The sequence below is a fragment of the Shewanella vaxholmensis genome, from assembly GCF_031932135.1.
Taxonomy (GTDB): Bacteria; Pseudomonadota; Gammaproteobacteria; order Enterobacterales; family Shewanellaceae; genus Shewanella; species Shewanella hafniensis.
The window spans coordinates 115,344-346,029 of sequence record NZ_JAUOEV010000001.1 but is presented as its reverse complement, the minus strand read 5'-3'; the positions used below and the strand labels follow the sequence as shown (position 1 = coordinate 346,029).

Genomic DNA, 230,686 nt, shown 5'->3' with positions numbered 1-230,686 from the left:
TACAACTGGCTATAACATGGGGATTGTCGATCAGATCGTGGAAACAGGATCGAACGACGTATTACTCGTTAAAGCCAACGCTAAAGATAGTTTCGGCAAAGTGGAACGTATGATCCCCTTTGTCCCTGAGCAGTTCATCAAAACGGTGGACCTGCAAGGTAAACAGATTTTAGTGGATTGGGATCCTGACTTCTAAGTCGAGGTACAACAGATGTGGTTAGGGGTAATAACCCTGTTCCCAGAGATGTTCCGTGCCGTGACAGACTTTGGAGTTACGGGTCGAGCCGTGAAAAACGGCCTGCTCGAGTTGCACACGTGGAATCCCCGTGATTTCACCCATGATAGACATAATACGGTAGATGACAGGCCTTACGGTGGTGGTCCCGGAATGTTGATGATGGTGCAACCCTTGCGCGATGCCATTCATGCAGCGAAAGCCGCAGCGGGTGAAGGTGCGAAGGTGATTTACTTGTCACCTCAAGGACGCAAGCTGGATCAGCAAGGCGTCACTGAGTTGGCTCAATCATCACGTTTGATTTTGGTCTGTGGTCGATACGAAGGTATTGATGAACGCATCATTCAAACGGAAGTGGATGAAGAGTGGTCTATAGGGGATTACGTGCTTTCGGGCGGCGAATTACCGGCGATGACTCTGATAGATTCAGTATCGAGATTGGTTCCTGGCGTGCTAGGAAAACAAGCTTCGGCGGAGCAAGATTCTTTCTCCGACGGTTTACTGGATTGTCCACATTACACTCGCCCTGAAAGCCTTGATGGTCTTGACGTACCGGCAGTGCTGCTAAGTGGCAACCACGAACAAATTAGACTCTGGCGTTTACAGCAAAGCCTTGGTAGGACTTTACTGAGACGGCCAGAATTATTGCAAAATCTAGCTCTGACTGACGAACAAACGACTCTATTAGCGCAGTTCGTTGAAGCAATGAACAAGCATGCTTAGTCGTAGCTCAGTTAATTCTAGAACGGAGTAAGTTATGAACAACATCATTAAAATGCTCAACGATGAGCAAATGAAACAAGACGTACCTGCGTTTGGTGCTGGTGATACAGTAGTAGTTCAGGTTCGTGTTAAAGAAGGCGATAAAGAGCGTTTACAGGCTTTTGAAGGCGTTGTAATTGCTAAGCGTAACCGTGGTCTGCACTCTGCATTCACAGTACGTAAAATCTCTAATGGCGAAGGTGTTGAGCGTGCTTTCCAAACGCACAGCCCACTGATCGCTAGCATTGAAGTTAAGCGTCGTGGTCGCGTTCGTCGCGCCAAACTGTACTATCTGCGTGATCGTTCAGGTAAATCTGCACGTATCCGTGAGAAGCTGGCAACTAAGTAATAGTTACCGCTACAGAAAACAAGACGTAGTGTTCGCACAGAAAACCGCCCTAGTGGCGGTTTTTTGTTGCTGTTTTTTGAGTATTTGTACTTGATCTAAAGAGAATGAACAGGCATAGTGGTCGCCTGGTTGTAATGGTGTAGCATTACAAAAGTACATTGCGATAGATTTACGCTATTTTTCTTCCGAAATGAATGCCCAAGCTGACTTGAAGTCCTGCTTCGACAACTGGGTTAAACACTAAGTCTTAGGTGGTAAGCATGCAACAAGATACGATTAACAACGTACACATTAGTTCAGAGAAAGTTTTAATCACGCCGCAAGAGCTTAAAAATGCCTTGCCACTTTCTGAGCATGCTTATCGTTATATCCTCAATGCCCGCAAAACCGTGGCTGATATCGTCCATAAGCGCGACAATCGAGTATTGATCGTCACCGGGCCTTGCTCCATCCATGATATCGCCGCCGCTAAGGAATACGCTTTAAGGCTTAAAACCCTGCACGATGAACTCAGTGATGAGTTTTACATATTAATGCGAGTTTACTTTGAAAAGCCGCGTACCACGGTAGGTTGGAAAGGCATGATCAACGATCCCGATATGGATGAATCCTTCGATGTCGAAAAAGGTCTGAAAATGGCCCGTGAGCTGATGATTTGGTTAGCCGAATTAGGGCTACCAGTCGCCACTGAAGCGCTTGATCCTATCAGCCCTCAGTACATTTCTGAGCTAGTGACTTGGTCGGCCATCGGTGCCCGCACCACTGAATCGCAAACCCATAGGGAAATGGCATCGGGTCTTTCTATGCCAGTTGGCTTTAAAAATGGCACCGATGGTAAGCTCGATGTCGCGATTAATGCGCTAAAGTCGGCGGCCAGCAGTCACAGATTTATGGGCATTAACCAACAGGGCCAAGTCGCCTTATTACAAACTGCGGGCAATCCCGATGGTCATGTGATTTTACGTGGCGGCGCAACACCCAACTACGATGCCGCAAGTGTGGCAGAATGTGAGGCACAACTTCACAAAGCTAAACTCAATGCACGTTTGATCATCGATTGTAGCCATGGTAATTCATCCAAAAACTACAGCCGCCAAAAGCTTGTGTGTGAAGATGTATTCGAGCAGATTTATAACGGCAATAAATCGATCATCGGCGTTATGCTAGAAAGCCATTTAAATGAAGGCAATCAAAGCTGTGATAAGCCATTAAGCGAGCTAGCTTATGGTGTATCTGTGACAGATTCCTGTATTAACTGGGAAAAAACAGAAACCATTTTACGTGACGGCGCGGCGAAGTTATCTTCAATACTTCCAACGCGTTTCGATATGCTTAAAGTAGCTAATGCGTAAATTGCTACAGCTTAATGGACTCAAGTATGAATGAAAAAACAACGGCCGAATTAGAACATCTTCGCGGTCTGATTGATGGTGTCGATCAGCAATTATTGCATTTACTGCGTAAGCGCTTGGATCTCGTAGCGCAAGTCGGCACAGTGAAACACGGCGCCGGTTTACCGATTTATGCACCGCAGCGTGAAGCCGCCATGCTCGCTAAACGCCGCGAAGAAGCGAAAAACATGGGGATTGCGCCGCAATTAATTGAGGATATTTTACGCCGCTTGATGCGTGAGTCTTATCTCAATGAAAAAGATGTTGGCTTTAAGCAGGTTAAAAAAGATTTAGGATCTGTGGTGATTGTCGGCGGTAAAGGGCAACTCGGTGGACTGTTTTCACAAATGCTGACCCTATCAGGCTACCAAGTGGAGTTGCTTGATAAAGACGATTGGCAGCAAGCAGATAGCCTATTTTCCAATGCGGGAATGGTGTTAGTGACTGTGCCGATTGCGATTACTTGCGAGCTTATTCGTGAAAAGCTGAGCCAATTACCGGCAGACTGCATTCTGGCAGATTTGACCTCCATTAAGACTGAGCCGGTTAACGCTATGCTTGAGGCGCATTCTGGTCCGGTTGTAGGTTTTCATCCTATGTTTGGTCCCGATGTGGGCAGTCTGGCGAAGCAAGTCGTGGTGGTGTGCCACGGACGTGAGCCTGATAAATACCAATGGTTACTCGAGCAGATCGCAATATGGGGCGCGCGGATTGTCGAAGCAGAGCCTGAACGTCACGACAGTGCGATGCAGTTAGTGCAGGCAATGCGTCACTTTTCGACCTTTGTGTATGGTTTGAATCTGTGCAAGGAAGAGGCAGATATTGATACTTTACTGCAATTTAGCTCGCCTATTTACCGCTTAGAATTGGCTATGGTAGGGCGATTATTCGCCCAAAGCCCAGAGCTTTACGCCGATATTATTTTTGCTCAGCAAGATAGCCAACATGCAATCGGCGATTACTTAAATAACTACCGTGAAGCGTTGGAGCTGCTAAAACGCGGTGACAGGGACGAGTTTATTAAGCAGTTCCAAACCGTCGCTAAATGGTTTGGGGATTTTGCTCCCCAATTTCAGCGTGAAAGTCGTATTATGCTGCAATCGGTAAATGATATGAAAACCAATTAATAAATAACAAGTTACTTTTTAAAACGCCCATCATTGATGGGCGTTTTTTTATGAGATTTTGGCAGGTTTGATTGCTTATATTAGCGATCACTTAAAGTGATCTTTCTCTAACATTTAGCATCTCATTCTAAAAATGACTGTCGCTTATGGTGCGTTTAGGTAGACTAGTTTTAAACATGCAAAAATAAAGCATGAATTTAAATTAGGAGTCTATCCATGTTCTGTATTCAGTGTGAGCAAACCATTCGTACACCCGCTGGCAATGGTTGTAGTTATTCCCAAGGTATGTGCGGCAAGTTGGCGGCAACGTCTGATCTGCAAGATTTGTTGATTTATATGCTGCAAGGCGTGTCTGTGTATGCGGTTAAAGCCCGCGAGCTGGGCATTATCGATGCTGAAATTGATAGTTTTGTGCCTAAAGCCTTTTTCGCGACCCTCACCAACGTAAATTTCGATGACGAGCGCATTATGGCCTATACCCAGCAGGCGGCTCATTATCGTGCTCAGTTAAAAGCTTCTTACGAAGCGGCTTGTGAACAAGCGGGTATTGCCGTTGAGCAAGTGCCGCAAGTCGCTCAGTTAGTGCTGGGGACCAGTAAGATTGAAATGCTAGCGCAGGCACCGATTGCACTGCTGAATAAAGATAAGCATGACGTTCATGAAGACATCATGGGGTTAAGACTATTGTGCTTGTATGGCCTTAAGGGCGCGGCTGCTTATATGGAACATGCTCGCGTGTTGGGACAGACTGATGCCGATGTTGCAGGGCGCTTCCATGAAATCATGTCTTTCTTAGGTGAGCCGAGTGTCGATGGCGATAAACTATTTACCACTGCGATGGATATTGGTCAGTTGAACTACCGCATAATGGCCATGCTGGATGCGGGTGAAACTCAGGCCTTTGGTCATCCAGAGCCAACAGTTGTGAATACTAAGTCCGTTAAGGGCAAGGCAATTTTAGTCTCTGGTCATGATATGAAGGATTTAGAGCTTATCCTTGAGCAGACAGTCGGTAAGGGCATCAATGTGTTTACCCACGGCGAAATGTTGCCCGCACTGGCGTATCCTGCCTTTAAAAAATACCCACAGCTTGTCGGTAATTACGGCAGTGCTTGGCAGAATCAACAGCAAGAATTTGCCAATTTCCCTGGCGCTGTGGTGATGACGTCCAATTGTATTATCGACCCCAATGTTGGCAGTTATAGCGATCGTATCTTTACTCGTAGCATAGTGGGTTGGCCTGGTGTGGTGCATATCGAAGGCGATGATTTCTCGGCTGTGATTGATAAAGCGTTAGCATTAGAAGGCTTTATCTACGATGAAATCCCCCACACTATCACCATTGGTTTTGCCCATAATGCCTTGATGGCGGCAGCGCCAGCTGTGGTTGAAAATGTAAAAAGTGGCGCGATTAAACACTTCTTCCTCGTTGGCGGCTGCGATGGTGACAAGGCCGACAGAAGCTACTTTACTGAACTTGCTAAATCCACACCTAAGGATTCAATAATCCTGACGCTAGGCTGCGGTAAGTACAAATTCAATAAGCTCGAATTTGGTGATATTAACGGTATCCCACGCTTGCTCGATGTGGGCCAGTGTAACGATGCCTATTCTGCGATTCAGTTAGCGATTGCGTTAGCTGAAGTATTCGAATGTGATATCAATGAATTACCATTGAGTTTAGTGCTCTCTTGGTTCGAACAAAAAGCCATTGTGGTGTTACTGACACTGTTGTCACTCGGTGTGAAAAACATTCGCACAGGCCCGACACCACCTGCATTTTTAACCGCCAATCTCGCCAAAATTTTGGAGGAGAAGTTTGGCTTACGCAATACCACCACAGTTGAGGCCGATTTAAAGACCATGTTGAACGTGGCGTAAATCAGTCGGTGCTCATTGCTGAAGTCCGCTGAATATTGTGGCTTAAATCAGCAATGAGTGGTTGCTTAACTGCGGTTTTAATTTCGATTTTGCCGAGGGTTAAAACCGCAGTGTGTTGCAGGTAAAAATGTAATGAATGCGATAAATTTGAGTGTGATGGCAGGGGCGAAAGCGCTCCATAAACCCAAAAGTGTTAACCCAGTAGACGGTGGGCCAGCGCAAATCGGAGCAGGGCTAAGTGAGCTGGTGTGCGTTGAACGCTGGAATGAAACTATCGATGTGGTGAGTTTTCGTTTTCAGGCGGGCGAGCCGATGAAGTTTGACTATAAGCCCGGCCAGTTTATGACCTTTGTGCTCGAGATTAACGGCGAGCAAGTGTGCCGCAGTTATACCTTGTCGTCATCACCATCGAGACCCTATTCCTTGATGGTGACGATTAAGCGTGTGGCGGGTGGACTGGTGTCTAATTATCTTATTGATCACTTGCAGCCAGGCCAGCGTGTGCGCGTACTGCAACCGACGGGGCAATTTAACTTAGTTGATATCCCTGCGGCGAAATACTTGTTTTTGAGTGCAGGTTGCGGCATTACGCCCATGTATTCGATGTCACGTTATCTAACTGATACTCAAATTGATGCCGATATTGCCTTTGTGCACAGCGCGCGCTCAGACGCCGATATTATCTTTAAATCATCATTGGAGACGATGGCGAACCGCTTTAACGCATTCAAACTCAGTTATGCGCTGGAGTCGGCGACAGAATCACTTTTATTCTCTCCAAAGATAAGCTTTGATATAGGGCGATTAACTGCGCAGATGCTGCAAGCCTTAGTGCCTGATGTTACTGAGCGAACGGTTTATCTCTGCGGGCCTGAGCCTTATATGCAGGCAGTAAAAGTGTTATTGGCCGAACTCAATTTTGATATGAGTCAGTTACACCATGAGAGTTTTACCACCGCGGAGAAAGCCGCACGTCATCAGCTTATGCAAGCAAATTCACCTACTGAAACGCATGATAATCCACAAGCAGAGGCTTTTACCTTGCCTATTTTTAACTTAGCTATTGGGGATCGCAGCACAAAGCTAACACAAGGGCAGAGTTTACTTGAGGGAATCGAGTCTGAAGGATTACCGATTATTGCTGCCTGTCGTTCGGGCGTGTGCGGCGCCTGTAAATGCCAAGTATTGGAGGGAGAAACCGTATCGACGAGTGTGATGACGCTCAGCGCCGCGGAAATTGACGCGGGTTTTGTACTAGCTTGCTCTACAACGTTAACATCCGATGTGACACTTAAACTCTAGCGCGCTGCTGATTAGTGACAGTTACACTGGGCTTATCAGGCTTATTCTTAAATGGATGGAAATATTTCTAATCCTTAGTTGCGCTTATCTCAGTGAGAACGTAAGGTTAATGACAAGGGCGTATGATGTTTGCGCCCAGTCCATTAGTCTGGCTGGAGTCTCTCAATGACAATGACAACCACTTATGCCGCAAAAATTGAAGACCGTTCTCTTGGGCATTTGTTGTACGCCTTGATGTCGGGTTTTCCCTTATTATTACTTCCCGTGCTGCTAAGTTTGTTCATTAATGTTTCCCAACGTCAATCCCATGGTAATCCATTATTGGCGTCGCATTTGCGTTGGCAACGGCATTCTAATGTCGCCTTTCTTGGCTTGTTAGTGCTGGGCTATTGCGTGCCGTTAACTTGGCTCAGTCTTTCGATTTATCTCTTTGGGATCATTTGGTTTTGCCACAGGATCATTAAAGGGTGGTTAAGTCTATTGGATGGTTTAGAAATCTAAACTTGTGCTAGAGTCTCTAAATTGATGATTTTTAGAGGCTCTTATGTCCAGTTACCAAATTCTGTGTATCCTCTGCGCCTTGGCGCTAGTCACTTCGGTTGTCTCTTCACGCGTCCATAAATTGCAGGAAACTGTAGCCATTACGGCTATCGCCCTAGGTATGAGTTTGTTATTACTCCTAGGGGGAAAGGCCTTAGGCGGACATGTTTATCTGTATTTTGTATCAGGCTTAGAGAAGCTCGATTTTCAAGCCTTGCTGCTCAATGGCATGTTAGGTTTTTTACTCTTTGCCGGCGCATTGCAGATCCGTTTAAAAATACTAAGGCATCAGAAGTGGGAGATTTTAATTCTCGCCTTTGTCAGCACTTTATTATCGACCTTTATCATAGGAGGACTGTTATTTTGGATCGCACCTATGTTGGGTCTACCGCTACAACTCAGCCACTGCTTGCTGTTTGGCGCCTTGATCTCGCCAACCGACCCCATCGCCGTTTTGGCTATTTTAAAGAAAATGGGCGCACCGGAAGATATTGCTATCCAAGTGGAAGGTGAATCTTTATTTAACGATGGCATAGGGTTAGTTATTTTTGTGGCGATATCGCAAGTTGCTTTTTCCACTGAACCACTAACATTTATCCATGTCTCTGAGTTATTTATTCGTGAAGCGGTAGGTGGGGTCATTTATGGCGGCATACTTGGCTTTTTATTGCATCATTTTTTCCGCTACTGTGAGGAAGAAACACAATTGATGCTGGTTACACTGTTGATCCCAACCGCGGGCTATGTGATGGCGGAAGTGTTTGGAGTTTCTGGAGCTTTAGCTATGGTTAGCGCGGGGATCATCATAGGTAATTTCAGTGTGCCTAAATTTTTTGCTCGCAACGAGCGAGTGAAGTTACTGACATTTTGGTCGCTGATTGAATCCTTCTTCAATGCTTTACTCTTCCTACTGCTCGGCTTACTGCTTTTGTTAGTTACTTTTAAAGCACCATTGTGGTGGTTTATGTTTGTGGCGATTCCATTGGTATTATTGGCGCGTGCCGTGAGCGTGTTATTACCTTATTTGGGCTTTAGGTTGTTTAAGTCTTACAACCCCTATGCAGAGACGATTCTGATTTGGGGGGGGTTAAGGGGAGGATTAGCACTCGCGATGGCGATGAGTTTACCTGAGGGGATTGTCATAGATGCTATTGGTGGTGTGGAGCTACGGGAACTATTGTTAGTAATGACCTATGCCGTCGTCGTATTCTCTATTCTAGTACAAGGTTCGACTATGACAGGGCTTATTCGCAGGAGTAATGCGGTTACCGAACCATCGAGGGCTGTCGGCGCTTCTGAAAAAGCATAAAGGATGATTGCGCTACGATAGTAAACAATATTAAGCCTGTTAGTCATCACGCTGACTAGCAGGCTTAATTCAGTCAATCAGGGATAAAATAAGTGCCTTTTATCCCTGAATACACTTCGAACTAACACCATTTCACTTTAAATTAAATCACTCAAGATCAAAGTTTTAAACCGCCCGATATAATTCCCGCACTACAGCGCTAATTAAGTTAAGCGACTCAGAGTCATTATTGCTGTCGAGTGGGCAATTGAGTATCAATCCATCCACTTTAAGCTGCTTAATACCTTGGGTTTGAACCAGTAGGGCATCATCCGAAACGGCATAGCTAGGGTTGATCAAAATGGGCAAATGACTCGTGGCTTTAATCTGGATCAGGCTAGCCAAATCGAGTGAGGGTAGATTGGCGTTATTTAAGGTTCTAATGCCAGAGTCACACAGGATCAGTTGCTGATTGCCTTGGCTTAAGATCACTTCTGTTGCCGTGAGTAATTCTTCAAAACTTGCCATATCGTTACGTTCAAGTATCAAAGGTATTGGCAACGTACCCGCTTGAGTTAGTAAGGTTTGATTAAACATCTGCTTACCCGCTAGAAACAGCATATCGGCGTGCTGAACGGCTAATGGCATATCGGCTTCTTGCTCTATGGCAATAATGCACACTAGACCATATTGGTGCAGGATTTGACGCAGTTTAGCTAGGGTCACTTCCGCCATAGCCACTTGATTAACGCTATTGAGCAGAACCGCTTGGAATCCTGCTTCTTTAAGCTGTTTCACTTGCTGCTCGAAAGCCGATAACGCTAAGTGTGAAATATCATTATTCAGTGTGATTTGTGCTATGGCACCGACATGCCCGGCACCGATTGTCATTGCACCGCAGTTGATCTCACTAGCTTGCTCTTTATAGGCTTTGCTATATCGAACAGGGCTGGTATTTGCTCCATTCTCACTGATGACTTGATCCTTAGAGGTGCTAGGTTCAATCAGTAACTGGCTGTTGCTCAGCTGCGTGGGCTTGACTGTTTCACAAGGATAACAGCCTAATACTTTGATAAAACGAGTGATCCGCTCAAGTTGCTTTAAACCCGCCTGCATAGATTCACTGGAGATATTCGCGTCGATATCCAAATAAAACATCTCTTCCCAAGGTGTTCCTGGGATCGGGCGTGACTCTAGTTTGCTCATGTTTAACTGATGCGCCTTCAGAACCAGCAGAGCTTCCACTAAAGCACCGGCTTTTTGGCCCGTCGCCATAATCAATGTGGTCTTAGCGGGTAACTGCTCTGGCACGGCGACGGCTTTACGGGCAACAACGATAAAGCGGCTTTGGTTGATCTTCTGATTCGCTAAGCCCGCTTCTATAGACTCTAGCTGATAGAGTGCACCACCTTCGGCGCTACCAATTGCTGCAGCGCTGTTATCTGGGCTTTGATTCACCTTGTCCATCGCTTCTGCGCTGCTTGAGCAGTACTCCAGTCTCAAGTCTTTGTGCTGACTTAAATATCTGCTGCATTGGCTAATAGGCTGAGGGTGGGCATAGACAGTTTTGATGTCAGCTAATTTACTGCCAGCTTTGCCTAGTAGGCAATGGCTGACTTCAATCGTCGTTTCACCAACGATCGATAGACTGGTGTGCTGCAGTACATCGTAGACTTCGTTGATTGAACCCGAGGAAGTGTTCTCAATCGGCAGGAAACCATAATCAGCATGCCCAGACTCAACGGCTTGCACTATTTCGTCGAAACTTTGGCAACCTAAGTCCAGCATTTCAACTTGGCGGCGTTGGCAATAGCGGGTTGCTGCGAGATAAGAGTAAGAGCCTCGTGCACCGAGGTAAGCGATACAATATTGTTGTTTTTGTGTTTCTGGGTTGGCACGGCCGTGAAGGTAAGCTTGTTGATTCAATACTGAATCTTCAATGATACTTTGGTAAAGGGAGATAACATAGTGGGCATCTAATCCCTTTTCTCTGCCTTCTTTCACCAGTCTAGCGAGCAGTTCTTTTTCCCTTTGAGTATCTCTGATGGGTCTGACATCCACTTCTTTACTACGGGCCACTTCTAGACTTAAGCGACGGCGCTCAGCGAGTAATGCCAGCAGTTCATTATCCAGATGGGTGATCTGCTCTCGGGTTTGATTTAAAGGCTGTGGTGTATGCATTCTGACCTCAATTGCCGCCATGTATTTTATCAATCGTTTAAGACAAAAAAGCCTCCCAGTTGGGAGGCTTTGGATTTTTACTTTCGTTTTTACACAGTAAATCCGCCTCCTAGAGTGGGGGTGTAAAAAAGAAAGTAAAAAAAGCTGCTGTTATCATTTTCATGGTCTTAAAACTAAAGGGCTAGGGCTTAGCTGTCAATCAAAACTTTCTCACAGACAGACTAAAAAGAAAGCGCACCCGAGGGTGCGCTGGTTTGAGTATGAATATATGGTCAAGCGAGTTTATCCTCCTTATGGTCAGTGTGGGACAAGGTAAAACACTCGTTTATCTTACATTTACGTGTAACAGTAAAACGTTAACAACTCACTAGATAACGACTTGCATTTACAATGAACATTAACAAGTACTTTATGCGGCATAGGGTATAACATTGAAACTATGCTTTTTGAGTACCAGCGAACTTACGTTGACATGTCTTGCACTTATATTTTAACAATTAACACCTACATGGATCTATAACATTAAAAACTAACACTAACAAAAAAACATTTAAAATAAACGATTTACGGCTCATTAGTTGTACTAGGTACATATTACTGTAAAAACAGCTTAGCCTTGTCATGCGCTTAGGTCTTGCTACTTACGTTATTACTTTTCACTTTAAAACCTAACGTGTTAATACATGGAGCGTATAACAAACTCTCATTTACTGTTATTGCATTTTTCGTCAAGTCTAGATGCCCTCCTTTTTAGTTGATAATTAAACATTATTTAAGGTTTCTATAAAGTATCAAAACTCAACTAACGGTAAAAATTAACACATTACATAAATAAACATTTATACGGTTTACAGTTTTTACTATACAAATAACACTAAGTAAACTAATAACTTTTAATAAAACCAACGTATTGCACTTGCATTAAACGCTTACATTAAATCTCACGCTAAAAATGCTAACTTACATATCAGTGTAAATATGACTCACTTCATATAACTAATCTACATCTAACTAAGCGTGACAGTTGTTACCTCATTTATCTCAGTGTTTAGCACGAATTGGTGCCGACCCGTTTTACAATAAGCACTTTTGGTTATGTAGCTTATGTTAATGTGACTTTTGTTTATTTTTACTTGGGCCTCCATTGTGGATGTAAAAAATTTGATAGTTAAATGTTTCGCTAATGTACTCGTTGCGCTGTACTCGGCTCCTTATGTTTACTCTGGTATTCAGCAATGCCGCCTGTTTCTGGTGGACATCCTGTTATTCAGTCAAAATTGAGCACTACTTTTAGTGAATGCCAACATACTTGATTGTACCTAATGTCAACAATATCAACAATATCAACAATATCAATATTTTCAAATTGTTTGCTTTTGTGTTGCCTCCTTTCCTAACTTACTATTGAAAGTGGAACCTAGTTGAAAGTATAACGTTGAGCTTTTGAACGTGGAAATTATAAGTAAAATTAATCATTAACAGTAAATCTTAGAACTTAAAACCCTTAGTGCTTAAAACTATATAGCTTAGATTGGTCGTTCTCCTTAGTTATATCCAGTAACGTTATTTATAACTTAATATCTGTTAATCAATATATGTAAATCAAAATTTGAAACGATTTAAATTCGCACCACTTCGATTCTTGCTGTCACTTTGTAAAGTGTAGTAGGTATTTAGTCAAACGAACTGTTTTTTTTCATCATTAAAATGATTGCACTAAGCTTTTGTAAAAACTGTGATCTGATTAAATATTTCTACTTTATTGCTCTCAAAGTGATGCGTTTCTCGCACTCACTAAACTTAAATTATGCCGCATCTTCCTCCTCGTACTCGTCGTCAACTTCAACAATATTATTAGTCGGTGTTAATGATGTGGAACGTTGTGCTTCCGGTTTGTGTGTTATGCGATTGAGCTGCTTCTCTAATTTTTGGCCCATAGCGTTAATCGCAGTATATAAATTTTCATGTTTTGCTTGAGCGAAGAGTTCTCCATTTGGGATGCCAACCGATGCTTCAATTTTGAAACCAGGTTTCTCCTCCGTAATGATTACATGGGGATTTATCATTTGCACATCATGCCTTGAAAGTTTTTCGAAACGGCTTTCAATACGTTCGCGAATAGGAGATGTGACTTCAAGTTGCTTGCTAGTAATCTTTAGCATATTTCGAACCTTCTGTTGTTTCCTTGGATTTCAGATTACCAAGGTCTGCACTATAAAACGAGATCTAGATCACATTTTTGTGCCAGTTAGTTACTGTTCGTTGGATATTTGATCACTTAGACAAATATCAATAATTCCTGGCCAAAAAGCCTTGTATTGCCTGCTAAATCGGGTCATATTCGATGGGATAACTCCGCAGTCTTTGCCCTTATTTACTTATATTTACTTTAAGTTTCATCCCAAATCCCGATAAAATACCTCAACTTATTTCATTCGTTCACTTTGAGTTTGCCCATTTTATGAATATTGAACACGTTAAGATTAAGGTCTGGGATTTACCCACGCGAATTTTCCATTGGGGCATGGTGTGTCTGTTGGCACTTTTATGGTGGAGTGCTGACGCTGGCGAAATGCAGTGGCATCAAATTTTTGCTTATAGTTTGCTTATCCTCATTGGATTTAGGATCCTTTGGGGGATCATTGGTAGCGATACGGCAAGGTTTAGCCACTTTGTTCATCACCCTAAGGTTGTGCTCGACTACTTGAAAGCAATCAAAACGAAGGGAGTCTCCGTTGTGCTGGGGCACAATCCTATTGGTGGCTACATGGTTGTCGCACTGATTGGGATCATTAGCCTGCAATTAGTCACAGGCCTTTTTGCGACCGATGATATTTTTACCGAAGGTCCGCTCTATAGCTATGTCAGTTCAGATACCAGTGGATTTTTGACTTGGCTACATAAGATGAACTTTAACCTTATCCTAGCGCTGAGTGCTATTCATGTACTGGCAGTGGTTATCCATGCTATCAAGGGCGATAAGTTAGTTGGTGCTATGCTCAGTGGCTACAAGAAGGTCTCTAAGGTGGCACTGTCATCAAGCGTGAATCGTGATCTTACATTCAAGTCAGAGTGGTTTGCCTTAGTGCTGCTGGCTGTATTAGCGGCTGTAGTCTTTGTGTATTTAATGTGGCCGATAGTGCAAGTGCTATAGTTTTACGCTGAGTGTTTGAGTAACAAAAAGCCTGCTAATTAGCAGGCTTTTTGATGGACGAAAAACTAAATAGAACTAGTCTTTCTTATAAACGTCGTGACAACCTTTACAGCTTTTTCCTGTATTCATAAAGGCTTGCTTGATTTCAGCTTGATCACCTTTTTGAGCAACAGTAGCAAGAATGGCTGCATTCTCTTGGAAAGTTTTCATTTTTGCATCGAAATCAGCTCTGTCTTGCCAAACTTTGGCTAAGGCTTCAGTATCGCCTTTGTCTGAGCCATCAATAAAACCTTCGAAAGGAATTTTTGATAATGCAGCAACATTCGTTGCGCGCATTGCGAAGGTTTCCGCTTCGAAAGGTTTTTTGCCTTTCATCATGGCAGCCATATCGCCAAAGTTATAAGCAATAAGACCAAATGCAGATTGGCGGTATTCAATCGCATCTTTAGAATCTTCGAAATTGTGTGCCTGTGCAGCTGAAGCCAATAGAGTACTGGCAACGAGAGTAAGTAGTAATTTTTTCATCGTATTCTCACAAATTAGCGTCGAAGTGTGACATTGCGCTTCTATTGTACACAAATTAACTTGATGTACTAGAAGCATTTTTGTCAGTTTTTGTCTGGATAAGATGACTAAACGTAACAAGTTATTTGTATGTAGAGTAAATCTGTTAGACTGCCTATGTAATGCTTGAACAGTACTTATGAGGGTTATTATGCGAGCAAACTGGGATCTAGTATTAGAAAAAATTTTGAGCCACAGCAATTATGAAGATCTTTCTGTGTTGTTTCATTTACTGTTAACCGAAGAAGAGCGTAGTGCGGTTGCCGGACGCTTAAAGGTATTTCAGTTGTTATTGGATGGGGATATGAGCCAAAGGCACATAGCTGCAGAATATGAAGTGAGTATTGCGACGATCACACGTTGTTCTAATTACTTGAAAAATATGTCTCCGGAGCATAGAGCGAGAGTTCAAAATTTGATTGGTTAGTGCCCACATGGATACAAGCCCTGTGGACATCATTTGCGCTTGTTTTGGTGAATAGAACTCTGCCTTAAGGCGTGATGGGCAGCTTATGGCGACGATAGAGTGAACGACGCACCAGAATATATAAGCCGTAGCTGAGTAAGCAGATAGCCACAATAGGGTAAAGGTCCTTGGGAAGGAATTTAAAGATAGCCAATGCCGCTATGAGATAGATAAAAGGTAAGAAGTTATAAATCATTTCGGGAAGATAGCCCGACTTACGTCGCCTTGCCGAGTCTGTTCGACGGTTTTGAGAACGCATAACATAGATCCTCGCACCTAAGACGAACACTACTGTAGCCGCAACTAGGGCATAGTTGATGTCGAGTGCAATAAAACTCGAACTACCGAGCGCCATGTAGCCAAAAGGCAAAATTTCGTAAAGGGGTTTGGTTAACATAAGCACTCCGTCGCTTAACTCAGGTTGATATCAATATCTAATTGAAAATATTCATATAAAAATTGAATACTTCAATTTACCAGTCAGTTATTTATCTATTACGAATAGTATAAACGCTTGTGTATAAAAAATGCACGACCTTAAATTAAGGGCGTGCATCTTAAAAGGTTAAACTATTGCAGTTCAACCGCTTAGGGATAAACTATTTCTAGCTCACCTTGAGCATCAATCTGTATCTAGCCGCGGCAACCACAGCCGCCATTGCCGTCACAACCTGTTTTAGGTGTGTCACAGGCTTCATGCTCTTCATGGTGATGTCCATGATCGTGGTCTGAACCACCACAACAGCCGCCTGCTTCTTCTTTACCTGAACCGCCACAGCATCCACCGCCATGGTCGTGATCATGTCCATGACTTCCACAACCGCCTTGAGCGTGAATATGGCCATGGGCGATTTCTTCGGCAGAGGCTTCGCGAACGTCAACGATTTCGACGCTGAAGTTGAGCGATTGGCCCGCTAAAGGATGGTTGCCATCGACGATAACAACATCGTCTTTTACTTCCATAACTTGGACTGGGCGTTGACCCATTTCAGTTTCGGCGATGAAACGCATGCCTGGGACGATATCTTCGATATCACCAAAGGCTTCTAATGGCACGGCTTGACGTAGGCCATCGTGGTAAGGGCCATAGGCTTCTTCGGCACTAATAGTGACATCGAGTTTTTCGCCTTTGGTTTTACCATCTAATGCGGCTTCTAAACCTGGGATCAAGTTTTCAGTGCCGTGTAGATATAGCATAGGTTCAGAGTCGAAAGAGTCTTCTAATAGTCTGCCTTCTTGATCTGATAAACGGTAATGAATGGTTACCGCGCTGTGTTGAGTGATCTTCATATCGCCTCCGGTTCGGAATGTGCGCGCATAATAACGTGCTTTTTTAGTGCTGGCGATAATTTGAAGTGGCTTATGTTAGATATCGCACAGCTTTTTTTTCGGCAGATTAAAGCCTGTTTTACGCGGTGCAGCATGTGTAATGTGATTTTTGCGCGTTAGCCTGTCAATTTGGCCTGAGTGATGAGGTAGAACAAATAACGTATTAGTTAAAAGTGAACTATAAATAATTAACTGAAAAACAAGTAATTTTATAATAGATTTCCTGTTTGATTACGTTAACGTCAACAGTTATCTATTGCATAAATCGCATTTTTACCCCTAGAAAACTTTATATTAACTAATCTTGATACAGTATTTTATCGAGCGTGAAGATTTGCTGATAAATAATCCATATTAGGGGTTGACAAGCGCGGGTAAAAAAAGCAATTCTGTTTATCAAGAAATTAACATGGATTAGCCCAAACACATGCATAGCCTAGGTTTCGTAGTAACTACCATTATTACAACCACCACTACAACAATAGTGGGGGCGGGCTGATACACCCTAAAGAATTTTAACAATGAGCCCGCTTCCCACAAAGAAGCGGGCTTTTTTGTTTCTAGCTCTTATTTCTAAGTCGGGCGCGGTACAGGAGAACAAGATGAAAGTAATGAAATTTGGTGGTACCTCGCTTGCAAATTGGCAGCGATTCTCGATGGCAGCGGATATCGTTGCTCAGTCATCTAAGCTTGAACCCATAGCCACTGTGCTATCGGCCCCTGCAACTGTGACGAATGCTTTATTAGAAATGGTCGACGTTGCCGTTAAAGGTGAAGATTATTTACCTGTGTTGCAGCACGTTGAGCGCGTATTTACTTCACTGTACCAAGACGCCGTTAACTCAGTGTTGTCGAGTGAGCAAAGCGAACAGCTTTTTTCTGGACTCAATGCCCAGCTGGTGATCTGGCAGGATAGATTACGTGGTATCGGATTACTGCAAGAATGTCCCGATGGTATCCGCGCCGAAATCGTGGTTGCAGGTGAGCGTTTATCAGCAGCCTTGATGGAACAAGTGATGATTTCTAAGGGGATCACTTCGGCTCAGCTTGACCCACGCGCCTTATTTTTAGGTCGTGGTCGTCCGTTAGAATCTGTCGTTGATATCGTTGTGAGTAAGCCAAGGTTTCGCGCGTTGGCGCTAGGTGAAAAACGCGTATGGGTGATGCCAGGATTCACCGCCGCCGATGAACAGGGCAAAGTGGTGACGTTAGGCCGTAATGGTTCTGACTATTCTGCTGCCGTGCTCGCCGCCTGTTTGGATGCTTCAAGTTGTGAAATCTGGACCGATGTTGACGGTGTTTATAATACCGACCCACGGGTGGTTGCCGATGCTAAGTTGTTGTCACAACTGAGCTATCAAGAGGCTATGGAGCTTTCCTATTTTGGTGCTAAGGTGTTGCATCCTAAGACTATTGCACCTATCGCCCAGTTCCATATTCCCTGTTATATCAAAAACAGTTTTAACCCTGATGCGCCCGGCACTCTGGTATCAAACCAAGCCGATGAAACCGGCTTACAGGTTAAAGCTATCTCCAATTTAGATAACCAGACCATGTTCGATATTTCAGGCCCAGGCATGAAAGGCATGGTTGGCATGGCGAGCCGCACTTTAGCGGCGATTTCCCGCAGCGGCGTATCTGTGTCTTTAATCACTCAAAGTTCTTCTGAATACAGCATTAGCTTCTGTGTGGCCACGTCTGATTCGGCCAAAGTGAAGTGGGCATTAGAGCAAGAATTTGAATTAGAAATAAAAAGTGATTTACTTGAGCCTATCGCTATGCGCCATGAGCTGGCAATTGTGTCCTTGATTGGTGATGGCATGCGCACCCATAAAGGGGTGGCGGCGCGTTTCTTCCAAGCGTTAGCGCAGGCGAGTGTGAACATTATCGCCATCGCCCAAGGATCGTCCGAGCGCTCAATTTCGACTGTGATCGAGCAGCGTAAGACTAAGCATGCGGTGGCGGCTTGTCATCAAGGCTTTTTCGATGTGCAGCAATATTTAGATGTGTTTTTAGTGGGATGCGGCAACGTGGGTGCTGGTCTGCTTGAGCAGATAAAACAACAGTCCGCCATGCTCAAAGAGCAGCACATCAGTATCCGTGTTTGCGGCATAGTGAATTCGAACAAGATGTTACTCGACAGCGCAGGCATCGATTTAAGCAACTGGTCTAGCTTGCTTGCCGATAGTCAGCAAACCTGTGATATCCCAGCGTTACTGGCGTGGGCGAAAGAGCAACAATTACTGAATCCTGTGCTGGTGGATTGTACTTCGAGCGAGCAAGTGTCGGATCTGTATTTGGATGTGATGAACTCAGGTTTGCATGTGGTCACACCTAACAAAAAGTCGAACACTCGCGATTATGCTTATTACCAAGCACTTCGCCAAACAGCCTTAAAACAGCGTCGCCAATTTTTATACGAAACCACAGTCGGCGCGGGTTTACCTGTTATCGATAACCTGAAAAAGCTGTTATTTGCGGGCGATAAACTGCATAAGTTTAATGGTATTTTATCGGGCTCTTTATCCTTTATCTTCGGCATGCTCGATGACGGCATGACACTGTCTGAAGCGACAGGTCTGGCGCGGGAAAAATGTTTTACTGAGCCAGATCCCCGTGATGATTTGAGTGGTATGGATGTGGCGCGTAAGGTGCTCATTCTTGCCCGTGAAGTGGGACTAAAGCTAGAACTCAGTGACGTGCAGGTTGAATCTGTATTGCCAGCCGCATTTGACGATTCAGGTGATGTTGAGAGCTTTATGGCGCGTTTGCCGCAGGTTGATGCGGCGATTGCTGCTAAAGTGGTGCAGGCCAAAGCCCAAGGAAAAGTGCTGCGTTATGTGGGGCAAATTGAGGATGGTGTGTGCCGAGTGCGTATCGCCGAAGTCGATGCACAGGATCCTCTTTATAGTGTTAAAGGCGGCGAAAATGCCTTGGCATTCTACAGCCGTTATTATCAGCCCATTCCGTTTGTGCTGCGCGGTTATGGCGCAGGAACGGAAGTGACCGCCGCTGGCGCCTTTGCCGATGTATTAAGAACCTTGAATTGGACTCGTGAGGTGAGTGTATGAGTTTGATCGTTTACGCTCCAGCCTCTATGGGTAACGTGGGAGTCGGATTTGATTTACTGGGCGCCGCTTTAGCGCCTATCGATGGCAGTTTACTCGGCGACAGAGTGACTATCGCGGCGGCAGAATCGGGTGTGAGTCTGGCGCAAACCGGTGCTTGGGCCCATAAACTGCCTGAAAATCCGCAAGACAATATAGTGTACCAATGTGCCGAATTCTTCTTAACCGCCCTGAGTAAGGAGTATTTAGAAGCGATTGGTAAAGCAGATGAAGGCGTAGCGCTGACACTGGAAAAGAACCTGCCCGTCGGCAGTGGTTTAGGTTCGAGTGCAAGCTCAGTCGTGGCGGCGTTATATGCACTGAATGAACATTTTGACAGACCTTATAACGAGCAAGCCCTGCTGGAACTGATGGGCGAGTTTGAAGGTAAGATCAGCGGCAGTGTGCACTATGACAACGTCGCCCCCTGTTATTTGGGCGGCATGCAATTGATGCTCAATGTGCCGGGCACTGTATGTGAAGCGATACCGAGTTTTAAAGAATGGTATTGGGTTGTGGCCTATCCTGGGATTTCACTTTCGACGGCGATGATGCGTAAACTCATGCCTGATCAATACGATAAATGTGTCACTATCGATTTTGGTCGTTATTTAAGTGCCTTTGTACATGCCTCTTATCAGCAGAATGCCAAGCTTGCAATCAGCGTATTAAAAGATGTGTTAGCCGAGCCTTATCGCGCAGCTGCGATTCCGGGTTACGACAATGCCAGAGTTGCTTTAGCCGATTTAGGCATGTTGACTACGGGGATTTCGGGCAGTGGGCCAACGCTGTTTTCGATTACCGATGATTTAGCCACGGCAAATGCCGCTAAAGCCTGGTTAGAGCAGCATTATTTAACTGAGGTAGGTGGCTTTGCCCACGTGTGTCGCCTCGATGAGCAAGGCACGCGTAGAGTCGATTAATTCTTATTTTTAGTATCAAGACTAAGCATTAAGGCTAAATATCCATCTTATGCATAAAGAGCATGCATCAAGAATTAGCATTCAAGGCTTAGCATCAAAAGGTCGAGTGAGCATGGAACTATATAATTTAAAACACCCTTCGCAGAAAGTGAGCTTTAAAGAAGCTGTGCAATTAGGTTTAGGCCAGGACAGAGGTTTGTTCTTTCCCACCCAAATTCCGGTATTAGACGATATTGAAGGGCTGCTGGCGCTGCCATTTGTTGAGCGCAGTAAAAAAGTGCTCGGTGCATGGCTTGCCTCTGAATTAGGGCAAGATGCGGTTGATGACCTGGTTGAACGTGCCTTTAACTTCGATTTACATTTAGTTGCCGTCGATGAGCAGCGCGCTTGCCTCGAATTGTTCCACGGTCCTACTCTGGCATTTAAAGATTTTGGTGCGCGTTTTATGGCGCAATGTGTCAATACCTTTGTCGGCGACACACGCTTAACCATTCTGACTGCGACTTCGGGTGATACCGGTGCCGCGGTTGCAGATGCCTTCTATGGACTTGAGAAAGTCAATGTGGTGGTGCTCTATCCTAAGGGCAAGATCAGTGAACTACAGGAAAAGATGTTCACGACGTTGGGCAAGAATATCCATACAGTTGCCGTATCGTCCGATTTTGATGCCTGCCAAGATCTGGTTAAACGCGCCTTTGATGATCCAGAAGTCCGCGAGGGTTTGAGCTTAAACTCGGCGAACTCTATCAACATCAGCCGCTTACTTGCGCAAATTTGTTATTACTTTGAAGCAGTTGCCCGGTCTAAACAACGCCACGACGCCGATCCTGTGATTTCAGTGCCAAGTGGTAACTTTGGTAACCTGACGGCGGGTTTATTCGCCAAAGCCATGGGGTTACCGGTTAAACGCTTTATCGCCGCAACCAATGCGAATGATACTGTGCCGCGCTATTTAGAAAACGGCCAATGGCAGCCCAATCAAACCCAAGCGACTATGTCTAATGCGATGGATGTGAGTGAGCCAAGTAACTGGCCGCGAGTGGAAGCCATTTGTGAGAAATTAGCTTGGCCGCTGAGTAACTTAGTGGGTATCCGTTTATCTGAAGAGCAAACTTCACTGGCATTAGCTGAGTTGCATGCACAAGGTTATGTGTCTGAGCCCCATGCAGCGATTGCAGCTAAAGCCTTGTCTTTAACTTTAGTGCCTGACGAAGTGGGTATATTCTTAGGTACGGCGCATCCTGCGAAATTTAAGGATGTGGTCGATAGAGAGCTAAATCTTAACTTACCACTGCCGGTTGAGCTTGAGGCCGTTGCCCATAAACCTATCTTGTCGGCTGACTTACCCGCTGATTTTGCCGCACTGAAAGCGCACTTATTCAAGATCTTAACCTAAGCTGCTTGTACTTAAAGTATTAGCCTAGCGGTGAGATAACATAGCGTTAAAGAAGAGAAGGGAGCTTAGCTCCCTTTTTTATCAGCACAATTTTTATAAATACATTGCCAACAAGTACACTTTTTACAAATGCATTTTTTATAAGCGCACTTTTTACAGATGTAAGCAAAATAACGATAAATTGATGGAACTGTGTTGCAGGTAAGCATAAAAGAACTTTTATTTAACTACATGATATTTAATTAATATTTGTAACTTATTGTATTGTCTTTGGTAATAAAAATGTGATCAAGTTCACAATTTTATTGGTTTTAATTGTTTATGTTCACCCGCGTGTTTACTCAGTGGGTTGATTGATTTGTCTAGATTTTTTCTATTAAGTGTCTGTTTTTGCGTCTTAGCCTCAGGGTGTGCAACCGATCAACGTGAGTTATATCGGCGCATAAATGTAGCCTACGATTTTGAAGTGACCCATTGCGACAGTTTTGCCATCGTCACTGGGGTGAGCCGCCGCGAGAATAATCTAGATGAAGCCAAAGAGTCTGCCATTGCTCAGGGAGAGCAATTGGGCGGCACGCACATCGTTTGGTTACAGACTGATATGGGCGATCCCACTAAGGTTGTTGCTGTTATTTATAAGTGTCAGATTTAGTTAGCTTAACCTTCAACTTGATTTCAGTTACTCAGGCGGAGTCTTTATGGCAAGTGCATTAAGTCGGCTACACTAAACGCGTTAAACTAGCTACTGTCCTTTTTTGTTGTTATTCTCCGCGCCCTATTTCGGTTAATTACTATGATCTGACTGGTGTTTATGGCGCACTGTCTAAGTGCCAACTACGCTTATTTAGGTACTAAAACACCGCGGAAGCCTGACGTTGAACCGTTTTGCTTCATCTTCATCAGGAGAGGATCGCCAACTTAAGGGGCAAGTAACTTAGCCTATGTCATTGTTTAAATACGTTCCTGTCTTATTGCTGCTTTTTTTAGCTTTGCCCGCCAAAAGTGCGTTGCAGGTTAATAGTCCTTTACCCTGTCATAAAACCATTAAAGTCGGTTATAACGACTGGCCTCCCTATGCTTGGCAAGATCCCCAAGGAGAAGCTCAAGGTTTAGATGTGGATCTGATGCGGGCATTTGCCGTGTATCTCGGCTGTGAAATTAATTTTATCAATGTGCCTGCGAAGCGATCGCATCAGATGCTGAAAGCTGGACAGTTAGATGTGTTGATGGGAGCGACAATGACGGATGAACGTCAGGCTTATGCGCATTTTTCCAGTTATTATCGAGACGAAGAGCTGCGCTTATTCGTGCTCGATGAGCAAAAAAATCAGATTAATGTCGATAAGTGGGAAGACATTTTTACCAAGAAATTACGTCTGCTTGTGCCTTCAAGCGGTTGGTATGGCGTTGATTATCAAGAGTCTCAATATCGATTAGAGCAGGAGCACTTATTAGTATTGAGCCCTGACTCAGATAAGTCGGTACAAATGCTCACCTATGGCCGCGGGGATATGATCGTCGGCGATACTATGGCCATGCCCTATATTGCCAGTCAGCATCAGCACATTAAGCTAGTGCCACTTAAATTAGTGTTAGATCAAAACCATATCCATTTAATGCTCAGTAAAGCGAGTATGACGCCAAGCCAGTTAGAGCAGTTTAATCATGCGATTAAGGCCATGATGGATAACGGTGAAATTGCACGAGTAATCAATAAATGGCAACAAATGTCACTAGCGAAACAATCCAATATGAGCCGCCTAAGCAGTCCATTAAAGACGCTGTACGTCAGCCCGTAATCATACCTAACGTTAGCCCTTAACATTAGTTCTTGATATTAGCCCTTAACACTTGCCCTTCAACTACGCCAATCACGTCTCACTTTTGATGATTTTTATCGTGGTGCAACAGGGTAACGCTATGATTTTTGGTTATTTGCACTAAAGAATATTGTTTTTTACTCAGTTGTTTTCCCGCGATTTAAGATGTGACACATTTGCTAAAACTTCTCTGGCTCGAAGTTACTGAACTCTCTATTAAATTCTGCTAGTTTGGTGAGCTAAATTGTCATGCTTTGGGTTTGATTGCGTTTTTTACAAAAGCCCATGGCAAGAATGTCTTCGCTCACTCTGCTAGCAAAATCTCGTCGTTAAAGAGTCCATTGCTAAAAATAACAATAGGATAGAGGTCATACATGAAACTTCGCCATTCTGTCGCCTGCTGTATGCTTGCCCTAGGTACATTCACTGCGGCCCAAGCCATTGCTGCCAATGCGGTGAGTAATCAAGGCTATTACCGCGCGCCAGCCCTGCACGATCAAACCTTAGTCTTTACCGCTGAAGGGGATTTATGGACTCAGACCTTAGGTCAAAAAGCGGCGACTCGCTTAACGAGTTTACCCGCAGAGGAGCTAGGTGCGACCATTTCAGCCGATGGTAAGTGGGTTGCTTACGTGGCCAATTATGAAGGCGCGAGCGAAGTGTATGTGATCCCGGTTGCGGGTGGTGTGGCCAAACGGGTGAGTTTCGAGAATAGCCGTGTGCGTGTTCAGGGTTGGACCGCCAAAGGCGAGATTTTATATTCTACCGACAGTGGTTTTGGTCCTGCGAATAATTGGATGCTGCGCAGCGTCGATCCTAAAACCCTCACGACTACAGATTTACCCTTAGCCGATGCGGTCGAAGGTGTGATTGATGATCGCAACGAATATGTGTATTTCACCCGCTTTGGTCTACAAGTCACTGGGGATAACGCCAAAGTGTACCGTGGCGGCGCAAAGGGCGAATTATGGCGCTTTAAACTTGGTAGCAAAACCGAAGCCCGGTTGCTCAGCGGCCAGCACGACGGCTCAGTGCGTCAACCTATGCTATGGCAAGACAGGCTGTATTTTATTAGCGACAGTGATGGTAACGACAACCTCTGGTCGATGGCGCTCGATGGTTCAGACGCAAAACAGTTGACCCAATTTAAAGATTGGCAAGTCCGCGGCGCGCGGATGGATCAAGGCAAAGTGGTCTTCCAGTTAGGTGCGGATATCCATGTATTTGATGTTGCGGCCGCGAAAGACGCATTACTCGATATCGAACTCACGTCCGATTTTGCCCAGCGCCGTGAGCACTGGGTGAAAGATCCTATGGATTATGCATCCTCTACCGATTTAGCCCTTGCTGGCGATAAAGTGGTGATCACCGCCCGCAGCCATGTAGCAATTGCGGGTGTTGATGGCTCACGCTTAATCCAAGTTGCGCTGCCAGGGACTTATCGCGTGAGAGAAGCGATATTGAGCCAAGATGGCAAGTCGGTTTATGCGATTAGCGACATGACGGGTCAGCAGGAAATTTGGCAATTCCCTGCCGATGGCAGCAGTGGCGCTAAGCAGCTGACAAAAGACGGTCATACCTTAAGAATGAGCCTGAATCTGTCCAATGACGGTCGATTTATCGCCCACGACGATAATGATGGTAATGTTTGGCTGCTCGACTTAAAGAAAAATACCAATCAGAAAATCATCACTAACGGTGAGGGACTTGGGCCTTACGCCGATATCCGCTGGTCCGGAGACAGCCGTTTTATTGCATTAACTAAGTCGGAAATCGGTAAACAAAGACCGCAAATCGTCCTTTACTCTGTGGATGAAAATAAGGCCGAGACGCTCACCAGCGATAAGTACGAATCCTATTCGCCAACCTTTAGCAGTGACGGCCTGTGGTTATATTTCCTGTCAAATCGCCAATTCAGCGCCACGCCAAGTTCACCTTGGGGCGATAGAAACATGGGCCCAGTGTTTGATAAACGCAGCCAAATTTTTGCCATCGCCTTAGTTAACAATGCCAAATTCCCCTTTAGTAAACCCAATGAACTCAGCGTTAACCAAGCTGACAAAACGGATGCCAAGGATAAACCGAATCCGGTGAAAATCGATTGGTCTGGTATTTCGCAGCGCCTATGGCAAGTGCCTATCGATTCAGGCAATTACAGTGAACTGCGCGCCGTCGATGGTAGGCTTTATGTGCTCGACCAAGCGATGGGTGATGACGCAGAACCGAGTCTGATGACCATCAAGTTTGATCCATTAAGCCCTAAAGCCGAGGTTTTTGCCGAGGATATTGGTCATTATGCGGTTTCTGCCGATGGCAAAAAGCTGATGCTGCGTAAGTTCAGCAATGACAAGGCGCTGATGATTGTTGACGGTGGCGATAAGCTAGGCGATACGGATAATGCCAAAGTGCAAACGGATCAATGGCAATTAGCGATTTCTCCCCAGCTTGAATGGCAACAAATGTTTGAAGATGCTTGGTTGATGCACAGAGAATCTTTCTTCGATAAGAAGATGCGCGGCCTCGATTGGCAAGCGACCAAAGCTAAGTATCAACCTTTGCTTGACCGCCTGACTGACCGTAACGAACTGAACGATATCTTCATGCAAATGATGGGCGAATTGGATTCTTTGCACTCACAGGTTCGCGGCGGTGATTTACCCAAAGATCCCGATGCGGCTAAAGCAGCTAGCCTAGGTGCGCGTCTACAGCAAACCGCCGATGGCGTTAAAATTGCGCATATTTACAGTAACGATCCTGAGTTGCCAGCTAACGCTTCACCGTTAAATCGTATCGAAGTCGATGCCAAAGAAGGCGATGTGCTGCTGGCCATCAATGGCACGCCAGTGGCGAACGTGGCTGATGTCACGCGGCTGTTGCGCAATCAACAGGACAAGCAAGTATTACTGCAACTTAAGCGTGGCAGCCAAACCCATAAAACCATCGTTATGCCCGTCAGCGCTATGGTGGACGGCCAATTACGTTATTTAGATTGGGTGAGCCATAACGCGACTGTGGTCGAGGATGCGAGTAAGGGCAAGATTGGTTATTTGCACTTATATGCCATGGGCGGCGGCGATATTGAAAGTTTCGCCCGTGAGTTTTATACCAATTACGATAAAGACGGTTTGATTATCGACGTTCGCCGTAATCGCGGCGGCAATATCGACAGTTGGATTATCGAGAAGTTATTGCGCCGCGCTTGGGCTTTCTGGCAACCGACCCACGGCACGGCAAACACCAATATGCAGCAAACCTTCCGTGGCCATTTAGTGGTGTTAACCGATGAACTAACCTATTCCGACGGTGAAACCTTCTCAGCGGGAATTAAAGCGCTGGGTATTGCGCCGCTAATTGGTAAACAAACGGCAGGCGCGGGCGTGTGGTTATCTGGGCGAAATTCGCTGACCGATAAAGGTATGGCGCGAGTGGCCGAGTATCCACAGTATGCAATGGATGGTCGCTGGGTGCTGGAAGGACATGGCGTAACGCCGGATATTGAAGTCGATAACTTACCTTTCGCCACCTTTAACGGTAAAGATGCACAGCTTGAGACTGCGATAAGCTATTTGAAAGATGAGTTGGTTAAGCAGCCCGTTCCAGCCTTAAAAGCGCAACCTCTGCCTGCAAAAGGAATGGCACAGGATATAAAAGCTAAGTAATTGATATTTAAATTCAGTATTTAACTAAAATTTAAGGTATCTCAGTTAGCATAGTCGCGTACAAAGTTAGGGTGTTGTCTCTTAGTTCCCGAGACAACACCCATTTTTATACCCATTCATTAATATTCTTACTCGTTTCTGCGTAGATCTGCATAGTGTTCACTTGCTGTTGTTGGGCAAGGTGATTAACTGTCATCGCTCTTGCGTCTTCGTTATGGCTTAGGTAATAGGCCGTTGGCGCCGAAATCCCTTGGCTTGTTCCTGTTGCTATATTGGTCATATCGGCGATCACTTGGTATTTCATCTTTGCGTGTTTCAATTCGACTAAGGTTTCTATGTTATCCCTCAGTGCTGGCATTTCAGCTGTTTTTTGCGCATTCGCCGCCAATTGTTTTGCATCGCGAGAAAGCGTTATTGTATCCGTTGAGACTGGTGTGCTGGTTTGAGTGGCATTGTTAACCTGTGCAAATTCAGCGTTGGAGACATTTTTTTGTGGGCTGACAGACGGGGAATATCGCAGTGGTTGAATGTGCATCGTTTAACTCCAACAGTTGGCACTAAGTTATACCAATCGTACGGTTTAAAAGCTGGACATGAGCTGAATCATGGAAAAGGTTTCGGGGATGCGGATGGTAAGACTCTGTGTGGGGGCGGCGACGGTGATTCGGTGATGGCAATGAGTCAGACTGGTAATGATCTGCGGTGCGGCAATAAAAAAGCCCGCTTAGGGAAACCATTAGCGGGCCGTAGATATCAGCACAAATCTTAAAACTTGATGTGAATATCTGTCGCTAAACTATTGGCGATAAAGCAATTTGCATGTGCTTTTTCGTGAATTTTCTCAAGGGTTTCTTGGCTGACTTCAACCCCTTCGGCAAACATGACCTTAGGATTCAGCACCATCTTAGTCACGGCCAACTTGCCCGCGTCGTTTTTACCCAGCTCTGCAGTGGCATTGTCCACATAGGACGTGACAGGTAAGCGCTTAAGATGTGCAATCGCGAGAAAGGTCAACATATGACATGAGGATAACGCCGCCAGCAGGCTTTCCTCAGGGTTTACATTCTGCCCATTGCCATTGTATTCCGGTGCCGACGAGGCTTGAATCGTCTGACCGCTGCCAAAGGTAATGCTGTGGTCTCGACAAAATTCGCCTTCTTCGGCGGGCGAAGTTTGCCAGTTAACCGTTAAGTTAAAGCCCATTATTTTCTCCTATCTGAAGGACATCAGGGCACTATAGCCTAGCGGTGCGCACTTAGCCATGACCTGTGGCTCACTGCAGCAGGAAGTTATAGCTTAGTGCAACGAAAGTTATAGCCCAGCACTCAGTAATAGACTGCTTGTGAGTACGCTACCAGCCACGATACCAATCGGTAAATGGCGTGGACTGTAGCTTAACGTCAGTATGACCAGCATGGCCGCGAGGGAAATGATCCCCATAAACAAAATGCTACCGTAGGCCCAGCCTTGATCGCTCGCGCAGGCACTTAAGCTAAATGCCAGTAATAACCAAGCAAACAAGGTTAGCAAATGGCTTTGCCATTGTGCTGGTGGACGGTTAAACACATCTTTAAAATGGCCAAACTTAGCTAAGGCGAACAGGGCCAGTGAGAGATAACTTAAGCCTAAGATCCCAAGTACAGGGATAAATTCTGGCATCATGATTTGGCTTCCTCCAATGAAGACGACGAGGTAAGTTCGTTGGCTAGGGATGTTTGTGGCTCGCTGCGGCGTGCTTTATTCGCCTTGGAATTCGGCGCATTGAATGCGGGTCTTGTTGGGCGCTTGGCTGGGGCTTTAGCAATTAAAGTTAATCTTTTGCTGGCAAATAGCATAGCGCCGCCAAGTAGGATGGCGAGCACGTCAAACCCGACTAAAGGCCATTGATGGGATTGGATGTTATCGATGAGATTGCTCGGCGATGTGAAGGCATTAAGCACGGGCAGTGCACAGCACAAACTGCCTGTGAGTATCAATGCCGTTTGCCACTGACGACGTGAACGGCCAAAGAAAGCCCAGACTCCCATTGCCGCTAACGCGATAAAGAAGCTGTGAACTTCCCATTCGGAGCGGCCTGCAAAACTTGTCGATAGCAGACGATTTGCGTAAAAGAAGCTCACAGCGCCTAAGGGTAATCCTAAGATAAACATGAAGTTTAACCCTTCGACGAGACGTAATCCTAAGCTTGGTTTCTCGCCTTTATCTATGGCTTTCTGTTGTTTTTGACGTAGGCGAATGGCCCACATCAAGGTGCCTGTTGCGACCATAGCGCAACCCAATAAGCCGCAGAAAAAGAACAATATGCGTAATAGCGGTGCGGCAAAACGCGCCGTGTGTAGCGACATCATAGTGTCGTAGGTGGCTGATGCCCCCGAGGCTTCATGCGGGCTGGCATACTTAAGCTCACCATTTACGCCGTTAAATATCAAGATGTTGGCCTCATCGGTCACATCTTTGCCTGTATTTTGGTAAAAGGTCACTTGGCTATTTTGATCGTTAGGGTATGACACTATCACTTGCTTAATTGGCGCATCACCCCAAGCGGCTTGCACCTGTGGCAGTAATTGACTCAGCTGCACCTGTGGCGCGCTAATCCCCGTGGCTTTCTCGGTTTGTCTGGCGGGGTTTAGCTCTTTTAAAAAGGCTTGGTTGTCACCCGAATAGGCGGTATCCACCGTCCACGGAATATAGATCAACATCAGGGTGATAAGCCCGGTATAAGTGATCATCAGATGGTAGGGCAGGGCGATGACAGAGCTCACATTGTGCGCATCTAACCAAGAGCGGGCGCCCTTGTCGCGTCTAAAGCTGAACATATCCTTGAAGATTCGCTTGTGGATCACTATGCCGCTGATAAGGGCAATTAGCATAAACATAGTGCAAACACCGACGATATATCGGGCCGTAATCGCGGACATATAATGCAAGTCAAAGTGCAGACGATAGAAGAAATCGCCGCCGCGACTCTCGCGCACTTCTGAGATCATGCCGCTGCCATCGGCGAAGGCGACATGTTCTTCAGTTTTGCCGCGACGTTGACCTTTTTCTGGCGGTAGTTGCCAGCTAACACTTTGAAAGGGTTTACGTTCGGTCGGAAAACCTATCATCCAGCGCTGCGCCGATTCGGGCGAATGCGCTGCGATATAATCTTGGCCTTTATCCAGCTGGTTTGCGAGCGTATCGGCTTGATAGTTTTGATAAACACCTTGGTGTAATTCGGGTTCGTTCCAAAGGCTGATCTCATGGCGGAAATAGCTCAAGCTACCCGCAAAAAAGATCAATAATAACACCCAGCATACGAGCAAACCTGCCCAAGTATGTAGCCAAGATAAGGTTCTAAAAAATGTCTCTTTCATCTTACTGTCCACACACCTGAAGCAAACCAAAACATAACAAACTCACTAGGCCTAAATCTCGCCATGCATGCCATGTTTTACGTACACAAAAGGCGTAAATAATGGCGATGGCATAAAACAGAAAAGCCAACATATTGGCCGTTATTGTGCTTTCGAAGCGGGGCATTGGTAGCACGACTGTCAGCAGGCAAGCTAAGGTGGCCGCCGCAATATAACCCGCCAGCAGTGCGGCGCTCGCGCGGGCAAAGACTTTGAAGGCAAACAGCGATTGCTCTTGCTTAAACCATCGCGCAATTTGCACAATCCCCCGTGAAATCAGTGAGAAAGAGCGCGTTTGCACTGCAGATGATTGCGTTGACGTTTCAAACGCGGGTGTATTAGACATAAGTGCCACTTCTCATTTCGAGCCAATATGGGTCCGTTATGGCTATCCGTTACGGTTAATTCTGCAACGTGTGCTTGAGCTTTCTGGTGGTTTAACGGCAGAAGACTCGGCTTAACGGTGAATGCATTTCAATTAACAGGGGATAGCTAACCGCGAGAAGTATAACTTAGTTAATTTAAATGATAAACGATATCATTTAGATTCGAATGTAAATATGTGATCTTGGGCTGATCCGCTTTAATCGATATAGAAGTAACGAGTGCTTCGTCACAGTTGTTTGTTTTAATTTATTATTGTGTGTCTAGTGGTTACTGCTTGTTTAGCATTAGGTTAATTTTTATGCTGCCAATGTGAGCTTTATCAATTTTGATGTACTGAGGTTTTGGCAGAATGCTCGTTATCTTTTTTACCGAGACCTAGCCTGATAACCCTATGCATAAAAATTCTAAGAATGGTGAAACACACCTGTCAGATAATGCGATTCTACTATCCACAACGGATTTGAAGGGAAACATCAAATATGTGAATCAGACTTTTTCGCAGATCAGCGAGTTTAGCGCCGCTGAGTTGCAAGGGAATCCCCATAACATAGTGCGTCATCAAGATATGCCAGCGGCTGCGTTTAAGATCCTTTGGGAGCGAATTAAGCAGGGTAAACCTTGGATGGGTATCGTTAAAAATCGCACTAAAAATGGCGGTTATTACTGGGTAAATGCCTATGTTGCCCCTGTGTATGAAGACGGTAAAATTCACGAATATCAATCTGTTCGCCGCCAAGCCACTCCAGAGCAGATCAAAGCTGCCGAAAGTATTTACAGCGATATTAATCAGGGTAAGCAACCTAAGGTACTGCGCAAAGACAGGTTAGGTTTCAGTGGCAAGATACTGTTTGCTATGCTGATGTCGATTATGACTACGGCAATGATTGCCAGTTATTCTCCCATTGTTGCCGCGATTGCGGGGATGACGGTAGCGTGCCTAGCATGGTATTACCTGATGCAGCCGCTGCAAAAGCTCGTGTCTATGGCGACCAACATTATTGACGATCCTGTGGCGACTGGCGTGTATACCGGCCGCCAAGATGAGATTGGAAAATTGGATCTCGCCCTGCGCTTTTTGATCACCGAAATCGGTGGCGTTGTTGGCCGTATGGCGGATTCGGCCAGTGAAATCCAATCTCAGAGTGTCAGCCTTAAACAAACCATTACCAACACTTGGGAACATGCCGATAGTCAGAGCGAACAAACGACGCAGGCTGCAACGGCGATGGAGCAGATGAGCGCCAGTTTTGCCGAAGTGACGGGCAACATTCATCGCACGGCCTCTGAAATGGTGTCGAGCCATGAGGCGGCGCAACGCGGGCATTCACGTTTAGAAACAGTGATAGAGGCGATACATCAGTTGAGTGTGCAAGTGAGCCACTTTTCCGATGTAGTTCAAACGATTGAAGAAGATAGCCGTGCGATTCATCAAGTGCTTGAAGTGATACGTGCCATCGCTGACCAAACCAACTTGTTAGCTTTAAATGCGGCAATCGAAGCGGCGCGGGCAGGGGATAGTGGTCGCGGTTTTGCAGTGGTGGCCGATGAGGTCAGACAATTATCGAGTCGTACTAGCCAATCCACCTCGCAAATCGAGTTAATCGTTAGCCGCTTTAGGGAAAGTACCCAAAGGGCGACTTCGACTATGGTGGCGGGACAAGAGCAGGTTAAACGTTCGGTAGGCTTAGCGCAGGAAGCCAGTGTCGCTTTTGGCGAGCTGCTTTCATCTATAACAAGGATTAACTCCTTAAGTGATGATAATGCCGCGGCGATGACCCAGCAGACTTCTGTGGCCGCTGAAATTAGCCGTGCTATCCATGTGATCAGCGATTTGGCTCAACAGAGTTTAGAGCAGACGCTCGATGCGGCGGCGCGTGGCGATCAAGTGTCGCGTTTATCGACCAAGACGCATCATCTGTCCCAGCAGTTTTGGCAGCAGAGCGTGCAACGTAAATATTAAACGTATTTACCTTATGTCGTATTGGATTTGTGATTGATTTATTATTAATGCCTGTTTATAAATCAATCACTTAATCGCATTTTTCTGGCGATTTTATTTTCAACTTCTTGATGGCGGTCACATTTAGGAGATGCTAATACCTGAGTTGATCGAAATATTTGCCAATTCCCCTTGTGTTTTATCCTGCATGCCCCAAGCTCTATTAGTGAAGCGAAAATAAAAGTAATGACATTAAAAGGGACAACCTATGAAAATAAATATTTCTGGTCACCACGTCGATGTTACTGATTCTATTAGAGAACATGTTAACGAAAAGTTTGCAAAAATCGCCACCCATTTCCCCTCTCTGATCGCGCTGGACATCATTATTGCGAAAGAGCATGGCGAGTATCAGGTTGAACTTCGTACCAATTATGAAGGCAGCCGCATTTCCGCTTCGGGTACCGATGAGGTTATGTACCCAGCTATCAAGGCCGCATCGAAAAAATTAGATGCTGCACTTAAGCACCGTAAAGGTCAGCTAAAAGCAGATTTACATGAAACCCCGAGCTGCACAACGCCAGCCATTGCCCATGAAATTATCCAAGAGATGGAGCTTCGTTAGGTTTTTAGCCATTACTCATCGTCTTAGATGAGCACAAAAAGGGCCTTAACTGGCCCTTTTTGTTGGCTGAAATTTGAGTAAGTGTTAGCGCACTAGTGTGCCGAATAGCCGTTAATCTGAGCGTGATGCGCGCCAGTGAGTATGCGAACAGCCCTTAGGATAAAGATGCCACTGAGCAGGCCATAGGTAGCGCTAGTGATGGCGATGAAAAGGTGGTTTTCTAAGATATTTGCCTGTGTCGCGAGTGTGTAAGCCACGGCATATTTAATGATAAAAATCCCTAAAATCAGCATTAGCGGCAGCCAACTGCCTTTGATATTGTACAGACCCGCATGGTAACTGACAGGCGTTTTAGGCAGCAGTGACCAAGCTAACCCCACCGTCAGTAGTAAACTGACTCCCCATAGCACAAGCGCTAATGGGCTGTGTAGACTCGAATTGAGTGATATCACAGACCACATCGACATCACCGCTGGCATCACTAATACGCGGCCTAAGCTGAGTTGACGATCCTTTGTCTGGAGCAGCCCTAAATAAATTAGTCCTGCGAGTAAAACAAAGACCCAAGTTGGCGTGTGGCTGATTATCGTGCCGATGGCATTAATTAGATTTTGCATCAGTGTTCCTTTCCTATGAATTCATGCAGTTTGGGTAAGATTTATTACGGCCGTTGAGCATGGCTTTGCTGTCGTCACTCTGAATGCTAATGGGTTAAATTAACGCCAGTTGTAAGCCCTTGAGTACAGCTTGGGTGCGGTCTCGGCAATCGAGTTTAGTGAGTATGTTAGAGACATGATTCTTTACTGTGCCCTCCGCTAAAAATACCGCATTGGCGATTTCTTTGTTGGAGAAGCCGCCCGCCATAAAACTGAGGATTTCCCGCTCCCGTTCCGACAATAATTCATTTCTAGTTACCCCAACGCTAGGTGCAGGTTTAGGCTCACTCATCTGTTTGAGTACCGAAGGCTCTATCAAGTAGCCGCCTTTGGCGACGGTTTCGATGGCGTGCAGTAACTTATCGAGTGACACGTCCTTGAGTAAAAAGCCGTTGGCTCCCGCCTGCAAACTATTGAGGAATAACTCACTGTCGTCGAAGGTGGTTAACATGATGACAGGTAAGCGATTGGCACTCTGACGTATCTGTTTGAGCATGGCGATGCCATCAAGATTTGGCATGCGAATATCACTGAGCAGCACATCGACAGGATTATTGGCGAGTTGGCTGAGTGCATCTTGGCCGTCTTCGGCCTGCCACACCACGCGAATGTTGTCGGAAATGGCGAGCAGGCTAGCGATGCCTTGGCGAACCAATTGTTGATCTTCTACTAAGCCGACACTGATGATGTTGTTTTGCGTATCCATAGCGATTCCAAAGAGTTTTCAATAAAAAGTTAAGCGAGTGCTGGGAGGGTGAGGGTGAGTTGGCAGCCGGGCGCCGAGTCATTCGCCCTTAGCTGTACCTTGCCATTAAAGGGCTGCAGTCTTTCCTGCATGCCGCTAAGCCCTGTGCCATAAAGTCCTGTACCGCTTTTAGCTGATGCGTTTCGCGCGGCTACCCGTGTTAGCCCCACGCCGTTGTCGCTCAGTTGCAATACCAGTGCGCTTTGGGAGTCTTCCATGCTCAGTTGCAGTTGATTCGCCTTGCCGTGGCGCACGGCGTTGCTGATGCCTTCTTGCAGGACTAACAGCAGGGCTTGAGTCAGTTCGGCCGATTGCAGTGGTTTCATCGTCTTGCAGGTGAGAGTGACGCTGGGTAAGCGGGTCATCAGCGCCTCTAAAGGTGGGACTAAATCCAATCCCACTTGCACTCTTTGCGCCCTGACGACGGCGCGAATACTTTCAAGTAGCTCTTTGGCTAAGGATTTACTTTGGTTAACTTGAGGTTTGAGTTCTTCGGGCGCTTTATGGCTCAGTACTTCTAATTGCAGAGAGAGTGCTGTGAGCTGGTGGCCGAGAATGTCGTGCAAATCGCGGGAGATCCTTAATCTTTCCTGCTGTTCGCTGGCTTGGCTCAGTAGGGCGCGAGTGGCGATGAGCTGTTGGTTTAGTTGTTCTTGTATCAAGCGAGATTTACGCTCGGAAAGCCTTGCTTGGCTGCTGCTGTAGGCAAAGAGTTGAAAGCCAAGATAAATCAAAATATTGAACACATTGCTTTGTTCATGCCAATGCCATTGCAGCAGCGCGTAATAAAGAAGGTTGGCTAACAGTAACTGCGAAATAGCTTGGCGGCGATTAAAAAACTCAGGCAAGAGTGATGCCCAAATAACGAAGAGGATCGGCAGCAATGCATGGTTTACTGTGAGCAATAAGCTCAACACAATCAACGGCATTGCTAGTGTGGCAAGGCGACGAAACCGCATATTGTTATGCGCCACTTTATCGGTAGCGATCAGTATAAATGGCACTAAATACAGCCCATAAAGCGTGGCATTGAGCATGCCTTGCCATGTATGCAATGCGGCTTGGTTTATCCCAACCCAAGCCACTAATGCCCAAGTGAGCACTCCAGCGGCAATCAACATGTTTTCTTCTTTCGCTAATCGATTTTCTAGCACGAATGACGATTCCTAAATCCAATTCTGCCGACCATTCTAAGGTATCAGCGTCAGATGTCACTATGCCAAAAGTCATCTTGTTAAATTCTTGTTTCATGACTTTTGGCACCTGTTTTTAGTCCTGTGATTTTTTAAGCTAACTCCATTGCAGTTACTTATCAGCGCAAATAACAGGAGTAAGACATGAAACACGTGAACTTAACGATGACAACAACTCAGATTCGCCGAGCCAATATGACCAAAAGGACGTTATCAGCGATTTGGGGCGCAGGCTTAGCTTGCTTGCTCTTGTCGGCTGGAAGTATGTCCGCAGAGATCCAGACACATACCCTGACTGTGGATATCGATAATATTCAAGTACAAACCGGCGCCTTAATGGTTGAGCTTTATGCCAATGCCGAGGATTACGCCGCAGGCCACAATCCCAGCGCATCTATGATAACGCCCGTCACTAAGACAGAGCATAGGCTGGTATTTAGCGATCTAGCCGATGGTCAATATGCGGTCAAGGTCTTTCACGATGAAAACGGTAATCACAGCTTAGATACCAATATGTTAGGTGTGCCGAGTGAAGGCTATGGTTTTAGCAATAACGCCGGCAGTTTTGGGCCTGCGGGCTTTAAAGACGCCAGCTTTAGTTTGCAGGCCGATGCGCAAATCACTATACATATTCGCTAAGGGAGGGCTGCACCATGGATAGACGTCAATTTCTAGCAGGCTCTGCCGCCCTAATGACGACTGCTGTTTGGGCGAGTTCAGTGGATAAATTACTGGCACTGGATAACGCACAAGCGGTCGCCCGTGAGCCATGGGCCATAGGTTTTAATGGGGCTGAAGGCGACTATCAGCCGCTCACTATGCAGGTTTCGGGCGAGTGGCCAGCGCAATTGAGCGGCAATCTATATCGTAATGGGCCTGCGAAAATGTCTCGGGCAGGTAAGGCATATCAGCATTGGTTCGATGGCGATGGCATGGTGCAGCAGTTTAGTGTGGCCAATGGGCAAATTCAGCATCAGGCTAAGTTTATCCAAACAAAGAAGTTTAAAGTGGAAGAAGCCGCTGGCGCATTTAAGTACACCACCGCAGGCACAGTGATCCCCAATGCTTTACCCATTCGCAATAACGATGACTTGAATGTGGCTAACACCAGTTTATTACCGCGCCACGGCGAGTTGCTTGCCTTGTGGGAAGCGGGTTCACCCTATCGACTCGATGCGCGGACCTTAACCACGCTCGGCGTTAAAAGTTTTGGCGACAAGTTTAAGGGCTTACCCTTTTCCGCCCATCCACTTGATGATGGACAAGGTGGACTGTGGAATTTTGGCGTCTGGTATGTCGGCGGCGAGAAGCAATTACTTGTGTATCAAGTGGCAGCCGATGACAGCATTGCCAGAATGGAAGTGATTGAATTACCGCAGGCGAGTTACTTACATGCCTTTGCGCAGAGTGAAAATAAGCTAGTGTTTTATATTTCATCTTGCGTGTATGAAGAGGGCGAAACTTATATCGATGCTTTTAAATGGCGCCCAGAATTGCCATCGCAATTACTGGTTATCGACAAAGCCGACTTTAAAGCGCGCCAGTTACACCAACTGCCTGCAGGATTTGTGTTTCACTTTGGCCAAGCCATTGAGAAGAATGGCGAACTATCAGTGCAGCTTTGCCTCTATCCTAATTCGGCAATTTTAACTCAAGGGATGAAGGGGTTACTGACGGGCGCCCGAAAAACAAAAACACCCCATGCCGAGTTAGTGACGATCACAGTACCTCTCACAGCACCACTTACAGCAGCTAGCAAAACGCAGTTTGCGGAGACCTTGTCTTCCTCTGCACGAATTAACCGCAGCGGCGTGATGATGGAGTTTCCCCAGTTTGGGCAGCACACTATGAGTAACAAAGAGTCTGCACAGCAAACGAGCAATGCTGAAAAGCTTGCAGAGAAAATGGGCGGAGCTTCAGAGTTTGTCCCGTTATTTGGCGTTGGAGCAAGATCAGACTCTGCTACTAATTCTAACTTTAAATATGAAGCCGAATCTGAATCAGGACTGAGTAATACTCTGTATTGTATTCATAATGCAAAAGATAGCAGCCAGCACGGTACGGATGCACTTGGCGACGCGAGCTATAGCGCGTTTTATCTTGGCAAAGGCAAGATTGCCGAAGAGCCGCTCTATATCCCCGCCACTGAGCAGCATGAAGCCTATTTGTTGATGACTTGGCTCGATTACCACAATGCACAATCTGGCTTGTCTTTGTTTCGTGCCAGTGACATCAGTGCGGGACCCATTGCTTCGGCTCAGATGAACAGAGTATTGCCGTTAGGGTTTCACGGTTGTTTCATTAACGCTTAATATGTTGACCTATAAACAAAAAACGCAGCCAAAGGCTGCGTTTTATTTCAGGCGAAAGCGGTGTTTAGTCTTCAATTTCCGCATTGTGATAGACGTTTTGTACGTCGTCACAATCTTCTAAAGCGGCGATAAACTTTTCAAACATGGCCACATCTTCACCTTCAACTTTAGTCATGTCCTGCGGTACGAAGGTGATGTTGTCGAATTCGAAGTTAACCTCTGGCATCGCTTCGGTCAGTGCAGTTTTGACTTTAAAGTACTCAGTGTGCGGCGCGTAAACTGTGATTAAGCCATCTTCCAGCTCAACATCGCTCACATCAACGTCAGCCATCATCAGCAGTTCTAAAATCGCATCTTCGTCATCACCGGCAAACACGAACACGGCTTGATGATCAAACATGTGGCCAACAGTACCTGGGCCGCCGAGTTTGGCATCGTTTTTCACGAAGGCTTGACGCACTTCGGTGAAGGTACGTTTTACGTTATCGGTTAGGCAGTCAACAATGACCATGCAGTTGCCAGGACCAAAACCTTCGTAACGGGCGGTATCGTAATCTTCACCACCGCCGCCTTTGGCTTTTTCAATTGCGCGTTCAATAACATGCGCAGGCACTTGGTCTTTCTTAGCGCGTTCAATCAAGCGACGCAGTGATAAGTTTCCATCGGGCTCAACGCCGCCTTGTTTAGCGACAACGTAAATCTCTTTACCGTAGCGTGAATAAATGCGGGTTTTTTGACCGGCTGTTTTCGCCATGGATTCTTTCTTGTTTTGATATGCTCTGCCCATCTTGATCTCGTTAGCTCAAAAAAATTGCGCCGATATTAGCAGTTTTCTTGGCATAAGTGCAGTCGTCCCTATGTGATTTATTACCGAGAAGGCGACGGGGCACGCATTTCAGGGCAAAGTTGGCTTTTTCAGGCGAGGTTATCTTGAGAATGGACTAAGACTAAATCACGCGAAATTAATACTAATGTCTAATGCCATGCGCGCGTGAGACTGTTGATGATAGTTAACTGCTACTTTGTTTATCTAGCTGGATAAATTATCTAGCTTATTCAGAGAAATAGACTAAAACTATAAATCTTGAGCGCTATCATAGTTAGCCCTTCTGAGTCAGCTCTAATTGATTGCAGCTGAACGAGGGCGAATGATTCGACTCTTAGCATTTCCCTTTCATTTTTACCTTGCTCAGTTACGGGAAGTATATGGAAATACAGCACAAAGTTTTAATTTTCATCAGTTTCACGCTGGTCACTCTGGGGAGTTTATTGCTTGCGGGGCTGCATCTTCCGAGCATTGTGCAGGCGCTGATCTTGGGCGCAATCACCTCTGGCTTAGTGGTGTGGGTGTGTTTGCGCGCAACTAAGGCCAAGCTCGACACCGATGAGGCAAATACTAAGGCATTAAAAGATCAAAGCCTTCCTGCCCATGATATCAGTGTGCAAACCAGTAAAATTGCTATCGGTTCGGCTGAAGTGTCGCATTTTATTGATTTACTCAATAAATCAATTGAATCAAATGGCGAGCATGCCAGTGCCATTGCGGTTGCTGCGGGGCAATTGAGTCATACCACGGCCCAACTTGGCGATAATGCCGCCGATATTTTAGGTCAGGCACAAGAGGCCGAGCGCGTTAGCGTGCAGGGGCGCAGCCAAGCTCAAAAAGGTGTGGCGGCTATTCGCTCACTGAGTACGGATATTGATACCGCCGCCGAGCAAGTACAGGCGCTTAAGTCGCGAGCCGAAGAAATCCAAAAAATCACTGAAGTGATTAACTCCGTTGCCGAACAAACGAATCTGTTGGCGTTAAATGCGGCCATTGAAGCGGCTCGTGCGGGAGAGCAGGGCCGAGGTTTTGCGGTTGTCGCAGACGAAGTTCGCAGCCTTGCGGGTAAAACCGCAGGTGCGACCCAAGATATCGGCAAGATGCTATTAGAAATCCGCAGCGAAACCGATAAAACCTCTGGGCTGATGGAAAGGGTCGTAACGCAAACCGCCGATGTGGTCGCGGCTATGGGCGAGTTAGACGCGCACTTCACCGAGATTTCGGCCTCTGTGACTCAATCGGCCCATGCGTTAGGTGACATGGAAGATTCGCTCAAACAATATAACAATACCACTAATGACATTAGCAGCTCGGTGACTCAAATCCGTGATTCGTTAAATTTAACCGGTAAACAGAGTCATAGCGTATCCGAGCAGGCCTTTACCTTATCTTTGACCACTGAGGGGATTTTTAAAGCGCTGTCTAAATGGGATACACAAACCTTCGATCAGCAAGTTTTGCAATTGGCGAATGCCGCCGCTAAAGCCTGTGGTGACAAGTTAGCACAAGGTTTAGCCAGCGGCAGTTTTAGTGAGGCGGATTTGTTTAATCCTAAATACCAACCGATTGCCAATACTCAGCCGCAAAAATACAGCACAGCTTTCGATCGTTATACCGATCAGCATTTTCCAACGATTCAAGAACCCATTCTGGCAAAACACCGCGAAATAATCTATGCGGGAGCCGTTGATAAAAAAGGTTATTTCCCGACTCATAACAAACGCTTTAGCCAAGCACTGACGGGTAAGGTCGAAGTTGATATGGTGCATAATCGAACCAAACGTTTGTTTAATGATCCGACAGGCATCCGCTGTGGCGCTCATACCGAGCCTGTATTACTGCAAACCTACAAACGGGATACGGGCGAAGTGATGCACGACTTGTCAGTGCCTATTTTTGTGAATGGTAAACATTGGGGCGGATTTAGGGTGGGATTTAAGGCTAAGTAAAGTCATCACATTTAGGTTATTTACTCTAAAAAATGCATAAAAACGCACCTTGGGATGTATTACATATGTGATCCTTGATGGGTAATTGATTAACATAATAGAAATAGATTGGCATCTTTTTGCTGAAGTGCTTAAATAGCTCAAGATGCACAGTTAGATACAGTGTTGTGCACCATAATAAAAATATAAAAATTAAATAAGACCTTAATCATTTGATTTAAAAGTGTTTAAAATATCTTTGGGGATATTTTAATTGGTAGAGGACAGGGAGCTCTCTTGCGACGTAAAACAACGCAGCAGACGCTGCTTAATGTGAGTTAAATGTGATGCAAGCAAATCAAGCGACTGTTACTGTTCTATATTATGATGCGCCCGTAGGGCTAATTATGCACAATGCTGTGCTAGCTGATTTACCTGTGAGTGACGCTGGACGTGTGATGATACCGGCAAGTTTTCGTAAGGGAAAATCGATCATTGCCGTACTTGAAGGTGAATGTAAGATACTCAACTCATTGGGCGAGCGGGTGTTTGCTCAGGTTAACTTAGGCTGAAATGAGACAAGTATTCAATAACTTGCCATTCAAAAGTAGTCATATTTGGGACGCATAATAGCCTTGCAAAAAATAGTCGTCCCGATCTTCCAAGCAATACTTCTTTTACTCTTTTTATAATGTCGGAACTATTCACTGCCCTTCACTGGCTTGCATGGCGATAGCTTCTAAAACGTCAAACTCAATAACTGATCCTCAATAGCTCAACACTCAACGACATCTGAGCGATTACCCACTAAGCATTGGTATTCCCAGTGTCGATTTTAGTCGCCCAGATATTTGTTATAGAACAGATTAAAATGCCTTTAATGGCAGACCTCAGTCAGCAATCGTTCGGCAAGATGTTGAAGGGTTTCGGCATTTGGATGGGTGTGAGCGAAGGTTCTTAAACCATAAATTCCCATCATAAAATATTGGGCTCTTTGCTCGTCGCTGCGATGACCTTCTAGCAGTCCTTGCTCGGCTGCGCTGGTAAACTGCTGCGTTAGCGCTTGCTGCCAAGATTGCAGATACTGATTGATGATATCTCTAATCTCAACATCTTGCTCAGCCACTTCATTTAATGCCTTCGTCAATAAACAAGCTTGGGCGCTATCACAACTTAGGCATTCTGCAACAATATGATCTAAATAAGTTTTTAAGTTCGTTAGTACATTTTCGCTATTAACGAACAGGCTGTTGAACTGCGTATTTCTGTCGAGTTGATATTGCTCAATGGCCGCGATTAGTAATCCGCGTTTATTGGTAAAAGCACAGTAAATCGACCCCGGATGTAATCCCGTGGCTTGAGTTAGATCTTGCATGCTTGTTTTGGTGTAACCCTTGTGCATGAAGGCGGCCATAGCGCCACGAAGTACCTGTTCTCGGTCGAACTCTGCATTACGCATCGAATTTAATTCACTTGTATAGAAACGCTTAGGCCAGATTCTACCTAAATTTGAATAAACATTCAAAAATGAACTTGAATGATCGTTCAAATAATAATATCTTGAATGCATATTCAAGAATGGGACTGAGAAAATGACCACACAAACCACGCCAAATTCATTGGTAAATCTGTTCGATACCTACTCACTTAATGACACTATCACCTTAAATAATCGTATCTTAATGGCACCTTTAACCCGTTGTATGGCGGATGCCGATTTAGTGCCGACCGATGATATGGTTGCCTATTATGCACGCCGCGCCGAAGCGGGTTTGATCATCACAGAGGCGACGATTATTCGTCCCGATGCTCAAGGTTACCCAAATACCCCTGGTATTTTTACTCAAGCGCAAATTGCTGGCTGGCGTAAAGTGACCGATGCGGTACATGCCAATGGCGGTAAGATTTTTGTGCAGTTATGGCATACGGGCCGTGTTGCTCATCCACACTTTTTCGGTGGTGGCGATGTGCTTGCGGCATCAGCGCAGAAAATTGAAGGCAGCGTGCCAAGAATGCGCGAACTGACTTATGTCACGCCAAAACCCGCCACACTTGAGGATATTCAAGGCCTAGTGCGTGATTACGCCAAAGCGGCGGAAAATGCCATTGAAGCTGGCTTTGATGGTGTTGAGATCCACGGTGCAAATGGTTATTTGATTGACACTTTCTTACACCATGACAGCAATCGCCGCACCGATGAATACGGTGGAACACCTGCCAATATGTCCCGTTTTGCGCTTGAGGTTGTCGATGCTGTTGTGGCTTGTATCGGCAAAGACAGAACCGGTTTACGGATTTCTCCAGGGGCTTATTTCAATATGGCGGCAGATAGTCGTGACCGCGAAGTGTTCGATTACTTCTTGCCTGAGCTGGAATCCCGCGATATCGCTTTTGTGCATATTGGGATTTTCGATGACAGCATGGAATTCGATTATCTTGGTGGCAGAGCTTCAAGCTATGTGCGCGCACACTATGGCAAAACCTTAGTGGGAGTTGGAAGCTACAGCGCTGAAACCGCCAGTGAAGCGATTGCGGCGAATAAGTTTGATTTGATTGCTATTGGTCGCCCATTCATTGCCAATCCTGACTATGTTGCTCGCGTGCGTGAGGGCGTTGAACTGGTTCCTTACAGCGACGAAATGCTAGCAAGCTTAGTGTAATTTCGCTTAATAGCTTTATAAAGAAAGGGTTAGCATGTGCTAACCCTTTTCGTTTATTTTATCTCGTGCCTTTTATTTAATCCGTTTTAACTAAGGATCTGAGTGCGGTGAGTTTTTGCTGAGCGATGCCGAAAATGCTCTCGGGAGAATATTGCCCTTGGCTAGGTGTGGCCGTTTGCGGCAAACTTCCTGCGGTTTTACCGAGCAGTAATTCCATTGCTTGAGTCACATGGGTAATAGCCCAAATATGGAATTCGCCCTGTGCCACTGCATCGACAATGTCTTTGCGCAGCATAAGGTTGGCCATGTTCGAGGCCGGAATAATCACCCCTTGCTCCGGCGTACGGCCTTTTATTTTACAAACATCGAAGAAGCCTTCAATTTTTTCATTCACGCCGCCAATGGGTTGAGCCTCACCAAATTGGTTCATCGAACCTGTGATGGCAATATCTTGCCTAATTGCTTGCTCGCTAATCGCTGAGATAATGGCGCAGCATTCGGCCATCGATGCGCTGTCACCGTCCACACCGCTGTATGATTGCTCAAAGGTGAGGTAAGTGGTGAGCGGGATTTGCGCCGTCTTACCTAAAACTGATGCTAAATAAGCGGTTAAGATCAACACGCCCTTAGAATGGATCCGGCCTCCAAGTTTGACTCTGTGCTCGATATCCATCACTTCACCCTTACCAAACGCAGTGGTTGCTGTGATGCGATTGGGCATACCAAACTGATGATCTGAGGTCGAGATGACGGATAAGGCATTGATTTGCCCAACCACTTTGCCTTGAGTGCTGATCAAGGTGGTGCCGTTGGTAAAGCTCTGCATTATATTGTCATGCAGACGCGAGACTCTTTGTTCTTGATTTCGCAGTGCTTGCTCAACGTGCGGCACTAAAATTTGCTGACTGCCTGCCGATTTAGCGCAGTAGTTTGATTCCCGCAGTAGGTTGGCAATATTGGCCGAGTGTAGCGACAGTTTTTGTTGATCTTCGGCTTCCCGCGAGCTGTATTCGATGATGCGCGCTATTGCGGCGCGATCGCAGTGCAGCATGTTGTTGTCGTGGACTATGCTCGAAATAAAGCGGGCATAGTGCGCCTCAGAGGCGGCGGTTCTGTCCATCACATCTTCAAAATCGGCGGTAACGCGGAATAACTCACTAAAATCAGGATCATAGTGCTGTAACAGCTGATAGGTTTCATGATCGCCAAAAAGAATAATTTTCACATCTAAGGGGATAGGCTCGGGCGCCAAGGAAATCGTACCCGATAGAGACACTTCCCGTTCGAGTGAGCTTAAATCCAGTTTGCGTGAACGCAGGGCGCGCTTTAGTCCGTCCCACACATAAGGGCGCTCTAATACTTTAACGGCATCCATCAATAACACGCCGCCATTCGCCTTGTGCAGGCTGCCGGGACGGATAAGTGAGAAGTCGGTGAACACTGTGCCTCTAAATGTGGCGTTCTCCACATAGCCAAATAGGCTGTGATAACTCGGGCTTTCTTCGACGACTATGGGGAATTTTTGAGTGCCTTGGCCGACCAAAACGTTAACTTGGTAGCGGCGGGGCATTTTCTTTTCTAGGGAAGCATAGGCTAGGCCCAATTGTTCTTCGCTTTCTTCTAAGAAAATATCCAGATTATCTAAGATATCCGCCTGCATACCGGTTAAGAAAGTGCGCGCTTCTGGCTGGTGCTTGAACTTATCTTTAAGTGGCTTAATAAAATGGATTAACACTTCTTTGGCGACTTGCTCGTCATGCTCTTGCTGCTTGTCGCTAAATTCTTCTTCCCATTCTGTGATTTGGCGAATAATCCCGCGCAGTTTCACTTCTAGGCCATTGATATTGCTTTCAAATTGGCTGCGTTCAGCATCGGTCAAGGCTTCGAATGAGGCTTCGTCGTGGGGCTCTTCACCATTGAGGGCTAACATTTGATAGTCGCCCTGCATGGTCAAACTGAGGCTGATGCCCTTTTGTTTTGCTTCTTCGGTTAATTCAGTGAGTGCGACTTCTTGCTTCTGTGCCAACTGGCTTTTTAGCTTTTCGGTGCGGGCATAATACATTTCATTATCAAAGGCTAAAGGCATAGCTTTGACAAGTTTAAGCATCAACTTTTCGACGGCTTTTTTGAATTCAAGCCCAGTACCAGCAGCGAGTTTAAGCACTTTAGGGCAGCGAGTATCATCGAAATTAACCACGTAGCACCAGTCGTATAGCGTGTGATCGCTTGGCTTGTGACGGCTTAAATAACGCAGCATCATGGTCCGTTTGCCTAGACCGTTCTGGCCGATGGCGTAAATGTTATAGCCCTTTTCTTTAATCCCCATCGCAAACTCTACCGCTTGCTGGGCACGTTCTTGGCCGACAATATCATTGAGAGGTGTGAGTTCTGCTGTCGATTGGCAATCTGTGCTTAATTGGTCGAGTTCGCAAATGCGATACAGTTGTTTACTGTCGAGTAGGGTGGCTTGGCTTGATACGACGTCAGTGGGCATAAATATCCTTGGTTTTTCAGCCTTATTATTTCCATTGTAGACAATAAGATAGCATTTTTGTCAATCAAAACTCTGTTATTGCTGATTTATGTCTTTAGGGATAGTTATCTGCTGCTCACAAAGTGCTGTAGCACTGCGGTCAGGCTTAATCGGTTAAGTCTAACTAATTGTTACGCAATAAACTTATCCCAATACTGACTCGAAAATTTTGTGCTAAAGTAGCAAAGGCAATGTCACGGCACTTAACTGTGTTAAGACACGTTGAGTAGGCTAGAAAGAGTCGGCTAGAAACATCCCTCTAACCTTGATGGTTTGACCTCTCCAGCCTTAAAAGGTGGTTATGATGAGGACGGTTTGCGATTTAAGATTAACGCCAATTTAAATGTAGTGGATTGATATTAAACGTAAAATTTTATGAAGTTTTACCCCTTGGTTAATGCTTTCCCTCTGGGGCTAATGTGAGCATGCGTTTGGGGTCTTACGGTATTCTCGCCGTGGGTCGATTGAGTAGTAACTAAGTATTAGTTGGCAAGATGATGATAGATGTACCTATTTCGCAGCAAGAGCTGGATAACTGGTTGAGGGACGTAAACTTAGTCGCCGAGATATCAAACAGTAAAGCAATATTAATAGCATGGAATGCTGCGGGTGAACTTAGCAGTATGTTAAGTTCAGATTCTGCGGCTGAAAGCGAAATACAGGCAATACTCTGTCAGTTAAGTGGCAATCATTCGGCGAAAACCCTGCCTATCGCAACATTATCAGCTAATACGTCATCAACCGCTACACAGTCCAAAGCCACTCCATCAAAAGCCACTCCATCAAAAACGACGACATCAGAACTCACTTCCAGTCCTTCAGATGCTGTTGAAACTTCCGTTGATGCCCAATTAGTCCAAGAACAGTTGGTCAGCCCAACCGAGCCGATTTCGGTATTGCCGCGATTAGGTCACCATCAAATCACCTCGTTATTATCTGTGTCAGAGTTAACTGAGCTGGTCAGTCAGTCCCAATTGATCATAGATACTCGGCAGCACTCAGATTGGCGCACTTGTAGCGCGATCGGCAGCGTGATTTGTTTATCCCTCGCTTGGCCATCTGGGGCAAATTTTGGCTTTTTATGTTTTTATCACAACGAGGCGCTCGGCGTAGATTCGAAAACGCTGCAGCTGGCAAAGCTTATCAGCGATAGCATTCAACGCCAGTTAGGCGAGATATTGAGCCAACACAGTGCGGCTGAAGCATTAAGCCGAGGTGCGCCAAGCTGTGTCGATGCGGTCGATTTACAAACCTTTATCGATAGTTTTGAAGAACATATTTGGATGAAAAACGCCGCTGGCATTTACACACTCTGTAATCGCAGCGTCGAGAAAGCATGGGAAATGCCCCGAAGTGAGATTGTCGGTAAATCCGATGTCGAACTCTTTGGTGCTGAAATTGCGAATATTTTTCTAGAGGGTGATAGGCTCGCTATCGAGTCTGGTATGCCAATTATTGTCGCTGAGTGTTTAGATGGCAATGAAACTAAAAATCATCTTTGGTTAGAAACGCTCAAACTCCCAACCTTAAATCCCCAAGGTGAGTTTGTGGGCGTTATCGGGATGACTCGCAATATTTCTAAGCATAAAGCGGTTGAAGAACAACTGACACTGGCGACCAATGTGTTTAAAAACTCGGTCGAAGGTGTGGTTGTGACCGACAGGCACGGCAATATTACCGACGTTAACGGCGCCTTTTTTGAGATCACAGGTTATGTAAGGGATGAGCTGATCGGTCAGAATCCACGGATTTTTAGCTCGGGTCGCCATGATAAAGCATTCTTCGACAAACTGTGGAATGCCTTGTTGGCAAACGGTAAGTGGAATGGTGAAATCTGGAATCGGCGTAAAAATGGCACTATTTTCCCGCAAAATATCACCATAAGTACGATTTATGACGAAGTCGGTGATGTGCGTTATTTTGTCGCTGTGTTTGCCGATATTTCTGCCCAAAAAGAGAATGAAGCGCAACTCACGCACTTAGCGTATTTCGACCCGCTAACGCATTTGCCTAATCGCATGAAGTTTATGATGCAGCTCAAACAAGAAGTACGGCAAGCTAAGCGGCTGAATTTGCAGTTAGCGACTGTGATGATAGATGTCGATTTGTTTAAGCATATCAACGACAGTTTTGGCCATAGCATAGGTGATGAAATGCTGGTCGAGCTTGCCAAGCGTTTACGCAGCCAAGTAGGCGATCAGGATGTGTTGTCACGGATTGGTGGCGATGAGTTTGTGGCGTTAATTTCGGGGATCGATAATAACGAAGATGCCACGGTTGCCATTAATCAATTACGCCAAGTATTTGAACAACCCTTTATTGTGAGCACAGGCGACCACTTGCGTTTGACCGCGAGCATGGGCGTGTCTTTGTATCCAAATGATGGAACCGATGCGGACACTCTACTGCGTAACGCCGATGCGGCCATGTATCGTGCAAAAAATGATGGCCGCAATAATTATGCTTTTTATACTGAGTCCTTAACGCAGCAATCTTTTGAACATCTTAAGCTGCAAAGTGCCCTCTATGGTGCGATTGAGCAAAATGCCTTGTACTTGATGTACCAGCCAAAACTCGACTTAGTGTCTCGAAAAACCGTGGGATTTGAAGCGCTGCTGCGTTGGCACGATCCTCAACTGGGTTTGATTTCTCCCGCGGTATTTATACCCGTGGCAGAAAAAATTGGTCTTATCCATGAGATAGGTTTATGGGTGTTAGAAACCGCCTGTCGTCAGGGCATGCGTTGGCTTAGTGAAGGTAAACACTTTGGCCGCATTGCAGTGAACGTGGCCGGACAACAGTTACAGCGTAGTTCCTTTGTGGATGATGTAAAACGTGTCTTAGCTGAAACGGGCTTGCCCGCCAAACACTTAGAGCTTGAAGTGACCGAAAGTGTGATGATGCAAAATCCCGATCTTGCTATCCGTGACTTAAAGTTACTGGGCGATCTGGGCATCGAATTATCTGTTGATGACTTTGGAACCGGTTATTCATCGCTGAATTATTTGAAAAAACTACCCATCCATAAGCTGAAGATTGATCAATCCTTCGTGCGGGATATTCCCTTCGACACTAACAATACCGCGATTGCTAAGGCTGTGATTGCGCTTGGACATGCGTTGAAGCTCGACATTATCGCCGAAGGAGTGGAAACCAAAGAACAAGCCGATTTTCTGCAACAAAATCAGTGTGATCAAGCCCAAGGTTATCTCTTTAGTCGTCCGCAACTACCAGAAGATCTCGACGCATTTCTATCGTGATGCTGGCGTATTGCGAGACTGACTTATGGTAAGGCTGACTATCGTGAAATTGATTTAGTTTCATCCGATAGAACCACAGGGCTAGCGCTATGGCGCTAGTCGCTTGGGTTTGTGTCTGCTAAAATTCTGGTCATTATTTTCAGTGGTTAACCGCAATGTCTTTTAGTGTCTTATCCTTAAACTCCACATTAGTGAATACCTTAGCGAGTCTTGGCTATGAGTCGCCAACGCCTATCCAGCTAGAAGCGATCCCTACCATCTTGGCGAAACGGGATGTGATGGCTGGCGCCCATACGGGCACAGGCAAAACCGCAGCATTCGCCTTGCCAATCTTGCATCATTTGTTGGCACTCAGCCCTTTGCAAGAGTTAACGGCGGTGAGACCTGTACGTGCATTAGTCTTAGTGCCGACACGTGAACTGGCGGTGCAGGTACAGCAGAGTTTTGTTAAGTACGCTAAAGGGACCGATATCCGTATCGGCATCGCCTACGGCGGCGTGAGTATCGATGCGCAGGTTGCCGTGTTTAATGCAGGGATAGATGTGTTAATCGCAACACCGGGTCGCTTACTCGATCACCTCAGGCAAGGCGCATTGAGTCTTAAGCAATTGAGCGTGCTTGTGTTTGATGAAGCCGACCGTATGCTCGACATGGGCTTTATGGATGAAATTCAAGCCGTGCTCAAGCAAGTGCCGAGTGACAGACAAACGTTATTATTTTCTGCCACCTTAGATGCCGCCATCTTTAGCTTAAGTAAAACCTTACTGCACGATCCCAAGTTGATTGAAGTAGCCAAGCGCAACACGACCGCTGCCGAAATTGAGCAAGTGGTTTATGCCGTCGATGCCGACCGGAAAACCGAACTCGTCAGCCATCTGGTGCGCAGTAAAAACTGGCACCAAGTGCTGATTTTTAGCCGCACTAAGCAAGGCGTCGACAAACTGGTTCAGCAACTCAATAAAGCCGATATTAGTACTCAGGCGTTTCACGGTGACTTATCCCAAGGTGCGCGCGAGAAAGTCTTGCAGGAATTTAAACAAGGCAAGATCCAAGTGCTAGTGGCCACGGATGTTGCTGCCCGAGGCCTAGATATCGTTGAGCTCAAGTATGTGATTAACTTTGAGCTGCCTTTTATCGCGCAGGATTATATTCATCGTATTGGCCGCACAGGCCGAGCGGGCAGTGCAGGGCTTGCCATCACCCTTTTTAGCCAAGAGGACGCCCTATTACTGGAAGAAGTCGAAGTTGTATTGGACAAGCGTTTACCACAACAATGGTTACCCGGCTTTGAACCCGACTTTAATAAAATGGACACCGAACCAAGGCGTAACGGCAAAGCGGCCCAAAAACAACGTGCCAAAAAGCGCGCTCTGGGCGGTAAGAAGCGTTAATTTTTTATAGGAGTTTGTGTAGCGGTGTAAAGTTAATCATGTTTATCGTTTCACCGTCAGTTAGCGTTTTAGTATGATTCGGCCTTTTTGAATTGTTTTTTGGGTGTTGTATGAAGCGATTGATGCTGTTTTTGGTTTTTATCTTGTCTATTCCTTCCGTGATCATCGCTGCATTTGTCTTTGAGGATATAGGAGGACATATTTTATTCTCTTGGTTCTCATTTACCCTTGGCCTCATCGGGATTGGTGGAATATTGAGATTTAGAGAGGATCAATTTTTAACATACGATATCGTTGAAGGGACTATTATTTCACTGGATGAAAATACCAGATACAGCCCAGAACATGAGCACTTCAGGTACCAACAAATTTTCATTAATCCGGTTGTAGAATATTTTTGGCAAGGAAAACGTTATACAAGAGGAACTCTGATTAATTATGACGAACAAGCTTACACTCGGTTTGGACCTCAAATCGGTGACAAGATCAGTTTATGTGTTCCAATCAATTGCCCTGAAGAAGCGATTGAAAACAAATTCCTATCTAGATATATACATTTAATCATTGGTTTAATTTCTATTTCGATTTCAATCGCACTTGCTGTATTACTCTTCTCGTACTGATTTTTGCCGTTTTCATAGGTTTTAGTGATGGCGGAGCCAATCGTTAGCAGCAATACGTATGTCTTAGATGGTCAAGTCCAAGCAGGTGATCTGAGTTATATATCTCATTCTCAAACTACCCAAGCTAGAAAATCTCAAACCATCCGAGCTAGCAAAGCTTAATTGTGGAAATAAAATCTCAAATTGCGTTCCATGAGCAGAGCAAACAAAAAGGGCTTAACCTTGCGGTTAAGCCCTTCTGGTAAAATTGGTGGAGGCGGCGGGACTTGAACCCGCGTCCAGAACACCTACATCCAAGGCACTACATGCTTAGTCTCTCTTTTAATTAACCCGAATAAACTCCGAAAGACAGGATTTCATCGGGCGAGTCCGGTACTATTTCGCGGTTCACCCCCGGACGGAGTTCCCTCGCTATCAAATGTAAGATGACCATCTGTATACACTGCCCATTTGAGAGACCTGTGTCAGATGGCTAGCTAGCCTAAGCTGCTAGAGCGTAGTTATCGTCGTTTGCAACTATAACTTTGCGGCTTTTTACGAGGCCAACCGCCCCTCGGCATGCTCCCAGGGTTTCGTGAATCCTGTCGAATCCAGAATCGCCCCCAAGAATTTGATTGTAACCCGTAGCATAATGATTACCTAGCATCATTTGCTTCAAGTTCAATCGTTTGTTCATTATCCGTGCGTTTTTTCTTTTTTCATCACGCGGGCTTTTTCAACTTCCCATTCACGCGCTTTAGTATCTTCGCGCTTATCGTGATCTTTCTTACCTTTACCTAGGCCAATCTCCACTTTCACCCATGCACCTTTACGCCAGTACATAGAAATAGGAATGATGGAGTAGCCTTGACGCTCGACTAAGCCTGCCAGCTTATCGAGCTCTTTACGGCTGAGTAGCAGCTTTTTCAAGCGCAGGGGATCGCAGACAACGTGTGTCGATGCCGTATTCAAGGGAATAATGGTGCAGCCATGCATAAAGGCTTCGCCATTTTTCAGGAATACGTAACAGTCGGACAAGTTGACCTTACCCATACGGATAGATTTAACTTCCCATCCCATTAGGGATAGGCCGGCTTCCATTTTCTCTTCGAAACGGTATTCGAAGGTTGCGCGCTTATTACGTGCGATAGTCGCAGGCGCGGCTTTGCTTGAATTTTTCTTTACCATAGTGGCGCCATTATACGCACGGTGATTCAATTTGGTATTGATATAAGGTTTTATTTAGTTAATTTCAAGCCTCTATCGTGTTGTTGCTGGTTTTTTGAACGCCATTAAGGGGTTGAGTATCAGCTTAAGTGCACAAGGGGTGCGTTTTTTACGTATCGTGATAAAATCCGTGCAAATTTTGATTGCTTGCCTAAGTTGTTCATCACGTGTGCGTTCTTTTCGTGCGTTTGAGTTTGCTAAGGTCGCTGTGAAGTCGTTAGTTAAGAGTGCTAAGTCCTATGCCGCAAATTTCTCGAAGTGTGTTAGTCCGTTTTAGTGCGATGCAAATGTATGACTTAGTGAATGATGTCGAGTCGTATAAAGAGTTTTTACCCGGTTGTGTGGGTGGCAAAGTCTTAGAATTTGACGGCAAAACTATGCTGGCATCTGTGGATGTGAGTAAAGCGGGGATCCGTAAGACCTTTACGACTCGCAACCAAGTGGTTCCTGGTAAGAGTATTGATTTAACATTGGAAAATGGACCCTTTAAGCATTTATTGGGGCAGTGGCGTTTTACTGAGCTGACTGAAGAAGCCTGCAAGGTAGAATTCGAGCTGAGTTTTGAGTTTTCAAGCTCGTTAGCCGATATGGCCTTTGGTAAAGTGTTTAATGATCTTATGGTATCAATGGTGACGGCATTTACGAGTCGCGCTAAGGTAATTTACAGTGACAAATGAGACAGATAAGTTTGTAGTTGATGTGGTTTACGCCTTACCTACACAGCAAAAAGTGATTTCGGTGAATGTGAATCCTGGCACGTCAGCGATAGAGGTGGTGCGTTTAAGTAACATATTGAGCTTTTTCCCTGAAATCGATTTAGAGACGGTTAAGCTCGGTGTGTTTAGTAATGTGGTCAAACATGACCAAGTGATTTTACCAGGCCAAAGGGTTGAGATTTATCGTCCTTTGATTGCTGATCCTAAGGATGTGCGTCGCCGCCGTGCGGATAAAGCTAAAGATGAAGGCCGAGCGAATAAAGTGACGGGTGGACGAGCTTAATACGATTGGTATTAAGACTTATATCAGTTTGCCATCATTACTCAATGAAAAAGCGCCCTTGGGCGCTTTTTTGTATTTCATTGACTGAGAAGAGCATAAGCAAAGTTTAGGATATTACTTAATTGGTTTTTGAACTTGCGCTTCTGTTTGGTTTTCTTTTACTAAAGGTTTGGCATCTGGACGCTGTGCAGGAATTTGTGGCACTAGCTCAGTTTTATTACCCGTAGGTAAACTGCTCTGCTCGAGCGGCGTATCAAATTCTTTGCTTAGCTCATAATCGCCATTCACTGCGGTGAGTTTATCACCCGTAAAGTGCAAAATGAGTTCTTTATGCGTAATGCTGGCATCGCGTCCACTCTTGTAGTGATAGACGTAGTACCAAGTATCGTCGGCAAAACTATCGCGTAATACCGGTCGGCCGAGAATGTATTCGGCTTGTTCTTTGGTCATGTCAATGCGCAACTTTTCAACTTGTTGCGGTTCCATGTAGTTACCCTGTGGGATGTCGGGCTTATAAATCAACCAATCGAACACACTACAAGCACTGAGCGAAACAGAGAGCGCCACAGCGCTCAGCAGGGTAAGACTTTGCTTTTTATTGATCATTGTATGCGCTACTTCTGAAAATCTGGCGGCCATAATACCCAAGCATTCCCCCTCATGACAAGGGCAATCGGGCTTTGCTGCCGTCATAGATCGAATTGTGTGACTTTTCGACCCGCGATGTTGGCTTTAGTTCTCAATCTTTAAGGATATTTATTACTGTAAGTCACTTGGCTGCTGTGGGTGTGCTTTTTCAGCCTCTGAACCGTACTGCTTTACTGCTGACAGGATTGGACAAAAGGAAATGGGAGCCAGATTTCTTCTTTAAAGCCAAGCGATTAGTCGGTAAGTCGATAAACCGTTTATGTGGCGTTAACCATAGTAATCTTGCGTAAATCAGATTAAAGTTACCGATATGTTTTTATTATGTTCTTGTGCTGTGGCTTTAGTTATGAGTTCGCAGTGTTTGAAATAAAATATTGGGATAGATGCTTTGGGTTCTTTAGTTTGCGTAGGCACGGGTTTACAGCTGGCCGGACAAATCAGTGTAATGAGCCGCAGTTATATTGAGCACGCCGATGTGGTGTTTTCACTCCTGCCCGATGGTTTTTCGCAGCGTTGGATCCAGACTATTAATCCTAATGTCATCAATTTGCAGCCGTTTTATGCTCAAGATGGCGAAGTGAAAAATCGCCGTGAGACCTATGAGCAGATGGTGAGTGCTATTTTGGACGCCGTTAGAGCAGGAAAAAAAACAGTTTGTGCGCTTTATGGTCACCCAGGTGTGTTTGCTTGCGTGTCTCACTTAGCGATTAAGCAGGCGAGGGCAGAGGGGTTTGCTGCAAAGATGGAGCCTGGGATATCGGCCGAGGCGTGTTTATGGGCAGATTTAGGTATCGACCCCGGTAACTCTGGGCATCAAAGTTTTGAAGCCAGTCAGTTTATGTTCTTTAATCATGCGCCCGATCCGACAACTCATTTGTTGTTATGGCAAATTGCTATTGCTGGCGAACATACCTTAACTCAGTTTCATACTACGAGTGATAGGCTGCAGATTTTGGTTGAACAACTGCATCAATGGTATCCACTGGATCATCAAGTGGTGATCTACGAGGCTGCTAATTTACCCATTCAAGCCCCTAGAATTGAGTATTTGCCGTTGAGTAAGCTGCCCGAGGCAAACTTGTCTCCCATCAGTACGTTACTGATCCCGCCAGCAAAAAAACTCGAATACAACTATGCTATTTTAACCAAATTAGGTATTAGGCCTGAAGATTTAGGCTAATTGCGAGAGTCGTACTTCTGAGTTGAATTCGGAAGTCATCATTAAAATAAGGAAAAAGTATGTCTGCATTATCCGATTTTTTTACTCAGTTAGGCCAAAATGCACAGTTGATGCAAGCGTATCAACAGGACCCTGAGGCCGTAATGCGTGCCCATGGGTTAACTGATGAAGAAATTGCAGCCGTCATGTCGGGAGACATGGAAAAACTGAAAAGCTTGAGTGGGGATGATGATTGTAAAGCCTACTTAGTTATTTCCCATGGTAATGGTGAGTAATTGAAACTCCTGCGCGCTTTTTTGTGGTTATGTTCGGGCATATTTTGTATGCCCTTAATGGCTGCAACTATCAATTTTGATGAGGTATTAGCTGATCTGGAGCAGCTACAACATACCGATATGCAAAGTGCAATCACTAAGCTCCATGAACTTGAAGCTGATTTCGAGCATATGACGCGCTTTCAACAAGGGCGCTTATTGGTATTTAAAGGGACTTCATTTATTTATGCAGGTCAATATCAAGAAGCCCTAGATAATTTAATTCAATCTGAAAATTTAGTTCAAAATAGCGATTATTTATTTTCTGCCTATAGCTATGAGGCAACTGCGTACATCGCCCTACGGAACTTTAAAGACGCTTTTGTTGTAATGAGCAAAAGCCTAGGGCTAATAGATCGAATAGATAATATAGATATCAAACGTGCTGCATATCTACGTTTAGCCAGTTTGTACTCTGCAATGGGTATAAAAGAAGAGGTGGGAACCTACGCGGCTAAGGCAGAATCGCTTGCTGCAGCAGATAATGTAAAAGATATTTGTACTGCAAAGTTGTATTTATCAGTTTATCAATTAGAGCTAGAGGCCTTTACTAAGGCGTTTGATGAATTCCAGTACACACACGATTTTTGTGAGTCTAATGGCTTCCCATTGATTTCGTTTATTGCATTGAAAGGGATGGGTGAGTCTAAGTTAAGGTTGCAAGAATACTCTGCTGCAGTTGCTTTACTTTTGAAAGCATTAAAGGGATATGAGTCTTTTAATTTTCAACTAGAAATTAATAGTGTCCATTCTTTGCTAACCGAAGCGTATTTTGCACTAAAGCAATCTGCTGAGGTGGTCGAGCATGCCAAGTTCGTTACGTCATTACCTAATGATCCTAGTTATACCGAGTTAAAACATACTGTCTTTAAAGTGTTAGCGGGCTTAAATGCTGAGAATAAACAGTTTGAACAAGCCTATGAGTACTCTAAAAAAGAGCAGTATTACAATCAGCTGATGTTTGATGAAGCGAAAATGAAAACGTTAGCGTATCAGGCGGCAAAGTTTAATGCTGATGAACAGTCACGTGAGATTAATTTATTGAATAAGGAACGTGAACTGTATGTCGCTCAGCAAACGGTAAAAGAGCGCGAATACACCAATATGCTGATGTTTGTCACTATTCTAGTAGGCGGACTGTTCTTCCTCGGGATTTTGTTAGCTGTAGGTCAGATGCAGAAACGCAAGTTTATGCGTATGGCGAGAATGGATGCATTAACAGGCATCTTGAATCGCGGTGCAGGGCAAGAGTTAGGGGAAAACCTTTTTGTGCAAGCCACGGCCCGCGGTGGGGATTTCTGTGTCATTTTATTTGATTTGGATTTCTTCAAACGGATCAACGATTCTTTTGGCCATGGAACTGGTGATTGGGCGCTTAAAAAGGTGGTCGATTCCCTTAAATCCCATATCCGAAATGGTGATGTTTTTGCTCGTATCGGCGGTGAGGAGTTTGCGATTTTATTACCCTATGCCGATGAAGAGAAAGGCATGGAAGTGGCGGAGCAGTGCCGAGCCCGTATCGAGGCCATTGATACCCAACATTCAGGACATAAGTTCGTCATTACGGCGAGTTTTGGCGTGAGCGGTTTAATGGCTGATGATCTGAGTTTGGACCCATTATTTCACCGAGCCGACATGGCGCTTTATGCCGCTAAGGCCAATGGCCGCAATGCCGTAGTACGCTATTCTGACATCTTAAAATGTGACAAGCAGGCAACTGATTTACGGCGTCATATCGCATCGCCCTCGGTGTAATGTAAGCCGAGTGAGCATTTAGTCTCATCCTGAGTTGGCAAAAGTCCTTACTGGTTTTTATTCTTCCTTCATTTATTTCTCGTTTTGGGTTTTGCCGCCACTCACTAAAATGCGATAACAGTCTAAGGCGTCTCTGAACGCTCTTTTACTTTGCTTTGTTGCTCCAGTTGATTTCCCCCACGCTTAAGTGTTTTTCGTACCAAAAATTTCTCATTTTTAATGAATTGCCTTGACCTTGTTAATAAATAAATGGGATATCATAGTTGCTAATTTGCCTAGCTGCGGCTGGGCCATTATATGGAACACTGCACATTCCTTTTTCCGTTGGAGCCTTCATGGAACAGTCGAGTTTACTCACGTCGGTGCTGCTATTTTTATTGGCGGCGGTTATTTTTGTTCCTTTGGGTAAACGTTTTGGCGCCGGCCCGATTCTTTCCTACCTAGGTGCAGGGATCATTTTAGGCCCAGGCGGCATGGCCTTAGTTTCTGATCCTGCTGCTGTGTTGCATTTTGCCGAGTTAGGTGTAGTGCTGATGTTGTTTGTGCTGGGACTCGAATTAAATCCAAGTAAATTATGGGAACTTCGCAGTGCTATCTTTGGTTTAGGCAGTGGTCAGTTGTTGTTATCATGGGCTGCGATTGGTGGTTTGGCTTGGGGCTTTGGCTTGTCTGTTGACGCAGCTTTAGTGGTTGGCGCCGCGCTATCTTTATCATCGACAGCCTTTGCTGTGCAGTTAATGAGTGAACATAGGTTGCTCACAACCCCACTCGGGCGTGATGCCTTTGGTGTCTTGTTGATGCAAGATCTTGCCGTTATCCCCATGTTGCTGCTGACGGCATATTTGGCGCCCAATTCGGCGCAGATTGAACATCATGCCGTGCCTTGGTACTGGACGTGTCTAGCCCTAGTAGGGTTTGTGTTAGTGGGCAAATACTTACTGCCAAAACTCCTTAAGTTAGTCGCAAGTAGCGGGGTGCGTGAAGTGCTCACCGCCTTTGCGTTATTGCTAGTGATGGGCAGCGCTGAGTTAATGGAGTGGCTTGGACTCTCTGCGGGTATGGGGGCATTTTTGGCGGGTATTATGCTCGCAAACTCAAGTTATCGACATCAACTTGAAACCGACATCGAACCCTTTAAAGGCTTGTTGCTTGGGCTGTTTTTCATGGCGGTCGGTATGAGTATGGATTTGAAATTATTGATATCAGATCCGTTACTTATCTTAGGTATTTTAATGGCGATGCTGCTGATTAAAACGTTTGTGCTGATGGTGCTGGGCCGCATTCGGCACCACAAATGGCGACCGAGTATTGCATTGGGGTTGATCCTTGCCGAAGGCGGTGAATTTGCCTTTGTGCTGTTATCCCAGGCGCAGTTATCTGGCATTGTCGGCGATAAAATTGCGCAAGTGCTAGTGCTGGCGATTGGTTTGTCTATGGCGGTGACGCCGATATTGTTTACCCTGTTTCGCGCAACTAAGGCCAAGGTGGTGGACACTCGCCTGCCAGATACAATTAATGTCACTGAATCGGAAGTGGTGATTGCCGGCTTTGGCCGAGTAGGCCAGATAACCGGGCGTATTTTGGCCTCCTCTGGGATCCCTTTTGTCGCATTGGATAAGGATGCGAGCCATGTGGATGTGATTCGCAAATATGGCGGTGAGGTCTATTTTGGTGATGCCAGACGCTTAGACATGTTGATGTCGGCGGGGATCGCGCGCTCGCGTTTGTTATTGCTGGCCGTGGACAGTGTTGAGGATTCCATCGAAATCGCCCAGCAAGTGAAAACCCATTTCCCTCATATCCACATAGTCGCGCGGGCAAGGGATCGTAACCATGCTTATCGTTTGATGAGTCTTGGGGTGACAGATGTCTTTCGTGAGACCTTTGGTTCAGCGCTTTCGGCCAGCGAGAAGATCCTCCAAGGTTTAGGTCTATCTCAGGTACAAGCCAACGAGCGGGTAAAAATCTTTGCTGAGCATGATAAGAAACTGGTGATTGCGAGCGCAGCTCATCAAAATGATTTAGCGACGTTAATCAATCTATCGAATAAGGGGAAGGCAGAGTTGGAATCCCTTATGCGCGGTGATAGGGAGAATGTCAGTTAATACGCTGGGTATCATTTGCCATTATCGATTAAGGATTTAGATGTCAAAAGAGAGCATAAATGCTCTCTTTTTTGTTGGAAACATATCCACTTTCGCGCTGCTGTTTAGCGCTTAAAAACTATTTAGCGTTCAAAAACTATAGCTGTATTGCAGTTTGACGTTGCGTTCTTCACCCGGCATACCGCCTAAGAACATCGCTTTACTGTAATAGTCTTTATTGAATAGATTATTGATATTAAGCTGGACTTTCCAAGAATCAGTGCTGTAACTCACCGCCGAGTCGACGACGGTATAGCTAGGCACGTAACCGTCTGGAATACCAAATGAGCTCGAGTGCGTGCTGCGATCATCTACAAATTTAGCACCAAGGCTTAATTCGATTGGGCTTGATAAGCTAAACCAATCGGCGCCATAGGTCACCCAAGCGCTGGCAGTGACATAAGGCACGCCTTTTTGACGGCTATTGTAGGTTAAACTACTTGGATTTTGTTTATCCCTTGCATCTTGGTACATGCCGTTAAGGTTGATACGCCAGCTGTCGTTTAAGTGGGCATTGAGATCGAGTTCAACCCCTTGGGTATCTTCACTTCCGTCGTAAAAATACACGGGTACTTCTGGTCCTGATACACCTATTTTATATTCTTCATTCGTATAGGGCACATTGGTACGCGAGCTCTTAAAGAGCACCAATGATGCGAGCATTTGATCATCAAAGGCTTTAAAGCGCATACCCAGATCATTGCTTACCGATTCTGAATCTTCACGGTCAGTATTTTTGCCGGTCACAGTGCCTAATATACTGTAAGCAGTCCGCCCCTTAGAGTGGTTCAAAAAGAAAGATAAGTCGTCCGTCGGCATATAGGTTAAACCTAGATTATAGGTGATGCCGTTATCCGTAGTGTCCTCTTCCTGCGTCGCAGCAGCTTGACTTGCACTATAGCGTTCATCGACACCTAAGTGTTCATAACTTTGTTTTATCTCGTTAAAGGCAACGCCTACACGCGTGGTGAAGCCATGTCCTAAATATCCCACGTGTTGTAATCCTAGACCCCAAGCACTGACCTTTTTGTCGTAGTTAGCGGTCTTGAGTGGGTCATAGTCCTCAAATTTACCTGTGCCCCAATTAGGATTACGGATGTCATAAATATAAGGCAGGGAGCCTTGATAAGTAATTTCACCTTTCTTGTTTTTAAAGATTTGATCGGCATCGTAGATAGAATATTGCTGGAAGCGAATATTACGGTCTTCATAGTTGGCATTGACCAATAATTCATTGTCTATGTTACCAATTTGGAAGTCATAACGTAGATCGGCAAAGTACTGCCACGAAGTCTCGTCGGCATCGACTTTACGGTATTCCTGACGTCTTGCAGCAAAAGGATAAAGTACGCCATTTTCAACTAAAGGCGATCTAGGCTCTTCGTTAATCACGTCGGTAGGTACGTTTTTAATCTTGATGTTACGCTTCCAATAGACGTAGTTATAGGCGCCAGTTTGGCGGGCGAAACCTGACGTGTAGTCGCGATACTGCAATTGTTGATTGAGGAACAAATTGTCAGTGAAATAGATATTATGGGTCAGTTTAAATCTTAACTCTTCACCCTCATTGTCCTTCGCCATGGGGGAAATCAGCCCTGCATCACCAAACGAATAGGGGGTTAAGCCGTCAGCGCCCGACAACGAGGCCGCTAACTGCTGACGCTGTGCATCGGTGAGTTGTAGACCATTACCATTGGGATCATTGACCAGATCTTGCCACGTGACCTCGCCCGCGCTCTTACCGCCGACAGATTCTGCATTGTAAATCCGAATCGGGTGACCAATTGAATCAACGGCAATAGCATCTTTTATGTAAGCACCTGAAAGCATTAAATCTTGGCTATCACTTAATACCCATTTTAAGGCGCCATAGATTTCGTCTCTGTCTGTACCGATATCGCGATACCCATCACTGCGGCCAGATTTGGCGACTAAACGGTAGGCGACATCATCGCTCAGGCCGCCCGTGCTATCCAGAGCAAGGGAGTAGGTGTCCCATTGGCCCATTTCGGCGCTGAACTTATGCTTTGACTCAAACTGCGGTTTCTTTTCAATCAGATTGATCACGCCGCCAGCACTTCCCATGCCATAGAGTCCAGTCGCTGGGCCTTTTAATACCTCAACGGATTCAACGTTGGTTAAAGAGCGCGTGGGGTTGAAGGTATTTCCTAGGCCTGCACCGCCATACATACCGTCATAGGTGTAATTTGCGCCTAAACCACGGATGACTATGTTGTCACCAATGCCATAGTTATTTCCCGCTTGAGTTACGCCACTGATGTTACGGATCAAGTCCTGCAGATTATCTGTACCTTGGGTTTCGATCAGCTCTTGGTCAACAATCACTACAGCTGCTGGGGTTTCCATAAGAGACATGTCGGATTTAGTCGCCAGCCCTGAATTCTTCACTACTGAGTTCTGTCTGCCATAAACCGTGATGCGCTCAACGTTGGCTTCAGCATTTGCTGATGTCGAGTTGACTTCGGCGTGTGCGGTTTGTGATAAAACAGAAAGGCAGGCGAGTGCAGTTAGCGACAAACGAAATGGTTTCATTAATGGTTCCCCCAAATAAATAGGTCGCGAATAGTAATGATTTGCATTTAAGTTGGCAACAAATGTTTCAGCATTTATTGTCGAAATGTGCAGTGCTGCCAATAAATGCTGCACAAAGCATCTTTTTGAGCAAACCAGTAATGGGTTCTAGCAAGAGAGAAGCGTCATAAAAGGGCTGTTTTACGCTCCATCCCGTTGTAATTTCAAATTTGTTTCATTTTTTTTATAAAAAAGTGATTTATTTTTTGAGTTAACCATCACATCCCACCTTGTTGATCGGGAAACGCAACCCTGTACTTAGTCTGTACTAGACTCTGTTATTTTTTCGTTTACGTAAACGTCAAAATGAAACGATCGTTTAAATTTATGGTGATGGTGGCAGTCGTTATCATTATGATTTATATGGATTTAGCTTGCTTCCCTCTAGGTTAGTTCAAAACATTGGGTATTTTCTACTTAGGTCTAATAGGGTAAAAATGCTGTATTTATATATTTACCATTGGTTATTTAATTACGTAAATAATTACTTTGCGTGGGGGTTGGTAAAGTTGTCTGACAAGTTTCATTTAACTCAAATTACCCAATGTAATTAAAATGTTTAATGTATTTTATATCATGAGGTTATGTTGTTTTTTGTTACTTGGTCAGACCAATTTTAGCATGCTTTTTACTTAGGTTAGTGCCCATTTTTGTCAATCTTGGACTGTTGCAAATACAAACGTTTGTCGGTAAGTTTTAGTTCGAAACAAACATTTGATGGTTTTTTGGTGAGTTTATAAGCAGCTGTGATTGGGGATGCTACTGCTTTATATGTCAGCGTTAAGCCTGTGATAGTGGAGCCTCTTGGGAGGGCATCAAGATGACGGAACACACTTTGAGTGAACAGCAATTGAATTCGACACTGGGTAAAGCTACAGCAAACGCCACGCTTAATATTGTGGGTCGTGACATTCCAGGCCAAGAAGTCATCTTTACCGAAGGGGCTGTCGCCTTACTCGAATCCCTTTGTCGTGAATTTGCCGACGAAGTACCCGCCTTACTCGCTAAACGTAAAGATAGGCAAGCGCGTATCGATAAAGGCTCATTACCCGACTTTCTGCCTGAAACCCGCGCTATTCGTGATGGTGCATGGCAAATTCGCGGTATTCCCGATGACTTGCTTGACCGCCGCGTGGAAATCACAGGTCCCGTTGAACGTAAGATGGTGATTAACGCACTCAACGCCAATGCCAAAGTGTTTATGGCCGATTTCGAAGACTCTTTAGCACCAAGCTGGGAAAAAGTCGTCGAAGGTCAAATCAATCTACGTGATGCCGTGCGTGGTGATATTGAGTACACAGCACCGGACACAGGTAAGCACTACAAATTAGGACCAAATCCGGCGGTGCTTATTTGCCGCGTTCGTGGTCTGCACCTTAAAGAAAAACACGTGCAGTTTAACGGCAAAGCGATTCCTGGCTCACTGTTTGATTTCGCACTGTATTTCTACCACAGCTATCGCCAACTTTTGGCCAAGGGCAGTGGTCCATACTTTTATATTCCTAAGTTAGAAAGTCATGTTGAAGCGCGCTGGTGGGCAAAAGTATTTGCTTTTGTTGAGGAAAGGTTTTGTCTGCAAGCGGGCACGATTAAATGTACTTGCCTGATCGAGACGTTACCGGCCGTGTTCGAAATGGACGAAATCCTCTACGAGCTGCGTTCCAATATCGTCGCGCTGAACTGTGGTCGCTGGGATTACATCTTCAGCTATATCAAAACATTAAAGCGTCATAGCGACCGTGTTTTACCGGATCGCCAAGCCGTCACTATGGATACGCCTTTCTTAAGTGCTTATTCAAGACTCTTGATTAAGACCTGCCACAAACGCGGTGCGTTAGCGATGGGCGGCATGGCGGCCTTTATTCCAGCTAAAGATCCGGTTCAGAACGAAGCGGTATTGCAACGAGTCCGTCGAGATAAAGAGCTCGAGGCGCGTAACGGCCACGATGGCACTTGGGTGGCACACCCTGGTCTTGCCGATACCGCTATGGGTATTTTCAACGAATACATAGGTCAAGATCACTGTAATCAATTACATATTACCCGTGATGTAGATGCGCCAATCCTGGCTAGCGAACTGCTTAAAACCTGCGACGGTGAGCGCACTGAACAAGGGATGCGTCTGAATATTCGAATCGCACTGCAGTATTTAGAGGCGTGGATCAGCGGCAACGGTTGCGTACCCATTTACGGCTTAATGGAAGATGCGGCTACGGCTGAGATTTCTAGAGCCTCAATTTGGCAATGGATCCAACACGGTAAGTCGCTGTCAAACGGCAAACTCGTGACCAAGCAACTCTTTAAAGACATGTTGGTTGAAGAGCTGTCGAACGTGAAAAAAGAAGTGGGTAGCGACAGATTCACCCATGGCAAATTCACCCAAGCGGCGGTATTGCTCGAAGACATTACCACCTCCGACGAGCTGGTCGATTTCTTAACCTTACCCGGTTACGAAATGCTGACTGCCTAGGATGAACCCATTTGCTTGAACCGTTTTATATCAATCAGATTTAGCTGTGGCGGGGCTACCGCCAACCAAACAATTTAGCAGAGTGAAACTGGGGGGCAGTTTCATGATAGCTACAACATCAAAGAGAAAGGAGCGACACTATGACTAAGGCAACGACTCAGACTTCACGTCAAGAGCAGATTGATGCAATCAAGAGAGATTGGGCAGAAAACCCACGTTGGAAAAACGTGCGTCGTCCTTACACCGCGGAAGAAGTGGTTGCACTTCGCGGTTCAATCGTGCCTGAGAATACTATCGCTAAGCGTGGTGCGGCTAAGTTATGGGAACTGGTTAACGGCGGCGCTAAAAAAGGCTACGTGAATTCGCTCGGTGCGTTAACGGGCGGTCAAGCGGTACAACAGGCGAAAGCGGGTATCGAAGCGATTTACCTTTCTGGTTGGCAAGTGGCTGCCGATGCTAACTTAGCCGGCACTATGTACCCAGATCAATCTTTATACCCAGCGAACTCAGTGCCGGCTGTGGTATCACGTATCAATAACTCTTTCCGTCGTGCTGACCAAATTCAGTGGGGCAATGGCGTTAATCCAGAAGATGAAAAATTTGTTGATTACTTCCTGCCAATCATTGCTGACGCAGAAGCGGGTTTTGGCGGCGTATTAAATGCCTTCGAACTGATGAAGTCGATGATCGACGCGGGCGCTGCCGGCGTTCACTTTGAAGATCAGTTAGCTTCAGTGAAAAAATGTGGTCACATGGGCGGCAAAGTATTAGTGCCAACCCAAGAAGCGGTTCAAAAACTGGTTGCTGCACGTTTAGCGGCGGACGTGAGCGGTGTCGATACACTGGTTATCGCCCGTACCGATGCTAACGCGGCCGATTTGTTAACTTCAGATTGCGACCCATACGACCGTGATTTCGTGACCGGCGAGCGTACCAATGAGGGTTTCTACCGTGTGAAAGCCGGTCTTGACCAAGCGATTTCTCGCGGTCTTGCCTATGCCCCGTATGCGGATTTGATTTGGTGTGAAACCGCCAAACCAGATTTAGAAGAAGCGCGTATTTTTGCTGAAGCGATTCATGCCCAATACCCAGATCAACTGCTTGCTTATAACTGCTCGCCTTCATTCAATTGGAAGAAAAATCTGGACGACGCCACTATCGCGCGCTTCCAACAAGCCTTGTCAGACATGGGCTACAAGTACCAGTTCATCACGTTAGCCGGCATTCATAACATGTGGTACAACATGTTCGACCTCGCTTACGACTATGCGCGTGGCGAAGGCATGAAGCATTATGTTGAAAAAGTTCAAGAAGTTGAGTTTGCAGCAGCGAAGAAAGGTTACACCTTCGTCGCGCATCAACAGGAAGTGGGCACAGGTTATTTCGACCAAGTGACTACGGTTATTCAAGGTGGCCATTCATCAGTGACCGCACTGACTGGTTCTACCGAAGAAGAGCAGTTTTAAGCAGTAAGCAGCGCTTAGGATGATCCATTGTGATTGTGGATCACTCCTTAGCACGCCTTATGCTGATGTATGTGGTAAGGCGTGGTTAAAAACTCGAAATAGAGGGCAAGGGCGGACTGTGATGAGTTACCTCCCTTGCAGCTTAAATCTCGAGTCGAGTATGAAAGAGTGTTACCCGTAAGCCTGTGTTTAGCTGCTCTGCAGCTGTTATCCCCCGTGCAGTTCGCCTACATGTGTTGTGCGGGTTTTTAAGTCAAATCTTGTGACTTAACTTCCTACCCAGTGAGTTTTTGCTTGCCTTAGCTTGGCGACTCTATGAGTCGCTATTTTTTTGCTTATTGGTTCACGATTGCGCTGATTAATATGGTGCAACTCTGATCCAACTCTGATACGACTTGGTGCAATAATCGGATTATTTTACAGCAGCTTATTGCTATCTCATTGTTATTTAATGGCTATCAATTGTGGCCTGAAAAATGCTCTGAATACAGTGGGAAGTTATAGCGTATTAAAGCTGATTGTTGGCATTCACATTGAGGTCACCGCCATGAAATATTACAGTCGCCGTTTAGTTAAACCTGAACATTTAAATCCAGCAAATACGCTGTTTGGCGGTCAGTTGCTCAGTTGGATAGACGAGGAGGCCGCTATTTTTGCTGCCTGCCAGATGAAGAGCACCAGCCATGTGACTAAGCTGATTTCTGAAATTAACTTTATGACGCCAGCGCACCAAGGTGATGTAATTGAGTTTGGTCTGGAGCTGGTGAGCCTCGGCCACAGTTCTATTACCGTAAGCTGCCAAGTGCGCAATAAGATGACGCAGGCGCCAGTGGTGAGCATAGATAAGATGGTGTTTGTGCATGTGAATGCCCAAGGATTGCCTGTGCCCCACGGTATTCGGGCGAATGCGGCTTAGCGGGCGCGGAGCTTGAAATGCGTGATGCTTAAAGTAGGTTATTTAAAATGTATAAGACACTTAAAACAGACAGTGACGCCTAGGCGTCACTGTAATTAGTCTTTGGTTAAATCTTCTTTTACCGACTTGACGGCATCTCGCGAGGCATGACCTATGGCTTTGGTGGTGTCTCGAGTCGCGTGGCCTATCTCAGTGGTGACATCTTTAGTGGTTGTGCCGATAGCACGGCCTGCGTCCTTTAAATCCGCACAGGCGGATGTAGCGAGTAATAAAGGAATAATAATGAGCGTCGCTTTATTCATTGTGATGCTAATCCTCAATTTAAGTTCGTAACTCAATTTACTGAGCTCTGCCATTTTTACAGTGCCAAATAACATTCGGGACAATATAACAGATCTTGAGCTGAATCACGCTATGGCACCATTATCTGCCGAGTTGTTGTCGTAATGTCTTTAGGCAAGTTTGAGCAAGAGGTGTGAAACGGATAGTGCGAAATGACGTCGGAGTTTAAATTTTATTAATTCAGCAAATAAAAACGCCAGTGGCGTTTTGCGCACTGGCGTCTAAGGTCGCTAAATAATACTGCAAAGATTATTCGAGTTTGGCTAAGCGTTGTTGATAGTCTTCAATCAGGTGCTGCATGATTTCTTCCGGTGCAGCATCGTCACAGCAATCATCTAAAAAGATTTTAAAGGTGACTAGGGCATGGCCGTCATTTTTGAGTCTGTCACTCTGCATCGAGAAGTAAGCATCTTCATTTTCGGCTTTACGAACCACGAACTTATTTGTTTCGAAGGACTTATCCCCAGAAAGCTCGTGCCACTTAGTGATGCGATTTAACGCGATTTCACAGGACTGGTTCATTTCAATATGATTTAACCAAGTAACGGGATGTTCAGGATCTTTGTAATGTGGACATCTAACTGTGTAGTTATATACATGGGTGATTGCAGTCATAGCGTACCTACCTGTTCGAGGATATTGTTGCCATCATAGGCATCGTTTTTGAATTCGGTCAATCATTAATTAAGTCTATTTAGCCTTGATGTTTTTTGACGGAGAAGGATAGTTACTGCATGAAAATTAACCATTTACTTAATCTGTCATGTCTCTATTTAGCATGAGTTTTATGCCAATAACTTTGTGCTAGATCTCAGTTTTGGGTGAAGTTTCGCTTTTGCTGAATTACTGATTAATAAAGCAACAACTTGGCCGTCAGTAAGTCTTATTGAGTGTAAGTGATAAAAAGAGTGAACCGCGGAGTAAGTAGGTTAATTAAGCTTTAGTGGGTGTAATACGATTAAGTACCAGCTTAAGTTGTCGCAGAGGAAACGCAGAAGGCAGAATGGACAGAGGCCCATTCGTTAGAACGGGCCTCTCAGCTGGCTTCATCTTTTGCAGGGAAAAAGCGAACTGGGGCCATCTTATCGGATCTGTAACAGTCTGTAACCCACAGAGATCACGTTTTTTATATCATTTTGCTATGAATATTTGAGGTTCAGATCCTTTCTTCTTGAATATGCAGATTTGTGAGTGTTTTGTCAGTGCAAAGGTGCATAGACACTGAGTTTTATGTTGGTTTTTGTTGCTCAATTTTTAAGATAGTAACTTACCTCACCATCTTGTCGATACCGGTATAAAAAAGGCCCCAATAGTGCAGCGATAATCTGCGCACTATTGGAGCCCAAAACGCATTCATTGGAGGATGAAGTCGTGTTTACGCACTAGCAGGACAATCAGTCGTTATCCAGCAAGTTAGCGCACGATTGCTGTGCGATAACTTGCGATTGATAAAGTATGGCGATTACAGCGCGCAACTACAGCGCATTAGTGAAGATCTGACAGATCTCCGCATGGGTCGCTTGTTTTGGATTGGTGAATCCACAGGCATCTTTTAACGCGTTATCCGCAAGTGTTGGAATATCTTCCGCTTTTACGCCTAACAAGGTCAGGTTTTCTGGGATCTTAACCGCAACAGACAGCTTTTTGATTGCCGCTATCGCCGCACTGGCACCTTGCTCATCGGTCATGTTGGACACATCCACACCCATAGCCTTAGCAATGTCTTTTAAGCGAGCAGGGACGACCTGGGCATTGTATTCCTGTACATGGGGCAGCAGCAGGGCGTTACACACACCGTGGGGCAGATCGTAGAAACCGCCTAATTGGTGCGCCATCGCATGCACATAACCTAAGCTGGCATTGTTAAACGCCATACCCGCTAAGAACTGAGCGTAGGCCATTTGTTCACGGGCGTTGATATCTTGACCGTTTTCAACCGCGTTGACTAAGTTAGCCTGAATCAATTCTATGGCCTTGATCGCACAGGCGTCGGTGATCGGATTGGCTGCAATAGACACATAGGCTTCAACCGCGTGAGTGAGTGCATCCATACCGGTTGCGGCCGTGAGGCTCGCAGGCTTTTTCAACATGAGCTCAGGGTCATTGACCGACAGCAAAGGCGTAGTGTGCTTATCGACAATCGCCATTTTAATGTGGCGGGCTTCGTCGGTAATGATACAGAAGCGCGTCATTTCACTGGCAGTACCTGCCGTCGTATTAATAGCCACTAACGGCAATTGTGGTTTTGCGGATTGATCTAACCCTTCGTAATCCTTAATGCTGCCGCCATTGGTGGCAACAAGGGCGATACCTTTGGCGCAATCATGGGGTGAGCCGCCACCGAGTGAAATCACAAAGTCACACTTGTTGGCTTTTAACAGGGCTAAACCGGCTTCGACGTTCGTCACGGTTGGGTTAGGTTGTACGCCATCATAGATGGTGGAGGTAATGCCATTTTGACCAAGTTTTTCGGCCACTTCACCGACTAAGCCAATTTTGACTAAGGGTTTGTCTGTCACTATGAGTGCGTGCTTAAAGCCTAAGGTTTTGATGTCACCGATAGCGTCATCCACAGCGCCTTGGCCTAATACGTTGACAGAAGGAATAAAAAATTTAGCAGCCATAAAATCCACCTATTAATTTGCAAAGATAAATTTGTTTTCGTTTCTGGTGTTCAAGCTACCAATTTGGAGGTAGTGAAAGTGTGAGCTTGATCGAGTTCAGCGCTTATCTGGGGCCAATTTCCCACTAAAGTTGGAACCCGGTAACTAAACTTCGGACTTTTATGACGGGTATCAGTGTCGGCGTACGGTATGGTTTTTCTGGGGGGGAGCGCCGTGATGGCGCATCATTTTTGTGTGTTTTTTACTGGTCTTGTTATCTCACTTTTCATCCCACTTTTTAGCTAACATTTGACGGCTCAATTGTTAAATCTAACAGAGGTTAAACCTCATTAATACTCTCATCTGTAGCATTAACTCCAGTTAATTAGTTTGATGTCTAATATTAATTTTTGCGTACTGCTGTGGTTGTTGTAGGGCCGCAAGTCAAAGAAATCTATACATTTATCTTGTTTTTACACATTAATTCTTTTTTGCATAACTAACTTGTGAGCTTTGTCACTGTGCTATTTTAGGTTGATAGTTACATCACTAATCATTATCATGATTGTTAATTGAACGTTCAATTAACGTCGTTCAGAGTATTGAGAGAGTGGTTATTCCTTGAGTATTTATGCCTAAAGCCGCAATGAAATTGATACGCAGACAGCAGCTTATCGATGCGACATTAGCATCGGTTGCCTTGCATGGATTGCAGCACACGACCATCAACAGCATTAGTCAGTTGGCGGGGATGTCGTCGGGGATCATCAGTCATTATTTCAGTGGTAAGCAGGGCTTGATCCAAGCGACGCTACGCCACTTGCTCGAGCAGTTAAAGCAGGCGTTGCTCAATCGAATCCAAGGACAAGTGTTGGCGCCAACAGAGCGCTTAATGATGATAGTTGAAGCGAATTTTACCGAGTTACAGCGCTCACGAAATGTCACTCACACTTGGCTGAGTTTTTGGGCACAGGCCGTCCACGATCCCCAGTTAGCCCGTTTGCAGAATATTAATAGTCGCCGCTTATACAGCAACTTACATTTTTCCTTTCGGCACGTGTTGCCCAAAGAGTTTGCCCTGATGGCTGCTGAGCAAACGGCGGCGATGATCGATGGATTTTGGTTACGCAGTGCCTTAAGTGAAACCCCTGAACAGGATTTTGTTCAGGCCGAAAAATTATGCAAAACCTTTATTCACAATGTGATAAAGCAGCATGGAGTCAATACATGTCAGTAGAAGTACAGTACAACTTTATTGCGGGTCAGTTGCTCGCTAACGATAGCGGCGAAACCTTCGACGTCGTCAATCCTGCCACTGGGCAATTGGCGTATCGAGTGCAAGTGGCCGATGACAAAATTCAGCAAGCGGCCATCGAGAGTGCCAAAAAAGGCTTTGCGATTTGGTCTGCCATGAGTGCCACTGAACGCAGTCGTATTCTGTTAAACGCGGTCGCATTATTGCGCGCTCGTAATGATGAACTCGCGGCAATCGAAGTGTGCGACACAGGTAAACCTTGGCAAGAAGCCTCAGTGGTTGATGTGGTCACAGGCGCAGATGCCATCGAGTTTTTCGCCCATATTGCCCCAGGGCTTGAAGGCGCGCAGCAGCAAGTCGGTGGGGATTTTTATTACACCCGCCGTGAGCCTTTAGGCATTTGTGCTGGCATTGGCGCCTGGAATTACCCATTACAAATCGCCTGTTGGAAGGCCGCTCCTGCATTAGCCAGCGGCAATGTGATGATTTTTAAACCTTCGGAAGAAACGCCGCTTGGCGCACTGAAATTAGCGCAACTCTTAAGTGAGGCGGGTTTGCCCGATGGCGTATTTAACGTCGTAATGGGCGATGGCAAGGTTGGCGCTTGGTTAACGGGACATCCGGATATTGCCAAAGTGTCTTTCACTGGTGAAGTCGGTACTGGCAAGAAAGTCATGGCCGCGGCGGCAAGTTCATTAAAAGACGTCACTATGGAACTCGGCGGTAAATCACCGCTTATCGTGTTTGACGATGCCAATATCGACAATGCGGTTTCAGGTGCCATGCTCGGTAACTTCTACACCCAAGGTGAAGTCTGCACCAATGGGACGCGAGTGTTTGTTCATGAATCGGTTTATTCACGCTTTATCGAAAAACTGCTTGCCCGTACTCAAGCCAATATTGTGGTGGGCGATCCTATGGCGCCAGAGACTAACTTTGGCGCCTTGATCTCCAAAGACCACCAGCAAAAAGTGCTCGATTATATTCAGCAAGGTATCGATGACGGCGCAACTTTGCTCACTGGTGGCACAGCGTTAACGCCAGATAATGCACCCAATGGTTACTTTGTCGCCCCAACCATTTTTACCGATTGCACCGACGAGATGCGTATCTGCCAAGAGGAAATCTTTGGCCCTGTGATGTCGGTACTCACCTTTAAAGATGAAGCCGAAGTGATTGCTCGGGCAAACAATACCGGCATGGGCTTAGCTGCTGGGGTGTTCACCCAAGATATCAGCCGTGCCCATCGGGTTATTCATCAGTTACAAGCGGGGATTTGCTGGATTAATGCCTATGGCGCATCGCCAGCTGAAATGCCCGTGGGTGGATATAAGTTGTCGGGTATTGGCCGTGAAAACGGCAGCGAGACACTCAAGCATTACACCCAAGTTAAAGCCGTTTACGTGGGTCTGCAGCCCTTAGAAAGCCCATTTTAAGGAGGCATTTTGACTCAGTCATTAGAGCAAAAATATTATAATTACATCATAGTTGGCGCAGGCTCAGCGGGTTGCGTGCTCGCTAATCGTCTGTCAAAGGATCCTAAAAACGAAGTGCTGTTAATCGAGACAGGTGGCAGCGATAAGAGCATCTTTATTCAGATGCCGACGGCGTTATCGATTCCGATGAACAGCCCTAAATATGCTTGGCAGTTTGAGACGCAGCCTGAGCCGCATTTAGATAATCGCAAGATGCATTGTCCTCGGGGCAAAGTGCTTGGCGGTTCATCGTCGATCAACGGCATGGTGTATGTCCGTGGTCATGCCAGGGACTTTGATGAGTGGCAGGCGCAAGGGGCGACCAACTGGGATTACAGCCATTGCTTGCCGTATTTTAAAAAGGCAGAAACCTGGGCCTTTGGTGGCGATGAGTATCGCGGCGAGTCTGGGCCGTTAGGCGTGAATAACGGCAACCAGATGCAAAATCCCTTATACCAAGCCTTTGTGGATGCGGGCATCGCGGCGGGGTATTTATCGACCGCCGATTATAATGCAGCGCAGCAAGAAGGTTTTGGCCCTATGCACATGACGGTCAAAAAAGGCGTGCGTTGGTCTACCGCTAATGCCTATTTACGCCCGGCGATGGCCAGACGTAACCTTACCGTGTTGACCCACACTTTAGTGCATAAAGTGTTATTGGAAGGGCAAGCGGCCGTTGGCGTTCGCATTGAGCACAAAGGCAAAGTTGAAGATATTCGTTGTAATAAAGAAGTGGTTTTAGCTGCTGGTTCAATAGGTTCGCCGCATTTGCTGCAATTATCAGGCATTGGCGATCCCCAAGTATTGGCCGATGCAGGGGTCGAGTTACAACATGAGCTGCCCGGTGTTGGTCAGAATTTACAGGATCATTTAGAGTTTTATTTCCAATTCAAATGCCTTAAACCGATTTCACTCAATGGCAAGTTAGATCCTTTCAGCAAGTTCTTAATCGGTGCGCGGTGGATCTTAGATAAGTCTGGCCTAGGGGCCACGAATCACTTTGAATCCTGTGGTTTTATTCGCTCAAAAGCGGGTCTCGAGTGGCCAGATTTGCAGTACCACTTTTTACCTGCGGCCATGCGTTACGATGGTAGAGAAGCCTTTGCGGGTCATGGTTTTCAGGTACATGTAGGCCATAACAAGCCTAAAAGCCGTGGTGCCGTGACCTTAGTGTCGGCAGATCCTAAAGCGCCACCTAAGATCCAGTTCAATTATTTACAGCATCCCGATGATATTGAAGGCTTTAGAGCCTGTGTGCGTTTGACCCGTGAGATCATCAATCAAGCGCCATTCGATGAGTATCGCGGCGAGGAAATTCAACCCGGCACACAAGTGCAAACCGATGAGCAAATCGATGCCTTTGTGCGTCAATCGGTTGAGAGTGCTTATCATCCTTCTTGTTCATGCAAGATGGGCACAGATGCGATGGCGGTGGTGGATCCTGAAACCCGCGTGCACGGCTTGCAGAATTTACGGGTAGTGGATTCTTCTATTTTCCCGACTATCCCAAACGGCAATTTGAACGCTCCGACCATCATGTTGGCTGAGCGCGCCGCGGATATGATTTTAGAGGCTGAGATGTTAGCGCCGGCGGATTCCGCCGTTGTGGTTGCCGACGCTTGGCAAACCACACAAAGAAGCACTGCGACAAGTTAACGGCGCAAGTTAACGCCATAAGTGCACAACATGCCTGCTCGGTCCGTCTTATCGATGGACTGGCGGCTTCAATTTTGAAGTGACTCATTAATTGATGACTCAAAACTCATTAATTGATTACTGAAAATAAGGGTCATGATTCATTTTATCTAAAGGGTCGGTCAGCCCGCAGTGAGTGTGCAACTGATCACTTTCACGACTGAACATCTATCAGGGTTTAACTATCGCAGAGCGCTTTTTAAGTAGCGATATTTAAGGCTTGAGGGCAGAGCGCTGCCTTTAAAAATGATTCAGTTTTTTATTATTAAATAAAAACATGGAGTTAAATTTATGGATTCATATCCTCATGCCTACTTATATCCGGTATCGACTGGGACGGAGTGCATCCTATGACCTGGTTATTATCCGCAGGGATACTGTTCGCTTTTGCCGCGATTGCGTTTGTGATTTATCGCTGGGGTAACATTCGCTGTATCGGTGTGACGCCTGTGCGTACGTTTACCTTTATCGCTATTCTGTTCACCTCTGGGCTTGATGTCGGCTTGATCATGTTTCCGCTGACCGAGTTTGCCGGTTATGCCAATGTGGCGGCAAGTCCCGAGTACGGCTTTACCAATCCGCTGGCGATTGAGTTTGGCTTTTGGGCCTTCTTGATTTGGGGTTTCTACTTTCTAACCTGTTTCTATTTTTGTGTGATTGAACCTAGGGTGAAGTTCTTCGACATTCCTTTGGTCAAGTTCATCAATAATATCGTGATTATTGGTACCTGTGCCTTTACCGCCTATTTATTACTCAGCAATTTGCCCTGGTACTTACCCGAATTAGGTGATGGCGAAACCATAGTCGGTAGCTTTTATTTAATCGTATTTATGGTGATCGCCGCGGCGGTGTATTCCAGCACTAGCATACGTTATGTGCGTATTTTGAGCTTAGCCAGCACTTGGTTATTTTTAGGCTTGATTGCCATGATGTGGGCCAGTGCATTTTTATCGGCTGACTCGAGTGTGGGCGAGTTCTTTACGACCTTTGCCATGCTGGGTGACTACTTCGGCAATATTCAACATTTTGTGTTACCCATCAACGACTACCATGAGTTTTATCTATTCTGGTGGTTTGCGTGGAGCATTATGATCGGTCAATTTACCTCACGCTTTGTCGGCGGCATGAAAACCTACCAAGTGCTGTTGGCCATGATGGTGTTTCCGTCTATCCCCATCGCGATTTGGTTCACTGTACTTTATTACTACAGCGCCAATGGCTTAGATACCTCGGGCTTCTATAATCTGGCGATGGTGATTGTGGGAATTACCTTTGTAATCAATTCACTCGACTCACTGGTGCGCCTGTATACAGATAATCTTAATTTGACCATTGAGCGGTTAGGCAAGCTTAAATATGTCAGCTTTAACTTAGTCTTGCTCTGCAGTCTGACATTACTCTTTCAATTAGACTTTCTTCAAATTCAATGGGTTGGTGCAATCGCACTGGGCCTGATCTTTAGCTGTTTTGGTTACATCATGATGACGCAATTGCAAACTGTTCGTGCCATTGAGCGCTCGCCAAAAGAGAACAAAATCGACTTTACTAAAATTGAGCTAGCCAACTAATGGAAAAATTGATAATGAAATCAAAATGTTTTTATCTTGTCGCTGGTGGATTGTTATTGATGTCGACTGCGGCGAATGCCGGATTATCGGCCACTGTGACGGCGACGTCGGATTACACTTTTAATGGTGTCAGCCAAACTGACAGTGGCCCAGCACTGCAAGGCAGTCTGGATTACGGTTTTGATTCGGGCTGGTATGTGGGTGGTTTTACGTCGAACGTCGACTTTGGGGGAAACGACAGCACTTGGTTGGAGCTCGATGCCTATGCGGGTAAGTTTTATCAGCTCAATGAGCAACTGAGTTTCGATGTCGGACTTGCTTATTACACTTACCACGGCGAGTCGTTTTCCGATGAGTACAACTATCCTGAGCTGTATAGCAAGTTAGGATATGATAGTTCACTGGGTCACTCTGAGGCTAAGTTGACCTATACATGGGATTACTTTGGTTTGGGTGGTGAGCATTACACTATGTTGCTTGGCCATACTGTTAGTGTCGCTGAAGGACATGATATTCGCTTTAGTGTCGATCGCTCGACATCACTTGATGAGGATAAATGGTCATGGGATGGTGGCAAATCTTTTAATCATTTCCGTATCGCCTATCTGACCAGTTGGAGTGGCTTTGATTTCAGTCTTGCCGCTGAAGATACAAGCATGAACTTAGATACCAGTGATGAGCGTCTAGTGTTGTCGGTATCGCGCCAATTCATGTTGTAATCTAAGGGACTTTTACCATAAAAGTGCCTCCTCTTGGTGAGTTCAGTCGCGCTTTCTGGTAAGGTGCACTGGACAACTGGGACGGGACATTATGGAAAAGTACGAACAACTGCTCATTTCGCTGCGTCGAGTGATACGCGCTATCGACATTCATTCTCGCCAGCTAAACAAACACTCAGGTTTAACTGGGCCGCAATTGATGGTGATGCAGAAAATCGCCCAATTGGATGCGCCATTGGCGAAAACTGTGGCGGAAGAGATCACGCTGAGCCCTGCGACAGTGACGACCATTATCGATCGACTCGAGGGCCGTGGTTTAGTGATCCGTCTGCGCAGTGAGACTGATAAACGTAAGGTGCATTTATACCTTAGCGATGCGGGCCGAGCACTGTTACAGGACTCACCTAAACCGTTACAGGATCATTTTATTAAGCGTTATCAGAATCTTGAAGAATGGGAGCAGAGTCAATTGCTCTCTGCCGTTGAGCGTATCGCGACTATGATGGACGCCGATAAAATTGATGCGGCGCCTATGCTCTTGGTCGGGAAGATCCAAGGCGACGAGTAATCGTTTAGATCATGGTTTAAATGATTAGACGTTAATATCGATTCGTTTTTAAAATGAAAAAGCACTGAATCTTCAGTGCTTTTTTGCTTTTAACTCGATGTCGTTTGGCAGTGCATCTTTTACATGCTTAAGCAGCTGGACAGCTGGTTTGAGCCACAGAGTTAATCAGAATTTCTTGTACTGGCGTGTTGGCGAAACCACCGCTACTTTTTGTTGGTACTATGCTGATCTGATCCGCCACATCCATGCCGTCAACCACTTTGCCAAACACGGCATAGCCATAATTACTCGCAGACGCATCCAAATGTGGATTATCTAACACATTGATAAAGAACTGTGATGTTGCAGAATTAGGGTCATCCGTGCGAGCCATGGAGATAGTGCCACGTTTGTTGCTAATACCGACTGCGGCTTCATTCTTGATGGGCGCATCGCCTGGTTTGCTTTTGAGCCCTGTGGTAAAACCGCCGCCTTGGATCATAAAGTTATTAACGGTTCTATGGAATAAGGTGCCGTTATAGAAAGACTTATCAACATACTGCTTAAAGTTTTTACCTGTGATGGGCATGTTCGTTAAGTCAATGGCGAGTGTGATATCGCCTTTTGTGGTTTTCATTAAATAACACACATCCGCAGCTAAGGCTGGCGGAGTGGGATCGGGCGTCGGTGGCGTCGGCGTTAGATCACCATCTGTACTTCCTTCACAACCGGTTAAGGCTATGCAGCCGACAAACAGTAATCCTGATAACTTCTTCATTTCATATCCTTATTCTCAATCATCATTGGGGAGTTTCTGCTTTAGCGTTCCATCGAGCGAGCCTCTGGCGGATAAGCGAGGGCATATCAGGCTCCATGAATGTAATGTTGTTATTATGTTTCTACGCTGTAGCGAGATGAGATGTTGACAGAGGAGAGATAGGCTGTTCAAGTTATAAAGTGCAATTGATACAAAGTGTTGCACCGAACTCACTAGTCGATATGTTTTGGGTCTTATTCATTGGGTTTTAGTTCGAATGCTATGACATATAAATGTCTTACGCCTGTCATGTTATTTCTATGCCTTAGTTCCCTGAACAGTGCTTGTCTTTTGTAACTGCCTCTCGTGACTGCCTTTCATCAATACCTTGAGAAGCATGTTTGCCCTCTTGCTGAACGCATGCCCCAAGTTGGTGCGTTCCATGTTTATTATTTCGATTGTCACTGCGCGCGAACTTAACTGAGTGCTTCTAGTAAGTTACTGATTTTTTGAAAAAGTTTTTTGTTATTTCTCTGAAATATTTATGTCATCTTCTTGTTACTTTTGGTTGGCATGGTTACTGTATATCTAAAGCTATGGATGAGCGGTCGCGGGGGCGACAAAATATGGGGCTGGAAAAGTTGCTGTATTTGCGGGGGGTTGGAGCAGAATTTACTGATTGTTTTGGCCAAGAGATCCATATTTCCGAGGTAGACAGGCAAGGTATCTTGACCTGTATGTTACAGGAAAAAAACACTGTGGCAGGGACTGCCATTGATGCTTCTGCTACAGAGGCGTTATCGAGTGATGCTGGGCTGACTAACGTCGATGCGGTATTGACCGAAGCGCTGATCGCCTCACAAATTGACTTGCTGGATGCCCGTCCTTGGACTCAGGTGTTACCCGAATTCCATTGGTGTTTCGTGGATGAACCTTGGATAAGCCTTTGTTTACCTGAAACCTATACTTCAGATCTGAGTGTGGCGATTGAATGCGAACAGGGTGAGTCTATAGTATTTGATGTGCCGTTCTCGGCGCTTAAGTCGATTGGCGATTACCGTATTGAACAAACCCTTTATCTCCATTATCGCCTCGAGCTTACGCAACTGGGATTAGCACGCCTCGATTTAGCTGAGGCCAAGACCCAAGCTTCCCCTGAACATTCAATGCCCGCTGAGACCGAGGCGGTGAATTTAGCGTCTTATTTCCTGAGCAGCCAAGAGTTCACTAACAACCCAGCCTTAATCAAAAACCAAGACTCATTTGCGCATGCAGCTGACAAAAATGCGAGTGATTTCTCTGTGTTAGGTTTGGGCTTTCATCGTATAGCTTTAAGCTTAAAACATGCTCTAGAGACCAGTGCACCAGCGCCAAGCTCAGCGCTACAGAGCAGTGTGACGGCTGAGGCTGATACCAGCACCTTGTTTTCTGGCACCTTAATGGTGGCACCTCGGGCCGCTTATCAAGGCGTACTCACGGCTGTCGCCCAAGGTAAGCGCCATAAACCTTGGGGGATCAGCGTTCAACTCTACAGTTTACGCAGCGAGAGCCAATGGGGCATTGGTGACTTTGGCGATTTAGAACAACTGATTGCGCTGGTGGCGGCGCAGGGCGCGGATTTCATTCAACTCAATCCCTTGCATGCCCTCGACATTGCGGCGCCAGAGCATCCGAGTCCCTATAGTCCGTGCGATCGCCGCAGACTCAATCCTCTTTATATTCAATTACAAAGCGTTCCTGAATACCAAGCACTTACCACTGAATTTTCAAGCGCTACTTGGATAGAGGCCATCGCCTTACTGAATCGTGACAATTGGCTCGATTATCCTAAGGTGAGTGAGCTCAAATACCGTGCCTTTGAGCAGTTATATCGCGTTTTTTGTGAAACCCATTTAGCAAACGACACGCCCAGAGCGCAAAGATTCCATGAGTTTGTGCGTGAGCAGGGCACTGCGCTGCAAGAGTTTGCTCAAGCGGAATACTTACGTAGCCCAAAAGCGTTTGTACAAGAGGAAGGTTTCTATCTTTACCTGCAATTTGTGGCCGAAAACCAGTTACACCTTTGCCAGCTAAAAGCGAAAGAAGTGGGCATGGGGTTGGGATTAATCCGTGATTTGGCCGTTGGCGCAGCGCTGCAGGGCAGTGAAGTACAGGCCAATGCCGAGCAGTTTTGTTTGCATGCCAGTATCGGCGCACCGCCCGATCCCTTTGCGCCCCAAGGGCAAAATTGGGGCTTAACGCCCCTCGATCCGGTGAAGTTAAAACAACATAATTTCAGTCATTTTATCGCCTTGATCCGCGCCAATATGGAAAGCTGTGGCGCCTTGCGTATCGATCACGTGATGGGCTTACTGCGCCTCTGGTGGTGGCCACTGGATAAACAACTCGGCCACGGTGCCTATGTGTATTATCCCGTTGAAACCATGCTCGCTATCGTTTGCCTTGAGAGTCAACGCGCCCGCTGTGTGGTGATTGGTGAAGACTTAGGGCTAGTGCCACCGGACATTATTCATCGTCTCTACACTTCTGGCATTTACTCCAACGAATTGTTCTATTTCTGCAAAGACCATCAAGGCTTTAAATCACCGGATCAATACAAGTCCCAGAGCCTGATGATGCTGGCGAACCACGATGTGCCGACTTTAGTCGCTTGGTGGTGTGGCAGCGATTTGCACCTGCGTCGACAGTTATCCCTGTTTGAAACTGACGACCAATTGGGCGAGGCACTGGCTGGGCGTGAACATGAAAAGCAGCAACTGATTTCATTGTTAGTCGCTCAAGATCTGTTAGCCGAGGTGACGATAGCCGAACTCGATATTCAAACCTTGCTCACGGCTTGGATGACCCTAGGGGCTCGCGGAAATAGTGCGCTGTACAGCGTGCAACTGTGTGATTTATTAGCCGATCGCCATGCGGTGAACATTCCCGGCACTTGGCTCGAATATCCTAACTGGCAGCGGCGCTTACCTTTGAGTTTAACGCAAGTGTCGGCTTCGCCAGAGATATTGCAGCGATTACAAAATATCGCTGCGGCGAGACAGCTACCGAGTTAATGCTGCTGATCCAGTGCCACATTATGCCATCCCTAAAGGTTCGATAATTAGGAGGTGTTATGCGGATAAAGAGTGCCAATTTGCAAGTTTAATTGACTGATAAACGGAAGAAAAATGATGACTCAAGCCAATGCCTATTTTTACGATGGCGCCGACGTCGCCCTACTTAATGGTCAATACACTGATGTTTTTTCGCTCTTGGGTATGCACAGTGCCAACGAGGGTAAGGCATTAATTGTTCGTTGTTTTTTACGCAATGCCCTCAGTGTGGATGTGATCAGCATTAAAGATGGCCGCAAAGTAGCGAGTCTGGACAAAGTCAACGAGCAGGGATTGTTCGCCGGTACGCTGGGGCGACGCGTCAAACCGTTTCTCTATTTGCTACGGGTAGAATATCCCCTGTGTCAGTTAGATATAGTCGACCCTTATCAGTTTGATTCACTGCTCAATAGTGACGATATTTACCTGTTTGGTGAAGGCAGCTCCGAGCGCGCCTATGAGTTTTTAGGCGCCAACTGGCGTCAGACCCAAGGCGTTGAAGGTGTGCATTTTTGTGTGTGGGCACCCAATGCCAAACGGGTCTCTGTGGTGGGGGATTTCAACCATTGGGACGATACTCGCCATGTAATGCGCCAACATCTTGCCAATGGTTTGTGGGAGCTATTTCTGCCTAATGTGGTTGAAGGCGCCCACTATAAGTTTGATTTGGTTTATCAAAATGGTGAGCGTCATACCAAGTCTGACCCCATGGCGACTCAAATGGAATGCGCGCCCCATAATGCTTCTATCGTGCCCCCAAAAGCCCATCACAGTTGGAATGATACCGCTTGGATGAGTAAGCGAGCGGCGACAGCTTGGCATAAAGCGCCCATGTCGGCCTACGAAGTGCACTTAGGTTCGTGGCGTCGTAAGGGAGAGCAAGGCGAGCAATATCTTGATTATAACGACTTGATTGAACAGCTTATTCCCTATGTGAAGGAGCAAGGCTTTACCCACATTGAACTGATGCCGATCAGCGAGTTTCCCTTTGATGGTTCGTGGGGATATCAGCCCGTGGGTCTCTATGCACCGACCCACAGATTTGGCGATGCCAATGGGTTAAAAGCCTTTGTGGATGCCTGTCATCAGGCGGGAATTGGTATCATCCTCGATTGGGTGTCGGCGCATTTTCCTAAGGATCCCCACGGCTTAGTGCGTTTCGATGGCACTTGTTTGTATGAGCATGAGGATCCTCGCAAGGGCACACATCCCGATTGGGATACCTTGATTTATAACTATGATCGCGGTGAAGTGCGCAGTTTCTTGTTGAGTAATGCCTGTTACTGGCTGCGGGAGTTCCACTTTGATGGCCTGCGTCTCGATGCCGTGTCTTCTATGTTGTATCTCGATTACAGCCGCGAGCCGGGCCAATGGCTGCCTAATGCCTATGGTGGACGGGAGAATCTCGAAGCCATCAGTTTCTTACAAATTTTGAATCAACGCCTATACCAAGCTTTCCCCGGCATTTGCATGATCGCCGAAGAGTCCACCGCCTTTGCGGGAGTGACTAAACCAACGGATCAGCAAGGTCTCGGCTTTGGCTTTAAATGGAACATGGGCTGGATGAATGACAGCTTAAGCTACTTAGGCCGAGATCCGCTTTACCGCCAATTCCACCATCATCAATTGACCTTCAGTTTGATGTACGCCTATACCGAGCAATTTATGTTGTCCGTGAGTCACGATGAAGTGGTCCACGGCAAGGGCTCGTTGCTGCATAAAATACCCGGAGATGATTGGCAGAAATTTGCAACTCTGCGTGCCTATTATGGTTTTATGTGGGGGCATCCCGGTAAGAAATTACTCTTTATGGGCTGCGAGTTTGGTCAGCGAAATGAGTGGAACCATAACCAGAGTTTAGATTGGCACTTATTGGCCTATGAACCGCACCAAGGTGTGCAACGTTGGCTTAAAGATCTCAATCACTTATATCAAGCTATGCCTGCTTTATCAGTTCAGGATTACGAGGGGGGAGGATTCAGTTGGCTAGATTGTGAAAATAGCCGCGATAGCATCTTTACCTTTGTGCGTTACGGGTTAGCGGGTGATGCGCCGTTAGTGTTTGTCATCAACATGACGCCCCAATTGCACACTGGGTTCCGTATTGGTTTGCCCTTGGCGGGGGATTACCGCGAATACCTGAATAGCGATAGCCAGATTTATGGTGGCAGTAACCAAGGTAATGCGGGCACTGTCGTTGCTGAGTCGCTGCCGTGGGAGGGCATGGAGCAGAGCGCGCTGATCACTGTGCCGCCCTTGGGTTGCCTAGTGATAGGGCCTGCAACTGGATTGGCTGAGGCGAACTAGTATGCAAAAGCCCACGGCTGATGATATCAAGCTCAACCCTGACGCTAAACATAACCCCTCTCAAAATGAGAAATGGGCCTTGGGCGCAGGTGAGCCTTTTCCGCTCGGTGCGAGTGTCGAGGGTGATGGCGTCAACTTTGCGTTATTTTCAGCTAACGCGACAGCGGTCGAGTTATGCCTATTTGACGACAATGGCGAGCGAGAAATCGCGCGGATTGCGTTAACTGAGCAAACCCAGCAAATCTGGCATGTGTTTGTGCATGGGCTCAAGGCGGGGCAACTCTACGGCTATCGCGTTTATGGCTCCTATGAGCCTCAGCTTGGCCACAGATTTAACCCCAATAAGTTATTGCTCGACCCCTATGCGCGCCAGCTGGTCGGTGAATATAGCGACCATGAGTCTAACTATGGTTACGAGCTGAATCACAAGGATGAAGACTTATCTTTCAGTAAGTTAGATAACGCTTCCCATGTACCCAAATGTAAGGTCGTGGACATTCGTCCATTAATCGACATCGCCGCTAAGCAGTCGATTCAGCCCGTAGCGACGAGGTTTCAGCCCAAACCCCTAGAGCGCAGCATTATTTATGAGATGCACGTTAAAGGCTTTACGGCGGCGCATCCTGAGATTGAACCTAATAAACGCGCCACCTTTGCGGGTTTAGCGACTCAGCCTGCTATCGATTATTTGGCTGAACTTGGGGTGACGTGCGTCGAGTTACTCCCTGTACAGGCCTTTTTCACTGAGCCGTTTTTGCTCGAGAAAAAGCTTACCAATTATTGGGGCTACAACAGTATCGGTTTTTTTGCCCCTGAGCCGAGTTATCTGTCGTCCGACGATATTGGTGAGTTTCGGGCTATGGTGGATGCACTCCACGGTGCGGGTATCGAAGTGATCCTCGATGTGGTCTATAACCACAGCGCCGAGGGCAGTCGACTTGGGCCAACCTTTAGTTTTCGTGGCATAGATAATCTCAGTTATTACCGTCTGCATCCGAATGATAAGCGTTTTTATATTAATGATACGGGTTGCGGAAACACCTTAAATATCAATCATCCACGCATGTTACAGCTCGTACTAGATTCGCTGCGTTATTGGGTAGAAATCATGGGCGTCGATGGGTTTCGCTTCGACTTGGCGGCTTGCTTAGGTCGCGAGGCCTATGGTTTTGATCCCGGCTCAGGTTTCTTCGATGCGCTGTTGCAAGACCCTGTTTTATGCCGAGTGAAATTAATTGCTGAGCCTTGGGATATCGGCCCCGGTGGTTATCAATTGGGCAATTTCCCCGTGGCCTTTAGCGAGTGGAACGACAGATATAGAGACACTATGCGCCGCTTTTGGCGCGGCGATCACAGCATGTTGCCCGAATTTGCTCGGCGTTTTCACGGCTCGGGGGATTTTTTTGAGCACAGTGGCCGTCCACCTGCGACCAGTCTTAATTTTTTAACCAGCCACGACGGTTTTACCCTCAAAGATCTAGTGAGTTATACCCAGCGCCACAATTTGGCGAATGGGGAAGATAATCGCGACGGTCACCAAGAGAACTTCAGCCATCATTATGGGATTGAAGGGGAAACCGAAGATAGCGCAATTCTGGCACTTCGCAGTCGTCAACAGCGTAACTTATTGACGACACTATTTTTATCCCAAGGTGTGCCTATGTTGTTGAGCGGCGATGAAACGGGCCGCACCCAGCAAGGCAACAATAATGCCTATTGCCAAGACAATGAACTGAACTGGTTCGATTGGTCGGCAAAGGGCATGGACACTGAGCTGTTAGCCTTTACTCAGCAGCTTATTGCCCTGCGGAAACGTTTCCCGTTGTTATGCGCTAAACGCTTCATTCATGAACAGTTATTGGCCGAATCCTTAGCCGATACCGGTGCTCGCTTAGATTGGTTTAGTCGTCAAGGTGAGCAAATGACCAAGAGCCTGTGGACTGAATCTATGTGCCGCAGTTTATCTGTAGTGCTTTCTGGTGACTTAGAAGGCCAAGGTAAGCAGCAAGCTCTACTGCTGATGGTCAATGCCGACGATAACCCTTTGGCATTTACGCCGCCGACCTTTGAGCACTTGAGTCCGTGGCAATGCCTGATCCATACCCAAACTGAGCCGCTGGATGCTCAGATCTCTACGACGCGATACTTGCTGCAAGATCGCAGTCTCATGCTTTTTCATGCTGATTTGATTTTCAAGAAATGAAGGAATTAACTATGAGTGACGAAAGCGAACTGAGCCCAAATACCAGCGAAAAAACCGTACCATCCGCGCCAAAAGCGGCAAGTAAGAAGGCGCCAGCTAAGCGTCAGGCCAAGCCTAAAGCCGCTGAACCCTGTGAGCCCTGCGATTCCTTGCCCGCTTCCTTTGAGCGCCATTTACGTTATGGACTCAGCCGTGGCGAAGGTGTGAGCTGCGAATTATTTCAAGCGCTGGCTTACAGCGTGAAAGAGCAGATGCTAGACAATTGGCGTCAAACCCGCATGGATGACAGCCATTTTAAGCACAAGCAAGTGGCGTATTTATCCCTTGAGTTCTTGATGGGCAGGGCGCTGGGCAACGCCCTGCTGAGTTTAGATTTACAACAAGATAGCCGTGATGCCTTGAGCAACTATGCGGTATCGCTAGAAGAGTTAGAAGAAGCTGAACATGATGCAGGTTTAGGTAACGGCGGCTTAGGCCGATTGGCGGCGTGTTTTCTCGATAGCTGCGCCAGCATGGACTTATCAGTGACAGGCTATGGCATACGTTACGAATATGGCATGTTCGCCCAGAAGATAGTCGACGGTTATCAGGTTGAACGCCCTGACCGTTGGCTGCGCGAAGGCAATCCGTGGGAAGTTCGTGTGCCCACCCACAACGTAATAGTGCCATTTTTTGGTCACACTGAATCCTATGTTGATAAACAGGGCCGCAGGCACATTATTTGGGTAGAAACCCAAGATGTGCTCGCCGTCGCCTATGACATGCCAGTTCCTGGTTATCGCAATGGGCGAGTCAATACCCTGAGATTGTGGAAGGCCGAAGCGACCGATGACTTTGATTTAGCTGAGTTTAATCAAGGCGACTACACAGAAGCCGTGGCCCGTAAAAACTTGGCCGAGCAGATCACTATGGTGCTCTATCCCAATGATGCCAGCGAGAACGGCAAAGAGCTGCGATTACGTCAGCAATACTTTTTATCTTCCGCCAGTTTGCAGGATTTACTCAAACGTTGGGTGAGTCGCCATGGCCATGATTTCACCCAGTTTGCCGCTAAAAATGTGATGCAGCTGAACGACACTCACCCCAGCATTGCCGTACCTGAGTTGATGCGGTTATTGATCGACGAATACGGTTTAGAATGGGATAGTGCGTGGGCGATTACCAGCCAGACCATGGCGTACACTAACCATACCCTATTGCCAGAAGCACTAGAGCGTTGGCCCGTGCGCATGATGGCGCAGATGCTGCCGCGTATTTTAGAAATCATTTATGAAATCAATGCCCGCTACTTAGATTTAGTCGCCCACCATTGGCCGGGGGATGCTAGCAAACTGGCGAGTATGTCGATTATTCAAGATGGCCCCCATCCCCACGTGCGCATGGCCTATCTGGCGATTGTGGCGAGTTTTTCGGTCAACGGCGTCGCGGGTTTACACACGCAACTGCTTAAATCTGGGTTGTTTAAGGATTTCTATGAGTTGTGGCCGCACAAGTTTAATAATCGCACCAATGGCGTGACGCCAAGGCGTTGGCTTGCACATTGTAACCCTGCTTTAGCTAAGTTATTGACGGCTCATTTAGGTAAAGAATGGGTGACAGATTTAAGCCAGTTAACGGCGCTCAATGCCCTCACACAAGACACGGCATTTATCCAAAAATGGCGTGATGTGAAGCAAGCCAACAAGGCTTTGCTGGCGAAGATGATTGCTAAAGAATGTGGCGTCGAGTTCGATCCATCTATGTTGTTTGATGTGCAAGTGAAGCGTATTCACGAATATAAACGTCAGCTGCTCAATATCTTACATGTGGTTCATCTCTATCATCAGATCCAACAAGGCCACACCGAAAACATGGTGCCACGTTGCGTGTTGATCGGCGGTAAAGCGGCGCCCGGTTACTTTATGGCTAAGTTGATCATCAAGCTCGCCAGCAATGTCGCCCATATGGTCAATTCCGATCCTTTAGTCACGCCTTACCTACGTTTTGCTTTCTTACCCAATTACAACGTCAGCGCCATGGAAAAAATCTGCCCGGGAACGGATTTGTCCGAGCAAATTTCGACCGCGGGTAAAGAAGCATCGGGCACGGGCAATATGAAGTTCATGATGAACGGTGCACTGACGATTGGCACTATGGATGGCGCCAATATCGAGATGTTAGAGGAAGTGGGTTCAGAGAACTTCTTCCTGTTTGGACTCAATGCGGAGCAGGTCGCTGAGGTACGTAACCACTATCATCCACGCAGCATTATTGACGATTCACCGGCGTTATCTGAGGTGATGAAGTTACTCAAAAGTGGTCATTTCAATCTGCTAGAACCGGGGATTTTCGATCCGATTATTGCCGCCATCGAAAGCAGCGACGATCAATGGATGACGGCCGCCGACTTTGACAGTTACCGAGTCGTGCAAGAAGCCGTGGCGCGGGCCTATAAAGATCCGCAGGTGTGGACGCAAATGAGTATTCGCAATACCGCCGCCAGCGGGCGTTTTTCGAGTGATGTGACGATCGCGGGTTATCGCGATGAAATTTGGAAACTGTAAGGGCTGGGCTCTGGGTAATAAGCCTTGTTATAGCGGTTGAGTATAAGCGTTAAGTGTTTGAAAGGAATGCAGCAATCAATGGAAGGAATGGGGAATGCAAGTGAGAAATACTCAGGGGAATACGGCCGTTTCTGCCGTATCGAGAAGCCATTTATGGGCAATCAGTTTGCCGATTTCGGAGTAAGAGCCTATGTCTAATGTTCGTTATATCAGTAATTTAACTCGTGAAACCTATGCGTTGATTTTAGCTGGTGGGCGCGGGTCTCGCTTGCATGAACTCACGGATTGGCGTGCTAAACCGGCGCTGTATTTCGGTGGTAAGTTTCGTATTATCGATTTTCCGCTGTCTAACTGCATCAACTCAGGTATTCGCCGCGTGGGTGTGGTCACTCAGTACAAGTCGCATTCCTTGATCCGCCATGTAATGCGCGGTTGGGGCCATTTTAAGAAAGAGTTAGGCGAGTCGGTGGAGATTTTACCCGCCTCACAACGCTATTCGGAAAACTGGTATCAAGGCACGGCCGATGCGGTATTCCAAAACATCGACATCATTCGCCATGAGTTACCTAAGTATGTGATGGTGCTGTCGGGCGATCACGTGTATCGCATGGATTATGCGGGGTTATTAGCCGCACATGCGGAGTCGGGTGCAGACATGACAGTCTCATGCCTTGAAGTGCCGATTGCCGAAGCGGCGGGTTCGTTTGGGGTGATGGAAGTCGACGAAGAGATGCGCATTTTAGGCTTTGAAGAAAAGCCGCTGCAGCCTAAGCATTCTCCGGGTAATCCTGAAATGTGTTTAGCATCTATGGGAAACTATGTGTTTAACACAGAGTTTTTGTTTGACCAACTCAAGAAAGATGCCCTAAACGAAAGCTCAGATCGCGATTTTGGTAAGGATATTATTCCTGCGATCATCGAAAAACATAATGTGTTCGCCTATCCCTTTAAGAGCGCTTTCCCGAACGAGCAAGCCTATTGGCGAGACGTGGGGACACTAGACTCTTTCTGGCAAGCGAATATGGAGCTGTTATCGCCCACGCCAGCACTGAATTTGTACGATGCCAAATGGCCAATTTGGACTTTCCAAGAACAATTGCCACCGGCTAAATTTGTGTTTGATGACGATGACAGACGCGGTATGGCGCTGGACTCGATTGTCTCAGGCGGTTGTATTATTTCGGGTGCGACTGTGCGCCGTAGCGTATTGTTTAACGAAGTGCGCGTGTGTTCTTATTCGTTGGTTGAAGATTCAGTCGTGCTACCCGATGTGGTCGTGCTGCGCCATTGCAAAATCAAGAATGCGATACTCGACCGTGGCTGCATTATTCCCGAAGGCATGGTAATAGGCTATAACCATGATCACGACAGAGCTAAAGGCTTTAGGGTGTCGGAAAAAGGCGTCACTTTAGTGACCCGTGACATGCTAGGTTTACCAGTGGGTTATGAATAGCGGTTGCAATTCATCTTTTTAGTCGCCAAGCATAATGAGCACAAACGGCTTAGGAACGGGCTTAAGCACAAGCTTTAAGTACGGGCATTAAGTTAAGTGTTTAGATTAAGCCCTTAGATTAAGCGCTTAGGTACAGTCAGCTTATTAATAAGCCGCTGAAATGAAGTAGCGGGAGTATCCAATTAATTGAAACAACGCATTTTAATGGTCGCGGCTGAAAACGGTGCCCTTGCGGGCGCCAAGGTTGGCGGTATGGCGGATGTGATCCGTGATTTACCCGACGCTTTGGCGGGTGTGGATTTGTGCGTCGATGTGATTATGCCAAGCTATGGCTTTTTGACTGCGGTCGCGAATCAACCCCAAGATCTGGGTGAGTTAACTGTGGCCTTTGGCGGTCGATTAGAGCGGGTGCACGTGTTTTCCATGCCCCATCCTCAAGTGCCAGAGGCGATGATTTATCTGCTCGAACATGCATTATGGCAATCCGTTCCTGGGCAAATTTACAGCCAAGGCAGCGCCGAGCGTCCTTTTGCTGACGATGCAACTAAGTTTGCTTTCCTTTGCGCGAGCGTCGCCACGGCATTAGTTACAGGCCGAGTGCCTATGCCCGCTGTGCTGCATTTACATGACTGGCATGCGGGCTGCTTAGCCATGCTAAGGGCGTTTGTGCCTGAGTTCAGTGTCCTCAAAGAAATTGAGTGTGTGTTCTCCATCCACAATCTTGCGCTGCAGGGGATACGTCCGTTAAGCCAAGACTCGTCCTCGTTTGCGGCTTGGTTTCCCGAGTTATTTGCGTTTTTAACGCAGGGGCAAAAACAGCTGATCACCGATCCGCGTTATCCCCACTGCGTTAACCCAATGCGCATGGGGATAGTGCTGAGCGATAAAGTGCATTTAGTCTCACCCAGTTACGCCAAAGAAGTGTTACAGCCCTCCAAACCTGAGGCGGGATTCTTTGGGGGCGAAGGGCTAGAACATGACTTACAGCTCAAGGCTAATGACGGCAAAGTGGTGGGGATTTTAAATGGCTGTGTCTATTCGTCAGTATCGGATTTACCCGCTAAGCCACCTGCGCGTATTCAAGTACCCGAGTTCAAGCAATTGCTGAGTGCGGTTGAAACTGCGTTAGTGCAATGGCAGGGACATCAAGCGCAAGTGAGCGGCGTGGACATGATTGCCTTTGCGCGCACGCAAGCCCATTGGCGTCAAGCTATGGCGGAGCAAGTACCGAGTCTGTTACTCACTTCGGTGGGCCGTTTGACCGACCAAAAAGTCTTACTGCTGCGCCATCAATTATCCACGGGCTTATCTGTGCTTGAGACCTTACTTAAAGCGTTGAAGCAGATAAAACCGACGGCGCTACTGATTTTACTCGGCAGTGGCGACGCATCGATTGCTAAATCCTTCCAAGTGTTAGGGGCTAAATACGATAACCTATTATTTTTGCAAGGATACAACGAGGCCTTATCCGAGGCGCTGTATCAGCATGGCGATCTCTTCTTGATGCCAAGCTCCTTTGAGCCCTGTGGCATCAGCCAAATGCTCGCGATGCGCGCCGGACAGCCTTGCTTAGTGCATGGTGTGGGCGGATTGAAGGATACCGTTGAGGATGGCGTGACTGGTTTTGCTTTTAACGGCAATAGCTTAGACGAGCAAGCCGAAGCGTTTTTGCAAAGGTTGATGCAAGCCATTGCTTGTTTCGAGGGGGAAACATGGCCAAAGGTGCGTGCGGCGGCCATGGCACAGCGTTTTGACTGGCATTCCATTGCTGAACAATATCGTCAACAACTCTATTGCAAAGTGTGATGCAGCATATACAAAGTGTGATGTGGTAAAAGGAATTAGCGCATGATTTCTAAGTGATTCTGCTACACTAGTGAGGGGAATGTTAAAATTGTATCAAGCCCCCTCATTTATTGGAGTCGCTCTCTGAGTCATGGATAAAGGTATTCTCTTTCCGTTAGTGCAAAATGCGGCTTTGCTGCTGGCGTTGGTATTTTTGTACGACGTGATCCCTAAAAAGCATCAGCGGCAGTATTTCTTGCTGTGGCGTATCATTATTGGGATGCTCATCGGTGGTATTGGTATCACAATCATGAGCACGCCTTGGATATACCAACCGGGCGTTTTCTTCGATACTCGCTCGGTTATCCTCTGTATTTCAGGCCTCTTTTTCGGTGGTTTGCCGACCTTTATTGCTGTCGTGATGACGGCGCTATATCGCATCAGTATTGGTGGCGCGGGAATGTGGATTGGTGTCGGCGTGATAGTGTCTTCCGGGTTAATCGGGGTGATTTGGCGTCAATATCGTAAATCCTATTTAGCGAACATTTCAGGTGGAGAAATCTTTCTCTTCGCCTATGCAGTCCATATCGTGATGTTGTTGTGGTTCGTATTTTTACCTAATGGCATAGGAATGCCCTTACTCGAACAAGTCACCCTACCTGTGCTCACCATTTTCCCCATTGCGACTTGGCTACTGAGCCGCCTGTTGTCACGGCGTTTTGAGTTAGAACGTGATGAACAAATTCGTCTACAGGACGATTTTCTATTTCGCAGCCAATTCAACGCGGGCAACATTGGTATTGCGATAACGGGGATTGACCAAAAGTGGATAAAGGTGAATCCACGTTTATGCCAAATGCTCAAATATTCAGAGGCTGAATTGCTGCGGATGACGTGGGCGCAAATCACCCATCCCGATGATTTAGAAAGCGATGCGCAGCAGTTTGAGCTTATGTTACAAGGCGATATCGATAATTACGAGATGGATAAGCGTTTTATCGTTAAAGACGGCAGCGTGGTTTACACCCATATGACAGTCGCCTGCAAACGGGGTGGCAATAACGCCGTGTTGCTTGTTATTGCTGGATATTTAGATATTACTGCCCAAGCCTTTGCCGACCAAGAGGTACTTGCTAGTCGTGAGCAACTCGAACTGGTGCTGAGCAGTAGCGATCTTGGGGTATGGGATTGGGATATTCGTAATGATCGTATCGAACGTAACGCCCGCAGCGCCGATATTCTCGGCTGCGATGTGGATATGCTCAACGCCAACAGTCGCCAATGGATGGACGCGATTGTCGCCGAAGATAGGCCTAAAGTGTTGCACTCGATTGAGGCCCATATTCGCGGCGAAACGGCGCAACATAAGATGGAATATCGCCTAAATACACTCAATCGCAAAGTGCGCTGGATTTTAGACACAGGTAAAGTGGTGAGCCGCGACGCCAACGATAATGCCCTACGGATGTGCGGAACCTATACCGATATTACCGACGCAAAACTTATCGAAGAGTCGTTGAAATTGTCGGCGCTGGTTTACGATAACAGCTCTGAAGCTATGAGTGTGCTCGATGAAAAGGGCGTGATCATTACCGTCAACGCCGCCTTTAGCGTGATGACCGGCTATCGTGAATTTGAAGTACGGGATCAACATATTCGGCTGCTTTATTGCGACCTCAATGGCCGTGATTTTTACACCAAAATGAACAATGAGATCCGTGAAAAGGGCCAATGGCAAGGGGAGATGTGGCAGCGGCGTAAAAACGGCGAGGAATATGTCATCTGGTTAACCATCAATACCATCAATGACAAAGAAGGCCATCCCTATCGACGGGTCGCGCTGTTTTCTGACATTACCGACAAGAAGCAAAATGAGCATCTGATCTGGAAGCAAGCTAACTACGATACGCTGACGGGCTTGCCCAATAGGCGCATGTTGTTGGAGTATTTAAGCAGCGAAGTGAAGAACGCCGACCGCAATCGTAATCACTTTGCCTTATTGTTCTTAGACTTAGATTTCTTTAAAGAAGTGAATGACACCTTAGGCCATGCCATGGGCGATTTACTATTGATAGAAACTGCCAGCCGCTTAAAATCCTGCGTGCGTGATGCCGACGTCGTAGCGCGCCTTGGCGGTGATGAATTTACTGTAGTGTTAAGTTCGATGGACGATCATAAGGGCATTGAGCGCGTTGCCGAGAATATTCTGCGGCGAATTGCTGAGCCCTATGTGCTGGGGGAAGAAACGGCTTATATCAGCGCCAGTATTGGAATAACTTTGTATCCTGATGATTCGACCAGTATTGAAGGACTGCTTAAGCATGCGGATCAGGCGATGTATGCGGCGAAAGATCAAGGGCGCAATCGTTTCAACTATTTCACCCCGTCGATGCAGGAATACGCCAAATACCGCATGCGCTTGATCCAAGATTTGCGTCAAGCGGTCGCCAATAAAGAATTTGAACTGCATTATCAGCCAATTGTTGCCTTAGCGACGGGGGAAGTGACTAAGGCCGAGGCCTTGATCCGCTGGCACCATGCTGAGCGTGGCGCTGTGTCACCCGCCGAGTTTATTCCGGTGGCGGAAGACACTGGGCTGATTGTTGAAATTGGTAATTGGGTGTTTGAGCAAGCCGCGCGTCAAAGTGCGGCATGGCGCCATGAGTTAGGGGTTGAAATCCAAATCAGCGTTAACAAATCCCCAATCCAATTTCGCGATGAAGGCACACTGCTCAATGATTGGTTGAAGTTGTTGCAAGATCTCAATATCACGGGCGCGGGCGTGTGCGTTGAAATTACCGAGGGCTTGCTATTGGACGCCAGTATGGGCGTGACCGAAAAACTACTGGCCTACCGTGATGCGGGCGTGCAAGTGTCGCTGGACGATTTTGGTACTGGCTACTCGTCACTCGCCTATCTGAAAAAGTTTGATATCGATTATCTTAAAATTGATCAATCTTTTACCCGCCATATTGATACCGATTCAAACGATCAAATTCTCTGTGAGGCGATAATCGTGATGGCCCACAAGTTGGGGATGAAGGTGATTGCCGAAGGTGTCGAAACCGAGGCGCAGCGCCAAGTGTTGTTGGCGGCTGGTTGTGACTATGGCCAAGGTTACTTGTTCTCAAGACCTGTGCCTGCCGCTGAATTTACCCAAAAATACCTGCAGGATCCGCCGTTAGTCTCCCGTGTCTGAGGGGATATTCACTGAGACATGATAATTGCCTATAAAAACGCCGCGGATTTTGCTAGACTCCGCGGCCCCGCGTTGGGGCATTGAGTATCACCTCGCATCAAAGTTTTACTACTTAGCTAAAGAGTCCCTATGAAATTTGAAACACTCGGTTTATCTTCTCCTATTTTGAATGCGATAACTGAGTGTGGCTATCAGCAACTCACTCAAGTGCAAGAGAAAGTGATCCCGCTTGCCTTTGAAGGCAAAGACATTATGGCCTGCGCCCAAACGGGTACAGGTAAGACGGCTTCCTTTGCTCTGCCTGTACTTGAAAAGCTGGCGGCTGAGTCTTTAACAAGCGACAGCAATGATAAACCGATTTTACGCGCGTTGGTGATGACTCCCACCCGCGAACTCGCGATCCAAGTCTGCGAAAATATCCAAAAATACAGCCAGTTCCTGCCGCTGAAAACCTTAGCGGTTTACGGCGGCGCCAACATGAATCCCCAGCGTAAAGGGGTAGAGCAGGGCGTTGATATTTTGGTGGCAACCCCAGGTCGTTTATTCGATATTATTGGCCAATTCCAGTTAGATTTATCGAGCGTCACGACCTTAGTGATCGACGAAGCCGACCGCATGCTAGACATGGGCTTTGTGCGCGATATTGAAAAAGTGAAACGCTTAATTGCGCCGCAGCATCAAACCATGTTGTTTTCAGCCACATATAGCGATGCAGTCAAACAACTCGCCGAGAAAATGCTGAATGAACCTCAGTGGGTGAATGTTGCTGACACGACTACCGCATCCACAGTAGTGCAGGAAGTGTATCGCGTTGATAAACGTCGCAAAGCCGAGCTGTTGTCAGAACTCGTTGGCCGCAACAATTGGCGCCAAGTACTGGTTTTTGCCAGCACGAAAGAAAGCGCCGAGCATTTATTGCAAGAATTAAAGCTCGATGGCATAGCCGCAGGCGTGTTCCATGGCGATAAAACTCAAGGCGCCCGTAATCGGGTGTTAGAAGAGTTTAAAGCCAGTAAATTACGGGTGCTGGTGGCAACCGATGTGGCTGCACGTGGGTTAGACATTCATGCCTTGCCTATGGTGATCAACCTTGAATTGCCTTTCCTTGCCGAAGATTATATCCATCGCATTGGCCGTACAGGCCGTGCTGGATTAACCGGTCGCGCGATTTCGTTCGTGTCACCTTCTGACGATGAAATGCTTGCTGAAATTGAAGCCTTGATTGAGCAAAAACTGCCTGTATCGGTACAACCGGGTTATGAAGAAGGCACGCCTTTACCTGCCCGCTACCGTGATGCGCCTGCCGCACCGATTAAGCCGATTGGAAAGTGGAGCCATAAGGCGCCGCAGGATCGTACTATTGGTCAGTCTCGTCAGGGTAAGTACGCTAAAGGTAAAGCGCAGGACAGCAAAGCAGGTGCCGATAAATCCTCTAGCCGTGCTAAGCCTGCGTCAGGCTCAGGTAAGCCGTTTAATGCAACTAAACCTAAGTCGAATTTGGTGAGCAATAAGTCAGGTTTTGGCTCTCGCACCAATAAGTCAAAATAAGTAAAATAAGCTAAGTAAAAATAAGCCAAGTCAAAATAAGTTAAGTCAAAATAATTTAAACCAGAATAAGCTAAGCCCAACAATCAAGGCTAATAAGCGCCAAGAGCCTGTCAGCCTTGCTGTTTAACGTTTGCTTAGTTGGTTAAATAGCCCCACCATTCTAAAAGCGCATCCTCACCGATGCGCTTTTTGTTGAGCTTCAAAGCCAATACTTCTACACTCGAGCGCCAAGCTTTCTATTCGATCGAGTTTCCTTATGATTATCAAAGCGATTCCCACCAATATCATCACAGGTTTTTTAGGCGTAGGTAAAACCTCTTTGATTAAACAATTGCTGGCGACTAAACCCGCGGATGAGATTTGGGCTGTGCTGGTCAATGAGTTTGGTGAGGTCGGCATTGATGCGGGGTTACTGAACTCCTCCGATAACGGCATACAAATTCGTGAGGTTGCGGGTGGCTGTATGTGCTGCGCCGCGGGCGTGCCGACGCAAGTGGCGATCAATCAGTTGATTGCGAAAGCAAAACCTGATCGCTTATTGATTGAACCGACTGGGCTTGGGCATCCTAATGAAATCATTAAAGTATTGAGTGCACCCCATTATCAGAATGTGATTTCACTGCGCAGTACTTTATGTTTGGTGGACGCGCGTAAAATCCACGATCCTCGCTATCGCGAACATGCAAACTTCATCCAACAGCTGCAAGTGGCCGATGTGATTATCGCGACTAAGTCGGATTTATATGACGCTGAAAATACTAAGTTACTCTATGAGTTACAGACCTATTTAAGTCATATCGAGCGCACTGATATTCCTGTTGTGAGCCACACTAACCAGCAACCTTTACCTAGCGCGCTGCTGGATTATTTAAACCAACCAAGGCGCGTGTCACTCAATATAAATGGGCATGCTAGCGTGGGCTTAAAGCTGGGCAGCCTACCGACGACAGCGCCAAGCCTGTTCCGCACGGGTGGTTCGCGTTTGAGTGAGCTAAGCCTTTTTGCCGAAGGCGCAATCGAAGTCGCTCTCGAATTCGATGCACGTGGCATAGTACGCAAGCAGAATCAAGGCGAAGGCTGTTTTAGCTGCGGCTGGGTGTTTGAACCAAGACAAGAGTTTGATTTCGATAAATTAATGGCGTTAATTCAGCGTTACACTCAGTCATCAGACGTCGGGCAAGTCTTGCTGAGGTTAAAGGCTGTAATGATCACCTCTGAGGGGATCGCTGGATTTAACTGGATTGATCATGAGTTTACTGTGGTTGAACTCGATGACACCTTAGATTCCAGACTTGAGATGATTACAGTGAATGGCGTCGATTGGGACGAGATTGAGCTGCAGTTGCTCGCCTGTCTTTGTTAACGATTAACTGCTCACTGACTTTCCCATCGCCCTTTATTACACATGTGAGCATAGGTTAGGCGGGTGCTAATAAAGTTGCAGCGGTCGTACATGAAGGAACAGTCGTGCATGATCAGTCGCGCCGGCTCAGTAAGGCAAGGTTACGCGATATTCTTGGCCGAGTGTCGTAAAGGTGCCATTTTGGATCATGTCCTCGAAAAAACGGTCAAACCTTTGTCTTAAGGGATCGAATTTCGCCTGCTTCGGAAATGCCATATAACCGTCTTGGACATCGATTATCGGTGTGATTGGGGTAATCGCCTTAGGGATTTTGATTTGGGCGAGCACGGCATCGGTATTGCGGCTGTTTGTGGCGAGTAAATCTAAATCACCCCGAGAGAGGCGTTCTATCCCGCTTTTAATATCGACAAATTCATTGATATTAAAAGATTTAGTTTGTTCATTAAACGTCGGGCCATAACTCCACCCCTGCATCTTTCCAATCCGTTGACCTTTAATGCTGGCATAGTCGCCATTCCAGACAATTTCATGGCCTACACGGGCATAGAACACCATATTATCGCGGTAAAAGGCTTTCGTCGCAAAAGCCAAGTTTGCTTCACGCTCTGGGGTATCGTAGGGACCAATCAGAATATCCGCTTGGCCACGTTCGACCATAGAAATGGCACGGCGCCAAGGGGTAATCTGATAGTGAATGTTCACACTTTGCTGCTGGGCAAAGCGATTTAAAATATCGACACCTAAGCCAGTATATTCGCCATTGGGTTGTAGTTCGAAAATTTGGCTGAAGCTTGTACCCACGGCCAGCAGGTCTTTGGCCTGCGCAGTCAAGCAAAGGCTGCTGAGCGCCAAAAGGACGACTTGTGCAAAGGCTTTGCTGAGTATCATGGCATTCCTTGTGTGGTTTGAATGCGGGAACTTAAGGCACGGTATCTTGTAAAAGGCGGCGATATCGTTAGGACATTCACTGAAATTAAGGTTAGCAAATTTTACCCTGATTTGGGCGCACGTTAACATTTTAATGTTTTGAGATAAACGCAAGATTATTTTTCATACGCTGAATCGCAAGGGCATTAAGCCGTTGTTCTTCAATTGATACATCATCCTATCCTTCAGACTGTTTAATGATACCTAAAGGTGTCAATTTGTATCGCTTGCGGGTGAGGATGAGAAATGTATTTTAGCTATGCGTTTAAATCAGTTAAGGCCGAATAAAGGGGATTGCGGTATGCTCTGCGATTAATTGATTGATACGCCAACGCTAGGCGGCCTATTTGAGCGGGATGTTATGAAGCTGCAGGAAATAGATAAAACCTTGTACCGTAAAAACATGAATTTATTCATCGTAATTTTAGTTGTTAGCTTAGTCGTGCTGTCACTGATTTTTGGAGCTGGGTTGATTGCGCTGTTTGGTGCGACGCCTGTGCCGGGTGAGCCTACAGGTAATTTCCATTTGAATCTCTTAGGGGTGATTTTCAGTCTGGGTCTGTGTAGCGCAGTGATTTACAACTTGAAGGACAAACCTTTCTTCAGCGAAATTTATTATGTGTGGCAATTAAAGCAGCTCCATAATCGTATCTATCGCAAGTTGATAAAGATTAAAGCCGCTGCGGCGCAAAATGATGTGAATGCTTTGATTATATTGCTTTTTTATTACACCAGCTTAAGACAAGTGTATGTACTCGATGATAATACGCTGACCTTACCGGCACTGACTCAAGATCTTAATCGTTTGAATGCGCAAATCGAGAGCTTAGGCCTATTGCTTTCGCCCGAACAATTTACGCCTGAGCTGCTGACGCGTCCTTTCTGATACTGATAAGGCAAGATGAAGATCGCTCCTCACCTTGCCTTTATTTAGGCCTTATCTTGTCTTTATCGCCCTTACCTCGAATGAGGTTAGCGAGTCCCGCTTAGGCGGCTTGCTGGGCTCTTTGCAGTGTGAGTAACCACTTACCATAGATAAAAATCCCCACCGCTGAGATAGTCCCTATGGCGGCGATGATGTACCACGCCATGCCAATGTTATGGCTGTGGTACAGCAGTTGGGTGAGTTCCTGGGCGCTTTCACCTGTGTAGCTCACCAAGGTAGTAAAGGCTTCACCTTGGGGAATGGCGCTAACCTCAGTGCCGTTCATGCCGCGCTCTAACAATAAATCCCGCGAAAACAATTCTTTCGATGCATAAATTTCATAGAGTTTAGGGCCAAAGTAGCCTTCTAATCCCCAGCCGATCCCTTGGGGTAACATCACAAAGCCCAAGTACATGGCTTTTTTACCTTCGGGCGCTATGTTGCCCATAAACTCATTTTTCTTCGGGCTAATCATCATTTCGCCAATGGAGAACATAGCGATCGCGAGCACGATAAACCAAGCCGCATGGAAGGCGCCGATAAACACAAAGGCCAAAATACTCAGCAAACAACCAACAAACATAGCAGTTGTGATGCGGTATTTAGCCGTCAGTGCGGCGACGATAAAACAGCTGGTCATGATCATGCCGGCATTAAGGTTGAGCATGCCTTCTGGCATCACCTTAGTGCCTTCGTTATTGAGGCCAAGCCAAAATTGCAGAATGCCGTTACTGGTGCCTTCGCTGCCAAAAAGGGATGTGACGATTACGCTGGTATCGACCCATTCGGAAATATGGATAGGCAACACATCGAATAGGGCATTGTACAAGAACCAAAAGCCTGCAAATACCAACATGTAGTAGATCACAATCGGCTTTTTCAGCTCACGCCAAGCATCACGCCACAGGGCTTCTTGTTTGACTTCACCTGACTTGATTTGTTTATTACGCTCTAGTCGCTCGGCTTTGCCTGGTTCTGTATAGGTCAGTAAAAATAAGAAGTTGAGTGAGATAATCGCGGCGCAGGCGAAAAACACATTGTCCCACGACAATTGGCGCATATGTACGGCCACTAACGGCCCGAGGAAACCGCCAATGTTGACGACTTGGTAAAAAATGCCCCAAGCCATAGAGGTATTATTGCGATTAGTGGACAGCACTAAGGTGCCTTGAATGCCCGGTTTAAATATCCCAGTACCGATGGCGAGGAGTAATGCGCCAGCAAGAAAGCCCCAAAAACTGGGGAAGAATGCCATCACCAGATAGCCAAAGATTTTAATGATGGTGGAGCCAAAGATGGTTTCTTTGTAGCCGACGCGGTCAGAAATGCCACCGGTGAATACAGGCACAAAAGTTTGCATGATCGCCCAGAGGGAAATAATAATGCCGTAGTCGCTTAGGCTGATCCCAAGCCCGCCCGCAGACTCAGGCGCTTTAGCGTACAGTCCTGCACTGGCTTTGACGCCGTAGTAAGCGATACGCTCGACTAACTCCATCCCGCCGACCAGCCAAAACACATAACCTAAGCTAGTAATGGACGCCCACATACCGAGCTGTTTGACTTCCCGCAGGTCGTTGCCTGCATTTGGACTATTCTGACTCATGTCCTTCCCTTATTATTGTTATTGAATTTTTTATTAATTAAGCCATTAATTATCAACATCTTAAATTTTTATAGTTAATAATTTTATCTTACTAAAATACGTGAATAGGCTTGCTTGAGCTAATACTTTACCTAATTCGGCCTTAAACGCCAAAAAAGTAGCAAAAAATGATGAGTTAGCCTACCTCTGTTATTGGACTGTGCTCGGTTTGTCATTTGACTGAAATTGGACTGTTTAGACTTAAGTCATTGTGATGATTAATCTTTGTGGTTACATCTTCATACTTAACTTGCTTTGAGTTACGGCTGATTTTAGGTACAATCCATTGTCGCATTTTTGTTCACCCGATCATTTTTCTAAATAGATACGACTCTTGCCCCCTTTTTTGTGAGAAACGCTAATGACAGCAATAACATCTAATCATGCTCCTGCGGATATGAGCCTGCTCGAGGAGCCGATTGCGAAGCTTTTTTGGCGCTATACCATACCCACCATCGCCTCTATGTTGGTGACGGGCGTCTATGTGACGATTGATGGCATCTTCGTTGGCCACTATTTAGGTGAAACTGGGCTGGCTGGGATGATGTTAGCCTATCCAGTCGGCGCTATTTTGTATGCGATTGGCGCCATGATCGGCATGGGTAGCGCGGCATTAGTGTCGATCAATCTTGGTCAAGGTAATGTGGCTAAGGCCCGTAAATTGCTCGGTAATGCCTTTAGTTTGTGTTTATTGGCGGGAGCCATTTTTGCCCTCATTGGTGGGATATTCTCGCGGGATATTTTGATCGCCCTCGGGGCGCAGGGGGATATTCTCGAAAACGCCAACGAATATCTGTTCTGGTATTTTGCCCTGTGTCATTTCCCCATTATTTCAATGACCTTCACCACATTGCTGCGTAATGATGGTCGGCCATCCATGGTAACTTGGGTGCTGATCTTGGGCGGTGTATTAAATACTTTCTTAGATTGGCTGTTTATTGTGGTCTTCCCCTTTGGTTTAGCGGGCGCTGCGATTGCGACCATGATGTCGCAGGCGGTGACTGGGCTTTTGTGTTTGCAGCATTTTTTCAGTCCTCGGACTCAGTTGAGGATCGACCTTGAGCAGATGAAGCTTAAGCTCGACAATTGCTTGAACATAGCCCGCGTGGGTTTACCCAGCTTTTTGATGAACCTTTATTTGTCGATAGTGTTAACCCTGCACAACACAGCTTTTTTGTGGGTGGGCGGCCCCTTACACGTGGCAGCCTATGGCGTAGTCAGTTACACAGAAGCATTCTTCTATTTGATTTTCGAAGGTATCGCCCTCGGCACGCAGCCTATATATAGCTTTAATGCGGGAGCAGGGCGTTTCGACCGTGTCAAGCAAGCACGCAATATTGCCTTTGGCATGACGCTACTCACCGCAGCCTTGGGCTTAGCATTGATTTATTCTCGCCCTGATTGGTTAGTGTATTTGTTTGCCGGTGATAATCAGAACCTAACGCCCGTGGCGATTGAAGGGATGCGCTGGTATTTCTGGGGCTTGCCGATGGAAGGCTTAATCTTAGTCGGTGCGAGTTTCTTCCAAGCGATTAATTGCTCGAAACAAGCCTCTATGCTGACCGGCGCGAAACTTATCCTGATCGCTGCGATTATCTACTGCTTCGCTTGGATGTTTGGCGTGATTGGTGTGTGGGTATCGCTCGCAACCTGTAGCACTATTCTGACGATATGGATGTTCTACGCCATGAAGCGAGTCGAGGCTCGGCTGCAATAACTCTGTTTTGTTCCAGTCTTGTCTGTGCCTGCTTTTTTGCGTGCGCTGATGATGAGGGAAGAGGGCAAAAGAAGGCAAAATAAGCGGCCAGACAAGCGGGAAGAACAGAACCAGAATAGCGGACATAAGTAGCTAGTTTTCCCTGAGTTTCATAATCAATTTTACAATTGATTTCACCATTAAGTTCACTATTGTTTTCAGTATCGGGGCGATTCATGGCACCGATTGCTATTCAACTGCTATCTTTCTGCGCCAAACATGACTTAGGGCTAGCGTGGGATGATGGCCTCTGATACATTTCGCTGGTTTAATCTGCTATCAAAAATGACGCCTTCAAGCGGGCGGTTTTTTCGAGGTCACAAGCCTCATAAAACAAGTCTAATTCGCTTTGAAGCTTAGGTCAGTTGATCGTCGATATAACTGGGTATTGAGCCGAATGACTCGCTCGTTGATTTTAGTAATTTATGTTTTATGAGGCCCTTATGCGCACCACTGCAGTCATTTCTATGCTGTTGCTTGGCGTGTTAACCACAGTTAATGCCAGTGCCAAAGAGAATGAGTTAGTGTTTGCCAGCGACTTTGAAGGCAATCGTTTATCTCAACCTTGGTCGTGGATCATGGGTTGTCAATTTGAAGGCGCAGAACCCCACAGTGGTGAAAGTGCGCTGTTATGTGCCGAAGGCAATAGCAGCATAGTCAGCAAGTACCCCATTTCTGAAGCGGGTCTGTTGGAGTTTTGGGTTAAAACCCAAAATACTCAAACCCAGTATCGAATCAATGTATTAACCTCACCAGTATTAAAGCTCGATGCCCAGTGGCAGCATGTTGCCTTAATCGATATCACTCCGGGTGCGAACGAGTATTTAGCACACAGAGTCTCTATCGACGATCCGAGCCGCCAGTATATTCGCCTCGACATTGAGTCCATTAATGGCCCCATCAGTCTGGACGATTTGAGCTTAGATAAAATTCGCCTCGATATGGCCCTGCAAAAAAATGAGCAGAAAATTATCGGCGGGATTTTAGATAAGCTTAAAGCTGACAAGAACTACGAAGTGCAGTCTGAGTCGTTCCGCACCTTAGGTAAAAATTACGCCGCCCAGCTTGAGAGCCAAAGACAATACCTCGAATACTCGAATGCCATCTATTCCAGTATCACCTTTGTGTTGGCAACCTCTGAGCGCAACAAGATGTCTAACCCTATGGGATATAACACCTTTAGGTCGGTGCTATCCGACACTAAACGTGTGGCATCACCTATCCAGCAGGCACGCTTAGGCTCTATGGTGAAACCCTTTGGCGACTTGGCCACAGCGACCTTAAATGTGGTCAGTGCCGGTGCTTATTCCGCCTTTGCCGAACCTTTTAAATCATTCTTGGCCGCGACCTTCGATCGCTCCAACTATGACAACAGCGACTTGAGCCGTAGCGATAAAAAGTTTGCTGAAGAAAATGGCCTGAAAATTTATCAGCAGGCCGAACGCTTTATGTCTGAAATCGAAAAAGAGCTGCAACAAGTCACGGCACTAGACAATGATTTAGTCAGCATGCAGAAGAACTTAGATACGTTCCGTAAGGATCTCGATAAGCATCTACGCAGCTATTTACAGCATGCCGGCATTGCCCGCACGCCTGAAAACTACAGCCGAGTGATGAGTAAAGACGAGCAAACCCGAGCACTTGTGATAACTGAGGCCAGTGCCAATATCAGCGCCAAAGCCGAAGCTTTATTGGCTTCGAATAGCAATGCTGAACTGGTGCAGTACATGATTAAAACCACTGAAAAAATTGATGAATTTCAAGAATTCAAGGAGCGTTTTAACCAGATCACTTCGGCCATGCTAACCTTCTACGACAAATTTGAGCGCTCAATTGCCACTGAGCAAAACCCCTTCACCGACCCAAGCGATCGTGCCGTATGGGAGCAACACGCCCAAAGCGCCCGTAATTACATTCGCCAGTCGAAGGAAGCGTTCACTAAAGCCTTTATGTAAAGGATTGTTGTAACAACATCGACTGAGCTTTTTTCACCGAAATGGCAGCGCAAATCTTTTTCGCTGCCATTTTTTATATCCTCATTTTGCCAAAGCGCTCGTTTAATAAGCCATTTTAATCTGAGCGTGTTGTGGGTAATCCTAAAGTGCATTATGTTGTCGATCTAGAATAGTTAGTTGTTTGGTTTTATCAGTGATGGAGTTGTTGACATGGAGTTTCAGGCTATCCCAATTATGCGGATTTTTGATGAAGATAAAGCCAAAGAGTTTTATCTTGGTTTTCTTGGCATGGAGTTAGATTGGGAACATCGTTTTGAAGAGGATTACCCTATTTATATGCAAGTGTCGCTTGGCGATTTTGTTCTACACCTAAGTGAACATTCCGGTGACTGCACGCCTGGCAGTAAGGTTTTCGTTAATGTCAGCAACCTAGATAAACTTTTTACACAAATTACTGCAATGCCATACAAATATAATAAGCCAAGCATTGAAGAGGCAACTTGGGGGGCGAGGTGTTTCACTGTGACAGATCCATTTTCAAATAAGATATTGTTTAATGAATCATCGGATACATAACAAACAAATGTTGTCGCCAGCAAAAAGTGCCGGCTGCAACGTCAACCCGCCGCGCAGCTTTTCGTGCTAAATCTGGGCGTTAAATGTATGCATATCGAACGCACATTTTTCTATTACGAAAGAAGCCGTAAACAACAAGCCAAAGTGCTCGTTTTCAATATGCTATTTTTGCCGCTTATCCTTTGGCTTATTTGGATGTTGATTTCAAAAAATGAGCCTTTTTATGACGAATTCTTGTTTTATATAAAATATATTGTTGTTGGGTCAGAGCTTGTACTATTGTTGCTAGCAGCATGGTTACTTACTCATCCGGCAAAATTTTATATCAAGCTTACAAATTCTGAGTTGAGCTCATTTCATCCTACTTTTAAAGAATGGACGTTCAGCGTCAATCCGCAAGACATTATTGAAATTGAACACAGTACAGATATAGGCGCAAACGCTAGCCTCATTTCAGTGAAAATGAATAATGGTTCATCAGTTTTATTGAGTCCCAACTATCCATATAAGCGAAGCGAACTATACGATGCATTGCGATTGGTTAATCCAAATATAAAAACGCCCAAGAACACTTGGTCGTTCCCTTATAAAAAGTAAAAAATCAATTATTGACTGGCCTGGCTTAAAAATGGGATGTCATGTCCTGCAACTCACTGTAACCTTGTTTATCCAAATCAATCACTGCCCATTTGTTTTATTGGGTGGGTTAGCATGTTTAAAATACACCATTTTTTAATGAGTTAGTTCATCTTTATGCATCAGCTTTAGCCCTTCAACTTTTAATGACTCTAATTTAAGCAATTTTTGCTCGTACAAGTTGTAGACAAACCAAAAGTGCATTATGTTGTTGATCTAAAATGGATGGCCAGATTTTTGCGTTATTCAAGTAGCTCAAATCGCTCACTACGTTTCGCTAATCATTAGAACTTAAGGTCAAATTATGCAAACTGTACGTGGTTTAGAAATAAGCCAAAAAGTATTACTTGGTGAAGAAGCGTTTATCAAATATAAACGTGAAAATAGAAAATGGTACGCAATCTTGTGCATGGCTCTAGTTTCCATTTTTATCATGGTTGCCTTCGCCATTATCAATAAAGAGTTGGAACTTGGGATTTACATAGGAGCCTTACTGTTTGTGTATTGTATTCCTTTAGGTGTATTAGCATCCAAAAATAAAAGTAGCCCTGCCATATGGGTTTTATTTACTTTATTTTTTACACCAGTTTTGGGTTTCGTTTTTTCTCACGCTTTAATGACAAGAAAAGGTTTCAAGCATGAGTGGCTTTAAGCTCTGATGAATACAAAGACACCAAGCGCTTTATAGTGCAGTTGTTAACTTCTGACTATGCTTGGGTTAAGCATTAAACAAGGAGGTTTGTATGCCGCACCCTCGCAGAACTCAGATAAGTGTTGAAGACACTCCCGTCGATTACAGAGGAAGAGGGTTACACTGGCTTACAACACACACCATATCTTAAGTTCGCTCTACGATGGAGTTCATAGATTTCACAACCTAACAATGGCTCAGTTCTATTAAGCACTGCGCCAAAACGTTCAAAGTAGTCTTCATTAACTTGTTTTGCACTGATAAGTGGTACTTCAATACTGACATCTACACGACCTTTACGTATCAACGCAGGGTCAAGATTATCAAGATGATTTGTGGTCATTATGACAAGGCAGTCATCAAGAGGAATGACGCCGTCTAACGCGTTGAGTACGCCACCTAAAGTGAGTGGTGGGTTATCTACATTGCTTTCAGCAGTACGTGATACCGTAGCCTTTACACAGTCACAGTCCTCTATTAACAACATAGCTCCGGGCGCTACCTTTCTAATCGCCTTATGAATAGTGGCATCATTGACAGTCGATAGATTCAATATGTATAGATCGCGATGATACTCAACCGCTAAGGCCCTCGCTATACCCGTCTTACCTGTGCCCGTTTTTCCATGTAGTAATATGGTTAGCTTACTGACAACCGATTTTCCCCGACTGGCGAAGTTATCAACTTCCCTCATCAGCTCCTGCTTAAACCCTTCATCGAGCACCAATTCACTAAAACCCGATGATTTCAATGTGCCATAGCGACACCATTCGGTTTCCTCGAAGATATTCACTTTTGGCTCAGTAGAGATGTCCCCACGAGTGTCTTCTAAAAAACGATGTAGTTTATCTTTTGCCCACAAGGGTGCACTTACAGTAATCGTATCGTATGCCATAGTACTATCGACCTTAGTACGGCTAGCCAACATGAAACAACCAGCGTATTTAAACAGGTGCATACCGTAGCCAATAGACTTAACACTGACACGCCCGTCGTAACTCGCACTATAGTCAAAGTACACAGCCTCAGAGATAGAGCGTGAAAAAAACGGAATAGTAGTATTACTGATCAAAAAGGACAGTTTATTGAATACCTCTGTGCGCGCCTGATGGCTATCGTCGATAGTGAGCCGCAAAAACAGTAGGCAACTGAGCCAACTTAACAGCTTCGCGGGGACATCTTTTAGCATGTAGCCTACTAGCCCAATTAACGTAAATGTTAATACTCCAACAATGACAGCCGTCAACAAAAGATCGCCATTGGTGAGCGCCTTTATTTGTAGTAATACCTCGTTCATTTACCCACCTCTACTATAAATGCCTAATGGAGATAGTCGAGAATACGACCAGCCGCGTCGAGGAGACTCGCAAGGTATCCTCAGCATTGTGCTATCGCACCTGGTTAAAGCGACTTGATAAAGATCCTCTACTTATCACTAACGATTGCTTTAGGCTGCGGGGCTCATCAATGAGCTGGACAGCGCGGCCTTGCATCCACTGATTGACTTGCACAGCATCCGTGTTTAACAGCCCGTTCGCCATCTGATGCTAACGTTTAAATAAGAAAGCCGCCAAAAAAGGTCGGCTTTCGTGTTTCGATTGTCCCGTAACCTTTGTGTTTTCTTGGTTACATTAAATCTTGAGGTATCAGAGCAAATACACGTTCAAGCTGCAGGCGCCGTGAGCACCGACGACGAGGGCTTGTTCGATATCGGCGGTTTTTGAGGGACCCGCGATAAACACCCCGAACTCACCTGAGGCTAGCGTGATTTCTTTTGCCGCTTGATGCATGTTTGGCACAATTTTATCGGTTGGCAGGGCTAAGATCAGGTTTTCACAGATAAAAGGTGTCACTCTGTGGCCTAGATTCTTATTGTTCACCCAGATGGCGCCGTTTTCGGCAACGCCAATTTCACCTGGAATGACCGCATAATCTATGTCTTTTAGCTCATGGGCGGTGGGGGGAACTTCGCGGTTTGCCGTTACGCCATCAACTAAAGAGATCACCTGCAACCCTTGGGCGATGAGTTCATCGACTTTGGCTTGTAGGGCTTGGACGCCACCATCTTTATGCAGCGTACCCGCGACCGTATTGAGGTTAGTCTCAAACTGGCCGACGAGGTTTTCGAGCCTTGGCGTCACTTCTATGCTTGGCATAGGATGATTGGTTAAGGCCGACAGTTTGAGCGCATTGAGAATTTCAAGTTTACTAGACATCTTATAGGCTCCTGTGTTTCTTAAACCAAGCTTCGAAGCTGGAGTTCGGGGCGACGGGCAGTTCACGGTATTTACCCCATGCACCGCTAAAGGGCTTTAACAGACTGCCCGGTAGAATGCGCAGCGCGGTTCTCGCCACACTCATAGAGCAATTCAGCATGGTTTCACTTGCCATAAATTTACCTACTAATGGCATATAACTATTTTTGCCATAAGGGAGTTTTCCGGCTTCGGCCTTAAGGCGTCTGTGGTGGAAAATAATCTTATCGAGCGGCACTTTTGTTGGGCAGACATAGGTACAGCTGCCGCACAAGGTACAGGCCCAAGCAATCGAGTTAGTGTCATCAATCTTAGCGCCTACAGCGATACCAATGGGGCCTGGAATGGTGTAGTTGTAGCTGTAACCGCCGGAGCGACGATACACAGGGCAGGTATTGAGGCAACCACCACAACGGATACACTTCAATGATTCTGCAAGGATTTTATCCTTAAGCATCTCAGTGCGACCATTGTCGACAATAATAATATGCATCTCGCCAGCAGGCTGTGGACCACGGTAAAAGGCGCTATAAGTCGTAACAGGTTGACCCGTAGCGTTACGTGCTAAGGTACGCAGCAAAACGGCGGCACTGTCCACATCGGGCACCACTTTGTCGATCCCCATTGAATGCAACTGCAGTTTAGGCAAGTTAGCCCCCATGTCGGCGTTGCCTTCGTTGGTACAAACCACCACGGCGCCTTTGTCAGCAATCGCCATGTTCACGCCTGTCATCGCTGCATCGGCAGTAAGGAATTTTTCTCGTAAATGTGCGCGGGCGGCACGGGTTAAATACAAGGGATCGGCTGCCCCTGCTTTAGTGCCGAGTTTCTCATGGAAGAGGTCGCCAACTTCTTCTTTTTTCATGTGAATAGCGGGCACCACTATGTGTGATGGCGGCATTTTGGCGAGCTGAATAATCCGCTCGCCCAAGTCAGTATCTATGACTTCAATACCACGTTGTTCTAAGTACGGATTGAGGTGACATTCCTCGGTCAGCATTGACTTAGACTTCACTAATTTTTTGACATTATGGCGCGATAAAATGTCATGCACGATACGATTATGTTCGGCGCCATCTTTTGCCCAATGGACTTGTATGCCGTTGGCGATACAGTTTTGCTCAAAGGTTTCGAGGTATTGGGCAAGATTTGTGAGCGTATGGAGCTTAATTTCTGAGCCTAACTGACGCAGCTGTTCCCACTCTGGGATACTACCCGCGGCGCGGTCGCGTTTTTCTCTGAGCATCCACAGCGCTTTTGAATACCAGTCGACACGGGTTTCGTCGCGGCAGAAAATATCGGCTTTATGGGCATGGACCTGTGAGCCTTGACTAGCATCGTGATTATGATTGTAAGCCATGGTGAGTCTCCTAAAGCGCGGCGTTCAGCACTTGCGCTATGTGGCGAATTTCAATCGGCAATTGCTGTCTGCGGATCATGCCATCGAGGTGCAACAGGCATGAAGGATCAAAACCTACGACATACTCTGCACCCGTTGCCGCGTGGGCTTGGGCCTTGTCTTTGCCCATTTTGGCTGACACTGCGCCCTCATCGACGGCGAACGTACCGCCAAAGCCACAGCATTCGTCACGACGGTCGGGATAGACTATGTCTATACCCGCAATATTGGCGAGCACGGCTTCGACTTTGTTAAATCTTGGCCCCATCTGCTCGCTTGGTGTCGCAAGGCTTAACATGCGAATACCATGGCAACTCAGTTGCAGGCTTACCTTGTGCGCGAAGGGCTTGGTAAAGGCGGGGATCGGCGCGATATCGTGTAAAAACTCTGTCAGTTCATAGAGCTTGTTGATCACAGCTTGCGCTTCAGGGCTGCTATCAAACTCGTGGAAGTTTTCTTTGGCGGCCACTAAGCAAGAGGCGGCTGGGCAAACAATAGCGTCGCATTCCACTCCCTTAAAGGCGTTGAGCAATTTAAGGGTGGTACTGCGCGCTGCATCGAAGCAACCTGAGTTTGTCATCGGCTGGCCACAACATGTTTGACCCGCGGGTAGAATCACTTGGTGCCCAAGTTTCTCTAATAATTCCAAGGTGGCAATAGCAACCTCTGGCATCATTTGATTGACTAGACACGGGATGAAAAGGGCGATTTTCATTGTGTTTTCTCTTTCTTGTTAGTGAACGACATTGCCTTGCACTGTGCCCCCAAAGTCCACACAAATGCTAAGGTAGTTGATCAAATATAGGCCTATCTAAAGTAAATAAGTAGCCCTAATTTAGTAAATGAGCTTGTAGATTTTTGCAAAAATGAGAATAATTTAAGTTTATGATTTTAATTGCTTTATTATGGTTTGATTTTGTAATTTAACTACAAGTTGAAGCGTGTCGGCCGATAAATGAGAATAGTTGTCTTCTAAAGAAAAACGGGGCTACTTTGAGCCCCGTTTAGTCAGTGTTTTAGCGGCTGCACTCTTCGAGTAGATAAGCCAAATGGCGATAGGAAATGCCACTGTGTTGAGTCAAACCGACCTCACACATACGGTTGGCGTAATAGCCTTCCTTAATCTCGACAGGAATGAGCTTTTTGATATTACGCAGTGCACTGGCGTTGATTTCTGGTTTATACAAGCCTTTTTCACCCGCGTAACCACAGCAGTCAATTCCCGCAGGTTTAAGCACTTGGGCTGAGCAAGCATCGGCAATCGCCTGCATCTTAGGCTCAAGTTTCATCTTGCGGGCGCTACAACCTAAGTGCAGTGCTACATTGACTTTTTTGCTGATGTTGAGCTTAGTTAGCAAGTTGTCGTGCATAAACTCAACTAAGTCGATAATTTGTACTTTGGGGTTACCCGTGAGGGTGCGATAGGTACAAGACAGTGCATCGACGACCACAGGCAACTTGCCGCCGTTGGTCATTTTGCTCACCGCATCGATAAGCTCTTGGCGTTTGGCATCGGCATTTTTAAAGTCGCCCTTAGACTCCCACATTTGACCACAGCACAAATCGCGGGTCTTTTCAGGGGTAATCACGTTATAACCTGCGCGTTCCAGCAGGGTGACGACGACTTCGGGCAGAGTGCGGTTATCGGGATCTTTTGGCGTTGGGCCAAAGGTTCTGCCGCCACAAGCAGGGAAGTAGACCACAGTTTCTTGGCCCACTTTTGCAGGGGAGGGGTTTGGCAGTTTGCCGCCTTTGGGGAAATCCGGATTCCAATAGGGCACTTCTTTTGAAATCAAACGGCCGGTTTTCATTAGCGCATTGGTGATGCCATCGCCAGTGATTTTATGGATAACCCCGAGCATGTCAAAACCTGAGCTGATCACTTGGTTGACCGCGCCAAAATGTTTGGCTTGGAAATCTAAGACTTTTTGCTCAGTGGTCGTGATGTATGGCGTGCGCAACTTACGCACCAATTGGCCCATGCTGTTGTCAACCGGGCAGGCAATAGTACAAAGCTGACAGGCGGCGCAGGTATCAACCACATCGTACTTAGCGGCGGCGCGCATTTCGGCTGCGGCGGCTTTATCACCGGATTGCTCTAAGCGTTCGATTTCACGCAAAGTGGCGATACGCTGGCGCGGCGAGAAGTTCAGCGCCGATGTTGGGCAGGTTTTTTCGCAGAAACCACATTCGATGCACTTATCGACAAAATCATCGACCACAGGGCAGGGCTTGATGTTTTTAACGTGGACATTGCTATCGTCGTTGAGGATAACACCTGGGTTTAAGATACCATTAGGATCAAACACTTGCTTGATACTTTTCATCAGGGTGTAGGCATCTTGCCCCCATTCTTTTTCGACAAACGGCGCCACAGCACGGCCGGTGCCATGCTCGGCTTTCATTGAACCGTCGTACTTATTAATCACCATATCGGCAATATCGTCCATAAAGGCATGGAAGCGGTCGATATCGGCTTGGGTAGAGAAAGTCGGCGTAATAATAAAGTGGAAGTTACCCGCTAGGGCATGGCCATAGATACAGCCTTCAGGGTAACCATGTTTATGGAAAAGCTCAGTAATATCGTGTGCTGCTGCCGCTAGATGCTCGAGTTCGAAGGCTACGTCTTCGATAATGACCGAGGTGCCCTTTGGCCGCTCGCCACCCACAATGGGGAATAAGCCTTTACGCATTGCCCAATACTTGTCACAAACTGCTGGGTTAGTACTAAATTCCATTGGGCGAATAAAGTCAAAGCCGGCGAGTTTCGCGGTGACATCTTGGGTATAAGCCTCGAGGGTTTGCGCGTCATCGGCACGGGATTCGATAAGCAAAATAGCGGATAATGCGGGCAATTCCGATAACCAGTCCGGCATACCAGGCTTACCCGTTACCGCTTTGATGGATGGCCAGTCGAGGAGCTCCGCCGCTGCAACGCTCTCTCCGTTAATCAATGGAATAGCGCGGGCGGCATCTTCCATATTGTGGAATACGGCCATGGCCGAGGCTTTAAATTTAGCCTCATTGACAGTGTTGTAGGTGACTTCGTTAATGAAGGCTAAAGTACCTTCCATACCCACCATCAAATGATTAATGATGTCGAAGGGATCGGTAAAATCGAGTAACGAGTTGATACCATAGCCAGTGGTATTCTTGATGGAATATTTTTTACGAATACGCTCCGCCAATACTGGATTATGGCGAGTCATATGCGACAGTTCTTTTATCGCATCGAGCATTTTGCCGTGGGTTTTGGCAAATTCTGCCTTTGATTTCTCACAGCCAGTATCGAGCTCTGTACCATCGACAAAAAGCAGCTTGGCTGAGGCAATCGTTTGGTAGCTGTTTTGGGCCGTGCCGCAGCACATGCCGGACGCATTATTGGCGACAATACCGCCAATCTTAGCCGAGGCAATGGTCGCAGGATCGGGGCCAATTTTGCGGTTAAGTGGCGCCAATACGGCATTGGCATCGGAACCAATGACAGCGGCACCTAAGGTAATTTGTTTGGCATCGCTACTGACTTCAATCTTTCTAAAACCATCATGACCAAGAATGAGCAGTATGCCCTCACCGATAGCTTGGCCCGATAAACTGGTGCCCGCTGCTCTAAAAGTCACGGGCGCATTATGCTTCCTGGCTACCGCTAAGGTCTGTTTAACTTGCTCTAGGGTCTCGGCATGGACTACGACTTCTGGGACGATTCTGAAGTAACTCGCATCGGTGGACCAAGCAAAACGACGGACGGGATCATCCGTGACAGGGTGGTCGCCTAATTGCACTCTTAGATCATCGATGACCAATTTGTAGTTAATCGACATTGCATTGCTCTCTTTGTAAACTGACAGAAGTCGAAGTCATAGGTAGTGACTTCGACTGCTCAATTAAATCAATGAATTAGAAACCACCCCATAGGGTTGCAATAGTTCCTGCCAATAGGGCATAACCGATGGCAACCGGCATAGTCTTACGGATAATTTCTGATTCTCTACCCGCCATACCCACCACAGTGGCAGCGGCTACCACGTTCATTACGCACATCATGTTACCGGCGTTCGCACCTATACCTTGTAGTGCCAAAACCAATGTGTGGTTCATGCCAACATTGTCAGCCACACTGTATTGCAGACTGGAGAACATCATGTTCGAGAAAGTGGCTGAACCCGATAAGAAGGCACCAAAAATCCCTACTATAGGCGCCACCCATGCCCATACCGCCCCCATTGACTGGCCAAGCATATCGGCTAGGGCAACTGGCATAGAGGCAAGACCTGCACCATTAGCACCTGAGTTTAAGAAGATTTTCACCATAGGCACCGAAGCACCTAATGAAATAATGGTGGGTAACATGGACTTACATGACACACCGACCGTTTGCTTAATCGCAGGGCTTTTCATTTTGAACAGGAAGAAACCGAGAATACACACGGCGACGAAGAAGGCGCCTGGGGCGTATAGCGTCGCGAAGCTGGCCTTAAGTTCGGTGCCCATTAAACCTGTCCAGCTGATATTGAAGCTTGATAACCAGGCTTTAAGCGGCATAACTGTACGAGATAACACCAACAGCGCAGCCATGATGATATAGGGCGTCCAAGCGGCTATTTGTGAGAATTTGGCTGTGGCTTCAACCTTGACTCCCTCTTGACTGTCATTTTCGGCAAAATCATTCCAAGGGGTTTTAGGAAGCAAATAACCTTTGCGCGCAACAGGGATCACCAGTGCCATACCGATTAATGCACCGATAACCGCTGGGAATTCAGGGCCTGCGAGGTAGTTGATGATCCATGCGGGGACAGTAAACGCAAGACCTGCAAAAATCGCAAATTTCCAAATCGCTAAGCCTTCCTTAAAGGATTTATTGCGACCAAAGAATCCGGTCAGCATAGTCACCATGACCAGCGGGATTAATGAACCTGTGATTAAGTCGATAGTGATCATATGCATGACGATATATTGCGCGTAACCAGCATAGTTACCGCCATGTGCCGCAAATTGCTCCGCAGCCATGCTTACGCCACCTTGGATCAGACCCTGTTCCATCCCAAAGAGCACAGGTAAGCCAATCGCTCCAAATGATACGCAGGCTGAGTCGGCAATCAAAGCAACAACCGCAGCGGCAACCGGTGGTACGCCCAGCAGTACAAGCAGTGGCGCACCAATCGCGGCGGGTGTACCAAAACCGGCACTACCTTCGATAAAGGCGCCAAACAACCAACAAATGATAATGACCTGCACACGGGCATCGGCACTGATGTTAGTAAAGCCCGCACGGATGGTATCCATCGCACCTGAGTATTTCAGGGTATTAAGCAGGAATACCGCGCCGAAGATGATGGTTAATGGAGTGATGGCTGATAGCAGTCCCTCGAGGACCGATGCCGCCAGTAATGTGGTATCCATTTGCCAAATAAACACAGCGGCGAGCGCAGTGACTAGCATGGAAATGGGCATAGCCTTTGATGCGGGCATTCTGAGTAATACTAGAAATAGCATTACACTGAGCACAGGCGTCAAGCTGGCGAGGAGTTGAAGTATTGTCATGCTTGCCTCTTCATAAAGTGGTCTGTCTTATTATTGATATTAGAATTTTTCATCTGCCTTCATGTCGACTTCCCAGACCGATAAATCAGCAGTTAATACTGCAACGAGTTATGGTCTCGACATTCTGTGTTGTGTACTAGATGCTATTGTGGGCTTGACTAATATGATCTAGATCATCTTGGCTGCTATATGAAATGCTAATTTACAGTGCTGCGGGGTGCTTCTCTCAGGGGATTTTCTTATATGTGACAATGATCACTTAGACTCTTGGATGTATATCTACTTTGGTTATATAAAATTGAGTTTGTTGTTTTTCTGGTTATTAAAAGTAGAGCTATCACTCATATTTATCGTCATTATTGCAATTAACTGATCCATTTATTTCATTAATAGACTCTTAATGATTTTTTAAGACATTTTTAAGGTGTGATTAAGATCACGTAAGGCGACGCCGTAGAATTAGTGAAATTGCACTGAAGTTTGTCAAGTGATTGTTTGTATTGATTAAATTTATGATTGATAGGTGTTTTTTAATAGTGATGCAGATCACGCTTTTTAAAATCGAAATTTTATTGTGATGTAAGTCACTTAATTAAAATTACTTTAATTTGAAATTAAATAACCGTTATTTAAGTCACTTTCAGTTTTTTGAACAGCGGGATACTTCTCTTTCTACGAACTCAAAAAGAGCTTCTCGTCTTTAGCCGCCATTTTTATGGGAATATTTACAAAATAAAAAAGAGACGGAATACGTCTCTTTAATAGGGTAATTGGGTAAGTTATAGAAATAGGACCCATTATGGGAAATAGGACAAATATGCGCAGGCTTAAAACAACTTGCTGCCCCAGCCTAATTTTGTTCGCAGCACGTGGAAATAATTGTGACCTTTAGGATGAATTAAACGTAAACGTTCAGAGCTGCGGCGCACTATGATTTCATCGCCCGGTAACACGGCTAGATGCACATGGCCATCACAGCTGACTTCGAGGTTCTCGCCATTTTCGGGTGACACAACCATTTTTATCGTGCTGCAGGCATCGACGACAATCGGGCGACACGACAAAGTGTGCGGGAACATAGGCACCAAGATTAGGGCCTGTAAATTAGGCGTCAGGATAGCGCCGCCAGCGGAGAGGGCATAAGCCGTCGAACCGGTTGGCGTTGACACTATCATGCCGTCGGCACGCTGGCTGTACATAAATTGATCGTCAATGTAGACCTCAAACTCAATCATGTGGGCAATTTTACCCGGATGGAGTACGGCTTCGTTGACGGCGGTATTGCTCGCCTTGAGCATACCGTGGCGATAGACTTCGGCTTCGAGTAAGAATCTGTGCTCGGTATCGAACTCACCGTCGAGTACCTTAGCGAGGGCTTCTTCAAAGGCATCGGGCGGCAGGTCGGTTAAAAAGCCTAAATTGCCGCGGTTAACGCCAATCACGCCTAAATCGAAGCGGGCTAATACTCTAGCTGCGCCAAGCATGTTACCGTCACCACCGACGACTATGGCTAAGTCGCAGCGCGCGCCAATTTCTAGCAAATCGACCGCCTCGATATTGGGCCCTAGTTCGGTAGCAACACGCTCTTCCACTAAGACTTCAAAGCCTTGCATTGTCAGCCAATGATGCAGACGTTTTAAGGTTTGATTGGTCCCTTGGTGATGAGGTTTGCCGATAAGGCCGATAGTATGAAACTTTGTGGTCATATTTATGCTAGATCTGGCCTTAGGCCTTGAAACGTCAAAATTGATCCCCATAATATGCCCAGAGTATTTCAGAAACAAAGCATTTTTAGCTGGAGTGAAAATGAGCAACGAATCGATTAAAGCAGAACAGGATCTGATCCAAGAGGGTGTAGAGTCTGAAGTATCTACCGCAGAAGCAAGTCTGATCGATGAGCTTACCCAGGCCAATTTCCGTATTGAAGAGCTGGAACAGTTACTCGCTGAAGCTTTGGCGAAAGTTGAAGAGCAGAAGGATTCAGTTATCCGCGCCGCAGCCGAAGTCGACAATATTCGTCGTCGTGCCGCAATGGATGTGGAAAAGGCGAACAAGTTTGCCTTGGAAAAGTTCGTCAATGAACTTTTGCCAGTGCTTGATAACATGGAGCGCGCATTGATGGGGACTAACCCTGAAGATGAAGCGACGAAAGCGATTTATCAAGGTGTTGAGTTAACTCAAAAAAGCTTACTCACTGCGGTGGCTAAATTTGGTGTTAAGCAGATTGATCCACAAGGTCAGTCATTTAACCCTGATCAACATCAAGCGATTGGTATGCAGCCAAGTGCCGAGTTCCCTGCGAACACTGTGATGTTGGTGATGCAAAAGGGTTATGAGCTGAACAGTCGCTTGCTGCGCCCTGCTATGGTAATGGTGTCACAGGGTGGCCCTAACCAAGAAAGCGCAACGATAGATATCGAAGCTTAAGCTTTATTGGATCAGCCGCTGTTATAACAGACATGTCTCGTCCTGAAATAAGTTGACACTTATTTCTACCTAAAACGCCTGATGAACCTCATCGGGCGTTTTATATTTTAAGGCCAAATGTGGCCGTCGTTGATTATATATGGCGACCGCTTCTGCCACCATCTGTCGCGCCTCATCCAGCGTTGCTGGCTTATGTGTTAAAAACTCCTGCTTCAATATGCCATTTACGCGTTCTGCTAATGCATTTTGATAGCAGTCATATCCGTCTGTCATTGAGCATGTCACACCATGATGTGTGTGAACCGCTTGATAAGCGTTTGAGCAGTATTGTATTCCTCGATCTGAGTGGTGTATCAGCGGTTTATCTTTATCTTTGTCTTGCCGCTGCCTCAGTGCCTGTTTGTACGCTGTTAGCACACCATCTGTTTTGAGATTATCATCAACATGATAGCCCACGATTTTTCGTGACCAGGCATCGGTCACCAGGCTTAAGTAGGCTTCATTATTTTGCAGTGGCAGATAGGTAATATCAGCCACCCAGACTTGCTCTGAGCGAGTGATGTCCACTTGTTGCTCACTGGGCTTTAGCAAGTTGGGATGACACCTAAATCGATGATGACTGTGAGTCGTTTTGTGGTACGCCCGTTTAGGTGCGACCAACAAACGATGCGCTCTGAGGCTGCTAAATAACCGGTCTCGCCCAATCACTATTTGATGTGATTTATTCAGTAAATACTGCAACTTGCGTGTACCTATTCGTGGTTGAAATAACCGTTCATATTGCACCGTTTGCAACACGTGTTGCTCCCTCTGCTCTGATACTTTTTGCCGCTGACATTGCTGATAATACGCCTGACGGCTAATCCCGAGGTAGCGACAGCATTGGGTGACGCGATAACCTATGGCCGTTTTTTCCTGGAGCGTTTCGCTCGTGGCTTTTTTACGACAGAAATCCCGTAGTCAGTTCTAAGTTTTTCGACAATGGCTTCGAAGAACGCGGCTTTCATGCGGGTATCTTCAAGTTCGGCTTCGAGTGCTTTTATCTTTTGCTCGGGAGTGAGTGTGGTGGGCTCAGTCATTAAATGTCCTCGCATTGATGTAGATGGTGTTCCTTGGGACCAATCCAGTTTTCCATGTTTGCGAAGCCAAACTAACACGGTGGAACAACCTTGAATACCGTACTTGTCTTGGGCCTGCTTATAAGTCAGCTCGCCTTTTTCCACTTGGTCGACAACGGCCAATTTAAAAGCGAGGGAATAATCACGTTGAGTTCGTTTAATTGTTGAAGTCATTACACTCTCCAAAATGAGTTTGAAAAGTGTCAACGCTATTTAGGACGGGTCAACAGCAACAAAAAAGGACTGCAATTGCAGTCCTTTTTTTTATGGGCGGAATATGTGCAAAATATTGGCGGAATCTATATTGGTAAGACTTTGTATTGGTAAGACTGAGCACCTTACCGAGATAAGCTAGTTCTACCTATTCCGCCAACTATTGAGCCATTTATTGCGCTAGATAAGCATTGATTTGCGCCAGTATGCCTTCGGCATCCAGTTGCAAGTCATGGGTAACTTCCTCGGGTGAGCCATGTTTGATAAATTCATCAGGCAAACCAATCTGAAGCACGTCCTTGGGCATTCGCAGCTTTTGAAGCTGTTCAAGTACGCCAGTACCTGCGCCGCCCATGATGGCATTTTCTTCTACAGTAACGAGCACTTCGTGGGTTTGCGCCATCTCTTTGACTAAATCAACATCGAGCGGTTTTACAAAGCGCATATCGACAACCGTTGCATCTAAGCTTTCGGCAGCGGTTAACGCCGAGGCTAACAAGGTGCCAAAGTTGAGAATGGCAATGCGCTTGCCCACACGTTTGATCACGCCTTTACCAATCGGTAATGCCGTCATCGCTTCGACTTGCGTTGCTCCCGTGGCACTGCCCCTTGGATAACGCACTGCACTTGGACCCGCATCATAGCAATAGCCAGTGTAGAGCATTTGACGACATTCATTTTCGTCCGACGGCGCCATGATCACCATGTTGGGGATGCAACGCATAAAGCTTAAATCGAATGCACCTTGGTGAGTTGGACCATCGGCACCGACAATACCGCCGCGATCGATAGCGAACAATACCGGTAATTGCTGTAGCGCCACATCATGAATAAGTTGATCGTAGGCGCGTTGCAGGAAGGTCGAGTAAATCGCCACCACAGGCTTAAAGCCTTCACAGGCAAAACCTGCTGATAGGGTGACGGCATGCTGCTCGGCAATCGCCGCATCGAAATATTGTTTCGGGAAACGCTGGGAAAACTCCACCATACCCGAGCCTTCGCGCATCGCAGGAGTAATGGCTAATACTTTCTCATCTTGCTCAGCGATGTCGCACAACCATTTGCCGAAGACTTGGGAAAAGGTCGGTAAACCGGGTTTGGTAGCCGGCTTTTTAAACAGCGACGGGTCAAACTTAGGTACCGCATGCCAACCGATAGGATCTTTTTCAGCAGGTTCATAACCACGACCTTTCTTCGTCATGATGTGCAGCACCTGTGGACCTTTAAGATTGCGCATATTACGCATGGTCTCGACCAGAGCATCAACATCGTGGCCGTCGATAGGACCGATATAGTTGAAACCTAACTCTTCAAACAGGGTGCCAGGAACGACCATGCCTTTGAGGTGTTCCTCAGTGCGTTTGGCCATTTCTTTGATGACGGGCATGCCTTTCAATACTTTCTTGCCGCCTTCGCGCAGCGTAGTGTAGAAACGGCCTGACATCAGTTGGGCTAAATGGTTATTGAGGGCGCCGACATTTTCAGAGATCGACATTTCGTTGTCGTTCAGTACCACGAGCATGTCATTGTGTAAGTCGCCTGCGTGGTTCATGGCTTCAAACACCATACCACCAGTCATGGCGCCATCACCGATCACGGCAACGACTTTACGACCCGCTTGTTCTTTTTCTGCGGCAATCGCCATCGCCAGTGCGGCGCTGATAGACGTGCCTGAATGCCCAACGCTGAAAGTGTCGTATTCACTTTCTTCACGCCATGGGAAAGGATGCAAGCCATCTTTTTGGCGAATGGTGTGCATCTTGTCGCGACGACCCGTGAGAATTTTGTGGGGATAAGCCTGATGGCCCACATCCCAAATTAGCCGATCAAAAGGGGTGTTGTAGACATAGTGCAACGCAACAGTGAGTTCCACTGTGCCGAGCCCAGAGGCAAAATGTCCGCTGGATATGCCAACAGACTTAAGAAGGAACTCGCGCAGTTCGTCGGCTACTTGTGGTAAAAGTGCCTGAGGAAGCTGGCGGAGTTCATTAGGGGTGTTGGCCTGCGCCAACACGGGAAACTGAGAAATGTCCAAACTCATAGCGAGATACTTCGACTCTTATTATATTCTTCGCTCAATGATATAGCGGGCGAAGTCTGCAATTAACTGGCTATTGTATGGCAATTTAGCCAGCGCTGATAGTGCCTCTTGGATCAGTTGTTTGGCGGTGTCTTGTGCACCTTGTAGTCCAAGTAGTTGTGGAAACGTACTCTTATTCGATTCAGTATCAGAGCCTTGCGGCTTACCGAGTTCTTCGGTGGTGGCTACGATGTCAAGGATATCGTCTTGTACTTGAAAGGCGAGTCCGACCGCATGGGCAAAATCCATCATAGCAGCATACTGACTTTTTGGCGCGTTTGCGGCGATTAACGCTAACTCAACGGCGCAGCTGATAAGGGCGCCCGTTTTCATATTATGTAACTGAGTTAATGCTTTAAGATCAATATGTTTATCTGTTGAGGCTAAGTCTATCGCTTGGCCGCCACACATGCCACGATAACCTGAGGCTTTTGCCAATACTCTGACCATAGCGATATGTTGCTCGCTGCTGATCCCAGGGACCGCTTCGGTGACAATTTCAAAGGCTAAGGTCTGCAGTGCATCCCCCGCTAAAATGGCGGTCGCTTCATCAAAAGCGATATGCACTGTGGGCTGACCACGGCGCAGTTCATCATCATCCATGGCGGGTAAATCGTCGTGGATCAATGAATAAGCATGGATACATTCAATGGCTGCGGCGCAAGCATCTAATTTTTCGAGCTCGACCCCAAACATACGTCCGACACTGTAGACAAGGAAAGGTCGAATGCGTTTGCCACCCAATAAGGCGCCGTAAGTCATGGCGGCTTTTAATTGGGGAGCAGTATCTTCAAGCGTACTAAAACGCTGTTTTAATTGATTATCAACCCGTTGTTGATATTCTTGAATGGCACTGACTAACACGCTTATTCGCCCTCAACGGCATAGGGGGATAGGGGCGCATTTTCATCTTGTTTCAGTAAAATGGCCACTTTTTGTTGGGCTTGTTCGAGTTTTGCTTGGCTATTTCGAACCAGATTGATGCCACGTTCAAATTGTTTTAACGCGTCATCGAGGGAGATATCGCCTTGTTCTAGATCGGCAACAATGCGCTCGAGTTCGCCAAGGGATTCTTCAAAACTGAGATTTTCGGGTTTCTTCGCCACGTTTATGCTTCCTTTGATTTAGCGGACACAAGGTATATCAGGGCGGCTTTAGGGTCAAATTCAGACTAAAGATATTTGCTCAATAGCACGCTTTGTTACTGAAATTTTTTCAGAAAATATAAATTGTCGCTAAACTTGCTTAGTGTGTGTCCGATAACTGACAATAGTATCATCATTTGTATGGTAATTTTTAACTGGATAGACAAGGCTCGCATGTGTGTCGGTGGGATTATCTTACTCAGTGGAACAACTGAGTGTTATTGCTTACCTAGGGTAAGTATTATGTCGTTTATTACGAAAATTGAGGAGCCGTTGTGGATTTAGCAACAGTAATTGGAATTGTGGGTGCCTTTGGTTTTATCCTCGGGGCAATGGCCACCAGCGGCGGTTTAATGATTTTCGTTGATGTACCCTCGATTCTTATTGTTTTCGGTGGGTCCTTCTTCGTGGTGATGATGAAGTTCAATCTTAAACAGTTTTTTAGTGCGGTAAAAATCGCCGCCAAAGCGTTTATTTTTAAGATTGATAAGCCAGAAGATTTGATTGAACAGTCCGTGACTATGGCTGATGCCGCCCGTAAAGGCGGTTTTTTAGCTTTAGAAGAAGCGCAGATTACTAACAGCTTTATGCAAAAAGCCGTCGACATGCTTGTTGATGGTCACGATGGTGAAGTGGTGCGCGCTGCCTTAGAGAAGGATATCGCCCTGACCGAAGAGCGCCATCGTACAGGGATCGGCATTTTTAGAGCGTTTGGTGACGTAGGTCCGGCAATGGGCATGATAGGTACGCTGGTGGGTCTTGTGGCCATGCTGTCAAACATGTCAGATCCTAAATCCATCGGTCCCTCGATGGCGGTGGCCTTGTTAACCACCTTATACGGCGCTATGGTCGCCAACATGGTTTGTCTTCCTATCGCGGATAAGTTAACGCTTAGGATGGGTGAAGAAATGCTGAACCGTAACTTGATTATGGATGCGGTATTGGCGATTCAAGACGGACAAAACCCACGGGTGATAGAAGGCTTCTTGAAAAATTATCTGGCTGAGAAAAATCGCAAAATAGATACAACGGACGGAGAGTAGCCCATGGCTAAGGCTAAGTGCAACTGTCCACCGGCCGGAGCACCGATGTGGTTGGCGACGTTTGCTGACTTGATGTCGCTGTTGATGTGTTTCTTCGTGTTGTTATTGTCATTTTCCGAAATGGACGTAATGAAGTTTAAGCAGATCGCGGGCTCAATGAAGTATGCCTTTGGTGTGCAAAATAAGGTGGAAGTCAAAGATATCCCGAAGGGGACTTCAGTAATTGCCTTAGAATTTAGACCAGGCCGCCCCGATCCCACCCCGATTGAAATTATCAACCAGCAAACCAATGAAATGACGGAACCTGTATTGGATTACCAAGCGGGTGAAGACGACAGTGCTGGCGGCGTTCAGCAGCAAAGTGGTTCTCAGCGTGGTGGTGAAGCCACTGCAACGGCGCAGGAAGTGGCCGATGCGGTTAAAGCCGAAGCGGCAGCGGCGCAGGATAAGATCAATCAAGAAGTGAAGAAGATGGCGCAGGAGCTCAATAAAGAGATCACCGATGGTGCGATTGAAATTGAGTCCTTAGGTCAGCAGATTATTATCCGTATCCGTGAGAAGGGCGCATTTGCCTCTGGTTCGGGCTTCCTTCAACCACGATTTAAGCCTGTGGTGCGCTCTGTTGGCGAACTGCTAAAAGATGTGCCGGGGATTATTACGGTATCGGGTTACACGGATGACATGCAAATCAGCGATGAGCTTTATAGCTCTAACTGGGATTTATCCAGTAAACGCGCTGTGGCTGTGGCCCACGAGTTAGTGCAAGTCAAAGGCTTTGATTCTAAACGGATGAAAGTGGTGGGCATGGCGTCTAATAACCCGATAGTGCCTAACGATTCACCGGAGAATCGTGCCCGTAACCGCAGGGTGGAAATTGCCATTGAGCAAGGTAAAGCGAAGGAATCTGATGAGATTCAGGTTGGTAATTCGCCTTAGGTAGCTTGGTACTCACCGCATCTAAAGCCGCAATCCTGTTGCGGCTTTTTTACTGGGCTAAGGTAGACGTTTCCCTTTTTTACTAACGCTTTATGCATCAAAGCGCTGTGGTTGGTTTGAATCCATTTGGGCTTTACGCCAATCGCAGAGAGTGTGTAATCCCTAAGCTTTCTTCAAGCTTACCTCAACGACGTATCTCAAATAATTCATCTCAAATAACTCATTTCAAACAGAGCAATTTTAACTAAGTGAATAGGCTTCACTGACATTATCCCGACCGAATTCGCTTAAAAATCCCGCCGTGACTTAATTACTAATACGCCATTAATCCGCCATGAATGTGGCTTGTGTGGCTGTTTGCGATGCGCGCTGAAACTCGCATTTTTAGGTCGCTTGGGTATATAATCCCCCGATTATTCTTTTAACCAATTTTGCTGTTTTAAAATTGCCCGCGGAAATCCCATGAAGTTTATTGTAAAGCTGTACCCAGAAATCATGATGAAGAGCAAACCCGTAAGGATGCGCTTCACCAAAATGCTCGAAACCAACATACGTAATGTGCTCAAAAAAGTCGACGAAGACGCTAAAGTTCAACGTCAGTGGGACCGCATTATGGTTATGGTACCAAAGGATAAGCCTGAGTTGGCCCAAGCCTTCGGTGAGCGTCTGGCGTGTATTCCTGGCATTGCACACGTAGTGCAAGTGGATGAGTACAGCTTTGAATCTGTGGACGATATTTATCAGCAAGTCTTGCCTGTTTACCGTGACCAACTCGCGGGTAAAACCTTTTGCGTGCGAGTGAAGCGCACTGGCGATCACGATTTTAATTCTATCGAAGTTGAGCGTTACGTTGGCGGCGGCTTAAATCAGTTTACCGATGCTTTAGGTGTGCGTTTAAAGAATCCCGACATTACCGTTAACCTTGAAATTGAACGCGATAATCTTTACATGGTCACTAAGCGTATCGAAGGCTTAGGCGGTTTCCCTATGGCGACACAGGAAGATGTGTTGTCCTTGATTTCTGGTGGTTTTGACTCTGGTGTGTCTAGCTATCAATTTATCAAAAAAGGGGCGCGTACCCATTATTGCTTCTTTAATCTGGGCGGCGCGCAGCATGAAATTGGCGTGAAGCAAGTGGCTTACCATTTGTGGAAAACCTACGGCGAATCCCACAAGGTGAAGTTTATCTCTGTACCTTTTGAGCCTGTGGTCGCTGAGATTTTAGAGCGTATCGATAATGGCCAAATGGGCGTTGTGCTCAAGCGTATGATGATGCGCACTGCGGCGCGTATTGCCGACCGTATGGGCATTCAAGCCTTGGTGACCGGTGAAAGTTTAGGCCAAGTCTCTAGCCAAACGCTAACCAACTTGAACGTGATTGACCGCTGTACTGAGCTGCTGATTTTACGTCCGCTGATTGCCATGGATAAACAAGACATTATCAACGAGAGCCGTAAAATCGGCACCGAAGATTTTGCCAAATCTATGCCTGAATATTGCGGCGTGATTTCGCAAAAGCCAACGGTTAAAGCGGTATTAGCTAAAGTAGAAGCGGAAGAGAAGAAGTTCTCTGAAGATTTGATCGATCAAATCATCGCCCAGTCTGTCACTATTGATATCAGGGAGATCGCAGAACAAATGGATACTCGGATTACTGAGACTGAAACGGTCGCCAGTATTGATACCAACCAAGTGGTCATTGATATTCGCGCCCCTGAAGAAGAGGAAAGCAAGCCGTTGCAAATTGAAGGTATTGAGATTAAACGTATCCCATTCTTCAAGTTAGCGACTCAATTTGCCGATCTCGATAAGCAAAAAACCTATTTGCTGTATTGTGAGCGTGGGGTGATGAGTAAATTGCAGGCATTGTATTTAATCGAGCAAGGCTACACTAACGTCAAAGTGTATCGCCCATAAATCAATGCAAACTTGCCCACTGACATGTCTTGTCAGTGGGAAGTGCCCATAGAGATTGAATACAAAAAAGCCGCATATCAATGCGGCTTTTCTTTTGGTCTTCGCGGTGAAAACCTGAATTGGTGTTGTCTTATAAGCTATTAGACTTAACGACCTGCTGATTTGATGCGACATCATCTGCGGCAATCAATAGTGTGGCTTCTTGCAGCACTTCTTGGTGCATTTTATTCATTGCAGCAGTTAAGTCTGCAGTGATACTAGCTTGTAAGTCGCTAGTATCGATGACGATTTCGTCAACGAGTACATTAGCACTGGCATTTAAGCTGAGTGCTGAAATTATCGCTAACGCAAACGCTGATTTTAAATTAAACATAGTCGCCTCCGGGCTGACAAATTAACGCTGTCAGACATTCCCATCACCAACTTTGAGATTGTCCAACTAGGGTGTTTCATAGATATAAGTGTTTCGTGGATACCGCTGTTTCAATGGCGCAAAATTTAACCAAAATCACTGGCCTTTACAAACGATTAAATGTAACAATACGGATTAGAAAAACTAATTAAAAAACGAGACTGAGATCACTATGTCCAGACGATTACCACCGCTTAATGCGGTTAAAGCATTTGAGGCAGCTGCGCGGCATTTGAGCTTTACGCGCGCAGCAGAAGAATTGTTTGTTACGCAGGCTGCGGTGAGCCATCAAATAAAGGCATTAGAAGATTTCCTCGGATTAAAATTATTTCGCCGAAAGAACCGTTCTTTGCTTTTAACTGAAGAAGGGCAGAGCTACTTCCTCGACATCAAAGACATCTTTATTCAACTCGCCGATGCTACCGACCGATTACTCGCCCGCAGTGCGATTGGTTCTCTGACGGTCAGTATGTCACCCAGTTTTGCGATTCAATGGTTAGTGCCGCGTTTGGCAAAGTTCAGTGAGAAAAACCCCGATATCGACGTGCGTATTAAAGCTGTCGATACCGAAGCCAGCTCACTAACCGATGATGTGGATGTGGCGATTTATTATGGTTTAGGCAATTGGCCTGGCTTGCGTGCCGATAAGCTCAGAAACGAAGTGCTCATTCCTGTGTGTTCGCCCATGTTACTCAATGGCCCTAAGCCACTGTCAAAACCGAGCGATTTAAAATATCACACGCTATTACATGATATGAATCGTCACGATTGGCAGGCGTGGTTTAGACAATGTGGGATTAACGATATTAATGTGAACCAAGGCCCCATCTTCAGTCATTCGTCCTTGGTATTGCAAGCGGCGGCCCATGGTCAAGGCGTGGCTTTAGGTTACAGCGTACTGGCGCGTCCCGATATAAAAGCGGGGCGTCTCGTGTGTCCATTCCAAGAAGTCTTGGTCAGTAAAGATGCTTACTACTTGGTTTGCCAGCAGAATCACGCTGAACTTGGTAAGGTCGTCGCGTTTCGCGAATGGATGTTAGATATGTTTGCTGAGGAGTCGCGCAGTGAGTTGTTGCCCGGATAAGCCAAGTTTTGTGTTAGAGGGTGAGCCTGCGAGCACAATGATTTTATTAGCCCACGGCGCGGGCGCTAACATGGGCTCTGAGTTTATGCAGGCTATGTCGGCGGGGTTGGTGGCTAAGGGCTGCCAAGTAATGCGCTTTAATTTTCCCTATATGCAGGCCAATGCCGTCGATGGCAAACGGCGTCCTCCGGACCGCGCGCCTAAATTGCTCGCTTGTTTTACTCAGATGCTCGATATCGCTCATTCACAACCTAAGGTCGAGCGCGTCGTACTGATGGGCAAATCCATGGGCGGACGTATGGCGGCGTTATTAGCCTGCGATCCCGCGTTAGCTTCGCGCATCGATAGGGTGATTTGTTTAGGTTATCCCTTTGTGCCACTTAAAGGCGGCGAGCCTAGATTGGAACCTTTGAATGAATGCCAAGTCCCAGTATTAGTCGTACAGGGCGAGCGGGATAAGTTCGGTGGCAAAGAGCAGATCCCAAATTGGCCTTTGAAAGCTGAGATAGGATTGGCTTGGATAACCGACGGCGATCATAGTTTTGTCCCAAGAAAGTCGTCAGGCACCACTGAAGCGGCTAACCTTGCACGTGCCATTGATTTATCTAGCGATTTTATTGGTTAGCTTAATGTTGAGCGAATGAATGTTGAATGAGTTAAGCCCATTCCAGCAGGAGAGTTAAATGCGTAAAGGTCTATTGTTACTCGCCGCCGTGAGCGGATTTTTAGCCGTCGCCTTAGGGGCTTTTGGTGCCCATGGTTTAAAAGCAGTCGCACCACCGGATTTGATTGACGTGTTTAATCTTGGGGTGCAATACCATTTCTACCATACCTTCGCCTTAATCATGGTTGCCTTTTCGGGCCAATGGTTAACCTCACGTTTATTGGACTGGTCGGCGTATTTGTTTATTGCAGGCATAGTGCTATTTTCTGGCTCATTATACGGACTGGCATTGTTTGGCACTAAGTGGCTTGGCCCTGTCACGCCAATGGGCGGTGGGTGTTTCTTACTCGGCTGGTTATTATTTGCTGCCGCGGTATGGCGTCATAAAGTCATTGACGGTCACGAGTCTTAATCTCGAACGTTAAGTGTGAGTTAACAGGCTTAGGGCGCACCTAAGCCTTTTTTATTTCTCCAATCGCAATTCAAAGTTCCGCAAGTAGGCAAATAGGGCATTTGTGGATTGAAATTGGTATACTGACGCCCAAATCGATAGTCAGCCAATGCTTTGGCTTGGATTTCTCAGGGATCCCCATGAAAAACCTATTTTTATTTTGCCGCGCAGGCTTTGAAAAAGAATGCGCTGCAGAAATCCAACAGCGAGCCGGTGAGCTCAATGTGGGCGGCTTTGTTAAGGCCAACAATAACGACGCCTATGTCGTATACCAATGTTTTGAAGATGACGCCGCAGATACGTTAGTGAAACAACTGCCTTTAGATTCGCTCATTTTCGCTCGCCAGATGTTTGCTGCCAGCGACTTGTTAGTCGACTTGCCTGAAAACGACAGAATTAGCCCAATCGTGGCGGCACTCAGTGACGTCAGCAAAGCGGGTGAAGTGCGGGTTGAAACGCCAGACACTAACGAAGCGAAAGAGCTATCGGCTTTTTGCCGTAAGTTCACTGTGCCTTTACGCCAGCATTTGAAAAAATCTGGCAGTTTGCTCGCGCAGGAAAATCCAAAACGTCCGATTATCCACGTGTGTTTTATCGGACCCGGCCGTGCCTATGTGGGTTATTCCTACAGCAATAACAGCTCGCCACACTTTATGGGTATTCCACGTCTGAAAATGGCGGCGGATGCTCCGAGTCGTTCTAGCCTGAAACTCGATGAAGCCTTTGGCCAATTCGTGCCTAAGGAAGAGCAAGAAGAGCGTATTCGCAGTGGCATGAACTCAGTGGATTTGGGCGCTTGCCCAGGTGGCTGGACTTATCAACTGGTGCGTCGCGGCATGTTTGTGTCGGCTGTCGATAATGGTCCCATGGATGAGAAACTCATGGAAACGGGCCAAGTGAAGCATTACCGTGAAGACGGTTTCCGTTTCGAACCACAGCGCAAAAATATCTATTGGCTAGTGTGCGACATGGTTGAGAAACCAGCGCGCGTAGCTGAACTGATTGAAGCTTGGGCGATTAACGGTTGGTTTAAGGAAGCGGTTTTCAACCTTAAATTACCGATGAAGAGCCGCTATAAAGAAGTCACTGCCATTCTTGAGACCATGCAGACCATTCTTAAAGAGAACGGCGTGACCGATTTTAAAGTGCAGTGTAAGCATCTTTATCACGATCGTGATGAAGTGACAGTGCATTTATGGCTGCGTCCTAATACCGCGTGGAATTAATTCCTGCGATAACTCTGCAGTGATATTGCCGTCGTTACTCGCGTACGTTACTTAGGTACGCTAATACGGTAATCGTCACACAGATTTAAAAGATACGCAGTTTTAAAGCCATACAGGTTTAAAAGCCAAATAACAAAAAGCCCCAAAGGAAACTTCGGGGCTTTTTCGTATTTACTCATTTGAGTTTCAAACGCTTACTTCTTATGAAGCTGAAGCTGAAGCTGAAGCTGAAGCTTGAACAAGCGCGTTATAGACTCGCCTTAAACGCGCTCAGCATTGAGATCACAGACGCTCAAGAACCGCTTGAGTGAAGTCAGTCGTGCCGTGAGTGCCGCCTAAATCGCGAGTGGTACGGTCGCCTTCTTCGATCACTGCTGATACTGCTTTACGGATTTGTTCAGCTTTGTCAGCCATACCTAAATATTCCAGCATCTGGATAGAGGCTAAAATTACTGAGGTTGGGTTCGCGAGGTTTTTGCCCGCGATATCCGGTGCACTACCGTGAACGGCTTCGAAAATCGCGGCATCACGGCCAATGTTTGCACCTGGTGCCATACCTAAACCGCCGACTAAACCGGCACACAGATCCGATAAAATGTCACCGAACAGGTTGGTCGTTACGATCACATCGAAGTTTTCTGGGTTCATTACTAGCTTCATGCACGTTGCATCGACGATCATTTCTTCAGTCTTGATGTCTGGGTAACGAAGGCTCACTTCACGGGCCACTTTCAAGAACAGGCCTGATGTTGACTTCATGATGTTGGCTTTGTGCACGATAGTGACTTTCTTGCGGTTTTCTTTGCGAGCCAGTTCGTAGGCGAAAGTGGCGATTTGCTCGGCACCTTGGCGAGTCACGATACTGGTCGCTTCTGCCGTTAAACCATCGTCAGATACTTTTTGGCCGTGGCCAGAATACATGCCTTCGGTGTTTTCACGTACTGTGATGATGTCGATGTTCTCGTAACGCGCTTGGGTACCTTTGAAAGACAGTACTGGGCGCACGTTAGCGTACAGACCGAATTTTTTACGTAAAGTTACGTTGATAGAGGTAAAGCCTTCACCTACTGGCGTCGTCAATGGGCCTTTTAGCGTGATACGATTTTTTTCGATTAATTCTAAGGTGCGTTGTGGCAGTAATTCGCCTTGCTTTTCGAGTGCAGTCAGGCCAGCATCGGCAAATTCATATTCAAAATCACAGCCCGCTTTATCGAGAATTTTTAAGGCTGAATCAATAATACTTGGGCCAATTCCATCACCTGGAATTACGGTTATCGTTCTTTTTGACATGGAGAAGTCCTTCCACGGTTCGTCGTTACTGCAATTGTCTGCCCCCAGCGTTAACTGGGTAGCAGGACTATGAATTTGGTATTTTTTCTGTCTATTATTTTAACCATCTTTGGTCAAACTTCACAGGAAATAGTGAGCAATATCACGATTTTTTATGTGGTATAACTTGTAAAAATACTGGGTTCTCACCATGATGGAGAGCCAATGGTTAAAAAAGTCTACTTTAGTCTAACAAATATATAAAAGAGGAAGACATTGAAGTTAATCCCTATCACATCTCTGGTGCTGTTATCCCTTGGACTATTGCCTGCAGTGCAGGCTGAAACCAGCACTAAACCGCTCACCCTCACAGACATCATGCACTTTGAGTCCCTTGATAAACCGGTTATCGCAGATAAGGGCCAAGTCATCGCGGTCGAGTCTGCGCCCGATCGCGGGGATAGTCACGTCATTGTGAAAAATGTGCTGTCGCAGCAAAGTTATCAAATTGCGGGTGGGTCAGATCCTTTAGTGAGTCACGATGGACGCTTTGTGGCTGTGGTGGTCAAACCGAGTTTGCTCACGCGTGAAACGAGTGATGCCAAGGCGAAGAAAAAACTCAAATCTGACATGGTATTACTCGATACCCAAACGGGCACTCAAACCCGCTTTGAGCGCGTGAAGGAATTCGTGTTCAGTGATGACGGTAAGCATTTGGCAATGTGGTTTGAGGCCGATGAAGAGTCTAAAAAAGACGCTGAGCCTAAAGCCAGCGAAAAACTCGCTGAAGCAGGCACACAAACCCCAGCGAAAGTGGATAAGCCAAAGGTTGATAAGTTTGACCAAGGCCGCCGTTTTACTTTGATCAGTTTAGACGATCAAACTAAGCGCATCGATGTTGAGCAAGTGACGGGTTATGTGTTTGATAAGGCGAGCCGCCGACTTGCGCTAGCGGTGAATGATATCGCCAATAAACAGCATCAATTGCAGTTAGTGGATTTACTTACCCACCAAAAAACCGTCGCTTTTGATTCGCCTAGCCAACAGGTTGGTGCGTTAGCGCTGGCTAAAAATGGTCGTTGGCTGGCGTTTACGCAGGGCAAAGATAGCGAGTTACCCTATGGTCGCAGCTATCAGTTATCGTTGGTCGATTTGCAATCGGGTAAAATCAGCAAAACTCCTGAGTCACCTGAGTGGAAACTCAATCGCTACACAAGTTTAAGCTTCTCATTGGACAGCGAACGACTGTTCTTCGGCCGCGTGCCAGAGGTGAGCCAGCAGCTTAGTTTGCAGAAAATCACCGAAGAAAAAGACCTGTTTAGTGCCGATATTGTTACCGGACAGCGCGGGCTTAAGGTGTGGCATGGTGACGACCCACGGATTAAACCCCACGAAATCAAGCAATATGAGGATGAGCAAAAACGCACTTACCTTGCGGTATTGCATTTAGGATCGAATAACGTGGTGCAGCTTGGCGATAAAACCGTGCCAGATGTGACGATTTCACAGCATAAGCGCTTTATGTTGGCGAGTTCAGATTTGCCCTATCGCAAGATGGCGACGTGGGCGGGTTTCTATCAAGACTATTATCTGGTCGACATTAACACTGGTAGTAAGGTGCCTTTTTTGACTCAGCAGCCGAGCGATGCCGAGCCAAGTTTGTCAGGTAACGGCAAGTATGTGGCTTATTATCAGCAAGGTAATGTGTATCTTTATGATATTGCTGAGGCTCATCGCACTAACCTGACAAGATCATTAAAGGTCAGCTTTGCCGATGAAGACCATGACTATCCATCGAGCGCGCCGGGATACGGTTTTGGCCCTTGGCTGAAAGATGACGCTGGGTTCTTGGTTTACGATAAATACGATGTCTGGCAGTTTAATACTGAATCTAAGGCGGGTTTTGCCTTAACCGCAGGTAAAGGGCGCACCCAGAAAATTCAATATCGTCTTGAGGGCTTAGTCGATAATCCCGATGAACCGACTGAGCTTGCCTATAACGCCACTGTGTTACTCCACGGTTATAGCGATAAAACTAAGGCCGATGGCTTCTACCAAGCGACGCTCGGCGCAGCGGGCGTGAAAACGCTGATGCAAGGCGAGTATAAGTTGACTGTGTTAGTACGCAGTAAAGACGCAGACACTATCGTGTTTTCTAAGGAGCGTTTCGACTTATTCCCTGACTTGTATACAGCTAACTATAGCGCCCCGCAAAATGCGCTTAAGCAAACGGATTTAGATAAGCAACGCCAAGCGTTTAACTGGAGCAAAGCCGAGTTAGTTCACTGGACGAATGGCGATGGTAAGCCGTTAGATGGCGTGCTGATCAAGCCGACCAATTATCAAGTGGGTCAGCGCGTTCCTGTGTTGGTTTATTACTATCGTTTTATGACGGATAGACTGCATGCCTTCCCGCAGATGAACATTAACCACAGACCTAATTTTGCTTGGTATATCAATAATGGTTATGCGGTGTTCCTACCTGATATTCGTTTTGAAATTGGTTACCCCGGCGCGAGTTCGGTGCAAGCGCTCACCTCAGGCGTGCAAAAGCTGATTGAGATGGGCATTGCCGATCCCGATGCTATTGGTCTGCAAGGTCATTCTTGGAGTGGTTATCAAACGGCGTTTGCCATCACTCAAACTAAGATGTTTAAGGCGGCGGTCGCGGGTGCGCCGGTATCGAACATGACCAGCGCCTACAGTGGTATTCGCCATGGTACGGGTATTGCGCGTCAGTTCCAGTATGAAACTGGACAGAGCCGTATTGGCGCGAGTTTGTTTGCCGCGCCGCAAAAGTATATTGAAAACTCTCCAGTATTTTACGCTGACCGAATTCAAACGCCTTTGATGATCATGTTTGGTGATAAGGACGATGCGGTGCCTTGGGAACAAGGTGTTGAAATGTACTTGGCCATGCGCCGTGCGGGTAAAGATGTGGTGTTCTTACAATATGAGGATGAGCCGCATCACTTGAAAAAGTACCCGAATAAGCTCGATTACAGCATTCGCATGATGCAGTATTTCGATCATTATCTGAAGGGTAAACCCGCGCCAGAATGGCTCAGCAAAGGCGAAGCCTATGTCGAGTACAAGGCTGATGATGAATAAGTGACTGATTTAGCTTATTGCTATCGCACTGAGTGACCTAGGTATTCTGTCACTAAGACGTTCAGTTGGTTAATTATGAAAATAAAAACGCCACCGATTAGGTGGCGTTTTTATTTAGCAGTCAGTCGTATTTATTTACTGCTCAATGTCTCGTGGGCGGAAGTGAGCACAGTGTCTGTGCCCGCATCGAGGTATTGCTTATAGGTATCTTGGCCCCAAGCAATCAACTTATCATTTTCAAAAATAAGCGGGGTACATTCCTCTTTGGTCGTCACACCGTCTGATTTCTCATGGTGAGTGCGATAAAAAAGCACCTGTAACTTGGCTTCCTTGACGGCTTTTGCCTCTGAAAAGTCGGCCTTACCGAGCAATTCTTTTACTGAACCGATATTTTGCCCTAAGGTTAAATCGTTCATTTTCTGGCTGTTATAGGCCTGTCGGTCCTCCCAATTCATGTCTTCTGGCGTTGGTTCATAAACCAGTACAACCACAGCGACAAAGGCGACGTAGGCGGCAAAAATACTACCGATAATTACTGAAACTTTTGATTTCATTTATAGTTATTCCTTTACCTCATTAAATGAGTCACTTGAGCACGTCCATAAAATACGCTTTTGTTGCGCTAAGGTAAATGCGTTAATTGCAACTTTGTATTAACAGAAGTTTAGTCTTGATTGATGGTTTTTTCAGGTGGGGAGTCAATCACGCGAAAGTCTTTCAAGTTGATATTGAGTGGTTGGTCCGTTTGTAACTGCGCCAGCTTATAACTCAGCCTCGCCATCTCTTTGCCCTCGGCGAGCTTCTTCGCTTGCTTAGCGCCTAGGTTGGATAAGGATGAAAACAAGGTCGGTAAGCTTCTAAAGGTTTTCAATAACTCGGCGGCCGACTTAGGGCCTATGCCCGCAATACCAGGAATTTTATTACCGCTGTCGCCCGCTAATGCCATCAAGTCGAGAAATTGGCTGCGCTCAACACCAAGCTTTTGTTCCAATGCCGCAATATCGAGGTACTGCTGATTAAAGTGATCCCATTGACTGATTTGGCGATGATTAAGCTGACTAAAACCTTTGTCGGTGGACACAATAATGGCTTCACCTTGCGCTTTGGCGGTTTTTATCGCCAGTGTCGCAATCACATCATCGGCCTCCGCGGCGGCATAAATAGAGCCAATGTGCATTGCGGTTAAATGGTCTTGCAGCGCAACTAAACCCTGCGCCAGTGGTTCTGGCATAGGTTTACGACCTTTTTTGTAATCGGGATAAAGCTGTTTACGCCATGAGATCTCATCACCGTCCCACACGATAGCCACATGGGTAGGGCGATGCACCCGCAGCAGTTTAGTGCACGCCGAACTGACGCGCTCTGTGAGGCTTTGCATATCTGTTTCATCGGGGATCGCCGCATAGATGCGGCGAACCAAGTTGAGACCATCGATGATTAAAAACTTGTTCATGGGGTGTCGTTGTTTCGCTCTCTATTTCACTATTTGGTAGCAAGGAATATAAGCGCTTCCGGGAAGCTTCATTCTCTGTTGTTGCACAAATGCACTCAAGAGCTTATCCATCATGTCCATGAGTTTAGGATCGCCTTTCAATTGGAAGGGACCATCGCGCTCTATGTGCTTGATTGTTTCCGACTTGACGTTACCCGCCACTATACCCGAAAACGCTTTGCGCAGGTTGGCGGCAAGCTCGGCTTTATTGGTTTGGAAGTGCAAGTCCAAGTTTGCCATCACCTCGTGGCTCGGAACAAAAGGTAACTGGAATTCAGACTCTATCTTCAGTGCCCACTGATATTGGTAAGCATCACCCGTTGAGCGGCGATAGGCTTTCACTTGCTCCATGCTTTTCTTCATGATACGCGCCACTTCAGTGGGATTATCTATGATGATTTGATACTTCTTCTGAGCTTCAGGGCCTAAAGTTGAGGCAATAAACTCATCAATCTTAATGAAGTAATCGGCGCTTTCCGTGGGGCCTGTGAGGATCAGCGGGAAAGGGGTTTCTTGGTTTTCTTCGTTGAGTAAGATACCTAAGATATAGAGCAACTCTTCCGCCGTGCCAGCACCACCTGGGAAGATAATAATGCCGTGACCTAAACGCACGAAGGCTTCGAGGCGTTTTTCAATATCGGGCAAGATCACCAGTTCATTGACGATTTGATTCGGTGGCTCGGCGGCAATAATACTTGGCTCAGTCAAACCAATATAACGGGCATTTTTAATCCTTTGTTTGGCATGACCTATGGCCGCACCTTTCATCGGGCCTTCCATCGCGCCAGGACCACAGCCAGTGCAAATGTCCAATTCCCTCAGGCCAAGTTGATAGCCTACCTCGCGGGTATACTGGTATTCGATAGCATTAATACTGTGCCCGCCCCAACAGACGACGACGTTAGGGTCTTTCATGGGGGCAATCGCCCGCGCGTTACGCAAAATATCAAACACCACATTGGTGATATGGTGGGCGTTGGTCAGATTAATGTGTTTGAGCGAGTCGTATCTGTCGCTGATATAAAGGATGTCGCGTAAGACTGAGAACAGATGTTCTTGAATGCCGGTGATTATTTGGCCATCGACAAAGGCTTGTTCAGGGGGATTGACCAGTTCTAATTTAACACCGCGTTCCCGTTGTAGGACGTGGATGTCGAAATCATGGTATTGCTCGAATAGGGCTTTAGAGTTGTCGGTTTTTAAACCTGCGGCAAGTACTGCTAAGGAGCAGTTGCGGTACAGTTGATATAGCGTGCTTTTGGCACTTTTCTTGAGACGATCAACTTCAAGTTGCGAAAGCTGATCCATGCTGCCTTTAGGGCTGACTTTTACTATCATTTATCACTCCTTCGTCATGACAGGAGTGATTAGAGGAGGCGTATAGTGGGGCTCAATTATACGTCAATCACAACCCTGTCTCTGCTTTCGTGTTTCGCTTTGTAGAGTGCTGCATCGGCGCGTTCGAAGGTCTCATGTATGAGCTCACTTCCCATAACTTGCGCAGCCCCTATAGATACTGTAACTGTAATTCTCTGATTTTTAAATTTAAATGGAATATTTTTTACTTTCTCGCGCACTCTGTTTAAAAGTTGAGCGATATCAGCAGGTGCTACATCGGGTAATAGCAGGACAAATTCTTCGCCACCATAACGGGCTACAAATTCGGTATCGCGTAGCGAGTTTTTCAATGCCATCGCAATCACCTGCAGGGTTTTGTCGCCCGTGCTGTGACCAAAGCTGTCGTTGATCGTTTTGAAATGGTCAATATCGGCAACCGCCACCCACAGGGGAGATTTATGCCGTTGATAGTTGCGGTATTCCAAATCCATGCGCTCTTCTAACGCGGCACGGTTAGGCAATTGAGTTAAGCTATCGAGCAAGTTGAGTTTTTGTTGTTCAAACAATCGCTCTTTGTAAGTATTGGCCTCGTTACTTAATTCATTAAGCTCTTTGCGCATTGTTTCCATTGATTTACGCAGTAAGGCCTGTTCTCTTTGCTCTAAGGCTTCTTTACGGGCCAATGCCGAACGAATGGAGTTAAGTTGCTCAGTTAATTGGGCTTTAAGATCGACAATATCTTCCACATCGATAATGATTTCACCGGCGTTATCGACGCGGGTATTAATCTCACGATTCAACTGGGTCTTGAGTTGGAAGCTGCGTTGATTGTGGTTGTAAGACTCACTGACTACTTCGCGCACTGCGGCTAAGGCATCGTTGAGGGCAAACAAAAACTCTTGCGATGCCGATTTCTCGCGGGCGATGTTATCAAGTAATAAGGCTAAAATGGTTTGGTAGGCTTCGAGCAAGCTATCAACTTCAATCTCAGAAGAGAGCACTTCTTTGATCACTAGGACTTGGTCACGCTGATCTTTACGAAACTCGATTTCCGAAATCATCTGCGCCAGCTCATGGGCTAGCTGCCTGTGTTTTGGCAAGACATCGAGTTTTTCAGATTCGTTAAATTGTAGCTGTAATATGGTTTCGTAGAAGCCGATGATTTGCTTAACTTTAGGAATATATTCCCAAACTGTGTGAAAAGGTTTAGCCAGATCTTGTTTGAAGTAATTGACTTCTTTTTTGAGTTTTTCAGGTGCAGAGTTCACGCGTTGGATCTGACGGATCACCTGTGACAAACCCGTACGACTCTCTTCGAGTTGTACCATCACATGGTGATATTGGCCTTTTAGTAGGCGCTCGACATCGACTAATTCTGGCAACGCCTCATCGACTCGCTCAAACGTATTTAAGTTATGGCGAAGTTTGGCGAGTTTATTATCTAGCTCAAGATTTTGCCCTTTACAGGCGAGGCTTAAGTGACCAATAAATTGCAGTAATGTCTGTAACTTTGCGTTTCTATCTTCATTGACTTCATCGAGGGCAAGTTTGGCCGAATGAAGTTTCTGTTGCAGCAAGGCAAGTTGTGAAACGGTAGCGCTCGAATCCTTCATCCTGAGTGTTGTCCTAACTCTGCAAGGCTAAAAAACATGACGATCCTATGTCCAGATTAGCTGTTAACTCATATGATACTAATGTTATAACACTGGGCGTAGAGTGCAAATGCGATTTACCTATGACTCTGTGATTAATTGCTGATATTGATCAAATATTTTCCAGTAATTGCCTATCTTGGTTGTTTTCCCAGCAAGGCCAGCGAATATCTTCTTTATTACCGTTGGTTTCTAATCTGATTAATCCACGCTCAATGCCTTTTTCAAGGTGTAAAAATAACGGATTGGCAAATAAGCTCAAAGGGACAAAGTCGAGCGCTCTAAGGGCAACATAATAATCGTCACTTCCCTCTAAACTGCGGGCACAGGCGAGCGCCATCTGCACGGTTTCAAACTTTAATTTCGCGGCCATTTTAATTTCAGATTTCGCCAGCAGTGGCAAGTTGGCAAAACCAAGGCGGAAATGATGGACTATGTGCTGTTGGTCGAGTTTCTGGCGTATTTGGCTGATCACGTTTGTCGGCTCAACGGCTTGGGTGAAGCGCACTGCAAATACCCCTTGGCGTATCACATAGACAGGGGATGCGAGCGCATCGGTTAGATGCGTGGCCAGTTGCGCGGTTACTGAATCACTAAAATATTGGCCATAGTCGAGGTCGGTCGTGAGCTGGGCGGGGAAGGCGATAATCCCTAAAGCTGTTGTAGACGCTTGATGTTGATTATGGCCCAAGTGCGCTAATAGCGCCGCATAGCCTAAGTTATGGGTAAAGGGTTCCTGTAGGCTCAGTTGGGCTAATGCGGCATTCTGTGCCGAGATTTTGCGGCGATGATGCAACATATACGCAATCACCAGCAGCAAGAGTCCGGCAATCAGGCAACTGATGAGCAGTAGCGTGTGAGTGTTGTTGCTTTCTTTCACTGTCTCAACGAGTTTTCCCTGTAGCATGTTGAGCTCAAGTTTAAGCTGTTGCTCTGCAAGGGCAGAGGCCGACACTGGGGAGTCTTTATCTGTCTCGGCTGGCTTTTTACCTAGCTCAATGATACGGGCTAGGGCATCGATGGTTTTTGCTAATTCCCCTAATTTTTGCGCCGCGGAGGCGATAAGTGTGAGTGCGGATTTTTGTTCATCGACCAGTTTTAAATCGACCGCGAGTGCTAATGCGATATCGGCATGGGCCATCATCAGCGGCCAATCTTGGTTGGTTTGGGCGATTTCACCAATTAAGAGTTCGTTATAAACTTGATAGTGATGGCTTTGTTTTTCTTTGAATATTTGATTGGCCATCAGTAAATATTTTAGGGCGTTAACATTGTCTTTAATATTTGAGTAGGCTTGTCCTAAATTATGGAAATTAAGACCTTGTGCGATGTAGTTACCGCGTTTTGCATCTAATTGCTGGGCATTTAGGTAGTAATCAATCGCTTTATGCCAATCCCCTTGTTCGCCATAGACCATAGCGATCACTGTCATACAACTTGAAAGATAAGTGTCATTGCCCATTTTTTTAAATCCAGCCGCGGCTTCATGAGCGTTTTTAAGCGCTTCATCCCACTGCTTTAAATCACGATATACCTTAGAAAGTTGTAATTGCAGATTGGTTTTCATTGATGGGTAATTAGAACGATTGGAGATCCGAATCGCTTCACTATAATGCTGTAATGATTTTGTAAGCTGCTGATTAAAATTGTAATAAAAGCCAAGCCTCGCTTCAGCCGCCGCGATTAAGTAATCGTTTCTGAGTTTATAGGCAATGTCGCGGTATGTGTGGAAGTGCATCAGGGCTGGCACTTCTTGGCGGATTAATAAATGTAAGCCGCCTAAGTGCTCATGAATATTGTGTTTAAGAATCAATGCTTCGATGTCATAGCTGTCGTTGATGCGGGTGATCGCTTCATTATACAGGCCAATCGCTTCTTGATATTTTTGCTCGGTACGGCCAAGGTAACGCCCATTCAACATGGCGACCATTGCAAGTTCATAGGGCGATTGCGCCGCAGTAGATAAGAGTTCAATCAAGCTTTTTGCGTCCTGAAAACCGACCTTAGTTTTCACGTTCGGCTCCATATTCAGCCGAGTCAGCAGATACAAAATCTGTTCAAATTCGGTTGGACTGTAGCCTTGCTCTTGGGCTGCACGCTCAAATTGGTCACGGTTTTGGAACGCAAGGGGGAAGGAAATGGATTTGTTGAGCACATCATACATTTGCTGTGGCGATTCTCTTAACTCCACCTCATCAGCTTCGAGATCTCGGCTTTGAACGCTAAAAGGCAGTGACAGCAACAAAGTAAATAAAATAACCGTGAGTTTTTGCATTTGAACTGTGATTCCTCATTCCTTAAGTCAAGGAACTTATTTTGTTAGCTTTTGTTAGCGCCTAATGAGGATGCTACATCGACTTGTTATACTTGGAAAAATCATAAGAAGCATAATAACAGAAGGAAGCAAGAGTGAAACCCAACAGATTATCAATCTTGATATTAAGTGCATTATTTTCTGGCCAAGTATTGGCCGATGTGAAATATCAAATCGACCTCGTTAAACCCGAGCATCATATCGCTCAAGTGAATGTGACTTTTCCTGAAGTGAAGACCAGCGATTTTACGGTCAATCTGCCAGTGTGGCGTACGGGTAAATATCAAGTATTGCCTTTGGCCGATGGCGTGCGTTTATTTAGCGCCAAAGACAATCAAGGTCATGAACTCCCATGGAAACGTACGGCGAGCGGTGAATGGCAAGTCGCGCTCACGCAGCCAACCAGCGTAACGGTTAGTTATCAGTTGTATGCCAATGAATTAGGCCAAAGGGTTCGCCATATTGATGCGAGCCACGCGTATTTAGATGCCAGCGGCGTGTTCATGTATAGCCCGCAATTTCGCTCTGAGCCGGTATCGGTTCAATTGAACGTTCCTGAAACGTGGCAAAGTTACTCGGGTATGGCATCAGGCACGCCAGCGCATTCTTTTATCGCGCAAAATTACGATGTGTTAATTGATTCACCTATCGAAACCGGTGTGAGTACTCATAAGCAATTCAGTGCTAATGGCAAAAACTATGAGTTAGTATTTTGGGGTGAAGGTAACTATGAAGCCGATAAAGTCGTTAAGGATTTAACGGCATTAAGTGGTCAAGCAAAGGCGATTTGGGATGATTATCCCTTTGATCGTTATGTGTATATGGTGCATGCCACCAGCGGCGCTAGTGGCGCGACAGAACATTTAAATTCTACGGTTATCCAACTGCCGCGTTTTAGTTTCCGTGAGCGCAAGGATTACCTACGCTTTATTAGCACAGCATCCCATGAGTTTATCCATACCTGGAACGTAAAGGCCTATCGTCCTGCGGGACTTGTGCCCTATGATTATCAGCATGAAAACATGACGGAATTACTGTGGATGGCCGAAGGCTCTACCAGTTATTTCCAAGGCCAGTTACTGCTGCGTGCTGGGGTGATGACGCCTAAAGAGTTCCTCGAAGACTTAGCTAAACGCGTTGAAAAAAACCAACTCAACCCTGGGCGTGAAACTCAATCTGTTGCCGAGGCGAGTGCAGGAGAGTGGAGCAGTACGGGCGGTGATTATGCGATTAATCACAGTGTGAATATCTACTCTGAGGGTTACTTAACTTCCTTAGCGTTAGATTTCTCGCTGCTGCAAGATACGAAACTCAAGCATTCATACCGTGATGTGCATCGCCGTTTATATCAAGATCACCGTGTGCCAAAGGGCTATGGGGTTAGTGATGTGCAGCATATCCTTAAGGATTTATCCGGCAAAGATTATGCGCCTTGGTGGCAGGCAAACGTGAATAGCCCGATGAGATTAGATTTCCCTGAGTTGTTATCGCAGGCTGGGTTAGCAATGTCCTATGGCAAAGATTCAAAAGTCGAGGCATTTGCCGGCATGACGTTAAGCAGCGCCCATGGCTCTTTAGTGTTAGACCAAGTGCTGCGTAATGGCCCAGCGTGGCGAGCGGGTATCGTCGCGGGGGATGAAGTATTAGCGATTAATGGTCTTAAGGTGACTGCTGCGGGTTTTGATAAGCGCATCAACGACTTTAAGACTGGTGATAGCATTGAAGTGACATTATTCAGCAACGATAAAATCAAACAAGTTAAGCTCACCCTTGGGGAGCAGCAAAGCGGTAAGTTAGTGCTTAAGGGCGATGCGAAAGCGACTAAACAGCAAAAAGCCTTCTTCAAGGCTTGGTTAGGCATTGATTGGCCGTTTGATAATAAAGGCGAGCTAGTGTCTAAAGCCGATGACTAAAATTAGTGATTAAAGTGAGTGACTAAAGCTAGTGTCTAATGTTAGTCCTAAAGCTAGTGCCCCAAATTAGTGACTAATGCTAATGACTAAATCAAATGGCATTCGGCTTGCGATTAAGCCGAATGCCTTGAATTTAGGCGTTTGATTGATACAAAAAAGGCGCACCCTCATTTAGAAGGGGCGCCTTTTGTTATTTTGTATTTCAACTTATTTATATAAGAAGAATACGAGTGAGTCGCAGATTTAGTTTACCTAACTCACTTAGGTTAAATTTAATTCAGCTTAAACTTGTGCTTCTTCGAGTCCACCTAGTGCTGCCACGAGTGCATGCATCAAGGCGACTAACTCGCTGCCCATTAAGGCGAAGTCTGCATCTAAACGTGCCATAGGGTCATCAGTGCCGACTTCATCGTTACCTGCTCTAAATTCTTCTGAGAATTTAAGGCGTTTAACGCTGGCATCCGATTGCAATAATAGTGCAATCGATTGGCCGAAATGCAGTGCTAACTTGTGTACTTGCTTACCTGTTGCGAGGTGAGCTAAGACTTCGTCTTCTTTTAAATCCTGTTGCTTGAAACGTACAATGCCGCCTTCATCCGCTTCGGATTTAAGTTCAGCTTCATCTTGCATTTCAAAAGGTAATGGCGCGCTGCCAAGTTTTAACCATTCGGTTAAATTGGATTCGACTGGCGCTTTAAAGCTCAATGGGATCACCGGCAAACTACCGAGCGCTTTACGTAATAAAGCTAACAGCTCTTCGGCTTTAGTGGCACTTGAACTGTCGACAAGGATCATTTCCAGCTCTGGCAAAATCAAGGCATGGGTTTGGCTGCGGCGTGAAAAAGCGCGTGGCAGTAGGCTAGTAATGATTTCATCTTTTAGCGCATCTTTTTCTTTTTTCGCCATCTTACGATTTTCTTCATCTTCAATGAGGGCGACTTTTTCTTCTAAGGCTTCTTTGATGACTTGACCTGGGAGAATTTTCTCTTCTTTAGTTACACAGATCAGATGGCGATTGTCGGCACTGTGTACCAAGGAGCTGCCTTTTTTGCCTAAAGCATTAGAGAAACCAAATTTACTGACATCTTGGCTTGAGCACGGAGAGAAAGTGAAATCGGCCAACGCAGTTTCTAGCGCTTCGGTTTCGACGGCAAAAGGTTTATTGAAACGATAAAGAGTAAGATTTTTAAACCACATAAGAGGCGCTCATTGAAAATTAAAGTGGCAGTTTACGGCATAGTTTGGGCGGGGTAAACCTGTGTTCGACAGCTAATTTCTAGCGGCGGATCAGAATTCATTAAACTGTAACATAAGAATTGACTCAGCTGCAGACCGCATTTTTACTGGGTTTGTTGCCAAGCTTAGCGTCAGTTATTTTACCTTGCGCACTAAACGGTCACAATTGAAATAAAACTGAAACACATTCATTGCACACTTTCGGTCGTTCCAAACCAATAACCAAGACGAACATAACGTCGAAAGGATTAAATGATGAACGTTTTTTGTAAAACTCTACTTGCTTCTGCGCTAGCTTCTGCAACTCTGGCTTCAGCTTATGCCGCTGAGCCACTGACTGTTTATGGTAAGTTGAATGTCACTGCTCAATCAAATGATGAGAAAGGTGATGCTACAACAACTATTCAAAGTAATGCTTCTCGTTTTGGTGTGAAGGGTAATTTCGAACTGTCTAGCTCGCTGGAAGCCTTCTACACAGTTGAATACGAAGTTGATACAGGTGCTGCGACTAGCGACAACTTTAAAGCACGTAACCAATTTGTTGGCCTAAAAGGCGCATTCGGTTCGTTCTCAGTTGGTCGTAACGACACGCTGTTAAAAATCTCTCAAGGTAACGTTGATCAATTTAACGATTTATCTGGCGACTTAAAAAGCCTGTTCAAAGGCGACAACCGTTTAGGTCAAACTGCGACTTACTTATCTCCATCAATTAGCGGTTTCGTATTCGGTGCTACTTATGCTGCTGAAGGTGATGCTGACCAACAAGGTCAAGACGGTTTCAGCTTAGCCGCTATGTACGGTGACGCTAAACTGAAAAAATCACCTATCTATGCTGCTATTGCTTATGACTCAGATGTGAAAGGTTATGAAATCCTACGTGCATCGGTTCAAGGTAAAATCGCTGATTTAACCTTAGGTGGTATGTACCAACAACAGGAAGAGACTTATAAAAATGCTCTACCTGTAACGACGGATAGCATTAACGGTTACCTGTTCAGCGCTGCCTATGATATCGATGCTGTTACTTTAAAAGCACAATATCAAGACATGGAAGACAAAGGTGATTCATGGTCAGTAGGTGCTGATTATGCACTGGCTAAACCCACTAAAGTCTTCGCTTTCTACACCAATCGTTCGTTAGAAGCGTCTACTGATGATGACAAATATATCGGTGTTGGCTTAGAACACAAATTCTAAATCCAGTATTAAGATTCAATTAAGGAGGCATATAGCCTCCTTTTTTATTGCTATAAACAAACAGTTATATAAACTTATTATGACAAATATTACTACTATATGGCTCAAACGGCGTGCTAATTCATAAATCTGTAATAAAAATGACTAATAATAGCCGTGTTGACATTCACTGACAGAAAATCACTTATGACTGCAAGGATATTGATAGTAGAAGACGAGTTAGCCATCCGCGAGATGCTGACTTTTGTAATGGAACAGCATGGGTTTACGACCTCTGCGGCGGAAGATTTTGATTCGGCCATTGCGCTGCTAAAGGAGCCTTACCCCGATCTGATTTTATTGGATTGGATGTTTCCTGGCGGAAGTGGTATTCAATTGGCGAAACGCTTGAAGCAAGATGAGTTCACGCGCCAAATTCCGATCATCATGTTAACTGCCCGCGGTGAAGAGGAAGATAAAGTCAAAGGTCTCGAAGTCGGCGCCGATGATTACATCACTAAACCTTTCTCCCCTAAAGAACTTGTCGCACGTATTAAGGCCGTATTGCGTCGCAGTGCACCGACTCGATTAGAAGAAACCATTGATGTGCAGGGCTTAATGCTCGATCCTGTGAGCCACAGGGTGAGCGTAGGCGATACTGTATTAGACATGGGCCCAACCGAATTTCGTTTATTACACTTTTTCATGACCCACCCAGAACGTGTCTACAGCCGCGAACAGCTGCTCGACAATGTGTGGGGAACCAATGTGTATGTTGAAGACAGAACCGTTGACGTGCATATCAGACGCCTTCGTAAAGCCGTTGAAGAGTCTGGTCACGACCGCTTGATCCAAACGGTTCGTGGCGCAGGTTATCGTTTCTCTACACGCATTTAGTGCCGAATAAGTGTTAGGCACAAGTTAGCTTTTAGGCTATCTTGTGCTCCTCTTATTTAGCCTGATGTTTGGGTTTATCTATGTCTGACTCTTATTCAGGGTACCGGTTGTTTACGCGCTTAGCCTTATATCTACTGCTTTGCGCGCTAATAGGTTTATTGGTAGGGAAACTTCTCTGGATACTCTTTTTCGGCATGCTAGGGCTGGTTTGCTGGCATTACCGACAATTATCACGGCTTAACTTTTGGTTATGGCGCGATAGGAAACTCACGCCGCCGCAGGGCAGTGGGAGTTGGGAAGGAGTGTTTAACGGCATTTATCGCCTTCAAGGGAAGAATCGTCGACGTGTCGGTCAATTGGCCGCATTGCTGGCGCGATTCCGCCAAGGTGCAGAAGCGTTACCCGATGCCGCTGTGGTGCTCGATTCAGAGCATAATATTTTATGGTGCAACAAGTTAGCGCAGCTTATTCTCGGCTTTGTTTGGCCGCAGGATAATGGCCAGCGTATTGATAACTTGATCCGCCATCCTGATTTTTCCGCTTATATTAAATCTGCACAATACAAAGAGCCGCTGGAGTTACCTTCGCCGGTATCGGATAGGCGTTTGCTTGAGATCCGTATCATGGCCTACGGTGATAGGCAGCTACTATTAATTGCGCGGGATATCACTCGTATACGTCAGCTCGAGGGCATGCGTAAAGAGTTTGTCGCGAATGTGTCACATGAGCTGAAAACGCCGCTCACTGTGTTGCAGGGTTATCTCGAAATGATGCAAAGCATGGCCGAGCCCGATTCGATGAACGTCAAACCGCTGGCTTTAATGCAGCAGCAGACGCGGCGAATGCAATCTATGGTCGAACAGCTATTGATGTTATCGCGGATTGAAGATGCGGCCGATATCAACCTCGAACATACAGTGAACATGACGCAGCTGATGGAAGTGCTCAAGGAGGAGGCTAAGGCGCTAGCACAAGACAGATACGAGCTGAGCTTCTATTGCGAACCTGGGCTTGATTCCCACGGTAATGAATTGCAGCTAAGAAGTGCTTGTTCTAACTTGATTTCTAACGCGATTCGTTACACTGAACCCGGTGGTAAAATCACAGTGCAGTGGCGCAGTATGGCAACGGGAGCTATCTTTAGCGTAACGGATACGGGCGAAGGCATTGCACCTCAGCACATAGGTCGATTAACTGAACGTTTTTATCGGGTAGACAGTGCGCGCTCAAGGCAAACCGGTGGCAGTGGTCTAGGTCTTGCGATAGTAAAGCATGCGCTTAACCATCATCACAGTGAGCTTAAAATCAGCAGTGAAGTGGGTAAAGGCAGTACGTTTAGCTTTGTTATTCCTTTACATCTTATCGAGCGTAAGAAGTAAATTGCTTAAGTGAAATATTCGCAATTAATAATAAAAACAGGTCACTATGGCCTGTTTTTGTTTCTAGGTTCAGAGAGTTGTTTATTAGTGACAGAAAAAAGCGATAAATAACGCATTGTCATCTAAGTGTCACATCACAGACATAGAATTGTCATTGTAGCGATTGATACTGGCTGCGTCTGAAGAAACTTAAGTTACAAATTAGTTAGCTTACTACTGGAGCACATAATGAAACTGAAAAAGCTTGTCGGCGCGATTACCCTAACAGCCGCTGGTGTATTCTCTGCAACTGCGATGGCATCGATTGATCAATCTCTGCCAACTTATGAAAAAGCAAGTGGCGTGTCAGGCAACTTATCATCTGTAGGTTCAGATACGTTAGCCAACATGATGACACTTTGGGCCGAAGAATTTAAACAAATGTACCCTAACGTCAACATCCAGATCCAAGCGGCGGGTTCTTCTACTGCGCCACCAGCGTTGACTGAAGGCACTTCACAGTTCGGCCCAATGAGCCGCAAGATGAAGCCTAACGAAATTGAAGCGTTCGAAAAACATTATGGTTATAAGCCAACTGCGGTTCGCGTAGCTATCGATGCTTTAGCAGTATTCGTACACAAAGATAACCCAATCAAAGGTTTAAGCGTTGAACAAGTTGATGGTATTTTCTCTTCTACTCACAAATGTGGTAGCAGCGACATCCAACGTTGGGGCGAGCTGGGCTTAGACGGTAACTGGTCTGCTAAAGATGTTCAACTTTACGGTCGTAACTCTGTATCTGGTACTTACGGTTACTTTAAAGAGCACGCACTGTGTAAAGGCGACTTCAAAGCGAACGTGAACGAGCAACCAGGTTCTGCATCTGTAGTGCAATCTGTTTCTCAATCTCTAAACGCGATTGGTTACTCAGGTATCGGTTACAAAACTGCTGGTGTTAAAGCAGTTGCGATTGCTAAGAAAGGCGAAGAGTTTATCGAAGCAACTGCAGAAAACGCAGCTAACGGTACTTACCCACTATCACGTTACCTATATGTTTACGTGAACAAGCAACCAAACAAAGACTTAGCACCAATGGAAAAAGAATTCCTACGTTATGTGCTGTCTAAGCAAGGTCAGCAAGTAGTTGAGAAAGATGGCTATGTGACTCTGCCTAAGAGCGTAGTTGCTAAAGATTTAGAACAAGTGGGTATCCGCTTGTAAGCCAAACGGCTTGTTAATCAAGGACCTCCTCGGAGGTCCTTTTTTGTTTCTGGGGTTTTATCTGGGCGATGATGTTTGGTCATTCTGTCTGGTAGATGCCAAATAAAAGGCATAAAAAAAGCAACCTAAATAGGTTGCTGTAAATTCCAATTCGGAATCTTGGGACGGTCGCGCTAGAAACCATCTAAAGGAGAATGATGATGAACGAAGAAACTCATTGCAAAGATTCGGTTCATAATATCTGACTCAGCATCTTTAAATTAGTTCAGAGAAAGTGCGAAATATTTTAAATAATTTTGCATTTGTTTTTTTAAAGAGGTGTGAGCCTCTATTTTTTGCTCGGTTTGTACCTCGGAATTGGCGTCGTAGACTATTGCCCCGCAATTCTTGCATGACGCAAGAGAATCGATTGCAGCTCTGTGATCGCCGCCAAAGATGAATTGTTACAAAAACTCGCCGATAAGCTGATCTAAAACTCTGCTACGATTTGCCTCTGAGCAAATGTGCAGTCGATAATAATGGCTAATAATCTGTGATGAGTTATGGCTGTGAGTCGTTATAACAACGACAAGTTATGCAGTATTGCTCTACAGCTGCGTTCACTATTATGCATTCAAACTTACCCTTTACAATTGAGCCAGAGATAGGGGGCTAGCGCCCATCGCCCTGTGCCCATAACTTGAATATTGAGGCGACAGTGTTACAACCAACTAAGACTAAGAATACCTTAGCGGATGCCACGACTTGGGATTTCACCCGAGATTACCATTCTTTTGCTAATACCGAACAAGTGCAAGTGACCCATGTCTCTTTGGATTTGCTGGTGGATTTTGACGCGCAGCGTCTTTTTGGCAAAGCGACGCTGTCCTTGGATTACCTTGAGCTTGATGTCACTGAACTTTGGCTCGATAGCCGCGATCTCACCATACTCGCGGTTACTGCCGTGCATGCTACTGATACAACGAGTGTTTCGATACCAGAAAATGAAGCACCGCTCGATTTTATACTAAGTGAAGCCAATTCTATTCTCGGGCAAAAAATATGCATCAGTTTGCCAACGTCACCTTGCCAGCAGGTTTGCATTCACTATCACACCTCTCCAGCCGCCCAAGGATTACAGTGGTTAGCGCCTGAGCAAACTGCGGGTAAACAGTTACCTTATCTCTTCAGTCAATCGCAACCGATCAATGCTCGTAGCTGGATCCCACTGCAGGATACGCCTAAGGCGCGGATAACCTTTGATGCTAAAGTGCAAGTGCCCAAAGGTATGCGAGCTGTTATGAGTGCGATGAATCATCCCGACACGCCGCTTAATGGTGTGTTTCACTTTGAGATGGAGCGACCTATTCCGACCCATTTGATGGCGCTGGCAGTCGGTGATATTGCCTTTCAAGTGATAGGCCCAAGATGCGGGGTGTATACTGAGCCAAGTATGTTGGCGGCCGCCGCAAAAGAGTTTGAAGACACCGAACATATGCTCGAGGTTGCCGAGTCATTGTTAGGTCCTTATGTGTGGAACCGTTACGACATGATTATCCTGCCGCCGAGTTTCCCCTTTGGCGGGATGGAAAATCCACGTTTAGCCTTTCTAACACCCACACTTATCGCCGGCGATAAAAGCTTGGTTTCCACCGTTGCCCATGAGTTAGCGCATTCGTGGACGGGCAATTTAGTCAGTAATGCAACCTGGCGAGATCTCTGGTTAAACGAAGGTTTTACGACTTACTTTACTAACCGTATTGTGGAAGCGGTTTACGGCAAAGAACAAGCAGAGTTGGAGTGGGTGATAGAGTTTGGTCGCTTAACAGAAGAAATGGCGTCTTTGCCTAAGGATAAACAAACCTTGCCCGCCAATGTGCAGCAGGGCGATCCTAACCTTGCCTTTAATCGTTTTACCTATGATAAAGCCTCGATGTTTGTCCATGATCTCGAGCGCAGACTAGGGCGAGTGGCGTTTGATAAATTTTTACGCAATTATGTGGACCATTTTGCCTTTAAGGCGATTACCACCGAAGTGTTTGTAGAATACGCGCAGCAAACCTTACTGCCATTACACTCAGATAAGATCACCGAAGCCGAGCTGTTAACGTGGATTTATGGCGAAGGTTTGCCCGAGGGATATTGCGGACCAACATCCATGAGTTTAGATAAAGTGGATGATGCGCTGGCGTGCTTTATACAGGGAACGGCCGCGAGCCTATTAAGTGTAAAAGATTGGCGAGTACATCATTGGCAGTATTTTTTGACCCAATTACCGGAAGTCATCAGCCAAGTACAACTGATGGATCTGGATGAAACCTTCCAATTTACCCAATCGACTAACGCAGAAATTGCCTGTGATTGGTTTAGGGTGGCGATTCGCAATCATTACGACCCTGTGTTGCCGGCTTTAAGTGCTTATTTAGTGCGTATTGGACGCGGTAAATTTGTGCGGCCACTTTATGCTGAGCTGCAAATCGCGGGGTATCATACTGAATTAAAAGATATCTATACAAAGGCTCGCGCAGGCTATCACCCTTCGATTCAAGTTCAATTAGACAAGTCGCTAATATTATAGACATTTAGGCGATTATAGCGATTTAGGTGCGTATAGAAATTTAGGCAAAAAAAATGGCAACCTAAGGTTGCCACAAGGAAATCAGTGCGGGATACAAATAGAATTCAGTGCGCTAGCGTGTTTTCTATTGTGTCCCAAAAGGGAGATGATGATGAACGACCAACTAATTAGACTCAATGCGATAAAACAGAAACTGTGTCATTTGAGTGAATGAAACTGTGACTCCACATATTTCATTCTCAAGGTGCATTTAATCTTATCCGTTAATCCTTACCTATACTCAGAGTCGCCATTTTTAATTAAGTTCACCGATATCGCAAAAAAATCCTAAAAAGTTTAAAAAAGAATTTCTGAAAGATAGAAAGCAGTTGAAATGTGCTATTACATTTACTTTACATATAAATCATTGGGATAAAAAAAGGCAACCAAATGGTTGCCTAGTGACCTATTCCTAGGTCAAGGGGGCCGCGCTAGAAGCCCCAGGGAGATGATGAACATGAAAAAGGCATTCACTGTTCAATACATTTGAGGGGGCTTGTACGGTTAAAGTTCCATAAAAAAGTTAAAATAAATCTAAATTTTTATAAAACGCAAAATTTCAAATAGATAGCGAGTAAATTATTTTAGCAAAGCGGCAATTTTACTTTCTAACGCTTCGGGTTTCGTGGTCGATGCAAATCGTTTAATCGCTTCGCCTCGGCGATTAACTAAAAATTTGGTGAAATTCCATTTGATACCTTGAGTACCTAATACACCGGGAGCAGCTTTCTTAAGGTATTGATAAAGTGGATGGGTATGTTCGCCATTCACTTCTATTTTAGAAAATAGTGGAAATGTCACGCCAAAATTCAATTCACAAAAGGCTTGAATGCCTTGCTCATCGGCTTTTTCTTGGGCGCCAAATTGATTGCAAGGAAAGCCTAAAATCACTAATCCTTGATCTTTATATTCTTGATATAACGCTTCTAATCCCTTGTATTGCGGTGTAAACCCACATTCACTGGCGGTGTTAACGATCAAGAGTACTTTGCCTCGATACTGCTCTAAACTTACCGCGTTGCCTTGAATGTCTGTCGCTGATTGGCTGTATATATTCGTAGTCATGTTCACCTCCATAGGATCTTAGTCAACAGCATAAACTTTAAAATAATTTTCAGCAATCTAGTTGTGTGCAATTTATTTTGTGGGTTTGCTAATTTACTTAATTATCAATATAGTTACAGCAATTTTGTAGCTAAAGAAAAGGGCATCTGTGTGACAGAAAATGACGCAGAATACGAAACAAACATGCAAGCTGACGTGGGGCAGGTTGTTCAACAACTCACTGAAGTTGAAGGCGAAGAACAAGCTGAAGTGTTTAGCGAAATTCTGAATGACTCAGAACCTGGAACCATAGCCTTAGCGCTTGAATCCTTGCCCTTGGATGAGCGTTACGAGCGTTGGCAGCAAGTTGAATTTGCTGACCGAGTGACAGTGTTGAGCTTAATGCGTGCCGATCCGCGCATGGGGATCCTCAAACGGATGCCCGACAATGAAGTGGACTTGCTATTTGCCCAGTTAAGCCCAGAAGATTTAATTGAATGGAGTGATTATCTCCCTGAAAGTTTTACCGATCGCGCCTTGGCCCAGATGGGCGAGCGTCAGCGACAACGATTCGAACTCTACGATCAGTACTCTGAGAATGAAATCGGCCGTTATACCGATCATCAAATGTTGGTGCTCAGTGATAAGGCGAGCGTTGCGCAGGCACAGCGCTTTTTCCGCCGTATTGAACTCGATTGTAACGACAATTTGTTTATCGTTGATGATCAGGATAAGTATCAAGGCACAGTTCGTCGGTATGACATTTTTAAACATAATCCCGATGAATTATTGATTTCACTCTTGTCCGAGGATAGCCGTGCGTTATCCGCTGACACGAGTTTATTGGAAGCGGCCGAAGCGATAGAGCACAGCCGCGAAATTGAATTGCCTGTGATCGATGAGTCAGGAGAGTTAATTGGTCGCGTGACGCTGCGAACTGCGACCGCTTTAGTGCGTGAACATTATGAAGCGCAGTTGATGGCAACTGCGGGTATGGATGAGTCCGACGACTTGTTCGCGCCGATTATGAAAGGCGCCCAGCGCCGCGCTGTGTGGCTCGGGATCAATTTACTGACGGCTTTCCTCGCTTCGGCGACGATTGGCTTATTTGAAAATGTGTTATCCCAAGTGGTCGCGTTAGCAGTGTTAATGCCGATTGTGGCTTCTATGGGCGGCATTGCGGGTAGTCAGTCGTTGACGCTGATGATCCGCGGTATGGCCATGGGACAGATTTCAGCGGGTAACTTGTTTTCGTTAATGAAGAACGAACTCGGCATTGGCATAGTTAACGGTTTTTTGTGGGCGATAGTTATAGGTTTAGTCGCGGGCTGGTGGTTCGGTGAAGCGACCATAGGCATAGTGATTGGCTGCGCAATTTTGATTAACATGGCAGTGGCAGCAATTGCTGGTGTGGTCGTGCCTATGGTGCTGCAGAAGTTTAATCAAGATGCGGCGCTGTCGGGTTCAGTGATCTTGACCACAGTGACGGATGTGGTGGGCTTCTTTACTTTCTTAGGTATGGCGACCCTCTTGTATCTGTAGTGCATTGGTATATAAACAGTTATATCAATAGTGCTCTGTTAGATTTGTAGTATGAGAGTGAAAGCGAAGTGGGATATGAATGCACAGCTAACTGGCGTGCATTTCCCGTATGTTGGCAACATTAACGGTTTAATCTGGATATGAGTGACATTCAGTTTGTAATAAGTGAACAGCCAGAGGAATTAGCGCTGGCGGCACAATTGATTGATGGGCGTGATGATAACGCCCATCCGCTGGACCATCAGGTATTTTTCGATTCTCGTGCGGTGATCTTAGCGAAAACCTTTGAGGGTGAGATAGTCGGTTGCGCTGCGATAAAAGCCGGTAAAGGCACTGTTGGTAAAGGCACTGTCGGTGAATTGGGTTATCTGGTGGTGTCGCCCTATTATCGACGTCAGGGCATAGCTCAAGGTTTAACGCAAAAACGTATCGAAGTGGCGAAGGCTTTAGGGATCTCGATTTTATACGCTACTATTCGCGCCGAGAACACGTCGAGCCAAGCAAATTTGTTGAAGGCGGGCTTTCAATTTTGGCGTGATTATTTGAGTGTCCGCGGCACGGGCAACACTGTGGGTTGGTATTACTTAGCCTTAAGTGCCAATGTCGATGCTGAAGCGATCATGCTGTCTTTAGTGGGTGATCGCATTCAAGCGGTGTAATTGTGCCGTAAGTGAAAAGACTTAGATCTTCAGCTGTTTCGAGTTTGTTTTTCATTTGTATATCCCTCGCAAATTATCCCCATTTATACGCAAATAGGCTGATTTTCTTTATTTATTCGGTATGATCCGCGGCTATTACCCACAGTCATTTATTGAGGTGTTTTTATGGCTAAGTTCAGAGTAGCAAGTGTTTTATTATTGAGTGCGGCAGCGCTGCAAGTGAATGCGTCAGAATTTAATCTTGGGTTGAATAACGATGTGGTTTCTACTGAGTTAGAACTGCAATTGAGCAAAGATACTAACGCAGTGTTAGGTTATATCTATGCTGACGAGGGCGGCCATATTGCCCAAGGTGCAATGCACATGACCCATGATGTGGGTGTGCATCACTTTGAAGTTGGCGCTAAGTTAAGTCAGCTTTGGTCTGACTATTCTCCAAATGGTAGCGCCATTTCTGTTGGTGGCCGTTATGCGCTATCTATGGGGCCTAATATTTCATTACACGCCGCCGTTTACTATGCGCCGTCAGTCTTGTCGTTTGGCAATGTTGATGGTCAATATGAGCTCGATTCAAAAGTGCAATACCGCGTAACACCAAACATGGCGTTTTATGTCGGTTATCGCAAGATTGCCTATGAGTACGATGACGCCCGCGATTTCACTTTCGAAGATGGCGTGTATATTGGCGGCAAATTCCGCTTCTAAAACCAATCGTTTTGATCTCGCTGCGTTAACTTAGCAGTCGATGACAAGAGCCGGCCAAGGTCAACTTCGCCGGCTTTTCCATTTTGCTTTTAGCTCGCTGTAGCTGGGCAATATGGATGAGAAAATGACTAATCCAATGCCGATTAGCATCACTAGGCCGAGTTCTTCACCGAGTATCCACCAGCCGAACAAGGCTGCAAAAATCAATCCGGTATATTCAACAGGCGCCATTTGGCTCGCATCGGCACGTCGATAGGCATGGATGATGAGATAAGTCATACAAATATAAAATAGTCCCAACGTTAATCCCACCTGTGCTACAGGCAAACTAAAATCCGCGCCTTCGTATAAGGTCGCTGGTATCAGAAATATCATCGCAAAGGCATTAGACCAAAAGAGCATAGAGAAAGGATGTTCATGGGTCGAATAGGCCTTTAAAATCAAACTATTCAACGCCGACGTCATGGCACCGAAAAAGGCTAAACCTATATACAGGTTAAATTCGGTTGGTTGGCTGATAAGTAGAATGCCAGTAAAGCCAATGATCCCCGCAACTGAGCGTCGATAGCCTATGCGTTCATGCAAAAATAACGCAGAAAGCACGAGGAGTAACAAAGGTGAGGTATAAATCACGGCGGTTACCGTTGCGAGGGGAAGATGCAAAATGGCAAGCATAAAAATGGCATTGCCGAGTCCAATCAATAGGGCGCGGGCAAGATGCACTTTGTAATAAGGGCTCAGTTTGAGATTACCCTGCAAGCGCCACACAAAAGGCAGCACTAGCAAGGTGGCAAAGAGTTGTCTGTAGAGCACCAGTTGGAACACGGGTGCATCATTTTCAAGCAACTTGACCAAGAGGTTGCCACTGGCAATTAGGAGTTGTGCGGCTAAAATCATCAATAGAGGCTGCATAGGATCCCAGCAAAAAATAAGTCAGTATTAAGTTGTATTTTGGATTTCAGGTCACGGTTTGGACTTTGAGACTAAAATAGCTCCATACGGCATGGGATATTCGACTAATTTAGCCTAACTGATTGTAAAAAACTAAATGTGGCCATAAAGTTAACCTACAATTCCAACTATCGACTAAGATTGACAGCATTAGCATTTACTTCATAGCTGTATAAATGATCTATGGCCCTTTAACTTAATAAGCCGATGAACAAACTTAAACAGACCCTATTTTGGTGTTTTTTACTTTTTATATGGACATTAAGTCCCTCTGTATTAAGCGCTGAAATTGCGTTCGATTCGCCGTATTTGTTCCATGCTCAAGCGGATCAACAGCCCCCGAAACAGTTTGATGCTGTGCCCCATTGGATGGGCCAACTCGACGAAGCTAATTCTGTGAGTTTAACTGGCGGTGATTATTGGATGATCACGCCTGTGATGGTTAATCAGCGTCAGTCGAATTGGGTAGTGGATGCGAGTAATTCAATTATCGAATCTGTTGATTACTGGATACTCGGTAGTGACGGCAGTACACAACATGCCCACAGCGGTTACACCGCCCCCTACGAATTTTTATTCGATTATGGCCGTAAGGTTACCTTAAATATGGGTACGGATTATTGGCTGTTAGTTAAGCTGAGTAGCCGTTATTATTCATCGCCTCCCGAGATTGCCCTACAAAGCGTGACGGATCATCAGTTGATGTCTGATCGTCTCGCCATGGCCGTGCTGCTGTGCCTAGGCGGCTTATTATTTATCGCCTTATATAATATTCTGATTTATATCTCTATTCTCGATAAAGCTTTTCTTTATTATGGCCTTTATGTCTTCGCGTATTTTGGTGGCTGGGCACTGACCTTCCATTTGCCAGCGCACTTGTTTAATTTCCATTATCTTGAGTTGCATCATCTGTTTTTCATCAGTTTGCCCATTTTTAATATCATGTTTTACAAGCACTTCTTGCAGTTACCTAGCTACTCACCGCGATTGTGGCGCCTTAGTCAGTATTTAATGTTTGCTTGTATTGTGGCTTTGCCGACCAGTATTTGGTTGTTGTCCTATACGGCGATTATTGCCTCTGTGCTAATTATGCTGTGGATTGCCCTAGCGATTACCTGCGGTAATGTATGCTTGATGAAAGGCTTTGCTCCTGCGCGTTATTTTATTCTCGCCTTTACTTGTTTACTCTTGCCTGCGGTAATTATTTTACCCGGTAATATGGGGCTAACCCCTGATTTCATTGAACATGCTGAGCTGGCGACGCTGATGGGTGGCACGGCCGATGCGTTACTGCTATCCCTGGCGTTAGCCAATAAGCTCAAGTTACTGGCGGAGGAACGTAAGGCGCATATTGAAGAGTTAGCGATTGCATGGGAAAAGGCACGTTTAGATGGTTTGACCCGAGTAGGTAATCGCTATGCTTTTGATGAGTATATGAATTCGCAACTAGGCTTCGCCGATAAAGTAGTGCAGCCAATGGCTTTAGCACTATTGAATATCGATAGCCTGAAAAGTGTTAACGAAACGCTCGGCCATCAAGAGGGCGATAGATTACTGCAATCGATAGTGCAGTTATTGCAAGCAACGGACTTAGCGCATTTAAAGCTTTATCGTATTAGTGGTGATGAGTTTGTGGTTGTGACGCCTTCGGTGGGGATCCCGCTATTGCTGAGTTCGTTAAATGGGTTAGCCGAACAATTAGCCAGCCAAGGCTTTAAGGATTGTCAGTGTAGTTTTGGGATCTCGTTAAACTCTGAGGTGGCCGATCCCCACGAGTGGCTGCGTTCGGCAGACACTAACTTGTACCAATCGCGAATGGATAAGCGTCGCCAAGTGTATGCCGATATTAGTGGGGTCGATGTGAGACTGCATTTAAGCTAGCGGCTGTGTTTAATCAAATGGTTTGCATTGGATGCTAGACAAAACAATACGGCGCAGATAAATTCTGCGCCGTATTGTTTTTACCTTAAGTTAAGCTTCGTCTCAGGTTGATAAGTACGAGTTTAGAAGTCTTTCTCGCCTTTTATTAAGGCTGGATGACCCGATATGGCTTTTGAGGTGTGCATACCCGCCATTGTCGCCGCTTCGACGCAGCCCGCATTAAGGCCTGTCTTTATCCAATCGCCCGTCATATACAAGTTATCTATCCCTGTGCCATCTGTTGTGATGCGATACTGCGAGCTGTCCTTAACTGACAACACATAACGTTCGGATGGGTCTACATTCGCGCGCCAATATTGGCTATCGAAGCGTGCAACGCCTTGACGGTCTTGTTCATCGTGAAGCCATTCCCAAGGGAAGCTATCACCGACATTTTGCCAAAGCTTATGGATTTCGGTATTGAGTTGGTGGATAGCACCGGTTTTAGCTTCTAAGGTTTTCCGTTGTTGGAAATCCACATCCGAGCTTGGTGGATAGGCTTCGACAGGCAATGCAGAGCAAAAGTAGCTGGCGTTTTTAGGTTCTAAACCGCGCCAATCTTCTTTGTCTAGCAGTTGGTTCATCGATGCCCAAGTATCAAAGGGTTCGGTGAAACCCGATAATACGGGTTCCTCGCCATCTTCAGAATAATTTGGCCAGCCTATTCCATTAAGATCTTGGTTCATCCACAGTTGATAGGCTTGAGTGGCAACGGTTTGCACCTTATCAACGCAAAGTGTGAGAGCTGGGCTTTGTGCCATCACTTCACTCGCCACATGGGGCACAGAACCGATGGAAAGACCGAAGATGACTTTGTCGAAATCCACACCTTTGACTAAGCGCTTTTTCGGTAGGGCTTTGCCAAAGTGCGTTTCATATACGCTGTCCCAATCGCTCCAGAAGTGTTCCAGATTGATATTATGGGCTTTAAGCAGTGCCGCTTGTTCAGGCTCAAGCTGCTCATAATTGGGCGTACTTGGCCAGCAGGCTAGACCTTTAACATCGACCAAGGGATCGTAGCTTGTGACAGCTGGTGCCAAGGCAACTTGCTCGGTGATTTCAATCGCTTGAACGCTTTGATTGCGGCATTCGAGATTATCGACGCGATTGAAGTAGTGGAAGTTGACACCTCGGCGTTTGAGCACTTCGTAGAAAGGCGTAAAGACCACATCGCCCATGCCGGCCTGCATTTTCCACATTACGCCACCTTGATAGCACAGGGCGATACGCAGCATAGAGCGGATAATCGTCCCCGCCTCGACATTGGGTTTGTCGAAGTTGCCTTTTTCATAGGCGAAGACTAAGTCGTAAAAACCACGCACGGGTGCGCTGTCGACTGTGTACTTAAGGCTGGCACCGTGTTTGGTTAACCATTCGCGGTAATCATAACCATTGATGGCATCGAAGCCTTTTTCAAACACATCATCGGCAAACATGCCCTTGAGTATCGTAAGCCCCAGATCGGCGGCGATGTACAAGTGGCGCAGTTCGTCATTGTTATCTAAATGGCCGCTAAAGCGTTTGACGAGTCGTTTATGCAGGGCATCAACGGCCGATTCCACAAAGCCATCGTCACTTTCACTGTGGACATGCTCATCGCACTCGCGGCCAATCATTTGATTGAAATGGCATTCGAGCTTATCGCTGAGCGCGTCGAGTGATTCTTTAGCATCTTCGACCGAATCCTCTAACTTATCTTTTAAGCGTTCAAACCAGCTGCTATCGAGCCAGTTTTTAGGTGTTCCCATGGATTTTTCATCGGAATCAAGCAAGTCATCCATGTCCTTGAGCCATTCTTTGATCCACGCAAAGGCGACTTTAACGACTTTCCAGAAGGTGAGGGTTTCGGTGCCATCACCAGGGATGCCCGGTAGTGTAGGGAAAGTGATCGGCCAGCTTACCGAGCGGCCTTCGACTTCTTCCTGTAATACGATGAAATTATGGGGTTTAAAGGCATCAAAAAAGGTTGCGAGCGGCGCATCTGCTGGCCTATCTAGTTCTTCATAAGCTTTACGCATTAGGGCAAACGCGTTTTGATAGAAACCAAACCAAATATGTAATCCATGTTCTTCAATACGTTGTCCCATTGCAGCATTGCGGCCGCTTGCCCCTTTGCCACCGATACGCCAGCCGAGTTGATAGACATCAATCTCATATTGATTCTGCCAGCCGGGTTTGTCGGTCAGATAACAGGCTGCGGTCATGGCCGCGACACCGCCACCGAGAATGGCTATTTTCTGTTTTTTGATTTCGGAGTTATCGACTAAAACTTCACCGGGTGGCACTTCAAAATCAAAGTTCACATGGTAAGGCAGTAAGACATGCTGCTCACCAATCTCGACCCCGAGCGTGTCCTGTAACGGGAAGCTGGCATTATCAAAAATGGTCGCGACAAAATCATTTTTGAGCAGGGCAACACTGTGCACTTTATTCACTTGGGCAGGTGCGGCGACGATGGCCTGATAAACGGCTTTTTGCCCTGATGAGTCAGGGAACTGCTTTAGAAATACTTGATCGATGGCGGGTTTAAATAGCAGATGAAACAGCTGCTCTTCGCCGAGCTGGTCGAGCTCTGGGATGAAATCGGTTTGTTCTTTAAAGAGTTGCCAGGTTTGGGTTATCGCTTCAAGGGTTGAAAGCTGCGCCTCGGGTTTGGCATCGCAATTCACTTCAATTAATGGATGCAGGGCGAGTTCAGTTTCTGGCGAAAAATGTAAAAAGCTTTTGGCTGCAAGGGATAATCGCGTCAGAGGCTCACCCACAGCTGGCATAGTGTATTCACATAAATATTTAGGATAACCAAAGAGTTCACGGCCATTAATTAAGGCCATGGCATCGTTCACCCAAATGTGGAGTGGCTGAAAATATACTTGGCTGATTTGTGTGCTGTCGCTGCTATCTTGGCGCCCGACCATGACCCAAGTGATGATGTCCGTTTCTTGGATCCAACCTTTTGCTCTGTCTTCTGGATACGCGGAGTAGGCTTTTTCAATTTGAGTGAAGGTTGTCAGTACGTAGGGTGATAACACTTTAAAATACATTGCACTACCGGCAACTTGATTCAAGGTCTTATCGATAGAGCGTTGGAGATTTGCCTGTTTCCCCTTCAGAAAAAAACCGTACATATCGGCTTTATTTAACACTAAGGGGGAGTGCATCAACATACTGCCTTGGGGATAAATAAAGTCGGGGCGCTGTTTTTCCATGGCGTTCATCCTTAAATTTCAGTGTAAGTCCAATGATTTGAAAGCTATAACCCAAAAAGCATAGGGCAAATAAGCTATTAAGCCCATTGATTTTACAATTGATTTATTAAGAATTTGAGAGGGGGTAACAGGATTTAGTAGCAAGTTGGATGTTATCCAACTTGCTCAGATTTGGCAGGTTTTAGCACAGAACGAATTCGTTAAACAAACCCGTGGGGCTAGGGGACTTAGGTTCAGTTACTTCGATTTATTTTGGTAGAAATCCACCTCTGTATTATCGTCCGAGTAACGTCGCTTAGTATCTCTGCGGCGCTGTTTCACGCGTTTATTCTTTTGCTTACCTTTGACGTTATCGCCCCATGGCGCATCATCGTCGTCAAATTCATAGGAGTGTGACATGGTCAAAATTCCAAAAATACCTGTGCCATTCGCAGCACCCGATCTTTTTACCCAAAGGTGAGATGAAGCTAAAGCGAAATATTTCATCACTGATGGTGAAAAGTTTTGTCCAAAGGCTATATCTTGCCACTGAAATGGCCGTATCTGAGATTTTAATGGGGGATGCGTGGGTTATCTTTATGATAATTAAAGGATAAGTTTGATTATCATCGGAAATTATATTATATGATTGAAACTGGCGCCCAGAATGAAAGGCGCCAAGTTTTGATACAAAATAATGAGTTAGTGTTACTTGCTGCGCAGCATACGCGCGACAAACATACCATCACTATTCGCTTCAAAGGGCCATACGGTCAACATTTCTGTTTGTTCACCCGTAAAAGGATGGCGTATCGGCGTGAGCGTGAACTCTGGATGTTGCTGTAAAAACGCTGTCACTACATCTTGGTTCTCGAGCGGCGACAAGGAACATGTGGCGTAAACGAGTACGCCGCCCGCTTTAACTGCGCGGCTACTGCGGCTTAAAATATCGAGCTGTAACGCGGCTTTATCGGCCACGGCTTCAACACCATCCAACCAACGCATATCAGGATTACGTCGCCAAGTGCCAGTACAACTGCACGGGGCATCGACTAACACACCGTCGAAATGATCCGCAGGTACCGGCAGGGCATCACTCTTCCAACGGGCCACGCTAATATTGTTAAAGTGGGCTCTTTGGGTACGCTTAGTCAGTTCTTCTAGGGCATTGGAGCGAATATCGGACGATATGATGCTGCCCGCAGAGGGTATTTGATTATCAGCAGCCTTGGTCAACATCAAAGAGCGTAGCTGCAGGGTTTTACCGCCGGCGCCACTGCAGGCGTCCCACCAATTGGCATCGGGTTCTGGCGCGCAAATTTGCCCTATGACCTGTGAAGCCAAATCTTGGATCTCAATGTTGCCGTCTTTATACAGGGCGATTTCATTAAGATTCATACTCTTGCTGCCAAGGTTAATCGCATCGTTAAAGTAGTGACCATAACTAGCATCGATGCCAAGCGCTTGCAGCTGCGCCGCCGCATCTTGGCTCGTGATCCCTTGCGCGCGTCCCCAAATCGGCGGGCGACTGGACATAGCATTAATTAATTGCGTTTGCTGCGCTGTATCAACAGGGCACACTTGCCAGAACCAGTCGGGTAATAAATCCTGTGATTTAAACTCAGTCGCGGGAAATAAATGCTGCATTAGCGTGAGTTTGTCTTCGAGACTGTCAACGGCAAGTGCTTGAGCCTGTTGATAATCGATAGGCGACTGCGATAACTCATGCCAAGCAGTGGTGATATCTTGCCAAGCATGGGCTTCCAATAGAGCACTGGCGCTTAGGCAGGCCAAATAAACGGCAGAGGTTTGTTGATCGCCTACTCGCTGAAACCAACCCCACCAGCGAAACAGGCTAAACAAGGATTCACGAATAACTTTACGATCCTTTGAGCCGTGTTTTTTATGTTCTCTAAAGTAGTTTGCCAAAATACGGTCGGCGGGCATTTTACTGCTTTGAATTTCATCGAATAACTGCTTAATTGTACTGGCGTAACTGAGCGCACGTTTTTGCGCTGGGGTGTTCGCTTGGACATTTAACGCCGATGATGTGACTGAGTTGGATGCCATACCGGAAGAGAAGCTGCTTGGATTACCCATAAATTTAGCCTAGATCATGCTTCTGTGACGGCGCCTTATGTAAGGGACATAGCCGTAACAGAGGGGAAAAATAAGTGGCGCAGAGTGTAGCAGTTTTGCCCGATAACAGGCAGTAAAAAAGCCCCAAAGTAGTATCAACTTGCAGGGCTTTTTGTGGTTGAGTCACTGAGACTCATGGTGTATTCAGTACCAAAGGGTTATTTGCAGGCTATCGCTCAATTACCGCTTGGAAGGTGATTATTTCGTCACCATCTTTTGGATTTGCTTAGCCCGTTCTTCATCACTCATTTCTACCGGTGGCGGCGTGATTATGCCTTTTTGGCACGCAGGTCTGAGCGCTAGCTCATCTAACCAACGTTGCAAATGGGTCAAACCTCCCATGTTGATGCCGCTCCACTCGTGGATACGGACCCAAGGCCAAGTGGCGATGTCGGCAATCGTGTATTCGTCACCTGCAAGGTATTGATTTGTTGCGAGTTGAGTATTCATGACTTCAAATAAACGTCGACCTTCTTTTTGGTAACGTTCTATTGCTGCAGGGATTTTTTCAGGGAAGTACCTAAAGAATACGTTGGCTTGTCCCATCATGGGGCCGACGCCGCTCATTTGGAACATTAACCATTGGGTCACCTGAGAGCGCTTTTTAGGATCAGCAGGCAGGAATTTACCTGTTTTTTCGGCGAGATACAGCAGAATCGCACCCGATTCGAATACCACAAAATCCTCGTTATCGCGGTCGATAATGGCGGGAATGCGACCATTTGGATTAATGGCAATAAACTCAGGCTGTTTTTGCTCGTTGGTGCTGAAATCTAGCTTGTGGACGCGATACTCTAGCCCCATTTCTTCCAGTGCGATGGAGATTTTAAAACCGTTAGGGGTCGCGGCTGTGTATAAATCTATCATGATGATTCCTTTAGGTTATAACGCTTATAGCTACTCACTTTAGGGCCTATTCAGGCATTCGTGCCGCTATTTTGTAGGGGTTAACGATACTATGGCAGGACGTTGCGCCGTAGTGATGAACCAAGCCTTAAGATGCGGCAAGCTGTCAGTGACTTCAATATCTAAATTCTTAATAAAGCTGATAAAAACGTAAGCCGAAATATCGGCGATGCTGAATTCATCGCCTGCCACAAACGGTGATGTGCTCAATTGTTGGTCTAATGTCGGTAGGAAGTCAATGACCCTTTGGCGTGATTCTGCGCCCCAAGACTCGACACAATTTTCCCTGTCTTTATAGACGCCGCTTAAATTACGAAAGGCTTGAAACCCAACCATTAAGCCTTGTAACTCTATGATACGTTGCCACATTTCTACTTTGGCGCGCTCAAGTGGCGTATTACCAAACAGCGAGTGAACACTTGGGTGGATTTCTTCTAAATAGCGACAAATGGCAACGGATTCACACAGGTAGCTGCCATCATCGAGTTCGAGTAATGGAATGCGGCCATTTAAACTTTTGGCTTTAAATTCGGTATTTAAATTTTCTCCTCCGCGGATATCGACGTTCACTCTTGGTACTTCTATGCCTTTTTCCGCAAGAAAAATACTGACGCGGCGCGCGCTGGGAGTCGGAGCTAATTCGTAGAGTTTCATCTAAAGTCCTGTAGTTTTTATCTGTGCTTTATACTCGATTTGAGCATATAAGGCTTTAACGGAACGATCGGTTAGGATAGAATTTACGCCATATCTAAACGATCAGTCAAGAATGATTTGCCCCTCAACTTTCCGCAGTAAAGAGAAGAGTGGTAAAGGGGAATGGTAAAGCTGATCGTGAGCGCGTATTCAGAGATTAGGTCGCAGGCTTATGGCACGAAGTTGTAATTTTGATCGGCAGGAAAAACTCATATTAGCGATGGAGCTTTTTTGGCAAAAGGGCTTTGCCGAAACATCGATTTCCGATCTCGTCGGCCATTTAGGCATTAATCGATTTAGCCTTTATAACAGTTTCGGTGACAAGCAGAATCTTTACCGCGAGTGCCTCAGTTTCTACCTCGATAACTACTCCTTTGGCGCTTCAGATACTTTGCTGCATGAAAAAGCGGGCTTAGCTGAAATAGCAGCTTATCTAGCGCGCTTTGTTGCTTTGCAGCGGGAGCAAAAGTACGGCTGTTTTATGCAAAATGCCGTGCTCGAAAAGAGCCTTAACGATGAAAGTGTGCTGCAGGAATGTCAGCGATTATTTTGTCGATTACAGACCTCATTCACCCAAGTGTTACAAGTTTGCCAAGCGCGTGGAGAGCTATTAGCCCATGTGCAACCACATCAAGTCGCTGCTTTTTTAGTGCTGCAATTACAAGGGATTAGAGTGTTAGGCAAGGCGGGCGAATATGAGTTATTAGACAATGCGTTTGTTGTATTGCAAAACTATTTACGTAGTTTGAGTGCTAATCAGACGGCATAACTGCAAATGACATAGTTTGATTGGCCTAGGTTTTTGCCTAGGCCATGTTTTTTAGAAATCTATTTTTTAAAAGTTTATTTTTAAAAGTCTATTTCTAAAAGTCCAAGTCCAGCGCAAAACACAGATAGGCCATCAGTTGAGTACAGTGTGCAAATTGCTCGGCACAAAAACTGGCTGCATCTGGGCGGCAGAGTTCCTCAAAGGCGATATTTTTAACTGCGATAAAATCTTTTCGTTTTAGCTCTATCAGCATAGGGTGGTTTTTATCAAATCCCTTTGGTGGTCGAGTTAAGCTATCGCCATCCATATTAAATCCATGACTTTGTAAGGTTTGTAGCGCCTTTTTATAGCCGTTGGGATTCTCATCGATGCAAGTGCGAATGGCATTTAAGGCTTTCGATTCTGGGTGCCAAATCCCTGCGGCAATAAAACAGCCATCTTCGGCAATATGTAGATACAGTCCCGGCGCATGCACGTCTTTGCCCTGAAAATGGCGAAATTGAATGCCAACATTGGTTTTATAGGGCGTTTTATCTTTGCTAAAACGGCTGTCTCGCTGGGGACGCATCAAGCTGCCGCCGACTTTTTTTGGTACGGCAGTGAGCCTAGGCGAGAGGGCGAGGATACTGGGCTGCATTTGCTCGATAAACTGCAGCGCAGGGGTTCGCACTGTCTCTTCGTATTCCGCCTGATGGGCTTTAAACCAGTCGCGGGAGTTGTTTTGCGCCAGTTGATTTAAAAATTGCAAACTCGCAGCGCTGAACGTTGCACCTGTCGCAATAGGGATTTTAGTCGTGAGCGTGGCCATTATCGGTGAACCTTATTAATGCATTTGAAACGAGTGCCAACAGCCTAGATGCGCCTAGATACAAGCAGGGCGAACGTCAGGCAAGCCGCCCGTATATTCACTCGTATTGCGAAGTCGTACACTCTTAAGAGGATGAAAGGGTGTCAAATATCGCACTAATACTGCCATCCTTCGGCAAGATCTTCACTTAAATTTTTTGGAGTGCGCCGCTTCTCTCTTGTTTTCAACCAGACCGTTATTTACACGTAAAGCCAAGTGAGAACTATTCTTATCTTATTCGTTAGTGCCTATAATGCCGCCCTATTTTTAGATTAGTTTGTTAATAGGAAGACGTTAAATGGGTTGCCTGCCTAAGTTTGAGAAGTGGAAAGCGAATAGAAATCTGTCGCTTATGGGATTATGTATATTGCCCTCAATGCCGTTGTACGCCGCTGAGGTATTGGGCGAGCCTAAGGTTGAGCCAATTGAAATCCTACAGGTTCATGGGCAGCAATATCGTAGGGCCATCACAGTCGCTAAACCGGGTGAAGCGATTATTTCCATGGAACAAATCGAGGAGATGCAGGCAACGACCTTCGCCGAAGTGATTGATGATATGGCAGGGGCACATATCGATGGCGGTACTCGCAGCGGCGGTGAGCGGATTAATATCTGGGGCTTTGGCGAGACCGAAGATTTTAACGTTTATGTGGATAATGCTCCGGTGGGATTTGAGCAGTATCGCTATGGCTCATTTTTCCTCGATCCTGATCTCATCAAACGAGTGGAAGTGATTAAAGGCGCCCATGATGTGCGCTCGGGCAATGGCGGTTTTGGTGGGGCCATGTATGTGGTCACTAAATCGGCCGATGATTTTCTTAAATATGATCAATCCCTTGGAGCGCGAGTCAAAACCAGCTACGCCAGCAATAATGACGCTATGGGTTATACGGGAACTGTCTATGGCAGGGTGAATCCGCATTTATCGGGTTTGTTACACCTTACGCGCCGTGATGCGGGGGATGTGACTTTAGCTAATGGCGATGAGTTTGAATATTCGGGCTATGAGCAAGATAATTATCTAGGCAAGATGGATTATGAGCAGGGCGATCACCAACTGGCCTTGAGCGTGACCCATTATCTCGATGAGGGCCGCAAACCTTGGGCTAATCGCCGTGGCCCCATGCCTGCCATCTCAGACTACAACATCAAAAAGTACGGCTCCTACGAGCAGGCGCTGTATGCCACAACCGCCTATAACACCTATGAAGACAACACTTGGTCTGCCAATTATCGTTACTCGCCGAGCAATCCCCTGATCGATACTCAAGTGGTGATCTCCCATTCGGCGAATGCGCGACACTGGATAAGACCCGATATCGCGTGGGAGAAAATGACGGTTTCCGTTGGCAACTTCGGTCACGAATCTTGGCTAGACTACAAACGTGATTACATTGATATCAACAACTTGAGTTTGATTGGCGATCACGAGATCACCACAGGATTGCAGTACCGCAGTCTCGACCGTACTTCGCTTGTGTTTAACAAGAGTTATGAGAAGAATCCTGAGAAAAACTTTGGCTGGTACACACCTTATTATCAACCTGAAGGTCGCCAAGACACCTATGCCGTGTATATTCGCGATGCGATTCATCTCACCAACGACTTAACTGTTACTCCCTCGCTGCGATATGACTTTATCTACAGCATAGGTCGGCCAAATATTGCGCCAGATTATAACGACATCAACGCGGGTCACGATTATAGCTCGACTCACCACTCGGGGTTCTCACCACGATTAGGCATAGATTACCAACTGACAAACTACGCTCGGTTAAACTTTGATTACGCCTATAGTCTGCAAGCCCCTGTGGTGGATGAGATTTATGCCGTGCAATACGCTAAAGCCAGCATTACCGGCACAAGCCGCGACATCGATGTCGAACGCTTACATGCCTTCAAGTTAGGCTTGATGACACAGCACCAGCATCTGTTTGCCAATGATGATGTGCTGTCGACGCAGCTTACTCTGTTTGCCAACCTAGGCCGCGATGATATCGCCCAGCGCCGCGGAGCTAAGTCTGATAAAACCCAATTAATTCAAAGTGGTTACACAAATCTTGATGGCTACCATATTTACGGTGCCGATTTTGAAGCCCAATATCGCTATCAAGATGTGTTCAGTGATCTGGCGGTCTCATGGCTGCAAGGGCAACACAATGGGTCACTTAGAGATAGCCAAGATGACGACGAGTATTTAGCCAACATGGCACCGCTCGATATTCGTTTGCGTTTAGGCATGTATATTACCGATGATATTTCAGTAGCTTGGCAGGGTGCTTGGTATGATGCGCAAACTAATGTTCCCCACGGCGATATCTTTAATGCCGAATCGCCGAGCGAAAATTACTTCTTGCAGAACCTGTACCTCGCCTATGAGCCTCAAGCTGGTTTAAAGGGATTAAGCGTGCGTTTGATGGTGAAAAACCTCACCAATCTGCAAGTGGTGCCGTTTCTCTCCGATGGGATCCCAGCTGCTGGGCGCGATGTTCGCTTGAGTTTAGCTTATGAATTTTAAAGATTAATCACCAAGGCAGTGTGGGCGCGGTTTATAAAACTTATAAAAATTAGGGTTATATTGCCTCAGCCCCCTGCCGAAAAAAGCCCGTTTATGGCATAATCCGCGTTTTACTAGGCATATAGAACAGAAAAATGACTGAAAATGAATTGCTAAGTCGCTGTGGCGGCAAGTGTGAACTGTGTGGCAGCGAGATCGAACTCTCTATTTATGATATGCCAGCCTCCGATGGCCGTGACAATGAGATCATGATTTGTGAAACCTGCAGTGGCCAAATTGCGGCACCGGATACCATGGACATGAACCACTGGCGTTGTCTGAACGACAGCATGTGGAGCCCTGTACCGGCAGTTCAAGTGATGTCATATCGTATGCTTAAGCGCTTAAATGGCGAAAGCTGGGCGCAAGATTTACTGGATATGCTTTACCTTGAAGAGGATGTAAAAGCGTGGGGCGATGCTGAAGTTGCCGCCGCAGGTGACGACACTACCCCAACGTTAGACAGTAATGGTGCCGTGATTAACGCAGGCGATACGGTCGTGATCATTAAAGATTTAAACGTGAAAGGCACTAGCTTTGTGGCTAAGCGCGGCACAGCTGTGCGTAACATTGCTTTGACTAACAACCCAGAGCACATTGAAGGCCGTGTTAACGGTACTCGCATTGTGATCCTGACGTGCTTCGTTAAAAAGTCTTAAGTTGAACCTAGTGTGGGCTCGATTTATCGAGCCCACACCATAAAAAACCGCCATACTCGTTAATCGACATGGCGGTTTTTTTATTTTGAATTAGAGAGTTAAGATGCGCAACGGGTGACTTGATATTGGCGTGCATAGCCCTGCGGATTAAATTGCCAAGATAGTATCCACGCCATCAGACTTATGCCACCGAGCAATAACCACGCACTGTTAAAGCTATTGAAATTATCGCGAATTAATCCAGCAATCCAAGGCGAAATGGCGGCAATGGTATAACCCACACCTTGTACAAAGGCGGTTAATTTACCCGCTAACATCGGATTTTGTTGATGATCCATAGTCACAATTAATCCGAGTGGAAAAATCCCGCCTATGCCTAATCCCGCCAGTCCCGCCCATAAAAATAGCGACACTTGAGGGGCGAGTGCGAGTCCCATAAAGCCGATGAGTTGCAGTAAGCACAGTAGGGCAATAATAGCGCGTCTATCCGTTGACTTACTGGCAAGCCAAGGAAACACTAAGCCCGCGATCACTTCCATACTGGTTAAGAAACCTAACACTAATCCCGATTGCGTTTGGCTATAACCTAGCTCGACCGCGTAGGGCGCTAACCATGCAAGCACGCAGACATAACAGCTTGTGCCTAAAGCAAAAAATATCGCTAATAGCCAACTGCGACGAAAACGCCAAAAGCTAAGCTGCACAGTTTGCTCCGCAGTTTGACTCGGCAATGCGGTGTTATGTTTAACCATCAGCCATAGCGCCAGTGCCACTATGCCTAACCAAGTCCAATGGCCTAGCCCCGCGCGCCAACCTAAGTTCATCCCGATAAAAGGCGCACTGCTGGCGGCCAAAGCGGCGCCGCCCATAATGGCGGTGACGTAAAGTCCCATCATTAAGGGCACCCGTTCACCGAAATTGAGTTTGATCATGGCAGGCATGATGGTTTGAATAAGAGCGATACCGATTCCCGCCAGTAATGCCGAGCAGATAAGCCAGCTTGCATCCATCGCCCAAAAACGCATTGCCGTGGCGACGATCAAAAGGAGCAACGATCCCGTCATCACGGTATTAAAACCTAACCGTTTAGCGATACTAAAACCCGCAAAGCAGCCCAGTCCCATGGCGAGCACGGGCAGCAATGTCAGCATAGACGCTAGGGTAAAACTTAAGCTGATATCCTCTTGTATGCTGGGCAGCAAAGGCCCGACGGAAGCGAGAATGGGGCGCAGATTTAGACCGATAAGAATGAACGCGATTCCGAGAAGCAATAAATTCGCTTTCTCTGACTGGGGTGACCGCATGGATTGTCTCCAAAATAAGCTAAGTTTGATTTGTTGAAAGAGTGACCTGTAGCGGCATTTAGCACATTTACGATGATTTCCTTTCAATAACAGCAATTTGAAACAGCATCGCTACAGTTCAAAAAGAATCTCTTTCAGATGTATCTTGATATAAAGATATTTTAATTCTGCGAGAAAATGACTAAGATGTAAAGAATGATATAAAGAATCTTTATGTTGAGATAAAGCTATGACAGCGAAAACGACACTCACTCACATGAGCCCTGCGGATAAAGACCAAGCGGCTTCGAACACCAAAGCAGATGGCCTTGAAAGCGAAGATGGTTTGGATAGCATTGTCGGCCAGTGGCAGCAACAAGGGGTGACTGATGATTTGATCCCTATGGCTGTGCTTGGGCGAATCGCGCGTTTAACGAAATATATCGAAGTGGTACTGCTGCAATGCCACGCCGAATTTGGCTTAGGTCAGGGCGAGTTCGATGTGCTTGCCACCTTAAGGCGTTCGGGTGAGCCGTTTACACTCTCACCTTCACAGCTTTATCAGAGCATGATGCTAAGCTCTGGCGCTATGACGAGCCGTTTAGACAGACTCGAAAATAAGGGGCTGATTGAGCGGGCGCACAGTAAGGAAGATCGCCGCGCCGTACATGTCTCGTTAACTGCTGAGGGTAAGGCGCTCATTGATAAGGCCTTGCCGCAGCATATTCAATGTCAGAGTGCCTTGTTAGCGGGCGTGAGCGCTGAAGATAGGCCTATGTTGTTGCAGGTTTTAAAATCTTGGCTGAACCAATTTGAGCCGCAATAAATCGCTTAAACTTCACGTGAGTTTTAGTTTCTAGTGTTAGACATCTGGCGATAAGCGATAGCCGAGCGCTATTAGCTAATATGAGTCAGCCGCGCGGGACAACATTCGATAGTACAAGGGAGTTGCCATGGTAAAAAGACGTGAAGCATTTGAATTAGCAGGTAAACGAGTCACAGCAGGGACTCAATTGGGGATCAAGCTGGCCGCCGCTAAGTTGTATACCGATACGCAACTCGATATTCATGTAGAAGTGTTTCACGGGGCCAAACCTGGCCCAACTTTACTGGTTTGCGCCGCCATTCATGGGGATGAACTCAATGGTATTGAGATTTGTCGGCGACTATTAGCCAGAGTCAATCCCAAGAATTTGACGGGCACCTTGATTGTGGTGCCGATTGTGAATGTGTTTGGTTTTATTCAGCAATCCCGTTATTTACCCGATAGGCGGGATCTCAACCGCTGCTTCCCTGGTTCCAGTAAAGGGGCGTTGGCAAGCCGGTTAGCCAACCTCTTTGCCACTCAGTTATTAGTCCATGCAACCCATGTGATTGATTTACATACGGGCGCGATTCACCGCGATAACTTGCCGCAAATTCGCTGTGATACCAGCGATGAGACTATGCTGGGCATGGCCAATGCCTTTGGTGCGCCGCTGATCATGCATTCCAAAGCGCGCAGTGTTTCGATGCGGGGTTACGCTAACCAACAGGGCATTCCGTGTATTTTGTACGAGGCAGGCGAAGCATTACGTTTCAGTGAATTGTCGATAAAATCCGGCCTTAAGGGCGTGCTTAATGTGATGCGCAGTTTAGGCATGTTGAAGGGGCGGGTGAGCAATAAGGGATCGAGTGTCAGCGCCATTCGCAGTTATTGGGTGCGCAGCGAATCCGACGGTTTAGTGAATATGAAGCTCAAGCTCGGCCAGCGGGTGACTAAGGGTTATATTATCGCCCATATCGTCAGTCCCCACGGCGGTGACAGTGTGGCCATTCGTGCACCAACCGACGGCATTATCATAGGGATCAGCAATATTCCCGTTACTAACGAAGGCGAGGGTATGTTCCATATCGCCCAGTTTGAAGGTGACGAAATTGAAATGGCTAACGAACAACTCGATGAATTTTTGATGGAATATGCTTAACCGCAGACTTGTTGGCATTGGATATACCGCCACAGAAGTCGCTAAGATGGTTTTGCGACTTCTGTGAACATTTTTAAGTGCTTATTTTTACCTCGCTAACTCCTGACTTTTGTAACCCTCAATGCAGTTTTCGTTATCACTGCCAAAATCTAAACTCACTAGAGTTTAAAGCGTTCCACTGAGCTGGTGAGTGAGTGGGCAAGCGTGGTGACTTCGTTGCTGCGTTTGGCCATGTCCATGGCTTCATTGGCATTTTGATCCGCAGCTTGCGCCGCCTCGCTCATGCTCGACTCAATACGTTGACTGTAGTCTAACTGCTCGTGGGCGGCGTGGGTGATCTCTAGGCTCATGTCATTGAGCGTGTGTAAGGTACTTTCTATGTGGGCGATAGCATCCTGCAGGGTTTGGCTTTGTCCGACACATTCGTTTGCCTGATTTTGACCTGTGGTAATTGCACTCGCTGCCGTGGAGGTCTCTTTTTGCAGGGCCGTGATCATGGTTTGAATTTCAGCGGTGGCAGCTTGAGTGCGTGAGGCAAGGGATCGCACCTCATCGGCCACAACAGCAAAACCCCGTCCATGTTCCCCCGCTCTGGCGGCTTCAATGGCAGCGTTCAGTGCCAGCAAATTGGTTTGTTCGGCAATGCTGCTAATGGTGGTTAAAATGCTGCCAATATTATCGCTTTGAATGCTCAAGCGAGACATGACCTCAACCGAACTACTTAAGCGGGCGCTCAGTTCGGCGATTTTATTGCGATTATCATCGGCAATTTGCTTCACTTGATTGCCGTATTTCGAGGCTTGGCTGATTTGTTTCGCCGACTCACTGGCCTGTTCTGTTACCAAATTAGAACTGGTAAACATCTGTTCAGCTAAGGCTTTAGTCTCATCGACGCGGCTGATTTGCGCGGTTGCTGCATTGGCGATGCGCTGACCTTGCTCATTGGTTTGGGTGGCTGAGCTGTCCAGCGAATGGGCATTTTGGCTGATATTGGTGAGTAGCTTGGCAAGATCGTCACTCAAGGTATTCATGTTATCGATCAGGGTGCCAAATTCATCGTCATGGCGTTTATGAATGCGTTTAGATAAATCCCCACGGGCGATGCTAGCCAGCGCGCCATTCACTAAGGCTAATGGATTGAGCATGGCCTTGGAGGTGAAGAAGGAAATAAAACTCACCATAACGATAAACACCAATGCGAGCACTATCGCTAAGGTTTGCCCCTGTTGAATATCATTACTGGCGATGGTTTGCAGGCTGGTAAATCGGCGGTCGGCTAAGTTGATTAACTTATCTAAGGCGAGATTATTCGCATTAAACTCTTTATCGGCATCGAGGTAATGTTGCTCTGATTGTCGCAGTGCTTCAACCACGGCTTGTTGTGTTTTATAAAGCTCGGCAGGCGCCGCGAGTAAGGTATTGATAATCGCATATTGCTGTTCGAAGGTTTGCAGCAAGCCTAAGGTATCAAGCCCATCAGTTTGTTGTTTTAAAAAAGTAAAGTTAGTGGTGAGGTTCCCCAGTAAAATACCGACATCTTGCTGGTGCGATTGGATCACCTCCAAACTTTGAGTGTGGATCAGCTCTCCCATAGTGTTGGTTAGCGTATACAACATATCGTCGATACGCGTGCCTGTACCGACAATCTCTTCGAGCAGAGTAGGATTATCGGGGATGGACAGGGTTTCGAGATCGATCATCGCATTACTGGCGTTGGTCTTGGCATCGTTAAAGCGCTTAAAGAGTTGTTGGTACTGCTGCTTTGCTTGTTCATTGGCGAGTTTAGCGCTAAACATGGCCTGGCTTTGTTGCAAATAGGCTTGGTATCTTGCCTTTGCTTCATCTAGAGAAGTCTGCATTTTAGGCTGATCAGCTACTCGTTCAATTAACTCATTTTCGATACTTTGATATTTCTTCTGCAGCGCCGTAAATGCTTGCTGGCTTTTGGTTAAGCCGGCTGTGTCTTGCTGGCTGTGGGCCAAGGTGGCAAGGCGTGACATTTTTAACAGCACCAGTTGTAAGCTATTACTCTGCTTTTGCACTGGTACGGCTAAGGTTTCGATATTTTGATAGGCGGTTTGTACTTGTGAGAGTGAATAATAGAAGAAGCTACTGCCAGCGATGAGCAGCGCGCCGATGGCACTAAAGCTAAATATGATTTTTTGTTTTATGGTAAGCGTCAACATAGTGCGAAAACCTCTTCTAGGACTGTCCCTGTAAAATGGGTTTAATAATGATTAGATCGCTGTTTTTATTGAAATATTAATTCAAGTGTAGCAGAGTTCGTCACAAGTAAAGTGAATTTTTCTATTGAGAGTTTAGCGCTAGTTAAGGTTAACTTCTTGGTTTGATTATTTAAAAATAATCTCGACCGTATCGTAAAAAGGATTAAAAATGAAATCTGTCGTTTTGGATGAAAAGCGTATCGTACCGACAAAAATTATCTGTATTGGACGTAATTATGTCGACCATATCCATGAGTTGGGCAATGACATACCCGACGACATGGTGGTGTTTTTAAAGCCCAATTCGGCGATGTCGACTGTGCTGCTTTCGGAGCATCAAGGCGAAGCCTTGCACTATGAAACCGAGCTGTGTTTTATGTTTCAAGATGGCCGTTTTAGCAGCGTTGCCATTGGCTTAGATCTCACTAAACGTGATTTACAAAGCAAGTTAAAAGCCAAGGGATTGCCTTGGGAGCGGGCAAAGGCCTTCGATGGTGCCGCATTATTCAGTCCCTTTGTGGCGATTGATGATGCCAAGGCGCCGCTGCATTTTACCTTGAGTATCAACGATAACTTGGTGCAAGAGGGGCATATCGATTTAATGATCTACAAACCTCAGACTATTTTATCTGAGCTGCAAGCCTTTATCAGTCTCGATGACGGCGATATTGTGATGACAGGCACCCCCAAGGGCGTGGGAAGTATTCCCGCTAAAAGTGTATTCAACGTCACGCTGAGCCGGGGTTTGCAAGCGAGTGCTGAACCTTTGCTTGAATGGCAATGGTTAAGTGTTTAGTGATAAATCGCTGAGTTGCTCGCATGATTGAACCTGATGACGTAAAAAAGACTGCTGTATTGCAGGTGCCAACTTGCCAACCACTGCAACAATATTTGATTGCATTAGGGGCGAGTCAAGCTGCTGTTGAACGTTACTTACCACAGTTTAAAGCGTTGAACGTGCCGGCGGGAGAGGTGCTTCTTGGCCAAGGAAATGAGCAGTCACAGGCATATTTTGTTGTAGATGGTATAGTGCGCGCTTGCCATTATACGCAGGATGGCACAGAGCGCTGTAAGGAGTTTTATTTCGAGGGTGAATTGTGTTTTTTGTATGTCAGTTGGCTGAAGCAAATTCCCGCTCGTTACCAATTAGAAGCTTTAAGCGCCTGTAAACTTATCCTAATGCCGTTATCCGTGTTGGATGATACTTCGCTGCAGCCCGTGCAACTTGGGTTACTTAAACAGCAATTATTGTATAAAGAACAAAAGGAAGCCTTTTTACTGCTGCACACACCTGAGCAACGTTATCTGTATTTACGCGAACATTCACCACTTTGGCTTGAGCGGTTAAGCCAAGGTCAGTTAGCTAATTATATTGGCATTACGGCAATCAGTTTGTCGCGTATGCGTCGACGACTTCAAGACTCCTTTTAGCGTTTTTTGCCCCCAGTTAACTTAAGTTAATGCGCTAAAGCGCGATTCCTATGATGCTGCGCCTTAAGTTGCGCCCTCAAGTCTATAAGGCTTCCAATCAGAGTGCGCATTATTGCTTAAAGCTAAGGGGCTTAATAAGTTGACTGCGTTTACCTTGTCTCAAATTTTGGTGGCGATAGCCATTATCTTCGATCTGATTTCGTTTCAATTTAAGGCGCGGGAGCGGATTGTCGCCTGCCTTTTTGTATCGGGTATTCTGATTTCTATTCATTTTTGTCTGTTGCAGCAATGGACTGCAGCAGGCTTAATGGGCATAGCCACAGTGCGTTATCTCACCAGCATGTTTACGACGTCAAAGGTGGCCATGTGGTGTTTTTCTAGCGCAGCAGTGGCAATGAGTATCGTGACCTTCAATGGCATAACGACGGTGATCAGTTGTCTCGGCACACTGTTTCAAACCCGCGCCGCATTCTGCCAAAGGGATAAAGATCTTAGATTACTGATGATAGTCGGAACCAGTTTTTGGCTCGTTCACAATGCCTTAGTGGGATCGCCCGTGGCAGTGTTAATGGAGGTACTCTTTATTGGCAGTAATCTGGTGGGCTTTTATCGGCATTATTTTCGCGGGCAGCTTAAGCAACTGCCGTGATCAGCTAAGGTCATCTCTAGCCTTAACTGAGAGGTTAAATTTTTAGCGCTTGCATAGTCGTTTTGGCGTTGATGTGAAGAGCATCTTTGTGCGTGATTAATCTAGGATAGCTAGAGTCCCGCGACGGCTTCCATATCGAGTTCGATATCGGTACAGCCTTTGGCACAGTATATTCCTGCCGCTTGTTCTGCCTTTGCCTGCTCAGGCAATATCACTTTTAATGTCTGTTTACAGCTAGGACATTGCACTGGCTTACCTTTAAATACCCGTTTAATCAGATTTTTCTGCTCATTAAACGAGGTTGCTGTGGTTTGATTTAACACGGCAAAGGGGCTAGTCGAAGCAGTTGTCATCGGCAGGTGGATCCTTAGGTTAGGTAAAATGTTATGGTGAACAGTCACTGATAAAGCGCATTGCACAGGCAGCGTGTTGCACTGGTACAGTGTGCTCGCGAATACTGAGATTATAGCCTGAGTTGCGCTGTGATTGAAAAGCCTCAATTTAAGAGTGTTAAGCTTAGACTTAACCTATCGAGCAGCGGCATTAATTAAATAGCTAATTAACGTATCGGCCATCACATGTGATGGCCGACTTTTTACGAGAAACGACTAGAGGGTGCCTTGCCAAGTCGATGGGCGAGAATAACGCGTGCCATCTTTGACTCTGGCGCGGATGTGTTTGACATCATTAAGCTTGAACGCTTGACGGTAGCTTAGCCAAGGTCCTGAGTCGAGTTGGTATTCCAGCTCGGCATTGGGATACAGGCTATTGAGCACTAACAGCTGATTTTCAATACGTATTCCTGGTGGCGCTATGCGGTAGAAAACTCCCGCTTTTGCTAACTTAGGCTGCACTTTATTGGCGTAAACCGCGGCGAAGGTTTGCCAATCCTGTTTAAGGACTTGCTCGGCTTGGCCATTGAGTTGGCTGGCAAAATGTTGAGTCTGTTGGCTATAGATTTTACCTTGATAATCATAGGCTAATTCCCACGGTGCCTTGTGCCATGCCCGTTCTGCAAGGGCTATCATGCGCGGGAATAGCATGTATTCTGCTTGCTCATCCGATTGCACCATTTCGCTCCAAAGATTCCCCTGCAAGCCGTAAAAACCGTGTCCCGGCTTGAGCTGGCTGTGGCTGTCGTCCGCGATAAATGGCTGATTTAAACTATTGCGCCAGCGCTCGGCATGGGCGGGCAGGTTGTCGGGCATAAAGCTAAACACCTTAAAGCTGTCTATTGCCCTTGCAGCCCAATGATTACCGCGCTCATCTGGATGGCTAACATAGGGAAAATCAAAATAGGTGACTTCCGGCGTTGAGAGCACGACCTTCCAGCCAAGATTGACTTGCTTATGGGCGATTTGATGGCCGTTGTCTGAAATCAGTGACCAAGCGTTAGATTGCACTTGGGCGGGCATGTTTTCGGGGCGCACTTCACCCATGCCATCATTCCAGCCAGCGGCAATAATCCCTTTATCTGCCAGCATGTTAGCAACGCGTTCGATAAAGTAGCCATTGAGTGAGTGGAGTCCAGCTAACTCATCGGCTTTTTGTTTTTTCATTGCGATACACGCGGGAGAGTCGACCCAAGCGCCCGCGGTTTCATCGGCGCCTATATGGTAATGCACTAAGGGAATGCCTACGGCTTGGTGCATTTTTTTGACTTCATCAATCACTGTATCGATAAAGTGGTAGGTGCTCGCCAAGCACACATTGAGTGTATTGTCGTGATAATACTGAATCGACGAATATTGGGTTTTATCTGCAAATTCAGTCAGTAAAAACTCCTCCGCCTTAGCTTTATCTCCTTTTGCTAGGTAATGGTGATAACGCGCCTCCATGGATTTTATCGCGGCGCGTGAATGCCCCGGCATGTCCAGTGAAGGGATCACTTCGATATGGTGAGCATCAGCCAGTTGTAATATTGCTTGGTATTGCGCCACGGTTAAGTAGCCATCGACGGGATTAGCATCAGCTATGCCGCTGCCCAGTTGTGGCAATAAACAGCTTTGCTCGGTTAAATCGAAACAGCGTTTTGCGCCCACATCGGTCAGTTCGGGTAAGCCGGGTATGGCTAAACGCCAGCCTTCATCGTCGGCTAAGTGCAAATGCAGCTTATTGATTTTATAGGCGGCGAGCTGTGGAATAATGCGTTTGATAAAATCGAGCGAGTGGAAGTTACGGGCTAAATCGATGTGCAGGCCGCGAAAGGCGTAGCGAGGCTGGTCTTGGATCTCGATGGCGACCAGTTGATCGTCACTTAAACTGATCAGCCCAGCTAGGCTTTGTATGCCATAGAAGAGTCCCGCTTCACTGCCCGCTCGAATACTGATTTGCTCAGCCGTTATGGTTAACCTATAGGCTTCGCTTGTTTTCATTTCACTATCATGGGCTTCAGTGCTGGCGACTTTAGGAGCTTGAGTATCGAGTTGCAATAACAGCGGCGTGCCTTTGTCCTTGGCCGCAAACCCTAAACTGGCGAGGTAATCAAATGCCGCCTGCCGTCCCTTAAAATCGACAGTTGCAGCCGCGAGTCGATAACCTTTAGCAAGGGATAAAGGCGCTGAGTTTAGGCTTTGGCTATGAAGTGGCGTGGGGATGAGTTTGCCGCTAATGTCAGGTGCTTTGTCTGCGGCTAAGGCTTGATATTGCTCTGCTAAATATTGGCCATCGGCAAAGGGGGTTGCATCGTTTTTTGCCAGTAAGAATTGTTTCTCGGGATTAAAAGGCGCGAGGTAGTCTTGCTCGGCTAAACCTGTTTCTGGATCGCGCCTTGTTTGAGTGCTCTTTATGACCTGCGCCTTATCGCCCATAGCGACAAAGAAGTTTGGCATAAACTCGGAACGGGTGATTTGGCTGCCTTTGCTATAAAACTCAATGCGATAAACTTGATTGGCGACGAAGCCCTTAAAGCTGGCTTTAGGAGTGATTTTATGTAAATCGCCATTGATATGCTCAATGCTAAAGTCACCCGCATCGACGAAATAAACGGGCGATAATTGGCTGAAATAAATTTGCCAATCGCCATGATTTAACTCTTCATTAGATAACTTGTCGTTGGATAACTGAGCGGGCAAGGTCAGCTCAATGGCAGAGCGATAGCACTGGATTTCTTTAGCGGGACAGGTTTCAAGATAACTAGCGGTTAGCTGATAATTTAATTGGAGCTTATCGGCCAATTGATTCAGCGCGACATGATTTGCCTCCTGCACAGCATTGGCGGCCTGTACTGATGGCATTACAAGTATTGAAAGCACCGACGTCACGGGAAGCACTGCCATGACGCCGCTGACTAAGGCCGTCTTAATCCTCTGCCACTTTATTTTACCTTTCCCTTTCGTTAGTCCTTTCACTTAACTGAGTCCTTTTGTTGTAAAAACCACTGCGCGGCACCTATGAGGGCTGCATTGTGATGTTGGCTGGCTGAAATCGTCAAGTCTGTCAGTTGCGGGCCATAGACTAAGCTTTGCAATTTCTGTTTAAGCGCTTCAATAAAGAAGGGAAAGCTTTGGCTGACTGAGCCGCCAAGGACGATATCTTTGGGATCGTATACCAGTAAGGTTTGGGCGATCATGTGCGCCAAGTGTTCGCCAAAATGGGCGAAGGCTTGTAGCGCGTGGCTGTCACCTTCACAGGCTTTTTGGTACAAATGCTCGCCACTCATCTGATGATGAGTGGTGAAGTATTGCCCCGAGCAGTAGTGCTCAATAATGCCATCACGATAACTCAAACTGCCGATTTCACCTGCGGCGCAATGTTTACCCGAATACAACTGACCATTAAAAATCACCCCAGCGCCCACGCCAGTGCCTAAGGTAATCCCGAGCATGTCTTGATTGTGATTGAGCACAGCTTCGCCAAGGGCAAAGAGGTTCGCATCGTTATTTACAACCACATCCATCTCAAAGGTATTTTGCAGTTGCTGGGCTAACTGCGTTGCCGTTAGTGCTGGGATGTTGAGCACTTCGAGTAAAGTGCCGCTGTGCATATCCACCATGCCGGGTATCCCGATGGAAACTCCATTGGTTTCAGGCGTGAGGTGGCTGTGGATACAGGTCACGAGGAAATCGAATAATTGTTCAAAATTGCCATCTGCGGGAACAGGATACCGCCAAGTGTCGAGTAAGGTTTTACCTTCCACCTGTGCCAACATCAGTTTAGTTCCCCCAAGATCTAAACATAGGACGCTCATAATAGCTTGTTGCCTCTCGTGTTGTTTGTTGCCATAGGAACGGCATCCTTTGATGCCGCTTTCGCTGAAAATAGGGTGGTGTTTTTAATCAAGGGGCGAGCCGTTAGCGCGATATAACCTATGTAAGCCATAGGGATTAACAGCACTAACATCCCGAACCGTAACTCGCCGGACAGCTCACTGATAACACCAATGATCGGCGAGATAAACGCGCCGCCGATAATGCCAGTGCAGAGAATGCCAGCGAATGATCCATGATCTTGGGCGCGAGAATTGAGCGCCAGCGAGAAGATCACTGACCACATGATAGAAATGAAAAAGCCAACCAATGGGAAACAAATTAATGCTAGTTGGCTCGGTCCCCAAATCGCCACCAGAAAACAAACCAGTGAACTAAGGGAAAAACTGAGCAGCAAGATCTGACTGTCGATAAGCTTAAGTAGCAGCAAACCGAGTAGGCAGCCGAGCGTCATGTAAAACCAAAAATCGCTAACCACATTGGCGCCGACACTTAAGGTATCAAGGCCATGATATTGCGACAAAAAGACTGAGATACTATTAGCAAGCCCTTGTTCAAGTGCGACGTAGGCGGCGATAGCGAAGAAGAATTTCAAAACGGTTTTATCTTTGAAAAGGCGTAAATGGGTCTCCAGTGCACCCGCTGACTCATCCGCCAATTTATCCACTTTGGGCATCTTCACTAGGCTGGCAAAGAGCACCATGGCGAGTGCGACCACGGCAAATAACCAGTACATGGCAAGCCAACTCATGTTCTCGGGCAATAGCTGTTGCACATAGTTTGCGGATGCTGCACTGGCTTGATCTAAGGCGACAAAATGCTGGTACACCAGCGGCGCTAAGGTTGCGGCGCCGCCAAAGGCGAGTTGGGCCAGTACGGAGAAAAAGGCAAAATGCTCAGGCCCCGCGGCTTGGCGCAGTAAGGGATTCACAGCTACCTGCAATAAGCTCATGCCAGTGCCAATACAAAACAGGCTAAACATGGCGATGCTAAAGGTAGGGAGACACACAAAAGTGACGGCGCCGATAAACGCGAGGCTAAAGGCTAAGATGATCACCCGTTTTTCACCGTACTTGTCCACCAAAATTCCCGCAGGAATCGATGTCACTCCGTAGGCGATAAAAAACGCAAAGGGAAATAACCCCGCCAACGTCAGGCCGATAGCATAACTGTCAATTAACGCAGGGAAAATCGGCCCCATACTGTTAGTCATCAAGGAAATCACAAAGAAAGTGCAGAGGACAAACAGAATGATGAGTTTGTGTTTCATGTGCTTAGCCAATTGAATTAAGTGAAATTCATTGTGGACTGACGCTCGCTATGGCGGTGATACGAATAGTGCCTCTGTCGATACTTTTCTCACATATGCAAATCCTGTTCGCGCAGATTTAGCTGATTTACATCAGGTGCAGTTAATACGGGCTGTAGATACTTATAGATACTGGCGATAGATATGAGTTGCAGCTGCTGCGGATAGGCATAGGTAAAACCGTGTTTTAGTATCTGCTGATAAAGTGTTTACTTGTAAAATAGTTACCTTTAATTAACATTGGATAGAATAGTATTGGAGTGGCGGAGTTGAGTATCACTGCAAGGCTGACTTGCTATAGACAATAGTGCGCGAGGCACAGCGATTTCGCCGAGCTGATAGGTTAAGGCTGGCATTAAAAATAAGGTCTAAGTGATTGAATAATTTAACAGGATGGAATAACGGCTAGCTTGAGTGAATGGCGTTGATGTGTAAGGGCTGATTGAAGCTAAGGTAAAGGAATGAGTAACTGGAGTTTAATGGATGAAACCTCTGTGTGAAAAAGTGATCCCCGATGAAAACAGCTCTTGGCGTTACTTTCGCTATGAATGGGACCACATGGATCTCAACTGGCATTATCACCCTGAGTACGAAATCTGCTTAACCCTCAACAGTTATGGCATGCGTTATGTGGGCGATCATATTGCCCGCTATGGCGATTATGATTTAGTGATCATCGGCCCTGACATGCCCCACGGCTGGCAATCCGAGGCTAACCTTGATATTTCACCTGACGAGGTTTCAAAGAACGATTGTTTGAAAGGCGGCGCTTCAACTGCGGTCGGTTTGAAAGAGCCCAGTTTGAAGGGATCCGCTTCGAAAAATCGAGTGAAGGAAGTCGTGTATGTGGCACAGATTCCCGCAGCCTGGCTACACCAAATTGTGAATGAGCAGCGCGAGTTAGCATCCTTGCATTCGCTTTTGACCCATGCCAAACGGGGCGTGTTGTTTAGTGAGGAAACGGCGCGCAAGGCGCATAGCGTGTTTATCGCGATGGAGACGGCCAATCCCTTTAAACGCTATATTTTGTTATTGGAATTATTAGCGTTATTACAACAGGATAGTCAGCAAGAACTCTTGTCCAGTACCTTGTTCACCCACGGCAGTAAGCTCGACTTTACCGTGAAAAAGCTCGATAAAGTGATTGAGCATATTTATGACAATTACACTCAGGCCTTGTCGGCACAGGACTTGGCAAAGTTGGCGCACATGAGCACCAATCATTTCCATCGCTTCTTTAAAAAACGCACCGAGAAAACCTTAACTGAGTTTATCAACCAACTCAGGATCGCTAAGGCGTGCAAGTTATTACTCTCGAACCAGAGCCCGATTTCAACCATCAGCGATCAGTGTGGTTTCAATAATTTATCTAATTTCAATCGACGCTTTATTCAATTTAAAGGCGTCACGCCGAGTCGCTTTCGTCAGCGCTTCAGCAGTAAACAAAGGGCGATTTAACCCTTACTTTCACGAATGCTTAGGCTGAAAATACTGCTCCACTAAGGTTTGGCAATAGCTTATCGCCTGCGCCGTAATGTCCGCTGAAATCGGCTCAAATGGGCGCTTCAGTTTTGGGTCACGGTAATCCATTCCCGCTAATAGCGCATACCAAGAAGGGCGAAAGTAGGCTAGCTGCTGATCGTATTGGTAAAGCAGTAAATCAAAGTCTTCCCCTTGATACCAAGCTTTTAATAGTTGCGTCAGCCTTTGGGAAATGGCGACTTTTCTCGCCGCCATCCAATAGGGTTCGCTGCGCTGACTGGTGACATAATGGGCCTGAATGTAATCCTTTATGCCGAGCACTAACTGCATCACCGCCTGATTCAGTGTTTGTCGACTTAAGGTTTCTGCCTGCTTATTTAACTGATAACGCTCGAATAATGACATAAATCTTTCAAGGGTGAACTGAGTCATCATGATGGACGTGGCTTCGAGTGGCTCGATAAAACTTTGCGCAAGCCCAATCGCCAGTACATTGTTGTGCCAAGCCTTGTCACTAACGCCGACCCGCATTTTAAGAAACCGCACTTGGGTCGACTCGGGTAAATTTACACTGTGCAATAATTCCTTAGCCGCGGCATTGGCACTGAGGTGGCGACTGCTATAAACATAGCCATTACCAAGCCTGTGGGTGAGGGGGATTTGCCATAGCCAGCCCGCACTGAGCGCCGTGGCGCGGGTATGGTATTTTGCCTGCTGCGTTTGAGTGGAGTCCAATAATGCAGGTACAGGTACAGGTACAGGTACAGGTACAGGTACAGTGACGGCGCTGTCGTTGAGTAACTCCTCGGCGAAGGATTGAAAGGGCACGCCTAGGGCTTTATGAATTAACTTAGCGCTAAAGCCGCTGGCATCGATGAAAAAGTCGGCGCTTAGTCGTTCGCCATTTGCTAGGTTCAGCGTCTCAATCTGCTGGTGTTGGGTGGTTGAAACCTCGACCACATCAGCAATGATCTGCCGTACGCCGCGTTGGCAGGCATAATCTTTTAAGTAATTGGCCAGCTCAGTGGCATCGAAGTGATAGCCGTATTCGTTGATGTAGGGCATTGCTTTATTCGGCCTTGGGCTGAGATTGTGCTTGGCCAACACACCGCTTGAGAAAAACGCATCGGGTTTAACGGCATTGCCATGCCCTCGGCGCCTCGCATTGGCGTTGATAAAAAAGACTTCGGCGGGTTTTACATCCATTTGAAAATAGAAAGGGTGGAAATATTGCTGCCCGTCACCATTCCAATTGATAAAGTCGATGCCGGTTTTATAGCTGGCGTGGCATCGTTCCATCCAATCTTTTTCGCTAATGCCTAAGTTGTCCATAAAGCGTTTTAAGTGTGGCGTCGAGCCTTCGCCAACGCCGATAGTGCCTATGTTGTCCGATTCCACTAAACAGAGTTCAATGGCGGCAAATACGGGGTTATTCGCGAGGGCGGCCGCTGCCATCCAGCCTGCGGTGCCGCCACCTAAGATAATGATTTTTCTGATTGCTTGCTTCACTTTCATGGCTTATCCCCACTGCATTATCAACGCAAAAAGCCGACCCTAAGGTCGGCTATGGTGTGACTCAAGTTTAAAATTTGTAGCTGGCACCGACGAAATAACGTGAACCAAATTCGATGGTATTTTGGGTCAATCCGTATTTAACATCATAGGATTGCACCACTTCATTGGTTAAGTTAACCCCTTCGAGTGAAACATCTAAGTTCTCCATCGCATGCCAAATAATCGAGGCATCGACTTGTTGATAGCTGTCGTTTAACACGTTTTGAATGTTACCCACGCCTAAGTATTCTGAACGCCAGTTATAGGCGATACGGGCGCTGAATAGATCATCTTCGTAGAAGAGTGAGCCGTTGAAGGAGTTTTCTGACACGCCTTCAATCATTTGTTCAGTGCCATCGGGGCGAGTGCTTTTACTGTCAACATAGGTGTAGTTGGTCAAGAAGCCAAAACCGCTTTCAAAGTTATGTTGCAGCTGGATTTCAAGCCCAGTCACTGAGCCGCTACCGCCGTTGGCAGGGGCTGTGACGCGGCATTTATCCCACTCGGATTCTGATGCGCCGCAACCTTCGATATATTGCGTCGACTCAGTGACAAACACTACGTTATCAATATCTTTGTAGAACAAAGCCGCCGACAGCATAGAAGATTCAGTGAAGTACCATTCGATGCCAAGGTCGGCTTGATTCGCCTTATAGGGTTTCAAATTTGGATTGCCGCCGGTTGCAGTACCAAAGTTTTTCGCTATGGCTAAACCTGGTTTGAGATCGCTATAGTTGTTACGTGCCATCACGGAAGAGGCCGAAGCACGTAGGATTAAATCTTCTTGCAGATCAAAGGCGACGTTGATACTCGGTAGCCAATTATCGTAATTGACGGATTCATTGTAGGGCTTGCCATCGGCAAAACCGGTTGAGGTTTGGTCAGTGTTAACGTAACGCACGCCAAAGTTACCACGGTAGAATTCGCCGCTGAAATCCGCTTTGGCGTACAGGGCAAACATATCCTCTTCGACAGTGAAGGTGTTACCGAGATCGGCGACTTCCACTAACTCGCCATTGGCGTATTTCTCGCTGATAAAGGCCCACCATTTGTCTTCATCTAACTTGGCATAGGAGTCGAGCACATTGCCGCCGCTCTGGGAATGTAGCCCAGACAGCACGCCATCGCTCCAGTTGGCTAGGTTGCCATTAGGCACGAAACCTAGGATTTCTGCGGGGTTACGGTTGAAGGCATTACGCTCGAAATCACTGGTGTTGTACTTAATCCCGACCGCAATTTTGTTAATAAAATCATGGTCGAGTTGATATTCGAAATCGGACTGTGCGTAGGTCACTTTATGATCTTGCACTGTGGTTTCGTAGTTCGCCTCTTGGGCGTGCTTGAATTGGCTGGCATCGTTGGCATCTAAACTCGTCAGCACCACTTGGTAGGGACCCGTGGCATCGTAACTAAAGCCGCCATCGACACTGCCTTGACCATTAGGGAAGGCGGGGTCGCCAATTTTACCGCCTTGATCCGTCGCTGGGATCCACCAAGAAGATGAACCGCCTTGGGTGCCGCCATCTGAGGTCGATTGGCCGATGACGCCGCTCACCGTAAAACTGTCCCCGACGTATTTTCCGGTCAAGTTGAGTACGTCAGATTTCATATTGACCGCATGGCGCACCACAGGGTTATAAATAATCGACGCATACGCCGGCAAAATCGTTGCCGACGCTGTGCCGCCTTGGGCGTTATTCACTACGTTGGTGGAGCCTGAACCGCGTGCGCCAACGGTTAAGAAGTTATGGTTTACGTGGGGGATATCGAGTTCAAAATTAAAGTAATCTAAGGTGAACTCGGTATTGTCAGTCGGTGCAAATTGCAGTGTGACTTGGGCGCTGGTCCGTTCACGTTCGGCTCTAAAGGCCTGCGAGCCTATGCCCCAAGCGCCAACGGTAGATTCTTGATTTTGCGCGGGATCGGCGGCGAAGTATTCATAATAACCACTGAGAGATTCCAGTACTTGGCGGCCGCTGGTAATTTTTTCTACTGAATAGGCGCCTAAAATGCCGAACTTTTCATCGTCATTTTTCCAGCTTCCGAGGAAAGAGCCACTCGGGTCCGTTTCATCGTACAGACTGCTTTGGCTCAGCTCGCCAGCGACTTGATAGGTGTGGGCATCGAGATCTAAGGGCTTGCGGGTTTTGAGATCGACAGTACCGCCCAGCGCACCTTCTTCAAGTCTGGCGGTCGGGGTTTTGTGCACTTCAACGGCGTTCACTTGCTCAGCCGACAACAATTCCATATTGAAGGTACGAGTGGCAGGACCCAAGTCATACCAAGAAGTGCTAGCAACGGTTTGACCGTTAAGCAAAATACGACTCTGCTCTGGCGCTGTACCGCGAATAGTAACGCCGCTTACTTCACCGTATTGTCTATCGACCGTCACCCCAGAAATTCGCTGCAGCGCATCACCGATGTTTTTATCGGGAAACTTACCTATGTCTTCCGAGGTGATGGCATCGACCGTGGAGTCGGCGAAGCGTTTGGTATTCAATGAGGCTTCAATCGAGCGACGTATGCCGCGTACTTGGATTACCTCTATATTTTCTGCCGTTGCCTCTTGTTGCTCCGCCGCGACTGCGGTTGAGCTCATCCCGAATAAGGCATTAGCGATACACAATGCGAGCAAAGAGCTCTTAAATAATTGACCTTCTGACATGTTATAGCGTCCCTGTAGTGCTTTAGTGTTGTTTTTTTCTTCAGTTAACTTACCTGTTATCGAATTGTTGATGCGGTACTTTTCACACTAGGATTGGTATTTTTCTATTGTGTTTAACGCGAGGGCGGCGGTGATTTCAACTTGAATGCTGATGGACGATTTAACGACTTAGCGTAGAAAAGTATGGCTTGTTGCTAGGATGGTATAACTAACGCTGGCTAGATTACTCACTATAGATAAGCCGAGCGAATGAGTGCGAGACTGTGTGCGAGTTTGGACATAGTGGGCGTTAACTCATTGCTTTTTAACCATTAGCCTCAAACATTATCTATAGGATGAGATCATGAAACTGAAATCGATAGCCGCCGCAGTTGGACTCTGTTTAGCGAGCGTAAGTCTTGCCCACGCCAGCGATAAAACCATTTACCTCACCTTTGATGATGGTCCAATTGACGCGACTTTAGGGGTATTGGATGCGCTAAAGGATGCCAATATCAAGGCGACCTTCTTTATCAATGCATTTCATATGTATGGCGAAGGGGATGAAAACGAAGCGTTAGCGGCTGTCGCCCTGCAACGTTTATTAGACGATGGTCATATTCTGGCAAACCACAGTTACGATCATATGCTGCATAACTGCACCGATGGCGTTCAATCGGGGGCGGTTTATTGCAATCAAGTGGGTCTATGGCCGGTGAAATCCTATCAAGATGCGGCCACCGACTTTACCTACTTTGTGACGAACACCGCCAAAGTGGTTGAGCTTATCCCTAATGCCGCCAGTTATCCTAACAACAAGATGACTAAGTTGGCGCGTTTGCCCTATACCAATGGCTGGCGCGTGACCAGTAAACTTAAAGGCGACGGCTTGTGTGCAACCTCTGATACTGTGCCGCCTTGGGACCCTGCTTTTGCTTGTACCGCCGAAACCTCTACCAACAGTTCGCAAGTTGCGGTGCAAATTCAAAATATGCTCGCCGAGAGTGATTATAAAATATTTGGTTGGGACTTTGATTGGGGGCCAGAGGATTGGGGCGTGGCTTTTCCAGCCGAATCTATGGCCGATGGGGTTGAGCTGGTGGATAAAATCAATCAAGTGATCAACACCTGTGCGGGCACCACAATGAACCCTCTCAACAGTCGCACGCAGAACTTAGACTGCAGCGATGGTTTGCACGACGGTAAAGTGGTGATCTTGACCCATGACTTCTTATTTGAGAATGCCCATCGTGGTCAAGGTGCGACCATCAACTTGCCTAAAATTAAACGCTTCGTGGAAGAGGCACTGCGCCAAGGATACCGTTTCGACACGCTAGATAACTATGCCCCCGCTTGGCAGGATCAGCATGATTATCAGCAGCCTGATTTTGTCTCCTATCAAGATAAAATTTATTCCTTAGTGCAAGCGCATTTCTCCCAAAGTAATTGGCAACCGAGCCAAACCCCAGCCTTGTGGAAAAACGAGAAGTAGTACGAGTTATAAACACGAAACCCATGGCCGCAGTGACACTTTTAATGTCACTGTGGCTAGCTGTTATACAATTCTGACAGTGGTTAAGACTTAGGTTTAAATTTATCCTTTTCAAGATTGAGTTTTTTCATCCTCAGGTACAGTTTTTTCCGAGGAATGCCTAAGTAATTTGCGGCATCTGTGACTCTTCCTGAACAAAGATGAAGAATATTTTCAATGACTTGTTTTTCATATGCGTCAACGAGCTCATCCAACGGCGCGTCAGGGGCTTGTACTAGTTTCAGGGCTTCTTCGCCGGGTAGTTTTATGATGCCAACAGCATAGAGTTCGGCAAGATTTCGTAACTCTCGGATGTTTCCCGGCCAGTGGTAGCGCTTAAGAATATCAATATAATTCAAGTCAATTTTGGGAATAGGAATATCGAAACGCTTACAGCTTTGGCTTACGAAATTTCGGAATAAAGGAATAATATCACTCTTGCGTTCAGCGAGTTTTGGCAATTGGATACGTGCCTGTGAGAAGTAGTAATATAACTCAGGTAATAGGGCCCCTGTTTTGACTTCATCATCTGGATTGGTATCGAAAATACAAATCGTACGGTGGCTTTTTGTATTTAGTCTTTCCTGATCCAGTAAGCGAGTACATAGCCAGCGTTGATGATCATGGTCTAGCTGAGTTAGTGAACGCAGTACTAAGGTACCATTTTGGGCTTTAGCTATACTGGTTTCTAATTCGGGAAATGTGGGATGTTCTTTGCAATCATGGATGATTAAGCTGTTGTTTTTATATTGACTTAAGCTGTGCAGTACAGATGCGACTAAGTGACGACCTGTGCCCATTTGCCCTTCAATCATCACATCCTTATCTATTTTAGCTATTTGGCTCAGTTGTTGGCGTATTAGATTGATCTGCTCACTGGTGCCGAATAAATGTTCCTTAAAAGTGCTAGAGATAGCTTCTCTCTGTTCTATGAGCCCATGACGGATTTGTTGAGCTCGTTTGAGCAGTTGTAAGAATTGGGCTGAGTCGAGAGGTTTTTCAAGGAAATCGAAAGCACCGCGTTTGACTGCCTCGACCGCGAGTGGAATATCACCGTGGCCAGTGATCATGATGACAGGAATTTCAGGATCAACTTTTTTGACTTCATCGAGTAAATCCATGCCATTCATTGCGGGCATATAAATATCTGAGACGACAACGCCATTCCAGTTTTCATTGAGTAACGCTAAGGCTTTAGCTGGCGAGTTGGTGGCCTTAGCGCTGTACCCTGATAGGTGTAATAAATGGCGATATGCAGTGAGTACATCCTCATCATCATCGACAAGTAGCACATTAAACTGCATCGAATTTTCAATCTGCATTGTGAAACTCCAAAATAATCATAGCGCCGCCACTTAGGTGTGATGCTACATAAATCTCAGCTTTAAAACGTTCGAGTATTGAGCGACAAATACTCAACCCTAAGCCCAGACCTACAGCCTTAGTCGTGTTAAACGGGTTGAATATAAGAGGCAAAATACTCGGGTCAAATCCTGGGCCATTATCGTAAATTGCCAGTGTTAATTTGGCGCTCGTTTGCTTTAATACTGATATATAGATCTGCTTATCTAATTGACTTGCGGTGGCGTCCATAGCGTTAATTAGGATATTCAGCAGTACTTGTTCTACCTGAACCGCGTCTGCCATTATCATGTAGTCTTTATCTAACTCATTATGAATAATGATGTTTTCATTTTTAACTCGGGTTTCCACTAATACCAATGCGTTACTAACGAGTTGACGGATATCTAGGCTGACAGCTTCGATATTACTGGGGGATTTTCGAGCGAAATTTCTAATGGCAGAGATGATTTTAGCCATACGTAAATTCATCTTTTCGGTTTTACCTATCATGTCATTGAGTAAGTCGAACTGATTTGAGGCTAAGGCCAAACGGCAACTGTACAGATAGGTACTGACAGCTGAAAGCGGTTGATTTAACTCGTGAGCTAGACTTGTCATTGTCTGACCTACAGCAGCCATTTTTGCAGCTTGTATAAGATCCGCTTGTGCTTGACGTAAATGCCTTTCTGCGATGCCACGTTGTTCTATTTCTGCCATTAGTTCTTGATTTTTAATGGTTAGATTTAAAGTCCTGTCTGCGACTAAGGACTCAAGTTCGCGGGCATTGAGCTCTTGTTTGGTGATGTCAGTAATAGTAACCATGTATTTTGCTTGTCGTGCGTGTTCGAATGCCTGCAGGTGAAAATGCAAGTATTGGGGTGTGTTATTCTTGAGTAAATTGAGGATGCATTCACTTTGTCCCGTTCGTTGCAACTCACTATCAATCGCGAATTGTTGCGATAACACCTGCTGGCTCGTGGCGGGGAATGCTTGCCAAAGGGTTAGTCGTGGGGCGAGCGTGGTTAAACTCAGTAATTGTAATGCCTGAGGGTTTGCCGATTCAATTTCCCCGTTGGGATAACAGGTAATCAAGCTGGCTTGGGCATTATTGATAAGTGTTAAAGCATTACTCTTAACCATTGCCTGCATATCGACACAGAATTGTCGCAAGCAGTCACCCATATGGCCAATTTCGTCTTTTCCTTGTGTCGCTATCGGCCAGTCTAAATGGCCATTAGCGACATTTTCTAAATCAATTTCTAGGGTGTTAAGGCGTTTTAATACTCGTTGTCGGATGAGGATTGCGAGCACTAAAATACTGATTAAAATAGAAACTACGGATATCAGAAAAATAATCAACTTTCCATTTATTATCATGGATTTAGTATTGATGTTTAATGAGTTGAATGCTTGGCTGGATTGTTCCAAGGTATCAATGTTTTTATGGTGAAATTGGGTTAAGACTTGAGTTAATGGGGCTGCTAGTTGTGATAACGCCAGTTGAGCTTCAGTATCCAGTTTTAAGAGTCGAATTAATTCACCATTAGAACTGATAAGAGTGATTAGATTCTTCATTATTTGCCTATGGCTAATCGTGGAAGGAAAACTTTTTAGTTTTTCTGCTAACGCTTCAATTTCGATTGTTTTTTGATCAAGATAATAGAAGGCACTCGTTAATTCTCGCGTGTATCTTTGATCAATAATTTCATTGACTAAGGTAAAAAGTTCCGTTTCTTTAGCGGATAATTCCTGTAAAATAAAAAATTCACTCATTAAGGCATTTGGCGAGGTATTTCCTACCGGATGTGACAGTAAGCGAGTCACGTGCCACTCGACCTCTTGCATTAAGGGCGTCATCTCATCATTAAGATCTTGATGTAACCAAGTAATTCGTTTTTGTAAGTTATTAAGTTCTTGGCTATAAGTAATTTTTTGTTTTAATAGCGCATCTTGTTGCTCGATCAAATTTGAAAAATGATCGAGGGCAATCCGTTGTTCTGAAAGTGACTCGTTATCCGGGGTGCTGTTAATATAGTTTTTTTCAATAGTTGTAATTTCATTTTTTATATCAGCCTCAAATTCTTGATAATCAAGTTCATCTTTAATTTTATAGCTGTTAGATATAATGCTCTGCAAATTCCCACTGGACCTTTCTAATATATATGCGCCATTAAGTGGTGGCAGACTATGCTCGACAATATTATTTATCTTATTGCTGAGTTCATCCCAAATAAAAGCCGTAGTAATTCCTATAGATAGATTAAGAAATGTCATGCTCGCAAAAGCGAGCATTAATTTACTTCCTAATGTTGTCGGTATTTTGAAATGATATTTTTTCATGATTTTTTGGACACTAAGCTGTTCATCAAGCTAATGGCTTGATCTAATTGAGATTCACTCTTTTGGCGCCATTGGTACAAAATTTGTTCTATTTCTGTGGTGTGCTTATGTTCAGTTGAAAGCAGCATGAATTGATTCTGCAATGCTAATGATAAAGACTCGGCTTCACTAATAGGGACTGAACTTGCTAATAGTCGTGCTTGGCTGATCAGTTGTTGTTCATCAGCGGAAATGGTGACCGATTTTTCTGCTTGATGGATAAGTTTCCATGCTAGTTGTAGTTTAGATAATTGATAGGTAATCACCTGATCGAATAATGAATTGATAATATCGGCTCTGTTAAACAGTACTTCTTCATTAATGACGGGTTGTGTGCTTTTAGCAAGGCTAGCATCTGTCAGTGAGTGTTTGGCGACAGCACTAGAACTAATAAGCTTTTGGCCATTGGTAGAGAGAAAATATTGGATAAGCTTTTCAACATTCGCTTTACTTCTGCCACGGGAAGTAACGGAAATATAAGTCGGAAGTATAACGGTATTGGGTAGATAATTAAAATTGGTAAAGTCAAATTTATATTTAGCGTCAATTGCATAGCTATCTATTACAACGCCAGCGCCAACAAGCCCCCTAGATATCGATTCACTCACTCCAAAACTTCTTGCTGAAACTGAGGCCAAATTTCCACCTATTTCCCTTAGTAATGCCCAGCCTTGAATCCAGCCTTTTTGTTGTAGCACTCCTTCGACCATCATATGAGTGGTGCCAGAATTGTTTGGCGTACTCATCATAATGTGCCCAGAAAATTGTGCTGCAGCGAGATCTTTCCAAGTATGGGGTATGGGTAAGTTGTTTTTTTCTAGGTAGCGCTGATTATACATAATCGTTATCCCAGAATAGCCTAATGCTATGGTTTTATTGCTTTTAGTAAGGTCATGTATTTTTAACCAAGGCGGCATGTCATAGCGTTCTGATGGGGCGACAATAAGCCCCGCATTATCCAAATCGCGAAAGAAGGTAGGAGTAGAAGAAATAATCATATCTACTGGATGTATGGATGATTGTTTTACCCACTTTAACGCGGGTCCAGTTCTGCGATATACCACTTGAATGGGGATGTCTGGATTTAACTGTTTAAATTCTTCAAACAAGGCGCCCATAGGTTCTTCAGAAAAGGTGGTTAATACCACTAGAGGTTCTGCTGCAGAGGCGGAATTAAAGAGCGAGCTTATGCCTATGCTTATCCACAGAAGTAATAAAAATGGAGTCAAAATTTTAAATTTTATTTGCAGAACATGACTTATTGCGTCCAGTTTTATGTAACTCATGGCATTAATACCTTATTAAGTGATTCAACTCGCATATTTTTTAAAATTTTAAATTCTTGTTTGATTCTAGTTGAGTCAAATTTGACTCGATTTTTTAGGGCTGAAAATAGCTTAAGCCATCTTTATCGTTCGCGCCTTGTATTAACACATAGGAATTAGCGCTTCTAGGACGAGTTTGTGTCAAAACTAACTCATTTTCGTCAATTTGTTGCAATTCATATCGGATATTAAGGTGTCTGTGAAAATGATGTTACACGAATTCTTAATATGTGCATCGTTACTTTTTGGCTAACTAGACTTCCAACTTTTGGAGCAAGCTATGATAAAGAAATTTTTTCAAACCGGTGCTGATCTACCTATTATGAACGAGACGCCCGAAAAAATTCGTTCAATTTATAAAAAATATCAATGGCAGGTTTTTATCGGCTTAGTGTTCGGCTATGCCATGTTTTATGTAGTACGTATGGCGTTGAGTGTGGTTAAAAAACCTATGCTCGACGCAGGTGTTGTAACCATTGAAGAATTAGGTTTGATGGGCTCAGCATTCTTCTTTACTTATGCATTTGGTAAGTTCTCAAATGGATTTTTAGCGGATTATGCTAACATTGGCCGTTTTATGTCTGTTTCCTTGATGCTTTCCTCTATTGCTTGCATGGCAATGGGAATGGGGGTTGCAGGGGTATTCTTTGTAGTACTTTGGGGGATGAATGGCTGGTTCCAATCAGTGGGTTCTGCTCCTTCATGTGTTTCAATCTTCCATTGGTACTCACCTAAACAAAGGGGCAGTGTTTATTCTATATGGGGCGGCTCACGCAATATCGGTGAAGCAATTAGCTGGATTTTAACGGCTTCATTAGTAAGCTTTTTTGGCTGGCAGATAGGCTTTATTGGGGCTGGTATTGCTGCATTTGCCGCTGCAGCTTGTATGCTCATGCTACTAAAGGATCGTCCTCGTACCTATGGTTTACCAGATCCTGCAACTGCTTATGGCGAAGAGCCTGAGTCAGTTAAAGGGCATGATCCTGTCGCTATTCGTAAAGCTCAATTGTTTGTATTAAAACAACCCGTTGTTTGGATTATTGCCTTAGCGTGTGCGGCAATGTATTCATCGCGTTATGCTATGAGTTCTTGGGCCGTGCTGTATCTGCAATCGGAAAAAAACTATTCCTTGATTGATGCGGGTGTTGCTATGTCTTCATATCCGATAGCAGGATTCTTTGGGGCTATTTTATCTGGGATTATTTCTGACAAAGTATTTAATGCGAATCGTCATATTCCGACCTTCTTATACGGTTTAGCAAATATAGTTGGTATGTGCCTACTGTTCTGGGGTTCAGAGAGTCGCACTATGGATGCCTTTGGTCTGGGCCTGATCGGTTTTTCAATCGGTGGTTTAGTCGTATTCCTTGCCGGTTTAACGGCCTGTGACTTAATGCCTAAAAATGCGGTAGGCGCAGTGAAGGGTTTCATAGGTTTGTTCTCTTACCTCGCGGCATCCCTGCAAGAAATTGTTTCTTCAAAATTAATCCTAGTTACCGAAGTGGCAGGTGTTAAGCATTATGACTTTGGTAGTGCGCAATACTTCTGGTTAGGCACTTCAATACTATCCATTGTACTCGCAGCTTCTGTATGGCGTTCTAAGAAAGTCACTATGGTCGATTGATAAGCCGAGTAGGTCATGGCGTTAATTGTCATGACCTTTGTAAAGAGTTTCTTCTTAAACCATTAATATCAAACTAAGTAAGAGAAACATAATGAAAAAAACAATTTTAACCGCTTTAGTATTTGCCATTTACTCAGCATCTGTTACAGCAGATGAATCGCCTAGTATCTATGGGCGACTTGATTTATCAGTTACCCATTCAGACTTAGGTTCAACTGTTTACAGTGGTACTAGCGGAGTGAACGTGGGCGAGAGTGGCACTTATCTTGAAAATAACTCATCCAATATTGGTCTCAAAGGTAAATCAAACATAAATGACGACATTAAAATTATCTACAAGATGGAGTTTGGCGTAAATAATATGTCTAACCGTGCCAATGATTCTAGCAAAGTATTCTCTGCAAGGAATAGCTATTTAGGTATTGAAACAGTTTATGGCTCTTTGCTTATTGGTCGAAATGATACAGTTTTTAAAACGTCAGAGGGTAAGGTTGATATTTTTGGTACAACGAATGCTGATATTAATCAATTAGTCGCTGGACAGACCAGAAGTGCTGATGGTCTGTGGTATTACTCTCCAAAGTTATTCGGTCTAGTTGATTTTAATGCCACTTACTTAATGCAAGATAATTATGGTGTCGATGACAATTTGTACGCATTAAGTATGACTAGTGGTGATAAGGAACTCAAGAATAGTCATTATTATTTAGCAGCAGCACTTAATAAAGGTATTGCGAATATCGATGCTTATCGTGCTGTTACACAAATTAAGTTAGGAGACGTTAAACTTGGTGGGATATTTCAACATACTGAGAATTTGACATTTTCCAACATGAAAGGGCACTCCTATTTTATCAATGCGACCTATGATTTATCCGGTATCACACTGAAAGCTGAGTTTGGTAAAGATCGCTCTGGATTAGGTGGCTATTTTTCTAAACTTGTTGGCCAAAATGATGAGGTGACTGATGTTGATATCAGCCAGTTTACTATTGGTATCGATAAAAAAGTGACTAAATCGACTCGAGTTTATACTCATTTTTCCGTATACGAAGGCGAATATAGATTGTCTGGCATAAAGCAAGATGTTGGCGACGATAAAGTTGTTACATTAGGTGTCCGCCACGTTTTTTAACCGCCTAAAATGTAGCCGAGTGTCGGTTGCTTTAGCTTGCTCTCGGCTAAAATTGTCGAACTTAATATAAAATTTGAGGTGATTTAATTGGCTACTATATATCTAATTAGTCAAGGGGATGCAAAATCTTTAGACGTGTACGACCTGTCTGCACCTTCTCATCATTCACTGTCTAATCTCGGAGAATTGCATGCAAATATGCTAGCAAACTCATTGAGGGATACTCGGTTTGAAATTGTATACTCTTGCACGTCACCATTATCAATAGAAACGGCTGGAATATTAAACCAGGGACGGAAAAGATCCATATCTGTGATTAAAAAGTTAGCATTGGAGGATTTTAAAGCCGATTTTGACGTTAATGGAGAATGTTTTGATTTAACCCTGTGTATTCATACTATGATGTTGCAATCCCGTGGGTTTTGCTCATCTATTTATACTCAATTAAAAATAGTAGAGAAACGTCTTTTTGAAATCATTGAAAATATTGGCATGCTATACAGTGGTAATGTGCTTATTGTATTAGAGTCTTTGATGGTTAAATTATTGACTAACTATTTCCTGACGGAACAAAATTCTGAAACACTTTGGAATACCATTCGTCCAGTAAGTTTGAGTATTTTACATTCTGATGCTAAAGGACGTCATTTGATACTGAATAATGACATTTCCCATTATCAATGCCAAAGCGTAGCTTAGCATACAACACCAAGTCTGTGTTTCAACAATATGTTTCTAGGTTCTCAAATTGATTAAAAAAACGATTTATCTATTACGTCATGGGCAGACACAATTTAACGCAGAGCTACGTTTACAGGGACGTTGTAATTCTCCTTTAACGGCACTGGGAGAGTTACAGGCACAAGCGGTTGGGGAGGTCTTGAAGCAGCATGTATACAGTGTGGATGAATGGGCATTTCATGTTAGTCCGTTAGGGCGAGCAGTACAGACCGCAGAAATTATTTGTCAACAAATTGGTTTTCCTGTTGCACGGTTACAAAAGGATGCGCGTTTAATTGAATTCGGTCTTGGTGATTGGGAACAGCAGCGCGTCCCAGATATTAAGCAATCTCAGCCTGAGTTAAGTGGCATCGTCGACTGGTATACCTATGCTCCGAATGCTGAGTCATTTACAAGTATAAGTGGGCGTCTTAAGGATTGGCTAAACGATCCTAGCATCCCTGAACGCGTCATTGTCGTTTCTCATGCTTTATCTGGGGCCGTGTTTCGCGGCATTTATGCAGATCTGGATTATCAAGCTTTATGGGCACAAGAAATGCCGCAAGATGCATTTTTTAAGCTTGACGACGGTAAGGTGATAAAAATTCAATGTCTTTAGTTATCTCGGCTAGGGATAAACTGAACTTGGCCTGACAAATTTCAAAATAGCGTCACTTTTTTACACTTTACCCACTCCGCTTTAACTCAGTATCTGTAATACTGCTCCGACATTGATTTGAAGTTGATCAGTGTTAGAAAAGCAGCGCACAAAGCGCGCGATTGGGGAGAGAAAATGAGTACGTTTGTAAAGTTAACCCTAGCGGGCACCTTAGTGATATTCGCCATACTTGCCGCGGGTATTTACCGTTTCAACATGACCAATGATGATATTTATATGGTGATGGAAGATGGTAAGGTCATGCAATACGACGAGGCTATGGCACAGGAAAAAGCGCAGGCACAGGCCAATGAGGTCGAAGTGGTGACACCGCTTGAGGTTAAGCCGGTGGCGAATGCGTCGGAAGTGATGCTTAAACTCTTTAGCTTAAATACCGCTAACCCGTTTGAAATTACCCTACCAGAGGGCGGTAAATCGGTTGCCTTGACCCATTTTATTAAGATCAAGCAAACGGAATTTGCGATGGGCGATTATCAAGATGGCGAGGTAAAAGGCCGAGTATTACTGGATTATTTGCGCATTACGCCGTTAAATTTCGATCCCGCTTTAGAGCCTGATACCCAGAGTAACGCGCCAATTCAAGATGATCCTAAAATGCAGACTATGCCCTTTGTGGCACCGTTTATTGTGACGACTCAAGGTTCGGGGGCATTTTGGTATCTTGGCTTGTTTAGCCTCGATTTTGAACACAATAATTTGAAGCATTTAGGCAGCGTCGTGCTAGGCGATCGCATTGAGGTGGACAGTATTGAACCTGTTTATCCCTTCGAAGCTCCATTCAAAATTGCCGTGACTTATCGCGATAGAGCGCCTGACCAACCTATGTCTGAAAGCCCTGAAATCGTCAAAACCTTAGAGGTGACAGTCAGTGAAACTGGCATCACTAACATAACTCAGTAGTGAGTAGTCGTGCGCAACGGGTCGGGAGTAAATGCATTATGGATCTGCGCAGGCTTGTGCTAAGTTATTTTTCGTTCCGTGTGTGATGCTTGCCGCAGCGGCAAGCATTCTCGGGTAGATAGACTTGGCATAAGGTTTTGACAAGGAGAGTGTCATGCAAGTTAGCAAAATCACTGGGAAATTTGATGTTAAGCTCACCCCAGATAGCCCCTATGCGACAGGGGTTGGCGGCGTGACGTTAGGGCGTATGGCCTTAGATAAAACCTTTTATGGTGAGCTTGAGGGCCGCAGTCAAGGTGAAATGCTCAGTGCGATGACGTCAGTCAAAGGCTCGGCTGGCTATGTGGCGATTGAACAAGTGGTTGGCAATGTATGCGGTAAGCAGGGCAGTTTCGTGCTGCAACATTTTGGCATTATGACCGATGGGCAAAACCGTTTGATCTTAGAAGTGGTTCCCCATTCTGGCGCGGGCGAGTTGCAGGGCTTAACGGGCACTATGGCCATCAGTATCGAAAATGGTCAGCATTTTTATGAGTTCCAGTTTGGCTTTGAAGCCAGCGCTGAGCCCACATTTTAGCGCAGCTTTTATTTTCCCACTTCGATTTTTGTTTTCGCAATTTAGTCTTCCTTAGTCGAGATAGAAAACCTAGCTTGATTAAATCTGATAATAGACATAAAAAAACCAGCCTAGGCTGGTTTTTTGTGACGCTTTGTTATGACTCACTTTTATAACCAATTAGATCAAATCGTTGAGTCAAGACTAACTGCTAGCATTAAGACATGTTTTTTACGACTTTGATTTTATCGACAACCTTTTTCACGTCGTCGGTATTCTCAGCAATTTTCAGCGCTAACTGACGTTCGGCATCGCTAGCAACTTCACCTTTTAAGGTGACGATACCATTGGCGACATCCACATTAATCTGGGTGCCAGAAACATCGGTTGAAAACAGTAAACGGGTTTTGACGACTGTGGCAACCTTAGAATCGGTCAACGACGCGACAACGTCACTGGTGCCTTCTTTCTCATTCATTACAGTGAGTTGGTTATCGACATCTTTTACCCCGTCTAAACTTTTGATCAGTTCAGAGGCGAGGGCTTTATCGACACTGCTTTCCACTTTACCTGTTAATGTGACGTTTCCGTCTTTCACATCGGTGATAATGTCAAAGGAATTGAGGTTAGTGTTGAGCAGTAAAGTGGTTTCAGCTTTACCATCGATCCACGCATCCTTTGCCCCGTCCTTCCAATCTTGAGCTGCGGCGACATTTAAACTGATTGAACCGACAAGTAAGGTCGCTAGTACTGATGCTGTTGTGGTTTTCATAATCATATCCTCCGTTGTTTTCTCGATGTTAGATATTGCGTGAATCGTGCCAGCTTTATTAAGTCATTGACTTAAATGATTTTAGTTGATGATTTCGATATTTTCATGTCTCAGCGATTTCCCCTAAGTCGGTCTTTTTTACCGACAAAATGTAATTTTTGCTGGTAAGCAAAGCCATCTTTAGAGCATAAAAAAACCGCACGAATAAGTGCGGTTGAGTGTGTAAGGTTTCGCGTATGCAGTAGCAAGCCGTATTAGTACAGAGACATCATATTGATGTGCACTGATGCTAACAGCTACAAGGATTAACTGGGGTTGAGTGAACTCATACCATCGCAACTGATTTGCAACCAAGCGGCACCTTCTGCGAGCTGATTGGCAAGCTGTGGCTGATGTGCTTGCCTTACCGCTTGTTTCATCTGGATTAACACTTGTTGTTCAATGGCGACAAGTGCGGCCATCGCTTGTGCCATATGGCATTGTTGCAGCAATTTGGTCACTTGAGTATAAGTCACTGGTATTGCATGACTTAGACCATGAATAGGCTCACCAGTTAGAGGGCGCAGCTGTTCAAAACGCGTCAACATTCGTTGGTGGATATTCGCTTTGGTCGAAAAAATACGCTTAAGGTTATAGTCTTCGACGTACGTCATTGCCTGATTGTAGAATGTTAGCCCTTCTTGATTGAGCTTTATTATTTCATCAATCAAACTGATATCGGCGCGGATATCAGTCTGATGTTGCACAACATTAGACTTCATGAATGCCTCCAAATGCCAGTGTTCGGCACAGTCCTGTTTAACGGTTTGGCTTAACTAATTGCGTTTCGTTCAGCTACCATGCATATTTTGTTCTCATTTCTAATGGTATGTTAACAGGCTGATTTTTAGGCTGATATTCTCGGTTACTTGCGCCATCCTCTTAGAATATCGGCAACTATTACCGTTGCTGTTGTTAAAATTTCACGACTGACATACAGTAGCCCTTCATACACAGGGAGTGGGATAGCATGGCTCGATTGACACTTTTTTATCACCTGCAGGATGTAAACGCCGAGCAAGCTATCATTGAACTCGCCGGCGCAGCCGACTTTAATAAGCTACGCAGTGTCGATGATTTACCTTGGATAGAGCAGCTTGAGGCGAACCACATTGATGTTGCCATCATTGAGCTGTCTAGCCTTAGCCGTGAGGATTATCTTGGGCTGCTGGACAATACGGCCTTGTCTAATATCGAGTTTATATTTCTCTCCGACGGTCAGCCGAACCCCAATCTTGATCAGTTAATGTCGAATTTTGCCTGTTATCATTTTCGTAAACCCTACGATATGACGTTGATCAGTGACATCTTCGCCGATTTTGCCCAGTATTTAGTCTCATCACCAATCCGGCCTCGGCCTTTTTCCAGCGAGCTAGACCAATATGGTTTGCTTGTCGGTTCCTCTGCAGCTATGCACAAGCTGTATCGTACGATACGTCGCGTTTCTGCGACCGACAGTAATGTGCTGATTATTGGTGAGAGTGGCGCAGGGAAAGAGCTCGTTGCCAATACCATACATCTTGCCAGCCCGAGATTGAACGAGCCTTTTATTGCAATTAACTGCGGTGCATTAAGCCCTGAGTTGGTCGATAGTGAGCTGTTTGGTCATGTCAAAGGCGCTTTCACTGGTGCGAATCGCGATCACAAAGGCGTATTTGAGCAGGCAGAAGGTGGAACCTTATTTCTTGATGAAGTCACCGAAATGCCGATTGAGCATCAAGTGAAGTTACTCAGAGTGCTTGAAAATAGCGAATATCGTCCCGTTGGCGGTGCCAAAGTGCAGCATGCCAATGTGCGGATTGTGGCGGCAACTAATCGTGATCCCATAGTGGCGATTGAGGCAGGGCAATTTCGCGAAGATTTGTATTTCCGTTTGGCCCAGTTCCCTATCCGCGTTCCGCCACTAAGGGAACGTGGCGATGATATTCTCGGGCTAGCGCAGCATTTTCTTGCCTATCGTAACGTGGCAGAAAAGCAGAATAAAAGCCTCGCTGACGACAGTGCGCAGATGATCGCTGCGTACCCTTGGTCGGGTAATGTGCGTGAATTAAAGCATGCCATTGAGCGAGCCTATATTCTGGCAGACCAAGAGATTTTACCCAGTCACTTACAACTGCCACAGGCGAGTGAAATGGGGGCATCTTGCGATGACCAAGTCGTTATCCCGCAGGGCATGCGTTTAGATGACTTAGAAAAAATCGCCATTTATCAAGCATTAGAAACGACTCAAGGCAATAAAACCGACACTGCCGAGCAACTGGGGATCAGTGTAAAAACCCTCTACAACAAGCTCAGCAAGTACGAGCAACAAGTCGAAGCGGGTGAGCCGACGGCGGAATAGTGCTGATTATCAAATTAATATTGAAACAGAACCGATTTTTACACTATTTTTTTTGTAAATAATAACTCCTATTCTACAGCCCTTAAACAGAAAAGCGGAGATAGAATATGAAACACTTATTTACTACAGCATTATGGCTTTCTTTGACTGCCAGTAGTTTTGTAAACGCTACCCCAGCGGTAGGAAGTCTTGAAACAGTCGCTGAATTGCCAATACGACCTGGCAATGTCAGCGTCACTGCACAAGGTCGGATTTTTGCCACGGTACATCCACTTGATACGCCGTCAGGTTTACAACTGATTGAAGTTAATCGTGAAACCAATGCTTACAAAGCTTGGCCTTCAATGGATTTGCAAAAAGCTTCGACTGCCAATATGACTCAATTTGATACCTTATTAGGGATTGCTCAGGACAAAGCTGGACACCTCTGGACCGCAGATATGGGGTTAGAATTAGGTCAGACGAGGATTTGGGGATTCAACATTAAGGATGGCAGTCTATATAAACAAATTGTCCTACCACAAGCACTCGCGCCCAAAGGCAGCTTTATGCAGGATCTGGTTGTCGATTCACAAAAAGGCTGGATTTATTTAGCCGATATCGCCAACCCAGGCCTCTTAGCAGTGCGTATCGACGATGGTCATACCGTACGTTTTTCAGGTCATAGTTCGCTGCAGGCCGAAGCGGATGCAGTAATGAACATAGATAACAAAACAACATTGTTTAATGGCAAGGTTGCTAGTGTCGCGGTCAATCCCATCAGTTTATCTGCCGATGGAAGCACACTCTATTATGGTGCAATGAATGGCACTCACTGGTATCAGTTATCGACTGCGGCTTTACAAACAGGCAATAATGATAAAATTATCGCGACTGTAAAATTAGTCGGAGCTAAGCCAGTGTCAGATGGCGCTGCAACGTCCAAACAAGGTAATCATTACTTCACCAATTTGAACCACAATGCCATATCTATGTTAGATAACAAAGGTACGCTATCAACAGCGGTCAGTTCTCCATTGCTGGATTTTCCCGATAGTGTGCAATTTGGTGAAACGGGCTGGTTATATATTTCAGTGAATCAATTGCATAAAGCAAAAGCCTTTAATGGCGAAGCTGAAACAGCCAAACCACCTTATCGCATCATGCGACTCTGGACCGGTGAGGATACCGCTGCGGGTCAATAACACCTTAGCTGCAACTGCAAAGTTGCAGCTTTTCGTTACACTATGAGCGATATCGCAACGGTTATTTCCATTGATGTCAGTCGTTGGTTTAACTCGAAAGGATCTAAAAATAAGTTAGGTATTGATTGTGTAAACTATCAATGCCTCATATTGTTACTAGCACAGGTCAATTTGGGATGGTGAGATAATTTTTGGAACAAGGAACAAGTTCAGTGACACTTAATCAACCTCCTAAGAGTGCGCTTTATCTCAAGGCGTTGAGTACCCAGTACCGACCTATACTGTGGTTTTTTGCCATTGCCTTGTTAGTGCTTGGATTGCTTTGTGCGAGGGCGGCCTGGTTACAACCCGAGCCCGTGTTACGGCTTGTGCTTGGTTGGGTGGCATTTTTTCTGTTGTTCCCTGTACTGCCGCTAGCGTTAGTTCGGCAACAATCTTGGTTAGATACCGAGCGACAGCAATTGTGGCTTGGTAAAGGTGTCTTCAATGGGAAGTTGCCTGGATTGTGGCGTTGGCGCGCCTATGCCTTTTCAGATATTAATGCTGTGCAACTCTATCTGCTACAAACAACCCATTGGCACCAGCTCGACCGTAACCGCCAAGCGGAAGATACGGTAGATCACTATCTCGCTTATTTACAAGTGCAGCAGCCTAAAGGGAGTCAACTGAAATTGGCTAACAGCACTGACAAGCAGGAATTACAGCAAGTTTTGCAGCAATGCGCGCAAGCGATAGGCTGTAAGTTTCAGGATTTTAGCAATAGTCCTCAAAAATCCCACCCCAAAGTGAGTGAATTTAATTTTATGCGAGTGCTTATTGCGCTTGTTGTTTTTATCTTAATAAACATCGCGATAGTGTCATTTATATGATTTTTGGGTCGATAGCATTTTCAGTCGATTCTTGATAAGGCACAAATACCTTGAGAGATGCGGGTTGAACTTCAATGGTGAGATCCGCGGGCTCAAAAATTTCGCCATCAATCACATATTTACACTTGGGCTCACTGCTAATACGCACTTTTTTTGCGTGGGCGTGGTGAACCTTGGTTGTGCTAGATGGCACGTTCGGTGGCTTTGACTGTGTGTCTTTATTGCCTTCTTTTCCCCATCCTGCAATGGCTAATTCGGCTAGGCTAAGGAGCTTGTCTGTCGGCTCTCTGCCGGCATCTAGCCAGGTAATATCGAGCAGGCCATCTGTCATGTTTGGCTCGCCATCGCCCTGTGCTAATACGCTGGTAAACGGCGCGGGATTGGCAACAATAAGGCTATGGGTGGTCAATGTTGTGGGCTCGGCATCATCTAAGCTGAGCTGTATGGTTAAAGTGATATCGGCATTCACGGCGCGCCATAAGCCATCGAGGTAGGCAAACTGGCCGAGGGCATTTTTACGTTCACGGCTCGCAGATTCAATCATCTGCTGCTCAAAACCAATCCCCACAAGTAACAAGACTAATTGTTGATTACAACGAGCCGTATCTATGGCTTGATGATGTCCTTGGATAATATTGTCCAGCGCTTGAGAGACAGGAATAAGCTTACTGCCTAAACCAAATAGCGCGTGGCTGAGAGCGTTAGTGGTACCTAAAGGAATGATCCCTAAGGCGATGTCGGTGTTCACTATTTCCGATGCCACCTCTGTCACTGTGCCATCGCCACCACAGGCAATAATGATATCGGCGCCGCTACTACGGGCTTTTTTGGCGAAGGTATTTGCGCTGATATTTTCGCTGGTGAGCTTTAACGTTAGGTCAAAATAGGCTTTTAGTTCGTCTTGGATTTGCTCGCCATATTGTTGCCATTTGCCGCCGCCAGAGACAGGGTTAGCGATAATCCACGCCACTTTGTGGATGTTGATTTTGCCTTGCTTAAGCATGTGTTCAAGGGCGCGTAATTGCCATTTGTTTAAGCCCGCGGTTTTGCGAACTTGCTTTATTTGTTGCAGTACTTCGGCGAAGTTGCGCTGTTTATCTTTACAGACTAAATAGGCGGCGAGTACCAGTACTGAGCGGCCGCGCCCCATAGCACAGTGGATCAGCACCTGTTTATTGGCGCGCACTTGGCGATGCAACCAGTTAACGGCTTGATTGAGCTGGGCACTGGTCGGCACGCTATGGTCGAGGATGGGAATGTTCAAATACTCGATATGATCTTCAAACTGCGACCAATCTAAGCCATCAAACTCGGCGGTCACATCAAGAATGGCGGTAATCTTATTGGCTTTGATTTTCTGCAGATCCGCAGAAAATAATCGGCAGCCGAGATACAACTGCTCATCTATCTTTTGCATCGACGGCACAGAGTCGCGTTTTCTGGCCCAATGATTATACAGCCGACAGCCCAATAAAAACGGAATAAAGCCCCAGCGAATATACCAAGGGATAGTGCCATCTTGGCGCTTTCTAAAAATGCTGGCGAGATTAAACCAGTAGGCTGAACCGACTAAAAATAGCGACAGGCTTGTCCAAGCCCAAATAAAGGTGAGCAGGGGAGACGTACCCGTTACTGCAAAATAGGCGAGTAACACGGCACCCATAAAGTAGAAATATTTGATGTGGATTTTGCTTAGCATACGCGCCCTCCAATGCTGTATTTTTGATTTAACCGCTGCATGTTGAACGGCTGACTGAATCGGTGAATCGCGTTGTTAACATTAGATCAAAAGGGTGGCAGTAGATATGTCTATTGCCACCCTCAAGTTAGGTTAAAGGTCAGATTAGCACTTAGTATCTTTAGCCTTAACGCCTTCTTTCACTTCTTCACAGGCATCTTCAATGGCATTACCTGCATCAGTCATCACTTCATCAATTTTTTCGCCGGCATCTTCGGCTTTGTTATCGCTACAGGCGGTTAAACCTAAAGCGAGCAATAATGCCAGTGAGGCGCTTGTCATCAGAGTAAATGGTTTCATATACATCTCCTTTCTAAAAAATAATTAAAGTCGCGGTGACTTGCCCTTGAGGGCATTAATCAGCAGTGAAATCACGAGTAACACAATAAATAAGAAGAAAATAATTTTTGCGATACCTGCTGCGCCTGCTATTCCAGTAAATCCTAATAGTCCAGCAACAATGGCAACAACCAGAAATACTAATGTCCAACCTAACATATCAACCTCCTCGCTTAGTATTAATCCTTCTTATGACCGAGTGTGTCATTTGTAAGGTACGGCTAATGGTGAATTAGATATTGCGAACTTAATGCCAACTTTACATATTTTAATTAGTTTATTGATTTTTAAATGAAATTTCATTGGTTGATTTTAAGTTGGCGTGAATGTACTAAACGTAGTACAGGCAATTTTTACCTAAGCTTCGGTAAGAGTTTCAGTCAGAAAATAGAGGAGCACAGCATAAAAAAGCCGATACCATTTGAGTATCGGCTTAGATGAAGACGTCGATAGCAAGGCCGAGAAAGAGACAATACTTTGCGGTAAGCTGCCAGCACTTGCGCATTAACTATCATCGCCAGCAGCTTCACAGGGTCCTATTAAGCAGCATTTGTATGATATCTGTTAGACAGTACGGCAATGACGGCACAGCAAATACCATAGAACGCACCAAGACCTCCATAATATATTCCTGCTTCACCCGACGTAATATGCCCTGAGGCAAAAGATATAGATATTCCAATATATGCGCTTAAAAGACCCAGGGTGGCACCCGCTAACCCAAACTTACGACCACTATGAATGGATGCCAAAGTGCCAGCTGCGGTGGTATTAATATCTAGATTGCTTACGTTAATATCAAAAGCTGCCGCTAACGCTCTTTTTGATTCTAAAGAACTTGTGCCTTCGCTTTCTATTCTCTGAATAGTACGAATGCTCAGTCCTGAGATTGTGGCAAGTTGATCTTGTGACCAAGAACGTTCGTTTCGAAGCTTCTTAACTAAGTCTTTGTTTATCATCTGTTCCATTTTCTAGTTCCTAATAATGATTGCTAGAGGCTAATCATCATCCGAAACTCTTGATTTTAGTTATGACAACCTTACGTCAAAGTTACGACAGTGGCCCGCCAAGTTGTTTAACGCCGCCAACAGCGAGCAAATGTTAAGTTTGAAAGACGCAATGCTAGGCCTTGTTAAGTGTTCACCTCATAACCAAACCGAACCCCGCTTGATTAATGATATCTGTGCATTGTGATATGAACCACATTGCAGAAGCAGTAGGCTCATACTTGCATAGAATATTAATTTTAAATTCTTTACCCTTTGAATCTGGATTGGTTTCAAATATTTCACCAGACTCCAAGAAAGCCAAGTCGGTATTAATCTTTTCCTGTGTAGAAATAGATGCCCGTCATCCCATTCCAAATGATCTGAGAGGGTTAGCACCACGACACCTTCTTGATCTATTCCAATGGAGTCAACTGAACCTTGACCTTCTATGCTCATAGATATTTTACACTTATATAATGCGCATAATCTTACCTTCAATTACTTGGCGAGGTGACTCGCAAATTAATGATTTATAAGGAGCTTTGCACGATAGTAAATATCATTCTGGGTAGAAAGTATGCATCTGTATTACTACGTATTTTGTTTGGCGAATTGTTTATAAGATATTGAATATTAAGACTTGATTGAAAGTATTATTTGAAATAATGCACAAAACGATACTTTTGAATGACAAAAAACTTTATTCACAAATCATGTGGTATGTAGATTTTTGGGGAAGGGATATGTCCTATCAAAGTTTGCCTCGCAGCCCATTCTTAAATTAGGCAGCATGTATTCGATTGGTTGCAGGCGTGCATTGTCGCGGCAGTGGCCATCGGAAAAGGGACTTTTCCGTTGAGCCCCCAAGGATGGGTTTACGGCGTACCACTGGAGCGCCAGTGCTTAGCAGCATTGGCACAAACAGAGCCAATAACTCAAGGGATTAGATTGGTAATAAGGTCGGCGGCTTCGATTTAACGAGGTAGTGAAGAAGATTGCATCAAGTAGGGAGTTGAGTCCCTACTTGATGTCTCGATAGTCCGTTAGGGGTTAAAAACGATTTAGCGGTTTCCAGCGTTGCAGGCTAACTGGAATGCTAACCCCTTGGGATAACAGCAAGTTAATCCGGGATTGATAGGCCGCGCCCACCATTAAATGTTTGGCTAAATCGACCGCATTACGGGCTTTATAGTCATCTAAATAACTGCCTTTTGCCCACGCATTAAATGCGCCAAGGGCAGGGCCTGCCCAAATTTGGTAATCCATTTCGCGGCCGACTTCACCTGTGTTCGACCAGCGGCTAGACAGACCCAAATACCAGCGGAAAATCAACGCCATCTTACGTTTGGGGTTATCCAGTGCGCGCTCGATTTGCTTAGGATCGCGCTCGTTAAAGTGGGCGACAGTGCCCGCCCAAATGTCATCGAGTGATGCGCGAAACACTTGCTCTTCGAGCTTTTTACGCTCGTCCGCGGGGATGGCATCAATTGAATCGTAACGGGTGTAGATTTCATAAAGCTTATTGGCGCGCATCGGGAACAGAGTGCCACGCTTAACCACTTGTAATTTCACGCCCATTTCGAACATATCGGCGGCGGGTGCCATAGTCACATCGGCCATTTCTGTGGTGGCGAGTAACTTACGTGTGTGTTCGCTCGCGCCCGCCTCCACACACGCTTGGTTGATTGAACCTGTGACGATAAAGGCCGCGCCCATGTTGAAGGTGGCTAATGCTGCGTCGGGGGTACCAACGCCGCCGCCTGCTCCCACACGGATGGGCGTCTTGTATTGATACTTAGCTTGGATTTCATCTTTGAGCGCCAAAATCGTCGGCAATAGCGTGACCAGTGGACGATTGTCGGTATGGCCGCCAGAATCGGCTTCGGCTGTGATGTCGTCCGCCATGGGTACAAGTTGCGCCATCGCCATTTGATCTTGGCTGATAAGGCCTTCACTGACTAATTGCTGCAGAATTTTGGCAGGCGCCGGCTCCATAAACTTAGTCGCGACTTCGGTGCGACTGATTTTGGCTATGACTTTGTTGCCAATGACGATGTCGCCATGTGCGTCGCGGCTCAAACCTGCTGCGCGGTAATAGACGATTTGTGGCGTTAAACCTAAAAATGCCGAGGCTTCGACCGTGCGCACTTTATGTTTTAAGAACAACTCAACACTGCCGCGCTCTAATGCGGGCTCGCTTGGGCTGTGAATTAAATTAAAGGCGTAAGGACCATTAGGCAGCGCCGCTTGAATGCGAGTAATGGCCGCTTCAACGCGGGATGGGATTAACCCCGCCGCGCCAAACGAACACAAAATGCCCGCTTGGCCCAGCGCGATAACCAGTTCTTCTGAGGCAATACCGTTAGCCATAGCGCCAGCGTAGTAAGCGTATTTAACCCCGTGTACGCGGCGAAAATTACTGTCGCCTAAACTTTGGGTGCCAAGGGCGGGCGCAAAGGCGCTGACGGGGTGTGAGCCTAGTGGCGCTTGGCTGTCGCTTGTGGTTACTTCGGCTGTTTGCGCTATGCCTAAGCCTTTTTCACTGTGATTCACTAAGTAACAGGCTTGGCTTAAATCTTTGAGTTTTTTGCCTAATGAGTCGATATCAAAGCTCAGCGCGGCATCGTTGACTTGCCACGGCCAAGGGCTGAGTTTTTCGTTATTACTATTAAATTGATCGAGAGTATGGCTTGTCATAGGTATTCTCTTTTTATTGCCGCCTTAGGCATTCTGGCCAAGGCGACACAGTATTTGTAATTAGCGTCTTTCTAAATGAGCAAGGTGATTAAGCTTCTTCAATACAGATGGCGATATCTTTGACTTCATAAATTCGCAGACCATCTTTACTCAAGTTGGCATCGCCCATAATGATGCGTTTGCCATTGTCGTCTGTCACGCTGGTAATGTGCACATCCAGCGACATCTGTTTGTTTAATGGGTTGATTTGGCCGCGATACTTCCATTTGATATCCGATAATATCTGGGCGAATTTTGGACTCTTAAAGCCCGCACCAAGGTCTTGGTCAATCGCATAGGTTTGCATCAGCTCGATAATCGCTTCAACCCCTAATGAGCCTGGCATTACCGGATCTTGATGGAAGTGGAATTGGAAGAACCAATCACTCGGGTCAATGGTGCGCTCGGCGTATAAATAGCCAAGGCCCGCTTTACCGCCGGCTTTCACTATGTCGGCCTTGTCGATAAAGTTAAGCTGACCGCCCGCTAAACGGTAATGCGGCTGACCTTCTGGCGCGTTAAAGCTGCGATGCTGTTTATCTAACAGATTGATTTGGCTATCGGCGGCTATGCCATTTTGCACATGCCAAGGCTGAGTTGTCTTGCCGTTGTCTATGCCTAACTGGTTTTTCAGCGCATCGCCCTTGAAGTAACCAAATACCGCTTTACCTTGGTAGAATGGTTCGCCATCGCAGCTTAGCTCGAAGCTGAAATTCTGGATGATGTTGCTGCCGGCAATCACAGTCGATAACAAACGTGAGTCGTTCACTATGGTTTTGCCGCGTAAATCCACATGGCGCAGTAACTTACCGCTACCGTCTAAGTTACGGAAAAACAGCTCTTGGCCGGGGAAGCCCAAGGTTGTGCCCATATAACCTGAGATAAAGCCGTTTGGCTGCAGTGATATTTCCATCAGCACAGAATAGGGCATCACGGCGTGATGGCTGTTTTTATCGTAATACCAAGCATTTGCAGGCACTTCATATTCGGCGATACACGAAGAGGGCTTTTTCAGCTCGCCGCGTTTGCCGTCAATCGCAATGACGCGAGTCGTGAGCTGTAAATCACCGCAAGGCGTGCGCGGTGGAATAAGGCCGCGATAGATGCTGAAATCGGGGCCGAAGCAGTTTTCGATATCGCCCGTGGCAAATTCGAACATGTGATACGGCGTGAACGGCAGGGTGTCGGGCACGCGGTTGGCGTACTTTGAATCCGCTGGCGCAATCGGCGCAGGTACATGCTTTAGCGGCACTACGCCTTTGTTGGTTGGCGCAGTTAAATCTGGCAGCTGGGCCATCAACGGCGCGGCGAACGATGCGGGTGTTGTCGAAACCAGCGGCGCAGCCGAAGCGGCGTTTGTAGCTACATTTCTAGTCGTATTGTCAGCTGTGCTGGCATCATTATTCGCAAGGTAGCGAGTACATTCGGCTTCTTCTTTGATCATCACCCCAAGGTTTTGGAAATCCACCACCACTTTGCCATTGAGCAAAATATCGATATTTGCCTTAGCATACGGGCGCGGGCTCATACCGATTTCGGTAATTTCCATACGGTAGGTGAGCAGGGCAGATTGCGGCAAGACTTGACCGCGACAGCGCACTTTTTGTGATGCGTTTTCGAGCGGTTGGAAACGACCATTTTTGACCCCCCCTTCTTCTGTACTGGCGTGCATTCCAATATGCAGCATAAAGAATTGCAGTAATTGACCACAACCTTCGGCCATTAACGACCCCGCCATCACTTGGTCGCCCTTGAAATGACACGGGAAATACCAATGATCAGCTTCGAGCTGCTTATGGCCTTGGACTGAACCTAAGCCCCACGCACCGCCATGCACCTCAAGATTGCTGACCTGTTCAATCATCAGGAATTTTTCGGATGCAAAACATAAAGAGGGCTGCAAACCATATTGGGCTTGATGCGCCGCGTGTGCGCCGCCAAAACAGCCACCGATATCGGCGCCGAGCAGTTTATGGATTTGGCTGTAATCAAATTGGCTTTGCGCGCAGTCAAGTAACGGATTAAAGCGCGGCTTATTCGGATTGTTCAAGGCAAGGTTGCGCGCTTTGATTTCGGCTTCGGTGTGAATAACGCCTTTGCCGTCGGCGAGTTCTTTGTCGGTGAAGAAGCCGGCACAGCCGCCATCCATTTTCAGGATCAGCTTGTCGCCCACGAAACATTCGTAGGAGAAGAAGAACAACAAGGTATCGCCATTGCGGGCAAAGTGATTGATGGAAATATCGTAGCGCAGAGTGTCGCCACCGCGCGGTAAGTCGCCAAGGAAGGTCAGAGTGCAATCGAGCAGGCGATAAACGCGCTCGCCCTTGTTTTCAAAGTCGATACCTAAGTAGCTGATCAGCATTAAGTCGCATTGACCCGATTCAACGGCCACGGCCCACGGAATTTGACCATCGACCAAATACGGCGCGTCCACAGGAATGTCGTATTCTGTGGTCATAGTGCAAGGCTGATATTGGTTCATCTGAGCGTTTAATTTCGTTACTCGAGATACCAGTAAATAGTCTGTGGTTGGCAGACGTACACGACGCGAATAGCTGTCGATAATGGCGTAATCTTGACCAAAGACGTTAGCGATATCGCCTTCGGCGTATTCGACTAAATCCGCATAATCCCAAATACAAGGCTTGCTTATCGGTGTTGGCGGCGTGTACAGAGGCACTTTTGCATGGTTTGGATAAAGCGCAGCTGGGTTTGCCTCTGAGTTAACAACTGGAGCTAGCTCAGGTGTATGAGCAGATGCATACGCTGGCGCCTGAACGGTGGCTTGCTGCTCCACCGGAGCAACTTGGCCATTTACGGCTAACTCGCTGGCAAGCTGGGCTTTCATCAAGGCATCGGCCAGTTTCAGGCCTTGCTCACGGCTTTGTAAAAAGGCTAAATGAGCTTCACGGGCGAGTTGCTGATTACGTATAAATGCAGCGTCTTTTAGCTCTGCTTGAGCGGCGTTGTTATTGGGCGTGCTTAGGGCATTAATTGGCATGCTGCTTAATGTCTCTTTTTGTAGAGCCGTGGTTGGGCTGCTTGTTGCAAAGCCACTCGTGTCTTTGCTCGCTATTTGGGCCAAATGTTTGCGTTGGCTGCGCTTTGGCAATGCATTGATGGCTTGGGCTTTTTGCTGTATTGCATCTATGTCCGCCAACGGCGTATCAAGGATATGCTGATAGATATCGCGGCCACCGAGTGTCACTTGTTTAATTAAGTGTTTTTGCTCTGAAAGCGTTAAGTCTTGTTCAAGCCTTTGCTGCAAACTGTGCGCTTGCGTGGCACTTTGACTGAGCAATAATTGCGAGCATTTACCTTGGCTAAACGTGGCAACGAGCGCGTGCTGCACTTGATTAGCTTGTGGCTGTGCTTGGTTTTTTAATTGCCCATGATTTTTAAGCTGAAGCAGGGCGCTCAAAATACTCGCCATGCCCGCAGCGGCAAAGTTGTGGCCAATGGTATCAGCGGCTTGGCTGCGCTGGTTCACACTCGGCAGCAGCGTATTGAGTACCAGCTTTGGATCGGCAAGTTGCTCAACTGCAATACTGGTTTCAATCAAACTAATTTGGCTGCTATTCACCTTGGCTTGGGTTAACAAGTCATCGCAGATGCGCGCTGTGTTGCTGTGACCTTGCATGTCACACATAGCACCAAACACTTGGCCGCTGATGTGACCATAGCTGTTGCTATTGGCATCATTAAGTAGAGCATTAGTATTTGAATTTTCAGCAGTTAGCACTAATGCGCCTGCACCTTCACCGACTTTCCAACCAGTGTCAGTGGCATTAAATGCCACTGGCGATACGGCGTTTTTGAGGATCACTTGCTCAAGGCTGCCACTTAAATCGACGGCAGCGATCACTACGGCATCTAAGGACTCTTGGGACAACAGATTTTCGGCTACATCGATACAGCGGGCGACCGATTGCTCCGCCGCCGAAATGGTAAAGGCAGGGCCGTTAAAGTCCCAAAGGGATGCGATGCGTGACGCCATGATATTGCCAATAAAACTGGTGTATTGGTTCAGTTTGGCGGCATCGAGCACACTGTCCATGGCGATTTTTTCAAGGGCGAGATACTCAGCTTGTGTGAGGGTTATTCCTTGTTTTTTAAGGCTGTCTGCCAGTTGCGTGTGCAGATTCACCCTGCCACGGAACTGGTGTAATTCAAGCTCTGTTTCCATCGCCACTAATACAGCAACCTTGCCGCCGGGCTTTAAGTTGGCATCACGAATCGCTTCATCGGCCACTTTGATCAGCAGCAGTTGCTGGGAGATCAGGCGGTCGTCTTCATTGGGCGGCACTTTAAAACGCAGGAAGTCAAAATCGAACTGGTCGATATACGCGCCCTGTGGTGCGGCTGAGAGGCCAGTTCCGCTTAAACCAAAGTTGGCCAGAATATCAGAGTGTTTATCTAAGCCTTTCCAGCGTTTAGCGGGCAGCGGGATAAAGGCATGTTGCCGAGCTTGAATCGTGCTATCCAGTGCATTAATGGAGGATAAAGGCCCGAAGTGCGATGCTAAGCCAATGATATTTAATGGCGTGTGCTGATAACTTACAGCAGCTGCGGCTTGTTCATTCTTTTTGTTTGTATTGGCAGCATAGGATTCCAGCAACAAATGCGCGTTGCAGCCGCCAAAACCAAACACGGAAACACCGGCGTGGCGGCGGGAGTTTCCGGCTTTATCTGGCCAAGCATGTAATTCAGTTGGTAGATTTTTTGCGCTAAATAAGCCCTTAGGCGAGGATATCGGCGCTGATAAGTTAATACTTGGCGGCAGTCGACCCGAGCGCATGGCAAAAATCATCTTCATGATCCCCGGCATGCCAGCGGCTGTGAGCAAATGGCCTAAGTTGGATTTTGCCGAACCGATCAGCGGCACTGCTGAACCCGCGAGTTTGTCCTCGAAGAAGCGTTCCATCGAGGCGAGTTCGACCTTATCCCCAAGCGGCGTGCCCGTGGCATGGCATTCAATCACTTCGATATTGGCGGGCAGTGTGTTTGCCGTACTATAGGCGCGCTCGAAGGCTTGCACTTGGCCCTTGCTGTTGGGGCTCAATACAAACTGGCCTTTACCGTCGTTCGACAAACCAATGCCGCTGACGACGGCGTAGATGTTATCGCCATCGCGCTCGGCATCTTCTAAGCGTTTTAAGACTAACACCCCAGCGCCTTCTCCGGCGAATAAGCCCTTGCTGTTACTATCAAAGGGCGCCGAAATACCATGATCTGGATAGGCGTGAAAAATCGAGAATCCCATGTTGATAAAGAAAGGATCTGCGCCCGATACCGCGCCCGCAAGCATCATATCGGCCTTGCCTGTGGTCAGGTAATCGCAGGCGAGTTTAAGTGCATAAACCGAGCTAGCGCAGGCGGCGTCCAGACTTAACTGAGTACCACCTAAACCGAGTGCATCGCTGACCAGCTTTGAGGCTGTGTGTGCAACGGCGCCATTGGCGACGTTTAATACTTGCTCGACGTTTAATGCTTTGTCGGCGTGAGCTTGGTTAAAATCAGCCAGTTGAAAAGCGCTTTGGTTAAGCTTGTTTTGCAGCGCCTTTTCAACGGTTTGATGATACAGAGGCAAAAATAATTCGTTGGAGCGGGCGGTCGGGAACGACAAGGTTCCCATTACAATTCCTGTGCGCGCCAGTACGGCATCGCTTGTGGCAATCCCTGCGTCTTGGAGGGCTTTACGACTGCAATCGAGTGCCCATAAAAAGCTTTCATCTAAACCGTCAAAGGCAGACTCAGGCAGTTGATAACCCTTGGCATCAAACTGGAAGTGTTGGATGTAGCCGCCCTTATCACAGTAAAAACGGTCAGACTGACCCTGCACACCTTGGTAATCGGCGGGATTGGCATTGAGCTTTTCGCGGCTAATTTGGGTGCGCGAGTCTTTTTTATCCAGCAGGTTTTGCCAGAAGGTTTGGGGATTATCTGCGTCAGGGTATTGAGTCGCGAGACCGACAATCGCAATTTTTGACGCACTTTTTGATGCGCGGTTTGACGCAATGGTAGGCACGGTAGTTTTATCAATAGTAGGGGAATGCTGAGAACTCACAGGGGTTCTCCTTTTGGTGATACTGCTGATGATAAAGGGGCTGCGTTAGCACTTAGTGGCTGAATGAGCGGCGCGAGCGACAGCGGTACTCTGTGGCTTATTAGCTGAGCTAAACACTTGAGTAAGCTGGTAATAGCATCGGCACCCTTAGCATTGCAAGCAATGGCGGCTGTCGCCGCGTTCGCTGTGCTTTGGCTTGCATGGGCATGGCTGATTTTATCTATGAGTGTGCTGGTTTGCCTATCGGCGCCCACTTCGACAAATAGCCTTGCGCCTTGCTCAGTGGCATTGTGAATGAGCGCACTAAAGTCGAGTGGCGAACAAAAGGTATCGGCAATCGCGCGGCCAATACTGTGGCTATCCACGGTTACTGGCGCAGTTTGCGCTGCGCTAATAAAGCGAATAGGCAGATCTTGCGCTGCCGCTTTCAGCGCCTCAGGTTCCAGTGCCTCAGGTTTTAGTGCTTGAGTATAGAAATCTTGTACTTGCCCATGGACTAGCATGGCAGGCGCGGTATGCATTGCCGTGACTCGATTGGCGGCAATCCCGCGCTTACCTAACGTGGCAAGCAGGGCTTTACAGCTTGTTTCGCAGCCTGCAATGACGCAAGTATCACCTTGGGTGATGGCTAAGTAGGCGCGAGGAAACTCTGGCAATAATGCCTTGATTTCATGGCTATCAGCGCGCACGACAAAGCTGTTCCACACTATGGCTTCATTATCTGCAAGCTGCCATGCTCGGCGGACTGCGGTTAGCTCACCAGAAATCGCATGGTTGAAAATATCGCTATTTTCAGTAGCGTTGATCATAGCATGGGGCGTTTGCCACACATCTAGGCTGGCCCACATGGCCGCTTCGCCCATTGAGTAACCGAGCGCCATTTTAGGCTTAATATTAAAGACTTGGGTCAACAGTTTAGTGAATAGATAACTGGCACCCACGCCACTAATCGCTTGCTGACTTAGGTTCATGCCAGCCGCGGTTTTAACATCTGCCGCATAAATCTGCGGTGATTGCAGCATGGCACTTAAATCGCCTTCACGTTCTAGCTGGTGATACAGCGCGGGGAAATATTCATGCAAGTTATTGAACATATTGGCGTAAACCGTGCCAACGCCGGGATAAACAAAGGTCAGTCCTGCATCCCCTAGCGGCTTAGCGGTAAAGCAGCTGCCTGCTGGGGTCTTAAAGGCTTGACCCTGATGACGCACTGCATCATTTTCAAGCGCCGCAAGCATGGCGTTGGCTTCAAGTTTGAGGTCGTCACTTGATGCAGCCATCAAGACTAATGCCAGTGGCGCGTTGGCATCATAGTGTTCAAACCAAGCTTTGAGTTGCTCAGCGCGAAAGTCAGCGCGAAAGCCGGCGCCATTTTCCAGTGTGCCCGCACTATTTTCTAGAGTGTTAGCTAGTTGCAATACTTGCGCTATGAGTGAATCAATACTGTCACCACTTATCGGCACAAACAGCCGGTTTTTATCAACAAGGGCTTTGGGCACGATAACTTGTGAGCCTTGGGTCAGCACTAGGCTCTGGCAAATATCTTGGCCTGAATCCAGCAAGGTATCTGCTGGGTTTGATGTTGTTGCCGCTAGATTCTTTGTTACAAGATTTAGACATAAAACCCGCGCTTGATGTTGGTCGCTAAACCAATAGCCAGTTTGATGATTGGTGTCGTTTGTCTGTTTTATATCAGTAGTGCCTTTAAGCGGCGCTTGTGTTCGCGCAGCGAGGGCGGTTACGCCTTGGCGCAGCGCAACAAATGCCTCGTTGAGAGTGTTGGCGACGAGTTGATGCTGAACGGTTTGTGCAGGGCTGCGCTTTGCCGCCACTAACGCCGCATTTGCAACAGCCGCTGCATTAGCAACACCAGTAGTTTCGTTGCCAGCGGCAAAGCCAGCGATAAACGCGTGGGCGTGGAGGCGCAGTTTGGCGGCGCGTAAACCATCGAGCAAATACAGAGACTGGGGTAGATTGCCATTATTGAATTTAAGTTCAACGAGCTTGCCTTGCTCAATGGCTGTTGTTGCTTGGCTTAATAACGCAGTGAGCGACCTTTGCTCATGCACTGACGGTTCATGATCTGTCGATTGGTTGGCATCGGCAGCGCAAATCTGAACTCTTTCACGTTCCGCAAACGTCCCTAATACTTGGGCTGAGTGAGGATCGAGGTTGACCGCGTCGCCAAGCAACACTGCAATACGCAGTGGCTTGGCAAGCTTTTCAGTCATAGCAGTGTCAGCTATCGACGTTTCAGCTTGGCCGTTATGGGTCGTTGCTAAAGGGGGGGCTAAGTTCACTCGACTTTTGCCTCCACGCTTTCAATGCTTTTATTAGCAACTTTATTAGCTAAGAATGCACCGTTAAGGTTTTTGCTGATGGTGACTTTGGCGTTGTTCATCTCGCAGCTCAAGCGGCCATCTTGATGATAAAGTGCAATATTGGCTTCAAGGGCACGGCCAGAGTGTTTTACCACCTCGAGCACTAGATACCCTGTATCGCCAAAGGCAAACGGCGCATGGGAGATAAACTCACCAATGCTTGATGGCAAACTCGCCGCGCCATATTTGAGTCTTGCCCATACCAGCATCGCCTGCAGCAACAAATCTTCTGCAAAAGCTTGTGAGCCTTTAGGGGCCAGATTGGGCACAAAACTCCCGCAGTCCGCTAATGCAACATGGGGTAGGCTCACCTTGGCGGCTAAGCTCGTATCGTCAAACTTCACCACAGACTCAATACCTTGCAGTCTTGGGCCGTGGAAAAGCGTGCCGTCGCTGTAAAGGCTGCTTGCGGTTGTGATGGCAGAAAGTCCTGCCAAGCTATGCGCGTCAAAGGCAGTTGCTTTGCTATTAATGGCTAAGTTATCACTAGGCGCATCATCAATCACTAAGATGGCTTGATATTGCGGACGACCTTCAAAGCTGATTAAGGCACTGAATTGTCCACTCAAGTACTCGTCTGTGTCTTTCGCGGCTTTATCCGTTAACGCAATCGGTGCAAGCTCAAGTTCTAGCGTGATGGGGGCTGCACTTTCTAACGCTCCATTTTGTAACACAGCAGTGTCGAAAATAATGCCCTTCAACAGCTTGTAGCTTTGCACTTTGACAGGCTGCTTGAGCACATCAAAGGCGGCCTCACGCATCCACTGAATCGCGCACACAGTCGGTAATACGGGATTACCGTTAATGCAGTGATCTTCAATAAAGATCATTGCCTTAGGGTCCAGTGTGCGCTGCAGTTTTACAGCGCTTATATTTACTGCGCTTGGATTTAAAGCGTTAAGCAAAGCATGCGGATCCGACGAGTCAGTGGTCAGATCCGCTTCAGGCTTTTTTAGATTGCTACCTTCAGTTGCTTGCTCGTCACTTGGAACTGTGCCTTGCATATCAGTACCGACCAGCAATTGTGCGCCTGTGTTGCTCAGTAATTGGCTCGCAAATAACTCAGCACCCGCCTTTAACGGGATCACATAAACACCGCGATCCATAAACATCTTTTTCAGCGCAGGGTTCACCATACCGCCGTCCCACGGACCCCAATCGAAGCTCATCACTTTGGCATTTGGCAGTTGCTGCGCCAGTTGCAGTGCGGCTTTGTTGAGTATGTCGTTGGACATAGCGTAATCGCTTTGGCCGGTATTGCCGTAAAAACCCGCCGCCGAAGAGAACAGGGCGATCAGTTTCACTTTATCTAAATCCAGTGCGGCAAGCAGATTGCTAATGCCTGTGACCTTAGTGCCATATACCCGTGCTAACTCATCTAAGGTTTTGTCTTGGATGTGTTTATCGGCGAGTACGCCCGCACCATGGATGATGCCGGTAATAGGTGATAACTCGGTGATAGGCACTATCGTGCTGGCGATCGCGTCTGGATTGTTTACATCGAGACTTAAGTACTCGGCACTCGCGCCTAAGGCGGTAAAGGCTTCTAGTGCGGCTGCAATTTCTAGGCTGCTTTGCACTGGCCATACTAAGGCATCCACTTGTTTTGGCGTGGGTTTCTCGCCCAAGCTTTGAATGTGGGCAATGGCAGCGGCTTTAAGTTCACTGTTATTTTTACCCTGCGCCCAAGCGGGAATGGCTTGTTGGCTGCTTCTGCCGGCAAGGATAAAGTGCGCCTTGCTGCGTTTTGCCAGACTCAAGGCACATTCAAAGGTCACGCCTTTTGCGCCGCCGGTCACCAGAATTTTATCAGCACTGGTCAAGTTAGCTGCGCTGTGGCGGGTATCTGCCTTGCCTGCAACTAAGGTCACGCGTGCCAGTGTTTCAGTTGCGCCAGCTTCACTCACACCGACTTCTAATAGCTTATCGGTTGCGAATAACTCAGCGATGACCGCATTGGCCAGTTGTTTGGCATCAAGTGCTGGCGCGATATCTAAGGCGCGGCAATGCACGTTCGGCCACTCGTGGCTCAAGGTTTTCGTCAGACCTGCCAATGCCGCTTGGTTTAACTCGCTGCGGGCAATTTGGCTGTGGTTAAGATAACCAAAACCACCGTCGATACGACTGACGCTGATAAAGCTGCTGCTAGTATTGGCGGTTGCTGCTGTTGTTAAAAGCGGTTGTAAGTGCTTGGCGAACAAGAATGCTTGCTCGACCGACGCTTTGGCGGCACTGGACAACACTAAACCTTTCGCATCGGCTGAGGTTTTATGTTGTGGTTGCAGATGAATAAAGCCTGCAACCTGACCTAAGGTTTTGATCTCATTAATTACTGCGCTGATGCTGGTATCGTCAATCGCCGCCAATGTGAAGCTGGCAATGTGGCTATTGAGCGGTGATGCACTGGCTACAAGGCTTTCTGGCGAGCGCACAACCGCAACCGTTAGACCTTGAGCATGCAATTTCTCGGCAAGTACGCCAGCATTGTGACCATCATCGCTAATGATAATGCAGGCATCTTTAGCAAAAACGCGTGGCAGAGCTTTTTGTGCTGATTGTTGCGCTAGCTCAGCCGCCGCTGGCAACTTTTTTAGCACCACCTCACTGTGTGGTGGTAAATCATGGGGTGGCAAATCGATAGTAGGTTCAGGCTGAACGACAGCGCTAATTGGCGCTACATTCTGGCCTAGCTTACCTTGCCCTAAATCTTGCGAAAAGAGCATAACGATTTCACCTAAGGTGCGACACTCGGCCAGATCTTCAGGATTCAGCTCAGGTAAGCTCGGTAGCTCGTCTTGCACAGTGCCTAAGATTTCAACGCGCTTGATGGAATCGATACCTAAATCGGCTTCCATATCCATGCTCAGTTCTAGCATTTCAGTGGGGTAGCCTGTCTTGTCGGCCACCACTGATATCATGGTTTGTTGGACTTTTTCAGCGCTTAAACCGTTATTCGCTGGAACTTGTGCTGGCGTTGCTTCAACGTTTGCCGCTGGTGCAACTGCTACCGCGCTAACTACTGGCAATTTGCTGTTCATGTAGTCAACGATTTCGCCTAAGGTGCGACACTCGGCCAGATCTTCAGGATTCAGCTCAGGTAAATCCGGCAGCTCGTCTTGCACTGTGCCTAAGATTTCAACGCGCTTAATTGAATCGATACCTAGATCGGCTTCCATATCCATGCTCAGTTCCAGCATTTCAGTGGGATAGCCCGTCTTGTCGGCCACCACTGACATCATGGTTTGTTGGACTTTTTCAGCACTTAAGCCGTTAGATGCTGAAGTCGCAATTGTCTGGGCGACATGAGCAACTGAGGCTGCTGCAGCAACAGGCAATTTACTTTGCATGTAGTCAACGATTTCACCTAAGGTGCGACACTCGGCCAGATCTTCTGGGCTGAGCTCTGGTAAACCCGGCAGCTCGTCTTGCACTGTGCCTAAGATTTCAACGCGCTTAATTGAATCGATACCTAAATCGGCTTCCATATCCATGCTGAGCTCCAGCATTTCAGTCGGATAGCCAGTCTTGTCAGCCACCACAGCCATCATAGTTTGTTGAACAAGCGCAGCACTTAAGCCGTTATTTGTTGTCGCGGTAACAGTGACTTGCGCTGCTATTTGCGCAGATACCGAGCCAACTGCTGGCAGCTTGTCATTTTGTGTAAGCTTACTTTGCATGTAGTCAACGATTTCACCTAAGGTGCGACATTCGGCCAAATCTTCTGGGCTGAGCTCAGGTAAACCCGGCAGCTCGTCTTGTACTGTGCCTAAGATTTCAACGCGCTTAATAGAATCGATACCTAGATCGGCTTCCATATCCATGCTGAGTTCCAGCATTTCAGTGGAGTAGCCTGTCTTGTCAGCCACCACAGCCATCATAGTTTGTTGCACTAACGCAGCGCTTAAACCGTTGGCGGCAGGAGCTGTTGGCGCTGTTGTAGAAACTACAACTTGGCCAGCCGCAGGCAGTTTGCTGTTCATGTAGTCAACGATTTCACCTAAGGTACGGCACTCGGCCAGATCTTCTGGGCTGAGTTCAGGTAAGCCCGGCAGTTCGTCTTGTACTGTGCCTAAAATTTCAACGCGCTTAATCGAGTCGATACCTAGATCGGCTTCCATATCCATGCCAAGTTCCAGCATTTCAGTGGGGTAGCCTGTTTTGTCGGCAACCACAGCCATCATAGTTTGTTGAACAAGTGCAGCACTTAAGCTGCTTGTTGCTGGTGCCACAGATGTCATTTCTGGCATAACTAAAACAGGAGCTGCTGGCGCAACTTGTACTGTCGCAGCAGGCGCATGAGCAACGGGAGCGGTTTGCACAACAGATGCAACAGGTGTGTTAATTGCTGGTCTCGTCGCAACAACTTGAGTCGCTACTGGTGTAGGAGCGGCATTGTGCACAGTTGCAGCCACAGGCGCTGGAGCAACAGGAGCCGGCGCAGTTGCTCGTGGCTGACTTGCAACTGCTGGAGTAAAGTTAATCGGCGCATTGTTTAGCATGGCCAAGGCCGCTTGGCTGCTACTGCTTTGCAGTTGCATAAATTCGGCGTGGCTTTGCAGGGTTTGCGCTTGATGCTGGTGGAACATTTCCATCGAGCGTTGCAGGCTTTCTGGGATTGCAATGCCTTGGCTTGCCATCTTGGTTTGTTCTGTCATCAGTGTCGTGAAAGTATCGCCATATTGCTGCGGGATAGCTAAAAACTGTTGATGTAACTGCGCCGCTTGAGATTGTGCGCTGAAAAATGCGGTTAACGCATCGCCGCTGACGTTAGGTGTGCTTGGGTTTAACTGCGCCGTCGCTTGCTGCTGATTGCTTAAGCCTTGCGCAACGCTTGGGGATGTTTGTTTCATTTCAACAGCTGCCACTTGATTCGCTTCCACTTCTATTATTTTCTCAACAATTTTTTCGACTTCTTTTTCGACAACCGTTTCAACGATGCGATCCACATATTGCACTTGGCTAGTCACGCTGCCTGTGGCGAGGGATTTGGCCATCTTAGCTTTGGTCGCAGCACTAATGTGGTTAGTGGCGGTGAGTTTGATGTTCATTGCTGATGGCGCTTCACGCTCGGCAATCTCTTGTGATGTGACGGCTTGATAGGGGTCAACCTCAGTTAACGCCACGCCGGCTACCGCGAGTTGCACTGTGGCTAAGCGTAATTGACTGTCACTATCGCCCTTAGGATTCGGGTTCATGCTGACAAGGCAAAGCTCATTTAAGTGTTCACCTAAGGTATTTTCAACTAACTTTTGCAGTATGTTTTTAGGGCCAAACTCAACAAACACACGGGCGCCTGCGTCATACATGGCCTGCAGTTGTTCGCTAAAACGAACCGATTGCAGTATATGTTGTTTGAATTCTGCTTTAATCGCTTTGCCATCGCTTGGGTGCAATTGACCCGTGCCGTTGGCATAAAGTGCGATTGAAGGCGCGCTGAATTTAGCTTTATCAATGGCCTTGGCAAATGGCTTTTGTGCGTGTCCAACCAAGGGGGTATGGAACGCGCCAGAGACGGGCAGGGCAATCGCTTTAAAGCCCAGTTCGCTAATGGCTTTCGCGGCCAGCTGAGTTTGCTCTGTGCCACCTGCGATAACTAATTGTGTCGGCGCGTTGTAGTTGGCAATTTTAACGCCATCAAACTGAGCTAAACAGCGATTAAGCGCATCGATATCACTCTTTTGTTTGAGGATGATGGCGTACATGGCTCCTAAATCGACTTGAGCGCCAGTATCATTTGGCGTTTGCGCCATGGCGTGCCCACGGGCGAAGGCCAGTTCGACGTAATCAACACTCGAAATCACGCCTGCCGCGCAAAGGGCTGACAGTTCACCAAAGCTGTGACCTGCCACCATATCGGGGGCAAAACCTGCCTGAGTTAATAGCGAATATTGCGCCATTGAAATTGCGCCTATGGCGCTTTGGGCGAACAGGGTATTTGTCAGCGCCGCTTCTTGGGCTTTCACTGCATCGGCATCGAATGCCGGAATAGGGTAGAGGATATTGGATAACGGTGTTTGGCCGTGGTGAGCAAATACCTTATCGCTGGCCATCACTTGTTGGCGCATTTCTGGGAAATGGCAGGCGAGTTCGCGACCCATGTTCAGGTACTGTGAACCTTGACCAGCAAACAGGGCGGCTACTTTCTTTGATTCATTCTGAGCCACTAAGGCATGAGAGCGGTAGCTGATACCAGAAGGTAATTGCCACGCCTCGCTTGCATTGCTTTCTAGGAGCCCGCTTTCTAAATGTGCAATCGATTGATTTAACTGAGCTTGCAGCTGTGCGATATCCTTAGCTACAAAACCTAAACGGGCATCTGTGCTTGCCAGTGTGCGTAGTGGATATTGCTGAGCGATAGCGTTCAGGCTCGCAGCGCTGCTCTTATTCGCGTTTGCGCTCGTGTTCACGCTTTGGCTCAGCGCAGCTTTTAACTCGCTAAGCAGCGCGGCTTTATTGGCTGCGGCAAACAATAGCGTCTGCGGCACACTGCGCTGACGATATTGCTCGTCACGGCTGTGCTCAGGTTTGTATTCTTCTAATACAAGATGGAAGTTCGTGCCGCCAAAACCAAAGGAGCTTACACCTGCACGGCGTGGCGTTGCATCAGCGCGCTGGAACCATGGGCGAGTTTCGGTATTTAAATAGAATGGCGAACTTTCGATATTCAGTTTTGGATTAGGCTTGCTAATGTTAATGGTCGCAGGCAATACCTTGTGGTGCAGCGCCAGCGCGGCTTTGATTACCCCAGCAGTGCCCGCTGTTGATTTAGTGTGGCCCACTTGGGATTTCACTGAACCTAACGCGATATGCTGATTGGTGTCGTTGCCTTGGGCAAATACCGATTTTAAGCCATTAAATTCAGCCACATCACCTGCGGCAGTGCCCGTGCCATGGGCTTCAACTAAGCCAATGCTGTGCGGGGCAAAACCCGCGTCATCGTAGGCGCGCTCCAATGCTTTAGCTTGGCCCTCAGGGCGCGGTGCATAAATACTCTTAAACTTACCGTCCGATGAGGCGCCAACGCCTTTGATGACGGCATAAATCCGGTCGCCATCGCGCTCGGCATCTTCAAGGCGCTTAAGCGCGACCATGCCGATCCCTTCACCGATCATCATGCCCTTTGAATCGATATCGAAGGGTTGAATGGTTTCGTTAGTGGTGAAGGCCGGTGTTTTTGAGAAGCTCATATACATGGACGGCGAGTTATCGGTACAGACGCCGCCAGTGATCATCATGTCGCTGCGACCTTCGGTCAGTTCAGTCAGCGCCATACGCATAGCGGCAAGCGAGCCCGCACAGGCAGCATCGACCACACAGTTCATGCCGCCAAAATCAAAACGATTGGCGATACGGCCTGCAATCACGTTGCCTAAGGACCCTGGGAAAGAGTTTTCTTCCCAGTGGATATATTGGTCTTGGAACTTTTTGATCAGCATTTCGCTGTCTTCATCGCTCAGGCCGCTGCTTTTGAATACTTTTTTAAGCACTGGATATTGCAGGCGCGAGTTCAAACTCTGACTGATTTTTTGACCACCGCCCACGCCTAGGGTGATACCGATACGATCACGATCGTAATCGGTGGGCAGATTAGCGTCGGCAAGCACTTCTTTGGCGACAATCAGCGACAGCAGTTGCGAGGTATCTGTTAGCTCAAGAATATTGGGTGGCAGACCGAATTCCATTGGATTGAAGTCGACTTCAGGCAAAAAACCACCGCGTTTACAGTAGCTTTTATCGGCTTTGCTTTTGTCGGCATCGTAGTAATCTTCGGCGCGCCAATGGGTGTCTGGGATATCAGTAATGGCATCGATTTTTTCGCTGATCAAATCCCAAAATTTATTTAAATAACGCGAGTTGGCGAAGATGCTGGCCATGCCGACAATGGCAACGGGCATATCTTTTAAACGTTTGTTGAGTCGTTTATCTTTTTTTGACTCAGCTTTTGAGTCAGTGGTTGAATTAGGTACAGAAGGGGTATGGCTCATAAAGAGTCTCCACGGGTCGACCTGGATACGGTGACCTTGTTTTGGGATTTAGCCGCGCTTGTCTTTGGCGTGCCATGGGCACCGGGAAAACGGGCTAAGAAGGTGTGATAGTTGCGAACGAGCAACTTTCGTAAATGAAACGGCCCATGTCTGAGGACATAGGCGATATATCTATTGGTCGCTTGGGTATTGCTGTCTTGATAAATATCGAGGTAAATCCAATCACTTGCCGTATCTATGCCTAATAGTACTGAGCTTGGGGCTTGCTCAGTAAGCTGCGGCGGTATGGTGAGTGAGACCACTTGCACCACAGTATTGCCGTCGGTACTCGGCAATGCGAGCGCCTTAGCTAAGGTTTCTGGATTGACCGTATAGGTTTGGATATCGCTGCCTTGAGTCACAGGCAATTGATTAAAATAGCGTTCGGGGACTTGTGGTGCTTCAAACTCATCGAGCCGCGATATGCCGTAACGCTTTAAACAACGGGCAAGGCCGGAGCGCGACACATTGGGATTAATAAAGGTTTGGGTAACCTGAAGTAATCTATCTAAAGTGAGTTTGAGTTGATAGCGTAATCCCACCACCACATATTCTTCCATCGGCGTGAGCGTGGTATTGAGGTGGTGGGGCGTGTTCGAACTGTTACTAATGGACTCACGCTTCCGCCATTTACGGACTGTTGCCTCGGTAATATTTAAAATTTTTGCCAGCTGGCTGACGCTCAAATCAGACTGCTGGATAAAGAGTCGCATTTCAGGCGTAGTGGTGGCGTTGCGATGCCGAGGTGTGCTGTCTTTTTTCGCCGCTTGAGTCGTGCTCTTAGGGGCGTAAGACGGCGCTTTAGATTGAGAGTCGCGAGCTGCCATTAATAATAATTATCATCCGACATAATCTATTGGGACTGATAAGCGATAGTAGCTGAGTCACGACTGACATTGAGGACTCATGTCGTGACACCCATAGTAAAACCTGTGCTTATCATCTGTGTCACTTAATGGGGATGCAGATTACCTGAGGTTTCGGGGCGATACAATCATCTGGG

At 46.3% G+C, this 230,686-nt stretch carries 170 protein-coding genes, 1 other RNA gene, 1 pseudogene and 1 other annotated feature (1 of these 173 running past the window's edge); of the genes and pseudogenes, 96 read left to right on the top strand and 76 right to left on the bottom strand.

All coding sequences use genetic code 11. The features are described 5' to 3' along the window. The 9 genes from rimM to Q4Q46_RS01315 form a co-directional block, all read left to right on the top strand. A protein-coding gene (gene rimM, locus Q4Q46_RS01355) for a ribosome maturation factor RimM (RefSeq protein WP_006080789.1) crosses the window boundary here: on the top strand, nucleotides 1-196 show its final stretch. Its footprint begins 335 nt before the window's first position; the window shows 196 of its 531 coding nt (coding positions 336-531); its start codon lies off the left edge, out of view; its stop codon occupies nucleotides 194-196. Nucleotides 197-211: 15 nt separating this feature from the next. Then, the gene (gene trmD, locus Q4Q46_RS01350) at nucleotides 212-958 is read left to right on the top strand and encodes a tRNA (guanosine(37)-N1)-methyltransferase TrmD (protein ID WP_028760810.1); all 747 of its coding nucleotides are present in this window, start codon (nucleotides 212-214) and stop codon (nucleotides 956-958) included. Nucleotides 959-992: 34 nt separating this feature from the next. Continuing rightward, on the top strand, nucleotides 993-1,346 hold the full coding sequence (gene rplS, locus Q4Q46_RS01345) for a 50S ribosomal protein L19 (protein WP_006080791.1): 354 nt from the start codon (nucleotides 993-995) through the stop codon (nucleotides 1,344-1,346). Nucleotides 1,347-1,606: 260 nt separating this feature from the next. Then, nucleotides 1,607-2,698, top strand: a complete 1,092-nt coding sequence (locus Q4Q46_RS01340) for a 3-deoxy-7-phosphoheptulonate synthase (protein ID WP_311899198.1) — start codon at nucleotides 1,607-1,609, stop codon at nucleotides 2,696-2,698. Between the two features lie 26 nt (nucleotides 2,699-2,724). Next, nucleotides 2,725-3,864: a bifunctional chorismate mutase/prephenate dehydrogenase gene (tyrA, locus tag Q4Q46_RS01335; RefSeq protein WP_311905039.1), complete on the top strand. Its 1,140-nt coding sequence runs from the start codon at nucleotides 2,725-2,727 to the stop codon at nucleotides 3,862-3,864. Between the two features lie 216 nt (nucleotides 3,865-4,080). Beyond that, nucleotides 4,081-5,745: a hydroxylamine reductase gene (gene hcp / locus Q4Q46_RS01330; RefSeq protein WP_311889404.1), complete on the top strand. Its 1,665-nt coding sequence runs from the start codon at nucleotides 4,081-4,083 to the stop codon at nucleotides 5,743-5,745. A gap of 132 nt (nucleotides 5,746-5,877) precedes the next feature. Next, nucleotides 5,878-7,047 (top strand): FAD-binding oxidoreductase, encoded by a 1,170-nt coding sequence (locus Q4Q46_RS01325; protein ID WP_311905038.1) that lies wholly within the window; start codon nucleotides 5,878-5,880, stop codon nucleotides 7,045-7,047. Nucleotides 7,048-7,212: 165 nt separating this feature from the next. Next, complete coding sequence (locus Q4Q46_RS01320) at nucleotides 7,213-7,548, top strand: hypothetical protein (protein ID WP_006080796.1); 336 nt, start codon at nucleotides 7,213-7,215, stop codon at nucleotides 7,546-7,548. A 43-nt stretch (nucleotides 7,549-7,591) separates the two neighbouring features. Continuing rightward, the gene (locus tag Q4Q46_RS01315; protein WP_311905037.1) at nucleotides 7,592-8,896 is read left to right on the top strand and encodes a cation:proton antiporter; all 1,305 of its coding nucleotides are present in this window, start codon (nucleotides 7,592-7,594) and stop codon (nucleotides 8,894-8,896) included. Nucleotides 8,897-9,061: 165 nt separating this feature from the next. Here the strand turns inward: Q4Q46_RS01315 and Q4Q46_RS01310 are convergent, their stop codons facing one another. Next, entirely contained in the window at nucleotides 9,062-11,056 is a 1,995-nt protein-coding gene (locus Q4Q46_RS01310) for a chorismate mutase (protein ID WP_311905036.1), read from the bottom strand. A 41-nt stretch (nucleotides 11,057-11,097) separates the two neighbouring features. Further along, nucleotides 11,098-11,214 (bottom strand) — a sequence feature (Phe leader region). Between the two features lie 1,647 nt (nucleotides 11,215-12,861). After that, entirely contained in the window at nucleotides 12,862-13,218 is a 357-nt protein-coding gene (hpf, locus tag Q4Q46_RS01305; protein ID WP_006080799.1) for a ribosome hibernation-promoting factor, HPF/YfiA family, read from the bottom strand. Nucleotides 13,219-13,517: 299 nt separating this feature from the next. Between hpf (Q4Q46_RS01305) and Q4Q46_RS01300 the strand changes: the two genes are divergently transcribed. Then, complete coding sequence (locus tag Q4Q46_RS01300; protein ID WP_063884545.1) at nucleotides 13,518-14,210, top strand: cytochrome b/b6 domain-containing protein; 693 nt, start codon at nucleotides 13,518-13,520, stop codon at nucleotides 14,208-14,210. 75 nt (nucleotides 14,211-14,285) lie between these two features. On the opposite strand, the gene Q4Q46_RS01295 is transcribed toward Q4Q46_RS01300, so the two are convergent. Further along, nucleotides 14,286-14,735 carry a c-type cytochrome gene (locus Q4Q46_RS01295; protein WP_006080801.1) on the bottom strand — a complete coding sequence of 150 codons (450 nt, stop codon included), beginning with the start codon at nucleotides 14,733-14,735 and terminating at the stop codon, nucleotides 14,286-14,288. 190 nt (nucleotides 14,736-14,925) lie between these two features. Here Q4Q46_RS01295 and trpR point away from each other — a divergent pair, with 190 nt between their 5' ends. Next, complete coding sequence (gene trpR, locus Q4Q46_RS01290; protein WP_012588255.1) at nucleotides 14,926-15,201, top strand: trp operon repressor; 276 nt, start codon at nucleotides 14,926-14,928, stop codon at nucleotides 15,199-15,201. 64 nt (nucleotides 15,202-15,265) lie between these two features. Here trpR and Q4Q46_RS01285 read toward each other — a convergent pair whose 3' ends face one another. Further along, complete coding sequence (locus Q4Q46_RS01285; protein WP_011846179.1) at nucleotides 15,266-15,637, bottom strand: hypothetical protein; 372 nt, start codon at nucleotides 15,635-15,637, stop codon at nucleotides 15,266-15,268. 236 nt (nucleotides 15,638-15,873) lie between these two features. Further along, nucleotides 15,874-16,530 (bottom strand): peptidylprolyl isomerase, encoded by a 657-nt coding sequence (gene slyD / locus Q4Q46_RS01280; protein WP_006085085.1) that lies wholly within the window; start codon nucleotides 16,528-16,530, stop codon nucleotides 15,874-15,876. 641 nt (nucleotides 16,531-17,171) lie between these two features. Between slyD and thrA the strand changes: the two genes are divergently transcribed. The 6 genes from thrA (at nucleotide 17,172) to Q4Q46_RS01250 (ending at nucleotide 27,474) form a co-directional block, all read left to right on the top strand. Then, entirely contained in the window at nucleotides 17,172-19,640 is a 2,469-nt protein-coding gene (gene thrA / locus Q4Q46_RS01275; RefSeq protein ID WP_311905035.1) for a bifunctional aspartate kinase/homoserine dehydrogenase I, read from the top strand. Beyond that, complete coding sequence (gene thrB / locus Q4Q46_RS01270; RefSeq protein ID WP_311905034.1) at nucleotides 19,637-20,599, top strand: homoserine kinase; 963 nt, start codon at nucleotides 19,637-19,639, stop codon at nucleotides 20,597-20,599. Before thrA ends, thrB begins: the two co-directional genes overlap by 4 nt. 112 nt (nucleotides 20,600-20,711) lie before the next feature. Continuing rightward, nucleotides 20,712-21,995 (top strand): threonine synthase, encoded by a 1,284-nt coding sequence (gene thrC / locus Q4Q46_RS01265; RefSeq protein WP_311905033.1) that lies wholly within the window; start codon nucleotides 20,712-20,714, stop codon nucleotides 21,993-21,995. A 349-nt stretch (nucleotides 21,996-22,344) separates the two neighbouring features. Next, entirely contained in the window at nucleotides 22,345-22,647 is a 303-nt protein-coding gene (locus Q4Q46_RS01260) for a hypothetical protein (RefSeq protein WP_014620644.1), read from the top strand. 289 nt (nucleotides 22,648-22,936) lie between these two features. Next, entirely contained in the window at nucleotides 22,937-23,794 is an 858-nt protein-coding gene (locus Q4Q46_RS01255; RefSeq protein WP_311905032.1) for a substrate-binding periplasmic protein, read from the top strand. A gap of 395 nt (nucleotides 23,795-24,189) precedes the next feature. After that, nucleotides 24,190-27,474, top strand: coding sequence for a S41 family peptidase (locus tag Q4Q46_RS01250; RefSeq protein ID WP_311905031.1), 3,285 nt, complete (start codon nucleotides 24,190-24,192; stop codon nucleotides 27,472-27,474). A gap of 106 nt (nucleotides 27,475-27,580) precedes the next feature. Here the strand turns inward: Q4Q46_RS01250 and Q4Q46_RS01245 are convergent, their stop codons facing one another. Further along, on the bottom strand, nucleotides 27,581-28,009 hold the full coding sequence (locus tag Q4Q46_RS01245) for a flagellar biosynthesis anti-sigma factor FlgM (RefSeq protein WP_311905030.1): 429 nt from the start codon (nucleotides 28,007-28,009) through the stop codon (nucleotides 27,581-27,583). Here Q4Q46_RS01245 and Q4Q46_RS01240 point away from each other — a divergent pair. Beyond that, a complete protein-coding gene (locus Q4Q46_RS01240) occupies nucleotides 28,004-28,243 on the top strand; it encodes a hypothetical protein (protein ID WP_311905029.1) in 240 nt (79 codons plus the stop codon). The two genes, Q4Q46_RS01245 and Q4Q46_RS01240, sit on opposite strands and share 6 nt — an antisense overlap. Here the strand turns inward: Q4Q46_RS01240 and Q4Q46_RS01235 are convergent. The 4 genes from Q4Q46_RS01235 to Q4Q46_RS01220 all read right to left on the bottom strand — a co-directional run bounded on the left by Q4Q46_RS01235 (nucleotide 28,240) and on the right by Q4Q46_RS01220 (nucleotide 31,215). Then, the gene (locus Q4Q46_RS01235) at nucleotides 28,240-28,677 is read right to left on the bottom strand and encodes an OsmC family protein (protein ID WP_311905028.1); all 438 of its coding nucleotides are present in this window, start codon (nucleotides 28,675-28,677) and stop codon (nucleotides 28,240-28,242) included. The two genes, Q4Q46_RS01240 and Q4Q46_RS01235, sit on opposite strands and share 4 nt — an antisense overlap. Before the next feature lie 108 nt (nucleotides 28,678-28,785). After that, on the bottom strand, nucleotides 28,786-29,136 hold the full coding sequence (locus Q4Q46_RS01230; RefSeq protein ID WP_006080813.1) for a DUF3325 domain-containing protein: 351 nt from the start codon (nucleotides 29,134-29,136) through the stop codon (nucleotides 28,786-28,788). After that, nucleotides 29,133-30,830 carry a PepSY-associated TM helix domain-containing protein gene (locus Q4Q46_RS01225; RefSeq protein ID WP_311905027.1) on the bottom strand — a complete coding sequence of 566 codons (1,698 nt, stop codon included), beginning with the start codon at nucleotides 30,828-30,830 and terminating at the stop codon, nucleotides 29,133-29,135. The genes Q4Q46_RS01230 and Q4Q46_RS01225 overlap by 4 nt, the downstream gene beginning before the upstream one ends. A gap of 1 nt (nucleotide 30,831) precedes the next feature. Then, a complete protein-coding gene (locus tag Q4Q46_RS01220; protein WP_012088623.1) occupies nucleotides 30,832-31,215 on the bottom strand; it encodes a DUF3649 domain-containing protein in 384 nt (127 codons plus the stop codon). A 432-nt stretch (nucleotides 31,216-31,647) separates the two neighbouring features. Here Q4Q46_RS01220 and Q4Q46_RS01215 point away from each other — a divergent pair, with 432 nt between their 5' ends. Together Q4Q46_RS01215 and hpf (Q4Q46_RS01210) are read left to right on the top strand one after the other, a co-directional pair. Continuing rightward, the gene (locus Q4Q46_RS01215) at nucleotides 31,648-33,216 is read left to right on the top strand and encodes a methyl-accepting chemotaxis protein (protein ID WP_259558697.1); all 1,569 of its coding nucleotides are present in this window, start codon (nucleotides 31,648-31,650) and stop codon (nucleotides 33,214-33,216) included. Between the two features lie 247 nt (nucleotides 33,217-33,463). Next, a complete protein-coding gene (hpf, locus tag Q4Q46_RS01210; protein ID WP_006085098.1) occupies nucleotides 33,464-33,820 on the top strand; it encodes a ribosome hibernation-promoting factor, HPF/YfiA family in 357 nt (118 codons plus the stop codon). 92 nt (nucleotides 33,821-33,912) lie between these two features. Here the strand turns inward: hpf (Q4Q46_RS01210) and Q4Q46_RS01205 are convergent, their stop codons facing one another. The 3 genes from Q4Q46_RS01205 to Q4Q46_RS01195 all read right to left on the bottom strand — a co-directional run bounded on the left by Q4Q46_RS01205 (nucleotide 33,913) and on the right by Q4Q46_RS01195 (nucleotide 36,375). Beyond that, the gene (locus tag Q4Q46_RS01205) at nucleotides 33,913-34,437 is read right to left on the bottom strand and encodes a DUF6622 family protein (protein WP_311905026.1); all 525 of its coding nucleotides are present in this window, start codon (nucleotides 34,435-34,437) and stop codon (nucleotides 33,913-33,915) included. A 94-nt stretch (nucleotides 34,438-34,531) separates the two neighbouring features. After that, complete coding sequence (locus Q4Q46_RS01200; protein ID WP_259482010.1) at nucleotides 34,532-35,182, bottom strand: response regulator transcription factor; 651 nt, start codon at nucleotides 35,180-35,182, stop codon at nucleotides 34,532-34,534. Between the two features lie 29 nt (nucleotides 35,183-35,211). Continuing rightward, a complete protein-coding gene (locus Q4Q46_RS01195) occupies nucleotides 35,212-36,375 on the bottom strand; it encodes a sensor histidine kinase (RefSeq protein WP_311905025.1) in 1,164 nt (387 codons plus the stop codon). A 183-nt stretch (nucleotides 36,376-36,558) separates the two neighbouring features. Between Q4Q46_RS01195 and Q4Q46_RS01190 the strand changes: the two genes are divergently transcribed. Further along, nucleotides 36,559-37,053, top strand: coding sequence for a DUF2141 domain-containing protein (locus Q4Q46_RS01190; RefSeq protein ID WP_311905024.1), 495 nt, complete (start codon nucleotides 36,559-36,561; stop codon nucleotides 37,051-37,053). 14 nt (nucleotides 37,054-37,067) lie between these two features. Next, nucleotides 37,068-38,726, top strand: a complete 1,659-nt coding sequence (locus Q4Q46_RS01185) for a carotenoid oxygenase family protein (RefSeq protein WP_311905023.1) — start codon at nucleotides 37,068-37,070, stop codon at nucleotides 38,724-38,726. A 64-nt stretch (nucleotides 38,727-38,790) separates the two neighbouring features. Here Q4Q46_RS01185 and Q4Q46_RS01180 read toward each other — a convergent pair whose 3' ends face one another. Next, complete coding sequence (locus tag Q4Q46_RS01180) at nucleotides 38,791-39,513, bottom strand: YebC/PmpR family DNA-binding transcriptional regulator (RefSeq protein ID WP_006085103.1); 723 nt, start codon at nucleotides 39,511-39,513, stop codon at nucleotides 38,791-38,793. Between the two features lie 419 nt (nucleotides 39,514-39,932). Between Q4Q46_RS01180 and Q4Q46_RS01175 the strand changes: the two genes are divergently transcribed. Beyond that, the gene (locus Q4Q46_RS01175; protein WP_311905022.1) at nucleotides 39,933-41,501 is read left to right on the top strand and encodes a methyl-accepting chemotaxis protein; all 1,569 of its coding nucleotides are present in this window, start codon (nucleotides 39,933-39,935) and stop codon (nucleotides 41,499-41,501) included. A gap of 326 nt (nucleotides 41,502-41,827) precedes the next feature. Beyond that, the gene (locus Q4Q46_RS01170; protein WP_106651195.1) at nucleotides 41,828-42,052 is read left to right on the top strand and encodes a TIGR02922 family protein; all 225 of its coding nucleotides are present in this window, start codon (nucleotides 41,828-41,830) and stop codon (nucleotides 42,050-42,052) included. 305 nt (nucleotides 42,053-42,357) lie between these two features. Here Q4Q46_RS01170 and Q4Q46_RS01165 read toward each other — a convergent pair whose 3' ends face one another. Beyond that, nucleotides 42,358-42,939 carry a TetR/AcrR family transcriptional regulator gene (locus Q4Q46_RS01165; protein ID WP_311897937.1) on the bottom strand — a complete coding sequence of 194 codons (582 nt, stop codon included), beginning with the start codon at nucleotides 42,937-42,939 and terminating at the stop codon, nucleotides 42,358-42,360. A gap of 133 nt (nucleotides 42,940-43,072) precedes the next feature. Between Q4Q46_RS01165 and Q4Q46_RS01160 the strand changes: the two genes are divergently transcribed. Continuing rightward, nucleotides 43,073-44,140, top strand: coding sequence for an alkene reductase (locus Q4Q46_RS01160; protein ID WP_311905021.1), 1,068 nt, complete (start codon nucleotides 43,073-43,075; stop codon nucleotides 44,138-44,140). A 76-nt stretch (nucleotides 44,141-44,216) separates the two neighbouring features. Here Q4Q46_RS01160 and Q4Q46_RS01155 read toward each other — a convergent pair whose 3' ends face one another. Next, a complete protein-coding gene (locus Q4Q46_RS01155; RefSeq protein ID WP_311905020.1) occupies nucleotides 44,217-46,634 on the bottom strand; it encodes a Lon protease family protein in 2,418 nt (805 codons plus the stop codon). Nucleotides 46,635-47,167: 533 nt separating this feature from the next. Here Q4Q46_RS01155 and Q4Q46_RS01150 point away from each other — a divergent pair. From Q4Q46_RS01150 to Q4Q46_RS01140, 3 genes are all read left to right on the top strand, one after another. After that, the gene (locus tag Q4Q46_RS01150) at nucleotides 47,168-49,933 is read left to right on the top strand and encodes an EAL domain-containing protein (protein ID WP_311905019.1); all 2,766 of its coding nucleotides are present in this window, start codon (nucleotides 47,168-47,170) and stop codon (nucleotides 49,931-49,933) included. Nucleotides 49,934-50,088: 155 nt separating this feature from the next. After that, the gene (locus tag Q4Q46_RS01145) at nucleotides 50,089-51,324 is read left to right on the top strand and encodes a DEAD/DEAH box helicase (protein ID WP_311905018.1); all 1,236 of its coding nucleotides are present in this window, start codon (nucleotides 50,089-50,091) and stop codon (nucleotides 51,322-51,324) included. 110 nt (nucleotides 51,325-51,434) lie between these two features. Next, nucleotides 51,435-51,947 carry a hypothetical protein gene (locus tag Q4Q46_RS01140; protein WP_014620650.1) on the top strand — a complete coding sequence of 171 codons (513 nt, stop codon included), beginning with the start codon at nucleotides 51,435-51,437 and terminating at the stop codon, nucleotides 51,945-51,947. Nucleotides 51,948-52,195: 248 nt separating this feature from the next. Here the strand turns inward: Q4Q46_RS01140 and ssrA are convergent. Together ssrA and smpB are read right to left on the bottom strand one after the other, a co-directional pair. Beyond that, nucleotides 52,196-52,551: a transfer-messenger RNA gene (ssrA, locus tag Q4Q46_RS01135) on the bottom strand. A gap of 71 nt (nucleotides 52,552-52,622) precedes the next feature. Next, nucleotides 52,623-53,114, bottom strand: a complete 492-nt coding sequence (gene smpB / locus Q4Q46_RS01130) for an SsrA-binding protein SmpB (RefSeq protein ID WP_006080832.1) — start codon at nucleotides 53,112-53,114, stop codon at nucleotides 52,623-52,625. A 278-nt stretch (nucleotides 53,115-53,392) separates the two neighbouring features. Here smpB and Q4Q46_RS01125 point away from each other — a divergent pair, with 278 nt between their 5' ends. After that, on the top strand, nucleotides 53,393-53,830 hold the full coding sequence (locus Q4Q46_RS01125) for a type II toxin-antitoxin system RatA family toxin (RefSeq protein ID WP_028760728.1): 438 nt from the start codon (nucleotides 53,393-53,395) through the stop codon (nucleotides 53,828-53,830). Then, nucleotides 53,820-54,152 (top strand): RnfH family protein, encoded by a 333-nt coding sequence (locus tag Q4Q46_RS01120; RefSeq protein WP_311905017.1) that lies wholly within the window; start codon nucleotides 53,820-53,822, stop codon nucleotides 54,150-54,152. Before Q4Q46_RS01125 ends, Q4Q46_RS01120 begins: the two co-directional genes overlap by 11 nt. Before the next feature lie 114 nt (nucleotides 54,153-54,266). On the opposite strand, the gene Q4Q46_RS01115 is transcribed toward Q4Q46_RS01120, so the two are convergent. Continuing rightward, a complete protein-coding gene (locus tag Q4Q46_RS01115; RefSeq protein ID WP_006080835.1) occupies nucleotides 54,267-54,758 on the bottom strand; it encodes an outer membrane protein assembly factor BamE in 492 nt (163 codons plus the stop codon). A 430-nt stretch (nucleotides 54,759-55,188) separates the two neighbouring features. Here Q4Q46_RS01115 and Q4Q46_RS01110 point away from each other — a divergent pair, with 430 nt between their 5' ends. The 4 genes from Q4Q46_RS01110 (at nucleotide 55,189) to Q4Q46_RS01095 (ending at nucleotide 60,154) form a co-directional block, all read left to right on the top strand. Continuing rightward, nucleotides 55,189-55,980 carry an SAM-dependent methyltransferase gene (locus tag Q4Q46_RS01110; RefSeq protein WP_311905016.1) on the top strand — a complete coding sequence of 264 codons (792 nt, stop codon included), beginning with the start codon at nucleotides 55,189-55,191 and terminating at the stop codon, nucleotides 55,978-55,980. Between the two features lie 59 nt (nucleotides 55,981-56,039). After that, on the top strand, nucleotides 56,040-56,255 hold the full coding sequence (locus tag Q4Q46_RS01105) for a hypothetical protein (RefSeq protein WP_226058796.1): 216 nt from the start codon (nucleotides 56,040-56,042) through the stop codon (nucleotides 56,253-56,255). Nucleotides 56,256-56,303: 48 nt separating this feature from the next. Continuing rightward, entirely contained in the window at nucleotides 56,304-58,049 is a 1,746-nt protein-coding gene (locus Q4Q46_RS01100; RefSeq protein ID WP_311905015.1) for a GGDEF domain-containing protein, read from the top strand. 335 nt (nucleotides 58,050-58,384) lie between these two features. Continuing rightward, nucleotides 58,385-60,154: a monovalent cation:proton antiporter-2 (CPA2) family protein gene (locus Q4Q46_RS01095; protein WP_006080839.1), complete on the top strand. Its 1,770-nt coding sequence runs from the start codon at nucleotides 58,385-58,387 to the stop codon at nucleotides 60,152-60,154. 129 nt (nucleotides 60,155-60,283) lie between these two features. Here the strand turns inward: Q4Q46_RS01095 and Q4Q46_RS01090 are convergent, their stop codons facing one another. Continuing rightward, the gene (locus Q4Q46_RS01090; RefSeq protein ID WP_311905014.1) at nucleotides 60,284-62,746 is read right to left on the bottom strand and encodes a TonB-dependent receptor; all 2,463 of its coding nucleotides are present in this window, start codon (nucleotides 62,744-62,746) and stop codon (nucleotides 60,284-60,286) included. An 859-nt stretch (nucleotides 62,747-63,605) separates the two neighbouring features. Between Q4Q46_RS01090 and aceB the strand changes: the two genes are divergently transcribed. From aceB to Q4Q46_RS01075, 3 genes are all read left to right on the top strand, one after another. Further along, nucleotides 63,606-65,255: a malate synthase A gene (gene aceB / locus Q4Q46_RS01085; protein WP_311905013.1), complete on the top strand. Its 1,650-nt coding sequence runs from the start codon at nucleotides 63,606-63,608 to the stop codon at nucleotides 65,253-65,255. Nucleotides 65,256-65,395: 140 nt separating this feature from the next. After that, on the top strand, nucleotides 65,396-66,721 hold the full coding sequence (gene aceA / locus Q4Q46_RS01080) for an isocitrate lyase (RefSeq protein ID WP_012588215.1): 1,326 nt from the start codon (nucleotides 65,396-65,398) through the stop codon (nucleotides 66,719-66,721). 547 nt (nucleotides 66,722-67,268) lie between these two features. Next, nucleotides 67,269-67,637: an acyl-CoA thioesterase gene (locus Q4Q46_RS01075; protein ID WP_006080843.1), complete on the top strand. Its 369-nt coding sequence runs from the start codon at nucleotides 67,269-67,271 to the stop codon at nucleotides 67,635-67,637. A 95-nt stretch (nucleotides 67,638-67,732) separates the two neighbouring features. On the opposite strand, the gene Q4Q46_RS01070 is transcribed toward Q4Q46_RS01075, so the two are convergent. From Q4Q46_RS01070 to yiaY, 3 genes are all read right to left on the bottom strand, one after another. After that, complete coding sequence (locus Q4Q46_RS01070; protein ID WP_006080844.1) at nucleotides 67,733-67,939, bottom strand: hypothetical protein; 207 nt, start codon at nucleotides 67,937-67,939, stop codon at nucleotides 67,733-67,735. A gap of 289 nt (nucleotides 67,940-68,228) precedes the next feature. Then, a complete protein-coding gene (locus Q4Q46_RS01065) occupies nucleotides 68,229-68,594 on the bottom strand; it encodes a hypothetical protein (RefSeq protein ID WP_006080845.1) in 366 nt (121 codons plus the stop codon). Between the two features lie 860 nt (nucleotides 68,595-69,454). Then, on the bottom strand, nucleotides 69,455-70,603 hold the full coding sequence (gene yiaY / locus Q4Q46_RS01060; RefSeq protein WP_063882698.1) for an L-threonine dehydrogenase: 1,149 nt from the start codon (nucleotides 70,601-70,603) through the stop codon (nucleotides 69,455-69,457). A 610-nt stretch (nucleotides 70,604-71,213) separates the two neighbouring features. On the opposite strand from yiaY, the gene betI reads away from it, so the two are divergent. The 6 genes from betI to Q4Q46_RS01030 all read left to right on the top strand — a co-directional run bounded on the left by betI (nucleotide 71,214) and on the right by Q4Q46_RS01030 (nucleotide 77,862). Then, nucleotides 71,214-71,819: a transcriptional regulator BetI gene (betI, locus tag Q4Q46_RS01055; RefSeq protein ID WP_063882696.1), complete on the top strand. Its 606-nt coding sequence runs from the start codon at nucleotides 71,214-71,216 to the stop codon at nucleotides 71,817-71,819. Next, nucleotides 71,810-73,273 (top strand): betaine-aldehyde dehydrogenase, encoded by a 1,464-nt coding sequence (gene betB / locus Q4Q46_RS01050; RefSeq protein WP_311905012.1) that lies wholly within the window; start codon nucleotides 71,810-71,812, stop codon nucleotides 73,271-73,273. Before betI ends, betB begins: the two co-directional genes overlap by 10 nt. 9 nt (nucleotides 73,274-73,282) lie before the next feature. Then, a complete protein-coding gene (gene betA, locus Q4Q46_RS01045) occupies nucleotides 73,283-74,968 on the top strand; it encodes a choline dehydrogenase (RefSeq protein WP_311905011.1) in 1,686 nt (561 codons plus the stop codon). Between the two features lie 389 nt (nucleotides 74,969-75,357). Continuing rightward, a complete protein-coding gene (locus tag Q4Q46_RS01040) occupies nucleotides 75,358-76,575 on the top strand; it encodes a BCCT family transporter (protein ID WP_311905010.1) in 1,218 nt (405 codons plus the stop codon). A gap of 14 nt (nucleotides 76,576-76,589) precedes the next feature. Continuing rightward, the gene (locus tag Q4Q46_RS01035; protein WP_173246025.1) at nucleotides 76,590-77,294 is read left to right on the top strand and encodes a TorF family putative porin; all 705 of its coding nucleotides are present in this window, start codon (nucleotides 76,590-76,592) and stop codon (nucleotides 77,292-77,294) included. 91 nt (nucleotides 77,295-77,385) lie between these two features. Next, nucleotides 77,386-77,862: a MarR family winged helix-turn-helix transcriptional regulator gene (locus Q4Q46_RS01030; RefSeq protein ID WP_006080852.1), complete on the top strand. Its 477-nt coding sequence runs from the start codon at nucleotides 77,386-77,388 to the stop codon at nucleotides 77,860-77,862. Nucleotides 77,863-77,989: 127 nt separating this feature from the next. Here the strand turns inward: Q4Q46_RS01030 and Q4Q46_RS01025 are convergent, their stop codons facing one another. Continuing rightward, nucleotides 77,990-78,619, bottom strand: a complete 630-nt coding sequence (locus Q4Q46_RS01025) for a peptidylprolyl isomerase (RefSeq protein ID WP_263255420.1) — start codon at nucleotides 78,617-78,619, stop codon at nucleotides 77,990-77,992. Nucleotides 78,620-79,224: 605 nt separating this feature from the next. On the opposite strand from Q4Q46_RS01025, the gene malQ reads away from it, so the two are divergent. The 9 genes from malQ (at nucleotide 79,225) to Q4Q46_RS00980 (ending at nucleotide 98,091) form a co-directional block, all read left to right on the top strand. Beyond that, nucleotides 79,225-81,651, top strand: coding sequence for a 4-alpha-glucanotransferase (gene malQ / locus Q4Q46_RS01020; protein ID WP_311905009.1), 2,427 nt, complete (start codon nucleotides 79,225-79,227; stop codon nucleotides 81,649-81,651). A gap of 114 nt (nucleotides 81,652-81,765) precedes the next feature. Beyond that, nucleotides 81,766-83,997: a 1,4-alpha-glucan branching protein GlgB gene (gene glgB / locus Q4Q46_RS01015; protein ID WP_311905008.1), complete on the top strand. Its 2,232-nt coding sequence runs from the start codon at nucleotides 81,766-81,768 to the stop codon at nucleotides 83,995-83,997. A gap of 1 nt (nucleotide 83,998) precedes the next feature. Further along, entirely contained in the window at nucleotides 83,999-86,200 is a 2,202-nt protein-coding gene (glgX, locus tag Q4Q46_RS01010; RefSeq protein ID WP_311905007.1) for a glycogen debranching protein GlgX, read from the top strand. An 11-nt stretch (nucleotides 86,201-86,211) separates the two neighbouring features. Next, entirely contained in the window at nucleotides 86,212-88,743 is a 2,532-nt protein-coding gene (locus tag Q4Q46_RS01005; RefSeq protein ID WP_311905006.1) for a glycogen/starch/alpha-glucan phosphorylase, read from the top strand. Between the two features lie 190 nt (nucleotides 88,744-88,933). Beyond that, nucleotides 88,934-90,196, top strand: a complete 1,263-nt coding sequence (glgC, locus tag Q4Q46_RS01000; protein ID WP_006085131.1) for a glucose-1-phosphate adenylyltransferase — start codon at nucleotides 88,934-88,936, stop codon at nucleotides 90,194-90,196. Nucleotides 90,197-90,382: 186 nt separating this feature from the next. Next, nucleotides 90,383-92,002 (top strand): glycogen synthase, encoded by a 1,620-nt coding sequence (locus Q4Q46_RS00995; protein ID WP_311905005.1) that lies wholly within the window; start codon nucleotides 90,383-90,385, stop codon nucleotides 92,000-92,002. 130 nt (nucleotides 92,003-92,132) lie between these two features. Next, nucleotides 92,133-95,180 (top strand): EAL domain-containing protein, encoded by a 3,048-nt coding sequence (locus Q4Q46_RS00990; RefSeq protein ID WP_311905004.1) that lies wholly within the window; start codon nucleotides 92,133-92,135, stop codon nucleotides 95,178-95,180. A 129-nt stretch (nucleotides 95,181-95,309) separates the two neighbouring features. Continuing rightward, nucleotides 95,310-96,728: a DEAD/DEAH box helicase gene (locus tag Q4Q46_RS00985; protein ID WP_311890070.1), complete on the top strand. Its 1,419-nt coding sequence runs from the start codon at nucleotides 95,310-95,312 to the stop codon at nucleotides 96,726-96,728. A gap of 256 nt (nucleotides 96,729-96,984) precedes the next feature. Then, a complete protein-coding gene (locus tag Q4Q46_RS00980) occupies nucleotides 96,985-98,091 on the top strand; it encodes a CobW family GTP-binding protein (protein ID WP_311905003.1) in 1,107 nt (368 codons plus the stop codon). A gap of 126 nt (nucleotides 98,092-98,217) precedes the next feature. Here Q4Q46_RS00980 and Q4Q46_RS00975 read toward each other — a convergent pair whose 3' ends face one another. Then, complete coding sequence (locus Q4Q46_RS00975; protein ID WP_311905002.1) at nucleotides 98,218-98,979, bottom strand: substrate-binding periplasmic protein; 762 nt, start codon at nucleotides 98,977-98,979, stop codon at nucleotides 98,218-98,220. Nucleotides 98,980-99,379: 400 nt separating this feature from the next. Between Q4Q46_RS00975 and Q4Q46_RS00970 the strand changes: the two genes are divergently transcribed. Further along, a complete protein-coding gene (locus Q4Q46_RS00970; RefSeq protein ID WP_311905001.1) occupies nucleotides 99,380-99,904 on the top strand; it encodes a DUF3087 domain-containing protein in 525 nt (174 codons plus the stop codon). A gap of 100 nt (nucleotides 99,905-100,004) precedes the next feature. Here the strand turns inward: Q4Q46_RS00970 and Q4Q46_RS00965 are convergent, their stop codons facing one another. Next, nucleotides 100,005-101,546 (bottom strand): MFS transporter, encoded by a 1,542-nt coding sequence (locus Q4Q46_RS00965; RefSeq protein WP_311897907.1) that lies wholly within the window; start codon nucleotides 101,544-101,546, stop codon nucleotides 100,005-100,007. 400 nt (nucleotides 101,547-101,946) lie between these two features. Here Q4Q46_RS00965 and Q4Q46_RS00960 point away from each other — a divergent pair, with 400 nt between their 5' ends. The 5 genes from Q4Q46_RS00960 to Q4Q46_RS00940 all read left to right on the top strand — a co-directional run bounded on the left by Q4Q46_RS00960 (nucleotide 101,947) and on the right by Q4Q46_RS00940 (nucleotide 107,160). Further along, on the top strand, nucleotides 101,947-103,302 hold the full coding sequence (locus Q4Q46_RS00960; protein ID WP_311890067.1) for an MATE family efflux transporter: 1,356 nt from the start codon (nucleotides 101,947-101,949) through the stop codon (nucleotides 103,300-103,302). Nucleotides 103,303-103,784: 482 nt separating this feature from the next. After that, nucleotides 103,785-105,296, top strand: a complete 1,512-nt coding sequence (bdpA, locus tag Q4Q46_RS00955; RefSeq protein ID WP_126491460.1) for a BAR domain-like protein A BdpA — start codon at nucleotides 103,785-103,787, stop codon at nucleotides 105,294-105,296. Nucleotides 105,297-105,506: 210 nt separating this feature from the next. Next, the gene (locus tag Q4Q46_RS00950) at nucleotides 105,507-105,872 is read left to right on the top strand and encodes a glyoxalase superfamily protein (protein ID WP_311905000.1); all 366 of its coding nucleotides are present in this window, start codon (nucleotides 105,507-105,509) and stop codon (nucleotides 105,870-105,872) included. An 87-nt stretch (nucleotides 105,873-105,959) separates the two neighbouring features. After that, nucleotides 105,960-106,469: a hypothetical protein gene (locus tag Q4Q46_RS00945; RefSeq protein ID WP_071939135.1), complete on the top strand. Its 510-nt coding sequence runs from the start codon at nucleotides 105,960-105,962 to the stop codon at nucleotides 106,467-106,469. 343 nt (nucleotides 106,470-106,812) lie between these two features. Next, complete coding sequence (locus Q4Q46_RS00940) at nucleotides 106,813-107,160, top strand: hypothetical protein (RefSeq protein WP_063882654.1); 348 nt, start codon at nucleotides 106,813-106,815, stop codon at nucleotides 107,158-107,160. 157 nt (nucleotides 107,161-107,317) lie between these two features. On the opposite strand, the gene Q4Q46_RS00935 is transcribed toward Q4Q46_RS00940, so the two are convergent. From Q4Q46_RS00935 to nadK, 7 genes are all read right to left on the bottom strand, one after another. After that, on the bottom strand, nucleotides 107,318-108,496 hold the full coding sequence (locus Q4Q46_RS00935; protein WP_311904999.1) for an AAA family ATPase: 1,179 nt from the start codon (nucleotides 108,494-108,496) through the stop codon (nucleotides 107,318-107,320). A 349-nt stretch (nucleotides 108,497-108,845) separates the two neighbouring features. Continuing rightward, nucleotides 108,846-109,415, bottom strand: coding sequence for a LutC/YkgG family protein (locus Q4Q46_RS00930; protein WP_006085146.1), 570 nt, complete (start codon nucleotides 109,413-109,415; stop codon nucleotides 108,846-108,848). Between the two features lies 1 nt (nucleotide 109,416). Further along, nucleotides 109,417-110,814, bottom strand: coding sequence for a lactate utilization protein B (locus Q4Q46_RS00925; RefSeq protein ID WP_311904998.1), 1,398 nt, complete (start codon nucleotides 110,812-110,814; stop codon nucleotides 109,417-109,419). 10 nt (nucleotides 110,815-110,824) lie between these two features. Then, nucleotides 110,825-111,568, bottom strand: a complete 744-nt coding sequence (locus Q4Q46_RS00920) for a (Fe-S)-binding protein (protein ID WP_006085148.1) — start codon at nucleotides 111,566-111,568, stop codon at nucleotides 110,825-110,827. Between the two features lie 301 nt (nucleotides 111,569-111,869). After that, entirely contained in the window at nucleotides 111,870-114,674 is a 2,805-nt protein-coding gene (locus Q4Q46_RS00915) for an FAD-binding and (Fe-S)-binding domain-containing protein (RefSeq protein WP_311904997.1), read from the bottom strand. A 76-nt stretch (nucleotides 114,675-114,750) separates the two neighbouring features. After that, nucleotides 114,751-116,394 (bottom strand): L-lactate permease, encoded by a 1,644-nt coding sequence (locus Q4Q46_RS00910; RefSeq protein ID WP_261273381.1) that lies wholly within the window; start codon nucleotides 116,392-116,394, stop codon nucleotides 114,751-114,753. An 827-nt stretch (nucleotides 116,395-117,221) separates the two neighbouring features. Continuing rightward, entirely contained in the window at nucleotides 117,222-118,100 is an 879-nt protein-coding gene (gene nadK / locus Q4Q46_RS00905; RefSeq protein ID WP_106651138.1) for an NAD(+) kinase, read from the bottom strand. 100 nt (nucleotides 118,101-118,200) lie between these two features. On the opposite strand from nadK, the gene grpE reads away from it, so the two are divergent. After that, a complete protein-coding gene (grpE, locus tag Q4Q46_RS00900; protein WP_311904996.1) occupies nucleotides 118,201-118,821 on the top strand; it encodes a nucleotide exchange factor GrpE in 621 nt (206 codons plus the stop codon). Nucleotides 118,822-118,890: 69 nt separating this feature from the next. Here the strand turns inward: grpE and Q4Q46_RS00895 are convergent. The 4 genes from Q4Q46_RS00895 to xseB form a co-directional block, all read right to left on the bottom strand. Continuing rightward, nucleotides 118,891-120,113 (bottom strand): IS3 family transposase gene (locus Q4Q46_RS00895; RefSeq protein ID WP_311904995.1). Its coding sequence is split into 2 segments (ribosomal slippage): nucleotides 118,891-119,765 and nucleotides 119,765-120,113, totalling 1,224 coding nucleotides; the frame shifts between segments, so codons are not numbered across the junction. A 211-nt stretch (nucleotides 120,114-120,324) separates the two neighbouring features. Further along, a complete protein-coding gene (dxs, locus tag Q4Q46_RS00890; RefSeq protein WP_311904994.1) occupies nucleotides 120,325-122,193 on the bottom strand; it encodes a 1-deoxy-D-xylulose-5-phosphate synthase in 1,869 nt (622 codons plus the stop codon). A 21-nt stretch (nucleotides 122,194-122,214) separates the two neighbouring features. Beyond that, on the bottom strand, nucleotides 122,215-123,096 hold the full coding sequence (gene ispA / locus Q4Q46_RS00885; protein ID WP_071939130.1) for a (2E,6E)-farnesyl diphosphate synthase: 882 nt from the start codon (nucleotides 123,094-123,096) through the stop codon (nucleotides 122,215-122,217). A 2-nt stretch (nucleotides 123,097-123,098) separates the two neighbouring features. Further along, a complete protein-coding gene (gene xseB / locus Q4Q46_RS00880) occupies nucleotides 123,099-123,338 on the bottom strand; it encodes an exodeoxyribonuclease VII small subunit (protein ID WP_006080884.1) in 240 nt (79 codons plus the stop codon). A gap of 314 nt (nucleotides 123,339-123,652) precedes the next feature. On the opposite strand from xseB, the gene pomA reads away from it, so the two are divergent. The 3 genes from pomA (at nucleotide 123,653) to thiI (ending at nucleotide 127,273) form a co-directional block, all read left to right on the top strand. Then, entirely contained in the window at nucleotides 123,653-124,420 is a 768-nt protein-coding gene (gene pomA, locus Q4Q46_RS00875; protein ID WP_006085155.1) for a flagellar motor protein PomA, read from the top strand. Between the two features lie 3 nt (nucleotides 124,421-124,423). After that, nucleotides 124,424-125,356, top strand: a complete 933-nt coding sequence (locus Q4Q46_RS00870; RefSeq protein ID WP_006080886.1) for a flagellar motor protein MotB — start codon at nucleotides 124,424-124,426, stop codon at nucleotides 125,354-125,356. A gap of 462 nt (nucleotides 125,357-125,818) precedes the next feature. Then, nucleotides 125,819-127,273, top strand: coding sequence for a tRNA uracil 4-sulfurtransferase ThiI (thiI, locus tag Q4Q46_RS00865; RefSeq protein ID WP_006080887.1), 1,455 nt, complete (start codon nucleotides 125,819-125,821; stop codon nucleotides 127,271-127,273). Nucleotides 127,274-127,403: 130 nt separating this feature from the next. Here thiI and Q4Q46_RS00860 read toward each other — a convergent pair whose 3' ends face one another. Beyond that, on the bottom strand, nucleotides 127,404-127,646 hold the full coding sequence (locus tag Q4Q46_RS00860; protein ID WP_259215336.1) for a hypothetical protein: 243 nt from the start codon (nucleotides 127,644-127,646) through the stop codon (nucleotides 127,404-127,406). A gap of 211 nt (nucleotides 127,647-127,857) precedes the next feature. On the opposite strand from Q4Q46_RS00860, the gene Q4Q46_RS00855 reads away from it, so the two are divergent. The 4 genes from Q4Q46_RS00855 (at nucleotide 127,858) to rlmM (ending at nucleotide 131,110) form a co-directional block, all read left to right on the top strand. Next, entirely contained in the window at nucleotides 127,858-128,769 is a 912-nt protein-coding gene (locus tag Q4Q46_RS00855; protein ID WP_006080889.1) for a transcriptional regulator GcvA, read from the top strand. Then, nucleotides 128,750-129,394 carry an alpha/beta family hydrolase gene (locus Q4Q46_RS00850; protein WP_311904993.1) on the top strand — a complete coding sequence of 215 codons (645 nt, stop codon included), beginning with the start codon at nucleotides 128,750-128,752 and terminating at the stop codon, nucleotides 129,392-129,394. The genes Q4Q46_RS00855 and Q4Q46_RS00850 overlap by 20 nt, the downstream gene beginning before the upstream one ends. A 58-nt stretch (nucleotides 129,395-129,452) precedes the next feature. Next, nucleotides 129,453-129,845, top strand: coding sequence for a DUF423 domain-containing protein (locus Q4Q46_RS00845; RefSeq protein WP_006080891.1), 393 nt, complete (start codon nucleotides 129,453-129,455; stop codon nucleotides 129,843-129,845). Nucleotides 129,846-130,024: 179 nt separating this feature from the next. Beyond that, nucleotides 130,025-131,110 (top strand): 23S rRNA (cytidine(2498)-2'-O)-methyltransferase RlmM, encoded by a 1,086-nt coding sequence (rlmM, locus tag Q4Q46_RS00840; RefSeq protein ID WP_311904992.1) that lies wholly within the window; start codon nucleotides 130,025-130,027, stop codon nucleotides 131,108-131,110. Between the two features lie 282 nt (nucleotides 131,111-131,392). On the opposite strand, the gene Q4Q46_RS00835 is transcribed toward rlmM, so the two are convergent. Next, the gene (locus Q4Q46_RS00835) at nucleotides 131,393-132,400 is read right to left on the bottom strand and encodes an isocitrate dehydrogenase (protein WP_106651128.1); all 1,008 of its coding nucleotides are present in this window, start codon (nucleotides 132,398-132,400) and stop codon (nucleotides 131,393-131,395) included. 255 nt (nucleotides 132,401-132,655) lie between these two features. On the opposite strand from Q4Q46_RS00835, the gene Q4Q46_RS00830 reads away from it, so the two are divergent. After that, a complete protein-coding gene (locus Q4Q46_RS00830) occupies nucleotides 132,656-135,490 on the top strand; it encodes a S9 family peptidase (RefSeq protein WP_311890058.1) in 2,835 nt (944 codons plus the stop codon). A gap of 131 nt (nucleotides 135,491-135,621) precedes the next feature. Here Q4Q46_RS00830 and Q4Q46_RS00825 read toward each other — a convergent pair whose 3' ends face one another. The 5 genes from Q4Q46_RS00825 to Q4Q46_RS00805 all read right to left on the bottom strand — a co-directional run bounded on the left by Q4Q46_RS00825 (nucleotide 135,622) and on the right by Q4Q46_RS00805 (nucleotide 142,247). Continuing rightward, nucleotides 135,622-136,044 carry a DUF3192 domain-containing protein gene (locus Q4Q46_RS00825; protein ID WP_006080896.1) on the bottom strand — a complete coding sequence of 141 codons (423 nt, stop codon included), beginning with the start codon at nucleotides 136,042-136,044 and terminating at the stop codon, nucleotides 135,622-135,624. Between the two features lie 110 nt (nucleotides 136,045-136,154). Then, entirely contained in the window at nucleotides 136,155-136,943 is a 789-nt protein-coding gene (xni, locus tag Q4Q46_RS00820; RefSeq protein WP_311890057.1) for a flap endonuclease Xni, read from the bottom strand. A gap of 21 nt (nucleotides 136,944-136,964) precedes the next feature. Beyond that, a complete protein-coding gene (gene ppnN / locus Q4Q46_RS00815) occupies nucleotides 136,965-138,320 on the bottom strand; it encodes a nucleotide 5'-monophosphate nucleosidase PpnN (protein ID WP_006080898.1) in 1,356 nt (451 codons plus the stop codon). Nucleotides 138,321-138,376: 56 nt separating this feature from the next. Next, nucleotides 138,377-139,933 carry a GGDEF domain-containing protein gene (locus Q4Q46_RS00810; RefSeq protein WP_259215347.1) on the bottom strand — a complete coding sequence of 519 codons (1,557 nt, stop codon included), beginning with the start codon at nucleotides 139,931-139,933 and terminating at the stop codon, nucleotides 138,377-138,379. Between the two features lie 151 nt (nucleotides 139,934-140,084). Then, the gene (locus tag Q4Q46_RS00805; RefSeq protein WP_311904991.1) at nucleotides 140,085-142,247 is read right to left on the bottom strand and encodes a tetratricopeptide repeat protein; all 2,163 of its coding nucleotides are present in this window, start codon (nucleotides 142,245-142,247) and stop codon (nucleotides 140,085-140,087) included. 134 nt (nucleotides 142,248-142,381) lie between these two features. Between Q4Q46_RS00805 and Q4Q46_RS00800 the strand changes: the two genes are divergently transcribed. Beyond that, the gene (locus tag Q4Q46_RS00800) at nucleotides 142,382-144,199 is read left to right on the top strand and encodes a M61 family metallopeptidase (protein WP_259521030.1); all 1,818 of its coding nucleotides are present in this window, start codon (nucleotides 142,382-142,384) and stop codon (nucleotides 144,197-144,199) included. 282 nt (nucleotides 144,200-144,481) lie between these two features. Here the strand turns inward: Q4Q46_RS00800 and rdgC are convergent, their stop codons facing one another. Continuing rightward, nucleotides 144,482-145,396, bottom strand: coding sequence for a recombination-associated protein RdgC (gene rdgC, locus Q4Q46_RS00795; RefSeq protein ID WP_006080902.1), 915 nt, complete (start codon nucleotides 145,394-145,396; stop codon nucleotides 144,482-144,484). 291 nt (nucleotides 145,397-145,687) lie between these two features. Here rdgC and Q4Q46_RS00790 point away from each other — a divergent pair, with 291 nt between their 5' ends. The 5 genes from Q4Q46_RS00790 to Q4Q46_RS00770 all read left to right on the top strand — a co-directional run bounded on the left by Q4Q46_RS00790 (nucleotide 145,688) and on the right by Q4Q46_RS00770 (nucleotide 152,644). Next, nucleotides 145,688-146,632: a porin gene (locus Q4Q46_RS00790; RefSeq protein WP_041408521.1), complete on the top strand. Its 945-nt coding sequence runs from the start codon at nucleotides 145,688-145,690 to the stop codon at nucleotides 146,630-146,632. A gap of 186 nt (nucleotides 146,633-146,818) precedes the next feature. Next, complete coding sequence (phoB, locus tag Q4Q46_RS00785; RefSeq protein ID WP_006080904.1) at nucleotides 146,819-147,508, top strand: phosphate regulon transcriptional regulator PhoB; 690 nt, start codon at nucleotides 146,819-146,821, stop codon at nucleotides 147,506-147,508. An 80-nt stretch (nucleotides 147,509-147,588) separates the two neighbouring features. Further along, entirely contained in the window at nucleotides 147,589-148,887 is a 1,299-nt protein-coding gene (phoR, locus tag Q4Q46_RS00780; RefSeq protein ID WP_006080905.1) for a phosphate regulon sensor histidine kinase PhoR, read from the top strand. Between the two features lie 228 nt (nucleotides 148,888-149,115). Then, nucleotides 149,116-150,087, top strand: coding sequence for a PstS family phosphate ABC transporter substrate-binding protein (locus Q4Q46_RS00775; protein ID WP_006080906.1), 972 nt, complete (start codon nucleotides 149,116-149,118; stop codon nucleotides 150,085-150,087). 697 nt (nucleotides 150,088-150,784) lie between these two features. Continuing rightward, entirely contained in the window at nucleotides 150,785-152,644 is a 1,860-nt protein-coding gene (locus tag Q4Q46_RS00770; RefSeq protein WP_311904989.1) for a M1 family metallopeptidase, read from the top strand. A gap of 618 nt (nucleotides 152,645-153,262) precedes the next feature. Here the strand turns inward: Q4Q46_RS00770 and Q4Q46_RS00765 are convergent. Further along, entirely contained in the window at nucleotides 153,263-153,748 is a 486-nt protein-coding gene (locus tag Q4Q46_RS00765; protein WP_311904988.1) for a glutathione peroxidase, read from the bottom strand. Between the two features lie 150 nt (nucleotides 153,749-153,898). On the opposite strand from Q4Q46_RS00765, the gene Q4Q46_RS00760 reads away from it, so the two are divergent. From Q4Q46_RS00760 to Q4Q46_RS00750, 3 genes are all read left to right on the top strand, one after another. Continuing rightward, a complete protein-coding gene (locus Q4Q46_RS00760) occupies nucleotides 153,899-155,269 on the top strand; it encodes a magnesium transporter (RefSeq protein WP_011846297.1) in 1,371 nt (456 codons plus the stop codon). Between the two features lie 140 nt (nucleotides 155,270-155,409). Beyond that, on the top strand, nucleotides 155,410-155,928 hold the full coding sequence (locus Q4Q46_RS00755) for a GNAT family N-acetyltransferase (protein ID WP_311904987.1): 519 nt from the start codon (nucleotides 155,410-155,412) through the stop codon (nucleotides 155,926-155,928). Nucleotides 155,929-156,093: 165 nt separating this feature from the next. Next, a complete protein-coding gene (locus tag Q4Q46_RS00750; protein ID WP_311904986.1) occupies nucleotides 156,094-156,633 on the top strand; it encodes a YfaZ family outer membrane protein in 540 nt (179 codons plus the stop codon). Nucleotides 156,634-156,693: 60 nt separating this feature from the next. Here the strand turns inward: Q4Q46_RS00750 and Q4Q46_RS00745 are convergent, their stop codons facing one another. Then, nucleotides 156,694-157,545 carry a DMT family transporter gene (locus Q4Q46_RS00745; RefSeq protein WP_311904985.1) on the bottom strand — a complete coding sequence of 284 codons (852 nt, stop codon included), beginning with the start codon at nucleotides 157,543-157,545 and terminating at the stop codon, nucleotides 156,694-156,696. Between the two features lie 246 nt (nucleotides 157,546-157,791). On the opposite strand from Q4Q46_RS00745, the gene Q4Q46_RS00740 reads away from it, so the two are divergent. Continuing rightward, complete coding sequence (locus tag Q4Q46_RS00740) at nucleotides 157,792-159,465, top strand: diguanylate cyclase (RefSeq protein WP_311904984.1); 1,674 nt, start codon at nucleotides 157,792-157,794, stop codon at nucleotides 159,463-159,465. Nucleotides 159,466-159,587: 122 nt separating this feature from the next. On the opposite strand, the gene Q4Q46_RS00735 is transcribed toward Q4Q46_RS00740, so the two are convergent. The 5 genes from Q4Q46_RS00735 to Q4Q46_RS00715 form a co-directional block, all read right to left on the bottom strand. Continuing rightward, nucleotides 159,588-162,710 (bottom strand): NAD(P)-binding protein, encoded by a 3,123-nt coding sequence (locus tag Q4Q46_RS00735; RefSeq protein ID WP_311904983.1) that lies wholly within the window; start codon nucleotides 162,708-162,710, stop codon nucleotides 159,588-159,590. A 237-nt stretch (nucleotides 162,711-162,947) separates the two neighbouring features. Further along, nucleotides 162,948-163,109 carry a hypothetical protein gene (locus tag Q4Q46_RS00730; protein ID WP_006080915.1) on the bottom strand — a complete coding sequence of 54 codons (162 nt, stop codon included), beginning with the start codon at nucleotides 163,107-163,109 and terminating at the stop codon, nucleotides 162,948-162,950. Between the two features lie 288 nt (nucleotides 163,110-163,397). Beyond that, nucleotides 163,398-164,789 carry an RsmB/NOP family class I SAM-dependent RNA methyltransferase gene (locus tag Q4Q46_RS00725; protein WP_311904982.1) on the bottom strand — a complete coding sequence of 464 codons (1,392 nt, stop codon included), beginning with the start codon at nucleotides 164,787-164,789 and terminating at the stop codon, nucleotides 163,398-163,400. Nucleotides 164,790-165,026: 237 nt separating this feature from the next. Next, nucleotides 165,027-165,695, bottom strand: coding sequence for a glutathione S-transferase family protein (locus tag Q4Q46_RS00720; RefSeq protein WP_311904981.1), 669 nt, complete (start codon nucleotides 165,693-165,695; stop codon nucleotides 165,027-165,029). Nucleotides 165,696-165,761: 66 nt separating this feature from the next. Beyond that, a complete protein-coding gene (locus Q4Q46_RS00715) occupies nucleotides 165,762-166,388 on the bottom strand; it encodes a glutathione S-transferase (protein ID WP_311904980.1) in 627 nt (208 codons plus the stop codon). A 211-nt stretch (nucleotides 166,389-166,599) separates the two neighbouring features. On the opposite strand from Q4Q46_RS00715, the gene Q4Q46_RS00710 reads away from it, so the two are divergent. Beyond that, nucleotides 166,600-167,196, top strand: a complete 597-nt coding sequence (locus Q4Q46_RS00710; protein WP_263179605.1) for a TetR/AcrR family transcriptional regulator — start codon at nucleotides 166,600-166,602, stop codon at nucleotides 167,194-167,196. A 94-nt stretch (nucleotides 167,197-167,290) separates the two neighbouring features. Here Q4Q46_RS00710 and Q4Q46_RS00705 read toward each other — a convergent pair whose 3' ends face one another. Further along, nucleotides 167,291-168,004: a DUF2461 domain-containing protein gene (locus Q4Q46_RS00705; RefSeq protein WP_168823266.1), complete on the bottom strand. Its 714-nt coding sequence runs from the start codon at nucleotides 168,002-168,004 to the stop codon at nucleotides 167,291-167,293. 337 nt (nucleotides 168,005-168,341) lie between these two features. On the opposite strand from Q4Q46_RS00705, the gene Q4Q46_RS00700 reads away from it, so the two are divergent. Together Q4Q46_RS00700 and Q4Q46_RS00695 are read left to right on the top strand one after the other, a co-directional pair. Then, on the top strand, nucleotides 168,342-170,561 hold the full coding sequence (locus tag Q4Q46_RS00700; protein WP_311904979.1) for a TonB-dependent receptor domain-containing protein: 2,220 nt from the start codon (nucleotides 168,342-168,344) through the stop codon (nucleotides 170,559-170,561). 134 nt (nucleotides 170,562-170,695) lie between these two features. Further along, the gene (locus tag Q4Q46_RS00695) at nucleotides 170,696-171,259 is read left to right on the top strand and encodes a PhnA domain-containing protein (RefSeq protein ID WP_311904978.1); all 564 of its coding nucleotides are present in this window, start codon (nucleotides 170,696-170,698) and stop codon (nucleotides 171,257-171,259) included. A gap of 98 nt (nucleotides 171,260-171,357) precedes the next feature. Here Q4Q46_RS00695 and Q4Q46_RS00690 read toward each other — a convergent pair whose 3' ends face one another. Further along, nucleotides 171,358-172,563, bottom strand: a complete 1,206-nt coding sequence (locus Q4Q46_RS00690; RefSeq protein ID WP_311904977.1) for an MFS transporter — start codon at nucleotides 172,561-172,563, stop codon at nucleotides 171,358-171,360. Nucleotides 172,564-172,792: 229 nt separating this feature from the next. On the opposite strand from Q4Q46_RS00690, the gene Q4Q46_RS00685 reads away from it, so the two are divergent. Further along, entirely contained in the window at nucleotides 172,793-173,368 is a 576-nt protein-coding gene (locus tag Q4Q46_RS00685) for a MarR family winged helix-turn-helix transcriptional regulator (protein ID WP_311904976.1), read from the top strand. Nucleotides 173,369-173,495: 127 nt separating this feature from the next. Beyond that, on the top strand, nucleotides 173,496-174,509 hold the full coding sequence (locus Q4Q46_RS00680) for a succinylglutamate desuccinylase/aspartoacylase family protein (protein ID WP_311889296.1): 1,014 nt from the start codon (nucleotides 173,496-173,498) through the stop codon (nucleotides 174,507-174,509). Between the two features lie 158 nt (nucleotides 174,510-174,667). Here the strand turns inward: Q4Q46_RS00680 and Q4Q46_RS00675 are convergent, their stop codons facing one another. Next, nucleotides 174,668-176,695: a methyl-accepting chemotaxis protein gene (locus Q4Q46_RS00675; RefSeq protein WP_311889295.1), complete on the bottom strand. Its 2,028-nt coding sequence runs from the start codon at nucleotides 176,693-176,695 to the stop codon at nucleotides 174,668-174,670. 208 nt (nucleotides 176,696-176,903) lie between these two features. Between Q4Q46_RS00675 and Q4Q46_RS00670 the strand changes: the two genes are divergently transcribed. The 3 genes from Q4Q46_RS00670 (at nucleotide 176,904) to Q4Q46_RS00660 (ending at nucleotide 178,814) form a co-directional block, all read left to right on the top strand. Continuing rightward, the gene (locus Q4Q46_RS00670; RefSeq protein ID WP_259482114.1) at nucleotides 176,904-177,530 is read left to right on the top strand and encodes a fumarylacetoacetate hydrolase family protein; all 627 of its coding nucleotides are present in this window, start codon (nucleotides 176,904-176,906) and stop codon (nucleotides 177,528-177,530) included. Nucleotides 177,531-177,553: 23 nt separating this feature from the next. Continuing rightward, nucleotides 177,554-178,165, top strand: a complete 612-nt coding sequence (locus Q4Q46_RS00665; protein WP_311889294.1) for a Crp/Fnr family transcriptional regulator — start codon at nucleotides 177,554-177,556, stop codon at nucleotides 178,163-178,165. 139 nt (nucleotides 178,166-178,304) lie between these two features. After that, on the top strand, nucleotides 178,305-178,814 hold the full coding sequence (locus tag Q4Q46_RS00660) for a YgjV family protein (RefSeq protein WP_006080929.1): 510 nt from the start codon (nucleotides 178,305-178,307) through the stop codon (nucleotides 178,812-178,814). A 110-nt stretch (nucleotides 178,815-178,924) separates the two neighbouring features. Here the strand turns inward: Q4Q46_RS00660 and Q4Q46_RS00655 are convergent, their stop codons facing one another. From Q4Q46_RS00655 to Q4Q46_RS00640, 4 genes are all read right to left on the bottom strand, one after another. After that, entirely contained in the window at nucleotides 178,925-179,167 is a 243-nt protein-coding gene (locus Q4Q46_RS00655; RefSeq protein WP_006080930.1) for a hypothetical protein, read from the bottom strand. A 255-nt stretch (nucleotides 179,168-179,422) separates the two neighbouring features. Beyond that, nucleotides 179,423-182,164: a family 20 glycosylhydrolase gene (locus Q4Q46_RS00650; RefSeq protein ID WP_311904975.1), complete on the bottom strand. Its 2,742-nt coding sequence runs from the start codon at nucleotides 182,162-182,164 to the stop codon at nucleotides 179,423-179,425. Then, the gene (locus Q4Q46_RS00645) at nucleotides 182,161-183,003 is read right to left on the bottom strand and encodes an ROK family protein (protein ID WP_311904974.1); all 843 of its coding nucleotides are present in this window, start codon (nucleotides 183,001-183,003) and stop codon (nucleotides 182,161-182,163) included. The genes Q4Q46_RS00650 and Q4Q46_RS00645 overlap by 4 nt, the downstream gene beginning before the upstream one ends. After that, nucleotides 183,000-184,292: an MFS transporter gene (locus Q4Q46_RS00640; RefSeq protein WP_311904973.1), complete on the bottom strand. Its 1,293-nt coding sequence runs from the start codon at nucleotides 184,290-184,292 to the stop codon at nucleotides 183,000-183,002. The genes Q4Q46_RS00645 and Q4Q46_RS00640 overlap by 4 nt, the downstream gene beginning before the upstream one ends. A 522-nt stretch (nucleotides 184,293-184,814) precedes the next feature. Here Q4Q46_RS00640 and Q4Q46_RS00635 point away from each other — a divergent pair. Continuing rightward, on the top strand, nucleotides 184,815-185,789 hold the full coding sequence (locus Q4Q46_RS00635; RefSeq protein WP_311904972.1) for an AraC family transcriptional regulator: 975 nt from the start codon (nucleotides 184,815-184,817) through the stop codon (nucleotides 185,787-185,789). A gap of 9 nt (nucleotides 185,790-185,798) precedes the next feature. On the opposite strand, the gene Q4Q46_RS00630 is transcribed toward Q4Q46_RS00635, so the two are convergent. Next, entirely contained in the window at nucleotides 185,799-187,328 is a 1,530-nt protein-coding gene (locus Q4Q46_RS00630; protein ID WP_311889291.1) for a tryptophan halogenase family protein, read from the bottom strand. A gap of 67 nt (nucleotides 187,329-187,395) precedes the next feature. Then, nucleotides 187,396-190,032: a TonB-dependent receptor gene (locus Q4Q46_RS00625; protein ID WP_311904971.1), complete on the bottom strand. Its 2,637-nt coding sequence runs from the start codon at nucleotides 190,030-190,032 to the stop codon at nucleotides 187,396-187,398. Between the two features lie 343 nt (nucleotides 190,033-190,375). Between Q4Q46_RS00625 and Q4Q46_RS00620 the strand changes: the two genes are divergently transcribed. Next, the gene (locus Q4Q46_RS00620) at nucleotides 190,376-191,503 is read left to right on the top strand and encodes a polysaccharide deacetylase family protein (RefSeq protein WP_311889289.1); all 1,128 of its coding nucleotides are present in this window, start codon (nucleotides 190,376-190,378) and stop codon (nucleotides 191,501-191,503) included. Nucleotides 191,504-191,586: 83 nt separating this feature from the next. Here the strand turns inward: Q4Q46_RS00620 and Q4Q46_RS00615 are convergent, their stop codons facing one another. The 3 genes from Q4Q46_RS00615 to Q4Q46_RS00605 are packed head-to-tail and all read right to left on the bottom strand — an operon-like array spanning nucleotide 191,587 to nucleotide 196,551. Beyond that, the gene (locus tag Q4Q46_RS00615) at nucleotides 191,587-192,864 is read right to left on the bottom strand and encodes a sigma-54-dependent transcriptional regulator (protein ID WP_311889288.1); all 1,278 of its coding nucleotides are present in this window, start codon (nucleotides 192,862-192,864) and stop codon (nucleotides 191,587-191,589) included. Beyond that, on the bottom strand, nucleotides 192,854-195,226 hold the full coding sequence (locus tag Q4Q46_RS00610) for a sensor histidine kinase (RefSeq protein ID WP_311889286.1): 2,373 nt from the start codon (nucleotides 195,224-195,226) through the stop codon (nucleotides 192,854-192,856). The genes Q4Q46_RS00615 and Q4Q46_RS00610 overlap by 11 nt, the downstream gene beginning before the upstream one ends. Further along, nucleotides 195,223-196,551: an ABC transporter substrate-binding protein gene (locus Q4Q46_RS00605; RefSeq protein WP_311889284.1), complete on the bottom strand. Its 1,329-nt coding sequence runs from the start codon at nucleotides 196,549-196,551 to the stop codon at nucleotides 195,223-195,225. The genes Q4Q46_RS00610 and Q4Q46_RS00605 overlap by 4 nt, the downstream gene beginning before the upstream one ends. 319 nt (nucleotides 196,552-196,870) lie before the next feature. On the opposite strand from Q4Q46_RS00605, the gene Q4Q46_RS00600 reads away from it, so the two are divergent. From Q4Q46_RS00600 to Q4Q46_RS00575, 6 genes are all read left to right on the top strand, one after another. Next, nucleotides 196,871-198,214 carry an MFS transporter gene (locus Q4Q46_RS00600; RefSeq protein WP_300484018.1) on the top strand — a complete coding sequence of 448 codons (1,344 nt, stop codon included), beginning with the start codon at nucleotides 196,871-196,873 and terminating at the stop codon, nucleotides 198,212-198,214. A 91-nt stretch (nucleotides 198,215-198,305) separates the two neighbouring features. Further along, nucleotides 198,306-199,349 (top strand): porin, encoded by a 1,044-nt coding sequence (locus tag Q4Q46_RS00595; RefSeq protein ID WP_311889282.1) that lies wholly within the window; start codon nucleotides 198,306-198,308, stop codon nucleotides 199,347-199,349. A 312-nt stretch (nucleotides 199,350-199,661) separates the two neighbouring features. Continuing rightward, nucleotides 199,662-200,048, top strand: a complete 387-nt coding sequence (locus Q4Q46_RS00590; RefSeq protein WP_311904970.1) for a hypothetical protein — start codon at nucleotides 199,662-199,664, stop codon at nucleotides 200,046-200,048. A 49-nt stretch (nucleotides 200,049-200,097) separates the two neighbouring features. Further along, complete coding sequence (locus Q4Q46_RS00585; RefSeq protein WP_300484012.1) at nucleotides 200,098-200,688, top strand: histidine phosphatase family protein; 591 nt, start codon at nucleotides 200,098-200,100, stop codon at nucleotides 200,686-200,688. 174 nt (nucleotides 200,689-200,862) lie between these two features. Then, complete coding sequence (locus Q4Q46_RS00580; RefSeq protein WP_311889280.1) at nucleotides 200,863-201,648, top strand: hypothetical protein; 786 nt, start codon at nucleotides 200,863-200,865, stop codon at nucleotides 201,646-201,648. A gap of 154 nt (nucleotides 201,649-201,802) precedes the next feature. Then, nucleotides 201,803-202,225 (top strand): DUF3224 domain-containing protein, encoded by a 423-nt coding sequence (locus tag Q4Q46_RS00575; RefSeq protein ID WP_311889278.1) that lies wholly within the window; start codon nucleotides 201,803-201,805, stop codon nucleotides 202,223-202,225. Nucleotides 202,226-202,421: 196 nt separating this feature from the next. Here the strand turns inward: Q4Q46_RS00575 and Q4Q46_RS00570 are convergent, their stop codons facing one another. Continuing rightward, entirely contained in the window at nucleotides 202,422-202,976 is a 555-nt protein-coding gene (locus tag Q4Q46_RS00570) for a BON domain-containing protein (RefSeq protein WP_006080940.1), read from the bottom strand. Between the two features lie 305 nt (nucleotides 202,977-203,281). After that, nucleotides 203,282-203,737 carry a hypothetical protein gene (locus tag Q4Q46_RS00565; protein ID WP_012088704.1) on the bottom strand — a complete coding sequence of 152 codons (456 nt, stop codon included), beginning with the start codon at nucleotides 203,735-203,737 and terminating at the stop codon, nucleotides 203,282-203,284. A gap of 248 nt (nucleotides 203,738-203,985) precedes the next feature. On the opposite strand from Q4Q46_RS00565, the gene Q4Q46_RS00560 reads away from it, so the two are divergent. The 3 genes from Q4Q46_RS00560 to Q4Q46_RS00550 all read left to right on the top strand — a co-directional run bounded on the left by Q4Q46_RS00560 (nucleotide 203,986) and on the right by Q4Q46_RS00550 (nucleotide 207,409). Next, nucleotides 203,986-205,356: a sigma-54 interaction domain-containing protein gene (locus Q4Q46_RS00560; RefSeq protein WP_311904969.1), complete on the top strand. Its 1,371-nt coding sequence runs from the start codon at nucleotides 203,986-203,988 to the stop codon at nucleotides 205,354-205,356. 107 nt (nucleotides 205,357-205,463) lie between these two features. Further along, complete coding sequence (locus Q4Q46_RS00555; RefSeq protein ID WP_172591388.1) at nucleotides 205,464-206,540, top strand: L-dopachrome tautomerase-related protein; 1,077 nt, start codon at nucleotides 205,464-205,466, stop codon at nucleotides 206,538-206,540. A gap of 212 nt (nucleotides 206,541-206,752) precedes the next feature. Continuing rightward, nucleotides 206,753-207,409, top strand: a complete 657-nt coding sequence (locus Q4Q46_RS00550; RefSeq protein ID WP_012088707.1) for a hypothetical protein — start codon at nucleotides 206,753-206,755, stop codon at nucleotides 207,407-207,409. Here the strand turns inward: Q4Q46_RS00550 and Q4Q46_RS00545 are convergent. The 10 genes and pseudogenes from Q4Q46_RS00545 to Q4Q46_RS00495 form a co-directional block, all read right to left on the bottom strand. After that, the gene (locus Q4Q46_RS00545; protein ID WP_311904968.1) at nucleotides 207,402-209,108 is read right to left on the bottom strand and encodes a diacylglycerol kinase family protein; all 1,707 of its coding nucleotides are present in this window, start codon (nucleotides 209,106-209,108) and stop codon (nucleotides 207,402-207,404) included. The two genes, Q4Q46_RS00550 and Q4Q46_RS00545, sit on opposite strands and share 8 nt — an antisense overlap. Nucleotides 209,109-209,252: 144 nt before the next feature. After that, nucleotides 209,253-209,447, bottom strand: coding sequence for a hypothetical protein (locus Q4Q46_RS00540; protein ID WP_006080946.1), 195 nt, complete (start codon nucleotides 209,445-209,447; stop codon nucleotides 209,253-209,255). 24 nt (nucleotides 209,448-209,471) lie between these two features. After that, entirely contained in the window at nucleotides 209,472-209,645 is a 174-nt protein-coding gene (locus Q4Q46_RS00535) for a DUF1328 domain-containing protein (RefSeq protein WP_311904967.1), read from the bottom strand. Nucleotides 209,646-210,025: 380 nt separating this feature from the next. Then, on the bottom strand, nucleotides 210,026-210,454 hold the full coding sequence (locus Q4Q46_RS00530) for a helix-turn-helix transcriptional regulator (protein ID WP_311904966.1): 429 nt from the start codon (nucleotides 210,452-210,454) through the stop codon (nucleotides 210,026-210,028). Between the two features lie 172 nt (nucleotides 210,455-210,626). Then, a pseudogene (locus Q4Q46_RS21360) lies at nucleotides 210,627-210,931 on the bottom strand (DUF6572 domain-containing protein). Nucleotides 210,932-211,525: 594 nt separating this feature from the next. Next, nucleotides 211,526-213,172, bottom strand: coding sequence for an eicosapentaenoate synthase subunit PfaD (gene pfaD / locus Q4Q46_RS00515; protein WP_311904965.1), 1,647 nt, complete (start codon nucleotides 213,170-213,172; stop codon nucleotides 211,526-211,528). Between the two features lie 88 nt (nucleotides 213,173-213,260). Further along, entirely contained in the window at nucleotides 213,261-219,278 is a 6,018-nt protein-coding gene (locus tag Q4Q46_RS00510) for a beta-ketoacyl synthase N-terminal-like domain-containing protein (RefSeq protein ID WP_311904964.1), read from the bottom strand. Further along, complete coding sequence (locus Q4Q46_RS00505; protein WP_311904963.1) at nucleotides 219,275-221,578, bottom strand: PfaB family protein; 2,304 nt, start codon at nucleotides 221,576-221,578, stop codon at nucleotides 219,275-219,277. The genes Q4Q46_RS00510 and Q4Q46_RS00505 overlap by 4 nt, the downstream gene beginning before the upstream one ends. After that, on the bottom strand, nucleotides 221,575-229,644 hold the full coding sequence (locus Q4Q46_RS00500; protein ID WP_311904962.1) for a polyketide synthase: 8,070 nt from the start codon (nucleotides 229,642-229,644) through the stop codon (nucleotides 221,575-221,577). Before Q4Q46_RS00500 ends, Q4Q46_RS00505 begins: the two co-directional genes overlap by 4 nt. Further along, complete coding sequence (locus Q4Q46_RS00495) at nucleotides 229,641-230,510, bottom strand: transcriptional regulator (protein ID WP_311904961.1); 870 nt, start codon at nucleotides 230,508-230,510, stop codon at nucleotides 229,641-229,643. Before Q4Q46_RS00495 ends, Q4Q46_RS00500 begins: the two co-directional genes overlap by 4 nt. Between the last annotated feature and the right edge of the window lie 176 nt (nucleotides 230,511-230,686).

Coding starts and splice junctions, on each gene's coding strand:
- trmD (WP_028760810.1), top strand. CDS start 212: ATGTGGTTAGGGGTAATAACCCTGTTCCCAGAGATGTTCCGTGCCGTG.
- rplS (WP_006080791.1), top strand. CDS start 993: ATGAACAACATCATTAAAATGCTCAACGATGAGCAAATGAAACAAGAC.
- Q4Q46_RS01340 (WP_311899198.1), top strand. CDS start 1,607: ATGCAACAAGATACGATTAACAACGTACACATTAGTTCAGAGAAAGTT.
- tyrA (WP_311905039.1), top strand. CDS start 2,725: ATGAATGAAAAAACAACGGCCGAATTAGAACATCTTCGCGGTCTGATT.
- hcp (WP_311889404.1), top strand. CDS start 4,081: ATGTTCTGTATTCAGTGTGAGCAAACCATTCGTACACCCGCTGGCAAT.
- Q4Q46_RS01325 (WP_311905038.1), top strand. CDS start 5,878: ATGAATGCGATAAATTTGAGTGTGATGGCAGGGGCGAAAGCGCTCCAT.
- Q4Q46_RS01320 (WP_006080796.1), top strand. CDS start 7,213: ATGACAATGACAACCACTTATGCCGCAAAAATTGAAGACCGTTCTCTT.
- Q4Q46_RS01315 (WP_311905037.1), top strand. CDS start 7,592: ATGTCCAGTTACCAAATTCTGTGTATCCTCTGCGCCTTGGCGCTAGTC.
- Q4Q46_RS01310 (WP_311905036.1), bottom strand. CDS start 11,056: ATGCATACACCACAGCCTTTAAATCAAACCCGAGAGCAGATCACCCAT.
- hpf (WP_006080799.1), bottom strand. CDS start 13,218: ATGCTAAAGATTACTAGCAAGCAACTTGAAGTCACATCTCCTATTCGC.
- Q4Q46_RS01300 (WP_063884545.1), top strand. CDS start 13,518: ATGAATATTGAACACGTTAAGATTAAGGTCTGGGATTTACCCACGCGA.
- Q4Q46_RS01295 (WP_006080801.1), bottom strand. CDS start 14,735: ATGAAAAAATTACTACTTACTCTCGTTGCCAGTACTCTATTGGCTTCA.
- trpR (WP_012588255.1), top strand. CDS start 14,926: ATGCGAGCAAACTGGGATCTAGTATTAGAAAAAATTTTGAGCCACAGC.
- Q4Q46_RS01285 (WP_011846179.1), bottom strand. CDS start 15,637: ATGTTAACCAAACCCCTTTACGAAATTTTGCCTTTTGGCTACATGGCG.
- slyD (WP_006085085.1), bottom strand. CDS start 16,530: ATGAAGATCACTCAACACAGCGCGGTAACCATTCATTACCGTTTATCA.
- thrA (WP_311905035.1), top strand. CDS start 17,172: ATGAAAGTAATGAAATTTGGTGGTACCTCGCTTGCAAATTGGCAGCGA.
- thrB (WP_311905034.1), top strand. CDS start 19,637: ATGAGTTTGATCGTTTACGCTCCAGCCTCTATGGGTAACGTGGGAGTC.
- thrC (WP_311905033.1), top strand. CDS start 20,712: ATGGAACTATATAATTTAAAACACCCTTCGCAGAAAGTGAGCTTTAAA.
- Q4Q46_RS01255 (WP_311905032.1), top strand. CDS start 22,937: ATGTCATTGTTTAAATACGTTCCTGTCTTATTGCTGCTTTTTTTAGCT.
- Q4Q46_RS01250 (WP_311905031.1), top strand. CDS start 24,190: ATGAAACTTCGCCATTCTGTCGCCTGCTGTATGCTTGCCCTAGGTACA.
- Q4Q46_RS01245 (WP_311905030.1), bottom strand. CDS start 28,009: ATGCACATTCAACCACTGCGATATTCCCCGTCTGTCAGCCCACAAAAA.
- Q4Q46_RS01235 (WP_311905028.1), bottom strand. CDS start 28,677: ATGGGCTTTAACTTAACGGTTAACTGGCAAACTTCGCCCGCCGAAGAA.
- Q4Q46_RS01230 (WP_006080813.1), bottom strand. CDS start 29,136: ATGATGCCAGAATTTATCCCTGTACTTGGGATCTTAGGCTTAAGTTAT.
- Q4Q46_RS01225 (WP_311905027.1), bottom strand. CDS start 30,830: ATGAAAGAGACATTTTTTAGAACCTTATCTTGGCTACATACTTGGGCA.
- Q4Q46_RS01220 (WP_012088623.1), bottom strand. CDS start 31,215: ATGTCTAATACACCCGCGTTTGAAACGTCAACGCAATCATCTGCAGTG.
- Q4Q46_RS01215 (WP_259558697.1), top strand. CDS start 31,648: ATGCATAAAAATTCTAAGAATGGTGAAACACACCTGTCAGATAATGCG.
- hpf (WP_006085098.1), top strand. CDS start 33,464: ATGAAAATAAATATTTCTGGTCACCACGTCGATGTTACTGATTCTATT.
- Q4Q46_RS01205 (WP_311905026.1), bottom strand. CDS start 34,437: ATGCAAAATCTAATTAATGCCATCGGCACGATAATCAGCCACACGCCA.
- Q4Q46_RS01200 (WP_259482010.1), bottom strand. CDS start 35,182: ATGGATACGCAAAACAACATCATCAGTGTCGGCTTAGTAGAAGATCAA.
- Q4Q46_RS01190 (WP_311905024.1), top strand. CDS start 36,559: ATGAAACACGTGAACTTAACGATGACAACAACTCAGATTCGCCGAGCC.
- Q4Q46_RS01185 (WP_311905023.1), top strand. CDS start 37,068: ATGGATAGACGTCAATTTCTAGCAGGCTCTGCCGCCCTAATGACGACT.
- Q4Q46_RS01180 (WP_006085103.1), bottom strand. CDS start 39,513: ATGGGCAGAGCATATCAAAACAAGAAAGAATCCATGGCGAAAACAGCC.
- Q4Q46_RS01175 (WP_311905022.1), top strand. CDS start 39,933: ATGGAAATACAGCACAAAGTTTTAATTTTCATCAGTTTCACGCTGGTC.
- Q4Q46_RS01170 (WP_106651195.1), top strand. CDS start 41,828: ATGCAAGCAAATCAAGCGACTGTTACTGTTCTATATTATGATGCGCCC.
- Q4Q46_RS01165 (WP_311897937.1), bottom strand. CDS start 42,939: ATGCGTAATGCAGAGTTCGACCGAGAACAGGTACTTCGTGGCGCTATG.
- Q4Q46_RS01160 (WP_311905021.1), top strand. CDS start 43,073: ATGACCACACAAACCACGCCAAATTCATTGGTAAATCTGTTCGATACC.
- Q4Q46_RS01155 (WP_311905020.1), bottom strand. CDS start 46,634: ATGCCCACTGACGTCGTATCAAGCCAAGCCACCCTACTCGACAGTAAA.
- Q4Q46_RS01150 (WP_311905019.1), top strand. CDS start 47,168: ATGATGATAGATGTACCTATTTCGCAGCAAGAGCTGGATAACTGGTTG.
- Q4Q46_RS01145 (WP_311905018.1), top strand. CDS start 50,089: ATGTCTTTTAGTGTCTTATCCTTAAACTCCACATTAGTGAATACCTTA.
- Q4Q46_RS01140 (WP_014620650.1), top strand. CDS start 51,435: ATGAAGCGATTGATGCTGTTTTTGGTTTTTATCTTGTCTATTCCTTCC.
- smpB (WP_006080832.1), bottom strand. CDS start 53,114: ATGGTAAAGAAAAATTCAAGCAAAGCCGCGCCTGCGACTATCGCACGT.
- Q4Q46_RS01125 (WP_028760728.1), top strand. CDS start 53,393: ATGCCGCAAATTTCTCGAAGTGTGTTAGTCCGTTTTAGTGCGATGCAA.
- Q4Q46_RS01115 (WP_006080835.1), bottom strand. CDS start 54,758: ATGATCAATAAAAAGCAAAGTCTTACCCTGCTGAGCGCTGTGGCGCTC.
- Q4Q46_RS01105 (WP_226058796.1), top strand. CDS start 56,040: ATGTCTGCATTATCCGATTTTTTTACTCAGTTAGGCCAAAATGCACAG.
- Q4Q46_RS01100 (WP_311905015.1), top strand. CDS start 56,304: ATGCCCTTAATGGCTGCAACTATCAATTTTGATGAGGTATTAGCTGAT.
- Q4Q46_RS01095 (WP_006080839.1), top strand. CDS start 58,385: ATGGAACAGTCGAGTTTACTCACGTCGGTGCTGCTATTTTTATTGGCG.
- Q4Q46_RS01090 (WP_311905014.1), bottom strand. CDS start 62,746: ATGAAACCATTTCGTTTGTCGCTAACTGCACTCGCCTGCCTTTCTGTT.
- aceB (WP_311905013.1), top strand. CDS start 63,606: ATGACGGAACACACTTTGAGTGAACAGCAATTGAATTCGACACTGGGT.
- aceA (WP_012588215.1), top strand. CDS start 65,396: ATGACTAAGGCAACGACTCAGACTTCACGTCAAGAGCAGATTGATGCA.
- Q4Q46_RS01075 (WP_006080843.1), top strand. CDS start 67,269: ATGAAATATTACAGTCGCCGTTTAGTTAAACCTGAACATTTAAATCCA.
- Q4Q46_RS01070 (WP_006080844.1), bottom strand. CDS start 67,939: ATGAATAAAGCGACGCTCATTATTATTCCTTTATTACTCGCTACATCC.
- Q4Q46_RS01065 (WP_006080845.1), bottom strand. CDS start 68,594: ATGACTGCAATCACCCATGTATATAACTACACAGTTAGATGTCCACAT.
- yiaY (WP_063882698.1), bottom strand. CDS start 70,603: ATGGCTGCTAAATTTTTTATTCCTTCTGTCAACGTATTAGGCCAAGGC.
- betI (WP_063882696.1), top strand. CDS start 71,214: ATGCCTAAAGCCGCAATGAAATTGATACGCAGACAGCAGCTTATCGAT.
- betB (WP_311905012.1), top strand. CDS start 71,810: ATGTCAGTAGAAGTACAGTACAACTTTATTGCGGGTCAGTTGCTCGCT.
- Q4Q46_RS01040 (WP_311905010.1), top strand. CDS start 75,358: ATGACCTGGTTATTATCCGCAGGGATACTGTTCGCTTTTGCCGCGATT.
- Q4Q46_RS01035 (WP_173246025.1), top strand. CDS start 76,590: ATGAAATCAAAATGTTTTTATCTTGTCGCTGGTGGATTGTTATTGATG.
- Q4Q46_RS01030 (WP_006080852.1), top strand. CDS start 77,386: ATGGAAAAGTACGAACAACTGCTCATTTCGCTGCGTCGAGTGATACGC.
- Q4Q46_RS01025 (WP_263255420.1), bottom strand. CDS start 78,619: ATGAAGAAGTTATCAGGATTACTGTTTGTCGGCTGCATAGCCTTAACC.
- malQ (WP_311905009.1), top strand. CDS start 79,225: ATGGGGCTGGAAAAGTTGCTGTATTTGCGGGGGGTTGGAGCAGAATTT.
- glgB (WP_311905008.1), top strand. CDS start 81,766: ATGATGACTCAAGCCAATGCCTATTTTTACGATGGCGCCGACGTCGCC.
- glgX (WP_311905007.1), top strand. CDS start 83,999: ATGCAAAAGCCCACGGCTGATGATATCAAGCTCAACCCTGACGCTAAA.
- Q4Q46_RS01005 (WP_311905006.1), top strand. CDS start 86,212: ATGAGTGACGAAAGCGAACTGAGCCCAAATACCAGCGAAAAAACCGTA.
- glgC (WP_006085131.1), top strand. CDS start 88,934: ATGTCTAATGTTCGTTATATCAGTAATTTAACTCGTGAAACCTATGCG.
- Q4Q46_RS00990 (WP_311905004.1), top strand. CDS start 92,133: ATGGATAAAGGTATTCTCTTTCCGTTAGTGCAAAATGCGGCTTTGCTG.
- Q4Q46_RS00985 (WP_311890070.1), top strand. CDS start 95,310: ATGAAATTTGAAACACTCGGTTTATCTTCTCCTATTTTGAATGCGATA.
- Q4Q46_RS00980 (WP_311905003.1), top strand. CDS start 96,985: ATGATTATCAAAGCGATTCCCACCAATATCATCACAGGTTTTTTAGGC.
- Q4Q46_RS00975 (WP_311905002.1), bottom strand. CDS start 98,979: ATGATACTCAGCAAAGCCTTTGCACAAGTCGTCCTTTTGGCGCTCAGC.
- Q4Q46_RS00970 (WP_311905001.1), top strand. CDS start 99,380: ATGAAGCTGCAGGAAATAGATAAAACCTTGTACCGTAAAAACATGAAT.
- Q4Q46_RS00965 (WP_311897907.1), bottom strand. CDS start 101,546: ATGAGTCAGAATAGTCCAAATGCAGGCAACGACCTGCGGGAAGTCAAA.
- Q4Q46_RS00960 (WP_311890067.1), top strand. CDS start 101,947: ATGACAGCAATAACATCTAATCATGCTCCTGCGGATATGAGCCTGCTC.
- bdpA (WP_126491460.1), top strand. CDS start 103,785: ATGCGCACCACTGCAGTCATTTCTATGCTGTTGCTTGGCGTGTTAACC.
- Q4Q46_RS00950 (WP_311905000.1), top strand. CDS start 105,507: ATGGAGTTTCAGGCTATCCCAATTATGCGGATTTTTGATGAAGATAAA.
- Q4Q46_RS00945 (WP_071939135.1), top strand. CDS start 105,960: ATGCATATCGAACGCACATTTTTCTATTACGAAAGAAGCCGTAAACAA.
- Q4Q46_RS00940 (WP_063882654.1), top strand. CDS start 106,813: ATGCAAACTGTACGTGGTTTAGAAATAAGCCAAAAAGTATTACTTGGT.
- Q4Q46_RS00935 (WP_311904999.1), bottom strand. CDS start 108,496: ATGAACGAGGTATTACTACAAATAAAGGCGCTCACCAATGGCGATCTT.
- Q4Q46_RS00930 (WP_006085146.1), bottom strand. CDS start 109,415: ATGTCTAGTAAACTTGAAATTCTCAATGCGCTCAAACTGTCGGCCTTA.
- Q4Q46_RS00925 (WP_311904998.1), bottom strand. CDS start 110,814: ATGGCTTACAATCATAATCACGATGCTAGTCAAGGCTCACAGGTCCAT.
- Q4Q46_RS00920 (WP_006085148.1), bottom strand. CDS start 111,568: ATGAAAATCGCCCTTTTCATCCCGTGTCTAGTCAATCAAATGATGCCA.
- Q4Q46_RS00915 (WP_311904997.1), bottom strand. CDS start 114,674: ATGTCGATTAACTACAAATTGGTCATCGATGATCTAAGAGTGCAATTA.
- Q4Q46_RS00910 (WP_261273381.1), bottom strand. CDS start 116,394: ATGACAATACTTCAACTCCTCGCCAGCTTGACGCCTGTGCTCAGTGTA.
- nadK (WP_106651138.1), bottom strand. CDS start 118,100: ATGACCACAAAGTTTCATACTATCGGCCTTATCGGCAAACCTCATCAC.
- grpE (WP_311904996.1), top strand. CDS start 118,201: ATGAGCAACGAATCGATTAAAGCAGAACAGGATCTGATCCAAGAGGGT.
- dxs (WP_311904994.1), bottom strand. CDS start 122,193: ATGAGTTTGGACATTTCTCAGTTTCCCGTGTTGGCGCAGGCCAACACC.
- Q4Q46_RS00870 (WP_006080886.1), top strand. CDS start 124,424: ATGGCTAAGGCTAAGTGCAACTGTCCACCGGCCGGAGCACCGATGTGG.
- thiI (WP_006080887.1), top strand. CDS start 125,819: ATGAAGTTTATTGTAAAGCTGTACCCAGAAATCATGATGAAGAGCAAA.
- Q4Q46_RS00860 (WP_259215336.1), bottom strand. CDS start 127,646: ATGTTTAATTTAAAATCAGCGTTTGCGTTAGCGATAATTTCAGCACTC.
- Q4Q46_RS00855 (WP_006080889.1), top strand. CDS start 127,858: ATGTCCAGACGATTACCACCGCTTAATGCGGTTAAAGCATTTGAGGCA.
- Q4Q46_RS00845 (WP_006080891.1), top strand. CDS start 129,453: ATGCGTAAAGGTCTATTGTTACTCGCCGCCGTGAGCGGATTTTTAGCC.
- rlmM (WP_311904992.1), top strand. CDS start 130,025: ATGAAAAACCTATTTTTATTTTGCCGCGCAGGCTTTGAAAAAGAATGC.
- Q4Q46_RS00835 (WP_106651128.1), bottom strand. CDS start 132,400: ATGTCAAAAAGAACGATAACCGTAATTCCAGGTGATGGAATTGGCCCA.
- Q4Q46_RS00825 (WP_006080896.1), bottom strand. CDS start 136,044: ATGAAATCAAAAGTTTCAGTAATTATCGGTAGTATTTTTGCCGCCTAC.
- xni (WP_311890057.1), bottom strand. CDS start 136,943: ATGAACAAGTTTTTAATCATCGATGGTCTCAACTTGGTTCGCCGCATC.
- ppnN (WP_006080898.1), bottom strand. CDS start 138,320: ATGATAGTAAAAGTCAGCCCTAAAGGCAGCATGGATCAGCTTTCGCAA.
- Q4Q46_RS00810 (WP_259215347.1), bottom strand. CDS start 139,933: ATGAAGGATTCGAGCGCTACCGTTTCACAACTTGCCTTGCTGCAACAG.
- Q4Q46_RS00805 (WP_311904991.1), bottom strand. CDS start 142,247: ATGCAAAAACTCACGGTTATTTTATTTACTTTGTTGCTGTCACTGCCT.
- rdgC (WP_006080902.1), bottom strand. CDS start 145,396: ATGTGGTTTAAAAATCTTACTCTTTATCGTTTCAATAAACCTTTTGCC.
- Q4Q46_RS00790 (WP_041408521.1), top strand. CDS start 145,688: ATGATGAACGTTTTTTGTAAAACTCTACTTGCTTCTGCGCTAGCTTCT.
- phoB (WP_006080904.1), top strand. CDS start 146,819: ATGACTGCAAGGATATTGATAGTAGAAGACGAGTTAGCCATCCGCGAG.
- phoR (WP_006080905.1), top strand. CDS start 147,589: ATGTCTGACTCTTATTCAGGGTACCGGTTGTTTACGCGCTTAGCCTTA.
- Q4Q46_RS00775 (WP_006080906.1), top strand. CDS start 149,116: ATGAAACTGAAAAAGCTTGTCGGCGCGATTACCCTAACAGCCGCTGGT.
- Q4Q46_RS00765 (WP_311904988.1), bottom strand. CDS start 153,748: ATGACTACGAATATATACAGCCAATCAGCGACAGACATTCAAGGCAAC.
- Q4Q46_RS00755 (WP_311904987.1), top strand. CDS start 155,410: ATGAGTGACATTCAGTTTGTAATAAGTGAACAGCCAGAGGAATTAGCG.
- Q4Q46_RS00750 (WP_311904986.1), top strand. CDS start 156,094: ATGGCTAAGTTCAGAGTAGCAAGTGTTTTATTATTGAGTGCGGCAGCG.
- Q4Q46_RS00745 (WP_311904985.1), bottom strand. CDS start 157,545: ATGCAGCCTCTATTGATGATTTTAGCCGCACAACTCCTAATTGCCAGT.
- Q4Q46_RS00740 (WP_311904984.1), top strand. CDS start 157,792: ATGAACAAACTTAAACAGACCCTATTTTGGTGTTTTTTACTTTTTATA.
- Q4Q46_RS00735 (WP_311904983.1), bottom strand. CDS start 162,710: ATGGAAAAACAGCGCCCCGACTTTATTTATCCCCAAGGCAGTATGTTG.
- Q4Q46_RS00730 (WP_006080915.1), bottom strand. CDS start 163,109: ATGTCACACTCCTATGAATTTGACGACGATGATGCGCCATGGGGCGAT.
- Q4Q46_RS00725 (WP_311904982.1), bottom strand. CDS start 164,789: ATGGGTAATCCAAGCAGCTTCTCTTCCGGTATGGCATCCAACTCAGTC.
- Q4Q46_RS00720 (WP_311904981.1), bottom strand. CDS start 165,695: ATGATAGATTTATACACAGCCGCGACCCCTAACGGTTTTAAAATCTCC.
- Q4Q46_RS00715 (WP_311904980.1), bottom strand. CDS start 166,388: ATGAAACTCTACGAATTAGCTCCGACTCCCAGCGCGCGCCGCGTCAGT.
- Q4Q46_RS00710 (WP_263179605.1), top strand. CDS start 166,600: ATGGCACGAAGTTGTAATTTTGATCGGCAGGAAAAACTCATATTAGCG.
- Q4Q46_RS00705 (WP_168823266.1), bottom strand. CDS start 168,004: ATGGCCACGCTCACGACTAAAATCCCTATTGCGACAGGTGCAACGTTC.
- Q4Q46_RS00700 (WP_311904979.1), top strand. CDS start 168,342: ATGGGTTGCCTGCCTAAGTTTGAGAAGTGGAAAGCGAATAGAAATCTG.
- Q4Q46_RS00695 (WP_311904978.1), top strand. CDS start 170,696: ATGACTGAAAATGAATTGCTAAGTCGCTGTGGCGGCAAGTGTGAACTG.
- Q4Q46_RS00690 (WP_311904977.1), bottom strand. CDS start 172,563: ATGCGGTCACCCCAGTCAGAGAAAGCGAATTTATTGCTTCTCGGAATC.
- Q4Q46_RS00685 (WP_311904976.1), top strand. CDS start 172,793: ATGACAGCGAAAACGACACTCACTCACATGAGCCCTGCGGATAAAGAC.
- Q4Q46_RS00680 (WP_311889296.1), top strand. CDS start 173,496: ATGGTAAAAAGACGTGAAGCATTTGAATTAGCAGGTAAACGAGTCACA.
- Q4Q46_RS00675 (WP_311889295.1), bottom strand. CDS start 176,695: ATGTTGACGCTTACCATAAAACAAAAAATCATATTTAGCTTTAGTGCC.
- Q4Q46_RS00670 (WP_259482114.1), top strand. CDS start 176,904: ATGAAATCTGTCGTTTTGGATGAAAAGCGTATCGTACCGACAAAAATT.
- Q4Q46_RS00665 (WP_311889294.1), top strand. CDS start 177,554: ATGATTGAACCTGATGACGTAAAAAAGACTGCTGTATTGCAGGTGCCA.
- Q4Q46_RS00655 (WP_006080930.1), bottom strand. CDS start 179,167: ATGACAACTGCTTCGACTAGCCCCTTTGCCGTGTTAAATCAAACCACA.
- Q4Q46_RS00645 (WP_311904974.1), bottom strand. CDS start 183,003: ATGAGCGTCCTATGTTTAGATCTTGGGGGAACTAAACTGATGTTGGCA.
- Q4Q46_RS00640 (WP_311904973.1), bottom strand. CDS start 184,292: ATGAAACACAAACTCATCATTCTGTTTGTCCTCTGCACTTTCTTTGTG.
- Q4Q46_RS00635 (WP_311904972.1), top strand. CDS start 184,815: ATGAAACCTCTGTGTGAAAAAGTGATCCCCGATGAAAACAGCTCTTGG.
- Q4Q46_RS00630 (WP_311889291.1), bottom strand. CDS start 187,328: ATGAAAGTGAAGCAAGCAATCAGAAAAATCATTATCTTAGGTGGCGGC.
- Q4Q46_RS00625 (WP_311904971.1), bottom strand. CDS start 190,032: ATGTCAGAAGGTCAATTATTTAAGAGCTCTTTGCTCGCATTGTGTATC.
- Q4Q46_RS00620 (WP_311889289.1), top strand. CDS start 190,376: ATGAAACTGAAATCGATAGCCGCCGCAGTTGGACTCTGTTTAGCGAGC.
- Q4Q46_RS00615 (WP_311889288.1), bottom strand. CDS start 192,864: ATGCAGATTGAAAATTCGATGCAGTTTAATGTGCTACTTGTCGATGAT.
- Q4Q46_RS00610 (WP_311889286.1), bottom strand. CDS start 195,226: ATGAAAAAATATCATTTCAAAATACCGACAACATTAGGAAGTAAATTA.
- Q4Q46_RS00605 (WP_311889284.1), bottom strand. CDS start 196,551: ATGAGTTACATAAAACTGGACGCAATAAGTCATGTTCTGCAAATAAAA.
- Q4Q46_RS00600 (WP_300484018.1), top strand. CDS start 196,871: ATGATAAAGAAATTTTTTCAAACCGGTGCTGATCTACCTATTATGAAC.
- Q4Q46_RS00595 (WP_311889282.1), top strand. CDS start 198,306: ATGAAAAAAACAATTTTAACCGCTTTAGTATTTGCCATTTACTCAGCA.
- Q4Q46_RS00580 (WP_311889280.1), top strand. CDS start 200,863: ATGAGTACGTTTGTAAAGTTAACCCTAGCGGGCACCTTAGTGATATTC.
- Q4Q46_RS00575 (WP_311889278.1), top strand. CDS start 201,803: ATGCAAGTTAGCAAAATCACTGGGAAATTTGATGTTAAGCTCACCCCA.
- Q4Q46_RS00570 (WP_006080940.1), bottom strand. CDS start 202,976: ATGAAAACCACAACAGCATCAGTACTAGCGACCTTACTTGTCGGTTCA.
- Q4Q46_RS00565 (WP_012088704.1), bottom strand. CDS start 203,737: ATGAAGTCTAATGTTGTGCAACATCAGACTGATATCCGCGCCGATATC.
- Q4Q46_RS00560 (WP_311904969.1), top strand. CDS start 203,986: ATGGCTCGATTGACACTTTTTTATCACCTGCAGGATGTAAACGCCGAG.
- Q4Q46_RS00555 (WP_172591388.1), top strand. CDS start 205,464: ATGAAACACTTATTTACTACAGCATTATGGCTTTCTTTGACTGCCAGT.
- Q4Q46_RS00545 (WP_311904968.1), bottom strand. CDS start 209,108: ATGCTAAGCAAAATCCACATCAAATATTTCTACTTTATGGGTGCCGTG.
- Q4Q46_RS00540 (WP_006080946.1), bottom strand. CDS start 209,447: ATGAAACCATTTACTCTGATGACAAGCGCCTCACTGGCATTATTGCTC.
- Q4Q46_RS00535 (WP_311904967.1), bottom strand. CDS start 209,645: ATGTTAGGTTGGACATTAGTATTTCTGGTTGTTGCCATTGTTGCTGGA.
- Q4Q46_RS00530 (WP_311904966.1), bottom strand. CDS start 210,454: ATGGAACAGATGATAAACAAAGACTTAGTTAAGAAGCTTCGAAACGAA.
- pfaD (WP_311904965.1), bottom strand. CDS start 213,172: ATGACAAGCCATACTCTCGATCAATTTAATAGTAATAACGAAAAACTC.
- Q4Q46_RS00500 (WP_311904962.1), bottom strand. CDS start 229,644: ATGAGCCATACCCCTTCTGTACCTAATTCAACCACTGACTCAAAAGCT.
- Q4Q46_RS00495 (WP_311904961.1), bottom strand. CDS start 230,510: ATGGCAGCTCGCGACTCTCAATCTAAAGCGCCGTCTTACGCCCCTAAG.